Source organism: Paenibacillus sp. FSL H8-0537 (assembly GCF_038051995.1).
GTDB lineage: Bacteria > Bacillota > Bacilli > Paenibacillales > Paenibacillaceae > Pristimantibacillus.
This window is the reverse complement of record NZ_CP150290.1, coordinates 6,362,501-6,593,186: the sequence shown is the minus strand read 5'-3', so window position 1 is coordinate 6,593,186 and position 230,686 is coordinate 6,362,501. Positions and strand designations below refer to the sequence as shown.

Genomic DNA, 230,686 nt, shown 5'->3' with positions numbered 1-230,686 from the left:
CCGGGTACTGCAAGCCACATGGCACAGCGACTTTTCACAGGCTCGCAACAAAGGGCTGGAGGCAGCTGTGCAGCCATGGATTTTAGTGCTGGACGCCGATGAACGGCTGGAGCCGCTACCTCTGGAACAGTGGCAGATGCTGCTCGCTGATGAGGAGCGATTCGGCTATTATGTCCAGCTTATTAGCCGGGTAGGGTGCGAAGGGGCGGAAGACGAGCTGACGGATGCGGTATGCCGTCTGTTCCGCAATGATGAGCGGATTCGGTTTGCAGGCGCTATCCATGAGGAGACGGCGACAGCTGTCGCTGCGCTGGAACGGGGTGGCCTGCCGCTTGCTCCGGTTGTCGTGCGTCATGAGGGCTATCGGGATGAGGTTATAGCCGCACGGGGCAAAAAACAGCGGAACGCCGCTATTTTGCAAAACGCCTTGCGGCGTAATCCCGCAGATCCCGTCCTGCGCTATGCAATGGGCACGGAATGCTGCACCTATGGCGATTGGGAAAAAGCGATTGGCTGGCTCGAACCGCTGACCGCCGAGCTGCCGCCGGATTGCGGCTATGCGTCGGATGTGCTGCTTAAGCTGAGCCGCTCTTGCCTAGCAATGGGGATGGCGGAAGCAGCGGCGCATTGGGCGGACAGGGGAGTCCAAGCATTCGGCTACGCCGATTTCCCTGATTTATATGAAGCTTGGGCGGCAGCGCTGCTGGAATTGGATTTTGCTGAGAAAGCGTTAAAAAAGCTGGAGATAGCGCTTAAGCTTGGAACGGCATCCAGCTTTTATTCGTCAGCCGCGGGAGCCGGGAGCTACCGGACCATGTGCGGAGCAGGCTTTTGCCATGAGCGGATGTATGAGTGGGAAGCGGCTGCTGACCGCTACGTGTCCGCCATTCAGGCGAGGCCAGACTATGCTCCGGCTTGGGAACGGCTGCTGCTGTTAGGTGCGTGGGACGAAGAGATACGCAGCAAATGGCTGCTGGCGAGCACAAGTCTTCTTCAAGCAGATGAAGATGAAACGTCGAAGAAGGGAGGCCAGGCGGGAGAAGGGCTGAAACAGCAGACGCTGCTGAACCACCTGCTGTGCAAGCTTGCTTATATTGGCTTGGAGCTGCAGCCGGAGGTGTCCGCTCAGCTGATTGAAGCGTTGGTGGAGCGCGACCAACGTATATTTTGGCAAGGCTTGCTGCTTGTTCAGCAGGGCGACAAGGCTGGCGGTTCCCAGCTATGGCAAAGCCTGCCCGCCGGGGGATGGGGGGAGGTTTATACGGCTGCGCTGGACTCGTCAGCAGCCGATGACTCAGTTAGTGCGGGAGGCGGAGCCGACTCCGCACTGGTGACACAGGCGCTGCATCATGTGCGCGCCTGGCAAGCGCTTTGCGCCAGCGGCGCGCCGGCGGATGCGCCGCCGCTGGCGTGGTGCAGCCTGCTGCGCATGCAGGCTGCAAGCCCGGGCCGCCGGCCAGCAGCTTCGCCGCTGGCCGCGGGCGCTTTCGCAGCCGCGGCAGGCGCCTGGCCTGCTGCCGCTGTGCACTTCACGGCGGCGCGCGCCATTGCCGCGCCGCCCTGGCTCGCGCGTGCGGCGGCCTCCGGCGCAGCCGCCGCCTACGCGTCCCGCGCCCGGCTGCTATGCGGCCGCCGGGCGGACAGCCCCGCAGCGCGCGGCGTCATTCCCGCGCCCGCGCCGCTGCAAAGCGAAACCGAGCTGATGCAGCGCATCAGCTCGGCCCTATTCCCCTTGCGGCTGCTATAACGGCAGCCGCTTCCTTTATGAATGGCATGATGATTGTAGTTGAAAAAGTTTCACAGCATCAATGCTCTGGTGTTATGTCGCTGCATTCTGCCCAAGCTTCTCAAGCTGGGCCGCAATTAGGCGCTCCCACCTGCTGCTCCATCTCGCTTCATCGAAGGCGAGCGCGGTTTGACGTGCGGCAGCAGCCATTTCTCCCCGAAGAGAGGCGTCTCCAAGCAAGTCGCATATCGCTTCGTAAAGCGGCACCCAGCGAGGCGGCACGAGGCGCCCGTTCAAACCATCGATGACGATGTCATTGAGCCCGCCGATATCCGTGGCGACGACGGGTACGCCGCAGCTCATCGCTTCAAGGCACGAGAGGGAGGTTCCCTCAGAATAAAGCGTAGGAATGACGGCAATATCTGCCGCATGATAGGCATCTTGCACGGTATCAAAGCTGTAGGTCCGCACGAGGATCCGCTCCTTATGCGGCTGGGCCTCTATCCAGAGCTGAAAAGCAGCAGCGACAGGAGTATGGTCCAGCAGCTCTCCCGCGAACTCCACGGTCACATTTGCAAAACGGTCCAGCAGCTTGTCTGTTACGAGCATCATCGCTACAACACCGCGCTCATAGCTCAGCCTCCTTGGATAGAGCACGCGCAGCGGCTTAGGGGCTGTCACTTCTTTTCCATAGGTCTGACCCGAAGCTTCTTTAGACGACAGGCGATTTGCCGATTTCTCGTTTTTTGGCCGAAACTGGCTAGTGTCCACCGGATTTGGCAGCAAGGCGATTTTGGAGGAATCGTCAAACTCGCAGGTGGAGCGGCAATAGGTTTGAAAATGCGAGTCGACCGACACGATCAGGTCGAGCTGGCGGATGGCGCTGCCGATTATGGCGGCGATGTTCGCTTTCGTTTTCAGCTCCATGCGGCTGTAATCCCAGTTGATGCCATGGCAGATGCCGATGCTGCCAGGACGGTAGGCAATGGGCTGCCAAATGCAGCTGGCATATATAATGAGACCCTCGGCGGCAGCCGCCATACGCTCGAAGGCGGCAGCCAATGCGTCCACCTCATACGTCCAGCCGCGGACCGGACTCCCTTCGTAGCTGGTGGAGAATTCTCCATAATAAGAGAGCTGGTAGACGAGCGGGCGCAGCCCCATCCTTGCAATGGTGCGGCACAGCAGCCCTACATAACGCTCGAGCCCGCCACCGAAGGGCCGTGTATACTGCTGCTGATAGGCATTCAAATAGCTATGGGTCAAAATCGTGACGTCTGCCCGTGCTTCCCCATTGCCCATCCCTCTACTCCCCCTTCGGTATCATTCGCTCCGCCCAGCGAACAAGCCGGGGGTTCGGATCAAGAATCGAGGCATAGTGGGCGAGGCTGCCCCATTTGCCCTCCGGGTCAAGCTGCATGTACCGCTCATATTTTTGAAGGCGCTGCGCTGCACTTCCTGCCCATCCGAAATGCTTAATGCGCAGCTCCGTCAGCGCTCCGGGAAGCGCGCTGCATGTGAGCGGGAGACGCGGCACATGATGGGCCCATTGCGGATAGGCATAATGATAGCCGGGCAAGTAGCGAGTGAGCGTCACCGTCGGTCGCTGATGCAAATTCCACCAGGCATCCTCCCGGTAATGCGTCACAGACCCCCAGAAATCATACATGCGAAAAGCTACCCAGTCATACGCTCCCTGATTGATCAAGCTTCGCATTTCAGTCTTGGCGGCATCCTCATAAAATTCGTCCGCATCGACCGCGAGCAGCCAGTCGGGTTCGGTTTCCTCGGCTGCCCGCCACAGCATTTGGCGCAGCCGCCATTCGCAGCCGAACAGCCGCTCCTCATTTTCCACCAGCCTCACAACTTTGCGGCAGGCTTTGCAAATATCGACGGTTGCATCGGTGCTTGCATCGTCCACAATGACGATTTCATCGACGAAGCTGGACAGGTCGGCAAGCAGCGATTCCAAATAGCGGCCCTCCTCATTGCGTACTTGCATAATAGCAGTGAGCTTATTGCCTGTCGTTTTGCGAGGAATGCGAAATGGCTTTAAGCCACTCATGGCTGAACCTCCCTATCGCGATGGTGCGCCTGCTCCATTACGATATGATCGAGCTTGGCAAGCTCGATGATGTTGCCAAGCGCCTCGATGTTAGTCTCCGCCGCGATAAGGCAGCAATGGATGGCTTCATGGCGCTTGCCCTGAAGCAGCAGCACCGTGCCGGTCATCAGCTGAAACTGCTCGCGTTCCGCTATGCTCCCCAGCGGTTCTTTAGACAGCAGCAGGTAGGCGCTTTCCAGCCTGCCGCTTTGCAGGTAAAGCTCAGCAAGCAGCTTGCGGGCTTCCGGATCGGCTTGCAGTGGCTCAAGCCTTGCAATCGCCGATCGATAATCATCGTTGAGCTGGTACAGCAGTGCCTCTGCTAGGAAGTGCTTGCCGCCGTCCATCCACCGGAGCAGCCGCTCGCCCTGCAGCTGCTCTTCATCAGAAAGCGCTGTGTGCAGATAGGTGCGCACCGCTTCATCTATCAATCCCAGCTCCAGCTGCATGGCGGAACGAAATCGATAAATATGCTGCAGCGCCTGCTCGCGCCCATCCAGCACGGCTTGCTCAAAGGCGGCGAGCAGTTCGCCTTGCGCTCGCAGACTTTCGCCAGTCAAGTAGCGATACACCGCATGGAAAAAAAGCTGGTCCGTCAGTCTTCGCCTATAAACGGCTGGAATGCCAGCTTGATCATCTTCCTCCCTCGCCGCCGCTTGCCTGCTTTGTTGCAGCGTCGCAGCGTCTTGCTCACCTTCAGCTCGATTGTTCTGCTCCAGCGCCGCCATATCTGCCTGCTCCCTTGCTTCAGCAATCCGGCCCGCGGCCCGCGTTTTGTCGGCCTGCTCCTCATGCCAAATGGCGCGGTAGCGCTGCTGCAGCCGTATGAGCATCTGTGATTCATAGCCGTCGATATGCCATTCAATCGCTTGTCTCGCCAGCAGATCGGACGTTTCATCGGTGCCATCAAGCAGGAAAATATCGCCGCGGCAAAAGGCCTGCTCCAAATAAAAGGCTTCGGTGGCAGCAACGACGAGCGTCGCCCGCGCGCACAGCCAGCTGCGATAGGAGCGCCATCGCTCTGCTTCCTGCGGCTCTGAATCAGGAAGATAGGCGATCAGGCTGCGCGATGCCAGCGGTGCTGCAATATGTGTCCAGCAAGGATGGAGCACAAGCGCGCAGGTGCGGTCCCAATCCAGCTCAGGCAGACGAGCGAGCGATAGGGGAACGATGGACGCGGCGCTTGCCCAGTCCGGGAGCGCGTCCTCGGCGATCATATAGATGTGACGCTGCTCTCCGAGCTTAGCCAGCCAGTCGCGCTCCGCCGCCGGGAACGCTCCAAAGCGGCTGTAGGGAAAAATAACGATCGGCTTCCCAGTCATGATGTCTTCACCATCCGTTCAGGTTGCAAGGGCTACTGGCAGCGCGCGCCATGCCGCGAGCAAATACGTTATTGATAGAACCTATGAAAACAAAGGTTGATCACATGCCATCTATTTTATTAACCATGCGGATGATCTTATAATTTTGCGGGATTTTGTGTATTATAGAAAGATATCTATTTTCGTGGGAAAGGTTGGTCACAATGGAAAACAACGTGGACACAAAGCTGTCATCCTCTAACTTTATAAAAAATATTGTGAGCGAAAATTTGAAGACCGGCCATGTCAAGGAAATCGTGACGCGCTTTCCGCCGGAGCCGAATGGCTATTTGCATATTGGGCATGCGAAGTCCATTTGCTTGAATTTTGAGCTGGCTGATGATTTCAAAGGCAGAACGAATCTGCGTTTTGACGATACGAACCCGGTTAAGGAAGATACCGAATACGTCGATTCCATTCAGGAGGACGTAAAGTGGCTGGGCTTTGATTGGGACGAGCTGCGTTTTGCCTCGGACTATTTCGAAGAGCTTTATAATCGCGCAGTGCTGCTCATTAATAAAGGCAAAGCATACGTATGCGACCTGTCCGCCGAGCAAATCCGCGAGACGCGCGGCACACTGACACAGCCTGGGCAAAACAGTCCTTACCGTGAGCGCAGTGCAGAAGAGAATATCGATCTGTTCGCCCGTATGCGCGCAGGAGAATTTCCTGACGGCTCGAAGGTGCTGAGAGCGAAGATCGACATGGCTTCGCCGAATATCAACCTGCGTGATCCCGTGCTGTACCGTATCGCTCATGCCCACCATCACCGGACTGGCGATGCTTGGTGCATTTATCCGATGTATGACTATGCTCATCCGATCAGCGACGCAATTGAAGGCATTACGCATTCCATCTGTACGCTGGAGTTCGCCGATCACCGTCCGCTCTATGACTGGGCGATTGCCGAATGCGAGATGCCGGCAGTGCCTCGTCAATACGAGTTCGCCCGTCTGAACGTTACGAATACCGTGATGAGCAAAAGAAAGCTAAAGCAGCTTGTCGACGAGAAAGTGGTGGACGGCTGGGATGATCCGCGTATGCCGACGATCAGCGGTCTGCGCCGCAAAGGCTTTACGGCGGAAGCTATTCGCGCCTTCTGTCGCGAGATCGGGGTTGCGAAGGCGAACAGCACGGTCGATGAGCGGATGCTGGAGCATTTTATCCGTGAGGACTTGAAGCTTAAGGCGCTTCGGACGATGGCGGTATTGCGACCGCTCAAAGTCGTTATTACGAACTATCCGGAAGGCGAAACCGAGCTGCTCGATGCAGAAAATAACGCCGAGAACGAAGACATGGGCATTCGTCAAATTCCTTTCGGTCGCGAGATTTATATTGAGCAGGACGATTTTATGGAAAATCCGCCGAATAAATATTTCCGCCTGTTCCCTGGCAATGAGGTGCGTCTGAAGCATGCTTATTTCATTACTTGCCAAGAGGTTGTGAAAAATGAAGCGGGCGACGTTATTGAGCTTCGCTGCTCATACGATCCGGCAACGAAAAGCGGCTCGGGCTTCAACGCCCGCAAGGTAAAGGGCACGATTCACTGGGTGGAGGCGTCACAGGCAGTTCCGGCAGACTTCCGTTTGTTCGAGCCTCTTATTACGAATGAAGCAGAAGAGGAAGGCAAGCCGTTCCTTGAATGCATCAACCCGAATAACCTTGAGGTGCTTCAAGGCTTCGTGGAGCCGAATATGAAGGATGCCGAAGGACAAGCGAAGTTCCAATTTTTCCGCCACGGCTATTTCAATGTAGATCCGAAGGATACGACGCCGGAGAAGCTTGCTTTCAACCGTATCGTTTCGCTGAAAAGCTCCTTCGATCCAGCAAAAGCATAAGTACCGCATCAGCTTAATAGCAAAAGCCGTGAACGTCTGCCTGTCAGGCAGTCTTCACGGCTTTTTTTTACTGGCAAGAAAAAGAAGCATAGAGCAGGGCCAGCCCTGAGCTATGCTTCTTTGCCCGCAATTCAGGCGGCTAATCCCTAAAGCAGGTTAGCAGCTTGGCTGCGGGGGTTCTGCGCCTTGCTTTCGGTGTTTTGTCAAAATAGCCGAGATGCAGCGTGCCGGCGATTCTCTCATCTGCTTTAACGCCAATAGCACGATGAAATCGGGGATCCCAGTTGTAGTCATGCGTCTTCCATACGACACCAATCTGCCGCTCCCATGCCAGCAATTGTACATTTTGAATGAGAGCGGAAGCAGCCATCAGCGCTTCCTCCCACTCTCTTTGCCGGGGATGGGCTTTGACGACGACAATTAGATGGGCTTGTATAAGAGAGCAGTATTGCGTCTCGATCCAAGTGCCCCATTTTTCAAGCATCTCCTTGGGTTGGGTTAACCTTACAGCATCCGCAAACTTGCTCCGGCCGTCTCCCGTAAATAGAATAAAACGCCAAGGCTCTTTGGAGGAATGAAACGGTGCCCACACCGCGTCCTCCAGCAATTGCTGAATCGCTGCTTCTGTCAGCGGCTCGCCGTTAAAATCGCGGATCGTTCTTCTGCCTGTAATCGTAGAGCGAACGCCGAGAGCCTCATGCTCCATCTTCATTTTCTCCATTGGTGAGGCTGTTTACAATAAACGGAAGCATCGCTTCTAGTGTCGTTGGATCATTAAATGCAGCAGACCCTTTTTCCATGTAGAAAACACGGTTCGCTTTAACGGCCGGCAGCCCTTTCCATATTTCCGTTTCATACGTCGGGCTTGTGTCACTGCTCTCGCTTGTATCTGGCGTAGTGAAGATGTAGTCTCCCGCGAAGTCGGCGACCCTCTCAAGCGAGATTTCCTTGGAGCCAAGCTTGACATCGAAGTCAGCAGGTACCTTGAGCCCAAACTCGTCGTACAAAATTTCGGTTCCGCGTCCAAAGCCTTCGCCGTAAATATATACGCCTTTATTGTGAGGGCTTAGCACCGATACGGTTTTATCGCCAACTGCCTGCAGCACTCTAGGCTTAGCCTCGGCGATTTTGGCTTCCCAGCCAGCAACCCACTGCTTGGCCGCATCCTCGCGGTTCGTCAGCTTGCCGAATTCGATTAATTGCTCTTTATAATTTTTCTCTCCATAGTTTACGGTAACAACCGGAGCAATCTTCTTAATCTCATCCAGGTTTTCCGTATTAGCCAGCGCTACGATAAGATCCGGATTCAAGGAGATAATTTTTTCGATCGAGAAAGCGCCCCATGCTCCGATATCTTCCATTCCGTCAATTTTGCCTTCGTATAGCGGGTTCTCCATCGTCATGCTCGGCGCCCCGACCGGATTAATGCCAAGTACCATAAAGTAGCCGACATAAGCGTGGGTGAGGACTACAATTCGTTGGGGATTGCGGGGAACCTCGACTTCGCCGTCTGCTCCCGTGTAATTCATAGTAGCCGCTTCCGATTGCACAACATTGCCTGCAGTATTGCCAGACGTCGCTACAGAATTGTTTGCCGCACCATTGCTGCCTGCTGCCCGATTTCCTGCTGTCGTTCCTGAGCAAGCGCTCAATAGCAGCGTGAGACATACCAGTAATGTCAACGCCGCTGAGTTTCTTTTGTTCCTAACCAATTGAAAATCCCCTCTGCTCTCGTATTGATAACCATTATCACTTCGAGCTTTAATATAACGTTTGAGCTTGGCTGGAACAATGGACGATCTTAGCATCAGGAATGGATTATGTTGTTTGATGTTATTGCGCTCCGCGGACTCATGCTCACGATACTTAAGCGGCGATAAACCGGACTGTTTTTTGAAAATTCTACTGAAATAATAGACATCGGAATAACCGATAGCCGCAGCAATGTCCTGCAAGCTCGCATCCGTGTGGATAAGCAGGTGGCGAGCTTTGCCCACTCTTAAACGAATCATATATTCAATAGGACTGCAGGAAGCGCGCTGCTTGAATATGCGTGAGAGATGGCTGGGGCTGCAATCCAGCATAGACGCCAGCTTGTCAAGTGTAAGGGGTTCCGCGTAATGCTCATGGATATACCGCAAAGCCTGTTCGGCTGGATCGGCCGGAATGATTTTTACCGTCTGCTCGCGAAGCTGCCGTGTAAGCTCATATATGAGCTGATAGAATAAGGTTTTGGCATGAAGCTTCTCCACATTCCCCAGCGAGTTCCAAGCATGCAAGAGAAGCTCAAGCTTGTCGAACAGTGACAATGGATAGGAGGGAATACAGCCGTATTGTACCTGAAAAGGGTAGGCTGGCGAATGGATAGGGTGTTTGTGCGGGTCGCTGGGCAAAGGAACATTGGCTTTATACAGAACAAGATAGTAGTCAAACTGCTCTGCTGCGAGGCGAATATCCAGCAGCATCCCTTTGCCGCCATGCAGCGCGAACATGCCGTTCACCTCATATTCCGTATAATCAAGTGCGATGTGCGCCGAACCGCGCACGGCAAAGAGGAAGCCGTTTGCTGGAAGCTGATAGACTGGCGGCGTATCGCTTCCCCGCAACGACACGAACCTGACATCCATCAGCTTCACCGACGCCTGTGTCCATAAATGAGCATGCTCATTCCATTCCATCTTGCACCCCCATTCATCGTCTGTTCCACATGTTTCTTTCATTTTACTGATAATCATTATCATAATCAATAAGCATCGTTTTATAGAAGCGGATTTTAGACGGCAAAAGCTTATTTAAAACGAGCAGGCAGGGGGCTTTTGGGGAGCTTCTTCCGGATGTTGGGTTGACAAATTTAGGGGATGCTTTATATGATATTGTAAATTCGCGACAACATCCATGCATCGGCCTCGGCTGAGCCAAGCTGTCGCTGGAGTTTTTATTGTGTTGTGTTTTTAGTTTTTTTCAGCCAAACATAGACAGGAGCGAAATGAATGAAGAAACTGGAGATAAAAGGAATAGGGACGATAAGTGCTTTGAAAGCGGTCACTTATATTACCATTATCCCTGCTGCACTTTTATTTTTAATAGGATTAGCGATGCTGCTGATCGGAATAGCGGTAGGCGAGCCTGGCTTATGGGGCATTGGGTTAGCCTATACTATTATGCCGGTCTTTATCGTTGGAATGTACGGCGTTATCAGCATGGTTATTGCACTTCTGTATGGTGTGCTTGCCAAGAAGTTTGGTGGACTGGAGCTTATTGTGGAAGAAAAGAATGAGCTTGTATTCAATGGACCTTCAGGGAACGGTTACCAGCAAGGGGCTCCTGCTCCTATCAATCCTCCAGGCAGCCCTTATGATGCAGCGAACCAAATTCAGCTGACCAAACCGTCACCGCCGCCGTTGCCCAACCAGTTCCGAAATTCAGATCAGGATCAGAATAATAATAAATAATAACAGCGGCAGCCTATAGTTTTAAGGTGATGCGTAGTTGTCGCAGTGGATAAAATCCTTCTTCATTTCGAGAAGGATTTTATTTTGCCTACCGTGTTTTTGAGCTATGCTTCCTAATTCAGCCAGTAGATGAAAGAGGGGTTTTTATAATGGATCGAGCAGTAGTGAGAGAGGCGCAGCGAGTCGCTGTTGAGGCAGCAAGGGAAGCGGGGGAATTGCTAAAGAAGCTTTTTGACAAGCTGGATACCCATACCTATAAGCAAAAGGACGAGTATGGGGACTTGGTGACGGAAGCCGACCATAGGGCGGAAGAGATTATTTTGGGCAAAATTAAGCAGAGCTTCCCTGAGCATCACATCATATCGGAGGAAGCAGGAGACAACCGCCTTTCAAGCGATTGGCTATGGCTCGTTGATCCGCTGGACGGGACGAACAATTTTGCTGTCGGAATGCCCTTATTTGCCGTTTCCATTACGCTCATGTATCAGCGGGAGGCTGTGATGGCAGTCATTTATGAGCCGATGACGGATCGCTTGTATGAGGCGGTGGCAAACGGCGGTTTTCGCTGCAATGGCAGAATCATTAGATTAGGTGAGCCGCGTGCCTTCAATAGAGCGACAGTTGGCTGGATTCAAGGGCATAAAGTGCAGCAAGAGCCGCGGGCGGTTAGGCTGCGCCAGCATCTTGATGCGAGCACCAAGCGAATGATGCGGCTGTGGGCGCCTACCCTGCAATGGACGATGCTGGCAAAGGGCGATTTGGAGGCGATTATTTTGTACAACTCGGAGGGCGAGGACCTTTATTCGGGAATGCTCATGGTGCGCGAGGCGGGCGGCAGCATTACCGACTTTGAGGGCAGGCCTTTCACGGGCATGAGCAGCGAGCCCTATTTGATTGCGTGCCATCCGCAGCAGTTGCCTTTTTTTCGCGGTCTTGTGCATAATGGCCTTGTTTGGCACAGTGACTGAATCAGAAATACTTTTTCAATTGGTTGTATGCTTTATCGTGGCTGCCTCGCTCGAAATCGTTATTGTCGGCCCAATAGCTAAGAAGATAGCTTTCGCTCTCCCGTATGACAAATCTAAAAAGATATTTGCCGTTGTGTCACTATCTTTTTTCATGGTGATTGGAATGGTCCTCTGTATGTCGCTATATGGCTTGGGGACGGCTTACTTTTTCAACAGCCTCAATGGGAGCTCCTTACTTGAGAGTTACTTTTCCTTAGTGATTAAAAATTTTGTGTTTGCTCTGCCCTTGCAGCTCCTGATTGTAGGACCGCTTGTGCGGTATTTATTTACTAAATTCGTAAAAGGTAAAATTTCTTCGGTAGCTTTAAGCTGAATTAAAGGCTACAGCTTAGCCTTATTTCATTTAAACCAGCCCTTCTCCTTAAAACGGGTAATCGCCTCGATCCGGTTGCTCACGCCCAGCTTATCCAAAATGACGGAAATATAGTTGCGCACGGTGCCATTGGTCAAATAAAGCTGGTCGGCGATCTCCTTCGTATTTTTGCCGTCGGCGATGAGGCCGAGAACTTCCTTCTCCCGTTCGGTGAGCGGGTTTTCCTGCCCGTAGGCGTCGTCCACCAGCTCTGGCGCATAAATGCGGCGGCCGGTCATGACGCTGCGTATGGAGCTGGCCAGCTCCTCGCTTGGGCTGTCTTTGAGCAAATAGCCGCACACGCCGGCCTTGAGCGCACGGTCGAAATAGCCGCTTCTGGCGAAGGTGGTCAAAATGATAACCTTGCAGCCCAGCTGGCGAATTTCTTCCGCTGCCTCCAATCCGTTCTTGACCGGCATCTCAATGTCCATAATGCAAATGTCCGGCTTGTGTTGCTGGACGAGCGTGATCGCTTCTTCGCCGTTTCCAGCTTTGCCGACCACGGTCATATCGTCCTCCAGCTCAAGCAGGGAAGCGAGTGCTCCCAGCAGCATCCGCTGGTCTTCGGCGATTACAATTCTTATCATAGAGAGGACTCCTTTTCCGGCTTCTGGACGACATTTGGCGCTTTAATGACGAGCATCGTGCCATCGCTGCAAATAATGTCCAGACTGCCATTAATAAACTCCAGTCTTTCCTTCATGCCCCTAAGGCCATTTCCCCGGTAATAGCTGCGCGACTCTTTGCCGCCCGTAGCAATGCCCGTGCCATTGTCTTGAACGCGGACAATGAGCTCTGTACGGGTTGCTTCAATCTCGACCAGACATTTGGTAGCGGAGCTGTGCTTGACAATATTCGTTACCGCTTCCTTGAGACACATGCTGACGACATTTTCGGCAAGCAGTGAAGTGTCGGTATGCGACGGGTCGCCTTCAATTATAAGCTGGATATCAGCAGCCTTCAAAATTTGTTTTACCCGAAAAAGCTCATCCTCAAGCCGTGTTCCACGCATTTCCGTAACAAGCTCCCGTACTTCCTTGAGCGCCGTGCGCGCCGTTTGGCGCACATCATCGATTTCCTCCTGCGCCTTGGCGGGATTTTTCTGCATCAGCTTGCCCGCCAGATCGCTTTTCAGACCTATGAGCGACAGCTTCTGCCCGATCGTATCATGCAGGTCGCGGGCGATCCGCTGCCGCTCCTCCAGCTTGACGAGCTCGGAAATCCGCTTGTTGGCATGCTCAAGCTCGCCTTCCAGCTTGTCCCGCTTATTGCGGTTGTACGTATTGACCGGAAGCAAAATGACGCCGATCAAGCTAATGAGTACGAAGGGGAATTGCGCGAGAAAGACCGGATTTTGCACAGCCAGCCCATAGTTGATGCTCAGGAAGGTCGTGACGATATGAATAGAATACAGCGTAAAGAAGCCGATGCGGTTCTGGATATTGCCGATAAAATAAGCGAGAAAGATGGAAAAATACACATAGCCGAACATGAGCGTCATCGCGATGGAAATAATAATTTGGATGCTGGTCCAGAAATAAACCTGCCAGCCCTTGGACATAAAGGAAAGCATATAGCAGATGAAAAATAAAACGATCATCACAATACCGGAAGTCGCTTGGTAGGGCGATGAGTTGCGGAAAATAAAGTAGAAGGGCAGGATGTAGAAAACGACCCATACATAGGGGCTGATTCCCGTATTTTTATGAAAAATATGATGCCATTTTTGCATATGCGTCCCGCCTTTTCAAATCGCTGTTGCAGCATAAGGAGCTGCTTTGAAGCTATTTTAACATAAAAGAGGCTCGCGCATTTGGTTCCGCGCAGCCTCTTTCGTGTGTATATCTTTGTACCTGCTAACCAACGCGTCTTGTATCCAGCTTGGTGCTTGCCGCACGCGGCTTGCGCAGACGATGCTTCATGCCTTTAAAGCTGACGAACATGTTGTTCTCTTCATCCCACAAGCGGAAACGCAGTGCCGTCAAGCTTGTTTTAAGAGTAATCGTCGTTGCCTGCTGAAGCGGAACGGACGAGTTGTGCGCATCCTCTAAATAGTAGTTAGGCACTTTCGGGCTCAGGTGATGCACATGATGGAAGCCGATGTTGCCGGTAATCCATTGTAATGGACGGGGAAGCTTGTAATAAGAGCTGCCTTCAACGGCTGCTTTCACATAGCTCCACTCATCTTCATTTTCAAAATACGTATCTTCGAACTGATGCTGGACGTAGAACAGCCAAATGCCGAACAGTCCGGATAAAAACATAACGGGCAGCTGTACCATGACGAATGCCTGCCAGCCCAGAAGCCAGCTAAGACCTGCATATAAAGCAACAATCGAAACATTGATCAAATACGTGTTGAAGCGTTCCTGGCGTCTAGCGCCTTTACGGTTGAAACGGTATTGAATAAGAAACACAGCAATCGGGCCAAGGCCAAACATGACGACCGGATGGCGGTAAATACGATAGAAAAGGCGGCGCAAAGGCGTTGCTGCAATATATTCATCTACGGTCATAATCCAAATGTCACCGATACCACGCTTGTCGAGATTGCTGCTCGTTGCATGATGGATGGAGTGGCTGTATTTCCACTGTTGGAAAGGGACGAGGGTAATAATCCCTGTTATCGTGCCGACGATAGCATTTGCCCGTTTGCTCTTGAAGAATGAACCGTGGCAGCAATCATGGCAAATAATAAAGGTCCGAATGACAAAGCCTGCAGTAATTAAGGAAAAAACAATCGTGAGCAAATAAGAGATTGGCATGACGGCATACGCCGCGTACCAGAAAAACCCGAGTGGGAGTAACGTATTGATTAATTGTCGTATGCTGGTTTTCATATTCACTTTTTCGTAAGGGGCAAGACTCTTTTTCAAGCTCGCTTGCTTGGCTTTCTGATCCATAATGAAGCTCCTCCTTCAATAACAAGTCGTACATCCTCTGTTAAAGATGCCCGTAACCTGCTAGCTATATTTATATTGTAAAGAAAAATGTCATGCGCCATAAGTCATAAACGTCAGTAAAGACATATGACATATGTCATATGGGAACGCTTCTAGATGCCCATAAATGCATGTTTTTAACAATATTTTTGCAGGGACTGGAATATATAGAGGGCAGCTGGATGGGGTGAGGCGAATAGGCTATGGCTATGCCGATAGCGTTTGTATAAGAAAATTGTAGCGTATGTGCATTGAAGGCAGGGCGGGGGATAGGCTAAACTTGATCTCGTCATTTGATAATGATAATCACTGATTTAAAGGGGAGTCGAGCAGGGATGATGCAATGGGGGAAAAAGAGGTTCAAGGGTAAAATGACGGTGCTCACGCTGCTGGCGTTAGCCGTTATCATAGCGCTCGCGGGTTGCGGTTCGCAAGGCGAGACAGCTGTTAATACGGAGGCTAGCGATGCAGCGGCCACTGTAAGCCCATCTCCTGCTAGAGCGGATGAGCCGGCAGCTGCGGAGCAGGTAGCGGAAACGCGAGTGCTCCAGGACGAATTTGGAGAGGTAACGATTCCGGCACATCCGAAGCGCGTAGCGGCACTTTATTTGGAGGACTATTTGACGGCGCTTGGTGTAACGCCAGTTGTCCAGTGGTATCACCCGAATTGGGGGACGCAGGAATATTTGAAGCTGGATTTGCCAACGTTTGATATTTCGGGCAATATTGAAGCGCTGCTTGAAATGGAACCGGACTTAATTATAGTGGACGGCGGGGCAGACAAAGCCAAATACGATTTATATTCTAAAATAGCACCTACCTACCGTTTGCCGGAAAATATTTTGCTGGATTCTCAAGCGATTTTGACGACCATTGCGGATGTCCTGAATATGAAGGAACAGGGAGATCGCGTGATTAGTGCTTACGAGCAGAAAATAGCCGATGCCAAGGAGAAGCTCAATACAGCGCTTGGCGATGAATCCGTAGCGGTCATTCGTTTGAATGTGGAAGATAGCACCTTCGCATTGTTCGGAGTGAACAACCGTTTTATTGGCTCCATATATCCCAATCTGGGTCTTACGCCCAATACATGGTCGAAGGATATGGAGGAATTTCAAAAGATTTTAACAGAAGAAAGCTTACCGGATCTAGATGCCGACCACATTATTCTTTTATTGTCCAATGGAACTTGGGATTCACCTGAAAATCAGGAAGCGCTGAAGCTGCTGGATAGCAAAATTTGGCAGGCTATCCCCGCAGTGAAGGCAGGACATGTACACCGGGTGGAGAGATCCTATTGGCAGTCCGGCGGCATAACAGCAAATGCCATGAAAATCGATGATATTTTGAAAATGTTCGTCAAATAAATAACGCTTGAGTAGCTGCGCTATTCAAGAAATGAAGAGGAAGGCCCATCTGTGCATTGATGGGCTTTCCTTTTTCATTTATACTAGTTGTGAAAATCATTCTCATTTACTTTGGCATGTACGGGCATAACACGTGCTGTTTGCCAAGACATCCTAAGGGGGATATGAATTGATCGACGAGGGAAATAAGCCGCAGCTGCGCCATGCGATATTCTATAGGCTGACTGCTATACAATATTGGAACGTAGAAAATGGACAGGAGCAGGTGCTGCCCACCGCTGATGACCATATCATCATGATAGTGACGGGTGGAGCTGGAACGCTTTACGTAAATGGAGAGGGAGAGCGGCATGCTCTGGGCCGTGGAGCCTGTTTTATTTTTGGCCCGGGTACGAGGATGGAGTTTGCAGCTGGTGGATTTGAGCGCGGAGAGGAGGAACTGTCGTTCTACTACCTTGCCTTTGATGGAATTGGAGCGGAGCCGACGTCTGTCCCTTTTCCTTGTCTGGGCGAGGTTTCCTGCAAGCCCTTCTCCTATTGTATGAGTGAGCTTCAGGCGCTCCATGATAAGCGGGAAGTGGAGGATGAGCTGGAGGCTTTCCGTCATGATATCAGATTTCAGCAGCTTCTATTATTCATCATGCAGCAAAACCTGCCTCTGCGCACAGAAAGCGGCGAAAGGCGAGCGATGGAACAGTCGATTGCCCATATTCGGCAAAACTTCCGGGAAGAGCTGACGGTAGACAAGCTTGCCGACCATGCAGGCATGATGCGCTGGCGCTATTCCCGTCTATTCAAGGAGCTGACGGGCGAAATTCCGCTGCATTATTTGAACGAGGTACGTGTAGAGCAGGCGAAAAAGCTGCTGGCAAGCACGGATGATCGGCTGTTTCGCATCGCGCAAAGCGTCGGCTATAGCAATGAATATTATTTTAGCCGCCGCTTCAAGCAGTCCGTTGGCCTTACACCGGGCCAATATCGCCGCCATCAGCGGGAAAATATTCGGGTCTTTGCACCTTTTATCGAGGATTATTTGCTGGCGCTTGGCATCAGGCCTATTATGCAATTCAGCCACGATCATTGGGGGCGGCAGGAATATCTTGGTCTTGATGATGTGCCAGAATTTAATGTGGACACCGATAACGAAGCGACCCTATCTGGCTTCGCGCCGGAATTTATTTTGATGGATGCGGGCATTGAACGGTGGGGCATGGACAAGCTTGCCAGCCTTGCACCGAGTATCCAGCTTTCCTATAAAGGCGAGGAATGGCGTTCAACGCTGCATAACATTGCGGATTTGCTCGGGAAGGCTGAGGAAGTAAGCCCTGTTATTGCTGATTATGAAAATAAAGCGGCTGCCGCCAAGGCAAAGCTGCTGCGGGCGGTGAAGCGGCAAACGGTCGCCTGTTTGCGTTTGTCGGCCGATAGAGTGCAGTTGTATGGCGGTCCTGACCATGGCTACACCGGCCCGGTGCTTTACCGCGATTTAGGGCTGAGCCCTCATTCACTCGTAGAAAAGCTGGCTAAAGGTTTGCGGTTCGTTGAGCTGTCAATGGAGGAGCTGGCGCTGCTTGACGCCGAACATCTGTTTATTACCATTGATACGATTGCGGGCAGGCAAATCGAGCTGCTGCAATCGCCGCTCTGGCGGTCGCTGCCCGCCGTGCGAAATGGCAGCGTATATGAAGTCGATTTTTTGTCGTGGATGAATTATGGCGTGCTTTCCCATCATAGAAAAATTGATGATGTGCTGCGCGCATTGTGTTAAGCCAACGATGGCTTGCGATTGAAGCGGCAAGGTAGGCAGACAATTTCCAGCTGCGGTGGTAAAATGTTGATAATATGACGCTAAGGAGAGCGGTTTATGGCAGAGGAAACGTATCGTATTCGCGATGCGGTGCAGGAGGATTTGTCCGGCATTGTAGCTATATATAATTCAACGGTTGCATCTCGCCAGGTTACAGCGGATTTGGAGCCGTCAACGGTGGAAGCAAAGCAGGCTTGGTTTGACGAGCATGCGCCGGATACTAGGCCGCTCTGGGTAGTGGAAGAGGATGGAGAGCTGCTGGCTTGGTTCAGCTTTCAGTCATTTTATGGACGTCCGGCTTATCAGGCAACAGCCGAAATCAGTATCTACATTGCCGAGCAGCACCGTGCACGCGGTTTGGGAAGCATGCTGCTGAAGCATGCGCTGGAGGCATGTCCATCCTTGCATATTCGAACGCTGCTCGGCTTTATTTTTGCCCACAATGCTCCTAGCCTGAGCCTGCTTGGCAAGTTCGGGTTCGAGCAATGGGCTTATATGCCCAAAGTGGCGGAGCTGGATGGGGTGGAGCGCGATTTGGTCATTATGGGACTGCGCGTTGGATAAAGGACGAAAGGAGAGAATAGATGCAGCAGGGAAATTGGAAATATTGGTTTCGAGTGTGGATTCATCCTCGTCAGACGATTAGGCATTTTCTCAAGCATCCGGGGCCATTTTGGCCGCTTGTTGTAATTGCTTTATTCAGCGGCATCTTTCAATTTTTGGATACCGGCGCGGATAATGAGTGGGGTAATCATATTTATTTGGGCTTGCTATTGCTGCTGGCGGTTTTAGTTGGCGCACCGCTTGGAATCGGGGGATTATTTTTATCCGGCGTTTTGTATAAATGGGTGGGCTCATGGTTCGGCGGCACTGCCACCAGGCATCAGATGTACATTGCATTTGCCCGTGGCGTTTTGGCGCCTTCCGTATTAATCGGACTGCTTTGGATTCCGCAGTTTGTGCTATTAGGAAGAAGAAGCTTTACCGATACGCTTGTATATTCGGGTGGACTGGCCTCGGGGCTTGACCTTCCAGGCGGCGTGCTGATGGCTCTCAGCCTACTGTTCGCGATTATTAAAATTGGTTTGAGCATTTGGGTGTTCATTATTATGCTGCATGCGGTCGGCGAGGCCCATCAGTTTTCAGCTTGGCGTTCACTTGGCGTTTCATTAATCATTATGTTCGCCGTATTCGCGCTTGTAATGATTCTTGTATTGCCTTTTTTAGTCATTGGCATTATCGCAAATTAGTGGATGCATTCGGCATCAAAATGTTTTATGCTGAATGAGGATGAATAAGACGGACAAACGGCAGGGGCCGTTAATCGAATGAAGGGAGCTTGACTCATGAGTAAGTTCTGGAGCCCACTGGCGGCATCGTTAGTGCCTTATGTGCCGGGCGAGCAGCCAAAGGACAAGCAATACATTAAGCTCAACACAAATGAAAACCCGTATCCGCCTTCACCGAAGGTGATTGAGGCGATCCAAGCGGCGGCAAATGAGGATTTGCGCTTATACCCTGATCCTACGAGCGGAGCGCTTGTGCAGTCGCTGGCTTCTTATTTTAAGGTTTCCCCAAGCCAGGTTTTTGTGGGCAATGGCTCCGATGAGGTGCTGGCGTTCGCTTTCGCGGCGTTCTTCGATCCTGCAAAGCCGGTGCTGTTTGCCGATATTACATACAGCTTCTACAAAGTGTATGCCGAGTTTTACGGGCTCCAGGCGGATTTAATTCCACTGGATGAGCAGTTCCGTATACCTCTGGAGCTATTTAATACGCGTGAAAATGGCGGCATTGTTATTCCCAATCCGAATGCTCCGACAGCGATGCTTGTTCCGGTTGACGAGTTCCGCTTGATCCTTGAGCATAACCGCAATCAAGTGGTCATCATTGACGAGGCCTATATTGATTTCGGCGGCGAAACGGCCGTTAAGCTAGTTGCCGATTATCCGAATGTGCTCGTTATTCAGACGCTTTCAAAGTCGCGTTCGCTGGCGGGCTTGCGGGTAGGCTGGGCGATTGGCAGCGAGGAGCTTATCGATGGTCTTAACCGTGTGAAAAATTCGTTCAACTCCTATACGATCGATCGTTTAGCACTTGCGGGTGCTGTTGCGGCTATAGAAGATGAGGAGTATTTCCAAGATATTACATTTAAGGTGAATCAGACTAGAGAACAGACGGCTGTGCGTCTGCGGGAACTCGGCTTTGTCGTGACCGATTCCACAGCCAATTTCCTGTTCATTTCCCACCCTGACCAAGCGGCAGAAACGATTTTTGGCAAGCTGCGCGAGCAGGGCGTACTCGTTCGATATTTCAAGCAGCCTCGCATTGACCAGTATTTGCGGGTAAGTATTGGTACGGATGAGGAAATGGACGTCTTTCTTAACGTAATCGCTGACATTGTAAAGCCGTAATGAGCGAGGAAAATCGTTCGCCGTTCGGTTTTGCTATGCGGAGGGTTACGCTGCTTAGCTTAATTTTCTCGTTAATCGGCAATACTTTGTATTATGCGACGGCTTACAGCGTGACGATTTTGAATGGTGTATTCACTTTGCTGGTCCTGCTTGGCGTGCTTTATACGATAGCCATCGTTCGAAGCTTTAGCGGACGCTATTGGTATTTCCCGCTATTTATTCCGGTGCTTTGGGTACCTATTACGGTCATTTTATCGTATGGGCTTGGGCTGTTGCTCCCTTTATCTGATGAAGTGACATCCAGAGGTTTGCTCGTTGTTTATATTCACGGGCTGAATTTATGCACGGTAGCGGCATCGGCTTTTGTGGGAATGTTTGTTAAAGGCTTGCTTTATATTTTGGGTCGAATGAACAAGGAATAAAAGGCATATAAGCCTATTTCCTTTTTATTAAATTTTCGTGCTATAATGGTGACAAGTGACTGGTTCGGATCTTTTTAGTTTGATGTATATTAATCGTCGTCAGTCTTATAAAATAGGAGGATTATTTTGAATAACAGAACAGAAAACAAACTATCCATTTTTGCCTTGGGCGGCGTAGGTGAAATTGGGAAAAATATGTACGCAGTACAATACGCTAACGATATTATTGTCATTGATTGCGGTTCCAAGTTTCCCGATGAAGAGCTGCTGGGCATCGATATTATCGTGCCGGACATTTCTTATCTAATCGAGAACAAGGACAAGGTCAGAGCGCTGCTAATTACGCACGGCCATGAAGACCACATCGGTGGATTACCTTATATTTTGAAGCAGCTTAGCCTGCCTGTCTACGCAAGTCGTCTGACAATGGGACTGATCGAAGGCAAGCTGAAGGAAGCCGGCCTGCTGGGCGCAACGGAAAGACATTTGATTCATGCAGAATCCGAGCTGAAATTCGGGACGCTAACTGCAAGCTTTTTCCGTACGAACCACAGTATTCCGGATTCCCTCGGTGTTGTACTGGATACGCCTGAAGGTGTCGTTGTACACACAGGCGACTTCAAGTTTGATCAGACGCCGGTTAATGATCACCATGCTGATCTTCACCGCATGGCTGATATTGGCCGCAAAGGCGTACTGGCGCTTCTATCGGAGAGCACAAATGCAGAGCGTCCGGGCTTCACGCCTTCGGAAAGAAACGTCGGAGCGAACTTCATAGACGCTTTCCGCAAAGCAGAGCGCCGTGTTATCGTATCGACGTTCGCATCGAACGTATACCGTTTGCAGCAAGTTATTGACGCGGGTGTCGCAACGAACCGCAAGCTGGCGATTATTGGCCGCAGTATGGTCAATATGATTACGATTGCTTCTGAGCTAGGCTATTTGAATATTCCTGACGGTATGCTTATTGAAACGAATGAAGTGAACCGTTATGCTGACAATCAGGTCGTTATTTTGTGCACGGGCAGCCAAGGCGAGCCAATGTCGGCGCTTACGCGTATGGCACGTTCCAATCACCGCCAGATTGAAATTCTGGAAGGAGATACGGTCATTATTTCCGCTACGCCGATTCCAGGCAACGAGCGGAGCATTGGCCGTACTGTAGACGAGCTGTTCCGCCTTGGCGCGAACGTTATCTACGGTCAGGGCGCTGCTACAGGCATGCATGTATCCGGCCATGCCAGCCAAGAAGAGCTGAAGCTGATGCTTCATCTGATGGCTCCAAAATATTTCATTCCGATTCACGGCGAATACCGGATGCAGCTTCACCACAAGAAGCTTGCTGAAGCAGTAGGCGTCGCGAAGGAAAATATTTTCCTTGTCGATAACGGCGAGGTGGTCGAAATTGCGAATGGCCAAGCACGCAAAGCGGGCAAAGTTTCGTCTGGCAATACGTATATCGATGGCCTGGGCATTGGCGATGTCGGCAATATTGTTTTGCGCGATCGCAAGCATTTGTCGCAGGACGGCATTCTCGTTGTCGTAGTAACAATCAGCAAGCAGGATAAAACAATCAAGTCAGGTCCGGATATTATTTCGCGCGGTTTCGTCTATGTACGTGAATCGGAAGGTCTGCTCGACGAAGCAGGCCGCATTGTATCCCGCACCATTACTAAATCAATTAGCGACAACGTCAATCAATGGACGACGCTAAAATCTAATGTAAAAGACGCGCTCGGACGATTCTTATATGAGCAAACGAAAAGAAAGCCGATGATTCTTCCGATCATCATGGAAGTTTAATCGGCGCCTAACCAGTCCACTTCACTTTGCTTAGTGAGCCGATCATTGAATAGATTTATGAACAAGAAGACCGCATAACCGGCCTGTTTCGACAGGTGGCTATGCGGTCTTCTGCTTTTCAATAACCTAGTTATTTAATAACGTTCCAATAAAAGCTGTGTTTTCAGCCCGTCCGCTGGCACGAGCCAGCCCAGGTTGTTCAAGCTGTTGATTAGCGCGGTGCGGTTCGTATTAGCTACGCTGTATTCATCCGTTTTGAAGGAAATTTCCACGATTGGCTCTACGCCTGTACCCGCAGCATTGCGAATGGGCCAAATTTCAACGTCCACCTCAAGGCCATTCCACGTTCCTGTGTGCTTAGTTGTGAGAACAGGGCCGTAAGCGTGCGAGTTTTGCAGCTGCGTCTTGCCCCAATTGCTTGTTCCCCAGTTTTTCAGCTTGCCTGGCAGCTCGTCGAGCAGCATTTGGCGAGCTGCGGATTCGGATGGAAGTCCGAGTGCGCCATTCAAGGATTTAGTCACCTTTTTATCCACTGACATGCTCAGCGTCTGCTTGCTGTAGCCCCAATCGATCTCCGCCTTGTAATTGTCATCGGTGATGTCAAAGCCTTCTGTGTTGGCGAGCGTCAGCGCTGCATCGATGTTGCCGTTTTGTACGGGATAGCGTTTTTTGTACGTGAGCTCGTAGTTGTTTTTATCCTCTTTTTTACGAAAACGCGCATTCCAGCCTGCATCATCCAGAGCATGACTATTGGTATCGAAATATTCCACATTGGTTTGTCTCGAGGTGGTCAGATTGAACTGAGAGCTTACCGCGGAGGTTAGCGTTAAATTACTGTTCAACACTTGTGTGGAATCCAGCAGCAGCTTGACCTCGTAGGATGGGACCATATTAGCTTCCTGTTTTTTTGCCTGTACCGTCTCGGGCGCTTGGAACGCCGACAGCAGCAGCGTTGCGCTCAATACCATCGTGCCTGCTTTCGTTAACCAATGTTTCATTATTTCAGCTCCTCTTCATAATGGAAGTACAAGCTCTACTTTAGGGAGCTATTGTTCGTGAGGAATCAATAACGGAAACGACTTATGTTAATTTTTCCAATAATTAATGGATGGGGACGGAGAATTTTTAAAGCTTCTATGGAGGGTATCAATGAATTGTTCGGTCAGCCGGGTATCATAGCGATCCTTGTTATAACAGCAATAAATCGAGCGCTGAAAGCGGGTATTAGGAATTTTGCGCATGAGCAGTTGCCCCTTTCGAACCTCCTCCTGCACGGAAAGCTCTGAAATAAAAGCAATATGTCCGCCCTGCTGCACCGTCTGCTTGATGGCTTCGATCGAATCGAGCTCAATGGGCCCGATGAGGTCAATGCGGTGATTGTTCAGCCATCTCGTTGTCATTTCCCGTGTGCTGGACTGTTCGCCATGCAGCACAAAATTTGCGGTTGCAATAAGCCCCGGATTAAGCGTTTCATAAGCAGCCAGATGATGAGTAGGGGCAAAAATAACGACCAGCTCATCCTCGCAAATGCTATGCGTGGACAAGGAGGGCTGCTCGAACGGCTCGGAGGAGATGAGGCCGAGATGAATGTCATGGTTCCACAGCTTTTCCTTAATAATAGGGGCGGGCTTCACCAGCACTGAAATCTCAATGCCCGGGTGATGTTTGGAAAAATCGCTCAGCACCTCCGGCAGCACATAGGTAGCCGGGACGTAGCTCGCTCCAATGGTCAGCTTCCCGCGGGCAAGGCTGCCATATTCCATAACGACACGCTCAGCCTCCTGCGCCAGCTTGTTGATGCGTACTGCATAATGAAGCAGCGCTTTGCCAGGCGCAGTCAGCAGCATTTTATCCGCCCGCGCCTCGAATAGCTTGACGCCCATTTCCTGCTCCAGGCTTTTCATATGATAGGTAATGGTCGGCTGCTTGAGATCCAGCTCGTGGGCAACGGGAGTAATTTTCTTATGCTTGTCGAGCAGCTCAATAATTTTCAGCTTCAATAAATTCACAGGCGGTTGCCTCCTACTTATGAACGGATAAGTGTAAAAGTGTGGCGGAAAGGAGAAGCGAAATGAAAAGCTTGAACTGGAGAAGCGATAGCGTTCGCTTTTAGCCTTGAATTTTTTCCTGTGGAAAATTATTAATATAAATTCAAGGCTAATGGCGATCGGAAGTCAAGTTTTTCATGCAGCGTAGCCGCTTTTCCGCCACTACTTATAAAAGTAGCATAGAAAAATTCGATGAATGTTAAAACAAATCCACTAAAAAGTTAATCTTTCATTTACACAGCTCAAATAAACAACGAATAGTCGGGGGCTATACTGAGGTCAAGCTTAAAGCCTAGCGGACAAGGAAGCCTCGGCTGCCTGCTCCGCCAGTCATTTAATAGACAGGCAGGTTAATGCATATGGGACATATCGTAATGAATCATTTGGAAAAGTCTTTCGGCGCCGTTCAGGCGCTGCGGCCTTCCAGCCTATCGATTGCCAAAGGCAGCTTTACAACGCTGCTCGGCCCCTCAGGCTGCGGCAAAACGACGCTGCTGCGAATGCTCGCAGGACTTGAGACGCCGGACGGCGGTGAGATTCATGTGAATGGGGAGTGCTACTATTCCAAAGTAAAGCGAATCAATAAGCCAGCTCATCAAAGGCAATTCGGAATGGTGTTTCAAGACTTTGCGCTTTGGCCGCATATGACGGTGTTTGAAAATGTCGCCTTCGGCCTGCGAGCTGCCGGCATGAAGGCTGGTCTTCAGGAAGCGGTGCTAGGTGCGCTCCAGACCGTCCGTCTTGGGGGCATGGAGAAGCGTTATCCCCATCAATTGTCCGGCGGTCAGCAGCAGCGCGTCGCATTTGCCAGAGCGATCGTCATGAAGCCGCAGCTCGTGCTGTTCGACGAGCCGCTCAGCGCATTGGATGCGCTGCTGCGCGATGAGATGCGGGCAGAGCTGCTCCATCTGGTGAAGGAAGCGGGTGTGACGGCGCTTTACGTCACCCATGACCAGACGGAGGCGATGAGCATGTCGGATGAGGTTGTCGTGCTGCAAGGCGGCGAGATTTTGCAGCAAGGGACGCCGGAGCAAATATACAGCACCCCGGAGCATCCCTTCGTCGCCCGCTTCATCGGCAAGTCCAATTGGCTGATGAAGGACAAGTGGATGCTGCGGCCGGAGCATGTGCGCTTTCACGAGGCGGATGCTGAGGATCATCGCTTCGAGGCGGAGGTGCGGCATGCCAGCTACATGGGCGACCGCTATGAGGTAGAGCTTGAGATGCAGGAGAATCTGGGCACTTGGACGGCCTACTCTCCGTCAAGGCTGCTCGTTGGCGATAAGGTGCAAGTTTACGCCTCGCCGGAGCATGTGCACGAAGTGGTGTCATAAACGAGCGGGTTATATGTTTTACAAATAAAAATGAGAACAATCGGGAGGCCCTACCAATGAAATTAGCTAAAAAAGGCATGATGCTTGCTTTAACCGCTTTTATGGGAGTCAGCTTGGCAGGCTGCGGAACAGCAGCAAGCAATGGACAAGCAAGCAGTGAAGCGTCTGCGTCACCTTCGGCACCAGCCGCTTCTACAGCAGCAGAGCAGCCGCAGCAAACAGAGGTTAAACTGAGCGGCAGCGTAGTCGTATACAGCGCAGGACCAGAAGGACTTGCGAACAAAATAAAGGAAGGCTTTGAAGCGAAGACTGGCGTGAAGGTCGAGATGTTCCAAGGCACAACGGGCAAAATTCTTGCCCGCATGGAAGCGGAGAAATCCAATCCAGCGGTTGATGTGCTTGTGCTTGCGTCACTTCCGGCGATGCAGGGATTGAAAGAGGAAGGCATTTTGATGAGCTATCCGGATGCGGCTAATGCGGACAAGCTGATTGCCGACTGGTCGGATAAAGATGGGCAATATTTCAGCTACAGCGCCTCTGCGCTTGGCATTGTGTACAATACGAAGCTCGTACAGACGCCTCCTGCTTCGTGGGCAGATCTGGCTAAGCCGGAGTGGAAGGACAAGGTTAACATTCCCGATCCATCGTTGTCTGGCTCGGCACTTGATTTTATTTCCGGCTATTTAAGCGCATCGGGCGATAGCGGCTGGTCGCTATTCGACAGCTACAAGCAAAACGGCGTAGCGATGGCAGGCGCGAATCAAGAGGCGCTTGATCCGGTTATTACAGGAGCGAAATCTGTTGTAGCCGCCGGCGTTGATTACATGGCGTACAAAGCGAAAGCGGCTGGCGAGCCGGTTGATATTGTTTATCCAAAAGAGGGCAGCGTTATTAGCCCGCGTCCGGCTGCTATTGTCGGCACGACCAAAAATGCTGACAATGCCAAAGCTTTTATCGATTATTTGCTCTCCGATGATGCTCAGAAAATGGTTACTGGTGCGTATTTGCTTCCAGGCCGCTCGGATGTGGAAGCGAAGGACCGTGCAAGTGTGGACGAAATTCCTACCTTCAACGTGAACTGGCAGTGGATGAACGAAAATAGCGACAGCGTGACGACGAAGTTTACCCAATTGTTTAAATAAAGCGAACACCAGCCGCCTGATATCTGCTGCCCTAAGGCATCAGTTATCGGGCGGTGCTGGCAATAGACAGGTAATAGACAGGTAATAGATAGGTGGTCTGACGATGTTATCCTCTTTGTTCAAAAACTATGTTTGGCTCGGCATGGGACTGGCGCTGGCTCTTCTCGGGATGCTGGTACTCGCGCCTCTGCTGATCGTATTCGGCACGAGCTTATATACCGACCAGAAGCTGGATTTGCTGGCACCGCTGCAAATCATTAGGCAGAGCGAGCTTAGCGAGGTGCTGTTTAACTCGATTTGGCTGGGACTATGCGTCATCGCGGCGACGACAGTGCTTGCTTTCCCGCTGGCTTGGGTTATGGCAAAGACGCCGCTGCGCCGCCACAAGTGGCTGGATATCGTGCTGCTCATCCCCTTCATGACGCCGCCTTACATCGGGTCGATGGGCTGGATGCTGTTCATGCAGACGAATGGCTACATGGAGCAATTCATTCCGGCATCCTCGGCCATCACCCCCGCCTTCTTCAGCTTTGGCGGCATGGTGGCGATTATGAGCCTGCATTTATTTCCGTTTCTGTATTTGCTGCTGCGCAATGCGCTGCTGCAAATCGGCGGAAGCATGGAGGAAGCGGCAGCGGTACATGGCGGCGGCTTCCTGTACCGCTTGCGGCGCATCGTGCTGCCGCTGCTGTTGTCCAGCTACGTCATGGGCAGCCTGCTCATTTTTGTAAAAACGATTGCCGAGTTCGGCACACCCGCGACCTTTGGGCGCAAAATCGGCTTTTACGTCATGACCTCGGAAATCCATAAATATATTTCCAGCTGGCCGATTGATTTTGGCAAGGCGACTTCCCTTGCTTCGGTGCTGCTCGCGGCTTGCCTTGTGATGTGGTACATCCAAAGCACGATTAGCAGCCGCTTTTCCTATCGTTTAGTCGGCGGCAAGGGCGCCATCAAGCAGACTGCAACGATGAGCCGCTGGGGCCGGATATTGTGCTGGCTGTACATTGCGGTACTGCTCATTGCCTCCATCGGCATTCCTTATTTTTCGATTATTACGGCATCCCTCTTGAAGCTGCGCGGCGTCGGCCTCGCATGGGACAATTTGACGCTTCAGCATTATGTGGAGCTGCTTACGCCGGGTTCTTCCAGTCTGGATGCGCTATTGAACAGCTTCGGCCTGTCGATTGTCGCTTCCACGATTGCCGTCGTGCTGGGCACATGGTTCGCCCTAACGGTGCAGCGTTCACGTACGCCGGGACAGAAGCTGGTTGATCTGTTCAGCTTACTGCCGAATACAGTGCCGGGCATCGTTATCGTCGTAGGTTTGATTTTGTTATGGAATGCGAAGTGGATGCCGATTCCGCTTTACAATACATACGGCATGGTGGTGCTAACGTATGTCATCTTGTTCTTGCCTTACACTGTGCAGTATGTGAAAGCGAGCTACGGGCAAATCGACCCGATGCTGCTGCAGGCGGGCCAAGTGTTTGGAGGGCGCAAGCTATATGTGCTGCGGCGGATTTTGCTGCCGCTGCTGCTGCCCGGCATGCTGGCGGGCTGGATGATGACGTTCACGATATCCAATCGGGAGCTTGTGGCGTCGCTGCTCGTCCTGCCGCCTTCGATGAAAACGTCGGCGACCTATATTTTTGCCCAGTTTGAGCAGGGAGAGGTGTCGATGGGGATGGCGATGGCCGTCATAACGGTCGGCGTCACAACCATACTGCTGCTGGCGATGAATGTTTTTAGCTCACAACAGAAAGTGGAATAGCTGATGATGCAACTGACCATATGGGGCGGAGCGGGCGAACACGGACGCTCCAGCTATTTGCTGCAATATAAAGACGAAGCGGTGTTGCTGGATTGCGGCGGAAAAAAAGAAGGCGGCGGACAATATCCGCTCATGTGCCCGGAAGTGATTCCGCAGCTGAAAGCGGTATTCTTATCGCATGCGCATGAGGATCATTCCATGGCGCTGCCGCTGCTGTATAAGCACGGTTATGAAGGTGAAGTATGGACGAGCCGCGTGACGGCGCAGCAGCTTCCGGGTTATTTTCAGGCGTGGAATCGTTATGCCCGCTCACAGGCTGCCGAGCTTCCTTATGGGGATGAGCATATTGCGGCTATCCGATTTGCCTATTTGGAGGAGCGATCCACCGCTGATGAATGGAGCAGCGTAGTCCCTGGGCTGCGCATAAAATGGGGGCGCAGCGGGCATTTGCCAGGCGCGGTATGGCTGGCGCTTGATTGGCACGGCAAGCTGGTGTATTTCTCAGGCGATTATACCGCAGAATCGGGCTTGCTTGCAGCAGATGAGCCGCGGCTCGGAGCGATTGGCGGGGGCAGAGAAGGGGCGGATGACGCTCGCTGTCCGATTTCAGAGACAAGCTGTATCGCCGATCTTGCGATCATCGACGCAGCTTACGGGGCGAATCCGGATTCGCAGGCGGTTCGGCTGGCGGAGCTGGAACGGGCGACCGAGGAGGTGCTGCGGGCACAGGGCTCAGTGCTTTATCCGGTGCCGACGAGCGGGAGAGGGCAGGAGCTATTGGTGTGGGCGAGCGAGCGCTTCCCAGAGGTGCAGCTTATCGTAGAGCGGGCGCTGATGGAGCCGCTCCAACAGCTGGCTGCGCTGCCGGAATGGCTGGCCGGCGGAGCGCTGGCTCGTATGGAGGCGCTGCTGGCGAGTGGGAGGCTTGCGATTGTCGCAAGCGAAGAGGAGCGCTTAAGGGCGCTTGCCTGCAAGGGCAGTGCCCTGATTTTTACGAATGATGGCATGATGCAGTCAGAAGTTGCACGGTGGTACTATCAGCAGCTTTCGGGTGACGCTCACCATGCCGTATTGCTGACCGGACATCTCGCAGCAGGCTCTTATGGCGAAAAGGCATTGCGGAGCAGCGAGGACAGTGGCGGCAGTGGGAGTAGCCCGTCGCGCTACCGGCTATCCGTGCAGCATATCCGCTATAAGGTGCATCAGGGCCTGCCGGATGTCCGCCAGATGCTGGAGCGGGTGCCCAGCCGCACCACCGTGCTAGCGCATGCGGTTAAGCCAAGAACCGACGGGCTGCTTGCGGTGTTGAAGGAAGAGGGCTATGAGGGCGTTTATTCGCTGAGTCCGGGGGATCGGTTGAATTTTTAAATGGAAAATAGAAAACAGAAAACAGCAGGAATTCACGGCGCTAAAATGTCGTAATGAAGCCCTGCTGTTTTTTGCTGCCTGCTAAAGTATTCAGACGCGCTGTAATTGGGGAATATTATTTACAAGTTAGATACAAGCTGGACGTAGTCTTGAGATATCCGCTTTATATACTGTATTCATCAGGGAGGACGCAGCAGCGGCAAACGAGGAGGGACAGCAGTAGCGTCCAGCTAGAGCGTCCAATAATTGAAATTATAAAAATAGAGATAAAACAAAAAATCGGAGTATTCAAAAGGAGATCATAAAAATGAAAAACAACATGAAAAAAGGTATCGTATCGATGGTAGTTGTTGGAATGACATTGACGGGCGCAGCAGGCGTATACGCTGGAGCTAGCCTCCAAAAAATTTCTGCCTATTTGAATGGCAATATCAGTGTCAAAGTCGACGGAGCTGCTTATACCCTTAAAGATGAGAACGGCCACAAGCTTTCGCCAATTATGTATCAGGATAAAATGTATCTGCCTGTCCGCTCGCTTGCCGGAGCGCTCCATACACCGATTCAATATGATTCGAAAAACAATCAGGTGCTGATTGGCAAAGGGCAGCAAGCATCCGAGCAGTATGTGGAGGTTAAATACAGCGATGCGCAAATAAAAGCGATCAAGAAGGAATTCGCTGCATTTGATGGCTTCGAAACGGCATATGCACCTAAGCAGATGGCAGCCGGAGATACTTTTGTCAAATCGTTTGCTGGGGGCGACGGCGTTAGTGTGATTTTCAATCATATGACCGTCAATGTATCTCCGAGAGACTACTCGGACGGTTATGAAAGCAAGGAGGTTGTGCTGTCGAACGGAGTAAAAGCGAAATGGTATACGCCAAGCGACCTGCCAATGCTTAGCTTCCAGCTTGATGACCGTACGATCACCATCAGCTCTCCTGACCAAGTGCTGACTCAGGCGCAAATGGAAAAAATCGCAGTGAGCGTAGCAAAACTATAAGATTGACGAGGGAAACAAACGCCTCGCTATATGAATATTGGAATATAGGAATAAAGAAGTCCTCCCTGCTGCTTCCAAGCGGCAGGGGGCTTTTTTTTGTATATAAAGGTAAACGCCGCCGCAATTGTGTGTACAGGATGGAAGGAGGAGCGGGTACAATTTGCCTTCTAGAGCCTGCAGCCTTGACTTTTAGATAAAGGCGTCATACAATATCGAAAGACTAACTAACGTTCGTTAGGTAAAAAGAATGATTGCCGAGAGGTGAATGAGGCTATGAAAAAGGACACCATACAAGTGCCAGCATCAAAAGCAACGGCAGAGCGTCTTAAGCATGCCGCCTTGACGATCTTTACCGAATTTGGCTACGAAGGAACGTCGATGTCCGATATCGCTAAGGCGGTTCAGATTAAGACGCCATCTATCTATGCTCATTTTAAGTCGAAGGAGCAGCTTTTTTTAGAGCTTTGCGCGGATGTTATTGCCGAAGAGGGCATGAAATTTGAGGAGCTTATGCAGCAATCACAAGGCAGGCCTGTTTTGGAGCGGCTGCGCGAGGTGTACGATTTTTTCACGGACTTTCCGCATTTGACGGTCGGCCAATGGTTTCTGAAACGGATGATGCTAATGCCGCCCAAGCATTTGCAGCAGCAGTTCCGCGTCGATTTTTTGGAGCATGAGCAGCGGGTGGACGCTATTGTGGGCGCATTATTTTTGGAGGGGCAGCAGGCAGGCATTTTTCCTCAGCGGGATGTGGAGAATATGATTGCGGTGTTTTATACGCTGCTGGATGGTTTGCTCGTGGCGAATCAGATTTATGAACAGTCGGTATTCAGCTCGCACAAGCAGACCGTATGGGAAATGCTAGAGAAAGACTGGACGACAGCTTAGTCATCTTGGCTTCATTGAAGGTTAACAGGAGGAGATTAATATGAAAGCGTGGCTTTATGTCATACTCGGGGGCATATTTGAAGTATTCTGGACCTTCGGTCTTAAATATTCGAAAGGATTTACAGACCCGCTAATAAGCGTCATTACAGTCATTTTAATTATTATTAGCTTTGTGCTGTTTGCCCGTTCCATGCAATTGCTGGAAATCGGCACGGCTTATGCGGTATTTACCGGAATTGGTACGGCGGGTACGGTCGTGTTCGGCATTTTGGTATTGGGCGAGTCTGCGGATATTAAACGCCTGCTGCTGGTCGGCACGCTGATCATCGGCATTATCGGACTTAAGCTCGTATCCAGCGAAAAGCCGAAGCAGGAGCAGGCATCGGATGGATCGGCGCCGGAAGCACTGAAATCAGCACCGGTCGTGCAGGGAAGGGGCGGAAAATAAAATGGCATGGATTTTTCTTATTATTTCCGGCCTTGGCGAGGTCGGCGGCGTCACATTCATGAAGCTGTCAGATGGCTTTAAACGGTGGAGAGGGACGGTAGGAGCGATTATTTTCGGCTTCATCAGCTTCTACTTCCTGTCGCGGTCGCTTCAGGACATTCCGATCAGTACCGCATACGGCATTTGGACGGGAATCGGCTCGGTCGGCAGCGTCATTCTGGGGATGATTTTTTTCGGAGAATCACGCGATTGGCGTAAAATCTTCTTCGTCCTCATGATTATTGGCAGCGTTATTGGCCTCAAGCTGGTAGGTTAATATTTGCGATATGGATAATAATAGACGATAAACCTAAAGAAGGAGAGCGATCCTATGTCGCTCTTCTTTTCTTTTCGCCGTTTCCGATTTAAAATAATAGAATAGAGTATAGACATGGTGAGAGAGGCAGGCACAAGGTATGGAAGAGAAACGGCTGGAGAAATGGATTGAGATGACCGAACGGACGCTGCTTGCAGGCGTGAAGCTCCAAAGCATTAACCATGGCGAGCCCATTCAAGTGGATGTATTGCCGGAAGGCTGGGAGCTGCTTGGGGCGGGAAATTATGCTGGTGTATTCGTTCATCGGGATGCGCAGGATATAGCCGTGAAGGTGTATGCGCCGGGCAGGGAAGGCTGGGAAGCAGAAAGGGAAGTTTATCGCCGTTTGGGCAATCATCCTGCATATTCCACCTGCTACCATGCATCCAAAAGCAATGATCTGGAATATTTAATGCTGCGCAGGCTTGAAGGGAAAACGTTATACAAGTGTGTGCTTGAGGGTGTAATCATCGAGGACCGAATTATTGCGGAAATTGATGCAGCTTTGGATTACGCTCGTGAGCAGGGACTGTTTCCACATGATGTTCATGGCAAAAATGTAATGGTATCGAGCGATGACCGTGGCCTTGTCGTGGATGTATCCGATTTTCTTAAAGAAGAGCCTTGCATGATGTGGGATGACTTGAAAAAAGCGTACAACCGGATTTACATGCCGTTTCTATCCAAACATTCCATGCCTGTGCCTGAGTGGGTCATGAATGGTGTCCGCAAAGGCTATCGCTGGGTGCGTTCTTCATCCAGATAGCTCTGCGCGGCCGGGCAGCCGCATCCATCGATGCGTGCCCGGCCCGCGCCTTTGCTTAAGGTTCGGCGTCGAAAGCGTCCAGCTGGTGCTGAGCGGCTTCAACGTCCTTTTTAAGCACGTGAAGCCGTTTCAAATTGCCTTCAAGAGTAACTTTTGCCTTAATGCCGCTTGCCTTCAAATGAGCCTCCAATCGGTCAATGATATCCGCCCTAGAACCGCTTTCGGTTCTGATGGCAACCCACCGCCGCCACAGCAGCCCCATCCTATGCACCTCCGAGTTCTGCACAGATTATCCGTTCAAGCTATATATATTCCGGGTCCTCCCGCTGCCATGACAGATTTATTCAAAGGGCTAAAGGATAAGCTTGCATTTGCCGGAAGCGGCATTATAAGCTTTCCAGAAATGACATGACATAGTATACTAGGTGGATATGTATAATTACGACATCGTCCCAGTACGACCAAATAGATGCTGAAGGTGAATGTATAATGGAAGGCATGAACGCTTTAAAGCCTAGATATGAACAAATGTATCTGATGCTGCGCGAAAAGATTCAAATCGGAGATTATACGGTCGGTGACCGCATCCCTTCGGAGAAGGAGCTGATGGAGGAATTTTCAGTCAGCCGGATTACCTCCAAGAAAGCACTGGATATGCTCGTGCAGGACGGCTATATTATGCGTCAGCCGGGCCGCGGCTCTTTCGTTATTGAGCATGCCATTCAGGAACAGGTGGAAGCCTCTCCTGCTCAAGATCCAGTGGCTGCTGCTCGTACACAGCAAATTGTATTAGGGCTTATTATGGAGGATTTTAGCGACAGCTATGGCAAGGAAATGCTGTCAGAGATGGAACGGACAGCACAGGCGCTCGGCGTTTATTTGATGCTGCGCATCTCTTTTTCCCAGCCCGATGTGGAGGAGAAAGCGATTCAGATGCTGCGCCAATACGGGGTAGATGGCCTGATTATTTATCCGACGCGCGGGCAAAACTTCAGCCCGGAAATTTTGAAGCTGGTCATTGATAAATTTCCGCATGTGCTGGTTGACCGTTATTTGAAATGGACGGATACAACGGCAATCAGCTCAGACAATGTGGAAGCGACGAAAATGGGTGTACAGCATTTGTTTAACCACGGGCATCGCCATATTGGGCTGCTTGCTTCGCGGGTGACGGATAATGTAGCGATTGAGGAACGGATTGAGGGGTTTGTGCAGGCGCATGCCGAAGGCGGTATTTTGCTGGACCGCTCGTCCTGGCTGACCGATATGAACTGGACGTCCAATGACAATTCCAGCAGCCACCTCATTGATAAATATGTGAAAATCATTCAGCAGATGCTGCGCGAGCATCCCCGAATTACCGCATTGTTTGCGATGGAATATGAGCTGGCGCTCATCGCGAAGGAAGCGGTAGAAAAGATGGGCCTGCAAATTCCACAGCAAATTTCGATTATTTGCTTTGATAGCCCGCAGAGCACGTCGGCGCTGTATCCGTTCACGCACTTGGAGCAGAATGAGAAGGAGATTGGCCGCCTCGCCGTCAATAATGTTCTGGAACTTATTCAAGGCGCCACGCTCCCAAGCAAAATATCGCTGCAGGTAAAGCTTGTCCCTGGCAAATCGACAGGGCCTGCACCCCAATAGAAAAACGGGCTGCTGGGCAGGATGTATATGCTTTGCATATTTTCTGGCTTATTAGAGAAACTGAATACCAGGATATAGATGGACAAAGCCCTTCTGTCAACCGAGACAGCAAGGGTTTTCTGCTATATATCGTTATGCCTTATGGGCTCGAATCGGAGCTGTGCCTAGTAAAATGATTAGTATGCTATTTGCAAATAAATAATATAACATAGTATATTGACATACCATGAAATATAGATTAATATCGGTACATAAACCTCTTGAAAGCGCTTAATAGAAAGGGATGTATGAAATGACTGAAGTAATGGAAACGCTGCCGACATCGGTGCAGTCGTTAATCCAGGAAGTAGAAGGAAAGCTGGGTTCCCGTACGAAGCTGGCCCGCATGTTTGCAAATTGTTTCTCCAATACGTTAACAACGACGTTGAAGCCTCAGCCTGACGGTGCAATTTTCGTCATTACGGGTGATATTCCAGCGATGTGGCTCCGGGATTCTGCGGCACAGGTTCGTCCGTACTTAATTTTAGCGAATGAAGATGCCGAGATGGCCCGTTTAATTGAAGGCGTTGTCAAACGGCAAATTCAACATATATTGCAGGACCCTTATGCAAATGCGTTTAATGAGCACGCCAACAGCAAGGGGCATCAGAAGGATCTAACGGAAATGTCTCCTTGGCTATGGGAGCGCAAATATGAAATTGATTCGCTCTGCTACCCGATTCAGCTTGCTTATCTTCTTTGGAAGACAACTGGAACTACCGCGCATTTGGACGAGGCATTTAAAGAAGCCTGCTTCAGCATTTTGCGGGTGTGGAGAACAGAGCAGAACCACGATCAGCAATCGAGCTACCGTTTCCAAAGAACGGACTGCCCGCCGTCGGACACGCTGCTTAATGAAGGCAAAGGCACGCCAAGCGCAGTGACGGGCATGACCTGGTCGGGCTTCCGTCCAAGTGACGATGCTTGCGACTACGGCTACCTCATTCCATCGAACATGTTTGCAGTTGTTGTGCTGGATTATATGGCGGAAATAGCGGTTGAAGTGCTTGGCAATGAAGTGCTGGCGAAGCAGGCGGTTGCTCTCCGTCAGGAAATTCAATCCGGTATCGAAGAGTATGCAACTGTCGAGCATGAGCAGTTCGGGAAAATTTTCGCTTACGAAACAGACGGTCTTGGCGGCTACAATCTGATGGATGATGCGAATGTCCCAAGCTTGCTGTCCCTGCCTTACCTCGGCTGCTGCAAGCTGGATGATCCGATATATTTGAATACAAGACGCTTCGTGCTGAGTGAGGATAATCCTTATTATTTCAAAGGTACGGCAGCGCAAGGAATTGGCAGCCCTCATACCCCGGAAAACTATATTTGGCACATTTCGCTGGCTATGCAAGCGCTGACTTCACAAGATGAGGCTGAGGTTGAACGGCTGCTGAACGTGCTGGAAAACACGGATGCTGGAACTGATTTTCTGCATGAAGGCTTTCATAAAGATGATCCAAGCGAGTATACGCGCGAATGGTTTTCTTGGGCTAATGCCTTGTTTAGCGAATTGATTTTGACGTATTGCGGCTTTAAGGTTCCATCGAGCATGAATGCTCGTTTAATATAGGAACAAATAATAAGCGTAACAGACGGACAATAAGGGGAGCGATCAAGATGGCAGGTAAAAAAACAATTCTGGCAGGTACGGTTGCAGCTTTAACTGTATTCACTGCAGCATGTTCAGGAAATGCAGGTACAAATAGCACAGAGGGCGCAGAAGCAACCTCCACAGCGGGAGCAACAAAGACGGTTAAAGTTGCTTATGGCAAATGGAATGAGACGGATAACTGGGGCAAGTGGCTGACTAGCGTAAAGGCGGATTTTGAAAAAGCGAACCCTGGCGTTACCGTTGAGCTGCAACCGATTGAAGGCTCGCAATATGCAACAAAAATTCCGCTGCTCATGATGGATGGGAAAACGGCGCCAGAGGTGCTTGCTGAAGATTCCTTCATGATTAATGCTGACAGCGAAGCTGGCTACCTTGAGCCGCTTGCTGTGGATGCATGGGAAGATTGGAGCAAATTCAACGAAGGTATTAAAGCAGCTGTAACAGCCACGGACAGCAAAGTTTATGGCGTGCCTTTCTCCACTGACGTTCGCGGCTTGTATTACAACAAAGAGCTGTTCAAGAAAGCAGGTCTGCCTGTGCCTTGGGAGCCTAAGAGCTGGGATGAAGTGCTGAGCGCTTCCCGCACCATTAAATCCAAGCTGCCAGACATTATTCCTTTCTGGATGAACTCTGGTAAAGCAGGCCAAGAAGCAACAACGATGCAAACGTTCGAAATGCTGCTTTACGGAACAGACGATACGCTTTATGAAGATGGCAAATGGGTTACACAAAGCCCGGGCATTTTGAGCTCGCTGAACTTCATTCACTCCATCTACTCCGAGGGCATGGGTCCAAAAATGTCGCAAGTACTGACTGCACAAGCAGGTCAAGTATTGGAGACAGATCTGATGCCGAATCAAAAGGTAGCAATCGTCCTGAACGGCAACTGGCTGACAGGCAACTGGTCGGCAAGCGGTGGCAAGCCTTGGCCGGAAGCGCTTGATGTATACGGCTTCGTGAAAATGCCGACAGAAAAAGGCCAAAATCCTGGCTTCACTTCGATGTCTGGCGGCTGGACGCTTAGCGTTGGCGCGAAATCCGCTGAAAAAGAGCTGGGCTTCGAATTTATTAAAATGGCTACTAATGAACAGCACAACAAAGAGTTCGCTATGCTGGACGGCGCTTTAACGCCTCGTACCGACGTTGCGGCTGACACAGAATACACGGGCCAGCCTGGCACGCTGTATGGCGTAGCTGCTGAATTTATTACGTACACACACGTTCGTCCGACTAATGCGAATTATCCAGCAGTATCGACTTCCATTCAAGAAATGGTTGAAAAAGTGGCATCGGGCTCACTTGCTCCTGAAGCTGCTATGCAAGAATATGCAAAAAGCGTAGAAAGAACAGTCGGCGCTGATAAAGTAGCGGCGAAGTAGCACATAGCTGGGAAGCCGATTGTTGCTTAACAACAATCGGCTTGTCTTTTTCAAATTCAGTCAGGAGGATACCAGATGGAAGCGATAAACTCGCGATTTCCCAAAGCGAAAAGGAAAGGGAACGGCGGTGAAAAGTGGAGGGCGGCGCTATTCTTATCGCCTAGCTGGCTGCTGCTTTTACTCTTTTTCTTCGTGCCGGCAGTTTTAACTTTTTATTTCGCATTTACAAATATGGCTTTGACCGGAGCGGCAGCAGCGAATACGCAGTTTGTTGGATTCCAAAACTTCACGAATATGTTTCAGGATGCGACATTCCGCACTTCTGTAGGCAACACCATCCTATTCCTCATCTTCTCGGCCGTTATTGGCCAGCAAGTTATGGGCTTTCTTATTGCGTTTCTAATGAATGGCAGAAACCGCGTATTCCGCAGTGTTGTCGGCTCCATCGTTATTTCTGGCTGGGTAGCGCCGGAAGTAGTATGCGCATTTGTATGGTTCGCTTTTCTGAATGATACGGGAACGGCTAATGCATTCATTCAAGGAATCGGCTTTGAACCTATTGCTTGGTTGTACACATTCCCGATGGTATCCGTTATTATTGCAAACGTATGGCATGGAACAGCCTTCTCGATGATGGTATTCCAGGCTGCACTGGGCGACGTGCCTAAAGAGGTTGAGGAAGCGGCAATGATTGATGGCGCTTCGGCTTGGCAAAGACTTATCCGTATTACCATTCCAATGATCAGCGGTTCTGTTGTAACGAATATGGTACTCGTAACACTTCAAACATTAGGCTCCTTCACGCTTATTTATGCGTTGACAGGTGGCGGTCCGGGAAATGCAACGGAGACGCTGCCAATCTATATGTATCATCAGGCCTTCGTCAACTATCAGCTTGGCTACGGCACAGCTATTTCGCTTGTTCTGCTGTTGATCGGTATTGTTGCCAGTCTGTTGTATATGAAGCTTCTAAAAGTGAAGCTGTAAGCCATGCGCAAAGCTTGGATAATGGTTTATTAAAAGGAGGACGCGAGAATGAGCAGCAACGTACGCAAGCGCCCCAGAATGAATCGGTTTATGGTTGGTCGGGTGCTTCCTTATATTATTTTGAGTTTTATCGCTTTATTGTTCCTGCTTCCTATGTTGTGGCTCGTATTGGCTTCATTCGATGGAGCCGCAACCCTTGCTTTGAAGGTGCCTGATGAGGTAACGCTAAGCAATTATACGTCTACGCTAGCGAGCTCTGACAATCAGCGCTCTTTCGGCAATGGCTTGCTGCTGGCCCTTGGACAAGCACTGCTTGTCGTCACTGCGGCGGGGCTTGCTTCCTATCCGCTGTCACGTTATCAGCTGAGGTATAAACGCCCGTTTATGTATGTAATCCTGTTCGCAACAGGCTTGCCGATTACGGCGGTTATGGTTCCGGTTTATCAGTTTTTCCTCTTTATGGAAATTCAGGATTCCTTGTTTTTCACCATTTTGTTCTTGGCCGCATCCGCGTTGCCATATTCCATCTGGATGATGAAAAACTTCATGGATTCCGTGCCTTTGGAGCTGGAGGAGGCTGCTTGGGTGGACGGCGCCTCCATCTGGACGACGCTTCGCCTAGTCGTTGTGCCACTGATGCTGCCAGGTATTTTCACAGTAGGCATTTTCGCTTTTGCAGGCAGCTGGGGGAACTTCCTCGTTCCGTTTATTTTGCTGCAAAGCCCACAGAAGCTTCCTGCTGCCGTTACCATTTACCAGTATTTCGGGCAAAATGGCATCGTGCAATACGGCAAGCTGGCCGCCTTCTCAATCATTTACACGATCCCTGCGGTCGCGCTTTATGTGTTCGGCCAACGCTTTATGTCCCAAGGCTTTAGCTTTGGCGGGGCGAATAAGGGTTAATTACAAAGAATTTGGTTTAAATGAAAGAGCGGCAAGTCCCACCACTTAATTGGAGGGGCTTGCCGCTTTTTTGAGGTAATCGTATTTTAGTGTCCTAAGTGATTTTTTTCATGTTTAAGATTTCAGACTCAGTAAGACCGGATGCTTTAGCAATAATATGCGCTTCAACTCCAAGAGCTATAAGCTCAGAAGCGATTTCGATTGCTTTTTTTCGCTCGCCACGGGCCTCCCCTTCTGCTAAAGCGCCTTCAATCATGGAAGCCTCATCGTGCAAATATTTTTGCCTATCTTCATACAAGCGGCGCGCTTCTGTATCCTGACTAAGGAACTCAAGTGTATTCATAGCTTTCTTTAATACAGGATCGTTCATGGTGAGCACCTCCCAATTGGATTTATTCGTACTCTTTAGAAAAAGGAGCCAATTAACCAATCCGCCATTTTCAACAGGTACAGCGAGGTCATCAAGCTTAGGCAATTCTAAAAAATGCAGTTCTATATCATCGATTAAGGAGATGCCACTGCGATCTTCTCGAAGATGAAATACGTTATGATACTGTTCGTTAGGTAAAAATGAGTAATTAAGTATATTGATTGTGACACATTTTTTGAGCAGTTTATAAGATTGACCTTCTTGCAATTGTCCGTTGTAGAGCTTGCTCCAATAAAAAAGAGTGCGTTTCTCAGTATCATATTTATTAAATAATTGCATTTCAACATTGATTAGTTCACCTTCGGCAGTTTTGCCTCGAATATCTAAGATCGATTGTTTATCTCGCGGAGCATCTTTCTCTGTTTAGGGATTAAGAAGAGTAATTTCCGTTAATGGTGGCTTTCCTGCTTCTGTAAAGGTCCGGTTAAGGAAGGCAAGCAGTACATCTCTGTTCTCTTCGCTACCAAAAATACGTTTAAACAAGAAGTCATTTCGGGGGTTAAGCAGTTCCGCCATCAATAATCAACTCCGTTCGATACGTTAATATCTATTATATCACGTTGCCGACAGGCTAGACATCCCTGCAGCAAGCCGCTTCATCGCGCCTTCAGTCACAGGAATAAGTTGACCCATCCGCTATTTGTTGTTACTATTTTGTGGAAAATAGTTTTGCTGCTATCGTTCATCACTTTTCTCAAGGTGAAAAGGCTGTCGCCGTCCTTTGGCGGCGCGGCGCGTTTCATTCCGAGAAATATAAGCCTAATGATAAGTGTGAAACTTATACAAGCTTATATTTTAAAAAAAGAACAGGAGGAACAAAATTGACTAAAGCTGCAATAAGCACGGAAGTAACGACTCTGCAAAACGGGGTGCAAATGCCGCGGCTGGGGCTTGGCGTATACTTGTCAAAAGAAGGCGATGAGGTTGAGCACGCTGTGCGTTACGCCATAGAGGCAGGGTATCGCAGTATTGATACGGCGAGCGCTTACAACAATGAAACGGGTGTGGGGCGTGCAATTGCCGATAGCGGTATTGCAAGGGACGAGCTGTTCATTACGACAAAAGTATGGAACCGTGACCAAGGCTATGAAACGACACTGCAAGCATTCGAAGCAAGCCGTAAGCGTCTAGGCTTGGATGTGATAGATTTGTATTTAGTTCATTGGCCAGTAGCCGGAAAATTTACGGAAACGTATCGCGCGCTGGAAAAGCTCTATAAGGATGGCTACGTTCGGGCGATTGGCGTGAGCAATTTTCTGCTGCCGCATTTCGACGAGCTGCTGCCAGGCTGCGAAATTAAACCGATGGTCAATCAGGTGGAATTCCATCCGCTGCTGACACAGCCGGAGCTGCAGAGCTTCTGCCGCGAGCAAGGCATCCAGCTTGAGGCTTGGAGCCCGCTCATGCAAGGGAATTTAGATGTGCCGCTGCTTCAGGAGCTGGCTGGCAAATACAGCAAAAGCCCGGCGCAGGTCGTCATTCGCTGGGATCTGCAAAAAGGCGTCATTACGATTCCTAAATCTGTTCGAAAAGAGCGCATTATCGAAAATGGCGACGTTTTTGATTTTGAGCTGACGGAAGCGGAGATTGCAGCAATCGATGGGTTGAACGAAGGCCGCCGTTATGGCTCCAATCCGATGACTTTTAATTTTTAAAGCCGCCATAAACGGCCAATGCATAATAGATCGAGTGTCATCGCATCCTAATCATGAATTTTAGTGGAACGGACTATTGACAGTTTGAACTGTAATTGATAAAATTACAGTACTAAACAGGGAGGCCGTTCACATTGAACAGCGAATTTACAATTGCCGTACACAGTCTTGTATATTTAGCTCATTTGCCGGAAAACATGGCAAGCAGCGAAATGATTGCCGTCAACGTTGGGACTCATTCGGCCCGCGTTCGCAAGGTGATGAGCGGCTTGCGCCGCAGCGGCTATGTGGATACGCGCGAAGGATCGGGCGGCGGCTATCGGCTGACGATTGATCCGAGTGTAGTAACGCTTGCCGATGTTTACCGAGTGATGGCGCAAGGTTCGCTTATTCCAAGCTGGTGCTCGGGCGATCCGGGCATGGAGTGCGTCGTTGGCTCCAATATGAACCAAGTGATGTTCCGGATTTTTTGTGAGGCGGAGAAGCAGCTTGAAGCGCATTTCAGTCACACGACCATTCAGGATGTGCTAGGCCAGATTCATGCATGTGAATAGGCAACTGATTATAAAGACGGTGTGAGGGGTATTCCCTTATCATACAACACAGCTGGAGAGGATGATTGAAATGGCAGTAGCATTAACGAAAGACAACTTTTCATCTAACGTAGAGAGCGGCGTATCTCTAGTAGATTTCTGGGCACCTTGGTGCGGACCTTGCAAAATGCAGCTTCCAATCGTTGAAGAATTGGCAACTGAGCTTGCAGGCCAAGCTACAATTGCAAAAATCAATGTCGATGAAGAGCCTGAACTGGCTTCGCAATTCGGCGTAATGAGCATTCCAACGCTTATTTTGTTCAAAGACGGACAGCCCGTTGACAAAATGGTAGGTCTGCAAAGCAAAGATGCGTTGAAAACAAAAATCAACAATCAACTGTAAGACCTTTGGTCGGACATGGATTAAATGAAGGGAAGCTGCATTGCCGGTGATTCATCGGTGTGCGGCTTCTTTTTTTGTATAAGGAAACTAAAGGATGACAACTCCGTTTACGCTTGGGCAAATTATTCTTCAAAAAGACGCAACTTCCCACAAAGCTCGGGCGTCTATAGGATATTCAGGAATGTATTGGAGGGGGAAGCAGGAGATGGGAAGCAAACAACGGTTGATTGCATTTGTTGCGCTAGTTGCGATAACAAGCAGTGTACCTACCGCCGCTTTTGCAAATGGAGCGAAGGTGACGATTGATCGCCAGACTACTCTGGCAGACAATATTTCCGGGGAGGGTTCGATGGATTCTGCGGCGAATGTATCGGTTTCGAAGGATAAGGCAGAGAAGCTGGCGCGCGAGCTTGTGAGCATCCCGAAGGAATACACGCTGCAGGGCGCTTCTTTGGCGGTCAGCGTGCTGGCACAGGGCAAACGTAATGTTTGGGGTCTTGATTTCGTCAAGAAAGTAAACGGCAAGCATAAGGGCAGCATTTATGTTCAAATTGATGCTGACGGCGGCCAGTTGCTGTCCTTTAATTCCTATATAGACAATCCTAGCTCCAAGCCGACGTATCCGCTCAAGGTAGAGCGTGCGGCTGCCCAGGATATTGCTGCTTCCTTCATGAAGCAAATTGCAGCAGATTACGTAGGACAGGTGCGCTACAATCCCGAATACGGGGCGCAGGTGCTTCCCCCGCTGACAGGCGAGGTTGTTCATAATATTCGTTATGACCGAATGGTTAACGACATTCCTTATGTAGACAACTATATTGAACTCGATGTGGACAGTGAAGGCCATATTACCAATTATAAATTGCAATGGGACGATACGCTGCAGTTCCCAAAAGCAGACTCGCGCATTACGCTAGCGCAGGCAAATGCGAAGCTTCGCGAGCTTGCCCAGCCAGAGCTGCAATATATTGTGCCTTATAGTCCAGAAGGCCAGCACACCCCTCTGCTTAGCTACGAGATGGGCGGCTTGGCGGTAAATGCACTAGACGGCTCGCTTATTAAGAAGCTATATGATCAGACAAGCAGCGTATCTGCAACGCCAATTGCCCCAGCAGCACTCGGCGAAGCGCCAAAAGCGGGCAATTTGACCGATAAACAGGCGGTTGCACTCGTAGAGTCGACTTTCAAGCTGCCAACAGGCGCTGTGCTGTCAAATACGAGCTACAATGAGTACAGCGACGATACAACAGGCCATAACGAATCGTATTGGAACCTCAATTGGACGACGAAAAGCGGAGCCAGAGAGACGGGCTCTGTATCGGCAACCGTAGATAGCAAGACGGGGATTATTCGCAGCTATTACGCCTATGCCTACGATGGCGGGGATACGTCGGTGAAGCCTTCCCTGTCCTACGAGCAGGCGGAGAAAATCGCAATAGATACGGTTAAAAAGCAGCTTCCATGGGCGGCAGCCCAGCTGTACGTTGTAAAGCCTGATCGGGCGAAGTACAGCGAGGCGCCTGCCGGAACGATTACTTCCTACTACATTTCTTTTGTTCGTAAAATTCAGGGAGCGACGGTGTCCTATGATCGGGTCAATGTTAATGTGGATGCCCGGACGAACGAAGTGACGATGTATGATGCCCAGTTCGCTTCCTTCGACTACCCGGCGCAAGCCCCAAAGGTCATCGAGAAAACGGAAGCGATTGAAAAGTGGCTCACCTACTATCGCACAGAACTGACGTATTATGTAGAGCGGGAATATTCCCTGCAAGGCCAGCCGATCCCTATCGAAAAATACAACCTGATGCTGGCTGCCGGTGAACTAGATTCCGAACAGGTGGAAAGCAAGACAGATGTAAAGCTTGTTTACCGCCTTGTGCCCGCTGCCATTGATGAATCCGTATTTTTGGATGCCCAAAGCGGGCAATGGCGGAATCGCGAAAGTGGAGAGGTTACGGCGCTCGAGAAGCCTAAGGCGCTTGATGTGGAGGGCCACTGGGCGCAGCGCCAGCTGGAGCTGATGGTTGCTTACAAGGCGCTGGATGTGAAGGATGGCAAGGTCCGTCCAAATGCAATTGTGACACGCGGCGAATTGATTAAAATGCTCGTGCTTGCCATGAACAGCGGCCGCGGCCCGATTGTAATGGCGAACGCGGAGGCGGGCAGTGTGGCATTTAACGATGTGGCGAAAGGATCAGGCTATTATGTGTATGTTCAAAGCGCTCTTGAGCAAAACCTGATTGATATTGGCGATGGCACCTTTAATCCGGCGGGTGAGGTAGACCGTGAGGAAATGGCCGAGCTGATCGTGCGGGCATTGGGCTACAATACGCTGGCGAATTATGACCAGCTGTTTAATATTAATTTTAAGGATGCGGACAAAACAGAGAAAAAAGGCCAGGCGGCAATCGTGGTCGGCCTGAATATTATGTCGCTGTCGGACGGGAGCTTCCTTCCGGAGCGTAAAGTGACGCGAGCAGAGGCAGCAACGGCATTTTTCCGTTACCTGCAAACGCGAGCGGATTTGAAGGAAGCGCCGATTCGGAATTAACCTGCAGCTAAGCTGCACAAAGGCGCAGCATTTATTAGAAACGGTCTTAAAAACGGAAGAGCTTAGGGGCAGACGAGGAAGTGTCTGACCGCTCTTCCGTTTTCTTTTTTTACCGGATGCGTGGAACGTTAATCCGTTTTTTGCTTTTTGTCGGAGAAGTTGGAGACGGATTTCGTGTCTTTGATATTGTCGTTTACGAAGGCCATATCCTGATTTTTTGCGTGTGTTTTGGTCGTGCCTTTGTAGTTGCCTTTATGGGTGTTGTTTTCCATTGTGCCGCACCTCCTTTGTGGGTCTATCCCTGCATTAGTATGACCGATGCGTCTGGAAGCATGCGCTGAAATCGGCAGAGCGCCTTCCGCCTATACTGATCGCCTGCTGCGCACATATGCTGAAGGAATGAGCAAAAGGCTATTGAGTATATGAAGGAGAGGGATCAGTGGAGGGGCAGACGAAGGAAATAACGAGCATTATTTTGGTTACCCGCAACCAGTTGGATTATACAAAACAATGTGTGGACAGCATACGCAAGCATACGGAAGCAGGAAGCTATGAAATACTGTTAATCGATAATGGCTCCGACGATGGAACGGTTCAATGGGCGTTGGATCAGCCTGATATGCGAGTGACCACCAATGCGGAAAATGAAGGCTTTCCAAGGGGCTGCAATCAGGGGCTAGAGCAAGCGATAGGGAGCCATCTGCTGCTGCTTAACAACGACACCGTTGTGACGCCCGGCTGGCTCGAAGGGTTGAGGCAGGCGCTGCTTAGCGATAGCAAAGTCGGTGCAGTAGGTCCAGTTACGAATTCGGCCTCCTATTGGAGCGAGGTTTCGGCGGAGTATGCGTCCTTGGAGGAGCTGGATGCTTTCGCCCAATTGAGGCGGAACGATCACGGACCACATAGATGGGAGGAGCGTGCCAAGCTGGTAGGCTTCTGCCTGTTATTGCGTCGCTCGGCGTATGAGGCAGCTGGTAGGCTGGATGAAAGCTTTGGTATCGGAAATTTTGAGGATGACGATTATTCGCTGCGGCTGCGGCTCGCTGGCTATAAGCTCCTGCTCTGCGACGATACGTTCATCCATCATCGGGGAGGAGCGAGCTTCAAGGCGGAGCCTGCCTTGTATCAAGCGGCCTATGAAAGCAACCGCAGACGTTTTGTGGAAAAATGGGGCTTTCAGCCGACGGAGGCACTCGTCATTCGCTCGGATATGGTGTCGCTGATTGAGCCCCAGCTCGAGCCTTATGAAGGGGCGGCGCCCGCGAGGCTGCTGGAAATTGGCTGTGGCTGCGGGGCAACCCTGCTGCGCTTGAAGAAACGGCTGCCGCGGGCAGAGCTGCTCGGGGTGGAGAAAAACCCTGGTGCCGCGAAGGTTGCTGCCGCCATCGGAGTGAAAGTGTATGATACGGAGCGGTCGGAGGATTGGGGCCTCGAGGCAGACAGTATGGATGGCATTATTGTTGGCGATGCCCATCAATATGGAAATTTGGAGCAGTTGAAGCAGCTCGCGGCTCTTCTAAAGCCGGGAGGTTGGCTGATCGGATCGTTTGCTAATCGCCACTATTACCGCTATATACGTCATTATTTGTCACCAAGCAATCACGGTGCGCAGCAGCAGGCAGCCTGCCTATATGGCGCAGAGCAGCTGGGGGAATTGTATGGGCAGGCTGGATTAGTTCGGACAGCGATTGCGCTTGTGCAGGACGGTCAAGAGCTGGCTGAGCAGGAGCGTCGTGTGGTGGAGGGGCTGGAGCAGGTAATTGCGCTGACTAATGAGGAGTTGAAAGGCAGGCTGACAGCGAGCGAGCTGCTTGCTTTCGGCCGCCGCGCCAAGCCAATTACAGCGCCAAACGGCTGGGCTGTGCAGGATAGGCCGTCGATTGAGCCGACTGCGAGTTATGTAAGCGATGAAGCTGCGATAGAGGAACTAGAGGAGCTATCAACGGTGAGTACAGTTTCGGAAGCGGCGCAAGAGGACGAAGCGCGGTTGGCAGAGGGAGCTGAAGAGATAGGTGGAGCTGGCGCAGGGAATGATCAACTAAATGAACAGGGCATTCGTGAGCAAAATGATGTTGTTTTCAGTGGGGAAAGGCTTGTAATAAATCGAGAGGTTAAACAGCAATATCAGGATGTATACGAGGAGCATCTTGCCCGTTATAACTTGGCATCACATTTTGTAGACGGACTGCGGGTGCTGGATGCCGCTTGCGGGGCAGGCTATGGAGCTGCACTGCTTAAACGTTCAGGGGCGAGCGAGGTTGTTGGCATCGACATCGACGAACAGTCGGTGAAGCTGGCGAAGCGGGATTATGGCGGAGAAGATGTATCTTTTGCGGTAGGCGATGTACTGCAATTGCCATTTGACGGGCAGGTATTTGATGCAGTGGTGTCTTTCGAAACGATAGAGCATGTTGCAGATGGGGCGGCTTGGATCAAGGAATCAGCGCGCGTATTAAAGGCTGGGGGATTATTCATCGTGTCTACACCGAATCGGGCGGTGACGAATCCGGCGCTTTATTTTGAGGAGCGGCCATTCAATCCCTATCATCAATTTGAGTATAGGACAGCAGAGCTGGCAGGCGAGCTGCTGCTTCATTACGATATTGTGGAGCTGTATGGACAAAATCCCATCGACGATTCCCGTATGGCAGCGATGAATGGGCTGCGGCGAATGTTCCAGCTGGAGCAGGGGCGGAAGCCGGAGCGGGTGCTGCAGTCGGAAGGACATGAGCTGATTCCGCTCAGCCGCTTCAAAAGCTGCGAGCCGATGTACGTCGTGGCCGTGTGCCGCAAGAAATAAGAATCAGCGGTATTGCACTGGAATGACAGGTGGTTTGCCCGTCGGATGGAGACGGGCAAACGGACGGTGGCAGTTGCGCGCTTTTTGGCAATGGCAGCTTTTTTTATTCTAATCTTACAATGTACATATAACAATTTCGATGTCCGTCTTGGCAAAAACATCTTTAATTATTTCTCTTACCTGGCCTCATTGGAGCTTATCGAGTCCGCAGCCGATTTGCGGCATGGCCAGCTTGGTAATGCCTTCTTGCAAGCAGATGTCCCTCATGGATACAATGGCTAGGGTAAGCGTTTGGTAGGTGGGCTTGTGAAAATATTTCGCTTTGGTAACCAAATTTAAAGCTCTGTCGACTTTATAGCAAGTTCCTATAATTAAGGGGCTGCTGTCTGCCATATTTTGAAGGGATTTAAGCTTAAAATGCTTTCTGAATAAAACGGCGATTCCCGCGCCCATTTTGGCATCGGAGGATATGCAGTGGGCCAAGCTGTACGTGTCCGGCATCGTGAATAGATCCTTTTTTATTTCGGTGAATTCCATGAATTGTCACTCCTCTGCTATGATTTTATCATAAGCTCAAGCCGGCTTGGGAAGGAGTTTTTACTGTGAAAAAAAAGATCATTTCGATTGTGAATGTTGTCGTTATCCTAGTGTTAGCTGTCACTTTATATATAAATTATCAATACAGCTCATTTCAAAAAGTTGTATTAGATTCCATTGATGAAGCAAGGATCATGGTTCCCTCAGAAGCCTCTACCTCTAAAATGCGAGATATCGAAATGTCCGTACGTTATATGGTTTATGACTCGCTAAAGGATTTGGAGCAAGCGGCGGATCTGATTATTATTGGAGCACCTGTACAATCCTTTGAGGAGCGTGATCAAAATTCCACCTACTACCGTGATGGAACGGTGCAGGATTTTTACAGCCTCACAAAAGTGGAGCTATTTAAAATTATTAAACAGCCGGTTGACTGGGTGGTTACGAAGCAGCTGGAAGTCGTTGAGCCTGTTGGCATCATTACGGAAGCCGATGGCATGAAAACAAAAATAAAGGCAGCAGGCTACAATGAAATGGTGCCGCATACGAAATATATTATTTTTCTGAAGAAAAACAGCATGGGAAAGTATTCCATCATTAATATGGATAATGGGAAATTTGAAGTCGAAGGTTCGAAGCATCCCGATTTAAAAACGGGTGGGGATCAACCGGCCGAAATCAAACAAAAGCTATGGGAAGAAATAAACAGCAAATATGAATTTGAATGTGGATTCTAACTTGAAAATTCTGCCCGAGAGTTGGCTGGAACGGGTTGTTTCAACATCGCAGCATGAGCATTTTGCTAAGCGTGTCAGCGAACTCGCCCTTTTATTGTTTATACGCATCGGGTATAATGACGAGAGCTTGTTACTTCGGAAAATGGGGTGTCTTTACGCATGGCTTTAAAAGCTGGTATCGTGGGCTTGCCGAATGTCGGCAAATCGACTTTGTTTAATGCAATTACGCAAGCGGGTGCTGAATCCGCTAACTATCCTTTTTGTACAATTGATCCTAACGTTGGTGTTGTAGAGGTACCGGACCCGCGTATGAATAGGCTCGTTGAGCTCGTAGTGCCGAAAAGCATCGTGCCTACAGCGTTTGAGTTTGTTGATATTGCCGGTCTGGTAGCAGGCGCGAGCAAGGGCGAAGGACTTGGCAACAAGTTTTTGGCGCATATCCGTGAAGTCGATGCGATTGTTCATGTCGTTCGCTGCTTCCAAGACGAGAATATTACGCATGTAGCGGGCAAAATCGATCCGATCGACGATATTCAGACCATTAATCTGGAGCTGATTTTGGCGGATATTGATTCCGTGGATAAAAAGATCGAGCGCTCCCGCAAAAATCTCAAGGGCGGCGACAAAAAAGTCGTGCAAGAGGTGGAAGTGCTTGAGCGTGTAAAAGAAGCGCTCTACAATGATATGCCAGCGCGCAGCCTGGAGCTGTCCGATGACGAGAAGCTGCTTATTCGCGATCTTCATTTGCTGACCATGAAGCCTGTGCTTTATGCAGCCAATGTTAGCGAAGCAGAAGTTGCCGATACGGACAATAATGAATTCGTTAATAAAGTACGTGAGTTTGCGGCTGCTGAAAATGCAGAAGTGGTGCCTATTTCCGCTCGCGTTGAGGAAGAAATTGCTGAGCTGGAAGGCGAAGACAAGGCAATGTTCCTGGAGGAGCTTGGACTTGCGGAGTCGGGACTTAACCGTCTGATTCGTGCGGCTTACAAGCTGCTTGGCCTTTATACGTATTTTACGGCAGGCGTGCAGGAAGTTCGCGCTTGGACGATTCGCAGCGGAACGAAAGCGCCGCAGGCAGCTGGCGTTATTCATACGGATTTTGAGCGTGGCTTTATTCGCGCCGAGATCGTATCGTTTGACGATTTGTCTGCTGCCGGTTCAATGAACGTGGCGAAAGAGCGTGGCCAGGTTCGTCTGGAAGGCAAGGACTATGTCGTAAAAGACGGCGATGTTATACATTTCCGCTTCAACGTTTAGATTTTCTAGGCAAGAAGGAGCTTTCGATCTGCTTTGTGAGCGGATTCGGAGGCTCTTTCGTCTAAGTAGACGAGGATAGCAAGCGGAGAAGTAGAAAACTGGGCGCGGCGGCAGTAATTCGCTTGTCGATAGAATGCTGCGCATATGTTATAATGGAGTATCAAAGTGTGATAACAGAGGTGAATGATGGTGTTGGACCGTTTACAAGCACTAGCTGATCGTTACGAGAAGCTGAGTGAATTGCTGTGTGATCCAGATGTAGCAAGTGATCCGAAGCGTCTGCGGGAATATTCCAAGGAGCAGTCCGATCTGCAACAATCTTATGAAGCTTTTACTGAATATAAACAAGTGTCGGAGCAACTGGACGATGCGAAGGTTATGCAGGGCGAGAAGCTGGATGATGAAATGCGCGAGATGGTCAAGATGGAGATTGATGAGCTGTCTGACCGCAAGGAAGAGCTGGAAGAAAAAATTAAAATTTTGCTTCTGCCGAAAGATCCGAACGATGACAAAAACGTTATCGTGGAAATTCGCGGCGCAGCTGGCGGCGACGAAGCGGCTTTATTCGCTTATGAGCTGTACCGTATGTACACGAAGTTTGCGGATACGCAAGGCTGGCGTGTAGAGCTGATGGATTTTAATGAAAATGACTTGGGCGGCTTTAAAGAGGTTATTTTCATGATTACGGGCAAAGGCGCCTACAGCAAGCTGAAATTCGAGAGCGGCGCTCATCGGGTACAGCGTATTCCGGTAACGGAATCTGGCGGTCGTATTCATACGTCCACTTCTACCGTTTCGGTTATGCCGGAGGTTGAGGAAGTGGAAGTCGAGATTTTCGACAAGGATATTCGTGTGGATACGTTCTGCTCAAGCGGCGCAGGCGGCCAGTCGGTTAATACGACAAAATCCGCTGTCCGGGTGCTTCACGTACCGACGGGCATTATGGCGACTTGCCAAGACGGCAAATCGCAAAATGAAAACAAAGCTAAAGCGCTGCAAGTATTGCGTGCGCGTATTGTCGATGTACAGCGTCAAGAGGAAGAAGCGAAATATGCCGGCGAGCGTAAAAGCAAAGTCGGAACGGGCGACCGCAGTGAGCGGATTCGCACGTATAATTTCCCACAGAGCCGCGTGACGGATCACCGTATTGGACTTACGCTGCATAAGCTGGATTCCGTAATGAACGGCGATATGGCGGAAATCATTTCGTCGCTGACGATTGCCGAGCAAGCGGACATTATGGAGAGAGAACTGAACTAACTTAAGTACTTTCCAAAGTAAGCTGCCGATTAAGGCATGCTGCATGAAGAGGCAGGGTTTTCGAGCATTAGTGCTTGGAGAGCCTGCCTTTTATGCGGCTGTGCGTTTTTTTTGCTGAGTGTACAGGGCAGTAAAGAAAGGGACGTTGGATACATGGGCGACAATAACAAGGGGTGGAGCGTTTTGCTGCCTTGTAGCATTAGAGAAGCCTGCTTGCAGGCTTCTTCGTTTTTGGCGGGGCAGGGCGTCGAGGAGCCGCGCAATAATGCGGAGCTGCTGCTCCTGCATCTGCTGGGCATCGGGCGTATGGAATTGCTGCGCGACGGGGGCGACCCTTTTCCGAGTGAGCTGGCTCCAGCATGGGACGAGCTCACTCGGCGAAAAGGGAATGGCGAGCCGGTGCAATATATCATCGGCGAGCAGTGGTTTTACAGCAGGCCGTTTGCGGTTACGCCGGCCGTGCTGATTCCGCGGCCCGAGACGGAGCTGCTCGTCGAGGCTGTGCTTGAGGCGGCGGATCGCCTGTGGCCGGAATCGGCACAGGCGGAAGCAGAGGACGCGCCAGTGGAAGGCGCGACTGAGGTAGGGCTTGCTGCCGCTGAGAGCAATAGCGGCAGCGAGCAGGCGGAGCAGGAGGGCGCGTCAGCTATAGCGGAGGGCATGGCGGAGGGCTGGGCTGCGCGGCCGACGGTGCTTGACGTCGGCACGGGCAGCGGCGCCATCGGCGTGACGCTGGCTGCGCTGCGTCCGCTCTGGCGCGTATGCGCGTCCGATCTTTCGCCGGACGCGCTGGCTGTCGCCCGCACGAATGCGGCCCGCCATGGAGCGGCAGGCCGCATGGCGTTCGTGCAGGGCGACCTGCTGGCGCCGTTCCTCGGAACGGGCGGCGCCGCCGCAGACCAAGCACTCGGCGCGGCAGATCTCCGCGTCGATGTGCTGGTGTCCAATCCGCCGTATATACCGGCGGATGACCTCCCGGGCTTGCAGCGCGAGGTGCGGGATTACGAGCCGCACCTCGCGCTGGATGGCGGAGCGGACGGGCTGGACCCGTACCGCCGCATGGTAGAGCAGCTTCCGCTGCTAAGGCAAATGCCACGCATCGTCGCCTTTGAGCTGGGCATGGGCCAAGCGGAAGCGGTGGCGAAGCTTCTAAGGGAAGCGGGAGCATGGGACGAGGTGCGGACGATTACGGATTATGGCGGCATTGACCGCCATGTTATCGCGGTTCGCACTAACGGTTAGGCAGGACGAGCAATCTCACTTGTGGGCTGCTGTTCTGCTATTTCTCGGACTGAAACGCGCCGCGCCCACACGGGTCGGCGTCAGCTGTTTACACTTGAAATATAAGCACGGATAAGTATCAACCTTGTAATGGGCTTATAATTAATCGCGAAACGGTAGCTTTGCATCATAGGATGGCGACATCCGTTTACACTTATCTATTAAAATTTAATAGTTTCGAGGTTTATAGAACGGGAATCGCGGACATACTTACGGATAGATACGTTCCGGAACGCAAGCAGAGGTGCCGACGGGTGCCATCGAGAGGAGCTTGTGTATGTCCCGCAATTATTCCCGTATTTCTTATCGTAGATCCGTTGTTCTTATTATGGTGGTGCTTGCTGTACTTGTGATGAGCTGGGAGCTGCAAAAGGTAGATGCCGCTGTAGCTGGCAGTCATATTCCGGAGGAGTCTATCAGGCTCCGCATATTGGCTAATTCCGACGCCCCTGCCGATCAGGCAGTTAAACGCGTCGTTCGTGATGCTGTGGTCGAGGCGATGAACAACTGGGTGACTGGGCCGCAGACAATAGAGGAAGCTCGTGCAACGATGCGTCAGCATATGGGCGAGATGGAGCTTTTGGTTGGCAAAGTATTGAGCAGTCGGGGTTTTGATTATGCGTTTCACATTGAGCTTGGTCAGGTTCCTTTCCCTACTAAAATGTACGGAAGTGAAGTATATCCCGCAGGCAGCTACGAAGCGCTGCTCATTACATTAGGCGAAGGCAAAGGGCAAAACTGGTGGTGCGTGCTGTTTCCGCCGCTTTGCTTCATCGACGCAGCTTCCGGAGAAGCGGTAGCCGCTGATGCCGAGGTTGAGCCATCAAACGCAGCAAGCAAGGAAGAATCGAAAGAAGCGGAGGCATCTGTAGAAAAGGCGTCCGTACAAAAAGAAAATGCCGGCGAAGTTGTCCATGCCAAGCAGGATTCTGCTCCTAACAAAGCGGAAGGCGAAGCGCCGGAAGCAAAGTTTTTCCTTTGGGAAATGCTGCAAAAGCTGATTGCTTGGGTGCAAAGCTTGTTTGCTTAGGGCTTCTATGCAGACTTAAGCAAGCCAGTATCAAACGTAATGCCTCTCCTACCAGGAATGTCATACCTCATAATGGTGAACATATTTTTGAAAGTTAGCATCATATTCATCGTTTCAGGTAGTTACACCCTGCGCAAAGATAGAATTGGCGGACAGAGAAGCCGCTATATCAACAAGGTCACCGGAAAGGCACAGGTGGCGGACTCAGGAGCCGCTAATGCGCTGCCTTTAGCCAAATTGCCGGGATGATGAGCACGATAACGAATTTCCTGTCCGCTTATGGTCAGAAATCGAGTCAAAAGCGAGAATAGCGGATTCTCAGTCCTCCAAAAAGGAGGGATCGTCTGGAGCTGCACGGTCTCGGCAATGCCGCTTAGCCACATTGGCTCAGCAACCGCGGTCTTTGCAACAATCACATGCTTCGGTTCTCAGGCATCAATTCGCCATATGAGATTGGCTTCGATTAAGCTCTGAGCAAGGAATGGCAGGTCTACTTGCATTTGCATACACACCTTAGCTACAGCAGCCAATAGAGTGATTTGAGCCAGTGAGCATCCGTGGGCTGCGGTTATGCTGCTGGCTCCGTTTTTATCCAAGCGTATGGTATACTAACGGGAGTATACGGACTAGAAGGATGACTATAACAGAGCAAGGATTGAAGGATAGAGATGACTACAACGAAGGTATGGCGCATGACGGACCAAGACGCGGAGGCTTCTATCGCGGAAGCAGCAGAACTTCTTCGCCGTGGAGAGCTCGTGGCTTTCCCGACGGAGACGGTGTATGGACTTGGGGCCGATGCTCGCAGCTCGGAGGCCGTGGCGCAGATTTTTCAGGCTAAAGGCCGCCCCTCCGATAATCCGCTTATTGTTCACATCGCAAATATTGCGCAGCTCGAAGAACTGGTGCTGCCTTATTCGTTGCTTGCGAAGCAACTGATGGAGCAGCTGTGGCCGGGACCGCTCACGCTGGTGCTTCCCGTTCAGCCGGGAGCGGTGTCGCCGCTTGTGACGGCGGGCTTGTCCACGGTCGGCGTGCGGATGCCTTCCCATCCGGTAGCGCTGCGCCTCCTCGCAGCCGCTGGCTGTCCAGTTGCCGCGCCAAGCGCTAATCGCTCAGGCAGGCCCAGCCCAACGCTAGCCGAGCATGTGGCTGAAGACCTTAGCGGCCGTATCGGCGGCATTGTCGATGGCGGCGCTACAGGCATCGGCCTTGAATCGACCGTCATTGAACTGACGGGCGAGCAGGCGCTTCGTATTTTGCGCCCCGGAGGCGTAACGGTGGAGCAGCTGCGCCAAGCGGCGCCGCAAGCGGAGATTGATGCGCCTGCGGATGCCGAATCGGCAGCGGAGGAGCTTGCCGCCCCGCGCTCCCCGGGCATGAAATACACGCATTATGCGCCGAAGGGCGAGCTTAGCATTGTGCAAGGAAGCTCAGCCGCGAGGCGTGTTGCTTATATGCAGGAGCAGGTGTCGCAAGCTGCAAACGCTGGACTGAAAGCAGGCGTGCTCGTGTTCAATGAGCAGGTCGTTGCTATGGAAGGCGGCTCCGCCCTCGTGCTCACTTATGGGAGCGGGCAGCAGCTGGAGCAGGCTGCGCATCGTCTATATGCGGCATTGCGCCAGTTTGATGCTGCTGGCGTGCAGCGAATTTGGGCAGAAGGCTGCGTGCCGGAAGGTATTGGAGCTGCGCTTATGAATCGGCTGCTCAAGGCAGCTGGACATCGCATTAATCAGGTATAAGGGGGAGACAAGCTTAAGCCAGCGCCCTATTTTTCACTAGGATAGTTGAAGCTTGTGCCTGTCGTGCCGATTATGCAGTTATGTGAATCAAGCTTTGGAGTTTGCCTAACATGATATAAGGGTAAGAATATCTCCAGGCACGTTTAAACAAGCTATAGTATGTTTGTCCCCATGCCCGCATATGTTGGAGTATTAATGTGTGCGGACGTGGGGGGAGATCGTTTTGTGGGGTAGCCATTTGCTTGGAGGGCAATTTGTTACACTGCTGCTTATGGCGGTTGCGCTTGGCATGGATGCTTTTTCACTAGGAATTGGAATTGGGCTGCGCGGCATTCGCTGGCTCCATATGATACGATTAAGTGCCATTATCGGTATATTTCATATTATTATGCCGCTCGGGGGCATGTACGCTGGGGGATTCGTCAGCGGCATGCTTGGTCATGTAGCAACGGCTGCTGCCGGTGTGCTGCTGGTGCTGCTCGGCGGGCATATGATTTATAGCTCCTTGAGGGGAGAAGATGCACAAACCTTTGATCACCGCACGATTTGGGGAACGATGCTGTTCGCGCTAGGTGTCAGCGCTGATTCTTTTTCCGTTGGCGTAACGCTCGGCATGTTTGCAGCCGATTTGCTGTTGACGGTGCTGCTGTTTGGTTTTTTTGGCAGTATGATGTCGATCATAGGGCTGCTGCTGGGACAAAGGGTCAGTCATAAGCTGGGCGGCTACGGCGAAGCATGCGGCGGCGCGGTGCTGCTCGTGTTTGGTTTAATATTTATTTTCTGAAAATATAATAATTTATAAGTTTACATGTATAAACAGACTTATATTTCATCGCGAAACGGAAGCTTTGCCGCCAAAGGACGGCTTCAGCCGTTTACGCTTGAAATATAAGAATTTATAAGTTGGACATATATAAATACGCTTATATTTCTCGGACTGAAACGAGCTGCACCGCCAGAGGACAAGGGCAGCCGTTTCACCTTGGTACACATAGAAGGGGGCATGCGGCGTGAAGCGCATTTTGTTCATTTGTACGGGAAATACCTGTCGTTCTCCGATGGCGGAGGCGATGCTGAAAAATATGGCGGGCCAGCAGGGCGTAGCGATTGAAGTGCGTTCGGCAGGCATTTCGACAATCGATGGTTTGGCCGTTTCCGGCCATGCGACAGAGGTGCTGCGTGGTTATGGCATTGAACATCAGAGCTCTTCGTGCGCGCTGACTGGAGAAGCGGTGAAATGGGCTGACCTCGTGCTTACGATGACCGCCAGCCACAAAAGAGGACTGCTCCAATGGTTTCCTGAAGCCGTCGACAAAGCACATACGCTCAAAGAGTATGTTAATCAGGACACAGGTGTACTGGCAGACATTAGGGAGCTGGAGCAGCTGTATACGGAGCTGCATATGAAGCAGACGCTGGGACAGCAGTTGAGCGATGGCGAACGCAATCGTCTGCTAGCGCTGGAGCGACGCATACCGAGCTTTGATATTATAGACCCGTTTGGCGGAACGCTTGAGAATTACAAAAGCTGCGCCGAGGAAATTCGCAGCTGCTTGCAGCTGCTGCTCTTGCGTTTAAAGCAGGAATAAGCGGATAGCTGCGGCAACGCAAAAAGGGAAAGCGCGAATTTAGGCGCAGGAACGATTGATTTTTCAAAATAATTCGGCTATGATGGGTACAGATATACGGTTTCCGATGTGACTGGCGACGGAAGTGGGTAACCACGGTGGAGCATCGGAACATACGGCCGGTCGCCTGGGCAAAGAGCAGCATGCTGAAGAGCATGTCATGCTCTTTTTTCGTCTTTTGGGACAAATTTAGGTATAATAAAAGCGTCGAATTGCGGAAGCGGAGTTCATGTGCCGTGCACCGCAAGTATCCATGTAAGTGCAGCATCGTCATACTTTGGAGGAGGTTTATACGTGAAAATTGCCATTGGGGCCGATCATGCCGGCTATCGGCTGAAGGACGAAATTGTACCATTTCTGCTATCGCTTGGACACGAAATTGAAGATTTCGGTTGTGACTGCAATCAATCGGTTGATTACCCGGATTATGCACTGCCTGTAGCTGAAAAGGTGGCAAGCGGGGAATTCGACCGCGGCATTCTCATTTGTGGAACAGGCATTGGCATGTCGATTGCCGCTAATAAGGTTAAAGGCATCCGCTGTGCGCTGGTGCACGATTTATTTTCCGCCAAAGCGACGCGCGAGCATAATGATACGAATGTAATTGCGCTGGGTGAGCGGGTCATTGGCCCAGGCGTTGCACAGGAAATTCTTCGCATTTGGCTGGATACGCCATTCTCCGGCGGCGAACGCCATGCGGGACGCATTCATAAAGTAGGCCAAATCGAGCAAAAATATAACGCTTAAGCTAAATGAGCGCGGAAGAAGGCGTTGTTCCATGCCTGCATGGAAACGGTTAGTCAAACAAGGAGGCCGCCTGCGATGGGAGCAAACGAGGAAACGATAGCGATAGCAAGTGCAGTAGAGACGATCGTTCGCGAGCTTGCGGCAGCGGGCAGCCTGCGGGCTGGACAGCTTCTCGTCATCGGCACGAGCACGAGCGAGGTGCTGGGCCGGCGCATTGGAACGTCGGGCACGCTCCAAGCTGCTGCGGAAATTTTCGCTGGAGTGGAGGCTGTGCGCCGCGACATTGGCTTTTATCCCGTGTATCAATGCTGCGAGCATTTAAACCGTGCGCTCGTTATCGAGCGTGATGCCGCTGAACGCTATGGGCTTGAACAGGTTGCGGCGATTCCCGTTCCGAAGGCAGGAGGCTCCATGGCGGCTTACGCATATCGGCACATCAGCGATGCTTGCCTCGTCGAGACGGTAGCCGCTCATGCTGGAATAGATATTGGCGATACCTTCATCGGTATGCATTTGCGCAGAGTAGCGGTTCCGGTGCGGCCTTCTATCCGCAGCATTGGCGAGGCGCATGTCACGATGGCGGTTACGCGGCCAAAGCTGATTGGCGGTGTGCGTGCGGTGTATGAGCTCGGTGGCGTGGCAGACAGCCGTGATGCTGTTGTATTGACTCCGGAGCAGTCGGCCGGGACTTGCGATTAATCAATAGTATTTCATAAGCGTTTATTATTGGCGGATCGAGCGTATATCCCGTAGAACATGTATCTGACGAGCATATCCTGCTTAATCCTTATTTATATAACAAGTACACACTACTGAGGAGGCAATTATAATGGAAAATCTACGTAAACAAGATCCAGAGGTTTTGAAAGCAATGGGACTGGAATTGCAGCGCCAACGCGATAACATCGAGCTAATCGCATCAGAAAATATCGTAAGCGAAGCTGTTCTGGAAGCTTTGGGTTCTGCTTTGACGAACAAATATGCGGAAGGCTACCCAGGCAAACGCTTCTACGGCGGCTGTGAGCATGTGGACATCGTTGAAGATATCGCACGCGATCGTGCAAAAGAGCTGTTTGGCGCAGACCATGCCAACGTACAGCCGCATTCCGGCGCACAAGCGAACATGGCTGTTTATTTGGCGGCGCTTAAGCCTGGCGACACGGTACTGGGCATGAATTTGGCACATGGCGGCCACTTGACGCACGGCAGCCCGGTTAATGCTTCCGGCTTGCTTTACAACTTTGTAGCATACGGCGTAAATGAAGAATCCTTCACGATTGATTATGAAGAAGTTCGCAAAGCGGCATTCAAGCACCGCCCTCGCATGATCGTAGCTGGCGCATCTGCATACCCGCGTATTATTGATTTCGAAAAAATGGCTAAAATCGCCAACGATGTAGGCGCGCTATTTTTTGTAGATATGGCTCATATTGCAGGTCTTGTGGCTGCTGGTCTTCATCCTAACCCAGTGCCGCATGCACATTTCGTTACAACAACAACGCACAAAACGCTTCGCGGTCCTCGCGGCGGCTTGATCTTGTGCCGTAAAGAGTGGGCAGCTGCGATCGACAAAGCGGTATTCCCAGGTACACAAGGCGGCCCTCTGATGCACGTTATTGCGGCTAAAGCAGTAGCGCTCGGCGAAGCTTTGCAGCCATCGTTCAAAACATACGCGCAAAACGTTGTGAAAAATGCCGCGGTTCTTTCCGATACGCTCGTTGCAGAAGGCATTAACATCGTATCCGGCGGCACAGACAACCACCTGATGCTGATCGACACGCGTTCCCTGAACATCACAGGCAAGGAAGCCGAGCACGTGCTGGATTCAATCGGTATTACAGCTAACAAAAACGCGATTCCTTTCGATCCAACGAGCCCGTTCATCACTAGCGGTATCCGTCTTGGAACGCCAGCTGCCACTTCGCGCGGCATGGATGAGAAAGCGATGAAAGTAATCGGCGAAGTGATCGCTGTTACGCTGAAAAATCCGAAGGATGAGGCAACGCTAGAAAAATCCCGCCAAATCGTTCGCGATCTGACATCGCAATATCCGCTTTATACAGAACTGAAATACTAATCATAGACTTTTGAAAAATGCCGCATAGGGCTTCGGCCTCTATGCGGCATTTTTGCGTATAAACAAGCGTTTGAAGGCTTTCATACCATTACTAAAAGGGATTTTTATTCATTTTTGGCAGATGTATTATGCAGTAAAACCATTCGGCATGCTACAATAGTACAGACAAAGCTAAATGGAAGGTGATGGTACAGCCATGAGCAATACGATTTTTCTCGTTCTGATTTACGTTGTAATTATCGTACTTGTAATTGTAATCGTAACCCGAGCCAATCGTTCGCGAAAAAGAAATGATAATGGCCATTCGCTGGGCAAGCGAAGCTTGTCGTTAGCCTCTTGGCCGTCTGAGGAGCCGCCGCTTGCCCTGGGAGTTCCTTACCAGCATCCTGCCCGCCTGGCTGCCGAACGTCTTGAGGCTGCCCTTACGAATGATTTTGAAAGCCGGATCAAGGATCGGGTGCTCAAGCAGCTGCCGAGCTTGTCCGATAAGGAATGGAAATGGACCTTTTTCGAGCTGAAACGATTTTTTCTAATGTGCGGACTGCTTCGGGGAGTTCCGATGTACAGCGGCCGTGCGGATCTCATCTGGCATGAAATGCTGATGTTTACGCGGGAGTATGAGCTGTTTTGCACATCCTTCTGTGGCGGGCTGATTCATCATGCCCCGCACGCTGAAAATGAACGTCCAAATGTCGATGGCCGGGCCTGGTTTGACTGGGTATACGCAGAGCTGTTTCAGCAAACGCTGGCAAGCGGTCGGGTGTGGGGCGCCTTTTTCAAGACGCCGCTTCCTCGTGAGTGGATGGATGAGTTTGCAGAGCAATCGGAGCAGGGGCTGACGGAAAAATGGTTTAATGCCAATGCAGCGGCAGCATACCCCGATATGCAGAAGACGATAGATTATTTGCAGTGGCGCTTGAAATCGCAGCTGCATAATAGCGATGAGCAGGTTAAGCCTTATCCGGTGGGCGCCTCTTCCTCCTGGAAGGGCGGCTATGATCCGGCAGTTGGAGCGACAGGCATGCTGTCCGGCATGCTCATTTTTCATTCCATATCCGCTTCTTCGCCTAATGACTTTGCCGAGCAAATGAATGCAGCGCAGACAAAAGCCCAAAGAGATGCAAATGGCAGCGGGTCGTCGACATACGGCTGCGACGGATTGGGCTCCTCTCATGACCGTGATGATTCCAGCGGCGGCCATGACAGCGGCAGCGACTCATCCAGCTCCTGCGGAGGCAGTAGTGGGGGAGACAGCGGTGGCGGCTGTGGCGGCGGCTGCAGCAGCTAAAAACGGACGATTTTTCAAAGCGAAAAATCACAGGATGCATCAGGCCTTTTACAATGCTATAATATACGGGATTGTGTCTACAGATACAGAAATACGTTATCACACAGGAGGAATAACGCTCCATGAGCAAATTGGTCATCTGCGACCATCCGTTAATCCAGCATAAGCTGACCTTTATTCGGAATAAAGATACGAATACGAAAGATTTTCGGGAACTGGTTGATGAAGTAGCAACATTAATGGCATATGAAATTACAAGGGACATCCCGCTTGAAACGATTACCGTACAGACGCCGGTTGCGCAGACGCCATCGAAGGTCGTATCGGGACGCATGCTGGGTCTTGTTCCGATTTTGCGCGCCGGTCTTGGCATGGTAGAGGGTATTTTGAAGCTTATTCCTGCTGCAAAGGTTGGTCATATCGGCTTGTTCCGCGATCATGAAACGCTACAGCCAACGGAATATTATATCAACCTGCCGACGGATGCTCCGAATCGATTGCTCGTTGTTGTGGATCCGATGCTGGCTACTGGCGGCTCCGCAATCGCGGCTATTACTGCGCTCAAAAAACGCGACTGCGAGCATATTAAGCTGATGTGTCTAATTGCTGCGCCTGAAGGCGTGAAGGCCGTACAGGAAGCGCACCCGGACATCGATATTTATATTGCCGCGCTGGATGAGTGTCTGAACGAGAAGGGCTATATTGTTCCAGGTCTTGGCGACGCGGGCGACCGCATGTTCGGCACTAATTAGCGCCTGCCTGGCGCAAGCAGATTATAGGAGTGAATTGTTTTGTCCAAATTAAAAGTAATGACTATTTTCGGTACGCGTCCGGAGGCAGTTAAAATGGCGCCGCTTGTTCTTGAGTTGAACAAGCACTCGGACGATATTGAATCTATCGTCTGCGTAACTGCGCAGCACCGTCATATGCTGGATCAGGTGCTTGATTTTTTTGAAATCCAGCCGAACTATGATTTGAATGTGATGAAGGACCGCCAGACGCTAACGGAAACGACCGTACGCGTTTTGGAGGGCCTTGATCCGATTTTGGCGGAAGCAAAGCCGGATATCGTGCTGGTGCACGGTGACACACAGACGACGTTCCTCGCCAGCTACGCTGCTTTCCTGAAGCAAATCCAAGTTGGTCATGTGGAAGCGGGCCTTCGGACTTGGAACAAGCTGTCCCCGTATCCGGAAGAGATGAACCGCCAGCTTGCAGGTGTGTTGTCTGATGTGCATTTTGCTCCGACTTCTTGGTCGGCTAGCAATTTGCTCAAGGAGAACAAGTCGGAAAAGACGGTTTATGTGACGGGCAATACGGCAACGGACGTATTCCAATACACGGTGGATCCTTCCTTTGCTCACCCGGTTATCGACTGGGCTAAGGGGAAACGGATGATTTTGATGACGGCGCATCGCCGCGAGTCGCTGGGCGAGCCGCATCGCAATATTTTCCGTGCGGTAAAACGCATTGCCGATGAGCATGAGGATGTTGCCATTGTCTATGCCGTTCACCCGAACCCAGCCGTCAAAGAACCGGCAACGGAAATTCTCGGCGGCCATCCGCGTATTCAGCTTATCGATCCGCTGGATGTGTTTGAATTCCATAATTTTTATCCACATGCCTACATGATTTTGACCGATTCCGGCGGCCTGCAGGAGGAAGCTCCTTCGTTTGGAGTGCCAACGCTGGTGCTTCGCGATACAACAGAGCGTCCTGAAGGTATTGAGGCGGGTACACTTGAGCTTGTGGGTACGGATGAAGAGGTTGTTTACAGCCGGGCAAGCGCCTTGCTTAACGATGCTTCCTTGTATGAAAAGATGAGCCATGCGGCAAATCCATACGGTGATGGACAAGCTTCGACACGTATCGTGCAAGCTTTGCTGCATCATTTTGGAAGAAATTCTGAGCGTCCCGATCCGTTCACACAACGTTCATAGTTTACACATGGTCTTATAAATAGCAGCGCAATGCACAGCATACAGTTGTACTGTATGGTTTTGTCGGCTCTGAGGGCTTGATTTGACTGGCTTTTGGGCAATCTGTACAGTAAAACTATACAGGATTATCAATTGACAAACCTTGCGCCGCTTGGATAAAATAAATGAGGATTGACAGGGGTATGGGCCATGGATAAAAAGAACAGAAGAGACAATCCGCTGTTTGCCGCAGGTCTTGTCGGCGGGCTCGGACTGCAAGTCGCTATTTGTATCTTTTTAGGGTACTTTCTCGGATCGTCGCTCGGTGAACGCTTTGGCGGAGGTTCGGGTTGGACGGTTGGAGGCATACTGGTCGGTCTGGCTGTCGGTCTTCTCTCAGGCATTCTGCTTGTGAAGAAGGTAATGGAGGATGCCGATGGATAAAATAATGAACACTGCAGTAAGGTCGCTACTCTTCATGATGGGTGTGTGTCTGATTGTCTGGGCGTTTATGCCGAACTGGCGAACAGTTGCACTCGGTCTTCTACTGGGTCTTGCAGCGAGTTTCATGAATGCGTTTTTACTGAGGCGCAGAGTGGAAATGATTACGCTTAAAGCAGCAGGAGGAACCTCTCGCAGAATGGGTATGGGACTTGGAAGCCGCATCGCTATGGTGCTGCTGGTTGCCATGGTTTCTTATCGCTTTCCGGAAGACTTCAGCATGCCAGCCGCATTAATTGGCTGTATGGTTATGCCTTTTATTCTTCTGGTAGCAGCTTATATTCATAATAGAAATAAACTTTAGTGGAAAGGGGTGAGAATTTTACATGCATGAATTTCCGGTGTGGCAGCTCGGATCGCTGCAGATCGACATTTCAACGTTTATTGCGATAACGGTATCCGCCATCATCACCTTTGTTGTGGCGAGACTTGCTGTGCGCAATTTATCGGTGGACAACCCTTCCAAGATGCAAAACTTTTTGGAATGGGCCGTCGAATTTGTTCACAATCTGATTGCCAGCGCAATGCCGCTTAATCGCGTCAAGCCTTTCATTTCCTTGGGTATGACGTTGATTATGTTTATTTTCATCTCCAACCTGCTAGGTTTGCCTTTCGGTATCGTGACAGAAGTCCATCACGCTTATCCGGCACTAGGCATTACAGAGGAGCTGTTGCAGGAGAAGGGCGGACATCTGGAGCTGGCTTGGTGGAAATCACCTACGGCTGACCTTTCCGTAACAGCTGGTTTGGCGCTAATCGTATTCGTACTCGTCCATTATCTGGGCTTGAAAATGAACACGAAGCATTACGTGAAACACTATTTCCATCCATTTCCAATTTTTCTGCCGATCAACTTGATCGAGACAATCTCGAAGCCAGTAACTTTGGCACTACGGCTATTCGCCAACATCTATGCGGGCGAAGTGCTGATCTCGACCATTTTGATGCTGGGGGTTATCGGTACTCCGTTCCTCGCGGCATGGCAAGCGTTCAGTATCTTTGTCGGCGCAATTCAGGCCTTCTTGTTCACTATGCTTACGATGGTGTACATTTCACAGGCCGCAATTCACGAGGAAGACCATTAAGTTAAGCTTGATGCCTAGGATTTAATTACCCCCTAGGTTAGCAATACAAAACCAAAACGAGATATTATTGAGGAGGATTTTTAAAATGGAAGTATTGGCAGCAGCATTGGCAGTTGGTTTGGCCGCAATTGGCGCAGGTGTAGGTAACGGTATGATCGTCAGCAAAACAGTTGAAGGTATTGCTCGTCAGCCTGAGCTTCAAGGTAAATTGCAAACAACAATGTTTATCGGTGTAGGTATCGTCGAAGTTGTGCCGATTATCGGCGTAGTTATTGGCTTCCTTGCTTTCTTTAAATAAGTTAAAACACGTATCTGGCGGGGAAGGCCTAGCCCTCTTCGCCTTCGTTGTGATTGAGACAATTTTGTGGTAAGAAAGGAGTGGCTTTAATGGCATTGCATTGGACATCGACAGTATATGCGATAGTAGCTTTTTTAGTATTGTACTGGTTGCTGAACAAGTACGCATTCGGTCCGCTGCTCGGCGTTATGGAGAAACGGAGACAGCTCGTGCTTGAACAGATGAATACAGCTGAATCCAGCCGTAAGCAAGCTGAGCAGCAAATGGTTGAGCAGAAAGCGGCTCTTGAGCAGGCTCGTAAAGAGGCTTACGAAATTATTGAGCAATCGAGAGTTACAAGCAGCAAGCAAGCTGATGAGATCGTGAACACTGCTAAGACAGAGGCGTCGCGTTTGAAAGATGATGCTCTTAAAGACATCGAAAGCGAGAAAAACAAGGCAATTGCAGCACTTCGTTCTGAAGTTGGCGGCATCTCCGTTCAAATCGCTTCGAAAATCATTGAGAAGCAAGTCGATGAGAAATCACAAGAGCAGCTTGTTAATCAATACCTGAAAGAAGTAAGCGGCAAATGAGCCGGGACGCAGCGGTAGCGAAGCGCTACGCCAAAGCGTTGTTCGAGCTTGCACAGCAAGGCGGCATTATTTCTGAGGTAGAGCAGCAGCTGCAAGCTATTGCACAATCGCTTGGAGAAGATCTGGAAATCCAAAAGTTTCTAAGCTATCCGAATATTGATGCTTCGAAGAAGCTGGCCGTTCTTAAAGCCGCTTTCGGTGGAAGCATTTCCGAATTGCTGCTGAATACGCTGGAGCTGGTTTTTGTGCGCGGGCGTCAGGAGCTAATTGTGGAAATCTACGAAGCATTTACAAAAATCGCAGGCGAAGTGCTTAAGCAAGCGCATGCGACGGTATATACAGCTCGTCTTTTGAATGACGCAGAACTGGCAGAGGTTGCAGTACAGTTTGGCGGATTGACAGGCAAAACCATAATTGCTGAGCAAGTCGTAGAGCCTGCCCTTCTGGGTGGAGTGAAGGTCCGCATTGGCGACCGCCTTTACGATGGCAGCTTGTCCGGCAAGCTTGAACGGTTAGAAAAACAGTTAAAATCTAAAGCACTGTAGATAGGGGTGAGCGAATTGAGTATCAGACCTGATGAAATCAGCACGCTGATTAAGCAGCAGATCGAACAATATAAATCCGAAATTCAAGTCGTGGATGTTGGCACCGTTATTAGCATCGGTGACGGTATCGCTCGCGTTCACGGTTTGGAAAATGCGATGCAAGGCGAATTGCTCGAATTCTCCAACGGTGTTGTCGGCATGGCATTGAACCTTGAAGAAAGCAACGTCGGTGTCGTTATTCTCGGTCCTTACAAGGACATTCGTGAAGGCGATCAAGTAAAACGTACAGGCCGTATTATGGAAGTTCCAGTTGGCGAAGAGCTGCTGGGCCGCGTCGTGAACCCGCTTGGACAGCCGCTTGACGGCAAAGGTCCAATCAACACGAAGCATTCCCGTCCGGTTGAATCTCCAGCTCCAGGCGTTATCGACCGTAAATCGGTTCATGAGCCTATGCAAACAGGTATTAAAGCGATCGACGCAATGGTTCCAGTTGGCCGTGGTCAACGTGAGCTTATTATCGGCGACCGTCAAACAGGTAAAACAGCGATCGCGATTGATGCGATCATCAACCAAAAAGGCAACGGCGTAAAATGTATTTATGTCGCTGTCGGCCAAAAGCAATCCACTGTTGCTAACGTTGTAGAAACCCTTCGCCGTCACGGCGCTTTGGAATATACAATCGTTGTAACTGCAGGCGCTTCCGAGCCAGCTCCACTCTTGTTCCTGGCTCCTTATGCAGGTTGCTCGATGGGCGAATACTTCATGTACAAAGGCGAGCATGTACTCGTTATTTATGATGATTTGTCGAAACAAGCGGCAGCATACCGTGAGCTTTCCTTGCTGCTTCGCCGTCCACCGGGTCGGGAAGCTTACCCAGGTGACGTTTTCTATCTTCACTCCCGTTTGCTTGAGCGCGCAGCTAAGCTGAGCGATGCAAGAGGCGGCGGTTCCTTGACTGCCCTTCCTTTCATCGAGACACAAGCTTCTGACGTATCGGCATACATCCCGACGAACGTTATCTCGATCACTGACGGTCAAATCTTCCTGGAAGCGGACCTGTTCTACTCTGGTCAACGTCCAGCGGTTAACGTTGGTATCTCGGTATCCCGTGTCGGTGGTTCCGCACAAATTAAAGCGATGAAAAAGGTTGCCGGTACGCTCCGTCTTGACCTTGCGGCTTACCGTGAGCTTCAAGCGTTCTCGCAATTCGGTTCCGACCTTGATAAATCAACGCTTGCCCGTCTGAACCGTGGTGCTCGCACAATGGAAATCCTGAAACAAGGCGTTAACCAGCCGATGCCGGTTGAGAAGCAAGTAATCTCGATTTACTCTGCGGTTAAAGGTCATCTGGATGAAATTCCGGTTGCTGACATTTTGCGCTTTGAGAAAGAATTCCTGGCGTTCCTCGATTCCAATCACCCGGAAATCGGCAATTCGATCCGCGATACGAAGGATCTGGTTGCTGATAACGAGAAAGCCCTTGTTGATGCGATCAACAAATTTAAGAAAAGCTTTGCCGTATCGGCTTAATTTTGGAGCTTGTGAGGAACGATAGGTTCCTCTAAGTTCTTATATATGCTGCTCGTACCAATCATTAGGCTTCGCAGCCATCCCTTATAGCTTGCACGGCTCTATATCCGAGCTTGCGTACAGGAAAGCTGCGAGGCAACAAAGGCGGGTGAAACCAAATGGCTAAAGGTATGCGCGATATTAAACGCGAAATCAAGAGTAAACAAAATACGAAGCAGATTACGAAGGCGATGGAAATGGTCGCGGCTTCTAGGCTGAGAAGAGCGCAGGAAGCTGCACAGGCATCCCGCCCGTATTCAGAGAAGCTGAAGGAAGTTGTGGCTAGCATCGCTGCTGGTACGAAAGACGTTAAGCACCCGATGCTGGAAAACCGTCCGATCAAAAAGACAGGTTATCTTGTCATCACGTCTGATCGTGGTCTGGCAGGCGGCTACAACGCCAACGTGCTTCGTAAGGTAACGGACACGATTCGCAGCAAGCATAAGTCGAACGATGATTTCGTATTGTTCGTCATCGGCAAGAAGGGCCGGGATTATTTCCGCCGCCGCAATATGCCGATCGTAGAAGAAGTAACCGGCCTTCCGGATGCTCCTACGTTTGCAGATATCAAGATCGTAGCTTCGACAGCAGTTCAGAAATTTGCCGACGGCACTTTTGACGAACTGTACGTGTATTACAATAAATTCGTTAATGCCATTACCCAAATTCCTACGGAAATGCGCCTGCTGCCGCTTGATTCGGTAGATGGAAGCGCAGCTTCTACAGCAGCGTACGAATACGAGCCATCGCCGGAAGGCGTGCTGGAGGCATTGCTGCCTAAATATGCGGAGACGCTTATTTACAGCGCATTGCTGGACGGCAAGGCAAGTGAGTTCGGTGCTAGGATGACGGCTATGGGCAGTGCGACGAAAAATGCGACGAAGATGATCAGCGGTTTGACGCTTACGTACAACCGTGCTCGTCAAGCGGCAATCACACAGGAAATTTCCGAGATCGTTGCAGGAGCGAATGCTGCTCAATCTTAGGTAACACACTACGCGAGCAGAAGCCCTGAGAGAGGCTGCTCTGCTGGCTAGTAACAAGAAGGAACCAGGAGGGAATACCATGAAAAAAGGACGCGTTGTATCCGTCATGGGTCCGGTCGTCGATCTAGAGTTCGAACGCGGCAACCTGCCGGAAATTTTGAACGCTGTCAAAATCGAGAAGAAGGGCGAAAATGGCGGTGTAGATATTAATCTAACGCTTGAAGTCGCTGTTCACCTCGGTGACAATAAAGTCCGTGCTGTAGCGATGAGCACAACAGACGGTCTTGTACGCGGTACTGAAGCCATTGATACTGGCGCTCCAATCACGATTCCGGTTGGCGCTCCAACACTCGGCCGTGTATTTAACGTACTGGGACAACCGATCGATGAAGCTGGCGATGCTACTTCTTCAATCAATCTTCCTATTCACCGTGAAGCTCCTGCTTTCGACGAATTGTCGACACAATCGGAAATTCTCGAAACAGGAATTAAAGTTATCGACTTGCTGGCACCATACGCAAAAGGCGGTAAAATCGGCCTCTTCGGCGGCGCGGGCGTAGGTAAAACGGTAACGATTCAAGAGCTGATCAACAACATCGCACAAGAGCACGGCGGTATTTCCGTATTCGCGGGTGTTGGTGAGCGTACGCGTGAGGGTAATGACTTGTACCACGAGATGAAAGACTCTGGCGTACTAAGCAAAACAGCAATGGTATTCGGACAAATGAATGAGCCGCCAGGCGCACGTCAGCGTGTAGCTCTAACGGGTCTGACAATGGCTGAATATTTCCGTGATGAGGAAGGCAAAGACGTACTTCTGTTCGTCGATAACATCTTCCGTTTCACACAAGCAGGCTCCGAGGTTTCGGCCCTTCTAGGCCGTATGCCTTCCGCGGTAGGTTACCAGCCAACACTGGCAACTGAAATGGGTCAACTGCAAGAGCGTATTACATCAACGAAAAAAGGTTCGGTTACTTCGATCCAAGCGATCTATGTACCTGCCGATGACTATACGGATCCAGCTCCAGCAACGACGTTTGCCCACTTGGATGCAACGACTAACCTTGAGCGTAAAATTTCCGAGATGGGTATTTTCCCTGCGGTAGATCCACTTGCTTCATCTTCCCGTATCCTTAGTCCGGATATTCTTGGCGAAGAGCATTACAATGTAGCTCAAGGCGTTAAGAAAATTCTTCAGCGCTATAAAGAGCTTCAAGATATTATCGCGATTCTTGGTATGGACGAGCTGTCCGAGGAAGATAAATTGACCGTTGCTCGCGCACGTAAAATTCAACTCTTCTTGTCTCAGCCGTTCCACGTTGCCGAGCCTTTCACAGGCATCAAAGGTAAATATGTACCAGTTAAAGAATCCGTGCGCAGCTTCAAAGAAATTCTCGAGGGCAAACATGACAACCTTCCGGAAGAAGCTTTCCGATATGTAGGTGTGATTGAAGAGGCCGTGGAGAAAGCCAAAACGCTGTAGTAGCGAAAGGCGGGAGGAATCCACATGAGTACCTTTTTGGTAGAAGTCGTTACTCCTGAGCGTAAAGTGTACGCGGAGAATGCGAATATGGTTAGTGTAAAAGGCGTTGAAGGCGAGCTTGGCATTTTGCCAAACCACATTCCGCTCGTAACACAGCTTCGTATTGCACCAGTTGTAATCAAGCGCGATGGAAAAGTTGATGTTATTGCTGTAAATGGTGGTTTTATCGAGGTTCGTAAAGATAAAATCGTTATTTTGGCGGAAAGCGCCGAGCTTGCGACCGATATTGATCTTGATCGTGCGAAAGCAGCGAAAGCTCGTGCTGAGCAGCTTCTGTCTGCCAAACGCGATGAAATCGATTTCCGCCGTGCGGAGCTTGCTTTGCAGCGTGCAATGAACCGTATTGGCACAGCGAAAAAATAATACTTGATACCCAAACACCGTTAATGTCCTGTAAGAGGCGTTAGCGGTGTTTTTTGTAAATGACAACGCAGGAGAGGAGCCCTCCACTATGATTGATATTCATACACATATTCTTCCCGGTATTGATGATGGTGCGGCCCGCCTGGAAGATTCGGTTGCACTGGCAAGAGCGGCTGCTGCCGAGGGAATCAAAACGATTATTGCGACCCCCCATCACCATAATGGGAGATATGTGAATCCGGCCCAAGCTGTAGAAGAGCTGACTCGTACGCTCAATGAGCTGCTGCAGGAGCTGGATATTCCGCTTGTTGTGCATACCGGACAGGAAGTGCGGCTGCATCAGGAGCTGCTGGACCACTTTCAGCAGGGAAGCTTACTGACGCTGGCGGGTTCATCCTACATGCTGCTAGAGCTGCCATCCTCCCATATTCCGAAAAATACAGAGCAAACCGTCTATGAGCTTGGATTGCTCGGCGTTCATGCAATTATTGCCCATCCGGAGCGGAACGCGGCCATCATTCAGCAGCCGGAGCGGCTCGAAGAGCTTGTACGGCTTGGTGCATTTGGGCAAGTGACGAGCCATTCCCTGCTGGGCGCTTTCGGCAAGTCGGTGGAGCGAGCCTCATGGAAGCTGTGTGAAGCGGGACTTATTCATCTTGTGTCATCTGATGCGCATCATGTGGAGCGCAGAGGATTTAGGCTGAAGGAAGCGTATGACCGAATACAGAAGGTTATGGGCGCGGAATGGTCGGATTATTTTCAGCAAAATGCTGCTTTGCTATTAAGGGATGAGGCCCTTGCTGATGCGCCAGATTGGCAGGGCAGTGCTGCGGCAAACCGCTGGCAGGCTTTTAAAGCATTTTTCAAGAAGTAAGGGATTTTCATTTATATTTATCAAATGAGCCTTTTGAACTAATCATTCAACATAATGAGCAAACCAATCAATTGTACGGAATTCGTGCAGATGATTGGTTTTTTTTCGCTCAAATCGCTGCTATCTAAATATATTTGGTTAAAAAAGCTAACATTTTTATATGAAAACGGTGGAAATGTATGTTAATATACTTAACATATAAGAAGATTAAGGAAGGGCATAGGGGGAGTGCGTATGTTTGATTGGCTAGGTACAAGGACGGGGTTTCCACTGTGGGTATCATGGAAGCTCAATTCTGGCATAAAGGAAGATGTCGAGCACATTTTCGAAGGCGTTGCAGATACTCGCAAAGAGCTGCTGCTGCAATGGGCGGATGAGTATTGGGGGCATATGGAGCGCCTGTCGAATCAATTATCGGATGGCCTATCCGCACTGCAAACCGCTGCGTTCTCAAAAGAACAGCAGAAATGGATAGCTCCTTTGCTCGAACGATCCTATGCGAGGGGTATGGATTTTACGGAGCTGTTCCTCCTAGACAACCACAACCATGTAGCTCACTCCACCTATCCCACACATATCGGCACACATTATGGAGAGGGCAGTCCCCTTTCTCCAGGTATGCAATACACCCAAATAGGCAGCAGCCCAGCGGGCAGACGCTGCTTCTTTGGTCCTTTCGAAGACGTGATTACACTCAAGCTAGGGGCTCGAACGTCCTCTTTTCACGACAAAATGACGATCATGTTCATGCAGCCGCTGCATGTGAACGGCAGCAGAGTCGGAACCTTATGCGGGAGAGTGCCTAACGATGTGCTGGGCGATTTGATTCAGCGTGAGTCAGGGCATGTATATCCGGATTCAGGCGACAATTATTTGTTTATGGCAGAGCCTAGCCTGCAGCATAATATTGTGCCTGGAACTGCGTTGTCCCGCAGCCGCTTTGAGGATCGTACATTCACACATGGCGAAAATTTAAAGGATGGCGTAACGACAGATTGGGGTACCGTATCAATTAAGGAACATACTGAGCTGGAAATTATTTTTACCGATCCGGCAACGGGCGAGCTGCATCCTGGCGTCGCAGGCACGATTCGCAATGGCAGTAATTTGTTCGCTCAGTTCCCCGGTTATTCGGATTATCGCCACATTGCCGTTATAGGCAAAGGCGTTACCTTCCGAATGCCTCATTGCCCTGATCTATGGGGGATGATGTGCGAGGGCGATCTTGAAGAGGTTTACCGGCTGCGCAGTATTGGCTGGCGGCAGCGCAAGCTGCAAATGTATGCGGCAATGCTGCAAAGCGTACTAACGTTTCTGCTTGCTTCACTGGTAATCGGCTATATGCCACTATGGGGAGCGGCAGCTGTGCTTGGCGGATTTAATTTGCTGTTCGGCATTTTGTTTGCGATGTCGGTGCAGCGCAAGGAATCACAGCGGGTGACGGGGCACATGGAGCGAATCAACCGTTTTATTCGCATTAATGCCGAGGGGAAAGGTGATCTAACCCAGCGGCTTTCGACGAATGAGTTCGATTGCGACGAGACGCAGGAGCTGGCAAAATGGATCAACAATATGATCGATTCCCTCGAAGGCATTATGCTGCAGGTGAAGCTCACTGCTGCTGAGGTGCTGAGCAGCCAGTCCGTTATGAATGAATCTTCTGCGAATACTGCCTTGTCAACGGAGCGTGTAGGCAGCAAGGTAGGGCATATGATTGGCAGCCTGCGCCACCAATTGAAGGATATTGACAAGGCGAAGCATGCGGCTGGCGAAATGCGCGATACGCTGTCCGTGCTGGAGACTCAGGCGGCAGAGCAAATCGCAGTCGCGCAAACGGAGGTAGGCCGTATTGGGGAGAAGATGCAGCATATTTCCTCTAAGGTAGGAGATACGAACGGTACAATTCGCAAGTTTATGAAGACGGTGGAAGATATTCGTGATGTGCTGCAGGTTATTGAGGAAATATCTTCGCAAACCAATTTGCTGGCATTAAATGCTTCTATTGAGGCGGCGCGTGTCGGAGAGCAGGGGCGTGGCTTCGCGGTCGTCGCTTCCGAAATCCGCAAGCTGGCGGAATTGACGAAGAAATCGACAGAGGAAGTACATGGGATTACGCAGCAAATTTATTCAGAAGCCGAACAGGCCTATCATTCTATGGACGAAGGTACGAAAGTTGTAGAAGAGGGAACTGAACTGGTTGCCGCCGCAGCCCGCACGCTGCAATCGGCGCAAGCGGACGATCAACGCAAAACCCAGGTTGTGGAGGAGGTTGTTAAGCTGATGGAGCAAATTGCCGAGGTCAGCCTGCAAAATCGCTCGGTTTCCTCTGATGTGGAAGGACAAGTGCAGGAGTTGATTGTGGAGATGGATAATGTACGCCATACATCAACGAATGTCGAGTCTATTACAATGCTGCTTCAGCAGCTCGTAGGCCAATTCAAATTAACAGAATCTAGAATCAGATAACGGTCACAAGCAGGAAAATAATAGAATAGTAGGGTGGGAAAAGGCTTGCGAATCGCGGTTTTCAGCGGTTTGGCAGGCCTTTTCACTGTGGACGCATCTAAAACTCCATCATAGACGGTAGTGGGAGCATTTGTTATAATTGTAACTATTATTAGATAGGAAAAAAGCAAAATGCAACCCTTTTTCATCGGATAGTTGAAGGTGACGGCAAAGGGAAGATAGCGCCATGCTAGGCTAACATGTGTGGGCGGAGCAAATCCCTTTTTGCAAGGACCGAAGCTTATGATTAGCTCGGTCCTTTTATGTTAAACTTAGGAGAGGGAGAGTGCGGTTCATTGTTTAATGAATGGTTTACGGCAGAAACAACCGCGTTCTTCCTTTATTCGGCCCTTGTTGTCGCGGGCTCTTTCATTATGATTCACGCCAGGATGCTGCCCAGGCTGGCACTAGGCGTAGTGTTCACGATTATTGGAAATTCAGGGCTGCTCGTCCGATTGGATGCTGGTCTGATTGCGCTTTTTCAGGCACTCTTATATGTTGGGACAATGGGGATATTACTAGGCTCAGAGATTAGGAGACATGCGGAAATAGGCAGGCATAACCGAGCGATTGCAATCGCTTCTCGCGAAATGGCAGCTGCTGCAGGCATTCCGCTTTTACTCTCTATTCTTTTCTATGTCATTGTAGAGACGCCCTATTCAGGCGCTGAAATGCCGCTGCTTCCTGCCCATTTGATGATAGCGGCGACGCTGATGGCTATTGGTGTGTATGGGGCAATTGTCAAAAGAAATTCATTGGTGGCCTTGCTGTGTGTAAGTATCATTTTATGCGGAGCCCAGTTGAATATTGCTGCTTTAAGCTTATTTAAGCAGGGGATAACGGAAGGGCTTCGAACGCTCCCTCTGGTGGTTTTTTTCGCTCAGGCTTCAATTGGTGTGGCCGTATTAAATGTATTATACAAACGAGACTCCACCACTAAGGAGTTGCGAGGAAATTAGTACCCGCTTTTGTCAACAAATTGGCGGTACTTTATTTAAATATAAGATTTTATAAGTTTCACACCTATAAATAGGCTTATATTTCTCGGGCTGAAACGCGCCGCGCCGCCAAAGGACGGCGACAGCCGTTTCACCTTGCGTCGCAGTCTCTAATCGTGAACAATAGTTGGACAGGAGGTGATCGTAGCAGATGCAAATGTATGCCGAGGCTGCTTTTCTTATTCCGCTGCTGCCGCTTGCTGCTTTTTTGATCCTGATGGCACTTGGCCGAGGGTCTCATCCTGCAGGTGTCTTTGTTGGAACGGGAGGCGCAGCTGCCTCGCTGCTGTTGTCGCTTCTGGTATGTATCGAGCGGTTCCGCGAGGGGGCGGTCGATTATAATGATAGCTTTAACTGGATTTCTATAGATCGCTTTACACTGCGAATTGGATTTGAAGTTACCAATATGAGCGCGCTGCTGCTGGTAGGTGTCAGCTTGCTGAGCGTTCTTGTTCATGTTTATACCGCTGGTTACATGAAAAAGGATGAACGCTTGACGGTGTTTTACAGCTATTTATCCTTATGCACCTTCTCGCTGCTAGCGCTTACTCTTGCAGATAACTTACTCGCCTTTTATTTGTTTTGGGAGCTGGCCTCCGTCAGCCTATTTTTGTTGTTTGGCTTCTGGTACGCGAAGAGTGCAGCGCGAGCCGCTGCCAATAGAGCTTTTATAATGATGCGTATAGCTAGTGCGGGGCTGCTGCTTGCGCTGCTGCTGCTGTTCTGGTTCATGCCGGAGCATGCGCTCGATTTTGCTGCTATACATAATGTATTTGAAGGCCAATCCGGTGCGATTGCAAAAAATATGACGCTGCTGATCGCGAGCTTGCTGCTGCTTGGAGCGGCTGGAATGGCTGCGCAGTTTCCGCTTTACGCTTGGTTAATTAGTGCGGAACAAGCCCCTGCTCCAGCGAGCGCGCTGCTGCAAGGAGCCGGCATGATGTCCGGAGCGCTGCTTCTGTACAAAACGACAGAAATTTTCCAATTGGCTCCAGCCGTAACGAAGGCAGCGCTCTATATTGGCGTTGTGACAGCGGTCTACGCTGCTGTAAGGGCGCTAATGGAGCGAGATATAAATAAAGTAATGATTTATTCGACGATTAGCCAGTTAGGGGTCGTTCAGCTTTCGCTTGCTATCGGGGCAGCTACGAGCAGTATGCTTTATGTGCTGGTCCATGCGATTGTCAAAACGCTGCTCGTACTGGCAGCAGGCTATCTATTGCGGACAGTTGGAACAACGGATATAAGGGGCATGGGCGGCTTGCGCAAGCATATGCCTCTTGCAGCGTGGACGTTTTTAATTGGCGGCTTGGCTTTATGCGGGATTCCCCCTCTTACGGGCTTCTGGCTGCAGCAGTCTATTTGGGTGGAAGCATCGGAGCGGCATATCGTATGGCTAGCTGCGATCATGCTTGTACTGCTTTTGACAGCAGCTTACATGTCCCGCATGTATTTTCTTATATTTGAAGGCAAGCCGCGCTTGGCTGCAGCAGCAATACTTGATCGAGGGCAAAAGCGTTCGCGCCTTATGAGCTATTCGATTGCTGCACTTGCCATAATCGTTGTCCTTTCAAGCTTCTTTCAATTGGTCTGGGGCAGCTTGCCTGAACGATGGCTCGATGGAGAAGCGGCTGGCAGGCCGGGCAGTATGTCCGTAGTATTGATGCTGGCTGCTGTGGCGATTCTTCTAGGCGGAGCTTGGCTTGGATGGCTTAAAAACAAAAGAGAAACGAGCGAGCTGCTGTCTGAAGAAACGAAGCTTTGGGATGCTTCTACCGGATGGGCGGCAGGTAAAGCGAGTGCGCTTCAGCGGCCGTTTGCCGCCGCTGGAGCGGTATTAGCAGCGATTGAGCAAGCTATGGGCGCGCTGCCCAAGCTGGCGGCTCAGCTATTGTATGCGATGGGGAGGCTGGCTGTGAGCTGGAGCGCTCGCAGTACGATTCGAGGGATGGGACTGGCGATCATACTCGGCCTGGTCATCACGATCATCATCATGGCAGCAAAGGGGGAGTGGTAAAATGGCATTTTTGACAGAGCTGCCGCTTTTGTCTTTGATGTGGCTGACCCCTGCCGCCGGGATGCTGCTTGTACTGCTCGTTCCAGCAGGGCAAGGACGAGCGTTGCAGTCGCTTGCAGTGCTTGCGGCGCTGCTTCCGCTGCTGTTTGCCGCTTTTTTATATGCGACGTTTAATCAGCAGCAGGGAGGCGGCGCTTATGCGGAGCAGCATCCGTGGATTGAAATTCCGCTTCCTTTTGCTATATCAGCAGGACAAGCATATAGCGAAGCAAAATTATCCTTCTCCTATGCGGTTGCGGTAGACGGGCTCTCGCTGCCCTTGCTGCTCGCTGCCGCCCTAGTGACAGGGCTTGCTGTTGTGACAGCTGTTCAGCTTAGAAAGCGGCGCAAAGCGTTTTATTTTTGGCTGCTATGGTTGGAAGCTTCACTGATGGGGCTTTTTATCGCCAGAGATGTTTTGCTGTTTATTGTATTTTTACAGGCTGCGATCGTCGCTCTTTATTTTCTGGTTGGCATTTGGGGCAATCCGGATAGCGAGCGTACGGCGAATCGGCTATTGGCAGGGGCTGGACTCAGTTCCATGCTGCTGCTTGTCGTATTCCTCATTTTGACCTGTACGGCGGGTCTTCGTGTAGAAAAGGCTGGCGAGCAGCTCCAGACGGTATACAGCGGGGGATACGGGGGAATCGCCCATGGACTGCTTGCAGGAGAAACGGCAATGAGCCAAGAGGTACAACATAGGGGAGCCACTGAGCCATTGTCCGAAGGTGTGAGGATGGTGCTGTTTATTTTGCAGCTTATTGGTTTCGGGCTGCTTATGCCGCTTCTGCCCGTTCATAGCTGGCTTATGAAAGCGCAGGCCAGTGCGCCAATATCGGTAGCGATGATTATTTCAGGGCTGCTTCCGGCTGCTGGGGCTTATGGACTGCTGCGTTATGGGGTATTTTTGTTTCCAGAGCAAGCGGAGAAAATGGCCCCAGCCATAGCGGCTATCGGTATTATTCAGCTTCTGTATGGTGCTTTGCTGGCGCTGCGCCAAACAGATATGAGGCAGCTGCTTGCTTACGCTTCACTTAGCCAAATGGGATTCATTTGGCTGGGTATCGCCGCCTTTAATGAGATTGGGCTGCAAGGGACGATCTTTCAGCTCATGGCGGTCAGCTTATGCTTTGCCCTGCTGTGGCTCGTTGTCGGCAGCTTGCAGGAGAGGGCTAAAACGACGGTGATATCCGAGCTTGGCGGCTTGGCCCGCTCGCTTCCGTTTATTTGCGGCATGCTTATGGCCGCCGTGCTGTCGCTTATCGGCATTCCCGGCCTAGCTGGCTTTCCCGGGATTTTGCTGTCGCTGCTCGGCTTGTTCGACACGCTGCCATGGCTCGCAGCTGCCGCAATACCAGGAATCGTGCTCACTGCGGTTTACATGCTGAGAGGCCTGCTGAGCGTAATCTTCGGACCGATTGATGAGCGGCATAGCGCTTTCAAGGACGCCCGCTTCATTGAGGCGATGCCGATGATTATATTGCTTGCCTTTATCGTCCTTCTGGGCTGCTTCCCGTCATTTTTAACGGATACGGTGCAGCAAAGCATTACGGGGCTTTATAGTCAGCTGCTGTCAGGCAGGATGGAGGGATAGGCTCATGACAAATAGTGAAGCGCTGGGGTCGCAGTTTTGGTTGGGTACGGTGCAGCTTATTCCGGAGCTGCTCCTCCTTTTGCTGCTGGTTATGCTGGCTGCTGGTTACCGGTTTCGCTTGTGGAACCGAAAGGGAGCGCCGTCAGGCGGGCTGATGCTGCCTTGGCTGGCCATCGTATTTGCGGCCGCTTTATGGCGCATGTTAGCGAATGATGCAGAGGCGGCGATAGCGATTGCAGCAGGCAGACAGACCGGCGGAGTCGCGGGAATCACGTATCTTGCCTTGAATACGGAAAGCCTAATGTTTCTGCTGGCTATTGCGGGCGCAATCGTAGTGGTGCTGCTCAGCCTCGGAGAAGAGCGGGAGCAGCGTATCAACCATTATTTTTATATTCCTGCAGCCCTGCTTGGTATTCGTCTGATGCTGACGCCTTCCAATCTGATTACATTGTATGTTGGACTTGAGCTATTTAGCTTGGCGGCGCTCAGCTTGATTTTTGCCTCGTTAGACAAGCGCTATAAGCAGCTTTCGCGGCCCGGGCGCCCGGCATTGCGCTTCTCGGCTCGTTCCGGTGTCGCTACTGCCCTGCTGCTGTTCGGCATGTCTTATATTTATGGTTTTACTGGAGAGCTGGACTTTTCTGCTATTCGCGCGGGCATTTCTGATTTGAAGCCGTATGCTTCACTTGTCTACATAGCTATTTTGCTGATGGCATGTGGTTTGGGCGTTAAAGTGGCAGCTCTGCCATTTGGCATCTGGGTATCAAACGATGAGAATAAAAGCACAAGCTTCTCTTATATGGCTGGCGCAATATTTCTGACGATAGCAGGCCAAGGGGCAACTGCCGCTGTATTATTTCACTTGCTCCATGAAATGGGAATTGTTCAACTATTGGGTTTCAATAGCGCCTATATCGGCTTGCAGGCAATTGCAGCCAGCCAAATAGCTTGGGGCACGGTCGCCCTGCTGAGACAAAAGCAGGCTGCTCATATATTGGGCTGGGCGAGCGTCATCAACAGCGGTTATTTGCTTGTTCCGGTTGCGCTTAGTCTTGCACCTGTTTACAGCAGCTCATTGGCACCGCTCGTCTATCAATTCTCTGTGTATATGCTGGCGATGTTTGGGGCTACGGCAGTTTTGGCAGTCGTTCAGAAAGCGGTGGGGCATGGCAAGCTCAGCGGTCTGGCTGGCTTGTATCATCGGTCACCTTGGCTCGCGGCGGCTATGACTGTTTTCGTTCTGTCGCTTGCAGGAATGCCCGTTACAGGAGGCTTTTTTGCTAAAGTGTATATTTGGCTGGGCAGCACCGCAGCAGAGGCCTATTGGCTGCTGGGCGTCATGGCTGTGTGCAGTCTGGCGGCCGCCTATGCTTATTTCGGCTTCATCCGGCAAATGTTCATGAGAACAGGCAGCGACGAGCGGACGCTTCCGCTTCCCCTTGCCGCTTCTGTGGGTATTGCGATTTGCGCCGTTACTCTTGTCGTGCTGGGCTTGTTCCCAGGCTTGCTGATGAAGTAGCTGGGACTGCTGATTGGAAGGGCCCCTACTGGGTAAGAAGACAGTATGGATTCCTGCAAGCGGGGTCTCTAGTCGTTATCTTAAGCGAGAACAAGGACAAGTCTGCTCGAAGCGCGAAAGTTACAGGGGAGAGTTAGCAGATTCAACGGTATTAGAATGAGAGAGTTAGCGGATACAACGGCATTAAATAGATGTTTATTGCGGGCAAGAATGAGTGCGAAGTGCAAGTGCGGAGTGCAAGTGCGAAGTGCGGAGTGCAAGTGCGAAGTGCGGAGTGCAAGTGCGAAGTGCGGAGTGCAAGTGCAAGTGCAAGTGCAAGTGCGAAGTGCGAATGAAGAGCGCAAATGAAAAGCATGTATGAAAAGCATGAGAAAATTACGAATGCAAAGTGCGAGAAAAATACGAATGCAAAGGCAGAATAATAACATGAAGCTTAATCATGGTAGGTTCCGCAGTTTGCGCCGCCAGCTTGCTGCGCTGCTGGCGATTATGTTGCTCTGCGGCGTTGTACCCGCCGCAGTGCCCTTGGCGGCGGAGCGCATTGACGCCGCCCCAAGTGCTAAAGAGGAGCCGCCGCAAAGCTGGCTCCTCAAATGGAGCGACCCCGCGCAAGCAGCTGAGCTGCGCGGGACGCTCGTGATCCGCCGCCAGGCTGAGGCGGCGGTCGACGTCGTACGTCCGGCCGAGGCATCGGCGGACGTCGAAGCATGGCTGCGCCGGCTGCGAAGCACGCCGGGCGTCGAATACGTGCACCCGAATGGTCGGGTGCACGCCTTAGAGCTGTCCGCCGCACAGCAGGCGGACGACAGCCCTCCAGCCGAAGCTGCCGCCGGCGAGGCTTCGGCCCTTGCAGCCGCCGCTGCGCCAAAAGTGGCGGCCAGCGACCCCGAGCTTGCGAAGCAAAGCTATCTCAAGCAGATCGGCGCGCTAGCCGCTTGGAAAACCGTGCGCGAGCAAACCGCGCTGACAATCGCGATTGTCGATACGGGCATCGATCTCGACCATCCCGATCTCAAGAAAAATCTCGTCCCCGGCATCAACTTGATCGATACGGACATGCCGCCTGAGGATAATAACGGCCACGGGACAAGCGTGGCCGGAGTGATCGCCGCATCTGGCAACAATGGCATTGGCGTGTCCGGCATTTTGTGGAAAGCGAAGCTGATGCCGATCAAGGCGCTTGATCATAATGGCGATGGCACGGAGCAGGATTTGGGCGAAGCGATTTTGTACGCCGTGCGCAAGCAAGCCAAAATCGTCGTGCTCTCCGTCGGATTATATCGTTATTCTCCTTATATGCAGGACATTGTAAACTATGCCGAAAGCAAAGGGGTGCTGCTAGTAGCGGCCGCGGGCAATGACGGTCAGTCGCTCGAAGGCATGGCTGTTGTAAAATACCCTGCCGCTTATTCGACGGTGCTTGCCGTTGGCGGCGTGAAGGCTGACAATTCGCCAGATTTGCGTTCGAATCCCGGTACGGAGCTGGATTTGTCAGCAGCCTGGAACGTTTATACGACGGCGGTAGGCGGGAGCTATAAGAAGGAGGAGGGCACGTCGATGGCTGCTCCTCAGGTGGCTGCGGCGGCGGCACTCATCTGGGCCAGTTATCCGAAGCTCAAAACGTATCAAGTCAGGGAGCTGCTGCGCCAAACGACGCGCAACATTGGCCAGTCTGGCTTCGACAATCGCACAGGCTACGGGCTGCTGCAAATTGATAAAGCATTGAGCACACCAGTTAATGCCGACGGCTTTGAGCCGAATGACACGAGGGGCACGGCTGCGCTTCTACCCTTGAACAAGCAAATATCTGCCGTTCTGAATACGGGCAAGGATATCGACTGGTATACGGTGGAGGCTCCGTATGACGGCAAGCTCACGATGAAATACCAGTCGCTCACAGAATCTGGAGCCGCGATTCCGCCAATTCGGCTGCTGCATTATGTGAACGGTGTCCAAAAAAATACGTATACGACGAAGCTTGCCAGTGGCAATGCCGAGTTCACGGTAAAGAAAGGGACGCAAAAAATAGGCGTCCAGTTTATGAACAGCGATAACGGCGCCCGCCAGCCTTATTTGCTGGACTCCTCTTTTATCATGAAGCCTGATGCTTATGAATCGAATGACCAGACGTATGAAGCATTCGCTTTGTCGCCGCGCAGCCAGACGGTAGTGGGCAACTTCCATCAGAAGGCGGATCGCGACTGGTATGCGATTACCTTCAAGCAAAGCGGCACGCTGCGCCTTACCTTGGAAGGGAATACAGCGCGAATTGATCCAGGCCTTGCAATTCAGCGCGCCGGACAATCGCTTCGGACCTATGACGAGGAGTCGGAAGGCCAAGCTGAAATCTCGCCTATCTTGACAGTAACACCCGGGAAATATTATATTCGTGTGCATAATGCGATTTCGTCTGAGGCCAGCCCCGTTATTGGACAGTACACGCTTAAAATTAATTATGTGCCGAAATACGATGATCCTAACGAGCCAAACAATCAGTATTACGAAGGCTTGAGCATACGCAGCGGTACAGAGTATGTAGGTGTCATTGACAGCAGCACCGATGTCGATTGGTTCCAGCTGCGCCTCACCAAAGCGAGCCAAATTGATTTGCAAGTGTTTAATGTTCCGTCAGGAAAGGTAATGCAAGTCATAGCATACGATAAAAAGCAGCAGCAGCTGTTTGCACAGAAAACAGGCAGCACAGGCAAGCTCGAAGTGAAAAACAAGCGGCTTCCTGCTGGCGTTTATTATTTTAAACTGACAGCCAATGAGCCCTTCGACAAGCAATATTACCGCTTCAAGGTCACGGTCAAAAATGCAGTTTCTGGAGCTGCTGCGATGACTGAGCAGCAGCTCCCGGTAAGCGAAGCGGGAGGCGATGAAGCACGCCGCATGTTTGGAATGGAGGACCCTGCCCTGGAAAGCAGAGGGGGGCCATTTACTAAAGAGCGGCTGCTCGTGCAGTAGCCTTAGTAAAGGAGTAAACAGGCGGCACACCGGAACTTAAGGTGAATAGAAGGAGGCATTTGGAGCACAGATGGGTTTGACTCAGGATATGTTGAACAGCATGCAGACAGCCACAGGAGTAACGGGACTGTTCTCCATTGTTGTAACGCTCGTTAGCATTATACTTATATGGTTTATTATGCAGGAGCTGAAATGGGAAGCATTTTTTGCTTTTCCCCGCAGCCCGAAGGCTCGCATGTTGCAGGCGGTTATTGCTGTCATACTCGGGCACGCATTTGCCAGCTTCATTTTGGATTACTGGTCTTGGACGACAATGCTGAAGAGTTTTGTCGAATAACGAGAGCGGAATATGTTAACAATGGGTAGTACATGACGGACTGAAAATCCCGCCCGCTTCCGAACGCTATACAAGTGCGGGAATTTTGTTCCAGTATCAGGCAGGGCAACACCTAAAAGCATCGTTCAGCATAAGATGTTAGGGTCAGGATAGGGCTGCTTTAAATGCTGCGGTTACACGGAAATTTAAAGCTTGTCGATTAGTGTAGATAAGTGTTAATATGGAGTTTGGATTAAGACGGGAATTTTTCACTTTTAAACAATAATTTTAAAGCGAGAGACAGAAATTCAGTTCGCGGAGGGAACCATAAGATGACCAAAATTATCGTCCGCGGAGGCAAGCGTTTATCGGGAACGGTACGTGTCAGCGGTGCAAAAAATGCAGTACTCCCCATTCTAGCAGCCTCTTTACTTGCGACGGAAGGAGACAGCGTCATCTGTGACGTTCCCCTCCTCGACGATGTCATGACTATACAGAAGGTATTGGCATCATTAGGCGCAACGATATCGTATCAAGATACAACAATGAGAATATCGGCGGGAACAATTGCTTCTTATGAGGCGCCCTATGAGCTGATTCGCAAAATGCGTGCTTCCTTCCTTGTTATGGGACCGCTGCTTGCACGAATCGGCAAGGTGCGTATTTCGCTTCCAGGCGGCTGCGCGATTGGCACACGTCCGATTGATCAGCATTTGAAAGGCTTCGAAGCGATGGGAGCGGAAATTACGCTCGGACACGGCTTCATTGAAGCAAGCACAAGCACGCGTCTCAAGGGCGCAAAAATATATCTCGACGTAGCAAGCGTAGGCGCTACCGAGAACATTATGATGGCTGCTGCACTCGCAGAAGGCACAACGCTGCTTGAGAATGCCGCGAAGGAGCCGGAAATCGTCGACCTCGCCAATTATTTGAACGCGATGGGCGCGAAGGTTCGCGGCGCGGGCACAGGACTCATTCGCATTGAAGGCGTTGAAAGCTTGCACGGTGTGACGCATCATGTTATTCCTGATCGGGTAGAAGCGGGTACTTATATGATTGCTGCAGCGATTACAGGCGGCGACGTATTTGTGGAAGGCGCGATTGGCGATCATTTGACACCGGTCATTTCCAAGCTGCAAGAGATGGGCGTCGAGGTGCTGGAGTCGGATAACGGCATTCGGGTTAAAGCGGATCACCCGCTGAAGTCGGTAGACGTGAAGACGTTGCCGCATCCAGGCTTCCCGACGGATATGCAATCGCAAATGATGGCGCTCTTGCTCGTATCCGAAGGTACGTCGGTTGTAACCGAAACGGTATTTGAGAATCGCTTCATGCATGTGGAAGAATTCCAGAAGATGAATGCGCATATTAAGATCGAAGGCCGTTCCGCTATCGTTAGCGGAAATATGCCGCTAACTGGCGCGAAAGTATGTGCGACGGACCTGCGTGCAGGCGCAGCCTTGATCTGTGCAGCATTGCGTGCGGATGGCGAGACGGAAGTAACGGGTATCCACCACGTAGATCGCGGTTATGTAGATATTACAGGCAAGCTGGCTTCGCTTGGAGCGCTTATTCACCGCGTTGAAGCGGAGGAGGAAGAGCTGCAGGCGGCTGAAGTGGAAAATGTACTTCAAGCTAAAGCGGTCGCTGCTGTAGAACAAGCGAAGGAAACGGCCGCTGCTATAGCAGCAGTGGAGCTGGATTCGTCTTCTAGCTTCAAGCGTGAGAAGGAAGCAACGGTTTTGAAGGTTCAGCCTACTTGGGCTTAACCATTTAATAAGCATAAGAGCAGAGCTGTTTGCAGACGCGCCGGATGGGGCGATGTGAACAGCTCTTTTTTTTAGAATTTAAGCATGCTGAAGCTGTCCTCTTGACCATAGGCTTCTTGTGGTATGATGAAAGATCAGTTTGAAAGCGTATAACTTTTTGGGAATGAGAAGGAGATTTTATGGCAACTATTCATGATGTCGCGAAGATGGCTAAAGTATCGGTAACGACGGTCTCCCGCGTATTAAACAACAGGGGGTACATTAGCGAGACGACCCGCAATAAGGTGTTCCAGACGATGAAGGAGCTGAATTATCAGCCGAATGAGCTGGCACGTTCTTTGCTGCGCAAGCAATCCAATGTCATCGGGCTTATTATTCCGAACGTGGCTCATCCCTTTTTCGCTGAGCTAGCGAGCCATGTCGAACGTTATGCCTACGAGAAAGGCTATAAAATTATGCTATGCAACTCGCATCTTGATCCTGTGAAGGAGAAGGAATACATCGATATGCTCAAGCGCAACCGAGTAGACGGTATTATTATGGGCAGCCACACGCTTGAGGTTAAGGAGTATAAGGAGCTGCATTCCCCGATTGTAACGATAGATCGGCAGATCAGCGAGGAAATTCCGTTTATTTCATCGGACAATTACAAGGGCGGCAGGCTCGCAGCACAGCTGCTAGTAGACAAAGGCTGCAGAAAAATTGCGCATATTTGCGGGAATTTAGAGCTTCAGCTGCTGGCGAACCAGCGAACGGCTGCTTTCCGTGACGTAATGGCTGCAAATGGGATCGAACCGATTATTATTCAGACGGATATGAACGTGTTTGACGAGCAGCAGTATGAGCAGATTATGAGCCGTCTGTTTGCGGAGCATCCTGAAATCGATGGCCTGTTTGCGACAAGCGATATTATCGCTTCCTTCGCAGTGAAGGAATGCCGCAAGGCGGACAAGTCTATTCCGGAGCAGATCAAAATAATTGGCTATGATGATGTGAGTGCGGCCAATTGGATAACGCCGGCGCTAACGACAATTCGCCAGCCGATTGCCGAAATCGGGCGGGTTGCAGTTGATTCAATCATCCGGCAAATGAACAATGAGCCGCTGGAGCACCGGTATGTTTTGGATGTTGAACTGGTGGAGAGAGTGACGACTTAAGAACGGTTGAAATCCCTTATACAACAAGGGATTTTTATTTTTTGTTTGTAATGTCAATCGTTTGACATGTCAAACGATTGACATATTTTTTAGCACGGACTATAATACGTTATGAAAGCGGTTTATAAAATGGTTCCATCATAGAATATTTATTATTTAGAATCGGGGGACGAACAAATGAAATCTTGGAAAAGCTTGCAAGCTCTATTCGTATCTTTGGTAATGGTTATAGTCGTAACGGCGTGCGGAGGCAATGCTGGCTCAACGCCTGCAGACTCATCCACAGCTGAGGGCGGCGCAAACAGCGGAAGCGCCTCAGGAGAAGTGAAAATAACATTGCTGAATTCCAAAGGGGAAATTCAAACGCAGCTTGAAGATGCAGCTAAAGCCTTTAAAGAGGACTATCCAACTATTACGCTGGAGATCGTTCCTGTTCCGGCAGGACAGTCTCCATTCGAGAAAGCATCCGCGTTGTATGCGGCAAACAGCCCATCGACAATCACGATGCTGGACACAGGAGATGTGGAGAAGTTCAAGGATCGCATTCTCGATCTAAGCGGGGAAAAATGGATGTCCGACAAGGTTGACGGCAGCACGGATCTGACGACCTTTGATGGCAAAAATTACGCGTTCCCGCTTTCGATTGAAGGCTATGGTTTTATTTACAACAAAGCAGTCTTAGACAAAGCAGTTAGCGGCAGCTTCGATCCGGCTACCATTACGACGACACAGGCACTGGAAGATTTGTTTAAAAAGATCGAAGCCTCCGGTACGGGTGCGCTAATCGTCTCGCCAATGGATTGGTCGCTTGCTGCCCACTACCTTCCGCTCGCTTACGCTGGACAATCAGCGGATAAAGCGGTGGTAAACCAGTTTATTACCGATCTGAAGGGCGGAAGCGTAGATCTTTCGACCAACAAAGTGTTTAACGGCCTCATGGATACGTTCGACATTATGAAGGAGCACAACATTGATAAAGCTTCTCCGCTCGCAGGCACATATGAGAAGGGCCCTGAGGTGCTGGGCAAAGGTGAGGTTGGCATTTGGTTCCAGGGCAACTGGGCTTGGCCGCAGATCAGCAGCTTTGATACGGCAAGCGGCGCATACGGCTTCCTGCCAGTGCCGATCAGCAACAACCCAGATGATTTTGGCAACACGCAAATTTCCGCCGCTGTCTCGAAACGTCTCGTTCTAGACAAGGAGAAAAGCACGCCGGAGCAGCAGGCAGCAGCGAAAACGTTCCTGGAGTGGATGGTTTACAAAGAGAAGGGCCAAGACTTCCTGATCAATAAAGCGAACATCGTGCCTGCGTTCAAAAACATTACACTGGAGCCGCAAGATCCGCTTGCTAAGTCGATTGGGGCGTATATCTCTGGCGGCAAAATCGAGGAATCGATGAGTGCGCTCCCTGCGGATCACTGGAGCAAGGTAGGAGCTTCGATGCAGAAATATTTGGCCGGAGCAGCTGACCGCGCTACGCTTGCCAAGGAAATTCAGGAATACTGGACGACTGTAAAGTAGCGTCAACTAGACTACAAACAACAGCTTAGAAGAGGAGGCGATGGGCGGGTGAACGCGGCTTGTCCATTGCTTCGCTTCCATGAAACGTTAGCGAGGGATAACGATGATATCGGAAAAAGGACTTTGGAGCCGTCTTCGGCTTAGGCTGTTGTTCACCGGGCCTACCCTGTTTGCTTTTGCCACCGTAATGATTGTGCCGTTTTTGTACGGCATTTATTTAACCTTTACGAATTGGGATGGCATTTCCACGACGAGTACAATGGTTGGCTTTGAAAACTATGCGTATGTGTTGAAAGATGCGGTATTCTGGAAGTCATTTTATTTAACGCTCAAATATGTGATTATTAGTGTGGCGCTCGTCAATGTGGTAGCCTTTTTGCTGGCGTATTTTTTATCAAGCGGCTTGAAGGGCCAAAGCTTTTTCCGGGCTGGATTTTTCATTCCAAATTTGGTCGGCGGCATTGTGCTTGGATTCGTATGGCAGTTTATTTTCTCTAACGTTCTCGTATCCATTGGACAAAAAACAGGAATTGCCGTATTCGGTACCTCTTGGCTTGCTGATCCGGATAAAGCGTTTTTCGCGCTTATTATTGTCACAGTATGGCAATATGCCGGATATATGATGGTCATATACGTAGCGGGCTTGATGAATGTGCCGAAGGATATTATGGAGGCGGCCAGCATTGACGGGGCAACGGCATTCCGCAAGCTGCGGACGATGATTTTGCCGCTTATGGTGCCATCGTTTATCGTATGTGTATTTTTATCGCTGCAGCGCACGTTTATGGTTTACGATTTGAACCTGACGCTGACGAAGGGCGGACCGTTCAAAAGCACGGAAATGGTCTCCATGCATGTGTATGAGAAAGCGTTCCTCTCAAGAGATTATGGGGTAGGGCAGGCGGAAGCGCTTGTACTGTTCCTGCTCGTAGCGGGCATTACGTTATTGCAAGTGTATTTCAGCAAGAAGCTGGAGGTGGAGGCCTAATGAAACGTTTGAAAGCCTCTATGGAATGGAGCAAGTTTATTGTTTTGCTGGTTGGCCTGGTGGCCTTCGTCTTTCCATTTATTTTGCTAATCGTCAATTCCTTCAAGGAAAATAAAGCGATCACCGCTTCGCCGCTTTCTCTGCCAGGCAGCTTCAATCTGGCTAACTATGAGTCAGCGTTTACGAAAATGAATTATGTATCCGCATTTTCCAATACGGTTATTATTACGGTGCTGAGCGTTCTGCTCATCTCGGTGCTTGCGGCCATGACTGCCCATTTCTTTGTGAGAAATCAAAGCAAATTTAATCAATATACGTTTTTCCTGATGGTAGCGGCGATGATTATCCCATTCCAGGCGATTATGATTCCGCTCGTAAAGGTGTATGGAAATCTGCATTTGCTGGATAACAAATGGTCGCTGATTTATATGTATCTCGGCTTCGGAAGTCCGCTTGCGGTATTCATTTATCATGGTTTTGTGAAAAGCATTCCGGCAGAGCTTGAGGAGGCCGCAATGATTGATGGCTGTACGCGGACACAGACGTTTTTCCGCATTGTGTTCCCGGTACTTGCGCCAACGTCGGTGACGATTGCGATTTTGAATGTACTGTGGATTTGGAATGATTTTCTGCTTCCATCGCTTGTGCTGACTTCGTCAGAGCAGCGTACGCTGCCGCTCTCGACCTTTTACTTCTATGGAACCTATACCGTCGATTACGGGCCGCTGATGGCTGGCCTGCTGCTGACTATTTTGCCGATACTCATCGTCTATTTGTTCGCACAAAAATTTATTATTCAAGGCGTCATGCAAGGCTCCATTAAATAAACGCGTAAGAATAGGATGATTGAACATGTTATACACGCTTGAAAATGCGGAGCAGTTTGTGGCGGAAAGAAAGCATCTGCTGTGCCCGCAGTACCGTCTTGGCTATCATTTGATGGCGGAATTCGGCTGGATGAACGACCCTAACGGTTTTATTTTTCATAATGGGCATTATCATTTGTTTTATCAATATTATCCGTATCAGCCGGCATGGGGGCCGATGCATTGGGGCCATGCGATTAGCCGTGATTTGGTTACTTGGGAGTATGCGCCTGCTGCGCTCGCGCCGGACCAGCCTTATGACAGCGGCGGCTGCTTCTCCGGAAGCGCGATCGTTCATGAGGGCAAGCTTCATCTCATGTATACGGGGCATGTGGTGACAGGGCCAAATGGGGATACGGACTATTATCAGACGCAAAATATTGCGGTATCAGGCGATGGTGTGACATTTGCCAAGCTGGCGAGCAATCCGGTGCTCGGGCTGGAGCAGATTCCGGCTGGAACGAGCCGCAAAGATTTTCGCGATCCGAAGGTGTTTGTTCGGGATGGCTTCTATTATACAGTCATTGGCTCGAATGACGGCGCTGGGCACGGCCTGATTTTGCTTTACCGTTCACAAAACCTCGTGAATTGGGCCTTTGTTGGCGAGATGGCGCGCAGCGACGGACAAATGGGCGACAATTGGGAATGCCCCGATTTGTTTGAGCTTGATGGTTATGATGTGCTGATAATGTCGCCGCAGCGAATGCCAGCTCAAGGTGACCATTATCGCAATCTGCATTCGACCACTTATATGGTAGGAAAATTAAATACGGAGACAGGCTCGTTCTCGTATGACGGCTATGACCCTGTTGATTTCGGCTTTGATTTTTATGCGCCGCAAACGGCATTAGATCCACAAGGCCGGCGCATTGTCATCGGCTGGATGGAAACGTGGGAGCAAGAAATTCCGACCCAGCTCGGACATTATTGGGCCGGGGCGATGACGCTGCCACGTGAAGCTGTGCTGCGCAGCAGCGACAGGAAGCTGCTGTTTCAGCCGCTGGAAGAGCTGAATGCGTATCGCCGCGATAGCTTTGAGCTGAGCGGGCTGGAGCTTGCAGGCGAGCAGCTGCTTGCTGCCCAGGGCGAATGCTATGAGCTTGAAGTAGTGCTTCGTACCGGCAGTGCTCGCGAGTTCGGTTTGAAGCTGCGGACGAATGGGGCGGGAGAAGAGACGGTGTTGGCTTATGATGCGGAGGAAGGGCTATTCCGCTTCAATCGGGATCGCTCCGGAATCGGGCAGGGCGGCGAAAGAAGGACGGACATTGCACTGGCAGAAGGCGGCGATCTTTCGCTGCGGATTTTCGTCGATCAATCGTCCGTTGAGGTATTTCTCCAAGGCGGGGAAAAAGTGATGACCGGGCGTATTTACCCAGGCGAAGCCTCAACAGGCATTGCAGCCTTTGCCTTGGGCGGAACTAGTACACTCGTTTCATTGAAAAAATGGAATATCGAGCGCCAGCTTTAATGAGCGTGACTGGCGCAAGGCCAGGCTTAAGAACAGGACAGGGGGATTTGTCCTGTTCTCTTTTTTATTTTCAGCCGCCGAAATGATGAAGGTTCTTACAGTACGGTACTAGCTAGGCGACTGTCCTGCAGGGCTTGTTCATTCTCCGTTCATTTTTTCATGCTATATTCGTCACGAATATGTCAGTCGGAGGGTGGAATGCAGTCGATGAAAAAGTGGAAGCTATGGCTTGGTATTATCCTTGTAGTAGGCGCGGCCGGGGGAGGCGGTGCCTATTATTATTTGAAGATGGGGCAGCCGGCGACGGTGCAGGCGGCAACCTCGCAAACGGTGAAAGCGACGCGGGGCAATATTGAGCTGAAAATAAGCGCGACAGGCAGTGTAGAAGCCAACTCTCGCGAAACCGTAACGTCCGGCGTATCCGGTACGATTGCAAAGCTGAACTTCAAAGTCGGCGATAAAGTGAAGGCAGGCCAAGTGCTGGCAACGTTTGAATCCGAGAAGGACTACGATAGCCAGATTGAGCAGACGGAGCTTTCCATTAAGAAGCAGCAGGTGCAGATGGAGCAATATCAGACCAAATATAAGGAAGCTGCGGGCACGGAGGATGAACTGGCGACCCAGCAAAGCATCAAAACGGATATGGAAATGCTGGCGCTGGAAATCAAGCAAAACCAAGACAGCCTGAGCACCATGAGGGAAGATCAACTAGAGGTGACGGAGGTTGTGGCGACGATTGATGGCGAGGTGACGGAAAGCGAGGTTTCCGTTGGAGACGAGGTTGTAGCGAATACGGTTATTGCGTCTATCGTCAATTATGATTTGCTTGATTTTGTCGTGCAGGTCGATGAGCTGGACATTCCGTCGGTCAAAACAGGCCAAGTGGTGCAAGTATATTTGAGCGCGCTGACGGACAAGACGATCGAAGGCAAAGTAGCCAGCCTGGCTCGTGAGGGTACGGCATCGAATGGCGTATCTGCCTATGAGGTGACGATTGCGCTTGATACGATTGCTGGCGTGATGACGGGCATGTCGGGGGAAGCGGACATTATTCTGGAGTCCAAAAATGATGTCGTCGTTGTACCGGTAGACGCAGTTATTGCACGTGGCGGCAAATCCTTCGTTCGCGTGCCAACGAGCACGCAGGGTGCGGCAGGCGGGCAAGGTGCGAGCGGGGCACAAGGTAATTCGGGCGCACAAGGACAAGGTGCACCGGGCGCTCAGGGCGCTCAAGGCGCGAGCGGGATGCAAGGCGCAGCGGGTGTTCAAGGTGCGAATGGTGCACAAGGAGCAGCAGGTACGAACGGTACAGCGCAAGGTGCGACAGGCATGCAGCGCGGCGGCGTTCAGATGGAAGGGCAGCTAGTGGAAGTGGAAGCGGGAATCAGCGATGAGACGTATGTGGAAATTATTTCAGGGCTGAATGAAGGCGACTCGGTGCTTATCCCAACACCGCAGGGTACAGTTGGCATGACGACAACGACGACACAGCAAAATCAAGCGACTATGGGAGGCGGCATGATGCCAGGTGGCTTCGGCGGCGGAACAGGTGGTGGATTCGGCGGAGGTGGCGGCGGATTTACTGGCGGCGGAGCAGGCGGTGGGCGCCCATGACCAGCAAAAGCAGCAGCATTTTAATCGACATTAACCATCTCGTTAAAAATTATGTGATGGGTCGGGAAACGGTGACGATTCTTAAAGGCGTATCCTTTCAGGTGGAGAAAGGCGATTTTGTCGCCATTGTCGGGCCTTCCGGCTCGGGAAAATCAACGATGATGAATGTCATCGGCTGTCTGGATACGCCGACCGATGGCAGCTACAAGCTGGACGGCATTGAAGTAAGAGGCATGAGTGAGAATAAGCTGGCGGATATTCGCAACAAGAAGATCGGGTTTATTTTTCAAGGCTTTCACCTGCTGCCACGGCTTACCGCGCTTGAAAATTGCGAGCTGCCGCTCATTTATCGTGGATTGCCTGCCAAGCAGCGCAGAGCTATGGCGATGAAGGCGCTGGAGCAGGTTGGGCTTGGAGAGCGGGTGCATCACCGTCCGAGTGAGCTGTCGGGTGGGCAGCAGCAGCGGGTTGCCATCGCCCGGGCGCTGGCGACAAACCCGCCTATTTTGCTGGCGGATGAGCCGACCGGAGCGCTCGATATGAAGACGGGGCAGGAAGTGCTGCAGCTTATGGAAGACTTGAATCAGCAGGGCCACACGATTGTGCTGATTACGCATGATATGGAGGTCGCTCATCGGGCAAGCCGGACGGTTATTATGCGGGACGGCGTGCTGACCGAGGAAAGGAGGGACCGGGATGAAGCTGACGCAGGGGTTCAGGATGGCGATCAAGAGCGTCTTGTCAAGCAAGCTTAGAACGGCCCTCTCGATGCTTGGCATACTGATCGGAGTAGCGACGGTTATTGCGCTGGTTGGGATGGGACAAGGCTCGACGAAGCAGGTGGAGGAGCAGGTAGCTAGTCTGGGCACCAATTCCTTGTCGGTTACGATAACGGGCCGTGGAACAGCAACCTCCCTTTCACTCGACGATGCGATGGCTCTGGCTGATATTCCAAATGTGGAAGGCGTATCTCCAACGGTCAGCGGCAGTGCAACAGTGAAGTATGGGAAAAATAGTACGAGTGTCACGGTAGAGGGCATTACGCCGGACTACGAGCAGGTAAGTGATTTTAGCGTGCAGTCCGGCAGATATATCGCCTCGATGGATGTGAAAAATACCCAGAAGGTCGCATTAATCGGAGTCGATACGGCAACGGAGCTGTTTGAAGAAGAGGACCCGGTTGGCAAAACGATTCAAGTAAACGGCAGCCGTTTTACAATCGTCGGACTTTTGGAGGCGAAGGGCAGCACGCTCACCGGCTCCAACGATGAAAAAATGGTTATTCCGATTACGACGGGGCAAAAGCTTTTTGATAGTGTCGGTGTGCGTACAGTCGCTCTCAAGGTGACCGATCTTGACCTGATGGATATAACAGTTGCAGCGCTCGAAGCAAAGCTGCTGGAAAAATTCAGGGGTGATGACAGCAGCTACCGGGTGTTCAACCAGCAGGATGCGGTAGAGACGCTTAATTCGGTAAATGAGACGATGAACACGATGCTGCTTTATGTGGCGGCTATTACGCTGCTCGTAGGAGGCATCGGGGTTATGAATATTATGCTGGTGTCCGTTACAGAGCGGACGCGGGAAATTGGCATTCGCAAGTCGCTGGGCGCAAAGCGCAGAGATATTTTGTTCCAGTTTCTTGTAGAGGCTGTTGTCATTAGCGGCATGGGCGGCGCACTTGGCATTGGGTTCGGTTATTTGGGCTCCTATGTCATTGGGGTGGTGAATGGGACGGATACTTCCGTTCCGTTTAATACGGTCATTTTGTCGTTTGCCTTCTCTGCTTTTGTCGGAATCGTGTTCGGCATTTTCCCGGCCAATAAAGCTTCGAGGCTGAAGCCAGTCGACGCGCTGCGCCACGATTAGCTCTCCTTTCTGTTCTACCCTATTAAATCCGCTCATAGAATGGACTATCCAGTTAAGCAGGATGGCATTGCTATAAAAAGGTAGCGGAAGGAGCAGGGATGAGACGAGGGAGAATCGAACGCAGAGTGTCAGAAGCGCTGCAACGCTTGAAGAGCAGCCGCTGGGTGCATGTTTTTTCAATAGGTCTATTGCTTGGCATTACCGTAGCTTTAATGAAAGTTTCCCTTGGAGGCATACCTGATCGCATACCCGCGACTCTAGCGAATGCCCAGCCGGAAGGGGCAGCGGGGATGGCTTTTGAGCCACCTGGCACGGGCAGCGGCAGCGGGGCGAATAAAGTCGAAGCGGGCAGCGCCGTTATCGCCCAGCAAATGGGCGGGCTATTGCCTAAAACGACAGGAGCGCTGAACGGGCTCATCGTACGCACCTATATGATGAAGGAACAGCGCATGGAAAGCTTGCCGCTGGAGGAGTATGTGCGCGGCGTTATCGCAGCGGAAATGCCGGCCGATTTTGAGCTGGAGGCGCTCAAGGCGCAGGCGATAGCTGCACGCACCTATATCGTACGCCGCCTCGCTTCTGGTGATGACAGCGGCGTGGAGAATGTAGAGGCAGACGTAACGGACACGATTGCCCATCAGGCCTATTTGCCGCTCGCGCAGCTGAAGCAGCATTGGCAAGGAGCCAAGCAGACAGCTAATATGAAAAAGCTGAATGAAGCGGTGAAGCAGACGGAGGGACTAATCGTCACGTATAATGGCGAGCCGATCCAGGCTGCTTTTTTCTCCACAAGCAGTGGGTATACGGAAAATTCCGAAGACTATTGGTCTAGTGGGATTCCTTATTTGCGCAGCGTCGCGAGTCCATGGGACATCGAGCTGTCACCGCGATACAAAGAAAGCGTGGAGCTGACGCTGGCGCAATTTTATGAGAAGCTTGGCCTTCAGGAGGAGAGCAGGGTTCAGCCCTCCATTCGGGTATTAGCTGCAACGGCAGGAAAAAGCATCAGCAAAATCGAAATCGCCGGAACGGTATTCACTGGCCGCGAGGTGCGCGAACGATTGGGACTAGCCTCAGCCGCCTTTACATGGAAAATGAACGATAGGGCCATTACTATTACAACTTATGGGTATGGACATGGCGTGGGCATGAGCCAATGGGGAGCGAACGGCATGGCAAAGCTAGGCTATTCGGCGAAAGATATATTAACCTACTATTATACGGGTGCGTTGGTAGAGCAGGCTTCAAAGTTCTCGGGAACGCTGCTTGGTCGCTCCTAGCTCCATTAAACACAGGCTTTTTCGAAATCTTAAAGTCTCTATATTTTTACCCGGCATTTCATATACCCTCACGTATAAACCTAGCGAATCTGGCAACAATGGCTAGTGAGGTGATAGAAATGAACAATGAAAACAAACCAAAGCAAGGATCAGAGGAAACTCCCAAAAATGGACTGGGAGCATCATCTGCCGCGGGTTCAGGCAATGGATTTAAAAGGCTGCTGGCACGCAAATGGGTTTCGCCAGCAATATTTATGGCCGCGGCAGCAATTATCGTAACCTTAATGTGGGTCTACCAGGGAGCGGATGACAGCAAGCAGACGACAGCTACAGAACATCCGGGCCAAACGGAAGCCACAGTAGGCGAGGGTACGGCAGCACAGCCGGAGAGCGTAGTGGATGAAGTCATTCGCGAAGGCGAGCAATTGCAATGGCCGGTTGTGAACAAGGATTCGCTGCAAATCGAGACACCTTTCTATGATGCTAGCGCAAGCAGTGATGAACGCCAGGCAGCAATGGTGCAGACGGGGAATACATTCTCGCCGCACATGGGCATCGATCTTGTAGACCCGAATGACCAGCCATTTGATGTCGTAGCCGCTATGTCGGGCAAAGTTAGCCTAGTGCTCAATCATCCGACGAATGGCAGCATTATCGAAATCAACCATGGCGAAGGTCTTGTGACCACTTACCAAAGCCTTAGCGACGTGAACGTGGCAGTAGGCGATGAAGTGAAGCAGGGAACCATTATTGCCAAAGCAGCTCGCAACGAGCTGGAAAAGGATTTGGGCGTCCATCTGCACTTTGAAGTGCGTGAAAACGGAAAAGCCGTCAATCCAAGCACCGTAGTCGGCGAGCAATAAACGCGGGCAAAATAGGTCTCTAGACCTTGCAGGCAGGGGAATATCCCCTGCCTGTTTTGTATTTTTATGAAAATTTTATGACAAACTGGCTTGTCAGGCTTGACCACAAAGAATATATAACCGCGCCCCTCATATAATGTACCAAACTATCTCGAGTAGGGAGGCGGGAACGTGCACGATTACATCAAAGAGCGAACCATTAAAATAGGCCGTTGCATCGTGGAGACGAAGCATACGGTACGAACGATCGCCAAGGAATTCGGCGTATCCAAGAGTACGGTCCATAAGGATCTAACCGAACGGCTGCCGGAAATTAACCCCGACCTGGCGGATCAGGTAAAGCACATTTTGGAGTATCACAAGTCAATCCGCCATCTGCGCGGTGGTGAAGCAACGAAAATCAAATATAAGAAAACGAGCACGAAGAAGAGGGAAGTACTGGCAGCCGGGAAAACATAATTTATTCGCAAATTATTACAAACGGGTAGAGGATTTTATAGTTTTTTGGCGAATAATGTACGTTAGGGGTTTCTACGTCGTGGGAACTAATTGACCGTAGCGTTTACACTATTCGTTGGAGGACTTACGCCTTATGCTGAGCAAGGACATTGGAATTGATTTGGGAACGGCTAACGTATCTATTCATGTAAAAGGGAGAGGCGTTGTGCTCGATGAGCCGTCTGTCGTCGCGATTGAAAGCGACACGAAGAAGGTGCTTGCCGTTGGTGAGGAAGCTCACCGGATGGTCGGCCGTACGCCAGGCAATATTATTGCAATCCGCCCGTTAAGGGATGGGGTTATTGCTGACTTCGAAATAACGGAAATTATGCTGAAAGCATTTATTGATCGGGTGGAAGGGCGCAAGTGGCTGAGCCGTCCGCGCATCTTGATTTGCGCGCCAACAAATATTACATCCGTTGAGCAGAAGGCGATTCGTGAAGCAGCGGAACGCAGCGGAGCCAAGGAAGTATTTTTGGAAGAGGAAGCTAAAGCTGCCGCTATCGGGGCTGGAATGGACATCTTCCAGCCTAGCGGCAACATGGTTGTTGATATTGGCGGAGGCACGACGGACGTAGCTGTCCTGTCCATGGGTGACGTCGTGACCGCTTCTTCCATTAAAATCGCAGGAGATAAGTTCGATGCTGCGATCATGAAGTATATTAAAGATAAGTACAAGCTGCTGATCGGCGAGCGGACAAGCGAGGATATCAAGATCAAAATCGGTAAAGTTTACGAGGATGGACAACGTGCGGAAATGGATATCCGTGGACGCGATATGGTAACGGGCCTTCCGTTGACCATGACGATTCATTCGCAAGAGATTCAAGAAGCGCTTTGGGATTCGGTCATGGCGATCGTGGCTACGGCGAAGTCTGTACTGGAGAAAACACCGCCTGAGCTGTCGGCAGATATTATTGACCGGGGCGTTATATTGACCGGTGGCGGTGCATTGCTGAATGGCCTGGATACGCTGCTTGCGGAAGAACTCAAGGTTCCGGTATTGATTGCGGAAGATCCGATGCATTGTGTTGTTAAAGGTACCGGCATTCTGCTTGATAACTTGGACAAGCTTGGCAAGAAGCCTCGTTTCTAGGGAGACAAGGCAGGAGCAGCGCTTGCATAGCCGTTTGCGCAGGTAGGGCGTTTAAAAGGGGACGCGCCGAGGCGTTAAATTGAGTCAAAGGTCGCATAGGAAGCTATAACTGAAGTCATGCCTGTAACCGATATATAAATAATGGCATATACAGCGAGAGGGAACAGCCTTATACGATCTTCGAGGAGGCAATTGCAATGCTTAGAGGGCTTTACACAGCAGCTGCAGGCTTGACGGCTCAGCAGCGCAGACATGATACCGTAACGAATAATATTTCAAATATAAATACACCGGGCTATAAGCAGACGAATGCGGTCACGCGTTCGTTCCCAGATACACTGCTTTCTATGACAGGGGTACAGGGCGAGTCAAGCAAGTCCATCGGCCGTCTCGGCATGGGGGTATTTGCAGAGGAGAGCTTATCACTGCATGTTCAAGGGGACTTGTCCCAGACGGACAAGCCTACTGACTTCGCACTCATGTCCAACATTGAGGTGGAGGGTGCGGCGTTTGACGAGTCCGGCAAATACGTAGCAGATGACGGTACGGTGACGTTCCAGCCGCAAGCGTTCTTTACGCTGCAGGATGCGCAAGGGGATCTTCGTTATACGCGGGGCGGCTCCTTTACGCTGACGGCGGACGGTTTTCTTGTTAACGGAGACGGCGCCAATGTGCTTGGAGCTGATGGGAATCCTATTCAATTCGCAGCAGGCATAGGACTTGAGCAGCTGTCGCTGACGAAGGATTTGCGTTTTGTTAATTCACAAACCGGTGTGGATAGTGGCGTACAACCGCTGCTGGTGACGCGAATTAATGAGCCGAACCAACTCGTACGCGCCGGAGACGGCCAGTTCCGCTTTAATGGAGATGCGGCGCAAGCTGTTGCGCTTCAGGAAACGGATCAGGTAGAGGTGCAGCAAGGCTATGTGGAGCGTTCCAACGTAGATGCGGCACAATCCTCCGTTGATTTAATGGCGGCGCTTCGCGCTTATGAAGCCAACCAGAAGGTTGTACAATTTTACGATCAAAGTCTGGAGAAGGCTGTAACGGAAGTAGGCCGCGTTTAAGACGAAGTCAGCAACGGAACGTGAAGGAGGCAGACGATGAACGGCTCAATGATTAATGCAGTAGTCTCGATGGGTGGACTCCAGCAGAAGCTTGACATGATCGCTGATAATATCGCCAACGTGAATACAGTAGGCTATAAGCGGAAGGAAGCAACGTTTGAGGATTTGTTGACGAATGTCAGCAAGCAGCCAAATGATTTTAAACAGCCGGGCCGTATGACGCCGCTTGATTTCAACCAAGGCTGGGGCTCCCAGTTGACGATGATTAAGCCGAATCTAGAGCAAGGCACGATTGCAACAACAGGCAAGGACACGGACTTTGCTATTGAAGGAAATGCGTTGTTCGAGGTCATTGTGAACGCTAATGGCGACCGTGCATATACGCGCAACGGTGCGTTTCAGTTGACGGTTAATGCAAACGGTGATAACATTTTGGCAACGGCTGAAGGCTATCCTATTGTTTCGACAGTAGTGACCCAGCCAGACAATGTAGTCGTTGAGCAGCCGGTAACTGTTCCAGATGGCTATAAGCTGGTTATTGGTGCTGATGGCAGTGCGCAAGGTGTTGCTGCTGACGGTACAACCATTAATTTAGGCACAATTAAATTGATGCAAGCAACCCGACCTTCTGCTCTTACTCAGCTGGATGACAATTTGTTTTCCGTAGCTGAAGGGCTGAATGTGGGTGATGTAATCCAAGAGGTTACTCCTGACGCGGATAATGCGATCGCGCTGCGCCAAGGCTCTCTTGAGCAATCCAATGTGGATATGAGCAGCGAGATGACTGAGCTGATTAATGTACAACGTGCTTACCAACTGGTAGCTAGGGCATTAACATCAAGCGATTCGATGATGGGATTGGCGAACGGCTTGCGCAGATAGATAGGGTGATGGTGGTAATGAGTACGACGAATGAACGAGCTGATTTTGCGGATGACAAGCTGGAAGATGAACAATCAGAACAGATCCGCAGCAGCTCGCGCAGGAAGGGGCAGGGCTCCACTCCAGAGAAGAAGAAGCGGCCCCTGGTACTGAGAATCATATTATGGATTTTGCGCCGCAGCATTGTGCCTTGCATCATGGTCATTATGCTGATTGCGGGCCTCTATATCGGTTATACGGTGCTGGGCAAGCAATCGGGAGATGATGTGTTTGAGTGGTCAACTTGGCAGCATGTCTATGATCTTGTATTCTCGGATTCGTAGTTCGCACCGTACGAATGGTTGAAGGCGGTATTCGCAGCTTATTGCGGATGCCGCTTTTTTGCAAATATAGGAAAGGATATGATTTTTCTATCCTTTCTCTATATTTCTCGGCATGAAACGCGCTGCGCCGCCAAAGGACGGCGACAGCCGTTTCACCTTGGTCGTCTGCGGGTGAAAATCAGCAGACGAAAAAAGAACACCGATCCGTTTGTTAAGAAAACAAAGCGGAAGGTGTTCTTTTTTTTAAAATATAAGCATTTATAAACATTACCCTTGCTTATTTTACTGTTACACGCATGGATACTGATTTTCCGTCAAAGGTAGCTTTAATAGTAGCTGAACCTTTGCTCAGAGCAATAATTTTGCCATTCGATACAGTAGCTACGCTCGCTTTGCTAGTTACCCAAGTTGCGCTCGTTGTTACGTCTACTGGATTACCAGTCGTATAGTTGGCTTGAAGCTTAAGCGAATATGAAGCGCCTGGGCTTAGTTTAAGCGACTTATCCGACAGGGTTAAAGATTTAAGCTTAGGCGATACGGTAATCGGAACTTCCAACGTTTTGCCTTGATAAGAGCCGGTCAGCTTGCCGCTGCCTACGGCCAGCGCTTTAACGGTGCTGCCATTAACAGTTGCCAGAGTACTGGAAGAAACCGTCCAGTTCATTTTGGTGCTCAAAACCACTTTCTTGCCGCTCACATAGTAGCCTGTTACCTTTACGGACTTGCTTTTGCCTGGGAAAAGCTCAAGGCTCGATGGTTCTGCCACCAGCTTCTCGATCTCTTCTTCAACGTAAGCTTTGACGGTAGTTGTTTTATTTAAATAGGTTGCCGTTAACGTCACTTTGGAGGCTTCAATCCCCTTCACTTTGCCATTAACGACGATTGCATTGTCTGATGATGCTTTCCATGTAGCTTTGGAAGAAACATTCTCTTCCGATCCATCCTGATTCACAACCGTAATCGTAGGCAGCACCGAATCCTTGCCGATTACTACGCTAAGCTCTTTCGTGCTTGGAACGAGCTTCACAGGTGTAAGGTGTACAATGAGCTCAAATGTCTTTTTTAGGCCATTGAGCTCAGCCGTTACAATGGTTTTGCCTACAGCTACTGCTGTCCATTTGCCATCTTCAATAGTAGCGATTTTCTCGTCGGCAACAGTCCATTTCACGATTTTGGAAACGTCAGCTGTATCTCCGCCGAAGGTTGTGCCGCTGACCTTAGGCAGCGTCTCGCTTTTTTCCGGGAAGGTATCGATGGAATCTTTCTCGATTTTCAGCTCGGAGACGCTAGGGAAAACCGTAATGTCAATGCTGCGGCTGATGCCTTTAATCGCTGCTGTTATTTTGGTTGTTCCCGATGCTTTTGGCGTAACAAGTCCATTCGTCACTGTAGCGACGATTAGATTGGAGGATGTCCACTCCGCCTGCGTAGTAACGTTTTCGCTTCCACCGGAAAGCTCCTGAACTTCAGCCGTAATTTGCAGGCCAGGGCTGTTTAGCATCATTTGATATTCCTTGGCTGGCGATAGCTTGATCGATTGGTAGGGTGTACGAACGACAACATCAATAGTCGAGCTTACGCCTAAATAAGTAGCGGTAATTTTAGTTTGGCCAGTCGCAACTGGAGTTACAATACCATCCTTGACGGTTGCAACAGCAGCGCTGCTAGTTGTCCAATCTGCTTTTGCCGTTACGGTTTCTGTTGAACCGCTTGTTGTTGTAGCTATTGCTTGAATCGTCTGGTCATCGTCGCCCATATCGATCTCGAGCAGCGACTTTGGCGACAAAGCCAGTGATTTATAAGGGGAAGTGACGACAAGCTTTACCGTGTCGGTCTTTCCTTTGTATTTTGCCGTAATCGTTGTAGTTCCTGCGCCTACAAGTGTAACGGTGCCGTCATCGACAGTCGCGACGGAAGTGCTGGAGGACGTCCAGGTCGCAATGGTTGTAATAGGCTCATTGGCAGAGCCGGTTTTAATCCCGCTCAGCGTAAACAATTGATCTGCACCGAGATTAACGTCATAGCTTTCGGCTGCGTTGCTGCCATTTTTCAAAATTTGCACAGAATCATAAACGTAATCGGATGTCACTTTAATGTTTTCGGTATAGCCACTGTATGAAGCGCTAACAGTAGCTGTTCCTTTTCCTACAGCCGTAAGAACGCCTTTGTCTACTTTAACGATGGAGGTGTTGGATGACTTCCATGTTGCGGATGCGCTGACGTCTTTATTCTTCGAAGCTCCAGAAATGGTGGCCAGCAAAGAAATGATCACAGCATCATCTTCCACGAATACCTTTAATGATGAAGTTCCGCTATCGTAATCCAAAGAATCGTAGCTTAGTTCAATGTCTGTTACAGTTTCGTCTGCAGCATTCGCGATGCCGCTGAATGTGGTAGCGATGAGCATGACAGATAGAACGGCGGCGAGCCATCTCCTAATTTCTCTGAGAGACTTGTTCCCGTTTACACTTAAATTCACTACATCCTATCCCTTCGTCTATAGAATAAAAAACTCTCTATTCTATATAACGGCTTACATATAGAGGAAATGAATAAAGATGTCGTATTTTGTTTGAAAAAAAAATCATTTGCCGCGCAATTGCACCTGCAAGTCCCAAGTTTAGCCATACATGGGCCGTGGCAGTTTTATTTTTGATACGGTAGTTGTATAATGGTTTGGAGCCTTAATGCCGCGCCCGCCAAGGGGTAGAATGCTTGCCATTCTGCGCTTGCGTGCCGCCAGGGAGTCCAGAGGGATTCGCGGTAAAATGAAAGAAGCTTGGCCGCAGACGCTTCGGGTCCGCACAGCCAAGCCCTCTATCTCAACCTTCACAAACTGCAGCTTCATGAAGGATATCTATAGTGTCAGTAAAAATTGCATTTTTTATACCCTCGATAACAAGAAAGGAGCTTTATTCATGCTCGATATTAATCAAATTCAGGAAATTATCCCCCATCGCCCTCCATTTCTGCTCATTGACCGTATTTTGGAGGTAGAGCCGGGAGTCAGAGCGGTTGGCCTTAAAAATGTAACGATGAACGAACCTTATTTTGTAGGACATTTTCCAGGTTATCCGGTTATGCCCGGCGTGCTTATCGTTGAGGCACTGGCTCAAGTCGGCACTGTGGCGATGCTAATGCTGGAGGTTAATAAAGGAAAATTAGGCTTTTTTGCAGGCATTGATGGCTTTCGATTCCGTGGTCAAGTGAAGCCTGGCGATACGCTTACACTTGAGGTCGTCATTACGAGATTGAAAGGCAGCATCGGCAAAGGACAAGCTACTGCAAAAGTAGGAGACCAAGTGGTTGCTGAAGGCGAGCTTATGTTTGCCCTGTCGAACCCAGCCTAAATTTTCATTTATATATAAAGGAGAGATAGCTATATGAGTCAAAATGAAGCGGCAATCCAGCGTTACAATGCTTGGTTAAATGATCCGTTGATCGATGAGGCGACAAAAGAGGAGCTTCGCGGCATCGCGGACGATGAGAAGGAGATTACAGACCGTTTCTACCGCGATCTGGAATTTGGTACAGGCGGTCTGCGCGGCGTGATGGGCGCTGGTACGAATCGTCTTAATACTTATACCGTAGGCAAAGCGACGCAGGGGCTGGCGAACTGGCTGCTGGGTAATGCTGCGGACGATGCTCCTTCAATGGTTATCGCTCATGACTCCCGCAACTATTCACCGGAATTTGCGCTCGATTCAGCGCTTGTGCTGGCGGCTAACGGCGTGAAAACGTATTTGTTCCAATCGCTGCGCGCAACGCCACAGCTGTCGTATGCGGTGCGCTCGCTTAAAGCTTCGAGCGGTATTGTAATTACGGCAAGCCATAATCCGCCTGAATATAATGGCTATAAGGCTTATGGTGCTGACGGCTGCCAGCTCATTCCTGAGGCTGCGGAGCAGGTTATCGCTTCGATTCAGCAGGTAACGGGCTTTGATCAGGTGAAGCGTCTGAGCCGTGAAGAAGCAGAGGCACAAGGCTTGCTCGTATGGCTGGGGGAGGATGCCGACGAATCCTACATTAATACGGTCGTCGCGCAAAGCCTGAATGTGGAGCTTATTCGCAGCGGTGTTGGCGAGCAGTTCAGCGTAGTATTCACTCCGCTTCATGGAACAGGCAATATGCCCGTTCGCGAGGTGCTTGCGAAAGTCGGATTCAGCAATGTACATATTGTCGCGGAGCAGGAGCAGCCGGATGGCTACTTTAGCACTGTAAAATCTCCTAACCCGGAAGAACGCGAGGCGTTTACGCTAGCAATCAAGCTGGCGCAGCAGGTAAATGCCGATATTATTATCGGAACTGATCCAGATGCCGACCGTATGGGTGCAGTTGTGAAAAATAATAACGGTGAATATGTTGTGCTGACAGGCAACCAATCGGGCGCTTTGATGGTGAATTATGTGCTCAGCCAGCTCACGGAGCGCGGACAATTGCCGGATAACGGCGTTGTTATTAAAACGATTGTTACGAGCGAGATGGGTGCGGATATTGCTCGTTCTTACGGTGTAGCTGTTGAAAACACGCTTACTGGCTTTAAATATATCGGCGAGAAAATGACTGGCTATGAAAAAACAGGCGAGCGCTCCTTCCTTTTCGGCTATGAGGAAAGCTACGGTTATTTGACTGGAACTTACGCACGGGATAAGGATGCTATCGTAGCGGCTTTGCTGATTTGTGAAGCAGCAGCATATTATAGAAGCTTAGGTAAAACACTATATGATGTATTGCTTGAGCTGTATGAGAAGCATGGCGTTTATTTGGAAGGTTTGGAGTCGCGGACACTGAAGGGTCTTGACGGCGTGCAAAAAATTGCTGGCATTATGGACAGCTGGCGCAATCAGCCGCCCGTTGATATTAACGGCGTGAAAGTAGAGCAGGTGCTCGATTATAAGCTCGGTCTGGATGGTCTCCGCCCGGAAAACGTGCTGAAATATATGCTGGCTGATGGCTCATGGTTCTGCCTTCGTCCATCGGGTACCGAGCCGAAGATTAAAGTTTATTTTGCAGTTCGCGGTGAATCGACTTCGCAAGCTGAAGAATCGCTGAATGCTTTGCGTCAGGCGGTTATGGCAAGAGTAGACGGATAAGGAATATTTGGCTTCAACCGTGGACGGCTGCTCGACAATAGAGCTATAGGAAGCGGAATGAAAAGGATAGATGAACGGAGGATTTTCGTGCTTCAAAACTGGCTGCAATGGAATCGCAGAGCTAAGCAGTGGCTCTGGATCATTACGCTGATTGGCGTGATGGCGGCACTTCCTATTGGTTATAATCGAATGAATACGGAGTCAACGTCTAAGCAAGTGGAGTATGTGTTTGATTATCGCGACTTGATCGAAATTGCGGAATATTCGGCGAAGCCGCAGGATTTTCTAGCGCAGCATCTCATTTTTATGAAAGAAGCCGGCGTATCGACGATGGCCGTCTATGAAAGCTCGCTTCGCGAGCTGATGCAGGCGGGCAGATTGACCTACTATAACTCCAAGGATGCAGCCTTGCTTCAGGGCAAGCTGGAGACGCCGGGGCAAAATTTCACTTATATTTTGTATACTGGCAGCGAGGAGAAGGAGCAGGTTGGACCGATTGTTCGCGCTGCATATGACCGGGCTGGCGTCGTTTATCGGGACTGGTCTTTCGATGGTCGCGATGGTCTTGTGGTGGAGCTGCCGCTGCAAAATTCGCTGCTTCAACCGCTTGGCTTTGATCCGATGTCACTGGAAAGAATTAAAGCAGCAGGCTTCAGTGTTCTGCCTCGTTTGACTGACCGGGTGCTTCCGTATTCACAGGAAGAAGCAGAGGCGACTCTTGCCCAGTTGAAAAATTACGGTGTTACACGGATTTTGTTCGACGGTGATAAGGTAACAGGCTACACCGATAATGCCGAGGATAAGAGCTTGCGTGCATTTGCCGAGCTGCTTAACAAATATCAAATCGGTGTAACGACCATCGAGAATTTGAAAAAAGAGCAATCGGGCATGACGACACTCGCCTACCTGACGGATTATAATATTGTACGTCTTTATTCATTGTCTCCTACGGATGCGATGAAAATGAAGCCAGAAGATATTGCTGATCGCTTCCTGCTTGCAGCGAAGGACCGCAACATTCGGATGTTTTTCCTAAATGGTGCCCCATCGTCGAGCCAGGAGAAATCGGCTGTTATTAATCCACTGGACAACCTCTACCTGTCTCTTAAAGGGGAGGATGGAACCAAAGGCACGATTCAGCGTTTGGCAGATGCCGGATTTGCTCCAGGTACAGCGGAGCCGTTTGATCGGGAATATCCGTCATGGGTTAAAATGCTAAAAGGAATCGTTGTTATTGGCGCGATTGCCTTAATTGCACTATTAATCAACGCTTTTCTGCCAGGCACGCTTATTGCGGTGTTCCTGCTCGGTATGGTCGGAAGCGGCGGCTTGTATGTGCTGAGCAGCTCCGTGCTGGAGCAGGCGCTTGCGCTTGGAGCCGGTATTAGTGCGCCAACACTTGCGCTTATCTGGGTCATGAACCGAATTTACTCCAGAACCGAAGGAAACCAGCGTTTTGTTGGCGGAGCGGATTGGACTTTCCGCAACAAAGATAAAGGAAAAGGCGTTGTTATCCCGCTGAGCAGCTCTGGTGATGCTGGCGGCAAGTGGGTATTTGAAGGCTTGCCGGCGCGCCGCCGTCTGGGACTTGCTTTCAGTTGGTTTATTGTAGTAGCGCTCATGTCGCTTATTGCAGTCCCTTATGTGTTCGGCTTGCTGAACAATATTACGTATATGCTTGTGCTTCAACAATTCCGCGGAGTAAGCCTGCTGCATCTCGCGCCGATTGGGCTTGTTGCGATCTATGTTGTGTTTTATACAGGACATGCTCCAATTGCCCGCATTCGCAAAATGCTGTCTACGCCGATTAACGTGCTAATGGTTGTCATTGGTTTAATTGTTGTAGCTGCGGGTATGTATTATTTATCACGTACAGGTAATGAGGGACAGACGCTGCCCTTTGAGCGTCCTTTCCGCGAATGGCTGGAAGGCACGTTTGGCGTCCGTCCGCGAAATAAAGAGTTTTTGCTGGCGCATCCACTGCTGCTGGTGGGGTTGTTCGCCGCGCTGCGTTACCGCGCCGCCTGGCTGTTCGTTATTATTGGCTCCATTGGCCAGCTTTCGATGGTCGACACATTTGCGCATATCCATACGCCGCTGCATATTTCCATCATCCGCGTATTCCTTGGCCTTGGCCTGGGTGCGGCGGTCGGATTTATTCTCATCGGAGTGTGGCAGCTTCTGGAAGGAGTCTGGTCTAAATGGTCGCCGGCCCTCAAACGCATATTCGCCGAATAGTGATTTCTGGCTACTACGGCTTTAGTAATAGTGGCGACGAGGCTGTGCTGCGTTCGATTTTGCTGGCGCTTGCCGAGCAGAGCAAGGCGCATGGGCTTGAGGTGCAGCCGGTCGTGCTGTCGGCCGATCCGGCTTGGACGAAGGCGATGTACGGCGTAGAGGCCGTACATCGGATGCGCCCCGCGGACGTGTGGGGCGCGCTGCGCAGCTGCGACGGGCTGATCAGCGGCGGTGGAAGCCTGCTGCAGGACGCCACAGGCACGAAGACGATTCCGTATTACACCGGAATCGTGAAGCTTGCCCAATTGCTGGGCAAGCCGACATTCATTTATTCGCAGGGCATCGGGCCGGTGAACCGCCGGTGGATGGACCCGATGATCCGCCATGTTATGCGGCGGAGCGCTTATGTTTCAGTGCGGGACGACCAATCCGCCGCTTTGCTTGGGCGGATGGGCGTCCCGCATGACCGGATCGAGGTTGTACCCGATCCGGTTATGGGCTTGCCGCTGCCGCTAGGCGCAGCGGCGGCCGGGGCGCCAGGCGGCGAGGCAACCGCGGCGGCTGCGCCTAGCGGTGCGGGGACCGCGCAGGCCGGCAGCGGAGCTATGCCGGTCGTCGGCGTGTCCCTGCGCCGCTGGCGCGAAGACGGCGCGGATCTTGCGCGCGCCGCCGATGCGCTAATCGCGCTGACGCGCCGCCGCCAGGTGCGGCTGCGGTTTCTACCGTTCCATACCCCAGATGATGTGCAAAGCTCGAAGCAGGTCATGGAACGGCTGAAAGGGCAGCTTGCCAGCGGAAGCATCGCTGAGCTGGCGTCGCCGGGCGACGACCCGCAGCAAATGCTGCTGGAAGTGAGCCATTGCGATATATTATTCGGAATGCGGCTGCATGCATTAATTTATGCGGCAAACCAGATGGTGCCCATGCTTGGTTTATCCTATGATCCCAAAATCGATCAATTTCTGAAAAGAATCCATTTGCAGCCGATTGGCTCAACGGAGCTGCTTGACGCAGAAGCTTTCGCCGATGAGGCGGAGCGGATGCTGGAGAACGGCGACAGCTGGCGCAGATCGCATCAGGAAGCTATTTCGAAGTTGAAGCAACAAGCGCAGCAGCCTGCTGAACAAATTATGAAGCTGCTGCTCCATCCCATATCGAGGTGATATTCGTTTGTCGAACCATGTTCCAACCGTATCAATTTACGGCATACCCTTCTCTAAAATGACAATGGATGAGACGGTCAGCTATTTAGTGAAAGCAATTGAGGAGAAGCGTCAAACGCATGTCATTACAGCTAATCCGATTATGGTGATGTCTGCTCTGGAGAGTGCTGATTACTACCGAATGATGACGAAGGCAGAGCTTATTGTACCTGACGGCGCAGGCGTAGTATGGGCAGCTAATTATGTGGGCACGCCTGTCGCCGAGCGAGTTGCTGGCTTTGACCTGATGCATCGTTTAATGCGTGAAGGCGAGCAGCGCAAATGGACGGCTTACCTGCTCGGAACATCTCAAGAGGTTATTGAAACAGCAGCCGAAAAGCTGCAGCTTCAATATCCGCAGGTGCGAATCGTAGGATATCGCAACGGATTTTTTGGTCCAGATCAGGATCAGGAGGTTGTGGAGGAGATTCGCCAGGCTGCGCCGCACATATTGCTCGTTGCCAGAGGAGCAGAGACGCAGGAGCCTTGGATTGCGAAATATAAGCAACAACTCGGCGTCCCATATATAATGGGCATTGGAGGCAGCTTCGATATTATCGCAGGCAAGCTGAAGCGTGCGCCGATGATTTTTCAAAAGCTGCGTTTAGAGTGGTTTTACCGCTTGCTTCAGGAGCCAAAAAGGCTGCCAAGAATGCTCGTTTTGCCGAAATTCGTTGTGAAAGTGATGCGCGACAAAGAAAACGTAACAAAACCTGGGCCATTATCGTAAAAACTCGTGAAAACCGTTGAAATTGAATGAAAACGGGATTGGAGTTTCTTTTTCGATCGGAGTATAATTCACTTCGGTAGACACAAAAGGGGAGCTGCATTACATGCCAGAAGGCTTATTGTATTCGATTGGTTTTATTCTTGCTCTGACGTTAGCGCTAGTCATGACACCGCTTGTTAAAAAATTCGCTTTTTTCGTCGGTGCGATTGATAAGCCGAATCATCGGAAGGTTCATACCCGCATTATGCCACGCATGGGTGGTCTGGCAATTTATGCTGCATTTGTTGCAGGGTTTTTATTGCTGTTCCCGTTCATTCCTGATGGAATGCTGACAGATGCAAATATGAATATGATTAAAGCGCTGCTTGTAGGCGGCACGATTATTATTTTGATTGGCGCTTTGGATGACCGGTTTGAGCTGTCTGCCAAAGTGAAGCTGCTGGGCCAGCTCGTTGCGGCAAGCGTTGTCGTATTTGGTTTTGGTATCAAAATCGATCTAGTTAACATTCCGTTCGGTGAGGCTATGCAGCCGATTGCTGGCTGGATCGCTGTTCCGATTACCATTCTCTGGATTGTCGGCGTAACCAATGCGATTAATTTAATCGATGGTTTGGATGGGCTCGCGGCTGGAGTTTCCGGTATTGCGATCTCTACCATTTTGATCATGGCGATTGTAATGGGCAATATCCCTATTATTCTGCTCAGCAGCCTGCTGCTCGGCGGCATTGTCGGATTTTTATTTTTCAACTTCCATCCTGCGAAAATCTTTATGGGCGATTCGGGCTCGCTGTTCCTCGGATTCAGCCTGGCTACGTTGTCCATGATTGGCTTTAAGCAGGTTACAATTGTTTCGTTCGTTACTCCATTGCTGATTATCGGCGTTCCGCTTTCGGATACCTTTTTTGCAATCGTTCGCCGCTGGGTGAACAAGCGCCCGATTTTTGCACCGGATAAAGGGCACTTGCATCATTGCTTGCAGGAGCTTGGCTTCAGCCATCGTCGTACAGTTCTGATTATTTGGGGCGTGGCGGGGATATTTGGAGGTTTTGCGATTTTGCAGTCTACCGTCATACAATCGACCGCAGCCAATTGGGTCACGTTCTCCGTTATTTGCTTGCTGATGTTTGGCCTGCAAATTGGCGCCGAGCTTATTGGGATCGTTGACAAAACGCGCCGCCCGGTTATTAACTTCTTTAATCGGCTGCTGCTGCGGACAAAGGTAGATGCGCAATCGCGTTCGAAATAATTTAGGATTCCCGCTATTATTTTATTATAGGATTTTATGATGAAGCTCCACAGCCTTTGCAAAGGCTGTGGAGCTTTTTTGCTTAACTTTCCTAAATAGACTAAAAATATAGGCGTTAATAACCGATAACTACAGTACGGAACTTTTCTTGGGTCTTTGCGTCTAATTGTAACGGACATTGACAAACATTCACTCAAGAGGGAGAAGGAGGAAAGTTTATAGAATAGAGGACGATAGCTCTTCTGTGTGATATCAACGTTTGTCTATACAGTATGTTCATAAACTATTTTTATGAAGAATAAGTACCGGTCATCAGGGTGCTTATTCAAAAGCAATGCATATAAGGAGGAACCAGTGCGATGAGAAAGTGGAAACAAATGCTAAGCTTATTTTTATCAATTGCCTTGATTGTAACGTTGGCTCCGCTCCAACCGGCGAAGGCTGCGTCAATCTATTTCCAATTTACCGATTTTAGTACAGTAGAGGCAAGTCCGACCATTGTGAATACGAGCACTGTTGATTTAAGGGGTTCTTTCAGTGATGTATCGGCTAACTCGATTACCTTCAAAGTAGAGCGTCTTGTTAATGGGGCTGTAGTTGCTTCTTCTAATGGAGCACTCACTCCGTCAATTGTAGGCAACACCTTTTTGTTTGCAGGAGTACAGCTCTATGAGGGCTTGAATAAGATTACAGTAACAGGTATGAGTAGCAGTATTACAGGTAATGGAGGGACAGTAGAAGGCGTAAGTTACGTCAGCTATGGCAATGTTCCGGTTATCTCAAGCATCGCTCTTGCTGATGGGACTGTACTTCAGGAGGGACAACCTAAAATTGTCACGGCTGCCCGTCCTTCACTTCTTGTCAAAGCGGCTAATGCGACTGAAGTTTTAATTAACGGTACGGCTATGTTTAACGGTGGCGCAGGCACATTCGTTACTTCCGATTTGGAGTTGCAACTTGGCTTGAATAAGCTAACGATTGTTTCTCGTAATGGAGACAAAAGCTATACGTTGAATCGCGAATTGGTATATTTTAGAGCGAATACTCCAGCTGCTTATAATGTTTTTGCCAATACTACGCAGCTTGATGGGAATCCTATCATTTCACCAATTTCCAATCAAACGATTACTGGTAAAGTTCTATTCTCAACACCAGCTGCTGCAACCGCAGCTCCTACAATTACTTTGGAGCTTTTTGATGATACAGGAACCGTTGTAAGTACTCATGCAACTACAGTAACTGCAGGTACAACGAATACTGATTATACACAGTTTAACTTTACGTCAGATACTGTCTTAACAGCGGCGAATAGTGGTAAGTACCAATTGCGTGTTAAGAGCTCAGCATACAGCGGTCAGCAGGCTAACTTCCCGGTTAGTTTTACAGTGAGAACGGCTACTGCACCGTATATCACAGGACTTAAGCAAGTATATGATGCAGTTCCATCGGGGTCGACAGTAGGCTATACATCAAGTGGAATTTTCTCGAATAATGCTGCAGTAACACAGCTACCATTATATGTGGCTATTGATACATCTAATTTTAGTTTGGCGGGCGGTTCGACAACATTAACGGCGAAATTAAATGGCACAGCAATTTCAGGATCGTCTTTTAGCTCTACGGCATTTACCGGCCCGAACTCAGAGCGTGTTTATCGTATTGATAATATGCCTCAAGGGGAAATAGAATTAACATTTACCATTATTAAAGGTGCAGAGAAGGATACTGTTACCAGAACATTCAATTTCAATCCTATTTCCTCCATTCAAGTGACCAATACCTACAATGGCGCAGTGTATTATGGAAATGGTCTAGCTACCCTAAAAGGTAAGCTCTTGAATTTTAACTTAACGACTGATATTTCTTCTATTTCATTTAAATTGAACGGGTCAGACATAGCGCTTGATGCATCTATGTTTAGCGGGACAGAATTTACCATTCCATTAACAAACCCTGATACAAGTTCAAAGCTCGTATTTGGAAGCAATGAATTAGTATTAAGTGGGCGTGCTAATGGGGTTTTTGTTACAAATACGCTGCTTATATACCGATTCTCCGATCAACAGCCGGGAGTAACAAAGCTCATTCCTGTTCCTTATGCTATTGATCCTACGACGGATTCAACCAACAGTCGTTATCAAAGTGATATCGACAATAAGTTCATACCTGGCGATACAGCTGATACCTTTACAACTACCGAGAAAAAGGTGGATTTGCTCTTTACTGTTACGAAGCTGGCTAATTTGATTATTTCCGTAGATGGTCAGACATTTACAACGGCATCTGTAAATGGGAGCAATAATATCGTGTTCCCAGCACCTAACAACAACTTATATTTAGAGCCTGTAGGAACAGACTCAGCGAATAAACAATATCGACTGCGTCTCTATAATATCGCATTACCTGCAACAGGAGCTAAAAGCATTACGGTTACCTCGCAAGTAGGTACAGAAAGCGTAAGCCAGACTGTAACGATTACTAGAGAGCGTCCGACTTATGAAGTTTTATCGCCTAAACTTCCACAAGAGGCTGTTATTAATCAAAACTTTCTGAATGTAAGTATTCGCGCAGAAGGTGCTGACAGCATTGTAATCGGCAAAGCTGAGATGAATAAAAGTATTACGGATGATATCTTCCGTCATGAACTAACTGGTCTCAAAGCAGGAGTCAATAAAGTTAAATTTACGGTGCTTCGTGGAACCCAAAAAATAAATGGCGAATTTTCAGTAAACTATGCTGCTGATAATTCATCTGGAGCCCAGTACAAAACATCAATTACCAAAGCTGGTAAAGCATCGGCTTTCAAAGGCGAGTTGACGGTTAACTTCCCTAAAAATACATTCTTGCGCCCAGCCAACGTTAGCCCGGGACAAGATGTAACTACGATTGACATGTTTGATTCACAGCAAATTCTATTCTCCATCGCTGATCGTGCTGATGGTAGAACAACGAAGCTTTATAATGCTGTTGGAGAGTATACGACAGGTTCGGACCCTACAGCAAAAGATGGGACCTTTACAGCTATTGGCTATGATGACTATGGCGCAGCCGTTTTACGGCCTTCAGCACACTTTGGTTATGCTTCTAAGCTATTCTGGATTGATCCAGGCTATGTAGAAGGCTCGAAGGGCACGGATTATAATTTTGTGACAGGTCAACAACCTTATGCAACGGGCAACGTATTCCATACAAGACCGTTGACACGTTGGCTGGAAACCACTAATCAGGGTACTATTACGCTGAAATATGATTCAGGTATTATAAATACGGCGGCAAATACATTAAGTGTTTGGCGTTATTACAATGGTCAGTGGAGTAATGTAGGTGGCAAAGTGAATACAGGAAGCAAGACCATTACTGCACCAATCGATGGATTTGGTTATTATGTCGTAATGCAGTTACGTTATAGCTTTACAGATGTCATTGGACATTCTTATGCTCGAAACTCTATGGAGCTTATGTTTGCACGAGGTGTAATGGCTTCGACGAGCAGTAACGAATTCGGAGTTTATGATAATATTACCCGCGGTGAATTTGCCCAGCTTCTCGTGAAAATGTTCCAAATACCATTGGATTATAATCCAAACGATATGACCTTTGATGATGTAATCCCAGTGATTGGTATAAGCCGTTTATGGGATTATCGTTACATCGAAACTGCAGTGAGAAAAGGGATTATTCGAGGTAAAGGTCCTCGTCAGTTTCTTCCGAATGAAGCTCTGACAAGAGAGGAAGCGGCGGTTATGATTGCGCGTGCTGCTAATCTTCTCAAGGATGGCAAGGATGATCAAACAAAAGATAGAGCAACACTTCAAAAACAGTTTACAGATGCAAACTCTATTGATGGGTACGCTTTAAGCTCTGTTATTTCAGTAGTAAAAGCTAAGTATTTAGAAGGATTGCCTAATACTACTGCTGGCACAGCTAAACCAACATATCGTTTTGATCCTAAAGCTAATCTTAAACGGGGCGATGCTTCTATAATCGCAGAGCGTGTTATGAGAAAGAACAAGCTTCTGTAAAATCAGTTTAATTCGTACAGGTGAGGATTAGCCACTTGCTGATCCTCACCTGTTCATTAAAGAAATGAGTAAGATTATCCATGGAAAATCTTTTGCATCGACGTAAGGCAGGAAGCCAAGCTATACTGAAAAAGTAATAAAACATAGAAGTGCATTTAGAACCAGAGCGACCGTTTTCTTGAAGATCGCATGCAGTTGTTTCGAAGCTACATAGCGAGGGTAAAACTTTTTTGAAATTATTTTTAAGGTGAGCGCAACTTTTCTGAGACCTGTGCGTCTAATTAAGTGGTGTTACATCAATCGGCAAAAAAAATCCTTAGACTTGCCTAATATCAGAGTTAGTTGGAATGAATTCTCAACTTTCTCTTTACGATAAGGGTATGCCATTGTATAATGTTATAGTGGTATAAGGGTCTAGCAATTTTCTGCGTGTTTACGAGTTTCTGCGACATGTTATTACATAGGGTTAAACATGGCGACAGACATTATTTATACTAAATACTGCTCAACTCTGGGAAGGGGGTGACACACACATGAGGGAAACGAGCAATTCATTTTCTAAAGAAAACTCTCAACAACCGAAGCAATTTAGAGGAGGAGAAAAAAAGGTTATGAAGAAAAGTTTATTGGCATCCGTGCTATCTCTCTCCCTTGCTATGGCCGTAACAGTTCCAGCATTTGCTGCAACTCCAACTGACGTAGCAGGCGTGAAAGAACAAAGTGCAATTGAGGAGCTTGTAGCTCTTGGAATTATCAATGGTTATACTGACGGTACATTCAAACCAGGCAACAGCATTACTCGTGCTGAGCTTGCTAAAATTATCGTTATCGCAACAGGTAGCGAGAAAGCTGCTACTGCACTGCAAAACGTTAAATCGTCATTTAAAGACGTTAAAACAAACGAATGGTACACTGGTTACATCAACGTAGCAACTGGCAAAGGTTTGCTGCTTGGTGACAAAGGTACTAAAAACTTCCGCCCGAACGCTAACATCAAGTTCGAAGAAGTTGCTGCAATCGTGGTTCGTGCTCTTGGTTACCAAGATTCTAACCTGACTGGTTCGTGGCCTTATAACGTCACTTTGAAAGCTGAAGAAGTTGGCGTATTCAAAAAAGTTGATCTAGCTCTTGGTACTGCAGCAACACGTGGTGTTGTAGCACAACAAGTTAGCAACGCACTTGGTACTGATTTGGTTGAATGGAATGCAGATTCCAAACTTTATGGTAAAAACGGAAAGAAATTGATCTCCCGTCTGGGAACAACAACTGAAGAAGTTGTTACTTCTGCAGTTCTTGATGACAACGGTCGCCTTTCGTTGAACGGTCTTTCCAAAACTTTGGCGCCTAACTTCATCATCACTGGTGGAGTGAAATTGGTTGACCTGCTTGCTCACAATGTAACAGTTTTGGCTGATACTGATGGTCGCATTCGCGCTATTACCAGCAACCAAAATGAGAACAATGTAGTAACTGGTAAACTGAATGCTGATTTCAACAACGCTCTACAAGTTGAAGTTAAAAACGGTACTGCTGTTACTAAGTACAACACTGTAGGAAACTCGGTTTACTATTTCAACAGTGATTCTGTTGCTGGTAATGACTCGAACCTGAAAAAAGACGCTGATGTGTCTGTTTACCTGTTCGATAACAATTCCACTAACGTTAGCGCTGGTGTAGTTGGTAAAGTTCGCGCAGTAGTTGTATCCAAAGCTAACGGCGCTGACAAGTTGCTTGATTCTTACATCGCTGCAACTTCGACTGCTAAAGCTCGTATCCTTACACAAGATAACCTTTCTGTATCGCTTAACGACTCCACTTCTATCGTTCTGAACGGTGAAGCTAAAGCTGCAACTGACCTTGCTAAAAACGATGTTCTTGACATTGTTTATAACAAAGACAGAGTAGCAGTTAAAGTTGTTGCGACTCGTAATGTTGTTGAAGGTAAAGTTACTCTTGTAAGCACATCTGTTGATGGTACATTCGTGTACACTATCGATGGCAAAACTTACACAAGTGTAAAAGGTGCTAACCTTACTGGTTCGAAAGAAGTTACTAAAGATGGTTCTTTCAAACTGTTCTTGAACAAAGACGGTAAAGTTGCTGGTGCTGAATTGTTGAGCGGTGGAAGCTCCGATGCTAAATACGGTGTTATCCTGAACGCTGAAAACAAAGTGTCCCCATCGGGCGCATTTGGTGACAACAAAGACGTATTCAAATACTACTCGATTAAAGAAAACAAAACTGCTGAAGTAAGCTTGAATGAACTTACTTGGGTTGGCGGAACTGATGCTAACAAAGCTGTTCAAACTACAATCCGTTTGGGTGATGCTGTAGATGCTGCTCCATTTACTGGTGCTACAACTGCATTTAACAACACTGCAGCTGCATTCGTTACATGGACTTTGAAAAACTCCGATGCAAGCATCAATGGTATTAAAGAAATCACACCATTGTCTGAAGCATGGGAAGTTAAAGAGAAGAAAGATACTACTTTGAAAGTATCTAACGGAACTACAACAATCACTTACGAAATCAATGCTAACACTGTAGTTCTTGATGCTAACACTTACAACAAAGCAACTGCTGGTGATCGTAAAGTTGAAACTAGCACTCTTGCAAACCTTGCAGTGGGTAACAAAGTAACTATCGTACCTGATGGTACTTCTACTTTTGCTAAGTATGTCCTGATCACTAAAAAATCGGCTACTGATGCTAAAGAAACTAAGTACGGTTTGTTTGTTGGCGCTGCTAAAACTGGTGACGACTACTCGATCACTATCAACGTAAAAGGTACAGAGGAAACTCTTGCTTTGACTGGTACTGAAGGTGCTGCTATTTACAACTCGATCGTAACTAGCAAATCTGCTGGTAACTCGACTTACGAAAAAGACTCCAGAACTTTGGTTGAAGTTAAGGACTCTGTAATTGTTGGCGCTGCTGGTAACCTTGCAGAAGCTAGCACTTCTTACGACACAGTAAATGTGTATGCTGCTACAAATGCTCTACAAGAAGTAAATAACTCTGATTCGACTGTGAAAGTTAACGATAAAGTATACTACGTTAACAGCTCGACTGCAATCTATGTTTACGACGAAGCAAATAATACCCTTGTAACTGATGGTATCTTTGCTGATGTATCTGCTCACCTTGGTGAAGCAACTAACAAATACGGTATCGCTATCGTTGGCGATGCAAGCTATGGCAACTTCACACTTGCTAAAGCAATCGTAGTTGTTAAAAAGAAATAATATTTCTTTAACCCAAAGAAACCGATGAGATTTTCTCATCGGTTTCTTTTTTTGCGTTCACACTTGATTCATAAAAGTTTGTTATACTTAAAGTAGAAAAAAATGTTCTGAAGGGGTGAATTGCTCGGCATTACAGCGAAACTTTTTGTTGGGTATGAACGTCTATATAAAAAAAGATGTGGAGTGATATTTTAATGCAGACAGTTGTTTCTGGAAGCTCAAGATTGAAATGGCGTTTCTATGTAGCCATGTTGTTGGTTGCAGCATTGCTTTTTCCTTCATTACCAAGCAGTAGTGAGGCGGCCTCTAATGCGAGTAGCATTAAACCTGTGTACATAAACAGTAATTCATATGTAAAGCTGGATAGCGCGGATATCCTGTCTACTAGCAAAGGGAAAACAGCAAGCTTTACGATCACGCTTTATAATGGCGGAAGCAAAGCAATTAATCTTCAAGACTATTGGTTCCGTTTGGCTTCTACTAGTGGTACTAAATATACGTTGTATATGCTGGACAGCGATAAAACGAAAAAAACTGTTCAAGCCAATTCGAATGTTACTTTGACTTTTTATAGCGAGCTGCCATCAAGCATGACTTTGCCTAAACTCATTTTTAAAGTGGTGAAGTTTGATTTTAGTGTGGCCGGTTATGAGAAGACATTAGGACAATTTAAGTTTCCAGCAGACTATTCTACAGATGTTAAAGCAGGCGGCTACAGCTCTGTGAAGTTGAATAGTACTCCTGTAAATATTAGAATTAGCAAATCGACGATGTCGACGAGCACAGATAATAATACGGTTAATATTGAACTTGCAATGCGAAATACCAGCAGTTCGGAGCTTTCGATTGCCAATCTGCAATTTTTGGCTCAGTCCGCAGCTGGTGGAATGTACAAGATGAAAGTCACTTCGACTACCTCAGGTACAGCAGATGCTATCGTCTTGCGTCCGAAAATTCTTGAAACGATTAAATTAAGCATCACTCTTCCTAAATCTGTTTCTACAAAAGGGCAAAAGCTTGTTATTACACAAGGTATTAGCTCTGGAACTGGAGAAGGAGCATCTAGCTTATCCCTGCCTGTTTCTAAAATAGGGTATAATTTAAAAACAGCGAATACAGCAACATCAACTAGCTATGAATATATTAAAGATGATTACACTTATAAAATGAACGTTGCTTCTATTCAAAGAAATACTTGGGGCGGCGAAGACAGCCTGATCGGAAAGCTTGTTATTACAAATACAAGCTCCAAAACAGCTCCAATCCCAGCAATTGAGGGTTCATTGTATCTTGGGGATAAAGCGGCTGTGAAAACAACCATTATTCCATTTACGAACCCTGTAGCTATTCCAGCTAAGAGCTCTATAACGATCTATTATACGGGTACAGTTCCTACAACTACATCGTTAACTGATTTGAAGCTCAAGCTTTTTGAGAAGTCTGGTGAATCACAAACAGAATTGGCTGCATTGAAAACACCTGCGGCTATCGTACCAAAATCAATTGCAATCGGCAGTGAAAATAATGTTAATGATATTGGAGAAAACTTCACAGTAAATGTTATGAAAACACAATTGTTCGAAGGAAATTCTAACAATCTGTATACTGTATATATGGATGTTACGAATAAACAATCCCGCGCAATTGCAACTTCCAAGCTTGTCGGTTTTCTGAAAACAGCTGATGGAGACAAATACGATATTAAATTGTTAAAAACAAGCAATTTGATCAATCCGGGCAAGAAGGAACAAATTATTATTACTACAGAAGTGCCGAAGCAGCTTGATTTAACAGGCGCGTCGGTTGTGCTGGGTAGTGCTTTTAATGCCCAAGGTATTGTTAAAAAAGATGATGCTGAAATTTCAGGCTTTGTAAATCCAGTGAGCTATGCATTGCCACAGTATAGCCAGACGATAACATCCGAATTTAACAAGGTTCAAGTTGGTCCTTATACGATTAATATGGATAATATTATTACTTATTTGACTGATGACAAAATCGATGTTGATTTCTCTGGTCAAGTAACGAAGGATCTTAGCTATGAAGGCTTTAGCGCTAAGAAGTTCACTTTTGCTATCGAGGACCAATCTACTAATATTTCCATGATTAATGCTCCATTTGAACTCGAAGGTGCAGGTGGTACTGCAGGTCAATATGTTTGGAAAGTTGGCAACAACTATACGAACATTGTCCAAAGCGTCACAGATAAGCTAGTTGCCAAAACCATTCAGCTCAATATTTATGAGGAGATTAATGGTTACAAAACAAAGCTGGTATCCAAAAATATTAAGTGGTCGGCATACCTGAACTGGGCTGATCCAAAAAATAAGGAATTTTAATTTCATAATAGCTAATTAAAATATTGTAGTTAATTTTTTAAAAATCAGGTATCTTAATAAGATACCTGATTTTTTTTCTGAGAGGAGTAATAGAGTTGAAGAAAACGACAATGAAAGTGGCTATTGGTGCAGCACTCCTATTGGTAGGTTTCGGTATTGGTATTCTTAATCCGAAAGCGATCGAAGCAGATGGCGTATCAACAACTCCAGGCTCTATCGACGATCCTGTTATTACAAAAAGTTATTTAGATGAGCAGCTTGCTAAAGTATCTGATGGCAGCAGCAGCTCGGGGAATGGCTCTAGTGGCTCGTCGAACGCTTCCAGTGCTCAGGCTTCACTGCAAGTCGTTAGTGTACCTAGCGGCAAAGTGCTGCTTGGTGATGAAGGCACAGAGATTATTCTTCGTGTGGGTAAAGCAGTAGCCTACAGCTCAGATAGCAGTGGTATCGTGGATATAACGGATGGCAAGGACCTGGTTAAAGGGAAATCCGTTACTAACAATCACCTTTTGCTGATGCCTCGCTCAGGCAGGGGAGTTACGGCCGCGACAGGCTACACTAAATCGTTGACCGTATTGGTCCGAGGTGGATATAAACTGCAATCCGTTAACTGAGTTAGTATAATTTGTACAAGTTGACAATAGATTATACGCTTGAACAAATGCCTTGAGGTTAAAATAAGACCATGCTCCAATCATCCAACAGTGAGGTGTTCTTATAATGAGTCGTTCTAATAAAGTAGCCGTTCCATTAAGTAAAGCAGCACTGCAGCAAATGAAATATGAAATCGCTGAAGAATTTGGGCTTTACTCGTATGTTTCCGGGCCGTCCGGTGATGATACGGAGTTTGCGGGCGAGCTAGGATCAGTACCACAAACTACAGGCTCAGTGCACTGGTCACAGCTTTCAACAAGGCAAGCCGGTTCTGTTGGCGGAGAAATGACGAAACGCCTTGTAGCTCAAGCAGAGTCTGTTTTAAACGGTTATATTTAAAATATAGGAAAGGATATCTTTAGATATCCATTCTCTATATTTCTCGGACTGAAACGAGCCACGACGCCAGAGGACGGCGACAGCCGTTTTACCTTAACCTTTACCGAAAATTAAATCTTATCGGGATAGTATCCATTGACAGGAAGCGACATTTTCGGTAACATACTTTATTAGAGAGTTGTAAAACAACCTTTTCCCTAAGGAAAAGGTTCGTTTTTTGTTTATACGTTCTGAACTTATTTATACTAAAGCTGTAGGAGGTTGATACGGGTGTCAATTAAAGGTCGTCATTTATTTACATCAGAATCAGTAACGGAAGGTCATCCCGATAAGATTTGTGACCAAATTTCCGATGCAGTATTGGATGCATTCCTGGAGTCAGATCCTTATGCGCGTGTAGCGTGTGAAGTATCTGTAGCGACAGGACTTGTTCTCGTTATTGGTGAAATTAGCAGCCGTGCAGACTATGTCGATATCTCGGCTATCGCGCGTCGTACAATTAAAGAAATTGGGTACACTAGAGCTAAGTTTGGTTTCGATTCCAGCACTTGTGCGGTTCTGACTTCGCTTAATGAGCAGTCCGCTGATATTGCTCAAGGCGTGAATGCTGCACTGGAAACACGTGATGGCAAAGATATTCAACAAGAAAACGAAGATATTGGTGCTGGTGACCAAGGCCTGATGTTTGGTTTTGCTACTAACGAGACACCAGAGCTTATGCCTCTTCCGATCGCTCTATCGCACCGCATTGCGCGTCGTTTGTCTGAAGTGCGTAAAAACGGAACTCTCGAGTATCTTCGTCCAGACGGCAAAACTCAAGTTACAATTGAGTATGTCGATGGCAAGCCAGTACGTGTTGATGCAATCGTTGTATCTACACAGCATGCTGAAGAAATTGGCTTGGAGCAAATTCAAAGCGATATTCTTGAGCACGTTATTAAACCAGTTGTACCAGTTGAATGGCTGGACGCTGAAACAAAATATTACATTAACCCAACAGGCCGTTTCGTTATCGGCGGTCCTCAAGGTGATGCAGGTCTTACTGGCCGTAAAATCATCGTTGATACGTACGGTGGTTATGCACGTCATGGCGGCGGCGCATTCTCCGGTAAGGATCCTACAAAAGTTGACCGTTCTGCAGCGTATGCGGCTCGTTATGTAGCTAAAAACATCGTTGCAGCTGGCCTAGCTGATAAATGTGAAATTCAGCTTGCTTACGCGATTGGCGTGGCAAATCCGGTTTCTATCAGTGTAGACACATACGGAACAGGTAAAGTGGATGAAGAGAAGCTTGTTGAAGTTATCAGCAACAACTTCGACCTTCGCCCTGCTGGCATTATTAAAATGCTGGATCTTCGTCGCCCAATTTACCGTCAAACAGCTGCATATGGTCACTTTGGCCGTACAGATGTGGATCTTCCTTGGGAACGCGTTGACAAAGCGGATAAGTTGAAAGCAGATGCTTTGGTTTAATTAAAGTTTTAAAACCAAAGCCCTTTAGAAAAAAGTTGAGAACATCGGTTCTTAACTTTTCTGAAGGGCTTTTTTTATGCGAAATTGTTCGTGAAAAGAAATGGAGGAACTGGCTGGATTGATAGACAGATTCCTTCAAGACATATGAACTTCGCTCTTAATCAAGCTTATTTGGTAAGTGCAAGCTTTAATGGTAATAACCTTGTTGCTTGGGTGAAAACCAAAACAATCAACAATCAACAATTAAAGATTATTGAAGTAAGGAATACACAAAATGTACTCTTGTAGAACTATCAAATCCCTCAAGGTGTTTATGAGAATATAGATTATTTGCAATATTTTTATTGGGAAGGTAATGATTTGGTCGTTACAGGGTATAATCGTATTTATAGTAATGGGACTGCCAATTATATAACAATGTGATTTGATAATCTTCCTGCATTAAATCTGAATTAATAACTTTAGTTTGGGATATTGTTTGAATAAGAAATCTGTTTATATTAATTGACTCATATAAAAATAGCCTGCGAATAAGCATTTTCTCAATGGAGAATGCCATTCACAGGCTATTTTTAATGAGAAATGACGAATTATTCAAAATGGATGGAAATTATCCGGAAAACCTACATTTTTGGCGTTCAGAAGCCGACAAATAAGGTACGAGTGTAAATTTTTGGGGAGTGAATGAAATGAGTCGTTACAAAATTAGTATTCTTCTAGTATTCGTACTCTTGCTACAAATTGCATTGCCGCCAAGCAGCAGCCTTCTGACCAATGAAGTGCATGCGGCAGTCACCGGACCTGTTATTACAAGCAAATCACCAGCTAATACTTTTGGAAATGTCGGACTCGGTGCGCCTCTTTCCTTTACTTTTGATGAAAGTGTAATAAAAGGAACAGGTCCTGCTTCAATTACCATCTACAATTATTCGAATAATACTCGATTTGAGACGTTTAATGTTGCGACAAGCAATCGAGTTACCATTGATGCTACTGGAAGAACGGTTACGGTACAGCCTAGTACTTCTTTTGCCGTAGGCACCGAATATTATGTATTCATTGACCAAGGAGCATTTGTGAATGCATCCAATGGTGCGAATTTTAGCGGCATATCCAATGCTGCGGATTGGAACTTTAAAACCGTAAGTCAGGTTGACAGTACACCTCCAGATTTACGGTCGGCGGTGTCTCCTGCTCCTGAATCGGGTGGAGCGCTCATTACAACAACAATAACGCTACCATTTAATGAAAACGTATATACGACATATGGGGCGATTACGCTCGTGTCTGCTCCAAGCGCAACAGCTTATGACTCTAGAGAAATAGCGGTCAATTCCGCGCAGGTGGTAGGAAGTGGTACCTCCACTCTGACGATTAAGCCTTCTGAAGCGCTCTATCCGAATACGACGTATACGATTTCGATTCCTAGTCATGTTATTCAAGACAGCTCTGGAAATCGCTATGCAGGAACGACTTGGCGTTTTACAACCGCTCCTGCGCCAGTTAATGCAACGGGTTTAACCCCTGGAAATTCCGCTACTTCAGTGGGAGTTAGCAGTTCTTTTAACATTAGCTTTGATAAAAATGTGACAGCGAACGCTGGAAAATACATAAGCCTCGTACGCGTAAATGATAATTATGCGGATCGCTATCAGGCTACAGACACTTCTCGTGTGATCGTTAGCGGAAATACCGTTACCTTTACGCCTCCGAAGCTGCTGGCAAACACCCGCTATTATATTTTGATTGATGCAGGGGCCTTCACGGACAGTGCGACTGGGGACTGGTTCCAAGGTGTTTCCAATGCTGCTACGTGGAGCTTTACAACGAGCCCAGGCGACGAAACCGATCCGCCACGGATTCAGAGTACTTATCCTGCACATACAGCTGCAATTGGGACGCTTAACTCCAGCATTGAAATTAACTTTACAGAGCCGGTTTATCCGAGCGCAGGCAACATTGAAATTCGAAACTCGAACAATACAATTTTTGCCACTATTCCCGTAACTTCAAGCTATGTAACGGGTGGCGGAACGAGCAAAATTACGATTAACCCGAATAAGACCTTTATTAACAACTCGCAGTATTATGTGGTTATCGGCAGCAGTGCTTTCCGCGATGCCGCGGGGAACTATTTCACTGGACTTTTGGCGAACAGTTGGACGTTCAGGGTGACTCAAGATACCGTAAGACCAACGATTGAGTCGCAATATGCTGTTAATAATACACAAAATGTACTTACAGATGCGTACTTTGCCGCTATTTTCAGCGAGACGATTGTCAAAGGCACTGGAACGATTACGATTAGACCGGTTACACCAGCGCCTGGCGTAGTCGATATTCCAGCTAATTTCTACATTAATCCGGATAACAGCCGTCAGTTGGTCATCACGCTTCCAACAGGAACAACAATGGTACCGAACACGAATTATTATATCGAGATTAGTCCAACAGCAATCTACGATCTATCGGATAATGCGTTTCTAGGTATTCAGAACGCTTATCAGTGGGCTTTTAAAACAATAGGTATAGATACGACGCCTCCTGCGGTCAGCAAGATGGAGGTCAGGGGCTCCACTATCGTCATGACCTTTAACGAGGATCTTAAAGGAAGCTCTGTCCCTGCCTTAAGCAGTTTCTATGTTACTGTTAATGGCGAGCGGCGCGAATTGCTGTCGGCTGCTGTATCGGGAAGTACCGTTACTCTGACGTTAGCGGGAACGCTCGTTAATATTCAGACAGTCAAGCTGTCCTATTCTAAGCCTACGACGACAACTGGTGGCATACAGGATCTCGTTGGCAATCAGGCGCTAAGCATTGCGAATCAGGACGTAGCATTTGCCGTAGATGCAACAGCGCCAACGCTTTCCAGCGGAACGGCAACAGGCAGTGTTGTGACGCTCACGTTCAATAAAGCGCTGGCTTCCGTCAATAATTTGGCGTATCAGCAATTCCGCGTCAATATCGGTGGTGCGTCCTATACACCGACGGCTATTAGTATCAATGGCTCGGTTGTCACGATGAGTGTAAATGCGACGATTGCCAATCAGTCCGTTTACGTGTCTTACACACCAGGCAGCTATCCGCTTAAAAGTATGGACGGAGCCAATGTGGCCGCTTTTAGCAGCTATTACATTACGAATACGGTTGATGTAACGGCTCCAACCCTGCAAGGCGTATATGCAAATGGAAGCATCATTACGCTGAGCTACAATGAGTCGCTGAGCACGGGGGCAATTCCACCTGTTAGCAGCTATACAGTTAGCGTGAATGGGAGTCTCCGTTCGATCGTGCAGATTTCTGTGTCAGGAAGTCAAGTACTGCTTACACTAAGCTCGGCCATTAGCTCAAGCGATACGATCTATGTATCGTATAATATGTCTTCACCTAGAGTAGTGGATCTGGCTGGGAACGCGGCAGCAAGCTTCTCTACACAAAGAGCATCTATGGGAACCGCAAACAGCTCGCTGTCTTCAGCAGTCATTAAAGGAAACTCCCTTGTGCTTACATTCGGAGAAACGATGAATAGCTCCTATGTACCTTATACAACGCAGTTTTCAATTCTGGCAGGCAGCGCAACTGCGACAGTATCCGGTGTATCCATTAGCGGTTCAACCGTTACGCTGACGCTCGCAACGGCGATTGCTTCGACCAGTACAGTAACCTTTAGCTATTATGCTTCAGGAACGACGCTTCGTACTTCATCGGGCAAAATCATTGAGAACATAATAAGCCAATCGGTAACGAACAGTTCGTCAATCATTGATTTGATTCCGGGAGAGTTTACCCAATCGTCCGATGGCGGGGTTCTAATGACGAGCGGTGCTTTTACAAAGACGTCTTATCAGACCGCTTCAGGAAGATCGTCAGTGAAATATTCTATCTCAGCCGACAAGCTTGCTCCTGCCTATCAAGCGGCAAGAACGGCTAATCTTACGAAATCGCGAATTATAGTAGAAATTCCGAATTCGGAAAATGCGGCTGTTGTAGCTGTGCCACTGTCCACACTGCTGAATGCAAGCTCTATTAATATGAATCCGTTTTTTGTTGTAAAATATAATGGCACCTCATATGAAATTCCGCTGGGTGCCTTGAACTATTCCAAGCTTACTAGCAGCGTGGGCTCCACGGGTGAACTGCTTATTGAGATCGAGCTTGGTACGACATCACTCACAACAGCGCTGACGAATAGGCTGAATCTATCAACAATTTCGCTATTATCAGGAATTGTACATTTTCAGCTCTATGCTGTTAGTGGTACAATGAAAAGCGAGATTACAGAGCTTAACGGCTATGCGACTTTAAGCGTGGATACATCCTTGGCTGTGACGAGGAAAAATACGGCAATCGTACGGGTTGACCCAGTTGCGGGTGCATTGACCTATGTACCGACGATGTTTTCTACGTTGAGCGGCAAGACGGTTGCTACCTTTAGAAGCAAAAGCATCGGCGCCTTTGCATTAGTTAGCAATTCCGTCAGCCTTGTTGATATTAGCAGCCATTGGGCTGGCCCAACTGCGCAGTCGCTTGCCAACAAAAACATTGTTGCAGCGCGCACAGGCAACCAGTTCGTTCCAGACAGGCCGATTACCCGCGGTGAGTTCGCTACGTATATTGCGAAGGGATTAGGGCTTTCAGGCAACCAGGCAGCGGCTGCCAAATATTCGGACGTTAATGTAGGCAGCGAGCTTGCAGCTTATATTGGAGCGGCCTCCGAAGCAGGCATTGTGCTTGGCTATACGGACGGAACGTTCAAAGCAGATAAATATATTCAACGCCAGGAGATGTCGGCAATGATGACGCGCGCAGCAAGTGCAGCTGGCGCCACCATTCAACTTCCATCTTCAGCCTCTACGTATTTGCAGCCATTTACTGATCGCAACAGCATCAGCTCATGGGCGCGTACGGATGCGGCAAAAGCGATTTATACCGGCGTAATCGGCGGTAAAACTACAAAAACCTTTAGTCCTTTGACGAATGCAACCCGGGCAGAAGCAGTCGTCATGATCAAGCGCTTGTTAGAGCATATTCAATTTTTAAACACGTAGTAAATTGGTACCAGCCCCGGGACACCTTGTATAAAGGTTGTACGGGGCTTTTTTTAATAAGCATTTACAAATTTGGGGTTACATTCATTTGAGAGAGGACTGATGCCGCAGCGACAGGCGCTCACAGCAAGAGGCAGGATCAGAGACGAACGCTGTTGCCATACGACAAAATTCGCAAAAATCGGAAGATTAGCGGAACTTTTTGCACCTCTTTATAGTCTATAATTAATAGGCTTAGTAGATTAGGCTGCTGCCAACATCCCTTTTTCATATTTTTGGCATGGATGGGGCGGGGCCTGAGATGGGAGAGTTGCAAAAATAATGCGCAAGCTAGTAAGAGGATACGACCAAGATAACCGCGGAATAGGCAAAAAGGTAGCTATTGTTATAATCGGAGGAGCGCTGCTCCTGCATCCAATTTCAGAAATTGCTCCGGCAAGCTGGAAGATGCTTAAAATAGAAACGGCCGCAGCAGCAAGCAGCGGAACGCTTAAACAGCTGCAGCAGTCCTATGTGACATCAGGTGCCAAACGAGTCGATTATCTTTGGACGACAACACGCAGCGGCAGAACGGCGCAAGCGAACGTCCATGTCATTGAAGTCGATCTCACGAATAAATACGTGCAATTGAATGCGTTGAGCGGCAAAAACAATACGATCGGCGATCGCGATACGATTTTGAATATGGCGAAAACGAGTGGAGCGGTAGCCGGCATTAACGGCGACGTCTATGTGACAACGGGCGAAGGCTCGCCGATGGGGGCGCAAATTACTAGCGGAACGCTCATGACAACGCCGATGCAAATTAAAGGCATGTATGCTTTTGGAGTCACAAAGGACCGCCAGCCGAAAATCGACAGCTACAGCTTTAGTGGCACGGTAACGTCTGCAGGCGGCTCTTCCTTTGTCCTTACTGGCATTAACCAGTCGGCTTATACGCCGGATAGTGGAGACTCCACTTACAGCCACGCCAACACGATGTATATCTATACGAGTGCGTGGGCAGGCACGGAGCGTCCGAAAAATTCCGCCGCATTGCCGACCGAAGTGCTTGTTCGTAATGGCGTTGTCGAGCAGATTTCCGATGGGACTGCGCTCACGATGGCGCCGCCTAAAGACGGATATATTTTACGCGCCAACGGTACGGCAGCTAAATTCATCCGCGCCGAGATCAAGGTCGGGGACAAGCTGAAGTCAGACTACTCGTTAGTCTCTCAAACGACGGGAAGCAAAGTAGATCCTAATCAATTCGAAATGATAGTTAGCGGTCATACGATTCTGGTTAATAATGGGGCAGCATCGACATTCTCGCGCAGCATTACAGGTGTTAGCGGAGCGGCGTACCTTTCCCGTTCAGCCGTGGGCTATTCCAAGGACGGTACAAAGGTATATCTGATCACCAGCGAACAGTACGGAGACAGCACGGGCGTGAATTTGGCGGAGCTGCAGCAGATTATGGTGAAGCTTGGCGTCTACAAAGGCATGAATCTGGATGGCGGCGGATCAACAACGATGATTGAGCGCCCGCTCGGGCAGTTTGCCCTGCAATCCGCGCATTCCACAACTTATGGGACGACGATGCGCAGCGTAGCCAGTGGAATAGGCGTGTTTTCGACAGCGCCTAAAGGGGAAGTCAAAGGCATTACAGTAGGCGGCACGAATGCCTTGCTTATTGGGCAGCAGGCGACCTTTACGGTAAAAGGGTACGATACCTATTACAATCCGGTAGCGGTTGACGGCACCAATGCCAAATGGAGCAGCTCCTCGGCGATCGGCACCTTCAAGGGTGCGGACTTTACGGCCACAAAAGCGGGCTCTACGACCATTAGCGTCAAGTCGGGCTCAGCGAGTGCTACATACAAGGTAGATGTTGTCGGACAGGATCAAATTGCGTCGATGACGATTGACAGTGCAGCAGGCATGCTTTCCAAAGGAGCAACTGTCTCGGTGCCAGTAACGATGACCTTGAAAAATGGCAAAAGCTATAAGCTGAGCGGCGATTCGCTTAAATGGGAGTTTGTAGGCTTTACCGGCAAAGTGTCGGGCGATACGCTTACGGTGCAATCAGTCATTGAAGGCGCAACGACAGGCTATGCCATCGGTCGCTATGACGGTTATCCAACGATGCTCCCGCTTACACAGGGAGGCTCGGAGAAGCCGCTTGAGGATTTTGAAAATGTGAATTACAGCATTTCGACGCAGCTAACGCCATCGGCCACGACAAAGGGCAGCGTCAAGCTGACTAGTGATCTGGCGGGCCAGACATCGGCTAAAGCTTTGCAGCTGACGTATGATTTTAGCGCAGGAACAGGGACGAAGGCAGTCTATGCTGTGTTTAATGGCACTTCCGGCAAAACGGTTGAAGGCTCGCCTACTGCCATGACGCTTGATGTTTTTAGTGATAAGAGCCTCAACTGGCTGCGGGCGGAATTCACCGATGCTGATGGCAAATCGCATCTGGTGGATGTGGCGAAGCAGCTCAATTGGAGCGGCTGGAAGACGGTGAAGGCTGACTTATCGTCTTATGGGATGAAATATCCGGTTAAGCTGAAGCGGGTATACGTCGTTACAATCGCGGAGGGTGCGGATGAGCGCGCGGCAACCGGCACGATTGGCATTGACAATATGAAGCTGCAATATCCAGGCGAAGCTGCGAATTCCCAAGCGAAAGACATTGTCATGACGATTGGCAGCAAAGCGGCTTCCATCGGTGGCAAGACGACAACGCTTGACGTGACGCCAATTACGCTGAAGGGCACAACCTACGTTCCAATCCGTTTCGTATCCGAAGCGCTTGGAGCCAATCTTCAATGGGACAATAAGCTGAACCGGGTGACGGTATTTGATGGCGCCCATTTGCTTGAGATGGTTATTGGTAAAAAAGAGATTGTAGCGAATGGCAAGCGCTCCACGACAGAGGTTGCGCCTATTGTGCGGAACAATCGTACGCTCATTCCCATTCGACTATTTTCGGAGCAGCTGGGACTTAAGGTAGGCTTCGATAATAGCACGAAGAAAATTACCATTAACTAGGGAAGAGCTCTAACCGGGATTGCAGGAGGAAGAGAGGGAAATAGAGGGATTTTTGCCTGAAATGCATGGGTAAACCTGCCTCTATTCCCTCTCGTTCCCGCAGTGTTCGACAGCTAGAGTTCAAGGCCAAGGAGGCGGCGGACTATGCAATTGTGTTATGATAGTCTAAAAGAACCTTCTATTGGAAAGGTTGCCGATTTTTTATGGATCAACATATTTTAGATATTAACCGTGTCATTACGAATGCGACGCAGGTCATGGAGGACAGTAAATTTCAGATTTTTGAAATTTGCGAGGCTGCACGCGCTGAACTTGAATCGCTGGAGCAGGAGCTCGAAGTGGTCATTCAGGAAACGGTAAAGACGATTGAACGAGTCGATCAGCTTGAGCTGGATTACAGGCAGGCTAGAATACGCCTAACGGAAGTTAGCCGTGATTTCGTCAGATATAAGGAAGAGGATATTAAATCCGCGTATGAGAAAGCGACGCAGATTCAGCTGGATTTGATGGTTTGCCGCGAGAAGGAAACGTATTTAAAATCGAGACGGGATGATCTGCAAAAGCGTGTGCGCAATGTAGAGTCCTCGATTGAGCGTGCGGAGATGATTGCATCGCAAATTAACGTCGTATTGGAATATTTGTCGGGCGACCTCAATCAGGTTACGCGTATTTTAGAATCCGCAAAAACAAGGCAGCTGATTGGCCTGAAAATTATTTTAGCCCAAGAGGAAGAGCGCAAGCGTATAGCCCGTGAGATCCATGACGGACCGGCGCAATCCCTTGCAAATATTGTCATGCGTACGGAAATTGCAGAAAGAATGTTTCTAAAGAAGGAATTTCAGCTAGTACAGGACGAATTAGTAGATTTGAAGGGTCAGGTTCGTCTAGGACTCGAGGAAATTCGTAAAATTATTTTCAATCTGCGTCCAATGGCGCTTGATGATTTGGGACTTGTACCCACGCTGCGCAAATTTGTACAGGATTTTGAAGAAAAAACTAAAATACATACTGTATTTGACCTTACGGGCAGAGAAATTCGGATGCCTTCCGCCATGGAAGCTGCTATTTATCGTTTGGTTCAAGAAGCCTACTCCAATGCGCTTAAGCATGCTAATGCCTCTTACGTTACTCTAGACATGGTTTATACCTCAGATTCAGTTACAATCACCGTATTCGACAATGGAAGTGGATTCCAACAAGAGCTCATTCAGGTGCATAACGGAGACAACTCGCATTTTGGGTTAGTAGGCATGCAGGAAAGGATTGACCTCTTGGAAGGGAAGATGGACATAGACTCAAATTTAGGAAAAGGCACGAAGATTATATTTAAAATCCCTATTACAGCGGAGAATAGAAAGGAGTAAGATGACGAATGAACCAAAGCGCACCTAACCATAAACGTAAAATTAAAATTTTGCTTGCTGACGATCATCAGCTTTTTCGTGAAGGATTGAAACGTATCTTGAATATGGAGGAGGACCTGGAGGTCATTGGCGAATGCGGTGACGGCATTCAGGTGCTCGAATTTTGCAATCATACCATTCCAGAAATCGTTCTGATGGATATTAATATGCCGATTGAAAATGGGGTCGTGACGACTGAGCGGCTTAAGACGATTTTCCCAGATGTGAAGGTCATCATTTTGTCGATTCATGATGATGAAAGTTATGTATTTGAGACGCTGCGCAAAGGAGCGACAGGCTACCTGCTGAAGGATATGGAAGCGGAGGCTCTTATTAATGCTATACGCTCTGTAGTTAACGGACATGCTTACATACATCCTAAAGTCACAGGCAAGCTGATTAACCAGCTGCGTCGTATGACATACTTGGATGAAATGGGTGTCGTGTCGGGCGCAGCAGCAGCGAAAGAGCCAGGCGTGAAATTTGTCGCTGGCGATGATAATCCATTAACGCGGCGTGAGGCCGAAGTATTGCGCCTGATGGCTGAGGGCAAAAGTAACAAGCTTATTGGCGAGTTTCTATTCATCAGCGAAAAAACGGTTAAAAACCACGTCAGCAGCATTTTGCAAAAAATGGAAGTGGATGATCGTACGCAAGCCGTTATCAACTCCATTAAGTTTGGCTGGGTTACGCTGTAGTTCTTCTGACCAGGGGAATTAAGGTTGGGGCGTTCTAGGTTAAGCTCCTGTGACTCATGAGGGCAGAGGATACTTGCGCTGTTTGCCCTTTTTGACAATCTACATAGTGTTCTTAGGGCACATGTCAGGAATATGATATGAATTGGAATGAATAAAGGCGGATAGGATCGAATGAAGAGCTTCTGGAACCATGTTTACATGGGCGGAAGCTCTTTTTTTGTTGCCTCTTTGATGTGAAGGGATGGAGGATGAACACAGAAAGCTGATCCCAAATCCGGGTGGATGACAAAAAGAAAGCGAGAAACAGGAGAGCCAAAGTGTTAGCTGTAACGGGTATTGTTTTTTTCGGCAACAGCTGTGTGCATGTCCTTCAAGGAAGGAACCACTGGGCGCCCGCAGGCATATAATGCAGAACAAGACAGGTTGGGAGCAGCAGCAAAGCCGTCTGTTTAATACTCTAAACCTTGCAGGAAAATAAGTCCGACTAACGGCAACAGCAGTTTGGAATAAAAGAGATGGCTGCAAAATAGGGCCAAGCATGTATGGGAAAATACCTGGGTGTGGGATAGGGAAGGAAGGCTTATATTATTTTCAGGAGGTGCGGTGCCATGATCAAAATTTTCTTGTTAGTCGTGGGCTGCTATGTGCTGGCTGGCTTCATTGTGCATGCAGTTTACCGCTTGAAACGCCAGCGGCGGCGTTCCGCTAAACATTATGTGCTGCTTGCGAGTCGTCAGTATTCCAATATGGAACGGACTATTCGCTCCTTCTTCTCCTTCTCGCGGTGGATGGGAGTAGACGTACACTTGACTGTCGTAGATGCCGGCCTCAGTGAGCAAACACGTGAAATCATCGAGCGGTTGAATCGGGCAGCTGGTGGAGTACGTCTCTATGTAGATAGGCATGAAGATAGCGAGTTAACTCATTTGTTGTCAAAGCAATTGGAGCAGAATAGAGAATTCGAAGGTGGACTAGAGCAAGGGCAGAATGAATATGAGCAGCAAGCCGAATCGAACGTAAACAAACAAGAAGCAGAGGCTTCCAGCCTGCTGTGGCGACTGCAGGTGGATGGAGTAATAACCAAAAATGAGTATCCTGTCGTCATCGATTTGCATAACCCCGACGATTTAGGGAAGATTCCTTTTTGAGAGATGTGGGATTTGAAGGTGTAGGAGCCTAAGTGGGGCGCAAATATTGAAGACAGAGAAGCGGTTTTAGCAAGGCGAGAAATAAAGATACGGACTAAAGTCTTTACAGTAAGGTCAGAAGATTTAGCAATTGGCCATTTAAATAAGTATACCGTTGATAAAAACGGTTTAATCCATTATAGTTAGAGCAATCAAATAACAGTTGTTGCTTGTTGGCTCAGTTTTCCTATATGTGCAAGTCGAACTCAGCAAGCAAAACAGTTTTTGGAAAATCGGGATGAAGCACATCTTTGATAACGCTTAGGCGTTGTTGAGATGTGCTTTTTTTGCGTTTGATATTAAAAGGGGGATATCTGGATGAAAGCCTATATTTATGTTGTACGGCAATTCGGCAGCTGGTCTTGTAAAGTAACTATTGCGCCTGAGGTAGATATTGACTTCTGGCAATATGCGGATGGGATGCTTCTATGGAAAGCACCGCTTCCGCTCGGCATTGCGCTGGAGGCTGCTGGGCACTTCAACGAATATGATAATAGAGATGGTCAGTATGTTAGGCAAAGTAAGCAGAGTGCAAATCAGAGTGCAGGAATGGAAAGGCTACGCTCCTTCAAAGGCTGGCTGGATATACAAGCGAAGAGATGGTCGGGCAGAAAAAGTAGGAATGCTGGACAAGGGAGGGAGGACAGTGGGCAGAGAGGGGTATACTCGGGGAAACCGTATCAGAAAATGCAGGGAAAACAGCCATGGGAACCAAAGGGGGCGGGAGCCGCGGCTGAAAGGGCCTCACGTTGCAGGAATGAAAGGGATGATGAGGTGTCAGATAGGCTTGCTGCTGCTATCAGTAAGGCAAGCAGCGGAGTGCTTGTGCAGGTAGAGGGAGCTCAGGAGGAACTTGATGGGAAGAGAATAAGGATGATACTGATACCCGTCGGACAAGCTGGGCGAAGCCAGTCTGCTTTAGTAGACCAGGCAGCATTGGCTGCGGATAGGTGCGAGCGTAGTGGACAGGCGCGCGGAGTGGATCGCGCGCCTGCAGAGGCGCTTGCCGCCGCCGCGCAGCTGGCGGCAGCGGCGCTGCAAGGCCGTGCGCTGCTGCGCGGCGAAGCGCACGCACTGCTTGCAGGGACAGCGCCTGCGGCAGCTGTCCCTTCCATGGATAAGGACGCCACGCTGCAGCTGGCGTCCTTACAGGGCTTGATACAGCTGCGCAGCGCTGTATCAAAGAAGGCCAGCCGCGAAGCCGGCTGGCCTCGGCGCGCTAAGCGCGCGCTTCGCTGCCTGCGCTGCGGCAGCGGAGAAGAGCAGCTGCACATGACACCTTGTGCAGCTTGCGGGCAAGAGGCATGCGCGTATTGCACCGCATGCCTCACAATGGGACGCAGCCGCGAATGCGAGCTGCTCATCATAGGAGGAGGAGCTGGCGGCAGCCGCTCCTCCATGGATCTGCCGCCCCCGCAGCAGCGTCTCGCGCGCTGGGGGCTAAGCCCTGCTCAATCAGCGGCGGCAGAAGCCGCGCTGCATTTTACAGAGCGGCCGCTTCGCAGTGCTTCGGCTGGCCCGCTCGCCGCAACACAAAACAGCTTTCTGCTATGGGCGGTCACCGGCGCTGGCAAAACCGAGATGGTGTTTCCTATAGTCGAATCCACTCTGCTGCGAGGTGGCAAAGTCCTAATCGCTACACCGCGCCGCGATGTCGTGCTGGAGCTGAGCCCGCGTATTAGAAAAGCCTTTTCGGGGTGTGATGTGGTCACATTATACGGCGGCAGCGAGCAAAAATGGGAGCAGGGCGACATCACACTGGCGACGACGCATCAACTGCTGAGATTCCATTTTGCTTTTGATTTGGTCATTATTGATGAGCTGGATGCATTCCCCTATCATAATGATCCCCAACTGCACTATGCTGCCAACAAAAGCTGCGCTCCTGACGGCGTCAAAATTCTGCTCTCGGCTACACCTCCAGCAAAGCTGCAGCAGCTGGCGCGACGTGGAAAGCTTGAACATGCGAGAGTCCCGGTACGTTTTCACCGCCATCCGCTTCCTGTTCCAGTACTGCTTCACACGGTGAGTGTGGGACAAATGCTGGACAAGCTTCAATTGCCTAGGCAGCTTAATGATGCCATGCTCCGCTCCTATGGTCGCGGCGCGCAGCTGTTCGTTTTTGTTCAGCGTATTTCACAGGTGGAGCGGATGGCAGCATTATTGAGACAAAAGCTTAATATTTCTCAAGTAGCAGGCACCTCCTCCCAAGATCCAGAGCGGGGAGACAAAGTTCAGCAATTCCGCACGGGAGAAATACGCATTTTGGTGACGACTACGATTTTAGAGCGTGGCGTTACGATCCCTAGGAGCGACGTGTTTATTCTGGATGCCGACGGGCAGCTGTTCGATGAAGCTTCACTCGTGCAAATGGCGGGTAGAGCAGGAAGAGCCAGCGATGATCCAAACGGAAGGGTTGTTTTTTGCGCAAAAGAACGTACACGCCCACAAATGCTGGCCGTCAAGCATATTAAAAAAATGAACCGTATCGCACGGGCGAAAGGCTATTTTCAACATGTATCTAAGTAAGGGGGACCCCATGATGAACAGGCTTACTTTATCCCGTTTTGGTCGTCAACTGACCAAATATTTAGGAGACGCCATTAGTCTCCTCGGCCCGACCATTCGTCTTTGTCCACTATGCGGCAAATCGGCAAAGCCTTTTTCATCCGAATTAGCTTCTCTAAAGTCCGGGCAACGGGCCGCGCTGTCCCCAAGTTTTTATAAGCTGATTTGCAGGGCATGTTTATCCTCCATCCCCTGGATTCAGCAGGTGCAATGCCGAATTTGTGGACGTGGCGTCTTTTGTCCAGACTGTATAAGACGAAGTGACACAGCCTTTGTTTGTAATAGGAGCGCCGTACAATATAGCAAGGAAATGCGAGAGGTTTTGGCCAGATATAAATATCGGGGTAATGAAACTCTGGAGCCGTATATGGGACAGATGTTGATGTCTCCTCTGACTGGGATGACGCTTGAATTAACGGGCCGGCTAGGGATTTACACGGGCAGCAGGGATTTTTTGGCTCAAAGAAACTTTGATAGGCGGGAATTTTCCGTTTGGGATGCAATTACCTATGTGCCTGTTAGCACAGAACGTGCGGAGGAGCGAGGATTCAACCAAGCAGAAAGACTGGCAGGAATCGTATCGCGCCAAGCTCAAATTCCTCTAATGCATTTATTGGAGCGTAACCGCCATTCAGCTAAACAAAGCTTTAAGACCCGCTCAGCCCGCATGCAGGATATGGAGAGTCTTTTCGCTGTTAAACCGGTGGTTGTGGAGAAGCTTCTATTAGCAAATCCACGGAAAGAAAATCAACATACACTGCGACTGCTGCTCGTGGACGACATCTATACAACGGGAAGCACGATTCAAGCTTGCTCGGAAGCTCTGCAAAAAGCAAGCCCAACACGTATCGATATTTATGCTCTAACATGGGCGAGATCTTAATTAGAATCTATCACTTTTTTCCAGTTCATTAAGATTACTAGTGAAATTATTGTTTGTTTCAGCTAGAATAGAGCTAATCATAACTTCAAAAGGTAGATCAGGGAGGTCGGAAATTAATGATGAATTTAGATAATTGTCCACGCTGCGGCAAGCTGTTCTCCAAGAACTTTCGTGACGTCTGTCCGGCTTGTATTAAAGAAATAGATAAAGAGTATGAGCTTTGCTCCGATTATTTGCGTAAAAACAAAGGCACAAACATAAATGATTTATCCAATGAAACGGGAGTATCCGTCCGCCAGATTACGAAGTTTGTTCGAGAAGGAAGAATTTCGATTGTGAACGCGCCAAATATGTCCTATCCGTGCGAGGTTTGCGGGACGTTCATTAGGGATAATAATATGTGTGACAGCTGTAGATCCCGTTTAATTAGTGATACTGGGAAGATGCGCAGCGAGGATGCCAGAAGGGCTGAGGAGCTGGAAGCACAGAAGGCAAATCAGAACATTTACAAAGGCATAGATCGCTATAAGGATCGTTAGAATTTATTAATATTTGTCAATCGTCGATATAACTATAAATTTCTTGGGGAATAAGCCGATAATACTGTTAAAGGTTATCGGCTTATTAGCATGTGTCCAAATAAATGAGGTGAATAAATTGAAGATAAATGAACCTGGTCGTATCCACTCGATTAACCAGTACCAGAAGAAGAATGACATGGCAGTGAATAATGCCAATAAGAAGCAGAAGAAGGATGAGGTGCAAATCTCAGCCGCCGCGAAGGAGATGCTCTCTACGAGTCAGACGAATGGCCCTGAACGCGCTAAGCAAATTGAGAGCTTGAAGCAATCCATAACATCTGGAACGTATCACGTTGATTCAGGCAAGCTGGCTGAGAAGCTGCTTCCTTACTTCAGCAACAATCCAAGTGAATGAGGACAGGTGAACGGAGATGTCTCTTGAGTTAATTGCAGATACTCTGCAGCAGCAGTTAAAGCTCTATAGAACCCTGTTGGAAATTGAACAGAGTAAGAAGGACATGATTATTCAGAATGATGTTCTGCAATTAAATGTACACACTCAGAAGCAGAAGCTGCTTGTTGCAAAGGCAGAAGAGCTTGAGCGTATGCGAACCCAGCTGACTTCCCGTTATTTTAAAGATATCGGTTTTAGAATCCGCAGTGGTATTTTAGCTGAGCTGATTCGCTCCGTCACTGATCCTGTCATCAAATCCCAGCTGATGGAGATGCACGGTCAGCTCAATACGGTACTGGCTCAGCTTAAGGAAGCAAGTACTTTAAACCAGCAATTAATTAAACAATCGTTGTCTTTTCTGGATTTCTCAATCAGCCTGATGATGGATGACCCGAATGAGGATCTTGTCTATCAGCATCCGATGAATCAATATCCAGGCAGTAAGCGCAATGGATTATTTGATAGTAAAGCTTAAGGAGGAGACAAGCAGATGACCTCAACTTTTCATTCATTAGAGACATCGAAGCGAAGCCTGATTACCCAGCAGGTCGCTTTGACTACACTCAGTCATAACATTGCAAACGCCAACACAGAAGGATATACACGGCAAAAAGTAACAATGGTGGCAACCCGTCCAATGGAAGCCTATGGCATGACGAAATCCACAGCACCAGGTCAAATCGGAACAGGTGTAGAATATACATCGATTACACGTATCCGCGATGCTTTTCTCGATGCGCAGTACCGTGATCAATCGGATATTGCTGGAACAACGGCTGTGCAGATGGATACGCTGAGCAAACTTGAATCTTTTGTTAATGAACCGTCGGACACAGGTATTCGTACCGTTTTGTCGGATTTCTGGAATGCTTGGTCAGATCTCAGCAAAGATCCAGAAAATGTAACGGCTCGCCAAATACTTGTAGAACGTACTCAAGCACTAACCGATACCTTTAATGGACTTAGCAAGCAATTGTCCGATCTTGATGCTGACATTAATATGACGATCGACACCTCGGCGGAGCAAGCCAATTCCATGATGAGCTCCATCGCGGCGTTGAACGACCAAATTAAAAAAATAGAATCGCTTGGCGACAATGCCAACGACCTTCGCGACCAGCGTGATCTGTTAACGGATAAGTTGTCCAAACTCGTAAATGTTACCGTTACGGATACAGAGGATGGATATACCATTAATATGGGAGGTGCAAACCTCGTTACTGGTGGAGAAACGACGCCTCTAACGGCTCTTTCGCTGGAGCAGTCCTATAATAATGGCACTCTGACTGGCGGAGAGGTTCACGGGATGTTTGTATCTTTGGATACAGTTGCTGAATTTGTCGGGCAGTTGGATACACTTGCTAATACGATTGTGAACGGCAAGTTCGATGTTACGATTCCTAAAGGCTCTGTCTTGCCGGGAACGACGGTGCCTACAACGGCCGATCAAGTGATGACGGTCGACGGTATAAATGGGCTGCATCAGCTTGGATATACACTTGGCAATCCGGCTGCTGCTGGACAACCGTTGTTTACGATAAAGGCAGGATCTACAACGATAACTGCAGCAAGCATCCAAATTAACTCCGACATTGCTGCAGACTCAAACCTAATTGCTTCTTCCATGCGAACAACAACAGATGGTGCAGGTGTTACGACAGTTATAAAAGGCAATAACACTTTAGCGCTGCTCATGTCTCAAATGACCGAAGCAAAGTTCTCCTTCGATGAGACGGCTACTGGTGGCGGAATAAAGGAAGCTACATTAGGAGATTTCTACAGCGCCTTGGTAGGTGCGCTAGGAGTTAAGAGCCAATCAGCTGCCCGGGAAAACTCCAATGCGGAAGCCCAACTGGCTCAAGTAGACGGAAGCCGGATGTCTACCAGTGGTGTTTCCTTGGATGAGGAAATGTCCGATATGATTAAATATCAATATGCTTACAGTGCAGCGGCGCGCTTTATGACGACGTTTGATGAGATGCTGAATAAGCTCATTAATAATACGGGTGTAGTAGGACGTTAAACGAAAATAGCATAATCACTTTAATTTTCCAAGGAGGCTAGAAGTAATGGCACTTCGTATTACACAAGGTATGATGCATGCTCAGCTTACACGAAATATCAGTAAAAATTTAAACAAGATGGCCGATATCCAGAACCAGTCCTCCACTGGCATGAAGCTGCATAAGGCGTCTGATAATCCAGTAGGGATAACCTACTCCCTTCGATATCGTACAGAGCTTGGCTCAAATGATCAGTATGAGAAAAATACGGACCAGGCTTTGTCTTGGCTGGATTATACGGATAGCGTTATTAACCAAGCCGGTGACGTTTTGCAGAGGGTGAAGGAGCTTGCAACCCAAGCGGCTAACGGTACTAATCCTCAGGAAGCGCTCGATGCGATCAAAAGTGAAATTGTTGAGTTGAAAACTCAATTGGTTGATATTGCAAACAGTAAATTTAACGGCAAGTATATTTTTAATGGTGAGAAGTTTAATGAGGTTCCTTTCGATACGTCGGCAGCTGGTTTTGATGCTAAAAATATTGTTACCGATACAGAAAGCGTTGAGTATGCTTTAGGCGCCAACGTAACAGTCGGAATAAGCTTGACAGGAAATTCGGTATTTGGAGATGCGGATCCAGCTGGAACTGGAAATAATGTGTTTTCGGTCCTGGATCGCTTGATGACGGCTATGACTCCTCCAACTACCAGTTATGATGCTATTTCAAATGAAATCCCAAGTATTGAAACGAGCATGGATCGGATGCTAAATGCCCGGGCAGCTGTTGGAGCTAAAGTCAACCGGGTTGAGCTCATGCAAAATCGAATCGCAGACTTTAAATTAAGTCTTACAGATATGCAATCCAAAGTTGAGGATGCTGATCTGGAGCAGGTGCTTATTGATTCGACTACAGCGCAAAATATTTATGAGGCTTCATTATCCGTTGGGGCAAAGGTTATCAGCAAATCATTGGTAGACTTTTTAAGTTAATCTATTTAGGTTAGCATGATCACAAGAAGAAAAATAATGTAGAAGCTATGGAATCAGCAACGATGCCGTAGCTTCTACATTTTTAATTAAAGGGAGCGGAGTTGAGCATAATGATAGTAGAAACAACGCGGTTTGGATCGCTTGAATATAGTCCAGAGCAAATCATATCATTCGTGGTGGGTATTCCTGGTTTTAAGCAGTACGACAAATTTATGATTGTAGGCATAGAAGATAGTCCTTTTCAGTATTTGCAATCGTTGGAGGATGGCGAGTTAGCCTTCATTATCGTGTCGCCTTTCGAGTTCTTTCCTAATTATGAGTTTGATTTATCAGAACAGGTAAAGGAAGAACTTGAGATTAAGGATGGAGAGAGCTTGGAAATCTATAATATTGTAAGAGTACCTGAGGAGTTGTCATCAGCAACGATTAATTTACTTGCTCCTATTATTATGAATACGACAAAGCAAATGGCGGTACAATATATTCTGCCAAATAGTCCCTATTCCATTCAGCATCAGCTGTTCAGTGACGATTTGAAGACAGGAGGGGAATAGAATGCTGGTGCTTTCAAGAAAAAAAGGAGAATCCATTCTAATCGGCGAGCATATTGAGCTTACCGTCCTGGAGGTAGTGGGAGATACGGTGAAGCTAGGCATTAAAGCGCCAAAGGAAGTGGAGCTTTTAAGAAAAGAGCTGTATGTCTCCGTTGAGAATATGAACATGAATGCAGGGCAATCGGTTATAACGGCCAACGAGCTGAAAAATCAATTCAAAAATCTTAAAAAAAATTGATTTGGCTATAAACTCTTGGTTAAATATGCCGATAACTATATTAGAGCAGGATGAGCTTCACAGCTTAATCGGCTAACCACAAGGATGTGGGACTAAATAACCATTTCAGGGAGGAAACAACAATGCGTATTAATCACAACATCACAGCTTTGAACACTCACCGTAACATGACTTTGAACAACGCTGCAGCAGGTAAGAACATGGAGAAACTTTCTTCAGGTCTTCGTATCAACCGTGCGGCTGACGATGCTGCTGGTCTGGCAGTATCCGAAAAAATGCGTGGTCAAATCCGTGGTCTTGAGCAAGCTCAAAAGAACGTTCAAGACGGCGTATCCTTCGTACAAACAGCTGAGGGCGCAATGAACGAAGTTAGCTCCATGCTGACTCGTATGAAAGAATTGAACGTACAAAAGCTGAACGATACTTACAGCTCCGGCGACAAAGCTAACATTGACGTTGAGTTGAACGAGTTGGGTTCGCAAATCAAGAGCATCATGACTGATACTAAATTCAACGGCATGGCAATTACAAGCGGTGCTACAATTCAATCGGATGATAATGCACAAACGATTAAAATCGGTAGCATTACTACTACTGATTTTAATGCTCTTAACAGCAGCAGTGCTCTTTCTACTATCGAAACAGCTATCAAATCCGTTTCGACTGAGCGCGCTAAGCTTGGTGCTGTTCAAAACCGTTTGGAGTACACTTCCAACAACCTGGGTACAACTGTTGAGAACCTGACTGCTTCCGAATCCCGTATTCGTGATACAGACATGGCTAGTGAAATGGTTAAGCTTACGAAGAACAACATTCTTCTTCAAGCTTCCCAATCGATGCTTGCTCAAGCAAACTCGCAACCACAAGGCGTTCTGTCCTTGCTGCAATAATCGTTGCTCTGAGCGGAGAGGCCTTAGATTATCTAGGGCCTCTTTTTCTATAATTAAATGAATAAATAGGATTGAAATAACGGTCTAAGGCTAATAAAATATATGCTTCAATCCGATATTAAATATAGATAACCAATTTCATTTGAGGTGGGGAATGAAGATGAATATTTCATCTGTAAATACCACAGCGGGCTATACATCAGATAAGGCGGCAGGAGCCGCTCCAATAAAACCGATTACAGGAGCCATTGGTGCAATATCTGGTCCTGGCACTACAATCGACGGATTTTCACAAGTGGCTTCTATTCAGGGTGATGATCAGCAGCTTACGAAGAGTGTTGATCGGGTTATAGAATCGATTAGTGGGCCAGAGACAACTGTGGACCGCTCCGTACATGAAGAAACAAATCATATTATTTATAAAATTCGCAATAAGGAAACGGGAGAAGTTATACGTGAGATCCCCGAAGAGAAATTGCTGGATATGGCAGCCAAGCTGATGGAGCAAAATGGTATTATCAATGGGATTTTAATCGACGAGAAGATTTAGAAGGAGGGGAATATTCATGGCAAACAGAATTACAGGCTTAGCTTCTGGCATGGACGTTGATAATTTAGTCAAGGAAATGATGAAGGCTCGCCGGACAAGTTACGATAACATGATCAAAAAACGCACGAAGCTGGAGTGGCAGCAAGAAGATTACCGGTCAATGAGTAGTAAAATTGTTGATTTCCGGAACAATAAGCTTTCTTCCTTTAATATGTCCTCAGCTATCAGTGCGAAAACATCGCAGGTCAGCGGTGATACGAACACGTTGACTATCAATGCAACAGCATCTACCGCAAATGGTTCTTTAAATGTAACAGTAGACAAGGTGGCTACAACTGGAAACAGTGTGTATACGTTTTCTGCTGCAGATAAAGGCAAGACCTTGGAAGATTTAGGATTTGCTTTATCGGGCGCGGGCTCAAGCACGGTTAACGTTAATATTAATAATCAAACGATTAAAGTGAGCAAGGATGCAAAGCTAAGTGATCTTGCAGCAGCTATTAGCACAAACGCAGGTACGCTGAAAGCGACAGCATTATACGATGCCAATTCGGGACAGTTCTCCATATCGGCCACTCAGACTGGTGAAAATCAATTGTCGCTTCAGGACAATGTGTTTACCTCTCGTACTCCGACAGGAGGGCAAGCTGGTACGGATGCAGAAGTGAAGATTAATGGCATCAGCTATAAGCAAGCTAGTAATCGTTTTGCAGTCAACGGCTTCGACTTTACCGTTAAAGCACAGTCAGCAACTTCTGTTCCTACAACGATTTCTGCTGTACAGGATACAGCTAAAATTATTGATACCATAAAATCGTTTGTGACTGAATATAACAGCTTAATTGCTTCGGTTAACTCAGAGCTTTCTGAAGCTGTCAATCGTACCTACAAACCACTGACTGCTGAAGAGAAAAAAGAAATGACTGATGATGAAATTAAACAGTGGGAAGAAAAAGCGCGCAGTGGCACATTGCGTAACGATGGTACACTCAGCACGATGCTTTCCGATCTCCGTATTGCGGCGACTTCATTAGTAGCTGGAATAGTAGACGGTAACGGAAATAAATTAACAATTGGTATCACAACAGGCACCTATACCGAGAAGGGGAAGCTTGTACTTGATGAAAGTAAATTGAGAACGGCATTAGAGGCTAGCCCAGATAAGGTAATCAACCTCTTTACAGCTAAGAGTACGGATACTTCGCCGGGCAGCTCAACATCTGGCGTATTTGCCAAGATGAGTGCATCCTCGATGACCGCACTGAAAAGCATTTCTACAAAAGCGGGAACTTCGACAGTTAGCTCAGACACGAGTGCAGCTTTTCTGGAGAGCTCACTCATTAGCGCACAGCTTCGTACTATGAAGGATCAGGAAAGCCGCATGCTTTCCAGACTTAATAGTATCGAAACGCAATATTTTAAGCAATTCAGTGCAATGGAAAAAGCAATTAGCAGCTTTAATACACAGTCATCCGCTTTAATGAGTTTTACTAGCTAAAGGAGTGAACCGGATTGTTAAACTCGCCGTATCAAATTTATCAGCAGTCCTCTGTTCAGACAGCGACACCTGGTCAGCTAATTATTATGCTGTATGAAGGAGCCATCCGCTTTACAAAAGCGGCAATTGACGGCTTGGAAAAGAAAAATTACGAGGCTACTAACAAAAACTTGAAAAAGGCACAGGCAATTATACATGAACTGACAGCCTCATTGGATACTAGTTTTGAAATTTCCAAAGAGCTTTCACGTATTTATGAATATATGCTGCATCTTTTGATAGAAGCCAATATGAAGAAAAATATAGCCGCAGCTAAGGAAGCGCTGGGGTATTTGCAGGAATTTCGTGATACATGGAAGCAAGCGATGCTAGCTGCTGCAAATGATGCACCAACAGGAGCTCCTCGATGATATCATCCTTGCAGTCTCTATATGATCAGACTCTGTATATAGCTGAGCATATTCAGGAGGCAAGCTATGAAGAATTAGTCGAATTAGCTGATTTTAGAACAGAAATCGTTAATAAACTTCAGCAGACCCAGGTTTCAGAAGAGATGAAGGCGGTAATTCGTTTGATTGGCGAGTATGACGATACGATCCTAAAACGTATGCAGGAGTTAAAGGATGAAGCCGCTACAAGTTTGAATAAAATTAAGCTGCATCGCATGCAAAAACAAAAGTATGAACAAGCATATAATGCAGAAAGTTATTTTGTTGATTTAAGGGAATGATTGAAACCTTGGAGTATATGTTAACATTTATGAAACCGTCGGAATATTAATCTGACGGTTTGTATTTTTTAATTGTCCATGCTTTAAATTTTTTATAAAGTGAGGAGTATTTATATATGGGGGAACAGCAGTGGGAAGTTGAAGATACGATTGAGGACATCAGCCTGTTTTTGCCTAAGCTGATTGCTGCCTCCGAGTCTGTTCAAGAACGATTGGTTGAGCCAATAACTGGGCACTTTTGGGGGTTGTTTTCCGAAATAATCGAGGGGATGGATGACTTATATCGCGCATTATCTAGTATCCAAGACGTACTGGAAAGCAAGCAGGGTTTTCAAGCATTGCACGAGGTATGTGAAAGAACAGCCAGAGACCTTAGTATGAAATTTCAAGAAATGAACGCTCATATGGATCAAGAAAATTATATTGAAGCTAATGACTGTCTCCGTTTCGAATTGATTCCATTGTTTAATCAGCTTTCATTGGAATTAGGACAGGAAGGCAGCAGAATAAATCAAGAACAGCTATTAGCAGCTAATCTGCGATTTTTAGGCAAAAAGTATCCGGATATATTCCGTAAAATGAATGTGTTACATAGAGATCAAGATAACTACGAGTTTATGAATGCTAGAAATGGCCAGCCTAATTTATTTGTTAAAGCAGAAGATGGAAAGGCCATTTATTTATATAGCAAATATAGTCCTGAATATGAAATGGAAAACTGGTTGAAACATATTGCTTTAAAAGTAGAACAAAAGAATGAAATTATTTTTTTTGGTATGGGATACGGGTATCATGCGCTTGCTTATGCTAAGCAATATCCAAATCATAATATATACATATATGAGCCAGATGAGCAAATTTTACTTTCGGCCATGTATAATATGGACTTAAAACAGCTATTGGATTTGCCTAATGTTAAGCATTTATCAGTTAGCGGAAATATAAATGATCGGGCAAAAATGATGTATAGATTTATGAAATATATGAAGGGGGATGCAGAAATTATTGTACTCCCTGTTTATAATAAATTAAGTAACAACGATGTTTTAGCATTTAGTAATGAGGCTAAATTAGCGATTTTAAACTTTGGCAGCTCGTATATGATGTATGAAAAACATGGATTAGAATGGTTTGAAAACAGCATGTATAATTTGCCGCAAACTATATATTCGCCTTCACTTGCAGAGATGAAAAATAAATTTACCGATAAAACTGCGGTAATTGTTGGTGCAGGGCCATCGCTCGCTGAAGATATTGAATATTTACGTCAGCTTAAAAAACATACCATTATTATTGCAGCCGGATCAGCAGTACAATCGTTAATGCATTATAATATAAGGCCACACCTGATTGTAAGTATGGATGGCGCTGAATCAAATTTTAATGTGTTTAGAAATACAGATGTAACAGGAATACCGCTTTTATATACCCCTTTGATTAAATATAAAATTTTGGATTATAAAAAAGATAATCTATTCCACGTTCATTTTGAAAACGATTTTATAACTAAGTTTTTCTTTCAGCTTTCAGATAAAGATGCAATCTTTTTATCCAATCATTCTGTTACAGGGACTGCCATACAGGCAGCAGTGTATATGGGCTGTAAAGAGATTATATTTACTGGGCAGGATCTATCATTTCCCACAGAAAATATGTATGCCCCAGGCTCGCAGCATGTTTCGGAGCAGCATATGGAAAAAACCATTGCAAAAGCAGATTTAATGGTTGAGAATGTACAAGGTACATTAAATCGGACGAACAATATAATGAAGTTAGTTTTAGAAGATATTTGTGAGTTATTGGAAAATCATCCTAATGTAAAATTTGTTAACACATCTCGAAAAGGAGCACGTATTCGCAGTGCTTTATTTGAACCTATGGAGCAAGTGCTAAAGCGGTCTTTAGAAAAGTTTGTAGCGGATGACTTTATGAATCAGGAGCTGCAAAAGTTAAAGGGCTATGACTTAGTTCGTATACAGCGTATTAGCAAGTCTCTGCTGCAGCTTCCTAAACAAATCAGTGAGTTTGAACAGCAGCTAAAAAGAATTGAAAAAAATATTAAAGTATCGGTTGAATTGAGCCGGAATAATCCTGCGAAAAGTATAAAAGCTATAGACGATATAGATAGTGATTGGGGCAAGGTAGTTGCAAGTGCTCCTTTTAGTGCCTTTTGTTATATGCTTTTGCGAAATCAAATTAATAGATTTGAACGTGACTTGCCCGAACTGGTTAAAGAAACGAATATAGTGAAAAAATCGGACTTGGCAAAAGAAATCATGTATCCCTTGATTGTTGCACTTATAGAGAAGGTTCCTGTTTTACGTGAAGTGACTGGAAAAACAATTGAAAAATTGAATAACATGAAGAATAGAGAATAGCGCTTTTGCTCTCTTTTTACGATAATTAATTAAATTCCTCCACTATATGTTTGTTGAAAATTGAAAGACCACAAGGATACAATTTCCTTGTGGTCTTTCTTATAAATCGACTTCTATTAGCCGATATATATATAAGGGTAGATAAATGATCTCATATCGTTTCCCAAAGGCAAGATGCCAAAAAGAGGTGTTTGTAAAAAATGTACAAAAACAAGAAAATTCTTATCACAGGTGGAACGGGGACGATTGGCTATCAATTAACGAAGCAACTGCTTACTTATGATCCAAGCGTAATTCGTATATTTAGCAGAGATGAATATAAACAGTATCAAATGAGCCAAGACTTCCATGAGCATCATGAGAAAATGCGATATTTAATTGGGGATGTACGTGATCAGCAGAGGCTGCTCAGAGCGCTTGAAGATGTTGATTTTGTTTTCCATTTGGCGGCAATGAAGCATGTGCCCTTTTGTGAATACAATCCGTTTGAGGCTGTTCAGACGAATGTCATTGGAACACAAAACGTCATTCAAGCATCCATTCAGGCCGGAGTTCAAAAGGTTCTTTTTACGAGCTCAGACAAAGCAATTTCTCCAACCAATACATATGGGGCAACAAAATTAATGGGAGAAAGACTAGTATCTGCGGCAGAGTATCAAAAAGGGGCGAAATCAACAATCTTCTCTTCTGTACGCTTCGGTAATGTCATGGGCTCCCGCGGCTCTGTAATTCCATTATTCAAGAAGCAAATAGTAGAGCAAGGAAGGATTACTGTAACAGATCCTGAAATGCTTAGGTATATGATGACGCCAACGCAGGCCATTGAGCTGCTTCTTCGTGCCAATGAGCTCGCAAGCGGCGGTGAAGTATTAGTTTTGAAAATGCCGGTAGTCAAATTAGGGGATTTAGCAGAAGTTATGATAGACCTGCTGAATCACATAAAGAAATCAGATAATGAGATTGAAATACATACAATAGGTTTACGTCCAGGAGAAAAAATGTATGAGGAATTAATGACTCTGGATGAACAGCGAATCGCAGTAGAAACAGAGGAAATGTATATTATTCCTGCTTCTTTTATAAGTACACCTAAAACAAATCATCAAGTTATTGATATGAAAATTCCGCAGGAAGGAAGTATTGATAAGGAAACATTACGGAACTGGATAATAAACGAAAAATTACTATAGAAAATCGTTATAAACAATCATAATTGCATCAGGAGGATAAGCATGAATAACAATGCATATAAATTGAGGGAAATGATTACATCGCAGGATTTGGAATTTATTATGGAGGCACATAATGGGCTTTCGGCAAAAATCGTAGAAGAAACGGGTTTTAAAGGGATATGGGCTAGTGGACTATCCATCTCTGCATCCTTAGGGGTAAGGGATAATAATGAAGCCTCGTGGACGCAAGTGTTAGAAGTGCTGGAATTTATGAGTGATGCAGTCAATATTCCCATTCTAGTAGATGGGGATACAGGCTACGGAAACTTTAATAATATGAGAATCTTGGTTAGAAAACTTGAACAGCGCAACATTGGCGGCGTATGTATTGAAGATAAACTATTTCCAAAGACAAACTCTTTCATTTCCGGGGAGTCGCAGCCATTAGCTAGTATAGATGAGTTTTGCGGGAAAATTAAGGCTGCAAAGGATTCCCAGAACAATGCCGATTTTGTAGTAGCAGCAAGAGTAGAAGCACTAATCGCCGGTTGGGGAATGGATGAAGCTTTACGTCGCGCAGAAGCTTACAGATTGGCTGGTGCCGATGCAATTCTTATACATAGCAAAAAATCAAATGTGGCAGAAATTGAGTCATTTATGAAGGAATGGGATAACAGGCATCCTGTAATCATCGTGCCAACAAAGTATTACTCTACTCCTACAAGTAAATTTAGGGAAATGGGTGTTAGCACGGTCATATGGGCTAATCATAATTTACGGTCATCCATTAAAGCGATGCAAGAAACAAGTAAGCAAATATTTGAAGATCAAACCTTGAAGTTTGTTGAAGATAATGTAGTTACAGTGGATGAAGTGTTTAGAATTCAAGGTGAAGATGAGCTTAGAATTGCCGAAAAAAAATACTTGCCTACAGCTGGGCGTCAAGTTAATGCGATTATTTTAGCTGCGAGCCAAGGAGATCTTGGAGAGCTTACTAAAGACATTCCAAAAACCCTATTGAAGGTTAATGGCAAATCTCTACTATCTAATCAAATTAACGATATGAATAAAATTGGTATAAAAGATATTGCAGTTGTTCGCGGATTTGGCAAGGAACAAATTGCGGCTGTTAACATTACAACAGTAGATAACGATGAATATGCGGAAACAAAGGATTTATACTCCTTATATTTAGCTAAAGATAAACTAAAAGGTACTACCGTAGTTAGCTACGGAGATATTATATATAAAAGCTACATATTAAATGAACTATTTGATGACAATAATGACGTTACCTTAATTATAGATCCGGATTTTGATTCATCCGTCGATGGGAAAAACATAGTTATTACGGATCAATCATATTCTAAAACATATTATAGTCAATCTGTAGGGCTAGTAGAGATGACTACAGACGGGCAAGCAAAATCAGCAACCGGCGAGTTTATCGGCATTTGGAAAGTTTCTGAAAAAGGTGCCCAAGCTGTTAAAGATTGTATGGAGGTTCTGTCTAAAAGACCAGATTTTAAAAATTTGATGCTTCATGACCTCTTCAATGAATTAGTTAAAGTTATTCCTGTCCGTGCCAAGTTTGTGAGAGGATTGTGGCTAGATGTCAATAATATCGTTGACCTCCACAAAGCGGGTGATTTAAGGTGATCGATACAAAAAATTTCGGACAATACCTTAAACAAAAAGGGTTCGATTTTTTCACTGGCGTTCCTTGTTCCTTTCTTGATAGCTTAATCAATTATGCTATTAATGATTGTGAGTATATTGCTGCTGCAAATGAAGGGGACGCAGTAGCAATTGCATCAGGAGCATATCTGGCGGGTAAGAAGCCAGTTGTACTGATGCAGAACTCAGGTTTAACCAATGCGGTCTCTCCGTTAACTTCACTAAACTATACATTTAGACTGCCGGTGCTTGGTTTTGTCAGTCTAAGAGGACAGGAAGGAATAGCGGATGAGCCACAGCATGAGCTGATGGGGAAAATTACGACTGATTTGTTGGATTTGATGAATGTAAAATGGGCATATCTTTCAGATTCAGAGAGCGAATATGCGGAGCAAATAGATGCTGCCAACCAGATACTAGAAAGTAACCAGTCCTTCTTTTTTGTTGTGAAGCAAGCAACGCTATCGAAAGAAGAATTGATAGTCACTGATAGTAAATTCGATAAGCCTTATAATAAATATATAAAGAACAAGACAGAGGAAGACGAGCTTCCACGAAGATTTGATGCTTTGACTGTTATTAATAAATATAAGAACGATTCAACCATTCAGTTAGCTACAACAGGGAAAACAGGTAGAGAGCTGTATGATCTCGAAGATTCGAGCAATAATTTATATATGGTAGGTTCTATGGGCTGTGTAAGCTCACTGGGGCTTGGCGCTGCTTTAAACACATCTAAAAAAGTTGTAGTTATTGACGGCGACGGCTCCGTTCTAATGAGAATGGGAAGCATGGCTACAATTGGATATTATAGACCGAATAATATGCTTCATATTTTGCTGGATAATAACTGTCATGATTCAACAGGAGGACAATTTACTGTCTCAGGCAACATTGATTTTACGACTGTAGCGAACGCTTGTGGTTATGTGCACTCTTATTATATTCATAATTTGAGCGAACTAGAGGCTGGCATACAGAAGTGGCAAGAAAGCCCTGAACTAACATTTCTATATGTGAGAATAGCAGAGGGATCTAAAAAAGAATTAGGCAGACCAGTCATTAAACCTTTTGAAGTAAAGGAGCGTCTGCAAGCGTTTCTTACAAGGACGGAGTGATTATGATTTGGGAAGAAATTTGGAATAAAAGGGAAATCTCTCATGAGTATAATGGGTTAGAGAAGCTGCTGCGTGCAGATGGCTTTGACAGTGGTGCTGGGAAAATCAGTATAGATAGATGGATTGAATATACAGAATATATTAAACAAGAAATCGATATTCAGCCTAGTGATTCCATTTTTGAAGTTGGCTGTGGCTGCGGCGCATTTCTATATCCTTACTATCTTAAGGGGCATCTAGTCGGGGGAGTTGATTACTCCAGTAAGCTAATTGAACTGGCAAATCTAACTTTCTCATTGGACTCCTTTGAAGTTGCGGCTGCAGAAGCGTTTGACGTAAGCGAAAGGTATGATGTTGTCATTTCCAATAGCGTATTTCACTATTTTAAGGATTACGCTTTTGCTGAACAAGTCATAGCTAGAATGTGTGAAAAGTCCAATAAATATACGGCTATTCTTGATATACCCGATCTTGCACATTTAGATAAATCCGAATCATATAGGCGTCAGGGTTTAAGTGAAGAGGAATACGATAAAAAGTATGCAGGGTTACCCCATTTATACTATGACAAAAAATGGTTTCATATGGTCGCAGAAAAATTAGGTAAGCGTATAAGAATATTTGATCAAAATTATCCAATTGGCAATCTACATAGGTATAATATTCTACTTGAAAATTAGGAGGAGCATGAATGAAAATTTCGACTGAAAATTATATTACGCTTTCTTCAGAGTCTCATAAAGAGATTATTCATTTTTTTTCTGAAAATAACGACAGTCTTGTCTTTGATAATATTACGCCAGAGAAATTACATAGCTTTAAACAGCTGACGGAAGAAATAAAGGCAATTAAACAGAACGTTAATCAAAAAGGCTTTATGGTTCTAAAGCCCTTGCAAGAGTTATCCTTGCATGAAAATAGATTTTTATCATGGATTGTCATTTCCCTTTTAGGAGAGCCATTGGTTCAAAATAAAGAAGGGGCAAAAATTATTCATGTATATGATCGAGATAGAACGAAAAAAATGGAAGATGGGGCTCGTTATCACCAAACTCGGCAGGGTGGCTCTATCCACACTGACAACGTTAATGTTCCTGTGAAATGGGAGTACTTAGTCATGCATTGCGTTGCGACAGCGATGGTTGGTGGGGAAACCATTTTATTAAATGGAAATGATATATATAATTATTTGAAAGAATCGCTGCCTGACGTATTGAGTACTTTAGAAGCCCCATTCTATTGGGAATACAGAGGTATTTCTGATGGCACCTATCAAGCTCCAATTGTAACCTATTCTGAAGAAGGTGTAGCGCAGTTTAGATATTTAAGAGATTATTTAGAATCTGCGCATCAGAAATCTGGGAACCCTCTAACTGCTAAACAGCTGTCGGCATTGGATGCTCTTGACTCTATTCTGGAAATTTCTGATTTGCAAAGCAGATTTTTCTTGGAGCAAGGGGAAACACTTATTATTAATGATTCTCAGGTTTTCCATGGCAGAACAACATTTTCAGATTTTGAAAATGCAGAAGTAGTGGATCTGGATTTCACAGCAGGAAAGAGATATAAAAGAACGATTGATCGAGCATGGGTCAAGGAGATAAACGGATGAGTAGCGAAGGGCTAACGGCAGTACTGCTTGCAGCAGGAATTGGTTCAAGAATTGCTGATCTAACAACCGAGCCAAAGGTGTTACTGAAAGTTAATGGAAAGTCTCTATTGGACAGACATATAGAGGCGTTTATAGATTGTGGGCTTGCCAAGCTAGTTATCGTTGTTGGGTACAAACAAGAGTTAATTATTAATGCTGTACAAAAGTATAAGAACGATATTCAAATCGAATTCGTTGAAAATGCAGATTATCGCGTCAAAGGGAACTCCTTCTCGCTGTATATGGGGGTTAAAGAAATTGAAAAAGATATTTTGATTTTTGATGCTGACTTGTTTTATGCAGTAGATATCCTTCAAGATTTCATTGTGAAATCAGCACAAGAAAGCTCTATCTTAGTAGGAAAAGGTCACCTAGAAGATATAGAATGTGCGAAGGTTTTAATAGATGAAAACTCATATGTTAGAAAAACAATTGATAAAAGATTAGTTACAAATGAAGAACTAAGCCGTCATTCTTTTTTAGGTGAGGCCATAGGAATTATTCGAATTAACAGAGAAGATAGAGAGCGGTTTATAGCTGCTTGCGAAAAATTTCTTCAGGTGGAAACGAACTGGCCATTGAACTGGGAGCATTTATTGAATGAATATTTTATTCAAAATAAAGTAGGCTATGTGTTCACGAATGATGGCCGCTGGATAGAAATTGATACTTTAACGGACTATAAACAAGCTTGCGAATTATAAAACACCAACAGAAAAGAGGATTTTAATGATAACCTTACCTAAATTTGATGAACAATCCATGTATGATTACGAGACTTATTTTCATTTAACTTTGCAGCCAGATCGGCTTGCTAAATTTCTGGTGCATTATGAAGCCTATAAAATGGTTCAAGATGTTCCAGGGGCTATCGTGGAATGCGGTGTATTCAAAGGAACATCATTTACAAGATTCGCTATGATGAGAGAATTGCTAGGCAATTCATTTTCCTCCAAGCTTATTGCATTCGATGTGTTTAGTGATGAGTTTCCGAATACCTCGTATGAAGAAGACCAGGCACAAAGAGAGCACTGGATTAATACAGCAGGAGCAAGCTCGATTTCTACAGATCAGCTGTCTCAAATATTTAATGAAAAGGGTATTAAAAATTATGAGCTTATTGCGGGGAATGTGCTTGATACTGTCCCTGATTATATCCAAAAAAATGGCGGCTTAAAAATCTCCTTGCTTAATATTGATATTGACTTTGTAGAACCTACTTACTGTGTTCTGGAGCATATGTATGACAGAGTTATGAAGGGCGGAGTAATTTTATTGGACAACTATGGCGGTGAGGGTACAAGCGGATTAAGTTATCATGGAGATACTAGAGGGGTAGATGACTTCTTTAAGGATAAAGATGTGACGATCAAACAGTTTCCTTTCGCTGCCCGCCCTTGCTACATCGTAAAAGAGTAGGTGGAATCGTGCAGAAAGTAAAAAGGAATATACTCTTAAATCCAGGCCCTGCCACAACAACTGATTCAGTGAAATATGCACAAATTATTCCGGATATTTGCCCTCGTGAAGAGGAGTTTTCAGAAATACTAAAATGGGTGTCCTTGAACCTAACTGAATTTGTTGCCAACACAGAGGAATATACTTCTGTGTTGATTGGCGGATCAGGAACAGCAGCTGTAGAATCTGTCATTAGCTCGGTTGTAGGCGAGGGCTTGTTACTCATTATTAATAATGGTGCCTATGGTAAAAGAATGATAGAAATTGCACAAGCATATGAACTGAATTATGACGAGTATGTTAGTGATTATTTAAACCCAATAGATTTAGAACAGTTAGAAAGAAATTTGCAGGGAAGAGAACAGCGGATTACTCACCTTGCAGTTGTACATAATGAAACAACAACGGGCCTGTTAAATGATATTCATGCAATTGGTACCTTGTGTAAAAAGTATAAAATTGACTTAATTGTAGACGCAATGAGCTCGTATGGGGCGATTCCAATCCATATGGTTGAGTCAAATATTGATTATTTAGTAGCTAGCTCGAATAAAAATCTACAAGGTTTGCCTGGAGTAAGCTTTGTGATAGGGAATAAAGAGAAAATAAAGCACAGCAAACAAGTAAAGGCGAATAATTATTATTTGAACTTATATAAGCAGTATAGTTATTTCGAAGAGCATGGACAAATGAAGTTTACTCCACCTGTTCAAACGCTATACGCTTTAAAGCAGGCTATAATTGAGACGAAAAATGAGGGCATTATTAATCGTCATAAAAGATATACCGACTCGTGGAAAACACTTATTTCAGGTATAGAAAAATTAAACCTGGAATATCTCGTCCCCATTGAGCACCAATCACGTATTATAACGGCAATTAAAGACCCTAAGCATGAGAATTATAATTTTGATGAGATGCATGACTTTTTATATGATAAAGGATTTACGATATATCCAGGGAAGATAGAGGGTAATCGAAATTTCCGAATTGCTAATATTGGTGATATCAATCGTGATGATATTCAGTTGTTTTTATCTCACTTAGAAGCTTATTTCCAAACGATAAGCCGAGAATAGGGTTGGTGCTATGAGAGAGCTAGAGCTACATAAGGATATCACCTTTTTTTATACAGACGGTGGTGAGTTGCAACAAATCAAACCTGTCGCGGCTGAAGCGGAAGCGAGAGGATATAAGGTCACAATATCAGCAGATATCCATGAAAAGGCCCATATCGGTGTTTATTGCCAGCATCGTTGCTATCCGGAGAATGCAGACTTTTCTATGATTATGCTGCATGATATGGGACAAGGACATAATAGGTGGCCTAATATTTGGAACGGTGAGCCTTGGAATAAGTTTGATGTGGGAATTTTACCAGGCGATGGTTGGGTCAAAAGATGGGTCGATAGCTCTTGGGATCCTATTTCTATGCCAGTGAACGGTGTATATAAGCTTGGTTGGCCTAAGGCTGATATTATTACCACAGATAGTTTCAAAAAAGAAGTAGCAGAATTGAAGCAAAGTATGAACCTCAAGCATCCAATTACAGTGTTGTATGCTCCTTCTTGGGAAAATGATGGAAAACAGCATGAGTTTGTAAAAGCGCTCGAGAAGCTGCCTGTCAATTTGGTTTTGAAACAGGGACCGTGGAAAGCAGGTACAGGATGGGTTGAGCGTTATCCCCATATCATCGAAAATATAAAAGAAATGAATGCTTTGCATGAGAATTATGCCGATAACGTATATGTTGCCGACAGCGAAATCAACATCATGCATTTTTTAGCATTTACAGATATTATTGTTTCTGATGAGTCTAGTGTATTGTTTGAAGCCTTACTATTTGATGCCTGTGGTGTTGCTGTAAGTGACTGGCTAATACCAGACACGGTTCCTTCAAGATTTGCCGACATTCCTTATGATCATGTTATAAAAACGGAAAAGGTAAAGCTAACTGAAACAATCGAGAAGCTGCTTAATCATTTAACGGAAGAAAAGTTAAAAGCAAAGCAGCATAAAGAGAATAATTTTGAGCATATTGGTACAAGTGCTTATCAAATTATGCAGCTAGTAGATTCTTTTGTTGATTGTAATATTCCTGCGCCTCAGCCTGAAGTAGAAGGTGCTCTAGATCAACAAGCATTGCAGGCGCTTTTAGCTATTAACAATGAAGATGTAAGACAGGTTAGGGAACAGATTTATATGGAAAAATTGGAGTCCCTTATACAGAGTACTGCAGGACGTAAGATTGTTGTTTGGGGAGCCGGGGGTTTAGGTTCCAAGACAGTTGTATTTCTAGAAAAGTGTCAAATTAAGACTGATTTATTTGTAGATGCAAACGAACAAGCATGGGGGACCTTTAAAGAAGGTATACGTATAGAAGCCCCTGATGCTCTAGAAAAAAACAATGCCAGCAAACCGTTTATCTTTATCGGAACGTCGTTTTCTCATGATGTAATTAGACAGCTTGCAAAGTTAGGCTTTGTAGAGGAAGAGGATTTTCATAATAGTTCCAGATGGTTAATGAGTTTATGATAGCGGTAAGTCAACCTAGACAACTTTATTTTAAGGGGAATATTATGAATGTCTAAAAAAATAGGCCATATTCATATTGATGATACATTTTACAAAGGTTCAGATACCTACTCGGATGGAAGTATTGAGGATGAGATTCTGAATATAGTCAGAAACGATGAGGATATTGATCTTCTATTGCAAAAAGATAATCGTTGGCCGATATTGTATCATTTCTCTCCCATTAGAAGAAACCTTCTGGAGTGGTATAACTTTTCTGAGAATGGAACGCTTCTTGAAATCGGAGCAGGCTGCGGAGCAATAACAGGCTTGTTCAGTGAAAAGTTGTCGCAGGTGACGGCATTGGAATTATCCATGCGCAGAGCTGAAATACTAGCAAATCGTCATAAGAAACGTGAGAATATTGATATTGTTGTAGGCGATTTGTTCGATGTGGAAATGGAACAAAAGTTCGATTATGTAACGCTTATTGGAGTTCTTGAATATGCCGGCTTAAGTGGTATGGAGAACCCTTTCGAAAAGTTTTTAAATAAAGTTAAAACCTTTTTAAAGGAAGATGGCGTGCTGCTTATTGCCATTGAGAATAAGTTTGGGCTTAAATATTGGTCTGGAGCGGCAGAAGATCATTCCGGCATCTATTTTGATAGCATTGAAAACTACCATTCTACCAATCACTCCGTTAGAACCTTTTCTAAAAAAGAGTTGAAAGAATTACTTGGACAATGTGGGTTTAAACAATTGGATTTCTATTATCCGGTCCCGGATTACAAAATGCCAGATGAGGTTTTTAGCGACGAATTTTTACCGAAGGCGGGAGAGTACAATTCTGTCACTCCTAATTATGATAGAAAGAGAATTTCGCTTTTCAATGAAAAACTAGCTATGGATTCCATTGTTGATAATGACATGTTCGACTTTTTTTCAAACTCATTTCTAATAAAATGTCAATTCTAAAAAAACGGGTGATGGTATGGACATTAAATATGCGAGATATAATAGACAACGTAATGAGCAGTTTCAGACCGAGACTGCAATAGGATACCGCTTCGATCAGTTAACGGTACGCAAGCGGGCATTAAATGATAAAGCCACTCGGCATGTGCAGCGCATTCAGGAAAATTATGAGCTCCTGCAGCTTCACTTCTCTACTATTAAAACGATGAAGCTGGTACCCGTCACATTAGAAAATAATGCTGTTTTTTATGAATATATATCCGAAAAAACATTAAATGAAATGATATTAGATTACATACGGAATAAAAAGTTTGAAGAATTTTATGCTGTTTTGGACCAATACGTAAGCTTCCTCAACTCATTAAATGTTCTACAGGTGGATAAAGCTCCCGTATCAGATGAATTTAAGCAGGTTTTTGGAACAGAATGTGATACGATCAGCGGTACTGTTTTTCCGGTCGGGAATATTGATTTAACCTTTGAAAATTTATTTTTGATTAATGGACAATATCAAGTTATTGATTATGAATGGGTTTTTGACTTCCACATCCCCGTGAAATATGTTCTCTATCGGGCGATTCAGCAGTTAGTTGTACGAATTAGAGATTATATGGAAATCGACTATAATGACTTGCTTTCAAGAGTGGGGATTAGTGTTGATGAATACGGGCAGTATGCTCAGATGGAAAGATCGTTTGTTGCTTACGTGAAGTCCTCTAATTATCTTGGTCAATATCTAATTAAGGACAATGCTTCCTTAGAGGATACTAAGCTCGATTCACAATGGCGTAATGTTCAACCTGCTACCTCGGATTCAGGTTTGATACAAAAGGGTTACTTGGAGCTAGCCATGCAGCAGTACTCTTCCGAGAAAAATATATATATTTGGGGCACAGGAACGGCCGGAATCAAAACGATGGCTGTTTTAAATGATTTAGGATATAAGGTCAGCGGTTTCCTTGATAACAACGAGAAAAAGTGGGGAACGGTTATGCAGGAGCTTCCTATATCCTCCCTTGAACAGGTCTCACTAGAGAGTGACTATATTGTTATCGGTTCCTCTTATTTTAAGGAGATCAAAAAACAGCTGGATGAAGCGGGCTTGAAGCAGCATATTCATTACTGTTTCGGGATAATTAATTAGTTAAAGGTTGCCTTAAGCCATTACATTTTAACTTGGAGGCTTTATGAAAATCATTGCTTTTTATCTACCTCAATATCATCCTGTTAAAGAAAATAATGAATGGTGGGGCAATGGTTTTACAGAATGGACGAATGTGTCAAAAGCCAGGCCATCGTTTAATGGCCACTATCAGCCCCATATTCCTTCTGATTTAGGATTCTATGATTTAAGGCTGCCGGAAACAAGAGAAGCGCAGGGCGAACTAGCAGCGAGCTATGGCATAGATGCATTTTGCTATTATCATTATTGGTTCAATGGAAAAATGATTTTAGAGCGTCCCTTTAATGAAGTGCTTCAATCGGGCAAGCCTAATCTGGATTTTTGTCTCTGTTGGGCGAACGAGAACTGGTCAAGACGTTGGGATGGAATGGATCAACAGCTGCTGTTAAAGCAGGAGTATGAAGAATATAGCCCTGAGGAGCATATAAAGTGGCTGGCGGAGGCTTTTCAAGATCCACGTTACATCAAAATCGACAATAAGCCGCTGTTCCTAGTCTATCGTGCGAATGAAATAACCAATTTGCAAGAAGTGGTTGCAGCTTGGCGGAATGAGATTAAGAAATATGGATTTGATGATATATATTTATGCTGTGCCAACAACTCCAAAGCCAGTTTAACGGTGGATGATATGATTCAGGCTGGTTTTGACTCGATGTATGACTTCACTCCTGATTTCAGAGATACGGCTAATGAACACCTCTCGGTTTCCACAATCCCAGGCTTAACTGTTTATAGCTATCAAGATATGGTGGAAAAGGCCTTGCAGAAAGAAGCAGAAACGAAGCTGCCTGCTTTTCCATGTGTATTTCCAAGCTGGGATAATACAGCACGTAGAAGCAATAATGCAACGATTATCCAAAATAATGATGCCAGCTTATATAAGCATTGGCTTCAACAAAGTATAGAGCGTGTAAACGAATATGCACTAGAGGAACAAATTGTATTTATTAATGCTTGGAATGAGTGGGGAGAAGGCTGCCATTTGGAGCCGGATCTTAAAAATGGCCATTTATTTCTGGAAGCAACAAAAGAAGCCCGTGATGGTAGTGCGCCAGATAGGCTTGAGATGGGGGAGGAAGCTGAGTCTACCGAGTCCCTTAAGCACAGCGTTAATTTGTCTGTAAATGTTTTAAGACCGATTTATATCTGGGGAACCGGGGCAGCAGGGTTAAAGACACTGGAGCTGCTAAGTGCATCGAGTATTAAGGTAGAAGGGTTTATTGATAATAACGCTTCTAAAGTCGGTACATTAATTAATGGTGTTACGGTTCATTCAAAATCTACTTTAAGCGTTGCACAGCAAAATGTGGAACCTTTCGTTTGTATTGCGTCTATGTTCCATGAAGAAATAGAAAATGATTTAATGGCAATTGGCTTGTTGAGAAATAAGGATTACGCCATAAATATCAATCAATCAACCATTAGAAGATACTCTGCTAAAGGCCAGCCTTTTATTATGTTTGAAAACGATTGCTTTTGCAATATTTGTGGGTTCGGTAAGTTTTCAATGGATACCATTCAACGCTGCCAGAAGTGTGGGGCTTTACCAGAAGAGAGAATGTTGATTGAGATTCTGGGTGAGGAATTGGGCGCAGCAGGAATACCTTTGTCTAATTGGGTTAGCCACAAGCATGTTCAAATTTTGAATCTTAATGCCATCCAAGATAACATCCCGTTTTTAGAGCTAATATTCACGAATACAACGGCTAGCATGCAAAGCAGCTTAAACAAAATGCACGATGATAATGGCTATGACTATGCCCTGGTTTCACTTCAGCGCTCAAATATGGATGAAATAGCAGTGTTGTCTATTCTAGAACAGCTTACCGCATGCGCTTCTAACCTGATTATTTTAGCAAAAGATCAAAACGCCTCCAATGTTCTACATGCTTACTTTACTCAGAGTAAATCTAACGTATATAGAGTTGAGCGAGAATATAGAAAGTACAAAACAGGCTTCCAGTATGTATTGATTATTAATCATTTATCTATTAATCTGCACGATAATTAAAATACCTGCTGCAGCGGCGGAGGAGATTCTTTTATGCGCATTAGTACAATTACTCCTGTATACAATAACGATAAATATTTGGAGGAATGTATACAAAGTTTATTGAATCAGACATATGCGGATATGGAATGTATTTTTGTCGATGATGGAAGCAGTGATGATTCGACTGAGCTATTAAGAAGGTACGAGAAAAATAACGATAAGATGAAAGTGATTTACAAACCTCAAAATGAGGGAATTACTGCTGCTTATCGTACAGCATTTCCACTTGTAACTGGTGACATTATTTGTTTTCTAGACGCCGATGATGTGGCACTCCCACAGCGTGTAGAACTGACTGCAAGGGCTTTTGGGGAAGAGCGTATTGGTATGGTATATTCCCAAATGGAGCTCATTAATGCAAGAGGCGAAAGCTTTAAACATCCACTCAGGCTCCCTGAATATTTAGATTCAAATAATTTCTTTATGCAATTGTTTCGAAGAGGTTTTTTCACCGGAACCGGCCTTTCTTTTCGTAATGAACCATGGTTGCGATTAAACAGGGAAGTTATTTGTTCAGACTATGACATCAGTTTGCAATTTGCCGAGCGCGGATATCGTTTTGCTTATATCGATCAAACGTTAACCCAATATAGAATTCATTCGAACAATACCTCAGGGCAATCGATGAGAATGATTCAAGATGTAGTTCGGATTCAGAGTCGATATGACATGAATAACTTAGAAAATGTGTGGCTAGCAAAAGGACAGGCGCCTAGTGATATTTATACTACTTTTGCGATAAAGAATTATTATTTTGATAAGAACTTTACTCAAGCGCAACATTGGTTGGTCCGGTCCGAGGAAGCGGGCGGTAACACGGAGACATTTTTTTATTTAGGCCTTCTGAAACATATGCAAAATAATATTGAATCAGCCTATAACTATTTGGAGCGAGCCTATCTCACTGATCCTGAACGCTTTCATACCATACACAATTATGCAATGATTACTGCTCAATATAAAGGTGATATTCCTTATGCCTTGCAGCTCGCTGCCTCAGCCAAACAAAAGCAGCCTTACTATTTATTAATAGATAAGAACATAGAGGCATTGAAGCAGGGAGAGATCAGCTCTTTAAAAATGATTCATTTTTTATCGGATGAGGATGCCGTATTTAATAGTTATTTCCGACTTATACAGTCTAGTAACGAAGCATAATCGGGGGAATCCAGTTGAGCCAATATATATGTACATGGATTTATTTAGATTCCAAAGATGAGGAAAGCAGCTACACACAAGTGGGAAACAACTCAGCCGATAAATCCTTTCAAGAGGTTTACTGGCGCTGTGTGTATGTTTATTTTTGTTCTAGTGTTAAGAATAATCCAGAAATGAATCATGTTTTATTTACGAATAGTGTAGATATTCCGGATGTTAATGGTTTTTCTATTAAAGAGGAGCTCGCCAAATTAAAGGTTGATGTTGTACATTTGCCATTAACCTATCAAACCCCTGAAGGGTATTTCTCAAGCTGGCGAAACCAGTTTTACATTTTTGACATCTTAAAATACATAGGTTCAAATTATAATCCAGAGGATTGTTTTGTTATCTTGGATTCTGATTGCGTATGGGTACGCAAAGCAGACACCATAATGAATGTAATCGCAGAAAAGCAAATTATGGCCTATAATATGCCGTTCACAGAGACAGAGGATATTCATGGGTTATCACGAAATGAAATGAAAGAGATCTATGAGGCGTTGCTTCAAAGGACTATTCCAGAACCGCCGTCCTATGCGGGTGGAGAGTGGTTTGGAGCTACTGTAAGTTATATTAGCAAATTAAATGAAGAGGTCGATCAAGCTTGGTCGGAGAGCTTAAATCGCTTCAATCAAGGTCTGCTAAAGTTTAATGAAGAAGCCCATATGCTTAGTTTCTTGTATTATAAGCTGGGTTACGAAGGAAGCGAAGCAGCTCCTTTTATAAGGAGAATGTGGACTCTTTCGGCTGTAAGACGAGATGTATCCTATAATGATTTGGAACTGACAGTCTGGCATTGCCCGTCTGAGAAAAAATATGCTATAGCGCACTTATTTGAAGATATATCAAGTGGAAAAGGTGATTTTGAATCTATTCCAGTCGGAGAGGAATTTGTTAAATATATTGGGGAGTATTTTGGAATACCCGAAGAGAGATTAAGAAAACAAGCAGTGGATGCCGAAATACGACTTCAAATAGAACAAATTAAAAACTTGGGAACTAGTAGCATTTATATATTCGGTAGCGGGAAATACGGTGAGAACGTTCTGAATCTATTAATGGAACAAAATATTACTCCAATAGGATTTATAGATAATGACCCAAACAAATGGGGATTAGCTATCCAAGGGATTACTATTTTTAAACCAGATGTGCTTGAGCATTCAGATTTTATTATAATCGCATCGTACGCTTCGGCCGAAATAAAGAAACAATTGCTTGGCAAAGGATTTAATGAAGAGAAGAATATGCTGATATATAGTTTTTATAATTGAGTTCGACTTAAAGAAAAAAGAACATACTTTGCTCCTAAAGTAAGGGGCGGTATGTTCTTTTTTCTTAATATCTATTAGCAGAAGGGTCCGAACTCTATATCGTCCCATTATCCACATGAATAACCGTTCCCGTAATGGATCGTGCTTTCTCTGACAGCAGATACAGCACCGTACTAGCCACACTTTCCAGCTCTGTTTCTTTCTTCAAGGAGTTCCTATTGTATATACGTTCCTTTTGTTCTGGGGTGAGCGTAGCGCTCATTGCCGTTTCCATGAAGCCGGGGACAACGCAGTTCGAGCGTATTCCTTTGCTGCCCCATTCACGGGCGGTGTTTTTGGAGAATGCCTCCATCGCCCCCTTAGTGGCTGCGTACATGCTTAACCCCTTGTAGCCTGTATGGGCGCTGATGGATGAAATATGAACGATGTTGCCCTGGATTTTATTCAAAATCATATCGCGAATCGCATATTTGGTTAAATGCATAGCTGCAAACACATTGACTTGAAACATTTGCTCTAGCCGTTCCATATTCATATTGGTAATAATATCGTCATATGCAGCGGCCGAATTGTTGACAAGCCCGTAGACAGGACCAATTTTGCGAATTTGCTGCAAATATAACGCTTTAATATCCGAGCTGTTCGACAGGTCGAAGGAAATAGCTTTCAATCTCTCCGGATACTTCTCTATAAGGTCTTGAACTGAAGCTTCCCCGGAGCGGCTGATTCCAATTACGCCGTAGTCCGTCTCTGATAAAATTTGAGTGGCGATTTCTTTGCCGAGGCCGGTTGAGTGACCAGTCACTATAATCCACTTCATGCTCTAACCTTCTTTCCTGTCCGCGAACCAGGAATGTCGTCCACAAATTTAATAATTCGGGGAACCTTCCACTCCTGCAGCTGCTCGGTCGCATATTGTTTAATCGCTTTTTTTAAAGCAGCATCTTCATAGCCGGTGTCTTTGACGACATCCATCACAAGAATCTGGCCCGTTACACTATTGGCCTTAGCTTTAACAAGTAGATTCAGTACGCCGGGTACCTGTATTAAGGTATTCTCTACCTCAGAAGGATTAACTTTATAACCACCAATATTAATAAGTTCAGTCTCCCTCGACACAAACCGGAAACGGCCATCTCCTTCAAGCTCGACAATATCCCCTGTACGGTACCATTCTCCATCCAAGGAAAAGGTATCTGAGCCACCAAGCAAGGAACGGTGAATCATTAGTTCATTCGCTTCTGTGAAGCGGACGAGCTTCTCCATCTCTTCACCTATTTCAAAAATATCCCCGTTAGCTGTAAATAAGCTTCCAGCCTCAGTAGATGCATAAATATTACGGATTTTAGCTTTTGGAAAAAGAGTGGCGATAGAGCCTTCCAAATGGGGATCGTATTTCTCACCGCCAAAAGTAACCGCCTTAACGCTTGGGTAAACATCTCCGCGCAAATGAGGTATCACATTGCGATAGAAGGTTGCAGTTGCCGAAATATGAGTAATGGCATATCGCCGAATATGTTCGCCAAGCTGTCTTTGTCTGCCGTCAAAGGCATAAACAATTGTATTTTGGTTAAATAACGCTTGGAAAAAAACCTGTAAGCCGGCCATATGAGTTGGGTTATAGGCAAAAGCCCAAACATGGTCGCGAAAGCGATCATTTATTTTAACCGTCCGCGTTAGCGTCTCCAGCGTATGAATGACCTTCTTTGGCCTGCCCGTTGTGCCGGAGGTCAGCAGAGCTGCTGACCAGTCCTTGTTTTGCCTAATTAACATAAGTAATTCAGACACATTTTTGATATCGAGCGGCCTCTTAACAGGGTATTCCACGGCTAGAGCCGCAGCATCTATACCCAAAGCGGTTAGCTCCTGCTGTGAAAAATCTCCGTCCAGCACCTCTATGGCATGCTGATGGACGAGACTGTGCACAATCGCCAGAAAAATAGCGTATGGCTCGTTATTTTTCACATAAACGAATGGGGAGTAGGTTTGTAAGGCCTGCAGATCACCTAGCAGTCGGGCGTAGGTATATGGCTTGCCGTCATCGGACAAAAAAATCGGCTCCATTTTATTGACCTTCGATCTTGGCAATCACTTCACCAATCGTCAGAACAATGCCATCCTCAAAAATGTCGACATCAAATGCCTCTTCGATTCTCACTGTCAGCTCGGCTAGCATAAAGGAATCCATATGTAAATCTTCTCTCAGGCTTAGACTGTCTTCAAGAGTTGCGATCGGTGCATTTCCAGCTTCCTCAAGCATTTCATTTAATATATTTAATAGTTGTCCGTTCATAATCGTTCCTCCAAGGCAGGCAGCTGCTAACGTTCAAAGCTGTCTGCATATTTTTTTGGCTTGCTTTTTGCAGCCCAGGCTTCCTTCATCAGCTCCATAACATGAACATCGTGGAAGCGTCCATATTTAAAGATATGCTCTTTCAAAATGCCGACTTCCCGGTAGCCGTGCAGTTTATGTATTTTCATAATATTATCATTGCCTTCCATGACCTCGGCGATTATTTTATGAAGCCCAAGCTCATGGAATACATGATAATAAAGGTAAGGAGGAAGGATGCCGCCGTACAGGGTGTAATCCTCTTCTCCAATATAAAGGCCCCAGCTTGTCCGTTTATGGGCGTAATCTATCCCGTTTAAGGAAATGACTCCAACCAGCACACCTTTTATGGAAATGATCCAATATTTATCGGTTTCAGAACGGGAGATGTGATCAAACCACTTTTTCTGGTTGTCCAAATTATAGGTAATATCCGAAAACATATATTTGGTGACGCTCTCTTTTATCCGCCAGCTTAGGACTTGCTCCAAATGCTCTTCGCGGAGCTTAATAAATTCTATCATGAAAAACCTCCTTGACCCCTGCTGCATGTGTAAGCGGCTTATCAAATGTGCTTAAATGACTATTGTAATTGTACCATTTTCAAAAGAAATACGTTTCCAATTTTCCAGATGGGGCAGCTTGTCGTTTCGTAAGTGTCTTTTTTAAATATCGGCATTTCAGACGAAACTTCTTAGGCTGTTTGTGCTTTATTATTTTTGCGAATTTCAAAGTCGCGGCGCGATATTGGAAATAGATTAGCTGTATGTTGGTGTGCCGATCGATTTTGTCTCTTATGCTATAATACAGGAAACATTTGCTCTATTCGGAACGGCCATGTTAACCGATAAAATACATATACATAGTTTACTGCAAGGGAGGGAATTCATGAAAACCATTGTTATTATTCAGGCTCGAATGGGCTCATCCAGACTCCCTGGAAAAATACTGCTGCCGCTAGGAGACAGCTGTGTTCTCCATTATGTGGTGAAGCGAAGCCGGAGCATTGCTTCCGTTCAGGAGGTTGTCGTAGCGACTTCGATTTTGCCAGGCGATGATGCCATTGCAAGCTGGTGTGCTGAAAATGGTGTAGCCTGCTTTAGAGGGGCAGAGCAGGATGTTTTATCCCGTTATTATGAATGTGCGGCTCCCTATGCGCCTGATTATATTATTCGAGTGACCTCGGACTGTCCATTTGTGGATTATGCTCTCGCCAGCCGCATTGTTCAAGCAATGGAGGAGCAGCCGGCGGATATAGCTCTACTGGAGGGAGCACTCCCAAGAGGACTTGCCGTCGAAATGATTTCCTATCGCGCTTTGACTAAAATCCAGCATGCCCCTACAGAAGAGCGGCACCGGGAGCATGTTACCTACTATGCCTATGAATATGCAGAGCAGTTTTCGAATATAGCTGTCCAAGTTCCCGAGAAGCTGAGGCATCCCGAGCTGAGAATTACTCTTGATACAGCTGAGGATTATGCCTTATGCCGCGCGCTAGCGGAAGCTTTTCATGGCGATATGGCCGTGCCCGCCGCTGAGGTGGTCGATTATTTATTGGCTCATCCGGAAGTCGCTCGATTAAATGCTCATATTGAGCAAAAGCCGGTTGTTTGATGGCGGCTAATGTAATTATACGTGCGGATGCGTCAGGTGCAATCGGAACGGGACATATTATGCGATGCCTCTCGCTGGCGGATGAGCTTGCTTCTTGCGGATACTGCATTATTTTCATAAGCCGCCTGCTGGAAGGGAATTTGCGTGATTATATTATTCAACGAGGCTATCCATTTGTCGGGATTCCCTCGACTGCTCCGTTGGAGAGATTAGATGTTGCGGCTGTAGAGCAGGATGCGCAATACACCGTTCAACTGTGTGCGAAGATGCATCCGGACTGGCTCATCGTTGACCATTATGCTCTAGATGAGCAATGGGAGGTGAGCGTTAAGCCGCATGCTGGCAAGTTAATGGTCATTGATGATCTTGCTGACCGTAGGCATTCAGCAGATCTGCTTCTGGACCAAAACTTGTCATCGGATCAGGAGTATCGTTACCGTAATCTCGTTCCCGATGACTGCAAGATGCTGCTTGGCCCCTCTTACTTGCTTTTGAGGCCCTCATTTTATGAGCAGCGGGCGGCTTTAAGGCGGCGAGGGGAAGAAGTGAAGCGGCTGCTCGTTTTTTTCGGAGGCAGTGACCCTACCAATGAAACGCTGAAGGCTTTGAAGGCATTGAATAGTCTAACTGCAAATTCCCCGATGGATACCCCGCTGATCCACACCGATGTAGTGATAGGAACAGCGAATCCACGTCTGGAGGAGATTAAGCAGTTTTGTGATGAAATGACGGGTGTCGCCTTACATATTCAAATTGAAAACATGGCAGAGCTTATTGCTGCAGCAGATTTTGCTTTAGGAGCGGGCGGCGTGGCGATGTGGGAACGTTGCTACTTGGGCCTGCCCTCTGCTGTTGCGGTTGTTGCTGAAAATCAGGCAGATACCGTTGCATTAGCTGGGCAGCTAGGGGCGGTCATTGAAATGGGCTGGCACGGACAAATAAATTCGGAGCAATATGCCGATATACTTAATAAAGCATGTGGTTCTATCTTTAATCTAGGTGCTATGGGGACCAAAGCTCTAGAATTGATGGGCAGCCAGCCTGGCCAGAAGCAGAGCCGGGTGATTACGGTGATAACGGAGGAACGATTACGAGATGAAAGACATTCACATTTTGGACCGCATAATTGGGAAAACACATAAGCCATTTTTAATTGCCGAGATGTCGGGTAATCATAATCAATCACTTGAGCGTGCACTGGCTATAGTGGATGCAGCGGCCGATGCTGGGGCAGATGCACTCAAGTTGCAAACCTACACAGCGGATACGATGACGCTCAATATTCACGAAGGCGATTTTTTCATTTCCAGCTCCGATAATTTGTGGCAGGGCACTTCGCTTTATAAACTGTATCAAGAAGCATACACGCCTTGGGAGTGGCATAAGCCAATCTTTGATCGCTGCCGCGAGCGTGGCATGATTGCGTTCAGCACACCGTTTGATGCGAGCGCCGTTGATTTTCTGGAAGAGCTGGACGTGCCGGCTTATAAAATTGCTTCATTTGAAAATACAGATATTCCGCTGATCCGCAAGGTAGCGGCAACAGGTAAACCCGTCATTATCTCGACAGGGATGGCTTCTATCGCTGAATTGGATGAAACAGTGAGAGCGGCGAAAGAAGCAGGCTGCGATAATCTTATTTTATTAAAATGTACCAGTACATACCCTGCCTCGCCAGCTAACACGAATATAGCAACAATTCCGCATCTGGAGAAGCTGTTTCAATGCCAAGTAGGGCTCTCCGACCATACAATGGGTGTCGGAGTTTCCGTCGCGAGCGTGGCGCTTGGCGCAACTGTTATCGAAAAGCATTTTACACTGTCACGGGCTGATGGAGGAGTGGATTCGACATTCTCTTTAGAGCCGGAGGAGTTTAAGGCGCTTTCCATTGAGACGGAGCGTGCTTGGCAGGCAATTGGCGGTGTAGTTTACGGCGCAACGCAGGCGGAGCAGGATTCCAGAAATTATCGCCGCTCCTTATACATTGCAGAAGATGTGAAGGCAGGAGAGGCGTTTACAGAGCAAAATGTAAGAGCGATAAGGCCGGGGCTAGGCCTTCCAACCAAATATATGGAACTGATTCTAGGCAAACAAGCAAGAACGGACCTCAAGAAAGGTACCCCGTTATCATGGGATATCCTCTAGCAAACCGAATAAGAAAGGGCAGTCGCTGTGGATAAAGTAAAAGAATTGGAAGCAATGGACAAGCTATTCGACCGTCTTTTTCCCATATGCCGAAGCATTACAGGAGAAGGGCTGCGCGAAACTATCGAAATCTTGTCAGAATATATGCCTCTAGAGGTATTTGGTGAGCCGACGGGAAAGCAGGCATTCGATTGGGAAATACCGAAGGAATGGGTCATTCGTGATGGCTGGTTAAAGGCGCCGGATGGACGCAAGCTTGCAGATTTTAAGAGCAGCAATTTGCAAATTCTCAATTACAGCACGCCAGTCCAAACAAAGCTTTCGCTGGCTGAGCTGGAAGGACATTTATTTTCGATTCCTCATCTGCCAGAGGCTGTTCCTTATGTTACCTCCTACTACAAAGAGCGCTGGGGTTTTTGTCTGCCGCATTGCGAGAGGGAGCAGTTGGTAGAAGGAGAGTACGAAGCATACATAGATAGTGAGCATATTGACGGAGAGCTTAATTACGCCCACTCTGTGCTTCCAGGCGAAACGGATCGAGAGGTGTTGATTAGCACCTACATTTGTCATCCATCGATGGCTAACAACGAATTAAGTGGACCTCTTGTTGCTGCATTTTTATATAATCGGATTGCTAAATGGAGCAAGCGCCGTTATACATACCGTTTTGTTTTTGTGCCGGAGACGATTGGCAGCATTGCTTATTTACATCGTTTTGGTACAGAAATGAAGCAAAATACACAAGCAGGCCTAGTATTAACCTGCTTAGGAGGGCCCGAGCCGTTAAACTATAAGCTCTCACGCTCGGGTGCTAATCCATTGGATCACATATGGCAACAGCTTCTTGAAAGGGGAGAATTGGAGGGGAAAACTCGCCCATTCACCCCGGCTTTTGGATCGGATGAGCGTCAATATTGCTCTCCAGGCTTCAATCTCCCTGTTGGCCAGATGGCCCGCACGGTATATGGGCTTTATGATGGCTATCATAATTCCTTGGATACGAAAGAAGCTATGACCATTGAAGCGCTGCAGCGCAGTGTGGAGGAATTGGAGCGGCTGTTGGAGTTGAATGAAGCAGAAGGTTATTATGTAAACCGTTCACCTTATGGTGAGGTTAAACTAGATAAGCATGGTCTGTATCCGGATATTAATTCACCCATTAATCGTTCCCAGTCGTCCAATGAAGTTATGGACAACCGCAGACAGCTGAATATTATATTAACGATACTCAACTATGCAGATGGCGAGCATACTTTGACTGAAATTGCCGAATTGTGCCGATCCAGTATTGCTGCAATTCTCCCGTTCATCGAGCAATTAAAGGAAAAAGGAATTATTGAAGGTCCATACGCAGAGAAAGGAAGGCTGTTCAAATGAAATTGATTTTTCTGACGGGGTCCCATCCGCGGCATTTGCATATTGCAAAACGTTTGCATGAAGAGGGGCTGCTGCAAGCATTATTGATTGAAAAACGTGAAGAGCTAATGCCCAATCCGCACCCTAGCTGGTCGGAGCTGGATCAACATAATTTCGTTCGCCATTTTTCGGATCGTCAGAGCGCGGAAGAGCAGGCATTTGGGGAAGCTGATCTCAAAGTATTTGAAGGCATACCCGTGCGTGAGGTAACTATAGATCAATTAAATAGCAGTGAGACTAGACAATGGGTGATTGAGCAAAATCCCCAGGCTGTAGTGAGCTATGGGGTTCATAAGCTTGACGAAGAGACGCTGAGCGTTTTCCCGGAAATATCCTGGAATATACATGGAGGCTTATCTCCTTGGTATCGTGGGAATATTACGCTTTTCTGGCCATTCTATTTCCTTAAGCCGAACTGGGCGGGTATGACGATTCACCAACTGACTTCCCAATTGGATGGGGGAGCCGTCATTCATCATTCTGTGCCTGAGCTGCACCGGGGGGAAGGTCTGCATGATGTTGCCTGTAATGCGGTTAAGCAGGCTGCCGAGGATCTCATCCACCTTTTTAATAAGATGGGTGAAGGTCAATCGTTTAAAGCAATTCCGCAGCGCTCCAGCGGCAAGCTGTTTACATCGAAAGATTGGGCTCCACAGCATTTAAGGCTGGTATATAACACATTTAATAATGATATCGTTGATCGTTATTTGGACGGAGAGCTAGGCCATGAAGAACCTAAGCTTGTTAGAGCTTTTTAATTTGATTTCAGGATAAGAAGAATATCCTTTAGGAGGACTATTGTGAATATATTGCTGACCGGCGGAGCTGGTTTTATTGGAAGATGGGTAGCCAAGCAACTGCTTGAGGATGGCCACAACTTATGGATTATTGATGATTTATCTAATGGCAGGGAAGCGAATATTGAGGAATTTCGCCAGCATTCGCGTCTGGAGCGTTTCATTGAGGGGTCAATACTCGACGAGTCTTTGCTGAAGCAGCTTTTCGAAGAACATAAATTCGACATTTGCTATCATCTTGGCGCATCTATAAATGTACAGGATTCTATAGATGATCCTCGCACTACCTTCAACAATGATACAATTGGAACCTTTCATGTGCTGGAGCAGGCTCGTAAGCATAATGTCAAAGTCGTATTTATGAGCACCTGCATGGTTTATGACCGTTGTACAGAAGAGAGCGGAATTGCAGAGCATCATCCGATCAAACCGGCTTCGCCTTATGCAGGCGCCAAAATTGCTGCTGAAAATATGGTACTGTCGTATTATCATGCATACGGTTTGCCGACGGTTGTTATACGTCCATTTAATACCTATGGTCCGTTTCAGAAGACCGGAGGCGAAGGCGGAGTTGTAGCTATTTTCTTAAAGAACAAGCTAGCAGGCAAAGATTTGAATATATACGGGGAAGGTACGCAGACGCGTGACCTGCTGTATGTGGCGGACTGTGCGAGATTTGTCGTTGAAGCAGGCTATTCCGATAAAGTGAACGGCGAAATCGTCAATGCGGGCTTGGGCCGTGACATTTCGGTTAATGAATTGGCGAAGCTCGTGCTGGAGGGGGATGAATCCCGTATCCACCATGTTGAGCATATCCATCCGCAGAGTGAAATTCAGAAGCTGCTTTGCAACTCATCCAAAGCCTTTGGGCTGCTTGGCTGGAAGCCAGAGGTGACTCTGGAAGAAGGGATTAAGCGGACAGAGGACTGGATTCGCGTAACGGATTTGATTTAATTTAGGAAAGGCGGCAGATCAGATGGAATATGCGGGACCAGTTAGAGAAGCGCTGCTGCCTTATGGCAAGCAGTGGCTGGATGAAGAGGATATCGAGGCTGTGGTGCAGGTTTTGCGCGGCGAGCTTATTACTCAGGGTCCAGCTATTGAGCGGTTTGAGCGCCGGGTGGCGGAATACGCCGGCGTTCGTTACGCGGTTGCTTTTTGTAATGGAACGGCGGCCCTTCATGGCGCCTGTTTTGCTGCGGGCATCGGTGATGATGATGAGGTTATAACAACGCCAATTACCTTTATAGCCAGCAGCAATTGTGTGTTGTATATGGGAGGCAAGCCAGTTTTCGCAGATATATTGCCTGATACCTATAATATCAACCCGGCTGAGGTAGAGAGGCTAATTACGAGCCGTACCAAGGCGATTATTCCGGTGGATTTTACAGGACAGCCTGTAGATATGGATCGAATTAATGAACTGGCTCGCAAAAATAATTTGGTCGTCATTCATGATGCCGCCCATTCTTTAGGAGCCTCTTATGCAGGGAAGAAGGTAGGCTCATTGGCACATATGACAATGTTCAGCTTTCATCCTGTCAAACATGTGACTTCAGGTGAAGGCGGCATGATCGTAACCGATGACGAGCATTATTATAAACGCCTGCTATTGTTTAGAAACCATGGTATGACACGGGATGCTGCTGTTATGCAGAAAAACGATGGCCCTTGGTATTATGAAATGTCGGAGCTAGGCTACAATTACAGAATGACAGATATTCAAGCGGCATTAGGCCATTCACAAATGGGCAAGCTCGATCATTTTGTAGATCGTCGACGGGAGATTGCTGGGGCTTATAACGAGGCTCTATCCGGCTTGGATGGGTTAGTCCTGCCGTTCCAGCACGAGAAAAGCGACTCCAGCTGGCATTTATATATGATCCGCTTTGAGCAGGGCAAGTTTACGGCTGACCGTAGGGAGATTTTTGAGGCATTTAGGGAAAATAATATTGGGGTTAACGTTCATTATATCCCTGTGTACCACCAGCCATTTTATAAGAATAAGGTTAATGAGGTAGTGCATTGCCCCGAAGCGGAGACGTATTATCAAACCTGCATTACACTTCCGTTGTTTCCAAGGATGAATGAACATGATGTGGCTGATGTAATAACAGCCGTGTTGAAAATATATAAACAATATTATTCAGGAATATAGCTCGCCTATTGGAGGAACTATGGATAAATACTCAATTCTTCATAAAATCAAAGCGATTTATCAACAAAACGGAAATATCATTCAGCACTTAAAAAAAATGAGCGGAAGCCCGATGAATAGCACGGAAGATATAATGATCAGCTATGATTTTCAAGCTGGTTCATACATTGCAGGTTATAAGAGCAATCCCGTATCACGAGATGCATTCAGTACTGCATTGGCTAAAATATTAGATGGCCTTGAGTCATACGATTCTTTATTGGAAGTGGGCGTTGGCGAGGGGACTATGCTTGGAATCACCATTCCTCGACTTCAAAAACAACCCGATAAGGCATATGGATTCGACATATCATGGTCTAGAATAAAATATGCTAAAGCCTTCATCAAAGAGCAAGATTTGGAGTGCGTAAGGCTGCTCACCGGCGATATGTTTCAGTCCCCATTTAAGGATAATGCGATAGATGTTGTTTATGCAACTCATTCGATTGAATCTAATGGTGGCAGAGAAGAAGAAGCTTTAAAGGAACTCTATCGAATTGCAGCCAAATTCTTGGTGCTCCTTGAGCCTACACATGAATTTTCTTCTGAAGAAGCAAAGAAGAGAATGCAAGAGCATGGTTACGTGAAGGATTTATACTCTAAAGCAGTCGAGCTAGGTTACGATGTAATTGAGCATCGTCCATTTGAGGCGAACTACCATGAACTTAACCCTGTTAGTGTCATCATTATTAGGAAAAATAATGAAGGTGTATCGAAGTCGGAAAAGCCGCTATGTTGTCCGATTACAAAAAGCGAGTTGATTCAATACGAGGATTGCTACTATTCACCTGAAAGCCTACTAGCGTATCCGATTTTAGGCGGTATTCCGTGTTTGCTGCCTCAAAATGCAATAGTGGCCACTAAATATCAAACAAAGCTGGAATAGGCAGAATGGTGAGAACCTTCTCTTATTTTGAAAAGCGTAATGTAGGATGAATCTCACGGTGCTTTCTTAAGAAGTTGTACAATTCATTTACAAGCAAAAGGCATATACAGTCGCAATGTATTCGCTTACAATAAATTGTTTGACAATTCTAATAACGCGGTGTTATAGTCAAATTGTGGGCCACATGAGTAAGGTGTTTCACAGTATTTGAAGATGAAGGGACTGTTTATGCATGCAAGGTAAAGTTAAATGGTTTAACGCGGAGAAGGGTTATGGATTTATCGAAACTGATCAAGGCGGCGACGTATTCGTTCACTTCTCGGCTATTCAAACAGAAGGCTTCAAAACTCTTGACGAAGGCCAAGCGGTTGAATTTGACATCGTAGAAGGCGCACGCGGTCCACAAGCTGCTAACGTCACTAAACTGTAATCATCAGGCTGCAATAGCCAGTCTATAGGATTTATTTATATGTAAACTTTAAGCTCCGGGCAACCGGGGCTTTTATTTTGCCGAATGGCACTAGGTGCTTGTTAATCTTTGCTCGTTCAAACCTTCGACATAAATTATTAGAAAATTCTAAATTAATAGAAAATAGTTTTACTATACCTCCCCTACTATGTTATAATAAGAACATGTAAAGGAGGCATGCCCCATGGAATACATCATTCGAGGTCAACATTTACAAGTGACAGATGCACTCAAGGAATATGTCGAGAAGAAGCTCGGCCGCTTAGAGAAGTATTTTGAAGCCCCTACCTCCGAAACAACCGTAACCTTATCGGTGACGAAAGGCATACACGCTGTTGAGGTCACGATTCCGATTGCCCGCAACTTTTTGAGAGCAGAGGAAAAAAGTGCCGACATGTACGCCTCTATTGATACAGTTGTGGATAAGCTCGAAAGACAAATTCGCAAGCACAAAACGAAAGTTAACCGTAGATTCCGCCATGACAGCGGTGTGAAATCGCTATTCAGGGAAGAAGGCTCCGCCGTAGGCGTTCTCGAGCATGAGGAAGAGGATTTCGAAGTCGTAAGAACGAAGAAATTCCTGCTCAAGCCGATGGATGTGGAGGAGGCCATTTTGCAAATGAATATGGTCGGCCATAACTTTTTCGTATTCGCCAATAGCATTAATGAAGAGGTGAACGTCGTGTACAAACGCGATGATGGAACATATGGATTAATTGAACAAGGCTAATACAAGGCCAGTCGTACTTATATATTTATTGCAATTTTAAGCCTTTCCTCCTGCGGGAGGGAAGGCTTTTTCATTTTTTTGTCATGGTGCATTTATCCATAGGAGACAGTGCTGTTTTTTAATAGGTAGACGTTTTGATTTCGCCCTCTGCGCGATGTATAATGAACTCAGTTGAAAACATAGACGGTTCGCCTTTTTTCTTTTCGAAAGGTTTGTTATATTCTTACCTGAAAATAATGGTGATGCGTTGCGGTGCATCCTGCAAACTGTTACAATTTAAGGCAAACAAGCGTAAGGTGAAAGGGGAAGCCCCATGCTCGGATTAGTGAAAAAAATATTTGGTGATGCGAACGAGCGCGAGGTTAAACGCCTCACGCGTAAAGTAGAAGAAATTAATGCACTGGAGTCAACCGTATCGGCTTTGTCCGATGAGGAGCTCACAGCTAAAACGGCACAATTCAGAGCTCGCCTTGCTAAAGGGGAGACGATTGATCAAATATTGCCAGAAGCTTTTGCAGTTACGCGTGAAGCTTCGAAGCGTACGCTCGGCATGCGTCATTTTGATGTGCAGCTGATGGGCGGTATCGTTCTCCATGAGGGCAAAATCGCTGAGATGAGAACCGGTGAAGGTAAAACGCTCGTGGCGACACTGCCTGTATATTTGAACGCGCTATTGGAGAAAGGCGTACACGTTGTAACGGTCAATGATTATTTGGCCTCCCGTGACAGCCAGCTGATGGCTCAGCTTTACAATTTCCTCGGCATGACGGTCGGCTGCAACTTGAACGGCTTATCGCATGAGGAGAAGCAAAGCGCTTATGCTTGCGATATTACGTACGGTACGAACAATGAATTTGGCTTCGATTACTTGCGCGACAACATGGTTCTCTACAAAGAACAAATGGTTCAGCGCCCGCTTTATTTCTCAATTATTGATGAAGTGGACTCCATCCTTGTCGATGAGGCGCGTACACCGCTTATTATTTCGGGACAAGCTGCCAAGTCGACTGATCTTTATTATGCCGCGGACCGCTTCCTGAGCCGTTTGAAGGCGGAAGAGGATTATACGATTGATGTGAAGCTGCGCAACGTTATGCTGACGGAAGAAGGCGTGGAGAAGGCAGAGAAGGCGTTCCATATTGAAAATCTTTTTGATCATGAAAATGTGACGCTCAATCATCATATCCAACAGGCGCTTAAAGCTAATGTTATCATGAAGCGCGATGTCGATTATGTCGTTCAAGATGACGAGGTTATTATCGTCGACGAGTTTACGGGGCGTTTAATGTCGGGTCGTCGTTACAGCGATGGCTTGCATCAAGCGATTGAAGCGAAGGAACAGCTCAAAGTTCAAAATGAGAGCATGACCTTGGCGACGATTACGTTCCAGAACTATTTCCGGATGTATCGCAAACTTGCGGGCATGACGGGTACGGCGAAGACGGAGGAAGAAGAGTTCAAGCGGATTTACGGCCTGGACGTTATTCAAGTTCCAACGAACCGCTCTATGATTCGTAAAGATCTTCAAGATGTCGTCTATAAATCGGAAACAGGCAAGTTTAATGCCGTTGTTGAGGAGATCGTTGCTCGTCACGCGAACAAACAGCCGGTACTGGTTGGTACGATTTCCATTGAAAATTCCGAGAAGCTGGCAGATATGCTTAAGCGCCGTGGCGTTGGACATAAAGTACTCAATGCGAAGTTCCATGCGGAAGAGGCTGAAATTATTTCGCGTGCCGGTCAAGCCGGATCTGTTACGATTGCAACAAACATGGCAGGACGCGGTACCGACATTATGCTTGGCGAGGGCGTAGCTGATTTTGGCGGCCTTCATATTATTGGTACGGAGCGCCATGAGAGCCGCCGGATCGATAACCAGCTGCGTGGTCGTGCCGGACGTCAAGGCGATCCGGGCTCGTCCCAGTTTTATTTGTCGCTGGAAGATGAACTGATGCGCCGTTTTGGCTCGGATAACATTATGGCCATGATGGATCGTCTTGGTCTGGAAGAGGATCAACCGATCGAAAGCCGGATGATTACCCGTGCAGTAGAATCGGCTCAGAAGCGCGTAGAAGGAAACAACTTCGACCAGCGTAAAGTCGTTCTCCAATATGATGATGTCATGAACCAGCAGCGCGAAGTCATTTACAAGCAGCGTCTGGACGTGCTTACTTCCGATAACATCCGTGAAATCGTCATGGAAATGATTAAAGCGGTTATTGGCCGCACGGTTGAAGCTCATTGTACGGAGGATATTCCGGAAGAGTGGGATTTGGAAGCTATTATCGACTACGTAGATGCCAACCTTCTCAATGAAGGCACCGTCACAAGAGACAACATTTGGGGTAAAGAAATTGAGGAAATTACACAATTTATTTATGACAAAGTCGTTGCTTACTATGACGAGCGTGAAGCTGAGCTAGGCGAAACAACCATGCGTGAATTCGAGAAGGTCGTTTCGCTCCGCGCGGTTGACAGCAAATGGATGGATCATATCGATGCAATGGACCAGCTGCGTCAAGGTATCCACCTTCGGGCATACGGCGGCACAGATCCGCTTCGCGAGTACCAATTTGAGGGCTTTGAGATGTTCAAAGCGATGATTGATGCGATTCAAGAGGAAGTTGCTAAATATATTATGAAGTCGCGCGTAGAGAGCAACCTGGAGCGCCAAGAGGTAGCTCAAGGCCAGACGACGACGAACAGCCCAGGCGAAAGCCAAGAGAAACGTCCGGCGAAGCGTCTGGACCGGGTTGGGCGCAATGATGATTGCCCATGCGGCAGCGGCAAGAAATACAAGCAGTGCCACGGTAAATAAGGTACTGATTGGATAGGCAAGGCTTAACGCGCCAGTGTGCGAAAGAGATGCGGCAGAAGCTGCTTCGCTTCGCAGCAGGCGCGTTTATGCCATCAAGCAGCATAGCAAGCAAAAACGACTTCGTCGTCCTTCTAGGACGTGCGAAGAGCTTTGTCGGAGAAATATAAGCCTATTTATAAGGGGAAATACTTATAAATTCTTATATTTCAAGTAAAAGCTGGGCAACCAGACAAGATAAGAAATTTGAGGTGAAGCGTACGCTATGATAGAACCAACGGTGAAACAGGACTTGCGAGAAATAGCGAAGCGGCTCCAAGATCTCAGGGGGTCTCTTTGACTTAGATCTTAAGAATGAGCTGATCGCAAACTTTGAGGAAAAAATGACGGCGCCTGATTTTTGGGATGACAATGACAAGGCGCAAAACGTGATTTCCGAAATGAATGCGGTCAAATCGGTCGTCGATCAATATTTGCGCTTGAACGGCGAGATGGAAGATTTGCAAACGATGCTGGAGCTTGCGGAAGAAGAGCAGGACGTGACGCTTGAGCCTGAGCTGCTGGAAGGAACAGCCCAGCTGCTGCGCAAGCTGAATGACTTTGAGCTGACGCTGCTGCTCAACCAGCCGTATGATAAGCTCAACGCTATCGTTGAGCTGCATCCTGGCGCCGGCGGCACCGAGTCGCAGGACTGGGGCCAAATGCTGTACCGCATGTATACACGCTGGGCGGAGAAAAGCGGCTTCAAGGTCGAGCTGCTTGATTATCTGCCAGGTGATGAGGCAGGCATCAAGAGCGTCACGATTTTGGTCAAAGGCTACAATGCCTACGGTTATCTTAAAGCGGAGAAGGGCGTACATCGCCTCGTTCGTATTTCACCATTTGATGCGTCAGGCCGTCGTCATACGTCCTTCGCATCTTGCGATGTAGTACCGGAAATCACCGATGACATCGATATTGAAATTCGCAGCGAGGATTTGAAGGTCGATACATACCGCGCAAGCGGGGCGGGCGGACAGCATGTCAACAAGACAGAATCGGCGATTCGTATTACGCATATTCCCTCGGGTATCGTCGTTGCCTGCCAGCAGGAACGTTCGCAAATTCAGAACCGTGAGCGGGCTATGAATATGCTGCGTTCCAAGCTTTATGAGCGGAAAATCGAAGAGCAGCGTCAGCATCTCGCGGAAATTCGCGGCGAGCAATCGGAAATTGCTTGGGGCAGCCAAATTCGCTCCTATGTTTTTCATCCGTACAGCATGGTCAAGGATCATCGCACATCGGTGGAGACAGGCAATGTGGGAGCCGTTATGGATGGCGACCTGAACGCCTTCATCAACGGATATTTGCGCCATCAAATTCGCCACGACTAACAGCTGACGATTGCAGCGTTCCTATAAGCTAGCCCGAGTGCTGGGCATTTGCGGTAAAAGGCTATAAGGATACAGGATCTGGATGAATACGCATGGATCAAGCCATATTGACGTAAGCTAAGAAGAGTTCCGACTCGAACAAGGGTGGAACTCTTCTTTTTTATGAGCGTTTTACATAAGACTTTATGAATTTGGGTGGGATTCGATATGGTGAAAGAAATGAATGATAAAGGCAACCCCAGGTCATACACAGCTAAATCGACAGTAATAAATAAACGAATAAAGAAACCGCTCAGCCCTGGAAAACAGCTCTTTTGGAGCATGCTTCAGGTGCTGCTGGGCTCTTTTTTAATGGCGGCAAGCTTTAATTTATTTCTGGTGCCCAATGAGATTGCCTCAGGCGGCGTTTCCGGCATTTCGATTTTGGTCCAACGTTTTGCTGACATTCCGCCAGCTTATACACAGTGGGCTGTAAATATCCCCTTGTTTTTTGTGGGGCTGTGGCTGCTGGGCAAGCGTTATGCGCTTAAGGTGGCGCTGGGCTCCGTTGTGCTGCCGTTATTCGTTCTGCTTACATCCCATTGGGAAACACCCACACATAATCCATTGCTTGCTGCTATATATGGAGGGATCGGCGTTGGTCTCGGGCTTGGCATTGTCTTTCGTGGGGGCGGCTCGACGGGCGGGCTTGGCTTGGCTGCGCAAATTTTGCATCGTTACACGGGAATATCGCTAGGGCTCGCCGTTGCTATTTTTGACGGATGTGTCATTATTGCAGCTGGCCTGCTTATTTCGCCGGAAGTGGCGTTGTATGCTTTAGTCGGGCTCTTTGTGACGAGCAAAACGATTGATATTATTCAAAGCGGGCTGCCAGTGTCGAAGGTCGCTTTTATCATTAGCAGCGAGCCTGAAAAAGTGTCGGAGGCGATTCTTTATGATCTCGACCGCGGTTTGACCAAGCTTGCTGGGCATGGCGGCTACAGCGGGGAAGGTCGGACCGTGCTGATGGTCGTTGTGGGGCAAATGGAGGTGGCGAAGCTCAAGCAGCTCGTTCGGACGGTGGACCCGACTGCATTTGTCATCATCAGCAACACATCAGAGGTAGTAGGGGAAGGGTTTAAGCTGGAATAGAAATAGCGATATCGCTCCATGACAGCGGGTTGTTCGAGCGTGCGAGGCGCAAAAATACATCCATTCGCTCATTGTATTAATATGAAATGACATGTATAATAATACGGAAAAACAGTGTGTTTTAATCGACTGCCGAATCATGTACAATATACTTTTAGATAGTCTCATAGGGAGAGATGATGGATATGAGCGAAAAACTGAAAATAGCTATTATCGGTTCAACCGGCTACGGCGGCGTTGAGCTTATTCGATTGTTAGCCTCACATCCTCTTGCTGAGGTGACCTCGGTTATTTCATCATCCAGCGCGGGGACGCCGATAACGGAAGGATACCCGCACTTAATAAGCATTCGCGAAGAACTGCTAGATGATGTAGAGCCGCAGACGATTCGCAGCAAAGCGGATGTTGTGTTTTTGGCAACACCAGCGGCTGTCGCTTCCAAGCTGGCACCCGGTTTGCTGGCTGTAGGCCTTAAAGTGATTGATTTATCCGGCGATTACCGCCTGCAAGATAGAGAGTTATATGAAAAATGGTACAAAAAGCCGGCGGCGGACGAGGAGTTTTTGAAGCAAGCGGTGTACGGATTGGCTGAAGTTTATGGCGACCGTGTGCGGGGTGCGAATCTCATTTCCAACCCAGGCTGCTACGTTACGGCGGCGCTTCTTGGCCTAGTTCCGGCTGTGCAAGCTGGCTTTATCGATCCGGACAGCATCATTATTGATGCGAAATCCGGCGTTTCTGGAGCGGGCCGCGGCGCGAGTCTTGGCACGCACTATTCCGAGCTGAACGAGAGCTTGAAAGCATACAAGCTGAATCAGCATCAGCATACTCCTGAAATCGAAATGGTGCTCTCTGATGTAGCGGGCCGTTCGGTTGTGACGACGTTCTCAACCCATCTCGTGCCGATGACGCGCGGCATTATGACAACGATGTATGCAACGGTGAAAGATGGCAGAAGCGCGGATGATTTTATGGACCTGTATCGCAGCTATTACGAGAACCGCCCGTTCGTGCGCATTCGTCCTGAAGGACAACTGCCTGCGACGAAGGAAGTGTGGGGCTCCAACTATTGCGATATCGGCTTTGCGTTCGATAGCCGTACAGGCAGAATAACGATTGTTTCGGTCATTGATAATTTGGTCAAAGGTGCAGCGGGACAAGCGATTCAGAACATGAACCTTATGATGGGCTGGGATGAGACGCTTGGTTTGCAGTTTGTTCCTGTTTATCCATAAGAAGCAGCATAATCTAATTTAGCATGAAGCGAAGGAGAACGATGTAATTATGGAACAGGGACACACGGCACCCCTTTATACGGTTGTGGCGGAAGGCTCGATTACAACACCAAAGGGCTTTACAGCGGGCGGCATTCACTGCGGCCTCAAAAAAACCACGCGCAATGACCTTGGCGCGATTGTATGCGAGGTTCCGGCGGCAGCGGCGGGCGTGTACACGACAAATGTATTTCAGGCGGCACCGCTTAAGGTGACGCGCGAGAGCATTGGCGCGGATGGCCGCCTGCGTGCTGTGCTGGTCAATAGCGGCAATGCCAATGCTTGCACGGGCGAGCAGGGTGAAGCGGATGCTTATGAAATGCGCAATAAATTCGCTGAGCGGGTTGGCGTTGCAGCGGATGAAGTAGCGGTAGCTTCTACCGGCGTCATTGGTGAGCTGCTCAAGATGGACAAAGTACGCAGCGGCATCAGTGAGCTGCCAGCGAAGCTGGCTTCCGATAAGCAAGCGGCAGAAAGCTTCTGCCAAGCGATTTTGACGACCGATTTAGTGCAAAAAATGGTCTGCGTATCCGTAGAAATTGACGGACAGCTCATTCATATCGCTGGAGCGGCGAAAGGCTCCGGCATGATCCACCCAAACATGGCAACGATGCTTGGTTTCGTTACGACGGATGCGGCAATTGGCAGCGAAGCGCTGCAGCAAGTGCTGCGTGAAGCGACGAACCATACTTTTAATATGATTACGGTTGATGGCGATACAAGCACGAACGATATGCTCGTTGCGATGGCAAGCGGACTTGCCGGCAACAGCGAGCTTCATCCGCAGCATGAAGGCTGGGCAGCTTTCGGCGCGGCGCTTCGCCATGTGTGCGAGGTGCTTGCGAAAGCGATCGCGCGTGACGGCGAAGGCGCAACGAAGCTTGTCGAGGTTCAGGTGCGTGGAGCGGTTAGCGATGCATCGGCGCAGGCGATTGCAAAGACGGTCATTGGTTCTTCCCTTGTGAAATCAGCGGTTTTTGGAGCTGATGCGAACTGGGGCCGGATTATTGCGGCAGTAGGCCGCGCTGGCGAGCCTGTCAATCCGGATACGGTCGATATTTCGCTAGGCAGCATTGTAACGCTGCAGCAGTCGAAGCCGGTTGCTTTTGACGAGGAGAAAGCTTTGGAATATTTGAAGGGCGACACGGTCGTCATTCATGTGGATCTGCATATGGAAGCGGGCGCGGCAACAGCTTGGGGCTGTGACCTGACTTATGACTACGTGCGAATTAATGCGGCTTACCGTACATAACGGTGCATAAGGCGGGCATTAAGCGATAAAGGGGCTCATAATAGCATGACGCAACGATTTGTAATGAAATGCGGCGGCAGTACACTGGCTGCGCTGCCGGAATCTTTCTTTGGCGAGCTGCGGGAGCTGCAGCAATCCGGCGTTAGCCCGGTTATTGTACATGGCGGCGGCCCGGCGATCTCGGAGACGTTGGCGAAGCTTGGCATTGAGACCGAGTTTGTCGGCGGCTTGCGCAAGACGAGCGAAGCGGTGCTGGATGTCGTCGAAATGGTTTTATCTGGACGCATCAACAAGGAAATTGTGCGGAAAATGTCTTCCTGCGGCGCACAGGCGCTCGGCTTATCCGGTGTGGATGGCCAGCTGATTACAGCCCGCCCGGTCGCAAACGCTGATGAGATTGGCTTTGTAGGCGATGTGACGGACATTAATGCTGCTGTTATAGAAGGCGTGATGGCAATGGGTTATATTCCTGTTATCGCGCCTGTAGGCATTGACGCACAGGGGCAGCGCTATAACATTAACGCGGATACTGCGGCTGGAGCTGTAGCTTCCCATCTGGGCGTTCATCAAATGATCGTAGTAACCGATGTGCCGGGCATTATGCGCACGGTCGATGGCGTGAAGCAGGTGCTGCCTGTGGTCACTGTTGCTGATATTGACGAGATGATCGCAAGCGGAGAAATATATGGCGGAATGATTCCGAAGGTTCGCGCAGCTGTGCAATGTATTCAAGGACAGGTGCAGGAAGTGGTCATCGTCAGCGGCGAGGAGCCAGGCGTATTGACTAAGGCAGTGCGCGAGGGCGGAGTCGGTACGCGTATCGTCAAAGGGGTTTAAATCGCGAGAGCGGGAGGGAGGATATAAACGATGAGTGAGAAAACAACAACTTCGGTAGCGGCAAATTCGCTGCTTCCTACTTATGCGAGATACCCAATCGCGCTGGTGAAGGGCGAGGGAAGCTGGCTATGGGATGATCAGGGCAAGCGTTACCTTGATTTCATGAGCGGCATTGCCGTTACGAATTTGGGACATGCGCCTCGCAAAATCAAGGAAGCTTTAATTAAGCAGCTGGATGAGCTGTGGCATGTATCCAACCTGTTTCATATTCCGAATCAGGAGGAAGCTGCTAAGCTGTTGACGGACAACAGCAGCGGCGACGCTGTATTTTTCTGCAACTCGGGCGCAGAGGCGAATGAAGCGGCAATTAAGCTGGCGCGCAAATACCAGCAGAAGATTAAAGGCAATGGCCGTTATGAAATCATTACGTTCGAAAATTCTTTCCATGGACGGACGCTGGCAACCTTGACTGCGACGGGCCAAGAGAAGGTAAAGGAAGGTTTTGCTCCGTTGCCGGAGGGCTTCAGATACATTCCTTACAATGATATTGAAGCGCTGGAGGCGGCAATCAGCGATAAAACAGCGGCAGTTATGCTGGAGCTGGTTCAGGCAGAAGGAGGCATTTATCCGGCTGATCCGGCATTTGTGCATGCCCTGTGCAAGCTATGCCGCAAGCATGGCATTTTGCTTATCGTCGATGAAATTCAGACGGGCATGGGCCGTACAGGCAAGCTGTTCGCTTATGAGCATTACGGCATTGAACCGGATATTTTCACGCTGGCCAAAGGGCTTGGCAGCGGCTTCCCGGTAGGGGCAGCTGTGTGCAGGGAAGAGCTGCGTGAAGCGTTTGGTCCAGGAAGCCACGGTTCAACTTTTGGTGGAACACCTATTGCAACAGCTGTTGTGAAGGCGACGCTGGAGACCATTGTCGGCGACCGTCTGTCTGAGCGTGCGGAGGAGAAGGGCGACTACTTGACGTCGCAACTGAAAGCGAAGCTTGAGGGCAATTCATTCGTGAAGGACATTCGCGGCAAAGGGCTGCTTGTAGGTATCGAATGCGCGGAGCCAATCGCTGGATTGCTCACGGCAGCGCAGGATAAAGGGCTGCTCGTCATTTCGGCAGGGCCGAATGTCATCCGTCTGCTGCCAAATCTGCTCGTTACGAATGAGGAGATTGATCAAGCGGTGAGTATTTTGGCAGAGCTGCTGGCAGGCACAGGCGCTGGCGACAATAAATAACAGCTGTCTAACAGCTATCATAAATGAAACGCATAGATGGAAGTGGAGGAGATACGATTGCAAGAAGCAGTAAAAGAAGAAATGGTTGCGAGCCTGAAAGGCCGCGATTTTCTCATGCTGGTGGATTATGCGCCAGCGGAAATCCGTTACCTGATCGATCTCGCTATCGAGCTCAAGCAAAAGCTGAAAGCGGGCGAAACGCATCATTTGCTTAAAGGAAAAACACTCGGAATGATTTTTGAAAAATCGTCGACGCGTACGCGCGTATCGTTCGAGACGGGCATTTACCAGCTCGGTGGACACGGACTATTCCTGAGCGGCAATGATTTGCAAATCGGACGGGGCGAGTCGATTTGGGACACGGCACAGACGCTTTCGCGTTATTTGGACGGCATTATGATTCGTACGTTTGCTCATCGCAAAGTAGTGGAGCTGGCACGCGGCGCAACGATACCGGTTATTAACGGCTTGACCGACCTTTCCCACCCTTGTCAGGCGCTGGCCGACTACCAGACTATTCTTGAGCACAAAGGCAAGCTGGAAGGGCTGAAAGTGGCTTATATCGGCGATGGCAACAACATGGTTCACTCCCTGCTGATGGGAGCAGCTAAGCTGGGCATCGACATGTCGGTTGCGACTCCGGAAGGTTATGAGCCGGATGCAGACATCGTGCAGCAGACGAAGGATCATGCAGCTGAGACCGGCTCGCGCATTCATGTATGCCGCGATCCGAGAGAAGCCATTGAAGGCGCTGACGTTGTTTATACGGACGTATGGGCGAGCATGGGGCAAGAAGCGGAGCAGAAGGAACGCGAGAAAGCATTTGCCGCTTATCAAGTGAATGAAGCATTGACTGCACATGCGAAGAAAGACTACTTATTCATGCACTGCCTGCCTGCACATCGCGGCGAGGAAGTGAGTGAGGGTGTTATTGACGGCGACCACTCGATTATTTTTGATCAGGCGGAAAATCGTCTTCATGCTCAAAAGGCCATTATGGCCGCGATTATGTAACAAAGCTTAATTCGGCGTTATTCAGTTTGCCACCCGCATAGCGGATTATTCGCCAGGATTATTCATCATGATTTTAAGGAGTGCGACAATTACAATGGCTAAGGAAAAAATCGTATTGGCATATTCGGGCGGTTTGGACACGTCCGTCATTCTCAAATGGCTGAAAGAAACGTATGATGCGGAAATTATCGCGTTCACAGCTGACATCGGGCAAAAGGATGAGCTGGATGGACTGGAAGCAAAAGCGCTTGCGACAGGCGCTTCGAAAGTTTATATCGACGATCTGCGCGATGAGTTCGCGTCTGATTTTATTTACCCGATGTTCCAAGCTGGCGCTTTCTATGAAGGTCAATACCTGCTTGGCACCTCGATTGCCCGCCCGCTGATCGCGAAGCGTATGGTTGATATTGCACGCGCTGAAGGTGCGACCATTATCGCTCATGGCGCGACTGGCAAAGGAAATGACCAAGTTCGTTTTGAGCTCGGCGTTGCCGCGCTTGCTCCTGATATTAAAGTGATCGCGCCTTGGCGTGAAGAGCAGTTCCGTGAAGAGTTCCCGGGACGCGCAGAAATGATCGCTTATGCCGAGAAGCACAACATTCCCGTTCAAGCTTCGGCTGCCAAACCATATTCTACTGACCGCAACCTGCTGCATATCAGCTTTGAGAGCGGCATGCTGGAAGATCCTTGGTTCGATCCAAGCTCCGATGAGAACAAAGATATGTTCGTGCTCAGCGTAGCGCCGGAAGATGCACCGGACCAATCCGAATATGTGGAATTGTCCTTCGAAGCGGGCAACTGTACGGCCATTAATGGCGAGTCGTTGACTCCGCTGCAAGTCATGGACAAGCTTAATGACTTGGGCGGCAAGCACGGTATTGGTCGCGTGGATATGGTCGAAAACCGTTTTGTCGGCATGAAGAGCCGTGGTGTCTATGAGACGCCGGGCGGCACAATCCTGTTCAGCGCACACCGCAAAATGGAGTCGCTCACGATGGACCGTGAAGTCATGAATCTGCGTGATTCCCTCATTGCAAAATACAGCCAGCTTGTATATAACGGCTTCTGGTTCGCACCTGAGCGTCTTGCGCTGCAAGCTCTCGTGCTGGAATCCCAGAAAAACGTGACGGGTACTGTTCGCCTGAAGCTGTACAAAGGCAATGTCATCGGCGCTGGCGTACAAAGCCCTGTGAGCTTGTACAACCCAGAAATCGCTACGATGGAAGCTGATCCGACACAAGCTTATGACCAAGGCGATGCTACAGGCTTTATCCGCCTGAACGCACTGCGTTTGAAGGTCGGAACGAAATACAGCGGTAAATAACAATAAAAGTACGTCATTTATTAATAGATGCCGGAAGCAAAGGAGAGGCCGCTGCATGCAGCGGCCTGTGCCTTATCCGGGAGGGAGTGCGATAACGTGAGCAAGTTATGGGGCGGCAGATTTACGAAGAAGACCGATCAGTTGGTGGAGGAGTACACAGCATCCATCCTGTTCGACAAGGAACTGGCGGAAGAAGATATTCAGGGCAGCTTGGCTCATGTGACGATGCTGGGCAAGCAGGGCATTTTGCCAGATAAAGATGTGGAGACGATTCAGGACGGCCTGCACCGCGTCTTGCAGCGCATTAAGCGCAATGATCTGGAGTTCTCGGTGTCCGACGAGGATATTCATATGAATATCGAAAAAACGCTCATTGACGACATTGGCTCCGTAGGCGGCAAGCTGCACACTGGACGCAGCCGTAATGACCAGGTTTCGACCGATATGCATCTTTACTTGCGCAAGCGCGTTGTAGAATTTGTGGATTTGCTGCAAAAGCTGCAAGCGTCGCTCGTGGAGCAGGCGAAAGCGAATACGGCTACAATCGTGCCGGGCTACACGCATTTACAGCGCGCCCAGCCGATTTTGTTTGCCCATCATCTGATGGCATACGTGGCGATGTTCGGACGCGACATCGAGCGCCTGCAAGACAGCTACAAACGCATCAATATGCTGCCGCTTGGCGCAGGCGCGCTTGCGGGTACAACGTTTCCGATCGACCGTCATTTTGTAGCCAGCCAGCTGAAATTTGATCGTGTTTATGAAAATAGCCTGGATGCAGTCAGTGACCGCGACTTTATTTTGGAATTTCTCTCCCATGCTTCGATCATTATGATGCATCTGTCGCGTCTGAGCGAGGAGCTCATCCTGTGGTCCAGCACAGAGTTCAATTTCGTCGAGCTGGATGATGCCTTCTGCACAGGCAGCAGCATTATGCCGCAGAAGAAAAATCCGGATGTGCCTGAACTAGTGCGCGGCAAAACAGGTCGTGTCTATGGCAACCTTGTTGGCCTGCTGACGGTTTTAAAATCGCTTCCGCTCGCGTACAACAAGGATATGCAGGAAGACAAGGAAGGTATGTTTGATACGGTTCGCACACTGCAAGGCGCGCTGCAACTGTTCGCGCCGATGATCGCTACGATGAAGGTCAACAAAGACCGGATGCGCCAAGCGGTTAATCAAGATTTCTCTAATGCGACCGATATTGCCGATTTCCTCGTGGGCAAAGGTCTGCCTTTCCGCCAAGCGCATGAAGTTATCGGTAAAACGGTGCTTTATTGCATCGAGCAGGGCAAATATTTGCTCGATTTGAAGCTGGAGGAATTCAAGCGATTTTCCGAGCTGTTTGATGATCGCATTTATGCGGTGCTCCAGCCGGAGCAGGTTGTGGATGCGCGCAACGTCTATGGCGGCACAGCGACTGTACAGGTTGAAGCAGCTATTGGCCGTGCCGATGAGGACCTGCTGAAGGTAGCCGCATGGGTAACGGAATACGCAGAGCGCAGCCGTTAAGCTCTGTTTGTGATATAAAATCAAAAATCTCCAAATCCACCTTTACAGTGGGTTTGGAGATTTTTTACTTTCTCGCATGAGCTTATAATTAAAGTAATCGCATGCGTATGCGTATGTGCTGCTTCCTTATGGGGCAAGTACAGGAGCGACGCGATGCTTCGTCCCTTGCTCGTAGGAGTAAGCCAGCTTGATCAGCGTCGGCTCGCTGTATTCGCGGCCCAGGAATTCAATGCTCGCTCCGAGTCCTTCAGCTGTGTAGCCGGCAGGCACTGTAATAGCTGGGAAGCCGGAGAACGGGCTGAGGCGATTGTTGCCGCCTGCGCTTTGTGCTTCGCCAATCAATGCTGCTGTTTGCGTAGTGGAAGGATAGACGATCGCATCAAGCTTATGATCAGCCATCACTTTCAGCAGCGCATCTTTTGTCGTTTTGGTGCGGAACAGCACGATATCTTTGTAGTCCTCTGTATTCAGCGATTGTCTGGCATCACGTGTTTTGAGCGAAGCTTCCATCGACTTGTCGAATTGACCGGAAGCAATAATTTCAGTAAGCGAGTGGTAAGGGGCTCTGGAGCCCAGTTCAGCTAAATATTCATTCAGCTGGAATTTGAATTCGTAGCCGCTGAGGCTTGGGTAAGCCATAATTTCCTTCAGGTTTGGAATGGTAATATCGACAGTTACCGCTCCTAGCTTGGCTAAATCCTTAACAGCCGCTTGTACCACTTCAGTGGTAGGCTGCTCTGCTTCCGCAGTTCCGAATAGCTCGGTCGCCACTCCAATGCGCGCGCCTTTCAAGCCTTTTGCATCCAGATAGCTCGTGTAGCTGCTCGGAATGTGGCTGATGCTTGCTGCTGTCGCGACATCGTCAGGGTCATAACCAACCGTTGCGTCCAATACGATGGCTGCATCCGTCACGGTCCGGGTCATAGGTCCGCCTACATCCTGCGACAGGGCAAGCGGGATGATGCCGTCGCGGCTGGAGAGGCCGATCGTTGGGCGGATGCCGACCAGACTGTTATAGGTCGAAGGGATGCGGATGGAGCCGCCTGTATCGGTGCCCATGCCAATGACGCCGAAGTTTGCCGCAATGGCAGCGCCTGTACCGCCGCTAGAGCCGCCGGGGTAGTGGTCCAGTGCATAAGGGTTCAAGGTTTGACCGCCTAGGGAGCTGCTAGTTGTAATGCCGAATGCAAACTCATGCAAATTGGCTTTGGCTAAAATAATGGCGCCTGCCGCCTTAAGCTTGGCAACCTGATCGGCATCCTCCGAAGGAATGGAATCCTTCAGGCAGAGGCAGCCTGCCGTCGTTGGCATGTCATTTGTGTCATAGTTGTCCTTCACAATAACGGGAATGCCATGCAGCGGGCCGCGAATGCCGGAGGAAGCACGTTCTTTATCCAGCTCCTCGGCGATTTCAAGCGCCCTTGGATTAATCGTCAAAATCGCGTTCAGCTTAATGCTTTGGTCATCGTATTTCTCGATGCGGTCCAAATATTGCTGAACCAGTTCTTTGTAAGTAAGCTTGCCTTGACCGACAGCCTGCTGAATGCTGGCAATCGTCGCTTCTGGCAGCAGGAATGGCATGCTGTAATTATAAATGCGATAGGCAAGCGCATAGGCCCCCGCATAAGTTAACGATTGGTTTGGCGCAAATTGGGTCTGGTTAACGCCAAGCATCAGCTTCGCTTCCATGACCGCTCCTACCGATGCAGCATAGGATGCTTTATCCGGCACGTCTTTGTATGGTTCGGCGGCTGGGGACAAATGCAGTCCTTCAGCGATCATAACCGCAGCATCCTTGCGAGTGACGGTCGCCCCTTTCGGTGCGGCTTTAAACGTAGCGTCTCCGCCTGCGAGCTTGGCGCTTTGGTCAAACAGTATTTTTAGCTCCGCCGAAGGAATAAGTTTATCAGGGGAAATGCTGGCATCCCCCAGCTTCAGCTCTATCGCTTTCGAAGATTCTCCTTGATAGACAGCTGCTGCCGCAGCAGTAGAGGCTGTTAAAGGCCCTGTGAGCAGCAATGCGCCGACAAGCAAAGCAGCACTGTGTTTTTTCCATGATGAAAGAAGATTTGGCATCTTTAAACTCCCTCTCTATTATGTAATGTAACCTGACATAATTAAAGAGTATAGTAGAGGGCATAAAGTATGCAAGGTTCATAAATCATCCAAGTAAGCGGTTGAATAACTGAATTACTAGATATATCAGCTATTTCATCCCATTATCTCAATGTGTTAATAAAACTAACATTAATGATAATCTCGAATCTATTAATGTTATATTCATGTTATACAATTATTATATAATTACGATGTTGAATATCGAGATTTAGCTAATGCCATCCTCAAGCAGCGGTTCTGTCGGTGTACCCGATCCGTTGGGTGAGCTTGACGCGCTTGGAGCTGGAGCGGGCTCGGGGACGGGTGCCTGATCGGTGCCCCCTGCTTTCCCTGTGCCAATATGAATGACAGTAGGCTGAGCACGGTAAGTGTCGCGCGAAATGCGTTCCTTTAATGGAGGCTTGCCATTTTCCAGTGTCACTCTAAATGTGTCGACGACGTAGCCATTGCGCCCAGGAGCGATTACCTTGCGTGTGCCAGCTGGCAGTGCAGGGTCTTGAAGCTGCTGCACCTCTGGAGACAGCGTGCCGACAGTAACCGATTCAATGCGGTACTGGACGTCCTCGGACATATTTCCGAATAGCTTGACCGTCAGCTTGCGTCCCTCAGATGTAGCACGAATGACGATGTACTTGTCCGTTGAGTTGCGAAACCGAAAGTTAATGGCGCCGTCGGCATAGGTAGCGTCTTGTCCAACGGGCAAATAAGAAACGGGAAGCGAGTGGTTGCGTCTTTCGACAATTTCAAGTCCGGCGCGCAGTGCGGCATTGTAAAGCGTGCTGGACACTTGGCAGATGCCGCCGCCAATACCGGGTACAAGCTTGCCGTTCAAAATGACGGGCGCTTCGCGAAAGCCGTATTTTTCCTCGACCCTGCGAATGACTTTGCTGTAGTCAAAAACCTCGCCCGGAGCCAGCAGCCAGTTGTCGAGAGCCGCTGCCGTTGAGGCGACATTATAAGCGCGGCCTTCTGTACTAGCGGCGAAGTCGGTCGTGAACGACATCAATTTGCGCTCGACCCCCTGCGCCTTGAGCTGCTCCAGCGTGACGGAAGGAGATAGGGTGAGGATAGGAAGCTCGGTGCGATACGCCGCCTGTTTCGCAGGAGAACTAGCACCGGTGGCGAGCCAGAGCCAATTTTTCACTTCAGCAGCGAGGCGACTCATTTCAATACGGTAGGCTTCTGCCTCTGGCTCATAAAAAATTTCGTCCTGATCCGTGATGGTTCGGGTGGCATCTTTGGGCTCATTTTGCTCTAGCCAGCCCCACTGCTGGCGAACAAGCTTTTCGAACAATGCTTGATCAAACGTCTGCGCAAGCTCAAAGGTTCGCGGAAAATGATAGCGGTATTTCGCCGCTTCCCATAACGTTCCTTTGCCGAGTTGCTGTAAAGCCTCGCGCACTTCCGCAGTATTTGCTTGGTAGCCGAGCTCCTTCGCCCTCCATGTGCGCCTGTCCGAGCCGGCGTTGCCAGTAGCAACCGTCAGTTCGCGTGCTCCTAGAGCCTGCTCATAGTCGCTCAGCAGCTTTATCGCTTCTGTAATAGGCATTCCGCCAATGTTAAGCCCACCCGCTGTTACGCCTGTCGGCACGGTGCGCTGCTCGGCATAATAGGTGAGTCCACCCCAGCTGACGGACGCTGCAAGCAGCAGGGCAAATACAAAAATGCTGATGAGATGCAATTTTTTCAATGGGACAATCCCCCTTCCTTCGGGTCAAGCAAAAACGACTTCGTCGTCCTTCTGGGACGAGCGAAGAGCTTTGCCCTAGAATTCTAAGCGGATCAAAGGATGAAACTTCTAAATTCTTAGAATTCAAGGTGAAATGGATTTCGCCGTCCTTTGGCGGCGCAGCTCGTTTCACTCCGAGAAATATAAGCCCATTTATAAGTGCGTAACTTATAAATTTTTATATTTCAAAAGCGACTCTGTTATGTATATGCAAGCAGCTAGAATGAATATGAGAATTGTGAAAAATGAGGAAAGAAACCGTCGAAAAGAAAGGATTTGCCACGTCATTGTCGAATTACTAATGCTGACTAAAAACAGGATGTGATAACGTGATTGAAATGCAAGACATTTGGAAGACTTACGTCGACGGTACCCATGCACTGCGAGGAGTGTCCGTACGCATAGATCGTAATGAATTTGTGTATTTGGTAGGGCCTTCCGGGGCAGGGAAATCAACCTTCATGAAGCTGATCTATCGCGAGGAAGTGCCTACGAAAGGGCAGCTTTCCGTAAATGGTTTTAATATAGGCAAGCTCAAGCCGCGCAAAATTCCATTTGTACGGCGCAACATAGGCGTTATTTTTCAAGATTTTAGATTGCTTCCGAAGCTGACGGTGTTTGAAAATGTCGCTTTTGCGATGGAGGTTATCGAAGCGCCCAAGCGGATTATTAAAAAACGGACGATGGAGGTTCTCGATCTCGTTGGTCTGAAGCATAAGCATGCCAGCCTGCCGGCCCAGCTTTCAGGAGGAGAACAGCAGCGTGTGTCGATTGCCCGGGCAATAGTGAATAACCCGTCGGTTATTGTAGCGGACGAGCCTACTGGCAACCTAGACCCGGAGACGTCCATGGAAATTATGGCTTTGCTGGAGGAAATCAACTTTCGCGGTTCAACCATCGTCATGGCGACGCATAACCGCGATATTGTAAACAGCTTGCGCAAGCGTGTCATCGCTATCGAGAATGGCTTGGTCGTTCGGGATGAGGCAAGAGGGGAGTACGGTTATGAAATTTAGAACCCTGCTCCGCCACCTTAGAGAAGGCTGTAAAAATATAATTCGCAACGGCTGGATGTCGTTTGCTTCCATTAGCTCGATTTTTATTTCGTTGTTTTTGCTCGGGGCGTTTATGCTGCTGGCGCTGAATGTAAACAATTTTGCCTCCTCGGTAGAGAGCAAGGTGGAAATTCGCGTATTTCTGCAGCTGGATATAGACAAGGCGAAGATGAAAGAGGTCGAGAATAAAATTCTCGCCCTTTCTGTAGTGAAGCAAGTTACGCTGGTTACGAAGGAAGAGGGACTTGAGGAGCTTCGCAAAAACTTGAGTGACGAAGGCTTGCTTGACGGCTATGATGATGCGAGCAATCCGCTGCCGGACTCATTTACGGTAGAAGTATTTAAACCTCAGTCTGTCAGCATTGCAGCCACGCAGATCGAGGCGCTTAACACGGGCGATGAAACAGCGCCAATTACGAGTGTGAAATATGGGGAAGGCAAAATCGAGACGCTGTTCAAAATTACGAATGCGGTGCGTACAATTGGCCTCGTGATCGTACTTGCGCTTACGGTTACGGCGATGTTCCTCATTTCCAACACGATTAAAGTGACGATTGTTGCTCGGCGCCGGGAAATCGGCATTATGAAATTGGTAGGCGCAACGAATGCGTTTATCCGCTGGCCATTTTTCATTGAAGGTGCGCTTATTGGCATGATTGCTTCGATATTGACAACGGCGGTACTGCTCGTCAGCTACGCGCAGTTTGTCAAATTGACGCAGGAGGGACTTGGGCTGATGATGCTTAGTCTCGTATCGGTTCAGCAGGTTGGACTTGAAATTAGCGGTGTATTAATTGGACTGGGCTCCTTGATCGGCATATGGGGAAGTACGATATCCATTCGAAAATATTTGAAAGTGTAGGTGGACGCGTCAGTGAAGAGAAGAAATCTAATCGTTCTTATGGTGATAATGACGGTATTGCTTGTTCAGCCACTGAGCAGTAGTGCCGCATCGCTGGACAGCATTAACAAGCAGCTTACAGATGCCAAGAAGGCCATTGACAAAGCGCAGAAGGAAGCTGACGCGACAGAGCAGCAAAAGACGGAAGTATCGACGCTCAAATCTGATGTACAAGCCTCAATTAAAGCTGTATTGGCACAGCTGGATGCGGTTGTAGTCAATATGAATAATACGCAAGCAAAGGTTGACCAAACGGAATCGGAGCTTCAGCAGGCCGGTGCAGAGCTGGTAGAGGCGGAAGGCCGTGTTAAAACACGCGACATTCTAATCCAGCAGCGTCTGCGGCTTATGTATGAGAACGGCTCGGTGTCGTATCTTGACGTCTTGCTGAATGCGAGCAGCTTTTCCGATTTTATCGACCGGTTTGATTCGCTCCAGCTGATTCTAAGCCAGGATCGCAGCATTTTAGAGCAAAACAAAGTCGATCAGGCATTGGTTGAGGAGAAAAAAGCTGAGGTTGAGCACAAGCTTGAAGAAGTCAAAACGATGTACACCAAGCTGCAAAATTACCAAAGCGATCTAGCGAAAAAAGAAGCCGAGAAAAACAAGCTGGTTGCTGAATATGATCATCAGCTTGAGGATCTTGAAGATATAAGCGCAGAGCAGGAAGAGCTAATGATTGAATTCGCACAGAAGGTATCCGAGCTGGAAGCCGAGAAGGTAGCGAAGCTGGAAGCGGAAAGAATCGCGAGGGAAAAAGCAGCAGCGGCTGCGGCCGCTGCTGCGGGTAAAGGCAATGGCAGCAGTGGAGGCGGAAGCGGCGGTGCCGTCTATACAGGCGGAAAGCTGGGCATGCCTATTTTCGATTCGTATCGTGTCAGTTCGGGCTACGGCTACCGGATTCACCCGATAACGGGCTCTAGGAAGCTGCATACCGGCATCGACTTTGCAGCTCCGCAGGGAACGGCTATACATGCAGCAGAAAGTGGCGTTGTCCTTATGGCGCAGCGCTGGAGCGGTTATGGAAATGCCGTCATTATCGACCATGGTGGCGGCATGTGGACGCTGTATGGCCACATTCGCGAAGGCGGCATTAAAGTAAGCAAAGGCGACAGCGTTTCAAAAGGCCAAAAAATTGCCGAGGTTGGCAGTACGGGCAATTCCACCGGACCGCATTTGCATTTTGAGGTGCGGATTAATGGGTCAACAACGGATCCAAGCAGCTATTTAAAATAGGAAGATCAGTAACAAGCGGCAGCCTTCGGGCTGCCCTTGTTCGAAATTTAAGCAATGATACGAGTCTTCATAATAAATTAGCTTCTATTTCTGCTTCTGTGTGAAACGGGCGTTGCCATCCTTTGATGGCAACGCCGTTTACGCTTGAAAAATATGGAATAGGTGGGTCGCTGGGCATACGCAAATAAATGGACAGAACTTGTCATATACTAGGGCGTGTCTTCCAAGCGGGAAGGCATGAACTGAAGTAGGTTCTATTTAATGCTGTGGTCAAACGAGAAGGTGGTGTCCTGAATATGCAGTTTAGAGGCCGTACAGTCATTGCTTTTGTAATGATTACGATGCTCGCTTCTGTTCTGGTCACGCTTGTAGTGGCTCGCGATCTTGTCGTGGGCAGCTATCAGGCGTCAGGCTCCGCTCCGGCAGCTGCCGAAACTAGCGGGCAACATGATCTGAATGAAGCCGAGATTGACAAAATGAATGCGGTGCTGGATTTGATTGAAACCAAATACGTGAAGAAGACGGATCGTGAAGAGCTGGTAGATGGCGCAGTCAAAGGCATGCTGGAATCGCTGGATGACCCTTACTCCGTTTATATGGAGAAGACATCGGCGCAGCATTTTTCCGAATCCATCGAAGGGTCCTTCACAGGTATTGGTGCGGAAGTGACGCTGCAAAACGGCAAGCTGGTCGTTGTATCACCGATCAAAGGCTCCCCTGCCGAACGGGCGGGACTGCTGGCGAAGGATGTCGTCATTTCGGTTAATGGAGAGAAGCTGGAGGGCCTTGGACTGAATGAGGCGGTAGACAAAATTCGCGGACCGAAAGGGACGAAGGCCAAGCTGCAAATCCAGCGGACAGGCACCAGCGAATCGATCCAGCTGATTTTAATTCGGGATGATATTGATGTGGAAACCGTATATGCCCATTTGTCCGATGACCGGATTGGTGTCATTGAAATTCGTCAGTTTTCGCTCAATACGGCCGAACGCTTCAAGGAAGAGCTTGCTCGTCTGGAGCAGGAAGCGAAGCAGCAGTCAGCAGGGCAGGCTCAGGTACAGTCTGGCGCCGGGGGCAGCGAAGGAGCAGCCGATAAGGGCCAGCAGGGGCTTAAGGGCCTCGTAATTGACGTCCGCAATAATCCTGGCGGCGTATTGCCGGTCGTAGTGGAAATTGCCGAGCAGTTTATTGCGAAGGGCGATGCAATTGTTCAGGTGGAGGATCGCGACGGCAAGCGGGAAAAGACATTGTCCAAGGGGAGCAGCAAAGCTTACCCAGTTGCCGTAGTCATGAACAAAGGAAGCGCCAGCGCCTCGGAAATATTGGCAGGAGCGCTTGGCGAGGAAGCCGGTGCGATACTTGTCGGCGAGACGACATTCGGCAAAGGAACGGTACAGGTCAGCTATAATAAAGCGCTGGGCGATGGCAGTCTGGTAAAAATGACGATTGCCAAGTGGCTGACGCCGGAAGGCATCTGGATTCATGAGAAGGGCGTTGAGCCGACTGTTGCCGTAGCTCCGCCTTCGCTTTACACTGTTGCGCGGCTGACCATAAACGAAACGCTGCAGCGTGATATGAACAATGAGCAAATTCGCAGTGCGCAAATTATGCTTAAGGGGCTTGGTTATGAGCCGAAGCGTGACGATGGTTATTTCAATGAGGAAACCGTGCAGGCGGTCAAGCAATTCCAGAGAGAATCGAGTCTGGCGGTGACGGGAAAACTGGACAAGACTACAGCGACAGCATTGGAGAAAGCAGTTGTTGCTTGGATTAAAGACAAGAACAACGATGTGCAGCTTCGGGAAGCGATTGAACGTGTAGGCAGGAAATAACGTATCGTTGTCGAATCCATAACAAGGTTGACTCTGTCTTCGGAGTCAGCCTTTTCTTTTGAGTAGACAGCAGGTTAGAGACGGGAAAAAGCCGCAAGGGCGGACACAGGAACAAGTTGGTAAAAATGAAGGAGTGTATGCGGTGAATCAGGCTCTTGCTTTGTTGCAGCAATTCCAGTTGGCGTTGCTTCAACTGCTGGTACAACCTTTTTATTATGTGGCTATTTTATTTATATTGCTCCAATACACGAAGCAGATCAAGCTTGAACGGCAATTGTTCGCCGTTAAGCTGCATATATGGCCCCGGCTGCTCGGCCGGGCAATCGTCACAGGCTTGCTGGTAGGCCTAGCTGTATCTCTCATAGGGGCTTTTATCGGCGTTTCCGTTACGCAGCAGTCGGTCATGTGGCTATGGGGCGTATCCGCGCTGCTGATGCTGTTTCGCATCCGATATTTATGCTTTGCTTATGCGGCTGGCGTACTTGGGCTGCTGCAATGGATCGTTGGGTTTACGCCGCTTGCTTCGGGCGAAGGCATAGCCGGTCAAGCAGCGGCCTCGCTCGCTGCCATGGATATGACAGGGTTGTTCATGCTGGTAGCTCTGCTGCATTTGGCAGAGGCGCTGCTCGTGCGAAAACAGGGCGGCAAGCTGGCGACGCCACTGTTCCTCTCGGGCAAGAGAGGGAAAATTGTCGGCGGCTACATGCTGCAAAGCTTTTGGCCAGTCCCTTTGCTGCTGCTCGTTCCCATTGGCGGAGGTGCGGGTGCAGATGCTTCAACAACAGCATTGCCATGGACACCGCTGCTCGGCGCGGACTGGTCGCAGGGCTGGACAATAGCTGCGCTGCCAATGATTATCGGCTTTAGCGAATTGACACGCTCGATGCTGCCTGAGGAGAAGGCCAAGCACGCTGCGAAAGGCTTGCTGCTTTACAGTGTCGCACTCGCAGCAGCAGCTTTGCTGGCTTGGTGGCTGCCCGTGCTGCTGCCCATTGCCGCGCTTTGCTCGCTGCTGCTCCATGAAGCGATTATCTGGCACAGCCGCAGGCTGGAAAATGCCAGCAGCCCGCTATTCGTTCATGACCAGCGCGGCTTGCGCCTGTTAGGTATTTTGCCGCAAACGCCGGCTGAGGCGCTGGGGCTTCAGGCAGGCGAGATTATTTCGAAGGTTAATGGCGTTCGCGTGCATTCGAAAACAGATCTGCATGCCGCGCTTCATCTCAACTCGGCTTTCTGCAAGCTGGAAGTGCTGAACTTTGCGGGAGAAGTAAAGTTTATGCAGCGTGCGCGTTATGAAAATGAGCATCATCAGCTCGGGGTTATTTTGGCGCCAGATGAGGATGCGAATTTCTATGCGGCATCGGGCCCAGCTTCGCTGCTTGATTTGTTGAGGCACAAGCGAACTGCGCATCGCCGGAGCACATCAGCAGGGCCAGTCCCTGTGAAAGGCGCTGCTACTAGCGAGAAAACAACAGTATAGCTGCAAGCAGAGGCGATTTCCGAAATGAATGGCCTGTGCCTGGAGTTGCTGGACAAACTGCCTATCAAATATCATTCAAAACCGCACTGACAGACTTTTTCTGCTGTCAGTGCGGTTTTTTAATGTAGGGAAATTTAGCTGGTTGCAACGGAGAATTCTTAGAGCTATAATAAACGGGAACACATATTCTTATAAAGGGCAGACTTGCCTTTATGAATTGGGATTACTTGTAACAGCATGAACAAATTGAGGCTTGCTGCTTCTTTTGCGCGATATAGACTATAATGATAGATAGCTGAGGAAGGAAGAAGGAGTGGATGGCTGAAGTGAGTAATTTTGCACCGCAAGCCCGCAATTTTGAGCTTAAATCCGATTATACGCCGCAAGGCGACCAGCCGCGTGCTATTAGGCAGCTGGTTGAAGGCGTTGAAGCAGGAGAGAGGTTTCAAACGCTGCTGGGTGCGACTGGAACGGGGAAGACCTATACGATTGCCAATATGATTGCGCAGGTTAATCGGCCTACGCTCGTTATTGCGCATAACAAGACGCTCGCAGCGCAGCTGTGCAGCGAATTTAAGTCATTTTTCCCCGATAATGCCGTGGAATATTTCGTCAGCTATTACGACTATTTTCAGCCGGAAGCTTATATTCCTTCAACCGATACCTATATTGAGAAGGATTCGAGCATTAATGAAGAGATCGATAAACTGCGCCACTCTTCGACCAGCTCGCTATTCGAACGAAGAGACGTCATCGTTGTGGCCAGCGTCTCCTGTATTTACGGGTTAGGTTCGCCGAAGGAGTACGGCAGCATGCTGCTGTCGCTGCGCGTGGGGATGGAGAAGCCCCGCGATGCGATTTTGCATAAGCTCGTCGATATTCAATATCAGCGCAACGATATTAACTTTATTCGCGGCACATTCCGTGTCCGCGGCGATATTATAGAGATTTTTCCCGTTGCCAATAATGAGCGGGCGATTAGAATTGAACTGTTCGGCGATGAGATTGAACGGATTACGGAAATCGATGTTCTGACCGGCGAGATCGTGGGCGAGCGCGAGCATGTAGCGATTTTCCCGGCGTCTCACTTCGTTACCCATGAGGATACGATGAAGCTTGCGCTCGTTAATATTGAGCGCGAGCTGGAGGAGCGGCTTGCCGAGCTTAAGGAAGCGGGTAAGCTGCTGGAAGCGCAGCGGCTTGAGCAGCGTACGCGCTATGACATCGAGATGATGAGCGAGATGGGTTTTTGCTCGGGCATTGAGAACTATTCGGGGCCATTGACGTTCCGGGAACGGGGAGCGACACCTTACACGCTCTTCGACTATTTTCCAGATGATATGCTCATTGTTATTGACGAGTCGCATGTATCGCTGCCGCAAATTCGCGCGATGTACAACGGCGACCGGGCAAGGAAGGAAATGCTCGTCAACCATGGCTTCCGGCTGCCATCGGCGATGGACAATCGGCCGCTTAAGTTCGAGGAGTTTGAAGCGAAGGCCAAGCAGACGATTTATGTTTCGGCTACGCCGGGTCCTTTTGAGCTGGAGCAATGTCCAACAATGGTAGAGCAAATTATTCGGCCTACAGGCCTGCTTGATCCGATCATTGAGCTTCGTCCAACGAAGGGGCAAATTGATGATTTGCTAGGCGAAATTCGCGATCGGGTGGCGAAGGATGAGCGGGTATTGGTCACGACGCTGACGAAGAAAATGGCGGAGGACTTAACCGATTATTTTAAGGAAATTGGTGTGAAGGTGCGTTATCTGCACTCGGATATTAAGACGCTGGAGCGGATTGCGATATTGCGTGACCTCAGACTTGGCGTGTTCCACGTGCTGGTTGGCATTAACCTGCTCCGGGAGGGGCTGGATTTGCCTGAAGTATCGCTGGTAGCGATTTTGGACGCGGATAAGGAAGGCTTCCTGCGCTCAGACCGCTCGCTGATACAAACGATTGGACGTGCGGCGCGCAACAGCGAGGGCCGGGTCATCATGTATGGCGATAAAGTGACGGATTCAATGAGCCGTGCGATGAAGGAAACGGAACGTAGGCGGACGACTCAGGAAGCCTTCAACGAGAAGCATGGCGTTACGCCGCAGACGATTCGCAAGAAAGTATTGGAAGTTATTGAAGCGACTAAGGTTGCCGAGCAGAAGGCTGATTATTTGGCGGATGCCGGATCTGGCAAGATGTCGAAGAAGGACCGTCAGTCGATGATTAATAGATTGGAAGTCGAAATGAAGGATGCGGCGAAAAACCTGCAATTTGAGCGGGCGGCCGAGCTTCGGGATGCGTTGTTGGAGCTGCGTGCGGGAATGTAGAAGCGAAAGAAGAGAATGGATAGGAAAGAGGAGGCAATAAGATTGGGAAGCGACAAAATTGTAGTAAAAGGCGCTCGTGCACACAATTTGAAAAATATTGATGTCACCATTCCGCGCGACAAGTTTGTTGTATTGACGGGTTTGAGCGGCTCAGGCAAATCGTCCCTCGCATTTGATACCATTTACGCCGAAGGACAGCGCCGTTATGTGGAGTCTTTATCTGCCTACGCAAGACAGTTTCTCGGCCAAATGGAGAAGCCAGATGTAGATTCTATCGAAGGATTGTCTCCGGCGATATCAATTGACCAGAAGACGACGAGCCGTAATCCGCGCTCCACTGTAGGTACAGTAACGGAAATTTACGACTACCTTCGCTTGTTATACGCACGAATCGGCAAGCCGCATTGTCCGGAGCATGGGATTGAAATTACTTCGCAGACCGTAGGACAAATGGTTGATCGTATTATGGAATATCCTGAGAAGACGAAGCTGCAAATTTTGGCTCCGCTCGTATCCGGCCGCAAGGGCGAGCATACGAAGCTGTTTGCCGACATTCAGAAGCAGGGTTTTGTCCGCGTTCGCGTAAATGGCGAGCTGCGCGAGCTCAGTGAGAAGATCGAACTGGAGAAAAATAAAAAACATAGCATTGAGGTCGTTGTTGACCGTATCGTTGTGAAGGCAGACGTGCACAGCCGCTTAGCTGATTCGATAGAGACGGCGCTTAAATTGGCCGATGGCCGAGTGCTCGTTGACGTAATGGAGAAGGAAGAGCTGTTGTTCAGCTCAAACCTGGCTTGTCCAGTATGCGGCTTTAGCGTAGAGGAGCTCGCGCCGCGGATGTTTTCGTTCAACAGCCCGTTCGGTGCTTGTCCGGATTGCGATGGACTAGGCGCGAAGATGATTGTCGATCCGGATCTGCTCGTTCCCGATATGAGCAAATCTATTAAAGAAGCTGCTTTTCTTGCTTGGGCTGGAAGCACGTCCAATTATTATCCGCAGTTTTTAAGCTCGGTTTGTGAGCATTATAGCATTCCACAGGATGTGCCGGTTTCTGAGCTCAGCGACGAGCAAATGAATAAGCTGCTTTATGGTACCGGTGGAGAACGTGTTCGCTTCCTATATGAAAATGACTTTGGCCATCGTAAAGAGGCTTATGTACCGTTTGAAGGTATAGTCAATAATCTGGAGCGGCGCTACCGCGAGACAGCGTCCGATTCCATGCGGGAACACATCGAAGCTTATATGAGTGCCAAGCCTTGTGGCGGCTGTAAAGGCCAGCGGCTGCGCAAGGAAACACTTGCTGTAACGATTGCCTCCCAGAACATCGCTCATGTCACTTCACTTTCTATTGGTGATTCGCAGCGCTTCTTCGAAGGACTGGTATTAACGGAGAGGGAACAAACGATTGCCAATCTGATTTTGAAGGAAATCAACAGTCGGCTAGGCTTCCTTGTCAATGTCGGGCTGGAATATTTGGCGATGAACCGGGCGGCTGGAACGCTGTCCGGCGGTGAGGCGCAGCGGATTCGATTGGCAACACAAATTGGTTCGAGCCTGATGGGCGTTCTTTATATTTTGGATGAGCCGAGCATCGGACTTCATCAGCGGGACAATGATCGATTGATTGAGACGCTTGTGCATATGCGGGACATCGGCAATACGCTTATTGTTGTAGAGCATGATGAGGATACGATGCTGGCTGCTGACTATATTATCGACATTGGCCCTGGTGCGGGCATTCATGGCGGTACCGTTATCGCGGAAGGAACACCGGCGGAAATCATGCACAATGAAAATTCGTTGACGGGCCAATATTTGAGCGGGCGCAAGTTTATTGAGGTGCCGCTGGAGCGTCGTGCGGCGGGAGACAAATGGCTGGAGGTTCGCGGTGCGAAGGAAAACAATTTGCGCGGTGTCAATGTAAAGATTCCGCTTGGCATTTTTACGGCGGTTACTGGCGTATCTGGTTCGGGCAAATCAACCTTCGTCAACGAAATCGTCTATAAGACGCTGGCGCGTGATTTGAACCGAGCGAGAACACGGCCTGGACAATATAAGGAAATGCGCGGCATCGAGCATTTGGAGAAGGTTATTGATATTGACCAATCGCCAATTGGCAGAACGCCACGCTCGAATCCCGCTACGTATACGGGCATGTTTGACGATGTGCGCGATCTTTACGCTTCGACGAATGAATCCAAGGTTCGGGGCTATAAGAAGGGCAGATTCAGCTTTAATGTGAAGGGCGGCCGCTGCGAGGCTTGCCGTGGAGACGGCATTATCAAGATTGAAATGCATTTCCTGCCTGACGTGTATGTCCCTTGCGAAATTTGCAAAGGCAAGCGTTACAATCGCGAAACGCTGGAAGTGAAATATAAAGGCAAGAGCATTTCCGATGTGCTGGAAATGACAATTGAGGATGGCTGCAAGTTTTTCGAAAATATCCCGAAAATCCAGCGCAAATTGCAGACGCTGCTTGATGTAGGCTTAGGTTATATGTGCCTGGGACAACCTGCAACGACATTGTCTGGAGGCGAAGCACAGCGTGTTAAGCTGGCTTCCGAGCTGTATCGCCGGAGTACGGGGAAAACGTTGTACATTTTGGATGAACCTACGACAGGCTTGCATGCCGATGATATTGACCGTCTGTTGATGGTTTTGCATCGCCTTGTTGATTCGGGTGAATCGGTGCTTGTCATTGAGCATAATCTCGATGTCATTAAGACAGCCGATTATTTGATCGATTTGGGACCGGAAGGCGGAAGCGGTGGCGGCTTAATCGTTGCGACGGGAACGCCGGAGGAAGTGGCGAAGGTAGACAAGTCCTATACAGGGAAATACCTGAAGCCGATTATGGAGCGTGACCGGGAACGGACTATCCAGCGGCGCGAGACGCAGGCTTCCGTTGCTGCGGCGTCTAATTAGGCCTGATGATGTAAGGCTAGCCCACTGATGTGTGTTAGCCTTTTTTTCTTTGTCTGATTTGAATTTCATCTATATTCCATGACGGCCGCAGGTTATAAGGTTGGGCAAAGCTGGACAACGTATAAGGAGATAGTGGAAAAGGATTAGCCTGATTGGCAATAAGGTATTAGTCATGCTTGATGGACAAACGTGACAAAGTTGTTACGAAAACAGATTCGGACTTGCGTCAGGCGCATGGAAAAGATAACATATAGGTTAGGATAGGATGCGTGTGGCCAAATGGATTTTTAAAATATAGGACAGGATATGAGGTTTCCATCCTTTCTCTATATTTCTCGGAATGAAACGCGCCGCGCCGTCAGAGGACGGCGAATGCCGTTTCACCTTGGTTTGGAGGACAGGTCCTGAAGCAAGTGAAATGGAGCAAAAGCTTAACTGTGGGAGGGGTCATTCAAATGTTTTTGGCAGAAGAAGCAGCACAAGCGACCAGCAACATTAACACGTTTGACTGGTTTATGCTTGCGTTTACAATTTTGTTATTGATCGGCTTTGTCCGGTTGGTGAAAGAGCGCAAGAAGAACATTTTCGCGATTGGTTTCACAGCTGTATCTTTGGGATTGTTTTTGTTTATTGATTACATCATGATCACCAAAGTATGGTTGGCATAACGACAAACAAGAAAGACCGTCCAAGTTGAATACGACCTGGGCGGTCTTTTTTTGTTATCCACTTGACAATATACGAGTGATCCGATAGGATTTAAATCAAAACTGACTGACGAGTCAATCAATGGAGGCGATGCTGTTATCGGAACCGTAGATCGCAATACGGCGAACAATGCGGAGCGCAAGCGCCAAATTATGGAGTCCGCACTGAAGCGTTTTGCCCTTCATGGTTACCATTCGACGAAAGTATCGGATATTGTAGCGGATGCAGGAGTAGCGCAAGGTACTTTCTATTGGTATTTCAAAAGTAAAGAAGCTATAGCTATAGAAATTGTACAGGATGGCCGGGAGCGGTTGCTTACGGTTATTGGACAAGGCTACCGAAAAAATGCTGGTTCGGTGCAGGATATGGTGTCAGCCTCTGAGCATCTGCTTACCGAGCTCTTCCATTTTGCTAAGGAAAATCGCTATTTAATGGGCATGCTGCTTGATGGCACAGGCTTCAGCGAAGTCGTTAGACAGGAAATAACGGTTACTCAAATGGAGATGGAGCAATCCTTTGTACTCAATATTGAACGCGCCACTGAGCTGGGCATGCTGCCGGCTACCATTGATGCCAAGCTGCGAGCGGCATTTCTGATGAGCCTCATTGAAGGCGTACTGTCCCGTTGGCTGTTTCGCAGCTCGCCGGAAAGCGATGCTATTGCGGTAAAATCTGCGGAATTGCTGGCTGCGGAAACGGCGCGCTTTGAATTTTTCGGCTTATTAGGCATTTAGCTGCATTTCCCTGCGAAAGCCGGACACATTAATAAGCAATAATAAAATATTAGAGAAGCTATGAAGGAGAGAGTGGAAGATGAGGATTCAAATGAAAAAATCAACGTTATTGATGATGACAGCTATTTTGCTGCTGGCGGTTATTGTGGCGGGCTGTGGCTCGAAGAACGGCAACAGCGGTAATGCGGGCTCGGCTTCGCCGACTGCGGAAGCAGAAACAGCTGCTCCTTCCAATCTGCTGGAGCAAGTGAAACAAGCAGGCGTTCTCAAGGTAGGTTTGATGGGAACCTATGCGCCGTATAACTTTTTAAACGACAACAAGGAAATAGATGGCTTTGATGCCGATATTGCAAAAGAAATCGCCAAGCGCCTTGGCGTAAAAGCTGAGTTTGTTGCACAGGAGTTTTCCGGTATGATTGCCGGACTGCAGGCGAAGAAATTTGACGTCGTCATTAGCCAAATGACGATTACCGACGAGCGCAAGGAGCAAATGGATTTTACAGAACCGTACATTACGAACTCTGTAAAAATCATCGTAGCCGAAAAAAACGATACGATCACGAAGCTGGCTGATTTTAAAGGCAAAAATATTGGCGTAGGCCTGGGTACGAACGACGAAACCTATCTTCGCAAAACGGTGCTGCCTGAAGTTGGCGACTTCACCATTAAAACCTATGATGATGTCATTACGTCGCTGAAGGATCTGAATGCCGGACGTATTGATGCGACTATTAACAATATGTATGCCCTGAAACCAATCGTCGAGAAAAATGGCTTCAAAATCAAAGCGGTTGGCGATCCAATTAAATCGGACAACGCAGGCATTGCAGTTCGCAAAGATAACCCGGAATTCCGTGACGCGCTGAACGAAGCTTTGAAGGCGATGAAAGCCGACGGCACGTATAAAACTATTTTTGTGAAATGGTTCGGCGAAGAGCCAGCGGCTGAATAAGCCCGGCTCTCGTCATATTATATGGATTTATAAGTTTTACCTTGCGAAACCACGTAGACGGAAGGGAACCTTCACGTTATGAATCTCGTTTTTGAAAATTTCTCTTTTCTGTTGAAGGGCGCGTATTACACGCTACTGCTTACGGTTATGTCGATGTTTTTTGGGCTCATAATCGGAGGAGTAGTAGCTATTGCCCGTTTGAAGGGTAACCGTCCCATTCGGCTATTGGCACGGGGATATGTCTCGATTATTCGTGGAACCCCGGTGCTTATCCAAATTTTTGTCGTTTATTATGGGTTGGCGGACTATAAAATTATATTAGGGCCACTGACGGCAGCAACGATTGCACTTAGTATTAATGTGGGTGCGTATTTGTCGGAAACGTTTCGTGGAGCGATTTTGTCGATTCCAAAAGGGCAAATGGAGGCTGCATATGCAACGGGCATGACCTCTTGGCAGGCGCTTTATCGAATCGTGCTTCCGCAGGCGGCAAGGGTAGCCATTCCACCAATGGGAAATACGTTTATTGGAATGCTTAAGGAGACATCGCTCGTTTCAGCTATTACTGTAACCGAGTTGCTGCGTCAGGCGACTTTGCTTATAGCACAATATTACGTCTATATGCCGTTTTATGTGGGAATTGGAGTTATGTATTGGGTGATGAGCACCGCTTTTTCAGCTATTTTAGAAGCGATTGAGAAGCGCTTGTCCAAAGCTTATTAAAAATATAAGAAATGATAAGTTTCACTCTTATAATGGGCTTATTTTTCATCGCGAAACGGAAGTTTTGCCGCCAGAGGACGGCGACAGCCGTTTACGCTTGGGTTGGGGCGTGAGAAATACGATGATTACGACGGAGAAATTAACGAAATCTTTTCAAGGCACCGAGGTGCTGAAGGGTATCAATCTTCAGGTCAATCCCGGAGAAATTATTGTGCTGCTCGGCCCAAGCGGTTCGGGAAAAAGCACGCTGCTTCGCTGCCTGAACGGGCTAGAGACGCTCAGCGGAGGTCGTATTGAGATGAACGGTGTTCGCCTTGATACACAGATGAAGCCACGCGAGCATAATCAGAATGTCCGAACCATTCGCCGCCATAGCGGGATGGTATTTCAGCAGTTTAATCTGTACCCGCATAAAACAGCGCTGGGCAACGTCATTGAATCGCTGCTCGTCGTGAAAAAGCTGCCAAGAAGCGAAGCTATTGCTATCGGCAAAAAAATGCTGGAGCGCGTCGGGCTGGAAGGCAAGCTGGATGAATATCCATCAAGGCTGTCTGGCGGACAGCAGCAGCGGGTAGCGATTGCAAGGGCGCTGGCGATGGAGCCGGATGTTTTATTGTTTGATGAGCCGACATCTGCGCTTGATCCGGAATTGGTCGGCGAGGTGCTTGATGTGATGCAGCAGCTGGCTCGCGAAGGTATGACGATGCTGGTGGTGACGCATGAAATGGCTTTTGCCCGCCATGTAGCGAATCGGGTTGTGTTTATGGATGATGGGCAAATTGTCGAGGAGGCAGCGCCAGATGTGTTTTTCGATCATCCTGTTACCGAACGGGCGCGTCGATTTCTGAACAAGCTGGGCCAGCACAGAGGATTGCAGCAAGAACAGCAATAACGAATGACAGAATATTAATACGAACCACAAAGTTAAAGTAGGAGGCTTGGCCTTCGATTCTTACGAAAGAAAGAGGGTACACCGCAATGAAGGTTACAACAACATGGACAGGCAAACGTGCATTTACATCTGTAGGGCCATCTGGCTACAGCGTTGGAATGGATGCGACCGCAGCATATGGCGGCGACGGGCAAGGAGCTACACCGATGGAGCTGCTGCTTGCAGGCCTCGCGGGCTGTATCGGCATCGATATTACGATGATTATGGATGCGTTCCTTGGTTCAATCAGCAGCATCGAGATAGATGCGGAAGGCACGCGCAAAGAGGAAATGCCGAAGGGCTTTACGGCCATTGATCTTATTTTCAAAGTGAATGGCGATGTGCCGGATTACCGGATTTGGAAAGCGATTGAGCTGGGCAAGGAAAAATATTGCGCTGTCTCGGATTCGCTGAAAGCGGACATTCGTTACCGGCTAGTGCTCAATGGGGAAGAAATGACGCGGGGATAAGCTGATTTCAGCGAACACAAAGAAAGAGTCGTGATCCGAGGCTGCCGTGGGCGGTTCGGGTTACGGCTCTTTTTTGTACGTAAGGCACTTGGCCTTGCTTATTTGTCAAAACGATGCAATCGCCGCGCAACTCGGCGTGGCGATTGAAGCAACGGCAACGGTAAAATTAGAAGCATGGCTAGCCATTATGAATCACCTATCCTCTGTTGTTAACGTGGGGAGTGTTATTTATTGGCGAGATGTTAAGCTTTTACGAGCTTGCCTACCCTCTACCTGTAAAAAAATAACAGTCGCATCCTCAAATGTTGTTGCATATTAAGTGAGAAGGTTTCGCGATCTCGTTTTTAAAGAATAGTTCATCTATATAAGTTGAACTAAAGGAATTCATTTCCACACTGTCGAATATAAGAAACATAACTTAAAAGCGATGGTGAAATCATGGAAATGACACAAGCGTTAACTGAAATTGAATCCTTAATGAAAAAAGAAAAAGAGCGACGAATGTTTGAGCGTTATCAAGCTATTGTTCTGTATTTGAAAGGGAAGAATGCAAAAGAAATCGCAGAGATCATAGGCAGAACGGAACGAACGGTCTATAAATATATGCGTGCGTACCGCGAAGCAGGTGTAACTGGACTGCAAATCCACTATTCAACAGGAGCGCCAGAGCGGCTGACCAAAGAACAACAGGAGCAACTGAAAGCGACGATCGTCTCCTCGGTTCCACACGAAGTAGGCTTTGAAAGTAAATACAGCTGGACGCTCTACCTTATTGGCCAATATATCAAGCGGGAGTTCGGTCCGTCCTATTCGCTTCGTGGCATTTCCAAAATGGCACACCGCCTTGGGCTCAGCTACACCAAACCCACGTATACGTTAGCTGCTGCGGATGAAGCCAAGCAACAGGTCTTTACAGAAGAGACGTTTCCTGCTTTGAAAAAAGACTAATGAACGAAGACATTGCTCATTTACTCTTCGAAGACGAGTCCATGATCCGGGATTACCAAGCGCTTCAGCATACATGGTTTCTCAAAGGCAAGCAACGCAACATCCAGACCACAGGCAAACATCGCGGCGTCAAATTGTTGGCTGTACTGGATTATACGACGGGTCAAATTCTCTGGAAAGAAGATGAGCAGTATAACGCAGAGACATTTCTATCGTTTCTACAAATGGTGGTCGAAGCGTATCCCAAAGGAAAGATGGTTATGGTACTGGACAATGCTCGCATTCATCATGCGAAATTGCTTCAACCCTTTCTGGAAGATCACAAAGAGCGTCTTGAATTGGTTTTCTTACCACCGTATAGTCCGCAATTGAACCTGGTGGAGGGACTTTGGAAATGGCTGAAATCGGATGTTATTAACAACGTGTTTTTCCATACCGTCTCAGAGATCCGCAAAAAAGTTGCTGCGTTTATGCAAAACATAGCTCTCGATACTCAGACGATTATTGATCGTCTTTGTCTTCGTTTAGAAGACGATCAACTCACTGAATATATCTAGTTCAACTTATATAGATTGGGAGGTTAAGAAAACTTTCATGGAAATAAGTAGAGATATTAGGATTGTAATTAGCGCTAAAAGCAGTAAACTGCCTGCTAAAAATAATGGATGGATAGAGACCAATGTATCAACCGTTAGCATTCCAGAGTTAATAAGAAAAGCACCAGCAGAGAATAACAATATAAAAATCAACATCACAATAGAACTGCCATTTGTTCCACTATAGTATATAGAGGGAATGAGCAATGATAAGTAAATAAAAGCCAGGCACAATGCCGCGAATAAGGTAAGGATATGAACTGAAAATGAAAGGTCGCTAAATAAGTAATAATAAAAAATATTCAACAATAATAAGCTTATTAATGAAAATGTAATAATAGAAAAACTCACAATATATCGACTAATCACAATTTGCTTCTTCGATAGCGGTGAAGCTAAAACATAATTATGCCAGCCTGCTTTTTCATCTTCCTGAAATACAGGTATTGTAAGGGCGCAGAAATAGACTGGGAAAAACACATTCAAAGCTAATACACCAGTGGAACCTAGATAATAAATAGCCAAAATAGCTAAAATGAATAAAAGGATAAAAGGAATGATCTTCATCTTGCTTTTTAACACTAATAAATCTTTAATAATTAGACCTTGCATCAGATGACTCCCCTTTAATATATGATCTCATGATGTTTTCAAGGTTCCCATGCTGAGTTATATTTGAAACATTTTCTGTAAATACTATTTTTCCTTTGTGCATGAAGGTAATTTTATTAGCTATACGTTCAACATCTGATAATATATGAGATGATATGAGAACGCAGCTGTTATTTTCCGTAACATATTCTTTCAGGACATCTAAAATTTCAATTCTCATAACAGGGTCTAGCCCGCTGGTAGCTTCGTCTAATAGTAATAGTTCAGGTTTATGCGACAATGCAACAGAAAAATTTAATTTTACTTTCATGCCCTTCGATAATTCATTTATTTTTTTGTTTAAGGGTAAATTGAAATTATCTAAATAATAATAGTACGTCTTTTGATTCCATCGTTCATAGATACTAGACATTATCAAATTTATTTGTTTAGGAGTCAGAAGTCCGTGCAAGTAATTTTCGTCAAAAACGACCCCTATTCTATTTTTTATGTACGATGAATGATCGGCGTAACTTTTATTGAATACAATAAGTTCTCCTTTTTCGGGGCTTAACAGATTCAGAAGTAATTTCATTAGTATCGTTTTTCCAGCTCCATTTTCTCCGATTAAACCCATGATATCGCCTTGCATCAATTCTAAATTTATATTATTTAATGAGAAATCAGAATAACTCTTGTAGAGCTTGTTCATAGTTAGTACTTTTTCCAAGTCTAGCCCTCCTCATTTTGCAGAGTGAATGATTGAATCTACAATTTGTTTGCAAAGTCTCAGCTAAATAATATGAATGTAGAATTGTAGTTAAAAAACCGGTGAATTTAATTTCTTCTTTCGAAACAAATGCTGCATATTATTGGTGCATTATCTAATTCGAAGCTTTTTGTTGGTACAATTTAGCTTAAATGTACCTTATAAGAACTTTAATATTATTAATGAAAAAATGGAATCATATTACAAATTAGTTTTTGTCTATTTTGTGAAAGTGTTGATTAATTGTAGAATGAGAATTTTGTTTGAAATATAGAGTGATATTTTCCGTGGTGTTTTGAGTTTAATGGATCAAATTTACTGTTATAGTATAAATTTTGATCTGTATGAATGACAGGGTCATTTTAAATGAGGTAACTAGGGAGTTTCTAAAGTGAGATTAGATTAGAGAAAAAAGCAAAATTATGGGGAGGGGTCTTTCATTTAGTCGATTTTAATGAAGGAATCTAAATGGAATGCACTATCCTAAGAGCAAAAAAAGAACGGCTGCATCCTCGCCGGATGCAGCCGCCCTCCTTTAACCTATACCCACCACATTTCGCCTAGTGGTTCTTTAATCAGCACTTGCTGCAGGTTTTGCACCGCTTTGGTGAAGCCTTCATCAACGGACATCAGGCCGTCCTCGTGCTCAATGCTCACCACATAGTCGTAGCCGACTAGACGAAGCGCGCTAATAATGTCCGCCCATACCTTCAGGTCATGCCCGAAGCCGACGGTGCGGAATTGCCAAGCGCGATCCAGCATCAGCGAATACGATTGCATATCCGTTACGCCGTGATGGTTGACGTTGATTGGATCAATCGTCGTATCCTTCGCGTGGAAATGGTGAATTGCGCCAGCGCGTCCCAAAATATGAACAGCTTGAACCGGATCAATCCCTTGCCACCACATATGGCTCGGATCCAGGTTGGCGCCGATAACCGGGCCAACCGCTTCACGAAGGCGAAGCAGCGTTGCCGGGCTGTGAACGGAGAAGCCGCCGTGCAGCTCAAGTCCGATTTTCACGCCATGCTCTTCAGCAAGCGCACCGATCTCAGTCCAATAAGGGATAACTTTGTGTTCCCACTGCCAAGCCAAAATTTCTTGGAAATCGTTTGGCCAAGGCGCAACCGGCCAGTTCGGATATTTAGCATCCTCGTGGTCGCCTGGGCAGCCGGAAAATGTATTAACGACAGGAACGCCCAAGCGGCCTGCGAGCTCAATCGTTTTGCGAATCGTAGCGTCATCCGCAGCAGCTAGATGCTTTTGTGGGTGCAGCGGATTAGCGTGGCAGCTCAGGGCGCTGATGATCAGGCCGCGTGATTCTACCGCATGCTTAAACGCTTTCAACTTTTCCTCATCAGCAAGCAGGACATCAGGATCACAGTGGGCTGTGCCAGGGTAACCGCCAGTGCCGATTTCAATAGCATCCAGTCCTTTGGCAGCTATGTAATCGAGCGCTTCTTCAAATGACTTCTGTGCGAAAAGCACGCTGAATACTCCTAATTTCATGTGCAATCATTCCTCCTATTTATAAGAAAAGCTAATTCCCATTATACCATTGCCTAATTGCCGATATCTAATGAAAACTGCAAATTTGACATAATTGCATATAAACTAAACAAAAGGTTACCTAAACCCCGCTCATCCGTACAGTTAAAGATAATACTTGACAGCTTTTTCTATCTTTAGGCTATAATTTTGTATAGAAGCTGCCGAAAACAATGGAGAAGCCACGGGAGAGCGGGAGGAAAAAAGAGATGGCAAGTGTCATGCTGGTAGATGATGATCCAGATATACGCGAGCTCATGCACGCGCAGCTTAGCAGTGAGGGATTTCAGACGATTCAGGCAAGCCACGGCAAAGAGGCCATGCGGCTGCTGCGAAAGCAAAAAGCAGATTTAGTGGTGCTTGATGTGATGATGCCCTTCATGGATGGCTGGGAGCTATGTAAATATGTAAAGGAAGAATACCCAAATATCCCTGTGCTGATGGTAACAGCAAAGCGTGAAATTAATCAGAAAATCAAAGCGTTTGGCCTGGGAACCGATGATTATATGGTGAAGCCTTTCGAGCCCTATGAGCTTGTGCTGCGCGTTCGCGCATTGTTGAAGCGCTACCGGATTGAGGCGTCTATGCGGCTGCAGTTGGGCGATTTTGTGCTGGACCGGCATACGTTTGAGATGATTCAGGGGCAGGCACGGGTGGCGCTGCCGCTGAAGGAATTTGAGCTGCTGTTCAAGCTGGCGGGCAACCCGGGCAAAATTTTCACGCGCAACGAGCTGATCAGCCAAATTTGGGGTCCGCAGTTTTTCGGCGATGAGCGGACAGTGGATGTACATATTAAGCGATTGCGCGAACGTTTTGTAGAAATGGATGCGCCGTTTACGATTGTGACCAAGCGGGGGCTTGGCTACAGGCTCGAAATGGTGGACGCATGCTAAGAACGTTATATGTCAGAGTCATTATTAGTTTTATAACGGCGGTGCTGGTCGGTCTGGTCAGCGCCTTCTTTATTACGATTACGCTGTTTAAGGACCAGGTGATCACCGAGGTGCAGAAGGAGGTTCTGCAATACGGACATTCGATTGCCGCTTTATATGAGCAGTATGGCATTGAGGAAGCGAAGCGAATTGTTACGCTATTAGAGCCTACCCCGACCTATAAATATATGGTTATGGATGACAAGGGCTGGCTCACCGAGGAGGGGAAGCTGTTTGCGGAATTTGGCATTGCTCCCGGAGACAGCATTTCAACATCTGTATTAAACGGCGAGCCGTTTGTAGATTTTGATTTTGGGTTCACGGAAGGCAAAGGCCTCGTGCTCGGGATGCCGTTTACTTCTGATCATAAAACGTACGCGTTGTTCGTGCACCAGCCGACGAGCAAGACTGTTATTTTCAACCAGATGCTCTTCGTTGCTCTTGCTGTTGTGCTCGGGGTAGGCGGTCTGTGCATCTTTGTGGCCGCCATCTATTTGGTGCGTCCGCTTAAAGAAATGAAGCAGGCGGTAGAGCGGATGGCGAGTGGGCGCTTCGACATTCAGCTAAGATCAGGCAAGCGTACAGATGAGCTCGGGCAGCTGGCCCAAAGCTTTAGCGGCATGGCGAAGGAAATTGAACAGATGGATGAACTGCGCGGGCAATTTGTAAGCAGCGTCTCGCATGAGATTCAATCGCCGCTGACGTCGATTGCCGGATTTTCGCGAATGCTTATGCTGGATGCGGTGGAAGATCCCGAGCAGAAGCAGCGGTATCTAAACATTATTTATACAGAAAGCCAGCGTCTGTCGCGCCTTAGCGATAATTTGCTTAAGCTGGCGGAACTGGATTCGGCAGTGCCTGCTTTTGATCCGGTTACCTACGATCTCGATGAGCAACTGCGCCAAGTTATTTTGGTCTGCGAGCCGCAGTGGACCGAAAAATCGATTGAGATGATACTGGAGCTGCCCCATGTGAAAATAAATGCCGATGAGGATGGGCTTAGCCAAGTATGGATAAATGTAATCGGCAATGCGATCAAATTTGCTCCGGAAGGCGGATATATACGCATTGAAATGAGCCTAGATACAGACAGCATTAAAGTATCCGTATCGGACAATGGCAGCGGGTTTCCTGACGAAGACGGCTTTAGGCTGTTTGAACGATTTTATAAGGCGGACAAGTCGCGCAGCAAAAAGCTGGGCGGAAGCGGCCTAGGCCTCTCCATCGCCCAGAAAATCGTCAATTTGCATCAAGGCGTCATACGTATTACAAACCGGGTGGAAGGCGGTGCGCGCGTAGACGTGACGCTGCCGAGCATGGCAACCAAAAAACGCATTTCCTGACGGGCTTAAGCACCATATCACTCCTACAAATGCGAACCACGCAAAAAAAAAGGGCTGCTTGCATCATTTTTTTTGCATGGTTCACGTTATGTTCATACAGAAAGTTTAACGTTGAGGTATACACGCGAGTAGGAGGGGTTCTGGTTGAATGGTTTAATCCGCTTTTCGATGAATAAAGTGGCTGCAATGGTTATATTGATTGCCCTGCTTGTAGGAGGGGGGCTATACGCAACGGCGACTCTGAAAATGGAGACAATCCCCGATATCTCGTTTCCAGTCGCCATGATTCAAACCACATATCCGGCACCGCCAATGGATGTGATGGATGAGGTGACGAAGCCGATTGAGGATAAAATCGCGAACATACAGGGGCTAGATACACTCAGCTCAACATCCAGCGATAATATTTCCAGCGTCGTTGTCCAGTTTAAGCAGGGCTACGATATAAAGGAGAAAAAGACGGAGCTGGAAAGCCTGCTGCAAGAGGTAGCACTTCCGGCTGGCGCGAGTACGCCAAAGGTTTTGACCTTCGGCTTTTCCTCCCAGCCTGCTTATTACTTAACGCTATATGCCGGGGAAGGCATGTCGCAAATGGAGCTCAACAAGCTTTACGAGGATAGCATTAAGCCATCGCTGGAAGGTGTTAATGGTATTGACCATGTTAATTCTATTGGCGTTAGTTCAACCTCGCTCGATATTTTGCTGGACGCAGATGCTTTATCCGTGTTCAACTTGTCGGCGGTAGAGGTAACCAGTGCCATTCAATCCGCTCTGACGGATGGTGCAGTCGGTTCAGTAGAGCTGGACGGCAAATCGCAGATGGCGCGGGTGACGGGTGATTTAAACAGCATTTACGGCCTTCGCAATTTGGAGTTTGCCACGAGGACCGGTCAAACGGTGCTGCTTCAGGATTTGGGAGATGTCCAGGCTGTGAACGAATCGAAGTTTATTGCCCGCTACAACAATCAGCCTGCGCTGGGCATTCGTCTTTATAAGATGAGTGAAGCCAATGCGGTTGATTTCTCCAATGAAGTCAATTCGGTGCTGACCGATTGGGAAACAAAGCAGCCAGCGGTTACATTCCAAAAAATTTACGATGGCGCAGATGAGGTTAGAAAATCGATCAGCGGCATTTTAAAGGAAGGCTTTATCGGGATTGCCCTTGCCTCGCTTATGATTCTGCTATTCCTTCGCAATATTCGTATGACGTTGATCGTTCTCGTCTCGATTCCACTCTCGATTCTGATCACGCTGATTATGATGTCGAGCATGAATATTACGCTGAACATTATGACGCTCGGCGGCATGTTTATCGCCATTGGGCGAATTGTGGACGATAGTATCGTCGTCATTGAGAACATATACAGCAATCTGGAAAAAGCGCAGGAGCGCGGCGAATCCGTCATTATTATGGCTACCCGCCAAGTTTCCATGGCGATTACATCCTCGACGCTCGTTACGGCAGGCGTGTTCCTGCCACTCGCAGTTGTTGGCGGAATCGTTGGACAGATGTTCCGGCCATTCGCGCTGACGGTATCATGTGCTCTGCTTGCTTCACTGGTCGTGGCGCTGACGGTCATTCCTATGATGACAAAGCTGCTCGTACTGCGCAGCCGCAAGCAGATTAAGCAGAACGAGCATGCGCATGACGGCAAAGTAACGCGTCTATATGAGCGTATTCTAGTATGGTGCTTGACTAATCGGATCAAAACCTTGCTGATGTCGCTTGTCATGCTGGTTGTGACCATGGCGATTACGATTCCGAATTTGGCAGTTAACTTCCTGCCTTCGAGCGGCCCAGAGAAGCTCGTGTACTTCCAAGTGAAGTATCCCTATGAAACGTCACTGGAGAGCAATGACATGCAGTCACAGGAAATTGAGAAGATGCTGCTGGATGCCAAAGACAGCCAGGGCGGCGCCTTGTTCACCTTCGTGGAGTCCTTGGTTGGATATGCGGACAGTGACGATACCGTTCCTTATACAACCTTGCTTACCGCTGAGATCAGCGAAGCAGAGGATGCAATGCTGGTCTTGAACAACTATGTGGAGCTGATTAAAAACCAGTTGCCGCAAGGCACGGAAGTAACGGGAGAGACGGCAAGCGGTGGTGGAGGTCTTAACGGAGGAACCTTCTCTTATGTGCTGAAAGGTGACGATCAACAGTTGCTTGAGCAGGGGGCCGCACTCGTCAAGGATAAAATGAAGGAATTCCCTGAGCTTACTAAAATCAAGGATACGCTTAGCGACGCCAAAACGGAAATAAGCATTACCGTTTCGCAGACGAAGGCTAGAGAGCTTGGCATTAATCCTGCTGATGTCAGAGATTCAGTTCGGATGTGGCTTGCAGAGCAGCGCCTTGGAGATATTCGCTTTGATAATGTTTTGTATTCCACAGTGGTCAAGCTTCGCGATGAAGATAAAGGCTCGCTTGAGAAGCTTGGCAAAATGCCGATTTTATCGCAGACGGCAGGCATCGTTTATTTGCAAGAGGTGGCCAAAGTAGAGGAAGTACAGGCCCCTGCTGCATTGAGCCGGGAATCGCGCTCGCAGGTCGTGAAGATGTCGGCTACCATTGATGCAGCAAACCAGACTGATGTCAGCACAAGAGTGGCGGCAGCGCTGGATGCAATTGAGCTTCCAACAGGTGTATCTACCGAGATACAAGGCGTGTCGGAGGAAATCACCGAAAGCTTCACGCAGCTGTTTATGGCTATGGCTGTATCCATCGCTATCGTTTATTTTATACTGGTTCTGTGCTTCGGCAATGCCAGCACGCCGTTCGCGATTCTGTTCTCGCTGCCGCTCGCCATTATTGGCGGTTTGCTAGGCCTGCTGGTTACGAATGAATCCATTAATATTACATCCCTCATTGGATTTATGATGCTGATCGGCATCGTCGTTACCAATGCGATCGTATTGCTCGACCGAGCGCAGCAGCTGCGGCATGAAGGCTTCTCCGTCCGCCATGCGCTGGTCGAAGCAGGCAGAGTCCGTCTGCGTCCGATTATTATGACAGCAGGCGCAACGATAGTAGCGATGATACCTCTGGCAATGGGCACTGGTGAAGGCGTACTTATTTCTAAAGGGCTCGCGGTCGTTGTTATCGGAGGCTTGATCACTTCTACACTGCTTACGCTTGTAGTCGTGCCAGTCGTATATGAGATGCTTGAGGCGATTAGCAACAAGCTGCTCCGCAAAGGGAAAGGCCAAGCAGCGCCAGTAGATTTTAATAAGCCTGCCCATTTGGAAGGCTAAACATTTAAAATATAAGCCTTTATAAGTTTTTCCCTTATAAACAGGCTTATATTTCTCCGACAAAGCTTTTCGCACGTCCTAGAAGTACGACGAAGTCGTTTTTGCTTGGCACATAAATGGTTAAGAGGGTTAACAATATAGAGGGGAGCTGGAATATATGTTTTTTCGTTTGATCAAGCAGGAGCGGCGAAGCAAAGCAGCTCTCGCAGCCGTGTTTGCAATGGCTTTAATGGCTGCGGGATGCTCGAGCGCGGCACCTGCTGCAGAAGAGACAGCAGTAGAGCAGCAAGTGGCAGTCATTAAAACAGAGGCGGTAGCCAAGCACAGCATGGGAGCTCCGCGCGAGCAGGTCGCTGAGGTAAGCGCCTCGGTTCATCTGGACATTCCGACAATGGCTTCTGGCAAAATCGCTCGCGTGCTTAAGAGCAATGGCGACACGGTTAAAAAAGGAGAAGCCATCATTCAATTGGAGTCGAATCTCGCAGTGCTGGACCGTAAACGTGCGGAAACCAGCCTGTCAGCTGCAGAGCAATCTCTAGTAAAGGCTAAGCAGGAAATTGCTTCAGGTCGCTCTACCTTGCTTAATAATATTGCTAGTCTGGAGACGCAGTACATTCAGGCTAGTGCCGGTGATGATCAAAATTTGATTGATGCCGCACGTCGTAATCTGGAGTCGGCCAAGCAGCAGCTTGCGGATTTGGATAATGGCAGCTCGCTTTCCGGGTTGCAGTCCCAAATCGATGCGGCTAGATTAGCCGTCGAGCAGGCAGATCTTCAGCTGGACAGCTATCAAATTACCGCTCCAGCGAGCGGTACGATTACTGATTTTGCCGTGAGCGAGGGCATGACGATAAACGCAGGTACAGTAGTAGCTGTCGTGCAGAATGTGAAGCAAATTTCGATTAAAACCGAGCTTAGCGAACCAGCAGCCGAGCTGGCCCGCGGCAAGTCAGATCTTGTCTACTACAATTCGGAGAATCCATCTGTGAAGAAAAAAGCGAAAGTGGTCTATCTCGCCTCGGTGCCTAATGCAAAAACGAGAATGTACGCGCTTGAGCTCACAACGGACAATGCGGATGGCTCGCTCAAGCCAGGCAGTCGCGTTCAAGTGGAGCTGACGACCGTTGCAGAGGAGAATGTAATTGCTGTTCCATCGCTGAGTATTGTACGTGAAGGCAGCGAAACCTTCGTTATGCTGTCCAATGCAGGTACAGCTGAGAAGCGCGCAGTTAAATTGGGCCGCATCAATGGCGTCTATCAGGAAGTGCAAGAAGGCTTGAAAGAAGGCGAGACTGTTGTCGTCTCTGGCCAGCATACGCTGAGCGACGGGCAGAAGATCGAGAATGAAGAGGCTGCGAAGCAGTCATAAGGCAGGCGAAAGAGAAGGAGGGAGCGGCAATTATGCTCTCTCCTTTTTTAAATTTAGGAAAGGATATGATTTTTTCCATCCTTTCTCTATATTTCTCGGACTGAAACGCGCTGCGCCGCCAAAGGACGGCGAAAGCCGATTCACCTTGATTTTTACAAGACTGCTTGATAGCATGTCTGGACTTTCTATAATTTTGTCAACAATGTATGGTGGAATAGCTGGCGGCGGTTTGTTACACTAGTAGCAACAGATTGCTAACTATTGAGGAGAATGTGCGGTACTATGAAAGCAAATATAATGCGTCAAGATGTAGAGTTGCTTGCTCCAGCAGGCGACTGGGAATGTATGCGGGCGGCGGTTGCGAACGGTGCGGATGCTGTCTTTTTTGGTGTGGAAAAATTCAATGCGCGTGCGAGAGCGAATAATTTCCGCAGTGAGGAGCTGCCAGAGATTATGGCCTTTTTGCACAGCTACGGCGTGCAGGGCTTTTTGACTTTCAACATTCTAGTATTTGAGGACGAGCTGCGCGATGCGCAAGCGCTCATTGAAAGGTGTATAGATGCAGGTGTAGATGCGGTTATCGTGCAGGATTTGGGACTCGTGAAGCTCATTCGCGAGCTTTCCCCGGATTTCCCGATTCATGGCTCGACGCAAATGACGATTACTTCTCCAGAAGCGGTGGAATTTACGAAGCCGTTTAATATGGAGCGTGTCGTCCTCGGCCGTGAAAATAACCTAAAGCAAATCAAAACAATCGGCGAGCAGGCGAAGCTTCCTATGGAGGTTTTTGTGCATGGCGCGCTATGCGTATCATATTCTGGCCAGTGTCTGACTTCGGAAATGTGGGGCGGCCGCTCGGCGAACCGCGGCGAATGCGCGCAGGCCTGCCGTCTGCCTTATGACCTGATGGTCGATGGCAAGCATCAGCCGATGGGCGATATTTCGTATTTGCTGTCGCCGAAGGATTTGGCGGCGATCGATCTCGTGCCTGAGCTGATTGAAGCAGGCGTCGTTTCCTTCAAAATCGAAGGACGTCTTAAAAGCCCGGAATACGTTGCCAATGTGGTCAGCAAATACCGTAAGGCAATTGATAAATATTTTGACGGCGACCTGTCCAAGCCATCGGTAGAGGAAGTTCGCGAATTGCAGCAAAGCTTCTCGCGCGGCTTCACACATGGCTTCCTGTCTGGCACGAACAATAAAATGCTAGTAGAAGGCACGTTTCCCAAAAGCCGCGGCGTCTTCATTGGCCGTGTCGAGCGTATTCTTCGCGATGCTGTAACCGTCCGTCTGGAAGCTCCGCTTAAGCGTGGCGATGGCGTCGTTTTCGATGCTGGCGATCCAACGAAGAAGGAAGAGGGCGGCCGCGTCTACGACATTCGCCGCCAAGGCGTGAAGATTGAAGGGGAAGCGCAGGAAGGCACGCTGCTGGAACTTGTTCCAGGACGCAGCGACGTAGATTTGCGTAAGGTGCATGTGGGCGACCGCGTATGGAAGACGAATGACCCGGCGCTGGATAAGCGCCTGCGTGCGACCTATGAGACGGAGAAGCCATACCGCGTTTTCCCGCTTCATGTATCGGTAACAGGCAAGCTCGGCGAGCCGCTGCGGACGATATGGACGGATATGCAGAAGGGGACGACGGTAGAGGTGGTCTCTGAGCTGCTGCTGGAGCAGGCGCAGAAGCGTCCGATGGATGCTGAGCTGCTTGCCGATCAACTGGGCCGTCTAGGCGGAACGGTTTATCAGCTTGACCATTTGGAAGTGCTGCTTGAGGGCGAACTGATTGTGCCCGTGCGTGAGCTCAACCGGATGCGCCGCGAAGCGGTAGAGCATTTAGCTGGAGAACGCCCAAAGCCGCCCGTTTATGTGAAAAATAACATCGACCCGCTGGCAGACAACGCGGATCAAGAGGCTGTTCCAGCCGCTGCCTCCGGCTATTCGCACGAAGGCGATCTTGCGCCGCGCCTTACGGCTCTATGCCGCGGCTTGCCGCAAGTCGAAGCGGCGATTGCCGCCGATGTCGATATGATTTATGCTGATTTTGAATTTATTAAGCAATTTCCAGCGGCTGTAGAGCTGGCGCGAGCGGCAGGCAAGCCTATCGCTCTGGCAACTCCGCGCATTCATATGCCGGGTGAGAACGGCTACCATGCCAACATTTTGAAGCTTAAGCCAGACGCTGTGCTTGTCCGCAATACGGGTGCGCTTTATTATTATTTGCGCGCCAAGGCCGAAAACCCCGATCAGCCATTTCCTAAGCTGATTGGCGATTTCTCGCTGAATGTGGCTAATCACAAGACGGTTAAGCTTTTTGAAGAAGTTGGCCTCGATATGATTACACCGTCCTATGACCTGAATATTCAGCAAATGATGGATATGCTGGATAAGGCCAATACGGCAAAGCTGGAAGTCGTAATCCAGCAGCATATGCCAATGTTCCATACGGAGCACTGCGTCTACTGCACCTTCATGAGTGAAGGCACCAACTTCACGAACTGTGGACGTCCATGTGAAGATTCGCGCGCTTCCTTGCAGGACCGTATTGGCATGTCCCATCCGGTTCGCGTAGACGAAGGCTGCCGCAATACAGTGTACAACGCGATTGAGCAATCGGGCGCTGAATATATTAAGCAATTTTTGGAGCTGGGCATTCCATCATTCCGCGTCGAATTTTTGGAAGAAACGCCGGAGCGGGTAACGGAAGTATTGTCCCTTTACCGCGATGCGCTTGATGGCCGGATTACGGGAACGAAAGTATGGCGTACGCTGAAAGCAACAAACCAAATCGGCGTAACGCGCGGACAATTGGTGAAGTAAGAAAGCGGCAAGAGGAGAGCCGGCATTGCGGGAAACGCAGTGTCGGCTTTTTTTGAAAATATAAGCTGATTATAAGTTTCATCCGTATAATCAGCTTATATTTCACCGCGAAACGGAAGCATTGCTGCCAGAGGACGGCTTCAGCCGTTTACGCTTGAGGATACCTGATCTTCGGGTCACTCTAGCTGTTTGACACCGCCATGCGGCTCGCTTAGCATAGGAAGAAGCAGGCTGCAATTTAGAGCCATAGTTACTGAAATAACTGAAGCGCTCATAACGACAAGAGAGCATAACAGATAGGGATAAGCGGGGTAATGGTGAGGATGGACGGACAATGGTATGCAGGTTGGAGACATGTATTTAAGCTGGACCCGGAGCGCAGCATCTCCGATGAGGAGCTTGATGCGATTTGCATGTCGGGTACAGATGCCGTGTTAGTAGGAGGCTCTAGCGGCGTGACGTTTGAGAATACTGTAGATTTAATGTCGCGCATTCGCCGTTATGCGGTAGATTGCGCGCTGGAGGTCTCGTCGATGGATGCGGCGGTTCCTGGCTTTGACGGCTATTTCGTGCCGCTTGTATTGAACACGAGCCAGGCCGAGTGGATTAATGGCCGCCAGACAGAAGGGCTGCAAGCATTCGGCTCCTTCATTCCTTGGGAGGAAACGGCGGCGCAAGGTTATATTATATTGAATGGGGAAGCGACCGCCGCCAAGCTGACAGGAGCGAATGCCGAGCTGAACGAGGAACAGGTGCTTGCTCATGTGCAAATGGCGGACCGCCTCATGCGCCTTCCTGTCATTTATATGGAATACAGCGGTCAGTACGGCGACATGGCACTTGTTCAAAAAGCTTATGATACGATCGCGCAGGCCCAGCTATTTTATGGCGGCGGCATCGATGGTGCAGAGAAGGCGAGCGAGGCGGCTGCGGCTTGCGACACTGTCGTTGTCGGCAATATTATTTACGCGGATTTGCAGGCAGCACTGGCTACTGTGCCTGCCGTTCACAACACGATTCGCAAGCATACAAGAAACGAAGCCTAGCTTTTATAAAAATAACAGAAATTTAGGATTTTATTTGCGTCTGCAAATTGACACTTCACGGCCCGTTGTCTACACTATGGATAGGCGAACAAATGCGAACAAAGGAGTACGACCATGTTTAATTTTATAAGCATCGACGAGGCGGTACAGAAGCTTAACCCACCGCAGCGCGAAGCGGTAAAAGCAACCGATGGGCCGCTGTTGATTATGGCTGGAGCGGGCAGCGGCAAAACCCGCGTATTAACCCATCGGATCGCTTATTTAATTGAGAAGAAGCGCGTAGCGCCTTGGAGCATTTTGGCGATTACCTTTACGAATAAGGCATCGCGTGAAATGCGCGACAGAGTTAGCGCACTGATTGGCCCGTCGGGCAATGATATTTGGGTATCTACCTTTCACTCGATGTGCGTACGGATTTTGCGCAGGGACATTGACCGGATTGGCTTTACTTCCAATTTTACGATTTTGGATTCTGGCGACCAGCTGTCGGTTATTCGCAATTGCATGAAGGATCTGAATATCGATACGAAGAAATTCGAGCCGAAGGCTGTTCAAGCGTCCATCAGCGCCGCGAAGAATGAGCTGCTTACGCCGGAGCGGTATGAGCAGAAGGCAGGGGACTATTTTCAGGATATCGTCATTAAGGTATACAAGTCCTACCAGAAGCGGCTCAAAAGCAATAACTCGCTCGATTTCGACGATTTGATTATGAAGACGATTCAGTTGTTCCAGGAAGTGCCGGAGGTGCTGGATTTTTACCAGAACAAATTCCGTTACCTCCATGTCGATGAGTATCAGGATACGAACCGTGCGCAATACATGCTGTGCCGCATGCTCGCTGACAAGCATCACAATATTTGCGTCGTCGGGGACAGCGACCAGTCGATTTATCGTTGGCGCGGTGCGGATATTACGAATATTTTGAATTTCGAGGGCGATTATCCCGAAGCGCAGACGATTATGCTGGAGCAGAACTATCGTTCTACGGCTAATATTTTGAATGCGGCGAATGCGGTCATCAGCCTGAATACCGGACGCAAGCCGAAGAACCTCTGGACCGATCAAGGTGCCGGAGATGAGATTACGGTGTATCAGGCGGATTCCGAGCATGACGAGGGTTATTTTGTAACAGGCGAAATTCGCAAAAATAAAAACAGCGGACGCAAATTTGCCGACCATGCTATTTTGTATCGGACGAATGCGCAGTCGCGGGTTATAGAGGAAATTTTGATCAAATCGGATATCCCTTATCAAATCGTAGGCGGCATCAAGTTCTACGATCGTAAAGAGATCAAAGATTTGCTCGCTTATTTGCGGCTGATTTCCAATCCAGATGACGATATTAGTCTTGCACGCGTCATTAATGTGCCGAAACGCGGCATTGGTGACACGACGGTTGGCAAGCTGGCCGAGGAGGCTGCGCGGAGCGGCACTTCGATTTTCAACGTTTTGGGCAACCTGCAGGGGTTGGATATCAATGCCCGTACGCAAGCGCTGCTTGGAGAGTTCTATATAATGATCAGCAACCTTGCCGGCATGGTTGAATATTTGTCGGTGACGGAGCTAACGGAGAAGGTGCTGGAGATGACCCAGTACAAGCTGGAGCTTCAGCGCGAGAAAACATTGGAATCGACGGCACGGGTCGAAAATATTGACGAGTTCCTGTCCGTTACAATGGACTTTGAGAAGCGCAACGAAGACAAGACGCTCGTATCCTTTCTAACTGATCTCGCTCTCATCGCGGACATTGATTCCATGGATAAGCAGGATGAGCAAGGCAATGCCGCCCCAAGCGACGCTGTTGTGCTCATGACGATGCATAGCGCCAAAGGCTTGGAGTTCCCAGTTGTCTTTATTATTGGCATGGAGGAGAGCATCTTTCCGCACAGCCGCGCCTTGAACGACAATGATGAGCTGGAGGAAGAACGCCGCCTTGCCTATGTAGGCATTACCCGGGCAGAGAAGCAGCTGTTTATGACTTCGGCTCGGATGCGCACCTTGTTCGGGCGGACCGCCTCGAATATGCCTTCACGCTTCTTGGATGAAGTGCCTAGTGAGCTCAAAAAGGATGCTTCCGCTTCGGGCGGTTTTGGCCGTAGCGGGGGAGGAAGCAGATACGGCGCTGGAAGCTCGACTGGCTTCGGCTCGGGCGGACGGACAGCACCTTCGCGTCCTGCGGCAAATGGCGGGCTTGGCTCTGGAGGCCGATCGCTCGGCACGAGCACAAGCAGCGGCGTTCGAGTAAGCACGCCGCAAGCAGCCGGTGCAGGTGCAGCGGGGGCGGCTGGAGATGCAGGCGCGAAGCAGTTCGCTGCCGGCGACCGGGTAGCCCACGGCAAATGGGGCGAAGGCGTCATCGTTTCCGTGAAAGGAACAGGCAATGACATGGAGCTTCAGATTGCTTTTCCCGCTCCGACAGGGGTGAAACGCCTGCTTGCAGGCTTTGCGCCAATAACGAAAGTTTAGCTCATTATTGAAAGGGGACATTTGCTGTGGAAATGAACCAAGCGGAAACAGCTGCAGCTTCACCTGCCCAAACCGAACGTATGATTACGTTAATTGATGAAATTACGGCTCATAACTACCAGTATTACACGCTGGATCAGCCGTCCATTGACGATGCTGACTATGACAAGCTTTATGATGAGCTGGTCGCATTGGAGAAGGAGACGGGGACCGTGCTGCCGGATTCGCCAACACAGCGTGTTGGGGGAGAGCTGCTTAAGGGCTTTGACCCTCATCGTCACCGTGCCAAGCTATGGAGCTTGGACAA

The 230,686-nt window shown here is 48.1% G+C and carries 190 protein-coding genes, 1 pseudogene and 1 riboswitch (2 of these 192 cut by a window edge); of the genes and pseudogenes, 166 read left to right on the top strand and 25 right to left on the bottom strand.

The genetic code is table 11. The features are described 5' to 3' along the window. On the top strand, positions 1-1,747 hold the 3' portion of the coding sequence (locus MHB80_RS27940; RefSeq protein WP_341279978.1) for a glycosyltransferase family 2 protein. It extends 239 nt beyond the left edge of the window; the window shows 1,747 of its 1,986 coding nt (coding positions 240-1,986); its start codon lies off the left edge, out of view; it ends in the stop codon at positions 1,745-1,747. A 72-nt stretch (positions 1,748-1,819) separates the two neighbouring features. Here the strand turns inward: MHB80_RS27940 and MHB80_RS27935 are convergent, their stop codons facing one another. Genes MHB80_RS27935 through MHB80_RS27925 form a run of 3 tightly spaced genes read right to left on the bottom strand, consistent with a single transcriptional unit; the run spans position 1,820 to position 5,152 of the window. After that, positions 1,820-3,028, bottom strand: a complete 1,209-nt coding sequence (locus MHB80_RS27935) for a glycosyltransferase family 4 protein (protein ID WP_341279977.1) — start codon at positions 3,026-3,028, stop codon at positions 1,820-1,822. 4 nt (positions 3,029-3,032) lie between these two features. Beyond that, positions 3,033-3,791: a glycosyltransferase gene (locus tag MHB80_RS27930; RefSeq protein ID WP_341279976.1), complete on the bottom strand. Its 759-nt coding sequence runs from the start codon at positions 3,789-3,791 to the stop codon at positions 3,033-3,035. Next, positions 3,788-5,152 (bottom strand): hypothetical protein, encoded by a 1,365-nt coding sequence (locus MHB80_RS27925; RefSeq protein ID WP_341279975.1) that lies wholly within the window; start codon positions 5,150-5,152, stop codon positions 3,788-3,790. Before MHB80_RS27925 ends, MHB80_RS27930 begins: the two co-directional genes overlap by 4 nt. Positions 5,153-5,355: 203 nt before the next feature. Between MHB80_RS27925 and MHB80_RS27920 the strand changes: the two genes are divergently transcribed. After that, on the top strand, positions 5,356-7,029 hold the full coding sequence (locus tag MHB80_RS27920; RefSeq protein WP_341279974.1) for a glutamine--tRNA ligase/YqeY domain fusion protein: 1,674 nt from the start codon (positions 5,356-5,358) through the stop codon (positions 7,027-7,029). Positions 7,030-7,168: 139 nt separating this feature from the next. Here MHB80_RS27920 and MHB80_RS27915 read toward each other — a convergent pair whose 3' ends face one another. Both MHB80_RS27915 and MHB80_RS27910 read right to left on the bottom strand, forming a co-directional pair. Next, positions 7,169-7,735 (bottom strand): nitroreductase, encoded by a 567-nt coding sequence (locus MHB80_RS27915; RefSeq protein WP_341279973.1) that lies wholly within the window; start codon positions 7,733-7,735, stop codon positions 7,169-7,171. Continuing rightward, positions 7,725-9,707, bottom strand: coding sequence for an AraC family transcriptional regulator (locus MHB80_RS27910; RefSeq protein ID WP_341279972.1), 1,983 nt, complete (start codon positions 9,705-9,707; stop codon positions 7,725-7,727). The genes MHB80_RS27915 and MHB80_RS27910 overlap by 11 nt, the downstream gene beginning before the upstream one ends. A gap of 312 nt (positions 9,708-10,019) precedes the next feature. Here MHB80_RS27910 and MHB80_RS27905 point away from each other — a divergent pair, with 312 nt between their 5' ends. Together MHB80_RS27905 and MHB80_RS27900 are read left to right on the top strand one after the other, a co-directional pair. After that, complete coding sequence (locus tag MHB80_RS27905) at positions 10,020-10,481, top strand: hypothetical protein (protein WP_341279971.1); 462 nt, start codon at positions 10,020-10,022, stop codon at positions 10,479-10,481. A gap of 149 nt (positions 10,482-10,630) precedes the next feature. Then, positions 10,631-11,449, top strand: coding sequence for an inositol monophosphatase (locus MHB80_RS27900; RefSeq protein WP_341279970.1), 819 nt, complete (start codon positions 10,631-10,633; stop codon positions 11,447-11,449). Positions 11,450-11,848: 399 nt separating this feature from the next. Here the strand turns inward: MHB80_RS27900 and MHB80_RS27895 are convergent, their stop codons facing one another. The 3 genes from MHB80_RS27895 to MHB80_RS27885 all read right to left on the bottom strand — a co-directional run bounded on the left by MHB80_RS27895 (position 11,849) and on the right by MHB80_RS27885 (position 14,764). Continuing rightward, entirely contained in the window at positions 11,849-12,448 is a 600-nt protein-coding gene (locus MHB80_RS27895) for a response regulator transcription factor (RefSeq protein ID WP_341279969.1), read from the bottom strand. After that, a complete protein-coding gene (locus MHB80_RS27890) occupies positions 12,445-13,593 on the bottom strand; it encodes a sensor histidine kinase (protein WP_341279968.1) in 1,149 nt (382 codons plus the stop codon). Before MHB80_RS27890 ends, MHB80_RS27895 begins: the two co-directional genes overlap by 4 nt. Positions 13,594-13,717: 124 nt before the next feature. Continuing rightward, positions 13,718-14,764, bottom strand: a complete 1,047-nt coding sequence (locus tag MHB80_RS27885; RefSeq protein WP_341279967.1) for a fatty acid desaturase — start codon at positions 14,762-14,764, stop codon at positions 13,718-13,720. 374 nt (positions 14,765-15,138) lie between these two features. Between MHB80_RS27885 and MHB80_RS27880 the strand changes: the two genes are divergently transcribed. The 7 genes from MHB80_RS27880 (at position 15,139) to MHB80_RS27850 (ending at position 22,613) form a co-directional block, all read left to right on the top strand. Beyond that, on the top strand, positions 15,139-16,170 hold the full coding sequence (locus tag MHB80_RS27880; RefSeq protein ID WP_341279966.1) for an ABC transporter substrate-binding protein: 1,032 nt from the start codon (positions 15,139-15,141) through the stop codon (positions 16,168-16,170). A 169-nt stretch (positions 16,171-16,339) separates the two neighbouring features. Beyond that, complete coding sequence (locus MHB80_RS27875; protein ID WP_341279965.1) at positions 16,340-17,938, top strand: helix-turn-helix domain-containing protein; 1,599 nt, start codon at positions 16,340-16,342, stop codon at positions 17,936-17,938. 96 nt (positions 17,939-18,034) lie between these two features. Then, the gene (locus MHB80_RS27870; RefSeq protein ID WP_341279964.1) at positions 18,035-18,541 is read left to right on the top strand and encodes an N-acetyltransferase family protein; all 507 of its coding nucleotides are present in this window, start codon (positions 18,035-18,037) and stop codon (positions 18,539-18,541) included. 20 nt (positions 18,542-18,561) lie between these two features. Further along, complete coding sequence (locus tag MHB80_RS27865; protein ID WP_341279963.1) at positions 18,562-19,227, top strand: YIP1 family protein; 666 nt, start codon at positions 18,562-18,564, stop codon at positions 19,225-19,227. Between the two features lie 96 nt (positions 19,228-19,323). Further along, complete coding sequence (gene hisC, locus MHB80_RS27860; RefSeq protein WP_341279962.1) at positions 19,324-20,388, top strand: histidinol-phosphate transaminase; 1,065 nt, start codon at positions 19,324-19,326, stop codon at positions 20,386-20,388. Then, positions 20,388-20,810 (top strand): hypothetical protein, encoded by a 423-nt coding sequence (locus MHB80_RS27855; RefSeq protein WP_341279961.1) that lies wholly within the window; start codon positions 20,388-20,390, stop codon positions 20,808-20,810. The genes hisC and MHB80_RS27855 overlap by 1 nt, the downstream gene beginning before the upstream one ends. Before the next feature lie 126 nt (positions 20,811-20,936). Then, on the top strand, positions 20,937-22,613 hold the full coding sequence (locus MHB80_RS27850; protein ID WP_341279960.1) for a ribonuclease J: 1,677 nt from the start codon (positions 20,937-20,939) through the stop codon (positions 22,611-22,613). A 134-nt stretch (positions 22,614-22,747) separates the two neighbouring features. On the opposite strand, the gene MHB80_RS27845 is transcribed toward MHB80_RS27850, so the two are convergent. Then, a complete protein-coding gene (locus MHB80_RS27845; protein ID WP_341279959.1) occupies positions 22,748-23,611 on the bottom strand; it encodes a hypothetical protein in 864 nt (287 codons plus the stop codon). A gap of 87 nt (positions 23,612-23,698) precedes the next feature. Then, on the bottom strand, positions 23,699-24,622 hold the full coding sequence (locus tag MHB80_RS27840; protein ID WP_341279958.1) for a LysR substrate-binding domain-containing protein: 924 nt from the start codon (positions 24,620-24,622) through the stop codon (positions 23,699-23,701). Positions 24,623-25,020: 398 nt separating this feature from the next. On the opposite strand from MHB80_RS27840, the gene MHB80_RS27835 reads away from it, so the two are divergent. The 9 genes from MHB80_RS27835 to MHB80_RS27795 all read left to right on the top strand — a co-directional run bounded on the left by MHB80_RS27835 (position 25,021) and on the right by MHB80_RS27795 (position 33,739). Then, positions 25,021-25,995: an ABC transporter ATP-binding protein gene (locus MHB80_RS27835; protein ID WP_341279957.1), complete on the top strand. Its 975-nt coding sequence runs from the start codon at positions 25,021-25,023 to the stop codon at positions 25,993-25,995. Positions 25,996-26,051: 56 nt separating this feature from the next. After that, a complete protein-coding gene (locus MHB80_RS27830) occupies positions 26,052-27,137 on the top strand; it encodes an ABC transporter substrate-binding protein (RefSeq protein ID WP_341279956.1) in 1,086 nt (361 codons plus the stop codon). A 103-nt stretch (positions 27,138-27,240) separates the two neighbouring features. Next, positions 27,241-28,911, top strand: a complete 1,671-nt coding sequence (locus MHB80_RS27825; RefSeq protein WP_341279955.1) for an iron ABC transporter permease — start codon at positions 27,241-27,243, stop codon at positions 28,909-28,911. 3 nt (positions 28,912-28,914) lie between these two features. After that, positions 28,915-30,279, top strand: coding sequence for an MBL fold metallo-hydrolase (locus MHB80_RS27820; RefSeq protein WP_341279954.1), 1,365 nt, complete (start codon positions 28,915-28,917; stop codon positions 30,277-30,279). Positions 30,280-30,586: 307 nt separating this feature from the next. Continuing rightward, positions 30,587-31,282, top strand: a complete 696-nt coding sequence (locus MHB80_RS27815; RefSeq protein ID WP_341279953.1) for a hypothetical protein — start codon at positions 30,587-30,589, stop codon at positions 31,280-31,282. Between the two features lie 273 nt (positions 31,283-31,555). Beyond that, on the top strand, positions 31,556-32,170 hold the full coding sequence (locus tag MHB80_RS27810) for a TetR/AcrR family transcriptional regulator (RefSeq protein WP_341279952.1): 615 nt from the start codon (positions 31,556-31,558) through the stop codon (positions 32,168-32,170). 40 nt (positions 32,171-32,210) lie between these two features. After that, complete coding sequence (locus tag MHB80_RS27805; protein ID WP_341279951.1) at positions 32,211-32,618, top strand: multidrug efflux SMR transporter; 408 nt, start codon at positions 32,211-32,213, stop codon at positions 32,616-32,618. 1 nt (position 32,619) lies between these two features. Further along, positions 32,620-32,934: a multidrug efflux SMR transporter gene (locus tag MHB80_RS27800; protein WP_341279950.1), complete on the top strand. Its 315-nt coding sequence runs from the start codon at positions 32,620-32,622 to the stop codon at positions 32,932-32,934. Positions 32,935-33,073: 139 nt separating this feature from the next. Then, positions 33,074-33,739: a serine/threonine protein kinase gene (locus MHB80_RS27795; RefSeq protein ID WP_341279949.1), complete on the top strand. Its 666-nt coding sequence runs from the start codon at positions 33,074-33,076 to the stop codon at positions 33,737-33,739. Between the two features lie 55 nt (positions 33,740-33,794). Here the strand turns inward: MHB80_RS27795 and MHB80_RS27790 are convergent, their stop codons facing one another. Further along, positions 33,795-34,001, bottom strand: a complete 207-nt coding sequence (locus MHB80_RS27790) for a hypothetical protein (protein ID WP_341279948.1) — start codon at positions 33,999-34,001, stop codon at positions 33,795-33,797. Between the two features lie 227 nt (positions 34,002-34,228). Between MHB80_RS27790 and MHB80_RS27785 the strand changes: the two genes are divergently transcribed. From MHB80_RS27785 to MHB80_RS27765, 5 genes are all read left to right on the top strand, one after another. After that, entirely contained in the window at positions 34,229-35,383 is a 1,155-nt protein-coding gene (locus MHB80_RS27785) for a GntR family transcriptional regulator (RefSeq protein WP_341279947.1), read from the top strand. Between the two features lie 292 nt (positions 35,384-35,675). Next, on the top strand, positions 35,676-36,992 hold the full coding sequence (locus MHB80_RS27780) for a glycoside hydrolase family 125 protein (RefSeq protein ID WP_341279946.1): 1,317 nt from the start codon (positions 35,676-35,678) through the stop codon (positions 36,990-36,992). 47 nt (positions 36,993-37,039) lie between these two features. After that, positions 37,040-38,413: an extracellular solute-binding protein gene (locus MHB80_RS27775; RefSeq protein WP_341279945.1), complete on the top strand. Its 1,374-nt coding sequence runs from the start codon at positions 37,040-37,042 to the stop codon at positions 38,411-38,413. Positions 38,414-38,488: 75 nt separating this feature from the next. Continuing rightward, complete coding sequence (locus MHB80_RS27770) at positions 38,489-39,400, top strand: sugar ABC transporter permease (protein ID WP_341279944.1); 912 nt, start codon at positions 38,489-38,491, stop codon at positions 39,398-39,400. A 78-nt stretch (positions 39,401-39,478) separates the two neighbouring features. Further along, the gene (locus MHB80_RS27765) at positions 39,479-40,303 is read left to right on the top strand and encodes a carbohydrate ABC transporter permease (protein WP_341283097.1); all 825 of its coding nucleotides are present in this window, start codon (positions 39,479-39,481) and stop codon (positions 40,301-40,303) included. Positions 40,304-40,397: 94 nt separating this feature from the next. Here MHB80_RS27765 and MHB80_RS27760 read toward each other — a convergent pair. Next, positions 40,398-41,249 (bottom strand): annotated as a pseudogene (locus MHB80_RS27760) (Rpn family recombination-promoting nuclease/putative transposase). A 359-nt stretch (positions 41,250-41,608) separates the two neighbouring features. On the opposite strand from MHB80_RS27760, the gene MHB80_RS27755 reads away from it, so the two are divergent. The 4 genes from MHB80_RS27755 (at position 41,609) to MHB80_RS27740 (ending at position 45,878) form a co-directional block, all read left to right on the top strand. Next, entirely contained in the window at positions 41,609-42,388 is a 780-nt protein-coding gene (locus tag MHB80_RS27755; protein ID WP_341283096.1) for an aldo/keto reductase, read from the top strand. A 134-nt stretch (positions 42,389-42,522) separates the two neighbouring features. After that, a complete protein-coding gene (locus tag MHB80_RS27750) occupies positions 42,523-42,942 on the top strand; it encodes an Rrf2 family transcriptional regulator (protein ID WP_338553454.1) in 420 nt (139 codons plus the stop codon). 70 nt (positions 42,943-43,012) lie between these two features. After that, on the top strand, positions 43,013-43,324 hold the full coding sequence (trxA, locus tag MHB80_RS27745; protein WP_046231307.1) for a thioredoxin: 312 nt from the start codon (positions 43,013-43,015) through the stop codon (positions 43,322-43,324). 205 nt (positions 43,325-43,529) lie between these two features. Then, positions 43,530-45,878: an S-layer homology domain-containing protein gene (locus MHB80_RS27740; RefSeq protein ID WP_341279943.1), complete on the top strand. Its 2,349-nt coding sequence runs from the start codon at positions 43,530-43,532 to the stop codon at positions 45,876-45,878. Between the two features lie 128 nt (positions 45,879-46,006). On the opposite strand, the gene MHB80_RS27735 is transcribed toward MHB80_RS27740, so the two are convergent. Further along, positions 46,007-46,150: a hypothetical protein gene (locus MHB80_RS27735; RefSeq protein WP_341279942.1), complete on the bottom strand. Its 144-nt coding sequence runs from the start codon at positions 46,148-46,150 to the stop codon at positions 46,007-46,009. A 167-nt stretch (positions 46,151-46,317) separates the two neighbouring features. Here MHB80_RS27735 and MHB80_RS27730 point away from each other — a divergent pair, with 167 nt between their 5' ends. After that, on the top strand, positions 46,318-48,678 hold the full coding sequence (locus tag MHB80_RS27730; RefSeq protein WP_341279941.1) for a methyltransferase domain-containing protein: 2,361 nt from the start codon (positions 46,318-46,320) through the stop codon (positions 48,676-48,678). Positions 48,679-48,864: 186 nt separating this feature from the next. On the opposite strand, the gene MHB80_RS27725 is transcribed toward MHB80_RS27730, so the two are convergent. After that, positions 48,865-49,215 carry a macro domain-containing protein gene (locus MHB80_RS27725; protein WP_341279940.1) on the bottom strand — a complete coding sequence of 117 codons (351 nt, stop codon included), beginning with the start codon at positions 49,213-49,215 and terminating at the stop codon, positions 48,865-48,867. 65 nt (positions 49,216-49,280) lie between these two features. On the opposite strand from MHB80_RS27725, the gene MHB80_RS27720 reads away from it, so the two are divergent. The 5 genes from MHB80_RS27720 to spoIIR all read left to right on the top strand — a co-directional run bounded on the left by MHB80_RS27720 (position 49,281) and on the right by spoIIR (position 54,783). Then, entirely contained in the window at positions 49,281-49,952 is a 672-nt protein-coding gene (locus MHB80_RS27720) for a hypothetical protein (protein ID WP_341279939.1), read from the top strand. Positions 49,953-50,111: 159 nt separating this feature from the next. Then, positions 50,112-51,212, top strand: coding sequence for a redox-regulated ATPase YchF (ychF, locus tag MHB80_RS27715; protein ID WP_341279938.1), 1,101 nt, complete (start codon positions 50,112-50,114; stop codon positions 51,210-51,212). Between the two features lie 189 nt (positions 51,213-51,401). Continuing rightward, on the top strand, positions 51,402-52,472 hold the full coding sequence (gene prfA, locus MHB80_RS27710; RefSeq protein WP_341283095.1) for a peptide chain release factor 1: 1,071 nt from the start codon (positions 51,402-51,404) through the stop codon (positions 52,470-52,472). A gap of 153 nt (positions 52,473-52,625) precedes the next feature. Continuing rightward, the gene (locus MHB80_RS27705) at positions 52,626-53,714 is read left to right on the top strand and encodes a HemK/PrmC family methyltransferase (protein ID WP_341279937.1); all 1,089 of its coding nucleotides are present in this window, start codon (positions 52,626-52,628) and stop codon (positions 53,712-53,714) included. Positions 53,715-54,030: 316 nt separating this feature from the next. Next, positions 54,031-54,783, top strand: a complete 753-nt coding sequence (gene spoIIR, locus MHB80_RS27700; RefSeq protein WP_341279936.1) for a stage II sporulation protein R — start codon at positions 54,031-54,033, stop codon at positions 54,781-54,783. A gap of 164 nt (positions 54,784-54,947) precedes the next feature. Here the strand turns inward: spoIIR and MHB80_RS27695 are convergent, their stop codons facing one another. Next, positions 54,948-55,199 carry a hypothetical protein gene (locus MHB80_RS27695; protein WP_341279935.1) on the bottom strand — a complete coding sequence of 84 codons (252 nt, stop codon included), beginning with the start codon at positions 55,197-55,199 and terminating at the stop codon, positions 54,948-54,950. A 252-nt stretch (positions 55,200-55,451) separates the two neighbouring features. Here MHB80_RS27695 and MHB80_RS27690 point away from each other — a divergent pair, with 252 nt between their 5' ends. The 43 genes from MHB80_RS27690 to MHB80_RS27480 all read left to right on the top strand — a co-directional run bounded on the left by MHB80_RS27690 (position 55,452) and on the right by MHB80_RS27480 (position 101,736). Then, complete coding sequence (locus MHB80_RS27690; protein WP_341279934.1) at positions 55,452-56,525, top strand: L-threonylcarbamoyladenylate synthase; 1,074 nt, start codon at positions 55,452-55,454, stop codon at positions 56,523-56,525. Between the two features lie 271 nt (positions 56,526-56,796). After that, positions 56,797-57,309, top strand: a complete 513-nt coding sequence (locus MHB80_RS27685; RefSeq protein ID WP_341283094.1) for a manganese efflux pump MntP family protein — start codon at positions 56,797-56,799, stop codon at positions 57,307-57,309. A gap of 226 nt (positions 57,310-57,535) precedes the next feature. Further along, positions 57,536-58,114, top strand: a complete 579-nt coding sequence (locus MHB80_RS27680; protein ID WP_341279933.1) for a low molecular weight protein arginine phosphatase — start codon at positions 57,536-57,538, stop codon at positions 58,112-58,114. A gap of 98 nt (positions 58,115-58,212) precedes the next feature. Further along, positions 58,213-58,293, top strand: a riboswitch (ZMP/ZTP riboswitch). Between the two features lie 154 nt (positions 58,294-58,447). Further along, entirely contained in the window at positions 58,448-58,900 is a 453-nt protein-coding gene (gene rpiB, locus MHB80_RS27675) for a ribose 5-phosphate isomerase B (RefSeq protein WP_341279932.1), read from the top strand. 75 nt (positions 58,901-58,975) lie between these two features. Continuing rightward, complete coding sequence (locus MHB80_RS27670; RefSeq protein ID WP_341279931.1) at positions 58,976-59,599, top strand: TIGR01440 family protein; 624 nt, start codon at positions 58,976-58,978, stop codon at positions 59,597-59,599. A gap of 130 nt (positions 59,600-59,729) precedes the next feature. Then, positions 59,730-60,977 carry a serine hydroxymethyltransferase gene (gene glyA, locus MHB80_RS27665; protein WP_341279930.1) on the top strand — a complete coding sequence of 416 codons (1,248 nt, stop codon included), beginning with the start codon at positions 59,730-59,732 and terminating at the stop codon, positions 60,975-60,977. Positions 60,978-61,173: 196 nt separating this feature from the next. Then, positions 61,174-62,265 (top strand): hypothetical protein, encoded by a 1,092-nt coding sequence (locus MHB80_RS27660; protein WP_341279929.1) that lies wholly within the window; start codon positions 61,174-61,176, stop codon positions 62,263-62,265. A 122-nt stretch (positions 62,266-62,387) separates the two neighbouring features. Further along, positions 62,388-63,017, top strand: coding sequence for a uracil phosphoribosyltransferase (gene upp / locus MHB80_RS27655; protein ID WP_341279928.1), 630 nt, complete (start codon positions 62,388-62,390; stop codon positions 63,015-63,017). A gap of 39 nt (positions 63,018-63,056) precedes the next feature. Next, a complete protein-coding gene (wecB, locus tag MHB80_RS27650; protein WP_341279927.1) occupies positions 63,057-64,205 on the top strand; it encodes a UDP-N-acetylglucosamine 2-epimerase (non-hydrolyzing) in 1,149 nt (382 codons plus the stop codon). Between the two features lie 189 nt (positions 64,206-64,394). Beyond that, positions 64,395-64,628, top strand: coding sequence for an AtpZ/AtpI family protein (locus MHB80_RS27645; protein WP_099518189.1), 234 nt, complete (start codon positions 64,395-64,397; stop codon positions 64,626-64,628). Continuing rightward, positions 64,621-64,989, top strand: a complete 369-nt coding sequence (locus MHB80_RS27640; RefSeq protein ID WP_341279926.1) for an ATP synthase subunit I — start codon at positions 64,621-64,623, stop codon at positions 64,987-64,989. Before MHB80_RS27645 ends, MHB80_RS27640 begins: the two co-directional genes overlap by 8 nt. Before the next feature lie 22 nt (positions 64,990-65,011). Further along, positions 65,012-65,770: a F0F1 ATP synthase subunit A gene (gene atpB, locus MHB80_RS27635; protein WP_341279925.1), complete on the top strand. Its 759-nt coding sequence runs from the start codon at positions 65,012-65,014 to the stop codon at positions 65,768-65,770. Positions 65,771-65,855: 85 nt separating this feature from the next. Further along, the gene (gene atpE / locus MHB80_RS27630; protein WP_056036771.1) at positions 65,856-66,068 is read left to right on the top strand and encodes a F0F1 ATP synthase subunit C; all 213 of its coding nucleotides are present in this window, start codon (positions 65,856-65,858) and stop codon (positions 66,066-66,068) included. Positions 66,069-66,157: 89 nt separating this feature from the next. Beyond that, the gene (gene atpF / locus MHB80_RS27625) at positions 66,158-66,640 is read left to right on the top strand and encodes a F0F1 ATP synthase subunit B (RefSeq protein ID WP_341279924.1); all 483 of its coding nucleotides are present in this window, start codon (positions 66,158-66,160) and stop codon (positions 66,638-66,640) included. After that, on the top strand, positions 66,637-67,185 hold the full coding sequence (locus MHB80_RS27620) for a F0F1 ATP synthase subunit delta (RefSeq protein WP_341279923.1): 549 nt from the start codon (positions 66,637-66,639) through the stop codon (positions 67,183-67,185). Before atpF ends, MHB80_RS27620 begins: the two co-directional genes overlap by 4 nt. Before the next feature lie 15 nt (positions 67,186-67,200). Next, on the top strand, positions 67,201-68,715 hold the full coding sequence (gene atpA, locus MHB80_RS27615) for a F0F1 ATP synthase subunit alpha (RefSeq protein WP_056036781.1): 1,515 nt from the start codon (positions 67,201-67,203) through the stop codon (positions 68,713-68,715). Positions 68,716-68,873: 158 nt separating this feature from the next. Next, entirely contained in the window at positions 68,874-69,740 is an 867-nt protein-coding gene (gene atpG, locus MHB80_RS27610) for an ATP synthase F1 subunit gamma (RefSeq protein ID WP_341279922.1), read from the top strand. A 79-nt stretch (positions 69,741-69,819) separates the two neighbouring features. Then, positions 69,820-71,223 (top strand): F0F1 ATP synthase subunit beta, encoded by a 1,404-nt coding sequence (atpD, locus tag MHB80_RS27605; RefSeq protein WP_341279921.1) that lies wholly within the window; start codon positions 69,820-69,822, stop codon positions 71,221-71,223. Positions 71,224-71,247: 24 nt separating this feature from the next. Further along, entirely contained in the window at positions 71,248-71,646 is a 399-nt protein-coding gene (locus MHB80_RS27600) for a F0F1 ATP synthase subunit epsilon (RefSeq protein WP_341279920.1), read from the top strand. Between the two features lie 88 nt (positions 71,647-71,734). Further along, a complete protein-coding gene (locus tag MHB80_RS27595) occupies positions 71,735-72,520 on the top strand; it encodes a CpsB/CapC family capsule biosynthesis tyrosine phosphatase (protein ID WP_341279919.1) in 786 nt (261 codons plus the stop codon). A 234-nt stretch (positions 72,521-72,754) separates the two neighbouring features. Further along, positions 72,755-74,986 carry a methyl-accepting chemotaxis protein gene (locus MHB80_RS27590; RefSeq protein WP_341279918.1) on the top strand — a complete coding sequence of 744 codons (2,232 nt, stop codon included), beginning with the start codon at positions 72,755-72,757 and terminating at the stop codon, positions 74,984-74,986. A gap of 335 nt (positions 74,987-75,321) precedes the next feature. Beyond that, positions 75,322-75,984: an NADH-quinone oxidoreductase subunit K gene (locus MHB80_RS27585; RefSeq protein WP_341279917.1), complete on the top strand. Its 663-nt coding sequence runs from the start codon at positions 75,322-75,324 to the stop codon at positions 75,982-75,984. 190 nt (positions 75,985-76,174) lie between these two features. Continuing rightward, positions 76,175-78,040, top strand: coding sequence for a proton-conducting transporter membrane subunit (locus MHB80_RS27580; protein ID WP_341279916.1), 1,866 nt, complete (start codon positions 76,175-76,177; stop codon positions 78,038-78,040). 1 nt (position 78,041) lies between these two features. Further along, entirely contained in the window at positions 78,042-79,673 is a 1,632-nt protein-coding gene (locus MHB80_RS27575) for an NADH-quinone oxidoreductase subunit M (protein WP_341279915.1), read from the top strand. Between the two features lie 4 nt (positions 79,674-79,677). Then, positions 79,678-81,192, top strand: a complete 1,515-nt coding sequence (locus tag MHB80_RS27570) for a proton-conducting transporter membrane subunit (RefSeq protein ID WP_341279914.1) — start codon at positions 79,678-79,680, stop codon at positions 81,190-81,192. A gap of 426 nt (positions 81,193-81,618) precedes the next feature. Next, the gene (locus tag MHB80_RS27565) at positions 81,619-84,159 is read left to right on the top strand and encodes a S8 family serine peptidase (RefSeq protein WP_341279913.1); all 2,541 of its coding nucleotides are present in this window, start codon (positions 81,619-81,621) and stop codon (positions 84,157-84,159) included. A gap of 70 nt (positions 84,160-84,229) precedes the next feature. After that, positions 84,230-84,496 carry a DUF1146 domain-containing protein gene (locus MHB80_RS27560; RefSeq protein ID WP_341279912.1) on the top strand — a complete coding sequence of 89 codons (267 nt, stop codon included), beginning with the start codon at positions 84,230-84,232 and terminating at the stop codon, positions 84,494-84,496. Positions 84,497-84,807: 311 nt separating this feature from the next. Then, the gene (gene murA, locus MHB80_RS27555; protein ID WP_341279911.1) at positions 84,808-86,244 is read left to right on the top strand and encodes a UDP-N-acetylglucosamine 1-carboxyvinyltransferase; all 1,437 of its coding nucleotides are present in this window, start codon (positions 84,808-84,810) and stop codon (positions 86,242-86,244) included. A gap of 179 nt (positions 86,245-86,423) precedes the next feature. Then, positions 86,424-87,401: a LacI family DNA-binding transcriptional regulator gene (locus tag MHB80_RS27550; RefSeq protein ID WP_341279910.1), complete on the top strand. Its 978-nt coding sequence runs from the start codon at positions 86,424-86,426 to the stop codon at positions 87,399-87,401. Between the two features lie 177 nt (positions 87,402-87,578). Beyond that, positions 87,579-88,922, top strand: a complete 1,344-nt coding sequence (locus MHB80_RS27545; protein ID WP_341279909.1) for an ABC transporter substrate-binding protein — start codon at positions 87,579-87,581, stop codon at positions 88,920-88,922. A 103-nt stretch (positions 88,923-89,025) separates the two neighbouring features. After that, positions 89,026-89,910: a sugar ABC transporter permease gene (locus tag MHB80_RS27540; protein WP_341279908.1), complete on the top strand. Its 885-nt coding sequence runs from the start codon at positions 89,026-89,028 to the stop codon at positions 89,908-89,910. Beyond that, positions 89,910-90,737, top strand: coding sequence for a carbohydrate ABC transporter permease (locus MHB80_RS27535; protein WP_341279907.1), 828 nt, complete (start codon positions 89,910-89,912; stop codon positions 90,735-90,737). Before MHB80_RS27540 ends, MHB80_RS27535 begins: the two co-directional genes overlap by 1 nt. Before the next feature lie 25 nt (positions 90,738-90,762). Beyond that, the gene (locus MHB80_RS27530) at positions 90,763-92,244 is read left to right on the top strand and encodes a glycoside hydrolase family 32 protein (RefSeq protein WP_341279906.1); all 1,482 of its coding nucleotides are present in this window, start codon (positions 90,763-90,765) and stop codon (positions 92,242-92,244) included. Between the two features lie 207 nt (positions 92,245-92,451). After that, on the top strand, positions 92,452-93,858 hold the full coding sequence (locus MHB80_RS27525) for an efflux RND transporter periplasmic adaptor subunit (RefSeq protein ID WP_341279905.1): 1,407 nt from the start codon (positions 92,452-92,454) through the stop codon (positions 93,856-93,858). Further along, positions 93,855-94,613 (top strand): ABC transporter ATP-binding protein, encoded by a 759-nt coding sequence (locus MHB80_RS27520; protein ID WP_341279904.1) that lies wholly within the window; start codon positions 93,855-93,857, stop codon positions 94,611-94,613. Before MHB80_RS27525 ends, MHB80_RS27520 begins: the two co-directional genes overlap by 4 nt. Next, positions 94,555-95,727 (top strand): ABC transporter permease, encoded by a 1,173-nt coding sequence (locus MHB80_RS27515; protein ID WP_341279903.1) that lies wholly within the window; start codon positions 94,555-94,557, stop codon positions 95,725-95,727. The genes MHB80_RS27520 and MHB80_RS27515 overlap by 59 nt, the downstream gene beginning before the upstream one ends. 98 nt (positions 95,728-95,825) lie before the next feature. Continuing rightward, positions 95,826-97,007, top strand: a complete 1,182-nt coding sequence (spoIID, locus tag MHB80_RS27510; protein ID WP_341279902.1) for a stage II sporulation protein D — start codon at positions 95,826-95,828, stop codon at positions 97,005-97,007. 119 nt (positions 97,008-97,126) lie between these two features. Next, the gene (locus MHB80_RS27505) at positions 97,127-97,870 is read left to right on the top strand and encodes a M23 family metallopeptidase (RefSeq protein ID WP_341279901.1); all 744 of its coding nucleotides are present in this window, start codon (positions 97,127-97,129) and stop codon (positions 97,868-97,870) included. A 171-nt stretch (positions 97,871-98,041) separates the two neighbouring features. Next, entirely contained in the window at positions 98,042-98,329 is a 288-nt protein-coding gene (spoIIID, locus tag MHB80_RS27500; RefSeq protein WP_046231346.1) for a sporulation transcriptional regulator SpoIIID, read from the top strand. 133 nt (positions 98,330-98,462) lie between these two features. Then, complete coding sequence (locus tag MHB80_RS27495) at positions 98,463-99,464, top strand: rod shape-determining protein (RefSeq protein ID WP_341279900.1); 1,002 nt, start codon at positions 98,463-98,465, stop codon at positions 99,462-99,464. 197 nt (positions 99,465-99,661) lie between these two features. After that, positions 99,662-100,531 carry a flagellar hook-basal body protein gene (locus MHB80_RS27490; RefSeq protein ID WP_341279899.1) on the top strand — a complete coding sequence of 290 codons (870 nt, stop codon included), beginning with the start codon at positions 99,662-99,664 and terminating at the stop codon, positions 100,529-100,531. Positions 100,532-100,567: 36 nt separating this feature from the next. Then, positions 100,568-101,413, top strand: a complete 846-nt coding sequence (locus tag MHB80_RS27485) for a flagellar hook-basal body protein (protein WP_341279898.1) — start codon at positions 100,568-100,570, stop codon at positions 101,411-101,413. 17 nt (positions 101,414-101,430) lie between these two features. Beyond that, positions 101,431-101,736, top strand: coding sequence for a DNA-directed RNA polymerase subunit beta (locus tag MHB80_RS27480; protein ID WP_341279897.1), 306 nt, complete (start codon positions 101,431-101,433; stop codon positions 101,734-101,736). A 277-nt stretch (positions 101,737-102,013) separates the two neighbouring features. Here MHB80_RS27480 and MHB80_RS27475 read toward each other — a convergent pair whose 3' ends face one another. Beyond that, positions 102,014-104,215: an Ig-like domain-containing protein gene (locus MHB80_RS27475; RefSeq protein WP_341279896.1), complete on the bottom strand. Its 2,202-nt coding sequence runs from the start codon at positions 104,213-104,215 to the stop codon at positions 102,014-102,016. A gap of 439 nt (positions 104,216-104,654) precedes the next feature. On the opposite strand from MHB80_RS27475, the gene fabZ reads away from it, so the two are divergent. From fabZ to MHB80_RS27245, 46 genes are all read left to right on the top strand, one after another. Continuing rightward, positions 104,655-105,086 (top strand): 3-hydroxyacyl-ACP dehydratase FabZ, encoded by a 432-nt coding sequence (fabZ, locus tag MHB80_RS27470; RefSeq protein ID WP_341279895.1) that lies wholly within the window; start codon positions 104,655-104,657, stop codon positions 105,084-105,086. A 33-nt stretch (positions 105,087-105,119) separates the two neighbouring features. After that, positions 105,120-106,829, top strand: a complete 1,710-nt coding sequence (locus MHB80_RS27465; RefSeq protein ID WP_341279894.1) for a phospho-sugar mutase — start codon at positions 105,120-105,122, stop codon at positions 106,827-106,829. A gap of 87 nt (positions 106,830-106,916) precedes the next feature. After that, positions 106,917-109,067: a DUF5693 family protein gene (locus MHB80_RS27460; protein WP_341279893.1), complete on the top strand. Its 2,151-nt coding sequence runs from the start codon at positions 106,917-106,919 to the stop codon at positions 109,065-109,067. After that, entirely contained in the window at positions 109,031-110,230 is a 1,200-nt protein-coding gene (gene csaB, locus MHB80_RS27455) for a polysaccharide pyruvyl transferase CsaB (RefSeq protein ID WP_341279892.1), read from the top strand. The genes MHB80_RS27460 and csaB overlap by 37 nt, the downstream gene beginning before the upstream one ends. A 58-nt stretch (positions 110,231-110,288) precedes the next feature. Next, the gene (locus MHB80_RS27450) at positions 110,289-110,999 is read left to right on the top strand and encodes a WecB/TagA/CpsF family glycosyltransferase (RefSeq protein WP_341283093.1); all 711 of its coding nucleotides are present in this window, start codon (positions 110,289-110,291) and stop codon (positions 110,997-110,999) included. 103 nt (positions 111,000-111,102) lie between these two features. After that, positions 111,103-112,245, top strand: a complete 1,143-nt coding sequence (locus MHB80_RS27445) for an MraY family glycosyltransferase (RefSeq protein WP_341279891.1) — start codon at positions 111,103-111,105, stop codon at positions 112,243-112,245. A 359-nt stretch (positions 112,246-112,604) separates the two neighbouring features. After that, positions 112,605-116,267, top strand: a complete 3,663-nt coding sequence (locus MHB80_RS27440; protein ID WP_341279890.1) for an S-layer homology domain-containing protein — start codon at positions 112,605-112,607, stop codon at positions 116,265-116,267. A 533-nt stretch (positions 116,268-116,800) separates the two neighbouring features. Beyond that, positions 116,801-119,515: an S-layer homology domain-containing protein gene (locus tag MHB80_RS27435; protein WP_341279889.1), complete on the top strand. Its 2,715-nt coding sequence runs from the start codon at positions 116,801-116,803 to the stop codon at positions 119,513-119,515. A gap of 194 nt (positions 119,516-119,709) precedes the next feature. Further along, entirely contained in the window at positions 119,710-121,854 is a 2,145-nt protein-coding gene (locus MHB80_RS27430) for a hypothetical protein (protein WP_341279888.1), read from the top strand. 95 nt (positions 121,855-121,949) lie between these two features. Then, positions 121,950-122,468: a hypothetical protein gene (locus tag MHB80_RS27425; RefSeq protein ID WP_341279887.1), complete on the top strand. Its 519-nt coding sequence runs from the start codon at positions 121,950-121,952 to the stop codon at positions 122,466-122,468. Between the two features lie 106 nt (positions 122,469-122,574). Next, positions 122,575-122,847, top strand: a complete 273-nt coding sequence (locus MHB80_RS27420) for an alpha/beta-type small acid-soluble spore protein (RefSeq protein ID WP_341279886.1) — start codon at positions 122,575-122,577, stop codon at positions 122,845-122,847. A gap of 270 nt (positions 122,848-123,117) precedes the next feature. Then, on the top strand, positions 123,118-124,320 hold the full coding sequence (gene metK, locus MHB80_RS27415; RefSeq protein WP_341279885.1) for a methionine adenosyltransferase: 1,203 nt from the start codon (positions 123,118-123,120) through the stop codon (positions 124,318-124,320). 689 nt (positions 124,321-125,009) lie between these two features. Continuing rightward, positions 125,010-129,368 carry an Ig-like domain-containing protein gene (locus tag MHB80_RS27410; protein ID WP_341279884.1) on the top strand — a complete coding sequence of 1,453 codons (4,359 nt, stop codon included), beginning with the start codon at positions 125,010-125,012 and terminating at the stop codon, positions 129,366-129,368. Between the two features lie 321 nt (positions 129,369-129,689). Further along, the gene (locus MHB80_RS27405) at positions 129,690-132,401 is read left to right on the top strand and encodes a stalk domain-containing protein (protein ID WP_341279883.1); all 2,712 of its coding nucleotides are present in this window, start codon (positions 129,690-129,692) and stop codon (positions 132,399-132,401) included. A 203-nt stretch (positions 132,402-132,604) separates the two neighbouring features. Beyond that, on the top strand, positions 132,605-133,765 hold the full coding sequence (locus MHB80_RS27400; protein WP_056036892.1) for a sensor histidine kinase: 1,161 nt from the start codon (positions 132,605-132,607) through the stop codon (positions 133,763-133,765). Between the two features lie 8 nt (positions 133,766-133,773). Then, positions 133,774-134,502 (top strand): response regulator transcription factor, encoded by a 729-nt coding sequence (locus MHB80_RS27395; protein WP_056036894.1) that lies wholly within the window; start codon positions 133,774-133,776, stop codon positions 134,500-134,502. A 608-nt stretch (positions 134,503-135,110) separates the two neighbouring features. Next, positions 135,111-135,650: a hypothetical protein gene (locus tag MHB80_RS27390; protein ID WP_341279882.1), complete on the top strand. Its 540-nt coding sequence runs from the start codon at positions 135,111-135,113 to the stop codon at positions 135,648-135,650. Positions 135,651-136,007: 357 nt separating this feature from the next. Beyond that, on the top strand, positions 136,008-138,218 hold the full coding sequence (locus MHB80_RS27385; RefSeq protein ID WP_341279881.1) for a helicase-related protein: 2,211 nt from the start codon (positions 136,008-136,010) through the stop codon (positions 138,216-138,218). 10 nt (positions 138,219-138,228) lie between these two features. Further along, entirely contained in the window at positions 138,229-139,140 is a 912-nt protein-coding gene (locus MHB80_RS27380) for a phosphoribosyltransferase family protein (RefSeq protein WP_341279880.1), read from the top strand. Between the two features lie 119 nt (positions 139,141-139,259). Next, entirely contained in the window at positions 139,260-139,679 is a 420-nt protein-coding gene (locus MHB80_RS27375; RefSeq protein WP_341283092.1) for a flagellar protein, read from the top strand. Positions 139,680-139,788: 109 nt separating this feature from the next. Next, positions 139,789-140,076, top strand: coding sequence for a flagellar biosynthesis anti-sigma factor FlgM (gene flgM / locus MHB80_RS27370; protein WP_341279879.1), 288 nt, complete (start codon positions 139,789-139,791; stop codon positions 140,074-140,076). A gap of 16 nt (positions 140,077-140,092) precedes the next feature. Further along, positions 140,093-140,590, top strand: coding sequence for a flagellar protein FlgN (locus tag MHB80_RS27365; RefSeq protein WP_338553387.1), 498 nt, complete (start codon positions 140,093-140,095; stop codon positions 140,588-140,590). 15 nt (positions 140,591-140,605) lie between these two features. Further along, a complete protein-coding gene (flgK, locus tag MHB80_RS27360; RefSeq protein ID WP_341279878.1) occupies positions 140,606-142,138 on the top strand; it encodes a flagellar hook-associated protein FlgK in 1,533 nt (510 codons plus the stop codon). A 46-nt stretch (positions 142,139-142,184) separates the two neighbouring features. Continuing rightward, positions 142,185-143,108 carry a flagellar hook-associated protein FlgL gene (gene flgL / locus MHB80_RS27355; protein WP_341279877.1) on the top strand — a complete coding sequence of 308 codons (924 nt, stop codon included), beginning with the start codon at positions 142,185-142,187 and terminating at the stop codon, positions 143,106-143,108. Between the two features lie 110 nt (positions 143,109-143,218). Next, the gene (gene fliW, locus MHB80_RS27350; RefSeq protein WP_341279876.1) at positions 143,219-143,662 is read left to right on the top strand and encodes a flagellar assembly protein FliW; all 444 of its coding nucleotides are present in this window, start codon (positions 143,219-143,221) and stop codon (positions 143,660-143,662) included. A 1-nt stretch (position 143,663) separates the two neighbouring features. Continuing rightward, positions 143,664-143,900, top strand: coding sequence for a carbon storage regulator CsrA (csrA, locus tag MHB80_RS27345; protein ID WP_341279875.1), 237 nt, complete (start codon positions 143,664-143,666; stop codon positions 143,898-143,900). A 122-nt stretch (positions 143,901-144,022) separates the two neighbouring features. Further along, positions 144,023-144,790, top strand: coding sequence for a flagellin (locus tag MHB80_RS27340; RefSeq protein ID WP_341279874.1), 768 nt, complete (start codon positions 144,023-144,025; stop codon positions 144,788-144,790). A gap of 160 nt (positions 144,791-144,950) precedes the next feature. Continuing rightward, a complete protein-coding gene (locus MHB80_RS27335) occupies positions 144,951-145,340 on the top strand; it encodes a flagellar protein FlaG (protein ID WP_341279873.1) in 390 nt (129 codons plus the stop codon). 16 nt (positions 145,341-145,356) lie between these two features. Beyond that, a complete protein-coding gene (gene fliD / locus MHB80_RS27330) occupies positions 145,357-146,838 on the top strand; it encodes a flagellar filament capping protein FliD (protein ID WP_341279872.1) in 1,482 nt (493 codons plus the stop codon). Positions 146,839-146,852: 14 nt separating this feature from the next. After that, the gene (fliS, locus tag MHB80_RS27325; RefSeq protein WP_341279871.1) at positions 146,853-147,248 is read left to right on the top strand and encodes a flagellar export chaperone FliS; all 396 of its coding nucleotides are present in this window, start codon (positions 146,853-146,855) and stop codon (positions 147,246-147,248) included. Beyond that, a complete protein-coding gene (locus MHB80_RS27320; protein ID WP_341279870.1) occupies positions 147,245-147,568 on the top strand; it encodes a hypothetical protein in 324 nt (107 codons plus the stop codon). The genes fliS and MHB80_RS27320 overlap by 4 nt, the downstream gene beginning before the upstream one ends. Positions 147,569-147,684: 116 nt before the next feature. After that, positions 147,685-149,946: a 6-hydroxymethylpterin diphosphokinase MptE-like protein gene (locus MHB80_RS27315; protein WP_341279869.1), complete on the top strand. Its 2,262-nt coding sequence runs from the start codon at positions 147,685-147,687 to the stop codon at positions 149,944-149,946. 200 nt (positions 149,947-150,146) lie between these two features. Continuing rightward, entirely contained in the window at positions 150,147-151,136 is a 990-nt protein-coding gene (locus MHB80_RS27310; RefSeq protein WP_341279868.1) for an SDR family NAD(P)-dependent oxidoreductase, read from the top strand. Positions 151,137-151,178: 42 nt separating this feature from the next. After that, positions 151,179-152,777, top strand: a complete 1,599-nt coding sequence (aepX, locus tag MHB80_RS27305) for a phosphoenolpyruvate mutase (RefSeq protein WP_341279867.1) — start codon at positions 151,179-151,181, stop codon at positions 152,775-152,777. Continuing rightward, entirely contained in the window at positions 152,777-153,913 is a 1,137-nt protein-coding gene (gene aepY / locus MHB80_RS27300; RefSeq protein WP_341283091.1) for a phosphonopyruvate decarboxylase, read from the top strand. Before aepX ends, aepY begins: the two co-directional genes overlap by 1 nt. A 2-nt stretch (positions 153,914-153,915) precedes the next feature. Continuing rightward, a complete protein-coding gene (locus MHB80_RS27295) occupies positions 153,916-154,593 on the top strand; it encodes a class I SAM-dependent methyltransferase (protein ID WP_341279866.1) in 678 nt (225 codons plus the stop codon). Positions 154,594-154,604: 11 nt separating this feature from the next. Continuing rightward, complete coding sequence (locus MHB80_RS27290) at positions 154,605-155,525, top strand: TauD/TfdA family dioxygenase (protein WP_341279865.1); 921 nt, start codon at positions 154,605-154,607, stop codon at positions 155,523-155,525. Then, on the top strand, positions 155,522-156,268 hold the full coding sequence (locus tag MHB80_RS27285; protein WP_341279864.1) for a phosphocholine cytidylyltransferase family protein: 747 nt from the start codon (positions 155,522-155,524) through the stop codon (positions 156,266-156,268). Before MHB80_RS27290 ends, MHB80_RS27285 begins: the two co-directional genes overlap by 4 nt. 25 nt (positions 156,269-156,293) lie before the next feature. After that, on the top strand, positions 156,294-156,983 hold the full coding sequence (locus tag MHB80_RS27280; protein ID WP_341279863.1) for a TylF/MycF/NovP-related O-methyltransferase: 690 nt from the start codon (positions 156,294-156,296) through the stop codon (positions 156,981-156,983). Between the two features lie 8 nt (positions 156,984-156,991). After that, a complete protein-coding gene (locus MHB80_RS27275) occupies positions 156,992-158,101 on the top strand; it encodes a 2-aminoethylphosphonate aminotransferase (RefSeq protein WP_341279862.1) in 1,110 nt (369 codons plus the stop codon). A gap of 10 nt (positions 158,102-158,111) precedes the next feature. Further along, positions 158,112-159,557: a CDP-glycerol glycerophosphotransferase family protein gene (locus MHB80_RS27270; protein WP_341279861.1), complete on the top strand. Its 1,446-nt coding sequence runs from the start codon at positions 158,112-158,114 to the stop codon at positions 159,555-159,557. 48 nt (positions 159,558-159,605) lie between these two features. Further along, complete coding sequence (locus MHB80_RS27265; RefSeq protein ID WP_341279860.1) at positions 159,606-160,511, top strand: class I SAM-dependent methyltransferase; 906 nt, start codon at positions 159,606-159,608, stop codon at positions 160,509-160,511. Positions 160,512-160,527: 16 nt separating this feature from the next. Then, a complete protein-coding gene (locus MHB80_RS27260; RefSeq protein ID WP_341279859.1) occupies positions 160,528-161,655 on the top strand; it encodes a hypothetical protein in 1,128 nt (375 codons plus the stop codon). A gap of 43 nt (positions 161,656-161,698) precedes the next feature. Continuing rightward, positions 161,699-163,705, top strand: a complete 2,007-nt coding sequence (locus MHB80_RS27255) for a glycoside hydrolase family 99-like domain-containing protein (protein ID WP_341279858.1) — start codon at positions 161,699-161,701, stop codon at positions 163,703-163,705. A gap of 33 nt (positions 163,706-163,738) precedes the next feature. Continuing rightward, complete coding sequence (locus MHB80_RS27250) at positions 163,739-164,905, top strand: glycosyltransferase (protein WP_341279857.1); 1,167 nt, start codon at positions 163,739-163,741, stop codon at positions 164,903-164,905. A gap of 14 nt (positions 164,906-164,919) precedes the next feature. Further along, a complete protein-coding gene (locus MHB80_RS27245) occupies positions 164,920-166,221 on the top strand; it encodes a hypothetical protein (protein WP_341279856.1) in 1,302 nt (433 codons plus the stop codon). Between the two features lie 94 nt (positions 166,222-166,315). Here MHB80_RS27245 and MHB80_RS27240 read toward each other — a convergent pair whose 3' ends face one another. Genes MHB80_RS27240 through pseH form a run of 4 tightly spaced genes read right to left on the bottom strand, consistent with a single transcriptional unit; the run spans position 166,316 to position 169,077 of the window. Beyond that, positions 166,316-167,041, bottom strand: coding sequence for an SDR family oxidoreductase (locus tag MHB80_RS27240; protein ID WP_341279855.1), 726 nt, complete (start codon positions 167,039-167,041; stop codon positions 166,316-166,318). Beyond that, the gene (locus MHB80_RS27235) at positions 167,038-168,285 is read right to left on the bottom strand and encodes a fatty acid--CoA ligase family protein (RefSeq protein WP_341279854.1); all 1,248 of its coding nucleotides are present in this window, start codon (positions 168,283-168,285) and stop codon (positions 167,038-167,040) included. The genes MHB80_RS27240 and MHB80_RS27235 overlap by 4 nt, the downstream gene beginning before the upstream one ends. Position 168,286: 1 nt before the next feature. Continuing rightward, positions 168,287-168,514, bottom strand: a complete 228-nt coding sequence (locus MHB80_RS27230; RefSeq protein ID WP_341279853.1) for a phosphopantetheine-binding protein — start codon at positions 168,512-168,514, stop codon at positions 168,287-168,289. A 26-nt stretch (positions 168,515-168,540) separates the two neighbouring features. Then, the gene (gene pseH, locus MHB80_RS27225; protein ID WP_341279852.1) at positions 168,541-169,077 is read right to left on the bottom strand and encodes a UDP-4-amino-4,6-dideoxy-N-acetyl-beta-L-altrosamine N-acetyltransferase; all 537 of its coding nucleotides are present in this window, start codon (positions 169,075-169,077) and stop codon (positions 168,541-168,543) included. A gap of 364 nt (positions 169,078-169,441) precedes the next feature. On the opposite strand from pseH, the gene MHB80_RS27220 reads away from it, so the two are divergent. The 20 genes from MHB80_RS27220 (at position 169,442) to argH (ending at position 192,578) form a co-directional block, all read left to right on the top strand. Continuing rightward, on the top strand, positions 169,442-170,167 hold the full coding sequence (locus MHB80_RS27220; protein ID WP_341279851.1) for a glycosyltransferase family protein: 726 nt from the start codon (positions 169,442-169,444) through the stop codon (positions 170,165-170,167). Beyond that, positions 170,167-171,309 (top strand): UDP-2,4-diacetamido-2,4,6-trideoxy-beta-L-altropyranose hydrolase, encoded by a 1,143-nt coding sequence (gene pseG, locus MHB80_RS27215; RefSeq protein WP_341279850.1) that lies wholly within the window; start codon positions 170,167-170,169, stop codon positions 171,307-171,309. The genes MHB80_RS27220 and pseG overlap by 1 nt, the downstream gene beginning before the upstream one ends. Next, entirely contained in the window at positions 171,263-172,312 is a 1,050-nt protein-coding gene (gene pseI, locus MHB80_RS27210) for a pseudaminic acid synthase (protein WP_341279849.1), read from the top strand. Before pseG ends, pseI begins: the two co-directional genes overlap by 47 nt. Positions 172,313-172,339: 27 nt before the next feature. Then, positions 172,340-173,689: a DUF4910 domain-containing protein gene (locus tag MHB80_RS27205; RefSeq protein ID WP_341279848.1), complete on the top strand. Its 1,350-nt coding sequence runs from the start codon at positions 172,340-172,342 to the stop codon at positions 173,687-173,689. Beyond that, on the top strand, positions 173,686-174,486 hold the full coding sequence (locus tag MHB80_RS27200; RefSeq protein WP_341279847.1) for a methionyl-tRNA formyltransferase: 801 nt from the start codon (positions 173,686-173,688) through the stop codon (positions 174,484-174,486). Before MHB80_RS27205 ends, MHB80_RS27200 begins: the two co-directional genes overlap by 4 nt. A gap of 42 nt (positions 174,487-174,528) precedes the next feature. Continuing rightward, complete coding sequence (locus MHB80_RS27195; protein WP_341279846.1) at positions 174,529-175,479, top strand: GDP-mannose 4,6-dehydratase; 951 nt, start codon at positions 174,529-174,531, stop codon at positions 175,477-175,479. A 22-nt stretch (positions 175,480-175,501) separates the two neighbouring features. Further along, on the top strand, positions 175,502-176,683 hold the full coding sequence (gene pseC / locus MHB80_RS27190) for a UDP-4-amino-4,6-dideoxy-N-acetyl-beta-L-altrosamine transaminase (RefSeq protein ID WP_341279845.1): 1,182 nt from the start codon (positions 175,502-175,504) through the stop codon (positions 176,681-176,683). Between the two features lie 19 nt (positions 176,684-176,702). Continuing rightward, positions 176,703-177,608 (top strand): methyltransferase domain-containing protein, encoded by a 906-nt coding sequence (locus tag MHB80_RS27185; RefSeq protein WP_341279844.1) that lies wholly within the window; start codon positions 176,703-176,705, stop codon positions 177,606-177,608. Positions 177,609-177,840: 232 nt separating this feature from the next. After that, positions 177,841-178,038, top strand: coding sequence for a cold shock domain-containing protein (locus MHB80_RS27180; RefSeq protein WP_056036940.1), 198 nt, complete (start codon positions 177,841-177,843; stop codon positions 178,036-178,038). A gap of 223 nt (positions 178,039-178,261) precedes the next feature. Next, positions 178,262-178,807 (top strand): ribosome-associated translation inhibitor RaiA, encoded by a 546-nt coding sequence (gene raiA / locus MHB80_RS27175; protein WP_046229713.1) that lies wholly within the window; start codon positions 178,262-178,264, stop codon positions 178,805-178,807. Positions 178,808-179,120: 313 nt separating this feature from the next. Beyond that, positions 179,121-181,625, top strand: coding sequence for a preprotein translocase subunit SecA (gene secA / locus MHB80_RS27170; protein WP_341279843.1), 2,505 nt, complete (start codon positions 179,121-179,123; stop codon positions 181,623-181,625). 262 nt (positions 181,626-181,887) lie between these two features. Further along, positions 181,888-182,995 (top strand): peptide chain release factor 2 gene (prfB, locus tag MHB80_RS27165; protein ID WP_341279842.1). Its coding sequence is split into 2 segments (ribosomal slippage): positions 181,888-181,959 and positions 181,961-182,995, totalling 1,107 coding nucleotides; the frame shifts between segments, so codons are not numbered across the junction. 207 nt (positions 182,996-183,202) lie between these two features. Continuing rightward, entirely contained in the window at positions 183,203-184,126 is a 924-nt protein-coding gene (locus MHB80_RS27160) for a YitT family protein (RefSeq protein WP_341279841.1), read from the top strand. Between the two features lie 185 nt (positions 184,127-184,311). Next, positions 184,312-185,361, top strand: coding sequence for an N-acetyl-gamma-glutamyl-phosphate reductase (gene argC, locus MHB80_RS27155; protein ID WP_341279840.1), 1,050 nt, complete (start codon positions 184,312-184,314; stop codon positions 185,359-185,361). A gap of 49 nt (positions 185,362-185,410) precedes the next feature. Beyond that, entirely contained in the window at positions 185,411-186,652 is a 1,242-nt protein-coding gene (gene argJ / locus MHB80_RS27150; RefSeq protein ID WP_341279839.1) for a bifunctional glutamate N-acetyltransferase/amino-acid acetyltransferase ArgJ, read from the top strand. A gap of 45 nt (positions 186,653-186,697) precedes the next feature. Continuing rightward, on the top strand, positions 186,698-187,489 hold the full coding sequence (argB, locus tag MHB80_RS27145; RefSeq protein WP_056036956.1) for an acetylglutamate kinase: 792 nt from the start codon (positions 186,698-186,700) through the stop codon (positions 187,487-187,489). 30 nt (positions 187,490-187,519) lie between these two features. Then, positions 187,520-188,728 carry an acetylornithine transaminase gene (locus tag MHB80_RS27140; protein ID WP_341279838.1) on the top strand — a complete coding sequence of 403 codons (1,209 nt, stop codon included), beginning with the start codon at positions 187,520-187,522 and terminating at the stop codon, positions 188,726-188,728. Between the two features lie 57 nt (positions 188,729-188,785). Beyond that, entirely contained in the window at positions 188,786-189,742 is a 957-nt protein-coding gene (gene argF, locus MHB80_RS27135) for an ornithine carbamoyltransferase (protein WP_341279837.1), read from the top strand. Positions 189,743-189,836: 94 nt separating this feature from the next. Then, a complete protein-coding gene (locus MHB80_RS27130; RefSeq protein WP_341279836.1) occupies positions 189,837-191,066 on the top strand; it encodes an argininosuccinate synthase in 1,230 nt (409 codons plus the stop codon). A 96-nt stretch (positions 191,067-191,162) separates the two neighbouring features. Beyond that, positions 191,163-192,578: an argininosuccinate lyase gene (gene argH, locus MHB80_RS27125; RefSeq protein ID WP_341279835.1), complete on the top strand. Its 1,416-nt coding sequence runs from the start codon at positions 191,163-191,165 to the stop codon at positions 192,576-192,578. A gap of 126 nt (positions 192,579-192,704) precedes the next feature. On the opposite strand, the gene MHB80_RS27120 is transcribed toward argH, so the two are convergent. Beyond that, positions 192,705-194,654, bottom strand: coding sequence for an amidase family protein (locus tag MHB80_RS27120; RefSeq protein WP_341279834.1), 1,950 nt, complete (start codon positions 194,652-194,654; stop codon positions 192,705-192,707). Between the two features lie 250 nt (positions 194,655-194,904). After that, positions 194,905-196,386, bottom strand: coding sequence for a VanW family protein (locus MHB80_RS27115; RefSeq protein WP_341279833.1), 1,482 nt, complete (start codon positions 196,384-196,386; stop codon positions 194,905-194,907). A gap of 368 nt (positions 196,387-196,754) precedes the next feature. Between MHB80_RS27115 and ftsE the strand changes: the two genes are divergently transcribed. The 14 genes from ftsE (at position 196,755) to MHB80_RS27045 (ending at position 214,201) form a co-directional block, all read left to right on the top strand. Next, positions 196,755-197,441, top strand: a complete 687-nt coding sequence (ftsE, locus tag MHB80_RS27110) for a cell division ATP-binding protein FtsE (protein WP_046229739.1) — start codon at positions 196,755-196,757, stop codon at positions 197,439-197,441. Then, positions 197,431-198,342, top strand: coding sequence for a permease-like cell division protein FtsX (gene ftsX / locus MHB80_RS27105; protein ID WP_341279832.1), 912 nt, complete (start codon positions 197,431-197,433; stop codon positions 198,340-198,342). Before ftsE ends, ftsX begins: the two co-directional genes overlap by 11 nt. A gap of 12 nt (positions 198,343-198,354) precedes the next feature. Further along, a complete protein-coding gene (locus MHB80_RS27100; protein WP_341279831.1) occupies positions 198,355-199,617 on the top strand; it encodes a peptidoglycan DD-metalloendopeptidase family protein in 1,263 nt (420 codons plus the stop codon). A gap of 296 nt (positions 199,618-199,913) precedes the next feature. After that, entirely contained in the window at positions 199,914-201,449 is a 1,536-nt protein-coding gene (locus tag MHB80_RS27095; protein WP_341279830.1) for a S41 family peptidase, read from the top strand. A gap of 58 nt (positions 201,450-201,507) precedes the next feature. Continuing rightward, positions 201,508-202,929 carry a PDZ domain-containing protein gene (locus tag MHB80_RS27090; protein ID WP_341279829.1) on the top strand — a complete coding sequence of 474 codons (1,422 nt, stop codon included), beginning with the start codon at positions 201,508-201,510 and terminating at the stop codon, positions 202,927-202,929. 317 nt (positions 202,930-203,246) lie between these two features. Further along, the gene (gene uvrB, locus MHB80_RS27085) at positions 203,247-205,253 is read left to right on the top strand and encodes an excinuclease ABC subunit UvrB (RefSeq protein ID WP_341279828.1); all 2,007 of its coding nucleotides are present in this window, start codon (positions 203,247-203,249) and stop codon (positions 205,251-205,253) included. A 42-nt stretch (positions 205,254-205,295) separates the two neighbouring features. Next, entirely contained in the window at positions 205,296-208,178 is a 2,883-nt protein-coding gene (gene uvrA / locus MHB80_RS27080) for an excinuclease ABC subunit UvrA (RefSeq protein ID WP_341279827.1), read from the top strand. A 455-nt stretch (positions 208,179-208,633) separates the two neighbouring features. Next, complete coding sequence (locus tag MHB80_RS27075; protein ID WP_341279826.1) at positions 208,634-208,846, top strand: hypothetical protein; 213 nt, start codon at positions 208,634-208,636, stop codon at positions 208,844-208,846. A 192-nt stretch (positions 208,847-209,038) separates the two neighbouring features. Continuing rightward, complete coding sequence (locus tag MHB80_RS27070) at positions 209,039-209,620, top strand: TetR/AcrR family transcriptional regulator (protein WP_341279825.1); 582 nt, start codon at positions 209,039-209,041, stop codon at positions 209,618-209,620. Between the two features lie 79 nt (positions 209,621-209,699). Continuing rightward, positions 209,700-210,572, top strand: a complete 873-nt coding sequence (locus MHB80_RS27065; RefSeq protein ID WP_341279824.1) for a transporter substrate-binding domain-containing protein — start codon at positions 209,700-209,702, stop codon at positions 210,570-210,572. A gap of 78 nt (positions 210,573-210,650) precedes the next feature. Further along, entirely contained in the window at positions 210,651-211,295 is a 645-nt protein-coding gene (locus tag MHB80_RS27060) for an amino acid ABC transporter permease (RefSeq protein WP_341279823.1), read from the top strand. A gap of 121 nt (positions 211,296-211,416) precedes the next feature. Then, positions 211,417-212,187, top strand: a complete 771-nt coding sequence (locus MHB80_RS27055) for an amino acid ABC transporter ATP-binding protein (protein WP_341279822.1) — start codon at positions 211,417-211,419, stop codon at positions 212,185-212,187. Between the two features lie 86 nt (positions 212,188-212,273). Continuing rightward, on the top strand, positions 212,274-212,696 hold the full coding sequence (locus MHB80_RS27050) for an OsmC family protein (protein ID WP_341279821.1): 423 nt from the start codon (positions 212,274-212,276) through the stop codon (positions 212,694-212,696). 444 nt (positions 212,697-213,140) lie between these two features. Continuing rightward, positions 213,141-214,201 (top strand): IS630 family transposase gene (locus tag MHB80_RS27045; RefSeq protein WP_341282878.1). Its coding sequence is split into 2 segments (ribosomal slippage): positions 213,141-213,638 and positions 213,641-214,201, totalling 1,059 coding nucleotides; the frame shifts between segments, so codons are not numbered across the junction. Between the two features lie 6 nt (positions 214,202-214,207). On the opposite strand, the gene MHB80_RS27040 is transcribed toward MHB80_RS27045, so the two are convergent. From MHB80_RS27040 to MHB80_RS27030, 3 genes are all read right to left on the bottom strand, one after another. Further along, complete coding sequence (locus tag MHB80_RS27040; RefSeq protein WP_341279820.1) at positions 214,208-214,852, bottom strand: ABC-2 transporter permease; 645 nt, start codon at positions 214,850-214,852, stop codon at positions 214,208-214,210. Beyond that, positions 214,833-215,561 carry an ABC transporter ATP-binding protein gene (locus MHB80_RS27035; RefSeq protein ID WP_341279819.1) on the bottom strand — a complete coding sequence of 243 codons (729 nt, stop codon included), beginning with the start codon at positions 215,559-215,561 and terminating at the stop codon, positions 214,833-214,835. The genes MHB80_RS27040 and MHB80_RS27035 overlap by 20 nt, the downstream gene beginning before the upstream one ends. 579 nt (positions 215,562-216,140) lie before the next feature. Continuing rightward, entirely contained in the window at positions 216,141-217,109 is a 969-nt protein-coding gene (locus MHB80_RS27030; protein ID WP_341279818.1) for a sugar phosphate isomerase/epimerase, read from the bottom strand. 248 nt (positions 217,110-217,357) lie between these two features. Between MHB80_RS27030 and MHB80_RS27025 the strand changes: the two genes are divergently transcribed. From MHB80_RS27025 to ligA, 8 genes are all read left to right on the top strand, one after another. Next, positions 217,358-218,041, top strand: a complete 684-nt coding sequence (locus MHB80_RS27025; RefSeq protein WP_341279817.1) for a response regulator transcription factor — start codon at positions 217,358-217,360, stop codon at positions 218,039-218,041. Continuing rightward, positions 218,035-219,423: a HAMP domain-containing sensor histidine kinase gene (locus tag MHB80_RS27020; RefSeq protein WP_341279816.1), complete on the top strand. Its 1,389-nt coding sequence runs from the start codon at positions 218,035-218,037 to the stop codon at positions 219,421-219,423. The genes MHB80_RS27025 and MHB80_RS27020 overlap by 7 nt, the downstream gene beginning before the upstream one ends. A 144-nt stretch (positions 219,424-219,567) precedes the next feature. Further along, entirely contained in the window at positions 219,568-222,678 is a 3,111-nt protein-coding gene (locus tag MHB80_RS27015) for an efflux RND transporter permease subunit (protein WP_341279815.1), read from the top strand. Between the two features lie 157 nt (positions 222,679-222,835). Continuing rightward, positions 222,836-224,047 (top strand): efflux RND transporter periplasmic adaptor subunit, encoded by a 1,212-nt coding sequence (locus MHB80_RS27010; RefSeq protein ID WP_341279814.1) that lies wholly within the window; start codon positions 222,836-222,838, stop codon positions 224,045-224,047. A gap of 282 nt (positions 224,048-224,329) precedes the next feature. After that, positions 224,330-226,867 (top strand): DUF3656 domain-containing protein, encoded by a 2,538-nt coding sequence (locus MHB80_RS27005; protein WP_341279813.1) that lies wholly within the window; start codon positions 224,330-224,332, stop codon positions 226,865-226,867. A gap of 323 nt (positions 226,868-227,190) precedes the next feature. Beyond that, positions 227,191-227,913, top strand: a complete 723-nt coding sequence (locus MHB80_RS27000) for a heptaprenylglyceryl phosphate synthase (protein ID WP_341279812.1) — start codon at positions 227,191-227,193, stop codon at positions 227,911-227,913. A gap of 114 nt (positions 227,914-228,027) precedes the next feature. Then, entirely contained in the window at positions 228,028-230,379 is a 2,352-nt protein-coding gene (pcrA, locus tag MHB80_RS26995; protein WP_341279811.1) for a DNA helicase PcrA, read from the top strand. A gap of 32 nt (positions 230,380-230,411) precedes the next feature. After that, positions 230,412-230,686 carry the start of an NAD-dependent DNA ligase LigA gene (gene ligA, locus MHB80_RS26990; RefSeq protein ID WP_341283090.1) on the top strand. 1,774 nt of this gene lie beyond the right edge of the window, so only the first 275 of its 2,049 coding nucleotides appear in the window; it begins with the start codon at positions 230,412-230,414; the stop codon falls past the right edge of the window.

Coding starts and splice junctions, on each gene's coding strand:
- MHB80_RS27935 (WP_341279977.1), bottom strand. CDS start 3,028: ATGGGCAATGGGGAAGCACGGGCAGACGTCACGATTTTGACCCATAGC.
- MHB80_RS27930 (WP_341279976.1), bottom strand. CDS start 3,791: ATGAGTGGCTTAAAGCCATTTCGCATTCCTCGCAAAACGACAGGCAAT.
- MHB80_RS27925 (WP_341279975.1), bottom strand. CDS start 5,152: ATGACTGGGAAGCCGATCGTTATTTTTCCCTACAGCCGCTTTGGAGCG.
- MHB80_RS27920 (WP_341279974.1), top strand. CDS start 5,356: ATGGAAAACAACGTGGACACAAAGCTGTCATCCTCTAACTTTATAAAA.
- MHB80_RS27915 (WP_341279973.1), bottom strand. CDS start 7,735: ATGGAGCATGAGGCTCTCGGCGTTCGCTCTACGATTACAGGCAGAAGA.
- MHB80_RS27910 (WP_341279972.1), bottom strand. CDS start 9,707: ATGGAATGGAATGAGCATGCTCATTTATGGACACAGGCGTCGGTGAAG.
- MHB80_RS27905 (WP_341279971.1), top strand. CDS start 10,020: ATGAAGAAACTGGAGATAAAAGGAATAGGGACGATAAGTGCTTTGAAA.
- MHB80_RS27900 (WP_341279970.1), top strand. CDS start 10,631: ATGGATCGAGCAGTAGTGAGAGAGGCGCAGCGAGTCGCTGTTGAGGCA.
- MHB80_RS27895 (WP_341279969.1), bottom strand. CDS start 12,448: ATGATAAGAATTGTAATCGCCGAAGACCAGCGGATGCTGCTGGGAGCA.
- MHB80_RS27890 (WP_341279968.1), bottom strand. CDS start 13,593: ATGCAAAAATGGCATCATATTTTTCATAAAAATACGGGAATCAGCCCC.
- MHB80_RS27885 (WP_341279967.1), bottom strand. CDS start 14,764: ATGGATCAGAAAGCCAAGCAAGCGAGCTTGAAAAAGAGTCTTGCCCCT.
- MHB80_RS27880 (WP_341279966.1), top strand. CDS start 15,139: ATGATGCAATGGGGGAAAAAGAGGTTCAAGGGTAAAATGACGGTGCTC.
- MHB80_RS27870 (WP_341279964.1), top strand. CDS start 18,035: ATGGCAGAGGAAACGTATCGTATTCGCGATGCGGTGCAGGAGGATTTG.
- MHB80_RS27865 (WP_341279963.1), top strand. CDS start 18,562: ATGCAGCAGGGAAATTGGAAATATTGGTTTCGAGTGTGGATTCATCCT.
- hisC (WP_341279962.1), top strand. CDS start 19,324: ATGAGTAAGTTCTGGAGCCCACTGGCGGCATCGTTAGTGCCTTATGTG.
- MHB80_RS27855 (WP_341279961.1), top strand. CDS start 20,388: ATGAGCGAGGAAAATCGTTCGCCGTTCGGTTTTGCTATGCGGAGGGTT.
- MHB80_RS27845 (WP_341279959.1), bottom strand. CDS start 23,611: ATGAAACATTGGTTAACGAAAGCAGGCACGATGGTATTGAGCGCAACG.
- MHB80_RS27835 (WP_341279957.1), top strand. CDS start 25,021: ATGGGACATATCGTAATGAATCATTTGGAAAAGTCTTTCGGCGCCGTT.
- MHB80_RS27830 (WP_341279956.1), top strand. CDS start 26,052: ATGAAATTAGCTAAAAAAGGCATGATGCTTGCTTTAACCGCTTTTATG.
- MHB80_RS27825 (WP_341279955.1), top strand. CDS start 27,241: ATGTTATCCTCTTTGTTCAAAAACTATGTTTGGCTCGGCATGGGACTG.
- MHB80_RS27820 (WP_341279954.1), top strand. CDS start 28,915: ATGATGCAACTGACCATATGGGGCGGAGCGGGCGAACACGGACGCTCC.
- MHB80_RS27815 (WP_341279953.1), top strand. CDS start 30,587: ATGAAAAACAACATGAAAAAAGGTATCGTATCGATGGTAGTTGTTGGA.
- MHB80_RS27810 (WP_341279952.1), top strand. CDS start 31,556: ATGAAAAAGGACACCATACAAGTGCCAGCATCAAAAGCAACGGCAGAG.
- MHB80_RS27805 (WP_341279951.1), top strand. CDS start 32,211: ATGAAAGCGTGGCTTTATGTCATACTCGGGGGCATATTTGAAGTATTC.
- MHB80_RS27800 (WP_341279950.1), top strand. CDS start 32,620: ATGGCATGGATTTTTCTTATTATTTCCGGCCTTGGCGAGGTCGGCGGC.
- MHB80_RS27795 (WP_341279949.1), top strand. CDS start 33,074: ATGGAAGAGAAACGGCTGGAGAAATGGATTGAGATGACCGAACGGACG.
- MHB80_RS27790 (WP_341279948.1), bottom strand. CDS start 34,001: ATGGGGCTGCTGTGGCGGCGGTGGGTTGCCATCAGAACCGAAAGCGGT.
- MHB80_RS27785 (WP_341279947.1), top strand. CDS start 34,229: ATGGAAGGCATGAACGCTTTAAAGCCTAGATATGAACAAATGTATCTG.
- MHB80_RS27780 (WP_341279946.1), top strand. CDS start 35,676: ATGACTGAAGTAATGGAAACGCTGCCGACATCGGTGCAGTCGTTAATC.
- MHB80_RS27775 (WP_341279945.1), top strand. CDS start 37,040: ATGGCAGGTAAAAAAACAATTCTGGCAGGTACGGTTGCAGCTTTAACT.
- MHB80_RS27770 (WP_341279944.1), top strand. CDS start 38,489: ATGGAAGCGATAAACTCGCGATTTCCCAAAGCGAAAAGGAAAGGGAAC.
- MHB80_RS27765 (WP_341283097.1), top strand. CDS start 39,479: ATGAATCGGTTTATGGTTGGTCGGGTGCTTCCTTATATTATTTTGAGT.
- MHB80_RS27755 (WP_341283096.1), top strand. CDS start 41,609: ATGCCGCGGCTGGGGCTTGGCGTATACTTGTCAAAAGAAGGCGATGAG.
- trxA (WP_046231307.1), top strand. CDS start 43,013: ATGGCAGTAGCATTAACGAAAGACAACTTTTCATCTAACGTAGAGAGC.
- MHB80_RS27740 (WP_341279943.1), top strand. CDS start 43,530: ATGGGAAGCAAACAACGGTTGATTGCATTTGTTGCGCTAGTTGCGATA.
- MHB80_RS27735 (WP_341279942.1), bottom strand. CDS start 46,150: ATGGAAAACAACACCCATAAAGGCAACTACAAAGGCACGACCAAAACA.
- MHB80_RS27725 (WP_341279940.1), bottom strand. CDS start 49,215: ATGGAATTCACCGAAATAAAAAAGGATCTATTCACGATGCCGGACACG.
- ychF (WP_341279938.1), top strand. CDS start 50,112: ATGGCTTTAAAAGCTGGTATCGTGGGCTTGCCGAATGTCGGCAAATCG.
- MHB80_RS27705 (WP_341279937.1), top strand. CDS start 52,626: ATGGGCGACAATAACAAGGGGTGGAGCGTTTTGCTGCCTTGTAGCATT.
- spoIIR (WP_341279936.1), top strand. CDS start 54,031: ATGTCCCGCAATTATTCCCGTATTTCTTATCGTAGATCCGTTGTTCTT.
- MHB80_RS27690 (WP_341279934.1), top strand. CDS start 55,452: ATGACTACAACGAAGGTATGGCGCATGACGGACCAAGACGCGGAGGCT.
- MHB80_RS27685 (WP_341283094.1), top strand. CDS start 56,797: ATGGCGGTTGCGCTTGGCATGGATGCTTTTTCACTAGGAATTGGAATT.
- MHB80_RS27670 (WP_341279931.1), top strand. CDS start 58,976: ATGGGAGCAAACGAGGAAACGATAGCGATAGCAAGTGCAGTAGAGACG.
- glyA (WP_341279930.1), top strand. CDS start 59,730: ATGGAAAATCTACGTAAACAAGATCCAGAGGTTTTGAAAGCAATGGGA.
- MHB80_RS27660 (WP_341279929.1), top strand. CDS start 61,174: ATGAGCAATACGATTTTTCTCGTTCTGATTTACGTTGTAATTATCGTA.
- upp (WP_341279928.1), top strand. CDS start 62,388: ATGAGCAAATTGGTCATCTGCGACCATCCGTTAATCCAGCATAAGCTG.
- MHB80_RS27645 (WP_099518189.1), top strand. CDS start 64,395: ATGGATAAAAAGAACAGAAGAGACAATCCGCTGTTTGCCGCAGGTCTT.
- MHB80_RS27640 (WP_341279926.1), top strand. CDS start 64,621: ATGGATAAAATAATGAACACTGCAGTAAGGTCGCTACTCTTCATGATG.
- atpB (WP_341279925.1), top strand. CDS start 65,012: ATGCATGAATTTCCGGTGTGGCAGCTCGGATCGCTGCAGATCGACATT.
- atpE (WP_056036771.1), top strand. CDS start 65,856: ATGGAAGTATTGGCAGCAGCATTGGCAGTTGGTTTGGCCGCAATTGGC.
- atpF (WP_341279924.1), top strand. CDS start 66,158: ATGGCATTGCATTGGACATCGACAGTATATGCGATAGTAGCTTTTTTA.
- MHB80_RS27620 (WP_341279923.1), top strand. CDS start 66,637: ATGAGCCGGGACGCAGCGGTAGCGAAGCGCTACGCCAAAGCGTTGTTC.
- atpG (WP_341279922.1), top strand. CDS start 68,874: ATGGCTAAAGGTATGCGCGATATTAAACGCGAAATCAAGAGTAAACAA.
- atpD (WP_341279921.1), top strand. CDS start 69,820: ATGAAAAAAGGACGCGTTGTATCCGTCATGGGTCCGGTCGTCGATCTA.
- MHB80_RS27600 (WP_341279920.1), top strand. CDS start 71,248: ATGAGTACCTTTTTGGTAGAAGTCGTTACTCCTGAGCGTAAAGTGTAC.
- MHB80_RS27595 (WP_341279919.1), top strand. CDS start 71,735: ATGATTGATATTCATACACATATTCTTCCCGGTATTGATGATGGTGCG.
- MHB80_RS27590 (WP_341279918.1), top strand. CDS start 72,755: ATGTTTGATTGGCTAGGTACAAGGACGGGGTTTCCACTGTGGGTATCA.
- MHB80_RS27580 (WP_341279916.1), top strand. CDS start 76,175: ATGCAAATGTATGCCGAGGCTGCTTTTCTTATTCCGCTGCTGCCGCTT.
- MHB80_RS27575 (WP_341279915.1), top strand. CDS start 78,042: ATGGCATTTTTGACAGAGCTGCCGCTTTTGTCTTTGATGTGGCTGACC.
- MHB80_RS27570 (WP_341279914.1), top strand. CDS start 79,678: ATGACAAATAGTGAAGCGCTGGGGTCGCAGTTTTGGTTGGGTACGGTG.
- MHB80_RS27565 (WP_341279913.1), top strand. CDS start 81,619: ATGAAGCTTAATCATGGTAGGTTCCGCAGTTTGCGCCGCCAGCTTGCT.
- MHB80_RS27560 (WP_341279912.1), top strand. CDS start 84,230: ATGGGTTTGACTCAGGATATGTTGAACAGCATGCAGACAGCCACAGGA.
- murA (WP_341279911.1), top strand. CDS start 84,808: ATGACCAAAATTATCGTCCGCGGAGGCAAGCGTTTATCGGGAACGGTA.
- MHB80_RS27550 (WP_341279910.1), top strand. CDS start 86,424: ATGGCAACTATTCATGATGTCGCGAAGATGGCTAAAGTATCGGTAACG.
- MHB80_RS27545 (WP_341279909.1), top strand. CDS start 87,579: ATGAAATCTTGGAAAAGCTTGCAAGCTCTATTCGTATCTTTGGTAATG.
- MHB80_RS27540 (WP_341279908.1), top strand. CDS start 89,026: ATGATATCGGAAAAAGGACTTTGGAGCCGTCTTCGGCTTAGGCTGTTG.
- MHB80_RS27535 (WP_341279907.1), top strand. CDS start 89,910: ATGAAACGTTTGAAAGCCTCTATGGAATGGAGCAAGTTTATTGTTTTG.
- MHB80_RS27530 (WP_341279906.1), top strand. CDS start 90,763: ATGTTATACACGCTTGAAAATGCGGAGCAGTTTGTGGCGGAAAGAAAG.
- MHB80_RS27525 (WP_341279905.1), top strand. CDS start 92,452: ATGAAAAAGTGGAAGCTATGGCTTGGTATTATCCTTGTAGTAGGCGCG.
- MHB80_RS27520 (WP_341279904.1), top strand. CDS start 93,855: ATGACCAGCAAAAGCAGCAGCATTTTAATCGACATTAACCATCTCGTT.
- MHB80_RS27515 (WP_341279903.1), top strand. CDS start 94,555: ATGAAGCTGACGCAGGGGTTCAGGATGGCGATCAAGAGCGTCTTGTCA.
- spoIID (WP_341279902.1), top strand. CDS start 95,826: ATGAGACGAGGGAGAATCGAACGCAGAGTGTCAGAAGCGCTGCAACGC.
- MHB80_RS27505 (WP_341279901.1), top strand. CDS start 97,127: ATGAACAATGAAAACAAACCAAAGCAAGGATCAGAGGAAACTCCCAAA.
- MHB80_RS27495 (WP_341279900.1), top strand. CDS start 98,463: ATGCTGAGCAAGGACATTGGAATTGATTTGGGAACGGCTAACGTATCT.
- MHB80_RS27490 (WP_341279899.1), top strand. CDS start 99,662: ATGCTTAGAGGGCTTTACACAGCAGCTGCAGGCTTGACGGCTCAGCAG.
- MHB80_RS27485 (WP_341279898.1), top strand. CDS start 100,568: ATGAACGGCTCAATGATTAATGCAGTAGTCTCGATGGGTGGACTCCAG.
- MHB80_RS27480 (WP_341279897.1), top strand. CDS start 101,431: ATGAGTACGACGAATGAACGAGCTGATTTTGCGGATGACAAGCTGGAA.
- fabZ (WP_341279895.1), top strand. CDS start 104,655: ATGCTCGATATTAATCAAATTCAGGAAATTATCCCCCATCGCCCTCCA.
- MHB80_RS27465 (WP_341279894.1), top strand. CDS start 105,120: ATGAGTCAAAATGAAGCGGCAATCCAGCGTTACAATGCTTGGTTAAAT.
- csaB (WP_341279892.1), top strand. CDS start 109,031: ATGGTCGCCGGCCCTCAAACGCATATTCGCCGAATAGTGATTTCTGGC.
- MHB80_RS27450 (WP_341283093.1), top strand. CDS start 110,289: ATGACAATGGATGAGACGGTCAGCTATTTAGTGAAAGCAATTGAGGAG.
- MHB80_RS27445 (WP_341279891.1), top strand. CDS start 111,103: ATGCCAGAAGGCTTATTGTATTCGATTGGTTTTATTCTTGCTCTGACG.
- MHB80_RS27440 (WP_341279890.1), top strand. CDS start 112,605: ATGAGAAAGTGGAAACAAATGCTAAGCTTATTTTTATCAATTGCCTTG.
- MHB80_RS27435 (WP_341279889.1), top strand. CDS start 116,801: ATGAGGGAAACGAGCAATTCATTTTCTAAAGAAAACTCTCAACAACCG.
- MHB80_RS27430 (WP_341279888.1), top strand. CDS start 119,710: ATGCAGACAGTTGTTTCTGGAAGCTCAAGATTGAAATGGCGTTTCTAT.
- MHB80_RS27420 (WP_341279886.1), top strand. CDS start 122,575: ATGAGTCGTTCTAATAAAGTAGCCGTTCCATTAAGTAAAGCAGCACTG.
- MHB80_RS27410 (WP_341279884.1), top strand. CDS start 125,010: ATGAGTCGTTACAAAATTAGTATTCTTCTAGTATTCGTACTCTTGCTA.
- MHB80_RS27405 (WP_341279883.1), top strand. CDS start 129,690: ATGCGCAAGCTAGTAAGAGGATACGACCAAGATAACCGCGGAATAGGC.
- MHB80_RS27400 (WP_056036892.1), top strand. CDS start 132,605: ATGGATCAACATATTTTAGATATTAACCGTGTCATTACGAATGCGACG.
- MHB80_RS27395 (WP_056036894.1), top strand. CDS start 133,774: ATGAACCAAAGCGCACCTAACCATAAACGTAAAATTAAAATTTTGCTT.
- MHB80_RS27390 (WP_341279882.1), top strand. CDS start 135,111: ATGATCAAAATTTTCTTGTTAGTCGTGGGCTGCTATGTGCTGGCTGGC.
- MHB80_RS27385 (WP_341279881.1), top strand. CDS start 136,008: ATGAAAGCCTATATTTATGTTGTACGGCAATTCGGCAGCTGGTCTTGT.
- MHB80_RS27380 (WP_341279880.1), top strand. CDS start 138,229: ATGATGAACAGGCTTACTTTATCCCGTTTTGGTCGTCAACTGACCAAA.
- MHB80_RS27375 (WP_341283092.1), top strand. CDS start 139,260: ATGAATTTAGATAATTGTCCACGCTGCGGCAAGCTGTTCTCCAAGAAC.
- MHB80_RS27365 (WP_338553387.1), top strand. CDS start 140,093: ATGTCTCTTGAGTTAATTGCAGATACTCTGCAGCAGCAGTTAAAGCTC.
- flgK (WP_341279878.1), top strand. CDS start 140,606: ATGACCTCAACTTTTCATTCATTAGAGACATCGAAGCGAAGCCTGATT.
- flgL (WP_341279877.1), top strand. CDS start 142,185: ATGGCACTTCGTATTACACAAGGTATGATGCATGCTCAGCTTACACGA.
- fliW (WP_341279876.1), top strand. CDS start 143,219: ATGATAGTAGAAACAACGCGGTTTGGATCGCTTGAATATAGTCCAGAG.
- csrA (WP_341279875.1), top strand. CDS start 143,664: ATGCTGGTGCTTTCAAGAAAAAAAGGAGAATCCATTCTAATCGGCGAG.
- MHB80_RS27340 (WP_341279874.1), top strand. CDS start 144,023: ATGCGTATTAATCACAACATCACAGCTTTGAACACTCACCGTAACATG.
- MHB80_RS27335 (WP_341279873.1), top strand. CDS start 144,951: ATGAATATTTCATCTGTAAATACCACAGCGGGCTATACATCAGATAAG.
- fliD (WP_341279872.1), top strand. CDS start 145,357: ATGGCAAACAGAATTACAGGCTTAGCTTCTGGCATGGACGTTGATAAT.
- MHB80_RS27320 (WP_341279870.1), top strand. CDS start 147,245: ATGATATCATCCTTGCAGTCTCTATATGATCAGACTCTGTATATAGCT.
- MHB80_RS27315 (WP_341279869.1), top strand. CDS start 147,685: ATGGGGGAACAGCAGTGGGAAGTTGAAGATACGATTGAGGACATCAGC.
- MHB80_RS27310 (WP_341279868.1), top strand. CDS start 150,147: ATGTACAAAAACAAGAAAATTCTTATCACAGGTGGAACGGGGACGATT.
- aepX (WP_341279867.1), top strand. CDS start 151,179: ATGAATAACAATGCATATAAATTGAGGGAAATGATTACATCGCAGGAT.
- MHB80_RS27295 (WP_341279866.1), top strand. CDS start 153,916: ATGATTTGGGAAGAAATTTGGAATAAAAGGGAAATCTCTCATGAGTAT.
- MHB80_RS27290 (WP_341279865.1), top strand. CDS start 154,605: ATGAAAATTTCGACTGAAAATTATATTACGCTTTCTTCAGAGTCTCAT.
- MHB80_RS27285 (WP_341279864.1), top strand. CDS start 155,522: ATGAGTAGCGAAGGGCTAACGGCAGTACTGCTTGCAGCAGGAATTGGT.
- MHB80_RS27280 (WP_341279863.1), top strand. CDS start 156,294: ATGATAACCTTACCTAAATTTGATGAACAATCCATGTATGATTACGAG.
- MHB80_RS27270 (WP_341279861.1), top strand. CDS start 158,112: ATGAGAGAGCTAGAGCTACATAAGGATATCACCTTTTTTTATACAGAC.
- MHB80_RS27265 (WP_341279860.1), top strand. CDS start 159,606: ATGTCTAAAAAAATAGGCCATATTCATATTGATGATACATTTTACAAA.
- MHB80_RS27260 (WP_341279859.1), top strand. CDS start 160,528: ATGGACATTAAATATGCGAGATATAATAGACAACGTAATGAGCAGTTT.
- MHB80_RS27255 (WP_341279858.1), top strand. CDS start 161,699: ATGAAAATCATTGCTTTTTATCTACCTCAATATCATCCTGTTAAAGAA.
- MHB80_RS27250 (WP_341279857.1), top strand. CDS start 163,739: ATGCGCATTAGTACAATTACTCCTGTATACAATAACGATAAATATTTG.
- MHB80_RS27240 (WP_341279855.1), bottom strand. CDS start 167,041: ATGAAGTGGATTATAGTGACTGGTCACTCAACCGGCCTCGGCAAAGAA.
- MHB80_RS27235 (WP_341279854.1), bottom strand. CDS start 168,285: ATGGAGCCGATTTTTTTGTCCGATGACGGCAAGCCATATACCTACGCC.
- MHB80_RS27230 (WP_341279853.1), bottom strand. CDS start 168,514: ATGAACGGACAACTATTAAATATATTAAATGAAATGCTTGAGGAAGCT.
- pseH (WP_341279852.1), bottom strand. CDS start 169,077: ATGATAGAATTTATTAAGCTCCGCGAAGAGCATTTGGAGCAAGTCCTA.
- MHB80_RS27220 (WP_341279851.1), top strand. CDS start 169,442: ATGAAAACCATTGTTATTATTCAGGCTCGAATGGGCTCATCCAGACTC.
- pseG (WP_341279850.1), top strand. CDS start 170,167: ATGGCGGCTAATGTAATTATACGTGCGGATGCGTCAGGTGCAATCGGA.
- pseI (WP_341279849.1), top strand. CDS start 171,263: ATGAAAGACATTCACATTTTGGACCGCATAATTGGGAAAACACATAAG.
- MHB80_RS27200 (WP_341279847.1), top strand. CDS start 173,686: ATGAAATTGATTTTTCTGACGGGGTCCCATCCGCGGCATTTGCATATT.
- pseC (WP_341279845.1), top strand. CDS start 175,502: ATGGAATATGCGGGACCAGTTAGAGAAGCGCTGCTGCCTTATGGCAAG.
- MHB80_RS27185 (WP_341279844.1), top strand. CDS start 176,703: ATGGATAAATACTCAATTCTTCATAAAATCAAAGCGATTTATCAACAA.
- MHB80_RS27180 (WP_056036940.1), top strand. CDS start 177,841: ATGCAAGGTAAAGTTAAATGGTTTAACGCGGAGAAGGGTTATGGATTT.
- raiA (WP_046229713.1), top strand. CDS start 178,262: ATGGAATACATCATTCGAGGTCAACATTTACAAGTGACAGATGCACTC.
- secA (WP_341279843.1), top strand. CDS start 179,121: ATGCTCGGATTAGTGAAAAAAATATTTGGTGATGCGAACGAGCGCGAG.
- MHB80_RS27160 (WP_341279841.1), top strand. CDS start 183,203: ATGGTGAAAGAAATGAATGATAAAGGCAACCCCAGGTCATACACAGCT.
- argC (WP_341279840.1), top strand. CDS start 184,312: ATGAGCGAAAAACTGAAAATAGCTATTATCGGTTCAACCGGCTACGGC.
- argJ (WP_341279839.1), top strand. CDS start 185,411: ATGGAACAGGGACACACGGCACCCCTTTATACGGTTGTGGCGGAAGGC.
- argB (WP_056036956.1), top strand. CDS start 186,698: ATGACGCAACGATTTGTAATGAAATGCGGCGGCAGTACACTGGCTGCG.
- MHB80_RS27140 (WP_341279838.1), top strand. CDS start 187,520: ATGAGTGAGAAAACAACAACTTCGGTAGCGGCAAATTCGCTGCTTCCT.
- MHB80_RS27130 (WP_341279836.1), top strand. CDS start 189,837: ATGGCTAAGGAAAAAATCGTATTGGCATATTCGGGCGGTTTGGACACG.
- MHB80_RS27120 (WP_341279834.1), bottom strand. CDS start 194,654: ATGCCAAATCTTCTTTCATCATGGAAAAAACACAGTGCTGCTTTGCTT.
- ftsX (WP_341279832.1), top strand. CDS start 197,431: ATGAAATTTAGAACCCTGCTCCGCCACCTTAGAGAAGGCTGTAAAAAT.
- MHB80_RS27095 (WP_341279830.1), top strand. CDS start 199,914: ATGCAGTTTAGAGGCCGTACAGTCATTGCTTTTGTAATGATTACGATG.
- uvrB (WP_341279828.1), top strand. CDS start 203,247: ATGGCTGAAGTGAGTAATTTTGCACCGCAAGCCCGCAATTTTGAGCTT.
- MHB80_RS27075 (WP_341279826.1), top strand. CDS start 208,634: ATGTTTTTGGCAGAAGAAGCAGCACAAGCGACCAGCAACATTAACACG.
- MHB80_RS27070 (WP_341279825.1), top strand. CDS start 209,039: ATGGAGTCCGCACTGAAGCGTTTTGCCCTTCATGGTTACCATTCGACG.
- MHB80_RS27065 (WP_341279824.1), top strand. CDS start 209,700: ATGAGGATTCAAATGAAAAAATCAACGTTATTGATGATGACAGCTATT.
- MHB80_RS27060 (WP_341279823.1), top strand. CDS start 210,651: ATGAATCTCGTTTTTGAAAATTTCTCTTTTCTGTTGAAGGGCGCGTAT.
- MHB80_RS27055 (WP_341279822.1), top strand. CDS start 211,417: ATGATTACGACGGAGAAATTAACGAAATCTTTTCAAGGCACCGAGGTG.
- MHB80_RS27050 (WP_341279821.1), top strand. CDS start 212,274: ATGAAGGTTACAACAACATGGACAGGCAAACGTGCATTTACATCTGTA.
- MHB80_RS27040 (WP_341279820.1), bottom strand. CDS start 214,852: ATGCAAGGTCTAATTATTAAAGATTTATTAGTGTTAAAAAGCAAGATG.
- MHB80_RS27030 (WP_341279818.1), bottom strand. CDS start 217,109: ATGAAATTAGGAGTATTCAGCGTGCTTTTCGCACAGAAGTCATTTGAA.
- MHB80_RS27025 (WP_341279817.1), top strand. CDS start 217,358: ATGGCAAGTGTCATGCTGGTAGATGATGATCCAGATATACGCGAGCTC.
- MHB80_RS27020 (WP_341279816.1), top strand. CDS start 218,035: ATGCTAAGAACGTTATATGTCAGAGTCATTATTAGTTTTATAACGGCG.
- MHB80_RS27010 (WP_341279814.1), top strand. CDS start 222,836: ATGTTTTTTCGTTTGATCAAGCAGGAGCGGCGAAGCAAAGCAGCTCTC.
- MHB80_RS27005 (WP_341279813.1), top strand. CDS start 224,330: ATGAAAGCAAATATAATGCGTCAAGATGTAGAGTTGCTTGCTCCAGCA.
- MHB80_RS27000 (WP_341279812.1), top strand. CDS start 227,191: ATGGACGGACAATGGTATGCAGGTTGGAGACATGTATTTAAGCTGGAC.
- pcrA (WP_341279811.1), top strand. CDS start 228,028: ATGTTTAATTTTATAAGCATCGACGAGGCGGTACAGAAGCTTAACCCA.